Source organism: Streptomyces sp. NPDC002144, assembly GCF_053593695.1.
On record NZ_JBSFDB010000014.1, the window covers coordinates 1 to 226,176 of the forward strand.

The following is a 226,176-nucleotide window of genomic DNA, read 5'->3' on the forward strand; positions in this document are numbered from 1 at the left end:
GGCGGATCTTCCGCAAAGCCCGGTGCAGCCCGAACCGACTGTCGTCAATCGCAGCCGCCATCCTCACCCTGGAGAGGCACCGCTGAAAAGGCTCAATGTCTCGTTTCCCGAGCTGCTGGAGGACTACCTCGCCTCGGCGAGTCCCGATCTGGTCCGGCAGATGCTCGCGCCGTCCGTCTCTCGAGCGCCTGCTCTCACTGACGAGCCATGAAAGGGCGTCACGCTTCGTCGCGATGCGTGACGCTCCCGTCGACGAACATCCAGTAACGACTGTGGTTACTCGAACGCCAGGTTTCACTGGCCAGGAGAGCGCGATCCATCCACTCGCCGAGTTGAGGCAGCGCATGCGTCCGCAAAGCGGCGCGCGCATCCGCTCTATCACCCTTCGCTATCGGTATGACATCAATGCGGAATCCGGCCGCATCAGGGTGGGTTCCACGCCCGTAATTGAAAGGCTGGACAGCAACCCATTCGACGCCGATAACATCACCAGTATCGCTCATTTCTGAGAGAAATCTGAGATCGCTGACGTGCGACATTCTACTTCCGAGCGCCTCGCTGATATCTGTGGCAGTAAGCGGCCAGGAGCGATCACGAGGGAGCCGGCTTTTTCGTGAAGTCATAGATGAAGTATGCCATGCTGGAATGCTATGCGGACACCGGATTTGAGGCTGCGCCCGCCGCGAGGAGCCGGTAGGCGGCCGGAACGTACCGGCCGCCTACCCAAAACCTGCTACTTTCGTGTCAGATGCTTCTTGATCTTCTTCCATTCGTGCCCGCTCCGACGCTCCTGCTGCGTCGGGTTGCGGCCATAATGTTCACGGAATATTCGGTCGACTGCCTCATCGATGCTTTCACCAGCCTTCCTTCCCTTCCCCCTGGCCCAGGAGGGAATATCGCTCGCGGTTTCCTTTCCGGACTTCTTGCTGGCCTTGGCCCAAAGAACTCGGACCTTGTGGATCGCCCAGCTCTTTCCGTACCACCAGATCAGGGCGATGATCGCCACGACGGCGGCGACGCCGATGATCGTGAGTACCGTGCTGGCGCTCACTCCGCCCACCGCGAGACCGACGAGGGCGATCGCGGCCATTCGTCCGTCGAGGTCGACCATGTTGACCGGGTCGCCGCAGACGTAGTCGTAGCTGTTGCAACTGCCGCCGGCGACCGGGTCGACCTGGAGGAACCGGCCGGTGCTCGGGTCGTACAGGCGGATGCCCATCAGCGTGAGACCGGTGACGGTCTCGGACGAACGCTGCTTGCTGCCCAGCCAGTCGTAGCGGGTCGCCTCCTGGCCCGCCCGCGGATTGCCGTACTCGTCGGCGTCGAGGACGGTCGGCGCCACAGTGGTGTCGACCGGCAGCGCGAGGGTGACGTCGCTGTGCAGGTCCGACAGCAGCAGGACCGTGTCGCCCGTCTTGCTGGTGGTGGCTGCGAGATCGCCGTCGGGTCCGTCGACGTTGCGACTGAGGGCCCCGCCGGCGGTGTCCTCCACGATCCAGCGCGGGTCGTCCCCGTCGGAGTCGTAGTGGTTGAGCTTGGATCCGGTCCGGGTCCAGGTGCCGGAGGCGTTGGACTCGGTGGTCCAGGAACGGAACCGCAGGCCGGAGTCCAGGGTCCAGGTCTGACGCTGAGTGCCGGCGGTCTGCTGCTGGACGAGGTCGTTGGCGAAGTAGGCCAGCGTGCTGCCCGGCAGTGCGGTGGTGCGGCCGAAGGCGTCGTAGGTGTAGCCGGTGTTCACCAGCCGGTTGGCGCTGTCGTAGGTGTAGGAGGTGTTCGTACCGCCGGTCGTGGTGCAGTCGGTGCCCGGGGTCGCGACGGCGGTCGCGAGCGTTTTGCGGTTGCTGTTCTTGTCGAAGGTGTAGGAGCGGGTGGCGCAGATCGCGTCGGCGCCCGTGTCCTGCACCTGGGTGAGGCGGCCGGCCTTGTCGTAGGCGTAGGCCTGGGAGGCCGTCACGCCGGGCGTGCCGGTGTGGGTGGCCACTTGGCCCTGCACCGTAGCGGTGACGCTGTCGGACACCAGCACGGTGCCGTCGCTGTCGCGGGTGTAGGTGCGTGCGACAGGACGTCCGGCCGGGTCCAGGTCCTGCTGCATGGTGTAGCCACCGGGCAGGCCCTGGCTCGCCACGGTGCCGTCGGCGTCGTAGCGGGCGGAGAAGGTGCCGGCCACGGAGTCGGTCACCGAAGTGGCCAGCCCCCGCGGGTCGATGGCGGTGTCGTAAGTGTAGGTGGTGGTCGACGGCACGGTGTCGGTGACGGCGGTGGGCCTGTCGAGCGCGTCGTACCGGGTACTGGTGGTGCCGCCGTCGGCGTCCGTGTAGGACATCTGACGGCCGAGCTGGTCGAACGTCTTGGTGATGGTGCCGCCGGCCGTGGAGGTCTGCTTGATCTCATCGCCGGTGGCGGGGTCGTACGACGTGGTCGTGGCCGGGACGGGTGCCCCAACCCCGCCGGAGACGGTGACCGTGGTGGGCCGGCCGGCAGGGTCGTAATCGTTCGTGGTGGTGCGGGTGACGCTGTTGGCGGTTTCGGTGATCTTGGTGGTCTGCCCGAACGTGCCGTATTCAAGGGTCTTGACGGAAAGCTGCGTCGGGTTGGAGCCGCCGCCGGTGATCGCCGCGGCGGGGCCGGTCTGGCACACCGCGCCGGCCCATTCGGGCCTGGCGCCGCAGGTGCCGGTGCCGTCGCCGGTGTAGTAGCTGGTCAGCGTGGTTCCGGCGTCGGTGCCGGTGGAGGCGGGCAGCTGGGTCTTGGTGACGCGACCCTGGCTGTCGTACGCGGTGGTCGTGGTCAGCGCCAACCCGTCCGGGTCGGCGGTGGTGCTGGTGGCCACACCCTTGGCCCAGTCGTAGCCGATGGCCGTGACCTTGGGGTCGGCGGTCAGCGTGGGCCATGCCCTCAGCTGGGCGCCCACGGTCTGCTTGGTGACCTGGTCCTGCACTGCTGCGGTGCCGTCGGTGGGCCGGCCGCTGTCGTACTCCTTCAGGGTCTGGGCACGGGCGATGACCGTGCTGCCGGCCTGTGCGACCGCGGTTGTGCCGTTCATCAGCTTGGAGGCGAGGACGATCTGGTGCAGCGGCCCGTCTGCTTCGACTTCTCGGGTGCCGGTGCCGTTGTAGAGGGTGCTGGTCGACAGGAGCTGGGCGCGTTCGGCGGAGGACAGGTTGACGATGCCGAGCGCGGTCAGCCGGGTCCGCTGGTCGGCGGTGGTGCCCAGGGCCAGTTCGCGGTTGCTCGCGCTCAGGCTGCGGACTGTGTTGCCGAACTGGTCGTACTCGGTGGCGGTGATGTGGTGGCCCGGGGTGACCTTGTCGACCTCACGGCCGGAGGAGTCCAGGTAGTGGATGTCCGCCCGGGTGTAGCCGGCCGCGGTCAGGGTGCTGCCGTCGTTGCCCGCGGGCACCTGGTCGGCGGGGAACACCGCGGTGGCGTCGCTGGGCTTGTCGGTCTGACCCCATGAGTCCGTCGCGGAGGAGCCGAGATCCTCAGGGGCGGTCGCGCCGCTCAGCGGGACGCCGTAGACGACGCTGGTGGTGGCGGTGCCGTTGGTCTGGCTCGCGCTGCCCGGCGTGAGCGTGGGGCGCGAGGCCTTCAGCAGCATGCCGTCACCGGCCGCCGGGTTGGATCCGGCCTGCCCGTAGGTGAACGTCCACGGCAGTTGTCCCGGCGGGGTCAGCGTGCTGACGCGGCCGGAGCCGTCGTAGGTGTAGGCGGTCTTCAGCGCGGGGCTGATCCTCGGGTCCCACTGCTCGCGCAGCCGTCCGTTGCTGTCGTACGCGTACTGCGCGACGGTCTGCGAGGTGCCGGCCGAAGCGCCCGGCGCGGTCGACCACAACCTGATCGACGAGACCTGGTCCTTCACGTCGCCCAGCGCCGACGAGGTCGCGGTGGTGGTCGTCGCGTAGACGAACTCCAGTACGCGACACCCCTTGGTGGACGGCGTCGTCACACAGGTGGACGCGGAGACCGCCGACGTCGGCGCGATGATCATCTTGGGGCGCGAGGTCTTGTACGCGCCCAGCGTCACCGGCTCAGTCACCGTGGTCGTGGTGGTGTTGGACAGGCCGTCCAGGTAGGAGGAGGCGGCGCTGTAGAGCGTCGAGCTGCCGCTGACGGGGGTGAAGGTGGTGGCCTCGCCGGCTGAGGTCTTCAGCGTGAAGGTCCCGCCGAAGCTGCCGGTGAGGTCGTAGTCCTCGGAGCCCACCTCGGGGATCCAACCGGTCTTCGCGGCGTTCTGGGTGAAGGCCAGGTGGCTGTCGTCACCGGCCGCGAACACGCTCACCGACGTCGGCGAGGTCTTCGACATGCCCGACCACGGCGTGGAGGTCTGCTCGCTGGAGGCGCCGTAGAGCCATTCCTTGCCGAAGATCGGCGCCTGCTGCCCGTCACCGCCGCCCGCCTGCGGGGAGCGCGACGACGCGGTGCGGTCGACCGAGAGGCCGAAGAACGAGGCGTCGTTGTCGGAGAGTGTGTAGTCGCCGTTCAGCAGGTTCAGCGAACCCGGACCCACCTCTTCGGTGGCGGCGCCGTCCGCGGTGCGGTCCACGACCGCGTCGACCGGGTCGGAGGACGCGGTCGCGCTGTTCGGGCCGGTGAAGTCGGCGCGGATCTGCACGGCGCCGTCGGGGGTGACGGTGCTGGTGGCGTTCCAGGTGATCTTGGGACTCTTGCCCGAGGTCAGCGCGACGGGCCAGGCCGTCAGCGGCTGGCCGCCCACCGTCACGTCGCCGGCCGGGACGCTCGTCCAGGTGTCCGCGTCACCGCGGCGCCAGGAGAACGTCACGTGGTCGTACTTGGCGCCGTCGGCCTCCGCGGTGAGCGGGAGACGGGCGGCGGTGCGAGTGCCCTCGTCAGGGCTGGTGACGCCGCCGGGGCCGACGTGGAAGGTGTAGGACACCGACTCGGACTTGTTGTCCGCGCGGTCCGTCGTCCGGACCTGGAGGGTATTGGTGCCCGCCTTGGCCGGCTTGACGGTGATGTTGACCGGGGTCGTTCCGCTGGTGGCGACCTTGGTCCAGGTGGTGCCGTCCAGGGACCACTCGACGCCGTTCTGATCACCGGAGGGCGGCGTCACCTTGAACACGCCCGCCTGGCCGACGCCCTTGACCCACGAGTCCGAGGGGTAGTCCGTGGAGGTCACCGCCGTGGGCGCGGAGGGCGCCGAGGTGTCCACGGTGAACGTGGCCCAGGCCGACCAGCCCAGGTTGTAGTGGGTGCCGTCGTAGGAGTTGGTGCGGAACTTGTACGTCTTACCGTTGGTGAGCAGCCCGGAGGGGACCTTCACGGACGCCGGCTGACCGCTGGGCACGTACGGAGAGACCAGGTAGTTGCCGACCTGCGTGCCGGTCGTGGCGTCGTCGATCTCGAAGGTGCCGTCGACCTTGTCGTTGTTCATGTCCACGAACGTGTCGCTCAGTGTCGGTGTGGTCGTGTTCACGAACCACGTCCCCGACCCGTCCTGGAAGAACGGCGGACCGGCCTGCTGGTCGGTACCCGTCTTGGGCCGGTAGTTGTAGGTCACGGTCAGCTTCGGCACGTTGGACGACGCGTTGGCCGAGTTGAACCGCTTCCACTGCATGACCGACGACGCCGACGTCTCGTCCGGGGCGCGAAGCCCCATCCCGGACGTGGTGTTCTTCGCGGAGGCCCAGGCCTGGACGAGGTCGGTGACATCCGCGTTCACCCAGCCGTCCGGTGCCGAGGTGCAGCCGGGGTTGCCCTTGGTCTCCGTGGACGTGGCCATCTTCTGGTTCCACGCGGGCTGCGAACTCCACCGCGAAGCGGTTGACGCCTTGCCGGCGTCCCACACGTCCCAGGGATAGGCCTTGCAGTCCGTGTTGCCGGAATGGAAGTTCCACAGCGACAGCTTGGCGCTCGAAACCAGCGAGTCGCTGATGGGCGCGGTGTTCCAGGTGATGAACGACCGCGCGATCCGTGCGGTGCCGTCGGCGTTCTTCGTCCCCGGGTTGCCGGCGTCCAACTCCACGTCGCTGGACCAGTCGACGGTCTCACCCTGTTGGACGTAGGTGTCGAAGACGTTCGACAGCGCGGACGTCGACGGATCCACGGTCACCGGGAACTTGGTCGCCGGGTCCGCCAGGAACTTCGCGTCCGGCGTGAAGACCAGGCTGATCGTGCCCTTGGACTGCCGCACGGTGAGCTTCACCGGCGCCCGGTGAGTGTGCTCGCCCGAAACCGGGTCGACGCGGGCGTCCCACATCACCGGCGCGGGCATGACCGCCTGCTTCTTGCCCTTCTTGTCCGTGAAGAGCAGGCTGCCGTCCTTCTGCTGGACGACCTTGAGGCCCTTCGCCCTCAACGGCAGCGTGTACGAGTAACCACCGTCCTGCGGACGGGCATTGATGTTCACGAACTGCTCGAACCCGGTACGCGTCGCCTCCACGACCACGTCGCCACCAGGCACCGCACCACGGTAGGTGGCCCGGTTGCCCTTCAGTTGCGGCCTGGGCAGATCACCCCTCCACTGCAGACCGATCTGCCGGTCAGCCTCACCCAGGGTGACGAGATCCGTCGACGGGCCCGAACGCCCGCTGTCCGCAGACGCCTTGAACCCGGACCGGCCACCGGCCAGCCGCAGCCCCCGCGGATGCGCCTTCGGTGCCACGGAGCCATCACTCGCCTGCAGATCCAGGTCGACGGCACGCCAGTCGTTCCCGTCGCGGAATCGCACCGGGCCCGCCGAAAGCTCCGTGGTCAGCGAACCGTTCGGATTCACCCACGTCGTCGACGTCTCCGTGCGCTCCCCGAGCGCCTCGACGCGCTTGCCCGACAACCGTGCCAGTACCCGCGCCGACGCCAGGTCCGCGGCCGACGACGGATAGTGCTTACCGCGCTGCGACGAATCCGACTCGGCCTTGTGCCCGGCTGAACCGGTGGCGAACGCCGGTGCCGTGTCCGCGAACGCCGTCACGGCCAGAGCCAGAGCGAGCGAGCCGGCTATGCCCCGGCTCCACCCTCGCCCTGACTTCAGCAGGTCGGTTCTACGCCCGACCCACACTCTCTTCCCCACTCAAGCTCCTCATTCACAAAAGCCCCACAGATCGCAGGGCGCAGCGAAACATATCCGAACTCGAAGGGAAACAAATAAGATCAAATCACCCGGCCACATAGATAAACTCGTAAATCATTGGCAAAGAAAAAACCCAAAACAGCGAAAAGCGCACCACCTGGCAAACCTCCATGCAGCGGAATCCGTGCTCGGGCAGCCTGATCACCTCGGCTTACATGAAACAAGACATGGAGAACATGGCCGAAAATGAACTTTTCTAGTTCCCTGGTAGCCAAGTAAGTCGTCGACTCCGTGGCGTGCGAGGTCGGCCCAGGCTCGCCGAGAATTCATCTTCGCCTCGCGAATCGGCAACGACGCACAAAAGGGAATAGATTGACCGGTCAGCGAGGCCGAGGGCTACCGGGCCGACAAACACCATCTTTTGGGTGGACCGTGCCGATGGGCCACTCCCGGCGGCTGCAAGGCCTCGATCTTCCAGTGGCCGCGGGCGAGTTTCGGTGAGTTGGGCCTCGGTGGCTTCAGTTGCTCTCCAGAGGCAAGATCGTGTACGCCTGCCGGTCGAGGGCCGGATGCCCCCGCGCACCTCGCCATCGGCCCCGACACCTTATTGCGCCTGTTCGCCCCGCACGACCAGGACGGCTGCGAAGACGCCCAGCCGGACCTGATGCCCCAGCACCTCCGCCACCTCCCAGCCCATCTGCTCCGCCACGCCCGACGCCGCTTTCGGGGCAACGTGGGGACGGGAGGGTGCCCGCAAGGGGCCGGGGGGACCAGGAGCCGGCGTCACGCCCGCAGATAGGCGAGGACTGCCAGCACTCTGCGATGCGTTTCGTCCGCGGGTGGCAGGTCCAGCTTGGTGAGGATGCTGCCGATGTGCTTGCCGACGGCCGCTTCGGACACGACCAGTTCGCGGGCGATCGCGCCGTTGGACTTGCCTTCTGCGATCAAGGCCAGGACCTCCCGCTCGCGCGGTGTGAGCCGCTCCAGCGGGTCGCGGCGGCGGCGCAGCAGTTGGCGTACGACTTCGGAGTCGACGACCGTGCCTCCGTCGGCGACTTCGCCCAAGGCATCGATGAACTCCTCGACCTGGCCGACCCGGTCCTTCAGCAGGTAGCCGACGCCGGTTCCGTCGCCGGAATCCAGCAGGTCGGCAGCGTACGTCCGCTGCACGTACTGGCTGAGAACCAGGACGGGCAGTCTTGGCTGCTTCTCGCGCAGTTGCACTGCCGCATGCAGCCCCTCGTCCTGGAAAGCCGGGGGCATGCGGACGTCGGTCACGACGATGTCGGGGGCGTGTTCCTCGACGGCGGCGACCAGTGCCACGGCGTCGCCGACCGCCGCGACCACCTCGTGACCGCAGCGGGTGAGCAGACCGATGAGCCCTTCCCGCAGCAGCACGCTGTCCTCGGCCAGAACTACGCGGAGCGGTCGGTCGGTTCGCAAGGAAACTCCACACACAGCAGGGTCGGTCCGCCCGGTGGACTGGACAGGGAAAGTCTGCCATCCAGCACCGACACCCGGTCCGCGAGTCCGGTCAGTCCACTGCCGGTACCCGCGACCGCGCCACCCCGGCCATCGTCGGACACCCGCATGAAGAGGCGTCCGTCGCGGTGCTCCCCGGTCACCTTCGCGCGGTTCGCCCCGCTGTGCTTGGCGATGTTGGCGAGGGCCTCGCAGACGACGAAGTACGCGGCGGCCTCGACCGCCTGGGGCAGCCGCGCGAACAGCTCCAGCTCGACGTCCACGGGAACCGCGGAGCGGTCCGCCGCGTCGGCCACGGCGGCCTGGAGGCCGTAGTCCGCAAGGACCTTGGGGTGGATTCCGTGGATGAGTTCCCGGAGTTCCGCGAGCGCCCTGCCCGCCTCGTCGTGAGCCTTGGCGAGCTGGTCGGCCAGCGGGCCCGGCGGGGCGTCCAGACGGGCCAGCCCGAGCGTCATCGTCAGCGACACCAGCCGTTGCTGCGCCCCGTCGTGCAGATCGCGCTCAATGCGGCGCCTCTCCGCCTCGAAGGCATCGACCAGCCGGAAACGCGAGCGCGTCAGTTCCACGACCTTCGCCCCCAGGTCGCTCTCCCGCGGCGCGATCAGCAGACGCGTCAGTTCTGCCCTGGCACCAGCCGCGGCCCCGAGGGCATAGCCGCCCAGGGCGAGGAGGACGAGCCCCAGGACGGCGATCCCGAAGGCCGCCGGCCAGGTGGTGACCGTCCAGACCTTGAGCACCTTGGTCTCCTGGCCGTCACCAACCGTCGCCATCACCAGCGGGGACGCGATCATCGCCAGCGGGAAGAGCAGACCGATCATGATGGCGAAGGCGTCGACAGGCCACAACAGCCCGGCGAAAAGCAGCGCGTATCCCAGTTCCCGCCAAGTCGCCTGTTCCCGCAGTCGCGTGGTCAGCCACGTCCACAATCCCTTGGCAGCCGGCACCTGGTGCTGGTCGGCGATCGGGTCACGGTCGATCAGGCGCAGCCGGCGCCGCTCCACCCACGCCACCGGGATTCCGGCGAGGGCCAGGAGGACGAGCAGGGGCAACCCTACGAGTACTACGACGAGGACGCCGCCGACCACCGCCGTGCTCGCGATCCCCACAAGGACGACAGCGCCGGTCAGCGTACCGGTGAGCAGGTAGGTGATCGACCGCCATGGCCAGACCGAGAGCAGGAAGCCCGGCCTGGTCATGGCCTGCCACACGTTCCGAGGCTGCATGCCGTCACCGTAGAAGGTGCGGCCGGGCCGGTGCCATCGGTCCAGGGGGCGGTCCGGGGGTAGGGCCAGCCTTACCCCCGGTGGTATGGCAGCAGTTCATGACCTGTCCCGTGCAGGGTTCTGCCACGGCAACTTGCCGCCGCGCCGAAGGCACGATTCCGCGAGCTCTCGGCGTGACCATTGGCCGAAGGGTGCCTCGCCGACTCCCGGCTGACCAGGGCGAGCTGACCGGAGTGGCGTGGGTAGGCCTGGCCCTACCCCAAGTCTCGCTTCTGCCGCACTGCGCCGCGATGCCCCCACGCGGTTTCGTGGAGGCACCGAGCGGACGAGGGAGGCGGCCCCCTGATGATGGGATGGCTCGCGGAGCACATGGGGGCGTACGGGAGTTCCGGCGTCCTCGGCGCGGTGCTGCTGCTGCCGGCGCTGGAAGCGGCGCTGCCGGTGGTGGGTGTGCTCCTGCCGGGGCAGACGGCCGTGGTCCTGGGCGGTGCGCTCGCCTGGAGCGGCGTCGTCACCGTCGAGGCCGCGCTGGTCGCCGCGGTCGTCGGTGCGGTCGTCGGCAATGTCGTCGGGTACGCGGTCGGGCACCGCTGGCGGGCACGGGTCCTGGCTCCCCTGTGGAGCCCGGCAGGCCGGCGCGGACACGCCGAGCGGGCGCTCGGCCTGATCGAACGGCGCGGCGGTTGCGCGGTGTTCGTCGGACGCTTCACCGCCGTCCTGCGCACGCTCGTGCCCACCCTGTGCGGGGCGACCGGCATGCCGCTGCGGCGTTACCTCCTGTGGTCCGTGGTCAGCAGCGCCGTATGGGCACCGGCCTTCGTCCTGATCGGGTACGTCATGGGGCCCGCGGGGCCTGGCTGACAGTCCTCGGCGACCCACCGAGATTTCGAACCGCCCCTCGAGGCAAGCAGGTTGCTGCCGATGCAGTCACCTGCCACACACCTGCGCCAGCACCGCGTCCCGCCGGAGGCGCGGCGGACCCGGCACCGAACCGACAGACCGAACAGACAGTGGGGACAGGAGACAGATGAACAAGGACGCCATCCAGTTGCGCTCCGTCAGCAGGCGGTACGGGTCGGATGACAACGCGGTGACGGCACTCGACCAGGTCTCGCTCTCCTTCCCGGAGGGCACGTTCACGGCCGTCATGGGCCCCTCCGGGTCAGGCAAGTCGACCCTGCTGCAGTGCGCCGCCGGGCTGGACCGCCCCACATCGGGATCGGTCGTCGTGGGCGGGACGGACCTGACGAAACTGAACGAGACCAAGCTGACCCTGCTGCGGCGCGAACACATCGGGTTCGTCTTCCAGTCGTTCAACCTGCTGCCGTCCCTGACCGCCGCGCAGAACGTGGCGCTGCCCCTGCGGCTCGCCGGCCGCCGCCCGGCCAGGGCCAGGGTGCGCGAAGTGCTGGAGCAGGTCGGCCTCGGTGACCGGGCACGGCATCGCCCGACAGAGATGTCCGGCGGCCAGCAGCAGCGCGTGGCCCTCGCCCGCGCCCTGATCACCAGCCCCCAGGTGCTCTTCGGCGACGAGCCGACCGGCGCCCTCGACTCGCAGACCGGCCGTGAGGTGCTGAAGCTGCTGCGAGGCATGGTCGACGCGGAGGGCCAGACGGTCGTCATGGTCACCCACGACCCGGTCGCCGCCTCGTACGCCGACCGCATCGTCTTCCTCGTCGACGGGCGGGTCAACGGCGAGATGGTCGGGGCGAGCGCCGACGACATCGCCACCCGCATGACGAAACTGGAGGCCGCGCCGTGCTGAGTGTCGCCCTGCGCACCCTGCGCAGCCGCTGGATCACATTCGTCGGCAGCTTCGTCGCGCTCTCGCTCGGTGTCGCGCTGATCGCCGTCATGGGTCTGGCCCTCGCCTCGTCGGTGCATGCGCCCGACCGAAAGCCGGAACGGTTCGCCGCTGCGCCGGTCGTGGTGAAGGGGGCGGACACCCTGCGCGTGTCCACCTCGATCGGGGACCGGGTGCAGAAGCTCGCCCAGCCGCGCGCCGTGCCCGCCGCCGTCGTCGCGAATCTGCGGAAGCTCGGCACCGTCGTCGAGGACCGGTCGTTCGCTATACGGGCCCAGGGCGGGCCCGGGGATCTGATGGGCCACCCCTGGTCCACGGCCGCCTTCGCCCCGTACCGGCTCGACGCCGGACGCGCGCCCCGCGCCGCCGAAGAGGTCGTCGTCAGCGGCAGCTGGGCGAAGCCGGGCGAGCGCGTATGGACCGATCGAGGAACCGTGCGCGTGGTCGGAAACGTCACCGGGCACGGCTTCGAGAACGCCGTGTTCTACACCGACGCACGCGCGGCCCAACTCTGGCCGACCAGCACCCAGTTGGCCGTGAACGCGGAGGCGTCGGCCGTGCGCACGGCGGTGGGCGGCAGCGCTGGTGTCCAGGTCCTCACCGGTGACGCGCGCCGCCAAGCCGACGCCGATCCCGACCGGGACAGAGAGGCCCTGACCGCGATGAACGCCATATTCGGCACCGCGGGCGGCGTCACCACCTTCGTGTCGGTGTTCGTGGTGGCGTCCACTTTCGCCTTCTCCGTCGCCCAGCGGCGCCGCGAGTTCGGACTGCTGCGCACGGCCGGGGCGACTCCGGGGCAGATCCGCCGGATGGTCTTCGTCGAGGCTCTCTCGGTCGGCGTGCTCGCCTCCGCCGCCGGTTGCGTACTCGGTGCCTGGGGCGCAGCCCGGCTCGCCGCCTGGGTCGTCGACGGCGGACTCGCCCCCGGCTGGTTCACCATCGGGGCCGCCACCTGGCCGTACTGCATGGCCTTCGGGATCGGCCTGCTCGTCGCGCTGTGCGGTGTGGTGGCCGCGTCCTGGCGGGCGGGCCGCACCGGCCCCACCCAGGCGCTGCGCGAGGCGTCCGTGGACACCAGGACGATGACCTGGGGCCGCTGGCTGTTCGGCGCCGGGCTGCTGCTGACGGCGGCCGTGACCTTGGGGATGGCTCTGCTCAGCGACCCGGGTGACCTGTTGCACCGCAAGACCTATGTGAGCCGTCCGATGCTGCTGATCACCGCGGTGGCCCTGCTCGCGCCCGTCGTGGTGCGCCCGCTGACCCGGCTGATCGCCTGGCTTCCGGCTCAACTGCCGGGCGCCGGCGGCATGCTGGTGCGGGAGAACGCGGCTGCCGGTGTCCGCCGTACCGCCGCGATCGCCGCGCCCGTCCTGGTCACGGTCGCCCTCGCGGGCTCGCTGCTCGGGGCCACGGCCACGCTGAACGAGGCGAAGGCCACGGAGACCCGCGAGCAGACGGCCGCCGCCTACGTCATCACTCCGGCGAGCGGCGCCGGCTTCGACGCGGCGACGCTGCGGAAGGTGCGCGCGGTGCCCGGCGCCGAGGTGTCCGCGACCTCGTCGAGCGCCGTCTACGTCCTGGAGGACGGCGTGGCGCTCAGCAAGGACGAGGCCCGCGCCGCCGATCCCGGCCCGCTGGCCGCCACCAGGCACCTGCCGGTCGTGGCCGGGAAGGTGAGCGCCCTCGACGACGACTCGATCATCGTCAACGAGGAGTGGCAGCAGCACACCGTGGGGCAGCACGTGCGGGTGTGGCTCGGCGACGGCACGCGGAAGACACTGCGGATCGCCGCGGTGATGACCGCCGGCACCGGCAACAACGGCGTCTACGTCACCCCGCGCAACACCCCGGGTGCGAGCGTCGACCGGATCGACGTCGCCCTCGCGGACGGCGCCGACGCGAACGCCCTGGCCGCCGGGCTGCGCAGCGCGGTACGCGCCTCGGGCGGGCAGGTGTTCACCAAGTCCCAGTGGGTTCAGGCGAGTTACCCCGCGACAAACCGGACGACCCGGATGGGCTTCCTGCTGGTCCTCGGCATCGCCCTCCTCTACACGGGCATCTCCCTGGCCAACACCATGGTCATGGCGACCTCCGACCGGGTCCGCGACCTGGCCGTACTCCGCCTGGCCGGAGCCACCCGCCGGCAGGTGCTGCGGCTCGTGGGCGCCGAGGCGCTGATGGTCGTAGCCGTCGGCGGAGTGCTGGGGCTCCTGGTCGCGGCGCTCAATCTGGCGGGCATGTGGAGCGCCCTGGGCCTGCTGTCGGTGTGGACCACGATCCAGCTTCCCTGGACGGCCATCGGTACGGCCGTGGGTGCCTGCGCGGTGCTCGCCGTGATCTCGTCCGTCGCCCCCGCCTCGATCGCCCTGCGCCGCCGGGCGGTGGAACTGGCGGGCATGCGGGAGTGACCGTCTCGAAAAGGGCTTCCGGCCATAGGCCAGAGGCCCTTTCTCAGGCAAAGCCGCAGGTGGCGGCAGACGAGTCGGGCTGTACGCCGGGTTCTGTTCCCCGGTCCCTCGCGGGAGTCGGGGTGACGGCCATCCATCTAGGGCCGGTGTTGCCACCGGCCTCGTGCGGTCTACCCGGGGACTTGGGCGGGCAGCCCTCGAACGTCCCCGCAGAGCGCTTTTCACGGCGCTCCTTTTGACCTTGCTCCGGGTGGGGTTTACCTAGCTGCCCAGGTCACCCTGGGCACTGGTGGTCTCTTACACCGCCGTTTCACCCTTACCCGGCACCGAAGTGCCGGGCGGTTTGTTTTCTGTGGCACTGTCCCGTGGGTCGCCCCAGGTGGCCGTTAGCCACCACCCTGCCCTGTGGAGCCCGGACGTTCCTCGGGGAGCCCCTCAAGGGGATTCCACGCGGCCGTCCGCCCGGCTCGTCTGCCGTGATGACCATGCTACCCGGCGTGTGCGGGTGCCCGCGGACGGACCGGATGGACCGGACGGACCGGCGGGGTCGTGGGGAACAGCGGCCACAGGGCCCGCCGTCGTCGCCAGGACCGAACCCGCCAGGATCAGCGTGAACGCCGCTCCGATGCCCCACGTCAGGTCCTCGCCCAGGAAGAGGGCTCCGGCCGCCACCGCGACCGCCGGGTTGACGTACGTGAAGACCGTCGCCCTGGTCGGGCCGACCTCTCTGATCAATTCGAGGAACGCGACGAAGGCCAGGGCCGTGCAGATCACGCCCAGGCCCAGCAGGGCCGACAGGACCGAGGCGGAGGGGAGGGAGGAGGGCCAGGAGAGGGCCGCCGAGGGGGCGTAGACCAGGGCCGCCAGGGCAAGGCACGGGGCTGTGAGCTGCAGGGTGGGGACGTCCTTCAGCCAGCGGGACGCGATCAGGGGTGCCGTCGCATAGCCGAGGACCGTGAGGAGTACTTCGACCAGGGAGCGGGCATCTCCGCCGGTCAGGTGGGGGATGGTCAGGACGGCCACTCCGGCGAGGCCCAGGCCCAGGCCCACCATCCGACGTACGCCCAGCCGCTCCGCGTTGCCGAAGAAGCGGGCCAGCACGACCCCGACTATCGGTACGCCCGCGATCAGCAGGCCCGCCGTCGAGCTGGACAGGTGGCGCTCGGCGTCGGTGAGGGTGAACCACGGGCCGATGATCTCTATGCACGCGAAGGCCAGCATCGGCAGCCAGTGGGAGCGGAGGACGCGGAGCAGACCGCCGCCTCGGACCGCGAACGGCAGCAACAGCAGCGCGCCCAGGGCGCAGCGCGTGAAGACCACCATCGAGGGGGACAGGGGGGCGTCCACCGCTACCTTGATCATCAGGTACGGGATACCCCAGACCACTCCCATCAGGGAGAACAGGAACCAGCCGCGTGCAGTCATGCGGACAGGATCCGCCGAGCCGCTACCTGCCGTCTTGAACGCTGTTGCGGTACGCCGCCGGCGTCACCCCCAGCACCCTCCGGAACCAGCGCGTCAGGTGGGCCTGGTCCGCGAAGCCGACCAGGGGCGCGACCTCCGCAGGGCGCAGGCCCGCGTCCAGGAGGCGGCGGGCCCGGCTCACGCGGTGCTGGGCCAGCCAGGCGTACGGCGGTATCCCCATCGTCGTACGGAAGGCGCGGAGGAGTTGGTAGCGAGACAGGTTCAGCTCGGTGGCCAGGGATGCGAGGGAGGGGGGCTCGAGGAGTTCGTCCGCCAGGCGGTCTCGGACGAGCAGGGCTATGCGCTCTGCTCCCGGGACCTCGTCGGTCGTGGGGCGGGCCGTCGAGTGGCGGCGGGCCAGGGCCGTCAGGAGCCAGGGCAGGCGGGACTCCGTCTCCAGGGGGTCGGGGCAGGCGCTCAGTTCGGTGTGGGTGGAGAGGATGGCTGCGGCCAGTTCCGGGTCGTCTATCAGAGGGTCGCGGAAGTGGGGGAGGCCGCCGAGGGTGCCGTCGGTGAGGAGGGTGGTGTCGGCGTAGAGGGCGCGGTAGGCGTAGCCGTCGGTTGCGTTTCCCGGGCCGCCGGTGTGGACCTCGTCGGGGGCCAGGACGACGATCGAGCCCGGACCCGTGCGGATGTGGCCGCCTCGGTAGTCGATGACCTCGGAGCCGCCGACGCAGACCCCGACCGTGAACTCGTCGTGGGCGTGCGGCGAGTAGACGTGTTTGTCGAAGCGGGCGGTCAGGAGGTCGAGGGAGGGACCGCAGCGGCCCAGCCGCGTCCTCGTCCACAGCGCCTCTTCCATGCGTCGCCCCCATTCGCGTCGTGCCTAGGGTGCAACGCCGGGAGGGTCAGAGAAAGTCCGCTGTCTCCAGGTCGAAGGCGAACGGTTCGGGGAGGGTAAGGGGCTTGCCGAGGGGGCGCGTGCAGTGCTCTCGGTAGTCGTCGTCCTCGGGGTCGCTGAACAGCGTGACGGATGAGGCCTCGCGGTCGATGAGCAGGTAGAGCGGGATGGCGCCGCGGGCGTAGCAACGGCGCTTGGCCTCCCGGTCGGCCCTGGGCTTGGTGGAAGTCACCTCCAGCACCATGGCGACCCCCTCGCAGGGCATCCAGGAGTCGGCACCGCGATAGAGCCGCAGCTCCCTGGGAGCGAAAGTGCCGTCCGGGATCACGTGGTCCCTGGGGCAACCGCCGCCGCTTCGCAGCTTCAGCCCCTTGTTACCGGAGAACTGCATGTCGGTCCGGGACCGCCGATACACCTGATTGACGATGAGCTCGATGTAGTCCTCGTGGTCCCCGTCCGGCAGCGGTGTCACGACGATTTCCCCCTCAATCAGCTCGGCCCGGAACCCCTCCGGGGTGTCGAGGGACAGGAAAATGTCCAGAAGCCCCTCGGCCAGCGTGGTGGGCTCGTGCGCCACAGCGGTCATGTCACGCCCCTCCTTCGGTTGTTCGCCAGACTGGGACATCGGAAGATCACCTGTCCATGAGATCGGGACCCGTTCCCTCGATCGTGGCACACGATCATCAACGCCGTCAGGCAGCGGAGCCGCTCCCTTGACCCTGCCGCGACGTCAAGCTCTCTACTGGTGCCGTGCGGATCGGAGAACTCGCCGCCACCGTCGGTGTCACCGCGCGGGCTGTGCGGCACTACCACCATCAGGGGCTGCTGCCGGAGCCCGAGCGGCTGACCAACGGGTATCGGGACTACACGCTTCGGCACGCGGTCGTGCTGGCGCGTATTCGGCGGCTGACCGAGCTGGGGCTCGGGTTGGCGGAAGTACGGGACGTGCTCGCCGACGACGCCGGCAAGGACCTTGCCGAAGTGCTCGCCAAGCTGGACGAGGATCTGGCACGGCAGGAGGCGGCGATCCGGGAGCGGAGGGTACGGCTGCGGGCGCTGCTGGACGCCGAGGACGGGCTACCCGCCGAGGGGCCCGTCTCGCCACCGCTTGCGTCGCTGTTCAAGGACCTGGGGCCGGTCGCCGCCCACTCCCCCCCATGGCCGCCGCCAAGGACCGCGAGATGCTCGCGCTGATCGACACCATGGCGTCCCTGGAGGACCGGGAGCGGCTGATGGGCCTGCTGCGCGAGGCCCTCACCTCGCCCGGGGCGATGGCACGGGCGGTCACGGCGTACGGCCTGCTCGACGCGCTCGCCGACGCCGACCCGGACGAGGAGGCCGCCCACGCCCTCGCAGAGTGCATCCCCCGCGAACTGCTCCCACCCTCCGACCCGACCAGCAGCGACGACAGTCATGCGTGCCTTCTACGCCGACTTCGCCCCGGCTCAGGCGGAGGCCATCCGCCGTACCCTCCGCATCCTGGGTGAGGAGGGGGAAGGGCCGTGAGGACCGTGTATGTCCTTGTCCGGCATGAGGTGCGGATGCTTGTTGGCATCGTCCTGTGGGTCGCCCGGCGGACGGACGGGACAGTCGGCGGGACCGGCTTCGGGTACGCGCGGGGGCAGGGCGGCGTGATGTTCGAGTTCGCGTCAGTGTGCGTGGTCGAGACGCTGACCATGTCCGTGCTGCTGCGCGACCATCCCCTCGCGCATCGCATCGTGCTCGTACTCGACCTCTACACCGTCCTCTTCGTCGTCGGGCTGCACGCCGCGTCCGTCGTACGGCCCCACGTCCTCGGGCCGGACTCCCTGCGCATCCGGCACGGCGGACACGTCGACCTGCTCGTGCCGCTGGAGCGGATCGCCGGCGTCCGGCGGGAGTTGCGCACCACCCATCAGCCGACGGAGGGCGAACTCGACGTACCCGTAAGCTCGCAGACCACCCTCACCCTCGAACTCGCCGAGCCCGTCCCCCACTTCACCTTCCTCGGCCGTCGACGGGACGTTCACCTCGTCCGCTTCCACGCCGACGACGCCGAGGCCCTCGTACACCGGATCAGGCAGGTGCGAAACGTACCTTCGCCGTTCCCGGGCCGGCCTGGGTGAGGCGGACTCGGAGGCGTTCGCCGAGAGGGAGGTGGTCACCGTCGATGCGGCCTATGACCGCCGGGGACGTCAACTGCACCACTCCTACGGTCGGTTGACGTTCCTCGATCTCCACCACACAGCCGTCGAACTCCTCCCCCACCCGGTCCTTCAGCAGCGCGGCCTCCACGATGTCCACGCACTCCCGCTCGACGGCGCCCGCGCGCCGGTTGCCGTCGGCCATCTCGTGCGGCAGCACGTCGAGGGCCGCGAGGACCCAGTCCGGCGCGGGAACGCCTGCCGCCGCGGCCAGGCAGATCTCCGACGTGTAGCGGTCGGCCAGGCGTCTGAGGGGGGCCGTGCAATGGGCGTAGGGGGCGGCCACTGCGGCGTGGGTGGTGATGGCGGGGAGGTGGCCGTCGCGGAAAACGGTGTAGCCGGCTCCGCGGAGGAGGGTCGTGCACTCCTGGAGGAAGGCCGCGTGGTGGGAGTTGTGGGGGTCCAGGGAGCGGATCAGGTGGGCGTAGGAGACGTGGTGCGGCCAGTCGATGTGCAGGGCGCGTGCGGTACGGCGGAGGCGGCCGACGGCGCCGTCCGGGGCGGCCGGGAGGGTGCGCAGGATGCCCGTGCCGTGCGCCAGCATCAGGTCGGCGGCCGCCATTCCGGTCAGCAGGGAGATCTGCGCGTTCCAGCCGTCGGCCGGGAGCGGGGCGCGGTACGTCAGCTCGTACGCGCCGTCCCGCTCCACGATCTCCTGCTCGGGCACGTTCAGGGAGATGCCGCCTCGCTCCACCTCCAGGCGCTCCCGCAGCTCGCCGATCACTTTCAGGAGGGCCAGTGGTTCCTCGGCCGTCCCCTCGTCGATCTGGCGCTGCACGCCCTCGTAGTCGAGTTTGGCGCGGCTGCGGACCATGGCACGGCGGACGTCGGCGGCTACGGTACGGCCCTCCGCGTCGAGGTCGATCGTCCAGAGGGCGGCGGGGCGGTCCTGGCCGGGGAGGAGGCTCGCGGCGCCCTCGCTGAGGACGGGCGGGTGCAGCGGGACCTTCTCATCGGGGAAGTAGAGGGTCGTCACGCGGCGGTGAGTCTCCGCGTCCAGTGCTCCACCGGGGAGAACAAAGGCGGCGACGTCTGCTATGGCGTACCGGACGCGGTAGCCGCCGGTGTTCCGGCGGGACAGGTGCATGGCCTGGTCGAGGTCGGTAGAGGTGGGTGGGTCGATCGTGAAGAGGGGGATGTCCGTGGCGTCGTACGGCGGGAGGGGCGGGGCCTTCGCGGCCTGCTCGGCCTCGGCCAGGGCCTCGGGTGGGTAGCCGTCGGCTACGCCCAGTTCGGTGCGCAGGACGGTGAGGGCGGCCCGGAGGGGGGCTTCGGGGGCGCCGGTCACGCGGATGTGGCGGCGGGGCATACAGCGAGGGTATGCAGATCGGGGGTCGTACGCTGTGCGGAGCTCAAGAGAAGGAGATCGTCCGTGCTCGTCCTGCTGCCCCCGTCCGAAGGCAAGGCCGCCTCGTCCGGCCGTGGTGCCCCGCTGAAGCTGGAGTCGCTGTCGCTGCCGGGGCTGACCGCCGCCCGTGAGGCCGTACTCGGTGAACTGGTGGAGCTGTGTGCCGGGGACGAGGACAAGGCGTCTGAGGTGCTCGGGCTGAGTGAGGGGCTGCGGGGCGAGGTCGCCAAGAATGCCGGGCTCATGACGGCCGGGGCGCGGCCCGCCGGGGAGATCTACACCGGGGTGTTGTACGACGCCCTGGATCTGGGCTCGTTGGACGCGGGTGCGAAGAGGCGGGCGGGGCGGTCGCTGCTCGTCTTCTCGGGGCTGTGGGGTGCGGTGCGGGTCAACGACCGTATTCCTTCCTACCGTTGCTCGATGGGCGTCAAGCTGCCCGGGCTCGGGGCGCTGGGGGCGCACTGGCGGGCGCCCATGGCGGACGTGCTGCCCGAGGTCGCGGGGGGTGGGCTCGTGCTTGATCTGCGGTCCTCCGCTTATGCGGCTGCCTGGAAGCCCAAGGGGGAGGTGGCTGGGAGGACGGCCAGCGTGCGGGTGCTGCACGCGCCCACGCGGAAGGTGGTCAGTCACTTCAACAAGGCGACCAAGGGGCGGATCGTACGGAGTCTGCTGGCGTCCGGGGTCGCGCCGAAGGGGCCGGCGGAGCTGGTGGAGGTGCTGCGGGACCTGGGGTACGTGGTGGAGGTTGAGGTGCCGAAGGGGGCTGGGCGGGCATGGACGCTGGATGTGCTGGTGGACGAGGTGCACTGAGCGAGCGATCCGAGGTGTTGCAGCATGCGCAATGAGCTTTGCGCATGCTGCGTTACGGCGGCACGATGACGTCATGACCTCGCCGCTGTCCTCCCCGCTGCCCGGCTCCGTGCTGGACCTCGCCCCCGTCGTCCCGGTCGTCGTCATCGAGGACGCCGCCGACGCCGTACCGCTCGCCCGGGCCCTGGTCGCCGGGGGGCTGCCGGCGATCGAGGTGACTCTGCGGACGCCGGTCGCACTGGATGCAATTCGGGCCATTGCCGCCGATGTGCCGGAGGCGGTCGTCGGGGCCGGGACCGTGATCACGCCGGAGCAGGTGAAGGAGGCGGTGAGCGCCGGGGCTCGTTTCCTGGTCAGCCCGGGGTGGACGGACGTGCTGTTGGAGGCGATGCGGGGGTCGGGGGTGCCGTTCCTGCCGGGGGTGTCCACGGCTTCGGAGGTGGTGGGGCTGCTGGAGCGGGGGGTGCGGGAGATGAAGTTCTTCCCGGCCGAGGCGGCGGGGGGTACGGCGTATCTGAAGTCCCTTGCCGGGCCGTTGCCGCAGGCGCGGTTCTGTCCGACGGGTGGGATCGGGGCCGGGAATGCGTCTGACTACCTGGCGTTGCCCAACGTCGGTTGTGTGGGCGGTACTTGGATGCTTCCCGCGGACGCGGTGGCCGCCCGGGACTGGGGGCGGGTCGAGGCCCTTGCCCGGGAGGCGGCCGGCCTCCGTCAGCGCAGGTGAGACGTGTCGTTGAAGAGCCGTACGCTCGCGTTGCCGTCGGCGTAGTACGCCACCGCGGACAGTGAGGCGGCCGAGAGTTCCATGCGGAACAGGGCCTCCGGCGGGGCGCCCAGGGCGAGTTGGACGAAGGTCTTGATCGGCGTGACGTGGGAGACGAGCAGGACCGTGCGGCCCGCGTAGGCCGCGACGAGTTTGTCCCTCGCCGCCGCGATACGGGTCGCCGTCGCCGCGAAGCTCTCGCCGCCGCCGGGGGGTTCTACCGTGGGGTCGGACAGCCAGCGGGTCAGGTCGTCGGGGTAGCGTTCGCGGACCTCGGCGAAGGTCAGGCCCTCCCAGGCGCCGAAGTCCGTCTCCCTGATCTCGTCCTCGACGCTCACCTCCAGGCCGAGGTGGCGGGCGACGATACCGGCGGTCTCGCGGGTGCGGGCGAGGGGGGACGCGACGATCGCTTGGATGGTCCCGCGCCGGGCCAGCGAGGCACCCGCCCGCTCGGCCTGCTCCCGGCCGACGTCGGAGAGGGAGGGGTTGGTGCCGCCGGAACCCGAGAACCGCTTCTGCGGGGTTAGGGGCGTCTCCCCGTGGCGCAGGAGTACGAAGGTCGCGGGCGCCCCCATGTCGGCGGGGGCCCAGCCGGGGCTGGCGACGACAGAGGCCGCCCGGACATCTGCGTCCGCCTTCGCGGCTCCGCCGCCCAGGGGCTCCGCGCCACCTGAAGCCGCCGCAGCCGACCGGGACGCCGCACTGTCCAGTTCCGCCGTCGACGTCGCCGCCGACCACTGCTCCCCCCGCCTCCCCGCATCCATCGCCTCGTTCGCCAAGCGGTCCGCGTGTTTGTTCTGCTCGCGGGGGATCCACTCGTACGTCACCTGGTGCGGCGGGAAGATGCGGGACGCCTCGGCGGCCAGGGGCTTCATGTCGGGGTGTTTGATCTTCCAGCGGCCCGACATCTGCTCGATGACCAGCTTGGAGTCCATGCGGACGTGGACCGTGGCAGCCGGATCGAGTTCGTACGCCGCCCGCAGGCCCGCCAGCAGCCCCCGGTACTCGGCGACATTGTTCGTGGCGATGCCGATGTACTCGGCCGCCTCGACCAGGGGCTCCCCCGTCGTCGCGTCGAGGACGACGGAACCGTAGCCCGCGGGCCCGGGGTTGCCCCTCGACCCGCCGTCGGCCTCGACGATGAACTCCCGCACCACACCCGCCCCTTACAGACCGGACTCGGCCGTGCGCACCAGGATGCGGCGGCAGTTCTCGCAGCGCACCACCGTGTCGGGGGCGGCCGCGCGGATCTCGTTGATGTCGGTGATGGCCAGCTCCTGGCGGCAGCCCTGGCAGGTGCGCTGGTAGAGCTTGGCCGCTCCGATGCCGCCCTGCTGCTCGCGCAGCTTGTCGTAGAGCTTGAGCAGGTCGGCGGGGATGGTCGCGGCGATGACCTCGCGCTCCTTGGTCACCGTGGCCACCTCGCCGTCGATCTCCTCGAAGGCCGCGTCCCGGCGGGCCGTCGCGTCGTCGATCTTCGACTGGACGGAGGAGACCCGCTCGGTCAGCTCGCGCACCCGCTCCTGCACGGACTCGATGCGCTCCATGACCTCCAGGACGATGTCCTCGAGGTCGCCCTGCCGCTTGGCGAGGGAGGCGATCTCGCGCTGGAGGTTCTCGAGGTCCTTGGGTGAGGTCACCGCGCCGGAGTCCAGGCGCTGCTGGTCGCGGGCGGCGCGCTGGCGCACCTGGTCCACGTCCTGCTCGGCCTTGGTCTGCTCGCGGGCGGTGTCGCTCTCCTCGGTCTGCGCGGCCACGAGCAGGTCGCGCAGCTGGGTGAGGTCCTTGGTCAGCGACTCGATCTCGGCGTGCTCGGGCAGGGACCTGCGCCGGTGCGCGAGCTGCTGCAGGCGGACGTCGAGTGTCTGGACGTCGAGGAGTCGGATCTGGTCGGCGGGCGCGGCGTTCAGTTGGGGGCTCCAGGTGAAGGGGAGTGGCTGGTCCAGGGGTCGGTGACCGTCTTGGAGACGTGGACGCGCAGGTCCCAGCCGTGGCGGTCGGAGATCTCGTCGAGCTGGGCTGCGGCCAGCTCGCACCAGGGCCACTCGGTGGCCCAGTGCGCCGCGTCGAGCAGCGCGAGGGGGCTGTGGAGGACGGCCTCGGAGGCCGGGTGGTGGCGCAGGTCGGAGGTGAGGAAGGCGTCGACGCCGGCCGCGCGGACCTGGTCGAAGAGGCTGTCGCCGGAGCCGCCGCTGACGACGACCGTGCGGATGGTCGCCTGGCTGTCGCCGGCGACGCGGATGCCCTGCGCGGTGGCGGGCAGGCGTTCGGCGGCCCGTGCGGCGAAGTCGGCGAGGGTGAGGGGGTGGTCCAGTTCGCAGATTCGGCCCAGGCCGCGGCGGCCCTCGGGGTCGGTGGGGTCCGGGACGAGGGGGCGTACGACCCGGAGGTCCAGTGCGCCGGCGAGGGCGTCCGAGACACCCGGGTCGGCCGTGTCCGCGTTGGTGTGGGCCACGTGCAGCGCGATGTCGTTCTTGATGAGGGTGTGCACGACCCGGCCCTTGAAGTGTGTGGCCGCCACCGTGGTCGTACCGCGTAGGTAGAGCGGGTGGTGGGTGACCAGCAGGTCGGCGTCGAGCTTCACCGCCTCGTCGACGATCTCCTGGACGGGGTCCACGGCGAACAGGACCCGCGTGACCTCCTGGTCGGGGTCGCCGACGACCGTGCCGACCGCGTCCCAGGACTCGGCCCGCTCGGCGGGCCACAGGTTGTCCAGCGCGGCGATGACTTCAGACAGACGGGGCACGGACAAAAGGCTACCTGCCTGATCTGTGCCGCTGAACCGAAGCCCGTGGTCGGGAACACGGTCCCGGTGCCCCCGGCGTCCACCGCGGCCCCCTTCAGCACAAACACCCCCCGCTCCTCACGCGAATCGTTCCGCTACCACCCTTACGCGTGAAGCGTGAGCCTGGTGGTTCCGGTCCGTGCATGCGAAAACTAGCTTCGTAACTGGAGGTGACCAGACGATGACGGCCTGTGCGATCGAGCCCGAGGCCGCCCCCGGGGACGACGCTCGCCGGGCGGCATGCATCATCACCGCGGACGGCGCCTACGCCGCACGCCTCGCGCTGGACGGCGACTGCTGGTTCCCGGAGCGCTGGACGCTGGACGGCCCGGAGCCGTACGCCGTGGGGCTGCCCGGCAACCAGCCCGAGGAGCCCGGCACCGAGGTACAGCCGATGGGCGACGGGCGGGTGCTCATCCGGCGGGTGACGGAGGGGCGGCACGTCTTCTCGCTGCTGTATCCGACCGGCCCCGGCACCGGCGAGGTGCTGATCGGTGCGGTCGAGTGCCCGGACGAGGACACCCGGCTGGGGCTGCTGCCGCCGGTACCGGGGGGTGCGAAGGCGTACGCCCTCGCGGTGGGCCGGCGGTCCAGCACGCTGTGGCTGGTGGCGGGCGGCCCCTTCGGTCCCGAGCGGGTGACGGAGGTCCCGGGGCGCTGCTCGGGCGGGGCGTGGCTGGACCACGCGGGGCGGATGCTGGCCCTGGACCGGGAGGTCGGGGGGCGGACCAAGACGATCGTGGTGGATCTGGAGCGGGGCGGCGAGGTGTCGCCGTTCCTGCAGATCGCCGACGGCAGCGACGACCGGCTGCTGCTGGCCGACCCGGACAGCGGGCTGCTGCTGATCCGCTCGGACGCCCCGTCGCCGGGCGAGGACCGGCTGGGGTGGGGGGTGTTGGGCAGCACGCTGCCGGTGCGGTTCCCGGAGTGTCTGCGGGTGCCGAACTGCGCGGTGACGCCGTTCGCGATCCAGCCGGGGCGGGTGCTGGTCCCGGAGAGCTGTGCGGTGGCGCTCCGGGTCGACGGGCCGATGGGCAGCTGGGTGGCGCTGTGGCGGCCGGACCGGCGGCAGGTGCACCATCTCCCGGCGCCCGAGGGGTGGTTGACGGGGACGGGGCTGTGGACGCCGGACGGGGTGCTTCAACTGCCGTACGCCACGGCCGAGGTGCCGTGCGGGGTGGCCGGGGTGACCGTGCCCTCGGAGAATCCGGTGCTGCCGATCGGGCCGTCGGAGAATCCGGTGCCGCCGATCGGGCCGTCGGAGGATCCGGTGTCGAGTACGTCGGCGTCGCCGGGTGCGGTCGGCAAGAGCCTGGACGCCCCAACGGAGGACGGAAGTTCCGTCGCGGCGGAGGACGGGAGTTTCGTCGCGGCGGCGGACGGGCAGCCGGTGGAAGCGGCGCCTCCGGAGCCGGTCGTGGCGCGTCCGGTGCCCTTGCAGGAGGCTCCGCTGGGACGTCTTGTAACGAAGTAGTGCCGATGGGCCGTGGCGCCTGGATTCGGCCCGAGGTGTGCTGGTTACACTCGCCGGGCTGTTAGAAAGATCATGTTGTTACGGGGTGAAACCTTCCGATGAGCGACACCAGCACGATGCAGCCGCGGTCCGCCGAGGCCCAGGAGGACGCCGGTCACGGTCGTCACCGGGGTCCGGTCTCGGTCCAGGACGGTGACACGGCCCCTCAGGGCCGTCACCGCAAGCAGTCCGAGGACACGGGGACGGCTCGCTGAGAGCAGAGAGCAGACGGAGAGGGCCCGCACATCAGTGCCGATGTGCGGGCCCTCTCCCCTTGCCCCTCCAGTTACGTGCGCTTCAGCCCCAGCACCTCCACCGCCCCGAACGTCTCCCCCTCCGGGCGTTCGGCGTAGTGCGGGGTGAGGACGGCCTCCAGCTCGTCGTACGTGAACGTGTCCTGCTTGCTGTCGAACTTGGCCCGCACCCGCGGCCGGTCGACGATCGCCACCATGCCGCCGTGCACCACGAGGAGCTGTCCGTTGACGCGGGACGCGGCGGGCGAGGCCAAGTAGCCGACGAGCGGGGCGACATGCTCGGGCGAGAGCGGGTCGATGCCGTCGTCGGGCTCCTGGAAGCCGGCGAAGACGTCCTCCGTCATCCGGGTACGGGCGCGGGGGCAGATGGCGTTGGCGGTGACCCCGTACTTGGCGAGCGCGAGGGCCGTCGAGGTGGTCAGGCCGACGATTCCGCCCTTGGCCGCAGCGTAGTTGGGCTGGCCCGCGGAGCCCGCGAGGAAGGCTTCCGAGGACGTGTTGACGATACGGCCGTAGACCGGGGCGCCCGTCGCCTTGGAGCGTTCGCGCCAGTGGGCGGCGGCGAAGTGGGTCGTGTTGAAGTGGCCCTTGAGGTGGACCCGGATCACCGAGTCCCACTCCCCCTCGGTCATGGAGAACACCATCCGGTCGCGCAGGATGCCCGCGTTGTTGACCAGGACGTCCAGCTTCCCGAACTCCGCGACCGCCAACTCGACCAGTTCCCGCGCCTGTTGGAAGTCGGCCACGTCGCCGGTGTGCGCCACGGCACGCCCGCCCGTCGCGCGGATCTCGGTGGCGACCTCCTCGGCTGGGGCCGCGGAGGCCTCCCCCGTGCCGTCCCGGCCCGGCTGTCCGAAGTCGTTGACGACGACGGCCGCTCCGAGCCGGGCGAGCTCCAGCGCCTCGGCCCGGCCCAGACCGCGCCCGGCGCCGGTGACGACGGCGGCCAGTCCCTCAAGTGGCAGTGACATGAGCACCCTTCACGTAGGCGTCTTCACACAGGCGTCTTCACGTAGGCGTCAGATCTCGATGCACGTACGCAGCGCGGTCCCCGAACGCATCTGGTCCAGCGCCTCGTTGATCTCGCTCAGCGGCACCCGGTGGGTGATCAGGCCCTCCAGGTCGACGCGGCCGGCCCGCCACAGGGCGATGGTGCGTTCGTAGGAGCGCAGGACGTCGCCGCCGCCGTACATGGACGGCAGGATGCGCTTCTCGTCGAAGAACAGCTCGAACATGTTGAGCTGCAGGAAGTCGTCCATGGCGCCCGCCCCGACGACGACGAGGGTGCCGCCGCGCCGGGTGTTCTCGTAGGCGGTGCGGGCGGTGGCCGACTTGCCGACGACCTCGAAGACGTAGTCGAAGCCCTCGCCGCCGGTGACCTCCTGCTTGGCGGTGGGCAGTTCGTCGGGTGAGACGGCCTTGGTGGCGCCGAACTTGAGCGCCGACTCGCGGCGCGCGGCGACCGGGTCGACGGCGACGATCTCGGCGGCGCCCTTCAGCCGCGCCCCCTGGATCGCGGAGATGCCGACGCCTCCGCAGCCGATGACGGCGACCGATGAACCGGCCTCCACGTCGGCGGTGTTGAGGGCCGCCCCGAGGCCCGTGGTGACCCCGCAGCCGATCAGCGCGGCGATGTCGAAGGGCACGTCGTCGGGGATCGGCACCGCGCAGCCGGCGTCGACCACGACCTCCTCGGCAAAGGTGCCGGTGCCCGCGAAGCCGAAGACGTCGCCGCCGGGGCGCTTGAAGTTGGGGGTGCCGGCGTTCATGAATCCGGCCAGGCACAGTTCGGTCTGGCCGCGTTTGCAGGCCGGACAGGCGCCACAGGCAGGCAGCCAGCAGACGACGACCCGGTCGCCGGGCTTGACGCGGGTGACGCCCTCCCCCACCTCCAGGACCTCGCCCGCGCCCTCGTGCCCGGGCACGAACGGCGCCGGCTGCGGCAGCACCCCGTTCATCGCGGACAGGTCCGAGTGGCACAGGCCCGTGGCGCGTATCCGGATCCGCACCCTGCCGGGCCCGAAGCCCGTCGGCTCGACGTCCTCGATGACCTCCAGCTTGTCCTGGCCGATCTCGTTCAGTACGGCTGCTCGCATGGTGCGGCTCCCCTCACGTCAGCTGGGATTCAGGAGTGTTCGACGACGGTGTCGGCGAGGACGGGCGCGTCGCCCCGCTCGACGGCGCTGACGGCGACCCTGGTGGACTCCGCCGTGTGCCACATGCGGACGCGCAGGGTCTCGCCGGGGTAGACCACGCCGGCGAACCGGGTCGTGTACGAGCGCACCCGGCCGACGTCCCCGCCCAGCAGCGTGTCGACGACCGCCTTCAGCGTCATGCCGTAGGTGCACAGCCCGTGCAGGATGGGCTTCTCGAACCCGGCGAGCTTGGCGAACTCGGGGTCGGCGTGCAGCGGGTTCCAGTCGCCGGACAGGCGGTAGAGCAGGGCCTGGTCCTCGCGGATCGGGCGTTCGACGATTCGGTCGGGTTCGCCGGTGGGTTCGTCGGTGGGGGTCCCCCCGCTCGAGCGAAGTCGAGAGTGGGGGAGGGTGGAGGGGCCGCGGTCGCCGCCCCAGCCGCCCTCGCCCCGTACGAAGATCTGGGCGTCGTTGGTCCACAACGGGCCGTCGGTGTCGGCGACTTCGGTGCGCATGACCAGGACGGCCGCCTTGCCCTTGTCGTACACGGCGGCGATACGGCCCGTGGCGGTGGCGGTGCCCTGGGCCGGGATGGGGCGGTGCAGGGTGAGCGACTGGCCGCCGTGCAGGACTTTGGCGAGGTCGACGTCGATGCCCGGCATCGACAGTCCGCTGATCACGCCCGGTGAGCCGGAGCCGGCGACGGTGGCGAAACTGGGCAGCACGTGCAGCCGGGACTCCAGGGTGTAGCGCAGCTCGTCGGGGTCGGTGGCGGGGATGCCGGCGCCGATGCCGAGGTGGTAGAGCTGGACGTCCTTGGTGGTCCAGGTCAGCTCGCCGGTCCGGGGTTCGGCGGCGAGGGCCTTGGCCGCGTCGATGGGCATGGGGCTCCTGAAGGTGGCGACTGAAGACCCCGGTGCAGCCGTCCGCACCGTCGGCCGCACCGAGGTCGCTGCGGGTGCCGATCTAGAACGCGTTCCAGTCCGGCGCCCCTTGTATAGCCCAGCCCACCGCCATTGTGAAGTCTCCTGACGCTGTGTCAGGTGACGGGGTTCGGGACATTTGTACTGCCCGGGTCCGTACAAGCGCATCTGCCGGGCGGGCGCCGGGGTTCGTAGCGTCGTAGGCATGACAGTCGTAGGGACGACATCGGACAAAGGGATGACATCGGACGCCGAAGCGGCCGTGTCCTTCACGGGGGCGGTCAAGAACTACGGCACGGTACGGGCCGTCGACGGCCTCGACCTCGCCGTCGCGCCCGGTGAGACGGTCGCGCTGCTCGGGCGCAACGGGGCCGGGAAGTCGACGGCAATCTCGCTGCTGCTCGGGCTGATCGAGCCGGACGAGGGGACCGTACGGCTGTTCGGCGCGCACCCGGAGCGGGCGGTGCGGGACGGGCGGGTGGGCGCGATGCTGCAGGAGGCGCGGGCGGTGCCCCGGGTCACCGTGCGGGAACTGGTCACCTTCGTCGCCGGGCGCTACCCGGCGCCGATGCCGGTCGCACGGGCGCTCGAGCTGGCCGGGATCGCCGAACTGGCGGGGCGCCGGGTGGACCGGCTCTCCGGCGGGCAGGTCCAGCGGGTGCGGTTCGCGCTCGCCCTCGCCGGGAGCCCGGCGCTGCTCGTGCTGGACGAACCGACGTCCGCGCTGGACGTCGAGGCGCGGCAGGCGTTCTGGACGTCGATGCGCGGCTATGCGCGCCGCGGCCACACCGTCCTGTTCTCCACGCACCACCTCCAGGAGGCCGACGCCTACGCGGACCGCATCCTCGTCATCGACCGCGGGCGGATCATCGCCGACGGCACCGGCGAGCAGCTCAAGCGCTCGGTCGGCGGCGGCCTGGTCGCCTTCGACCTGGCCGGCCACCCCTCGGACGGCCTGGAGCGGCTGCCGGGCGTGCGGTCCCTGGAGATCCGCGGCGACCGGGCCCGGCTGCGCACCGACGACCCGGACGCGACGGTCGTCGCCCTCGCGGCGATGGGCGCGATACGCGGCCTGGAGGTCGCCCCGGCGTCCCTGGACGAGGCCTTTCTGGCCCTCACCTCATCGGTCACGGAATCGGTCACGGAGGCGGCGTGATGTTCGACTACCTCAAGCTCGAAGTGCGCCGCACCCTGCGGGACGTCGGTTTCGTCATCGGCGGGATCGCGATGCCGGTACTGATGTACCTGCTGTTCACCAACCTCGGGGCGGCCGACGGCACCTGGAAGACCGGGGCGATGGTCGGGATGGCCGGGTACGGGGCCGTCGGCTGCGCGCTCAACACCGGCGGCGGGGTCGCCGAGGACCGGGCGATCGGATGGCTGCGCCAGCTCAGGGTGACGCCGATGACTCCGCGCCAGGTCGTCGTCGGCAGGACCCTGACCGGCTCGGTGACCGTCGTACCGGCGATCGTGGCGGTGCTCGCGGCGGGCGGGCTGCTCAACGGCGTACGGCTGGCCGTGTGGCAGTGGGCCGCGATCGCGGTGCTGCTGTGGCTGGGCTCGGTGCCCTTCACCCTGCTGGGCCTGGGCAACGGCTACCGGCTCACCGGCCAGACCACCGGCGTCACCAACATGGCCTGCAACCTGGGCCTCGCCGTCCTCGGCGGACTGTGGTTCCCGGTCGCCCTGTTCCCGGACTGGCTGCGCACCGTGTCCGCCTACACCCCCACCTACCGCTTCGCCGAACTCGGCACCTCCGTCGCGTCCGGCCACGCCCCGGCGCTCGGCGCGGTCGCGGTGCTGTCCGCCTGGTTGCTGGCGTTCGGTTCATACGCTGTGCTGTCGTACCGGCGGTCCGGTCGGACCGTCTGAATGGGGGAGCGACAGATGTACTGGACGCGAGGGGCCGCCTGCCGGCTTCGCGAGTGGCAGGCCGCGCGAGCGCGGTGGCGGGCGGACATGCAGGCCTTCAAGGCCGCGGCGAAGGAGGCCCGCCGCACCGGCGCCGAGGTGCCCGAGAACCCGGGCCCGCCGCCGACCGCCTTCTCCCTGCTCCCCTGGCTGCTGATGGGGCTGGGCGCGTTCTCCAACCTCTTCCAGGGCAAGACCCCCAACCCGTGGATCGGCGGCCTGGGACTGCTCGCCTTCAACTCCCTCTACATCTACGTCGCCGCCCGCTCCTTCGTGAAGGAGAAGCGTCAGGCGGCCTCCACCCGGGTGGCGCTGGTCCTGATGGCCGCGATCACCTGCGGCCTCGCCGGCGGCTACGCCGGCAACTGGCTGCTGTTCTTCCCCTTGCTGGGCCTGGCGACGGGCGCCGCGCTGCGGGGCGAACACCTGCGCTGGGCCGGCACGGCCGTCGCCGTGCTCGCCGGTGTGGTCTCCGCCCTCCGCGGCGGCTGGTCCGGCCTCACCATCGCGTACGCCACCTGGATCTCGACCATGGTGACGGCCGCGATCCTCTCCCTCTCCGAAGCGGTGCGCGAACTGCGCGCCGCCCGCGAGGAGTTGGCCCACCAGGCCGTCGAGAAGGAACGCCTGCGGTTCTCCCGGGACCTGCACGACCTGCTCGGCCACACCATGTCCGTGATCGTGGTGAAGTCGGAGGCCGCCCGCCGGCTGGCCCCGCGCGACCTGGACGCGGCGCTCGGGCAGATCACCGACATCGAGTCCGTGGGCCGGCAGGCGCTCACCGAGATCCGCGAGGCCGTGACCGGCTACCGCGAGGGCAGTCTCGGCACCGAACTGGACCGGGCCCGCTCGGTGCTGACCGCGGCCGGCGTCGAACCGGTGGTCACCCGCTCCGGCGCTCCCCTGGCCCCGCAGTGCGAGGCGCTGCTGGGCTGGGTGGTGCGCGAGGCGGTCACCAATGTCGTACGGCACTCCGGTGCGACGCGCTGCGAGATCGGCGTGGTCGCCTCGGCCGAGCACGTCCGGCTCACCGTCTCCGACAACGGCGATGGGCACGGGAAGGGCGACGGGGACGGGGACGGGGACGGCGAGCCGGACGTGCCGCCCGCCGCCGGCGTTGGCGTTGGCGTCGGCGGCACCGGTCTGAAGGGGCTTACCGAACGCCTCGCGGCGGCCGGCGGTTCGCTGACCGCCGGTCCCGCGCCGCGCGGCGGCTTCACGGTCACGGCCGAACTCCCCGTGGAGACCGGCGGTTTGCTGGACCTCGAGCCAGCCACGGCGCCCAGGGCGCGCTGACCACCCGGCTCACGTCGTCGTCCGCCCCGGCTTGTCCCATCGGTGTGCGGCAGTCGATTCGACCCACGGTCTCAGTCCCTGTTGCGCCACCCGGAGAACCTCACTCGGGGGCAGTTCGTCGGCTCGTTCGATCACCACGAGCCCCCAGTGGTTCCGGCGAACGGCGTCAAGCGTCACTGCGCGCTCACGCCGCAGGTACGTCACCGCCGAGGCGAGGTCTGCCACCGGTGGGCTGACCTCGTAGCGGGCGAGTTTCTTGACGTACCGGTCCAGCCAATGCGGGCCTTCCCTCGTCGCGGCCCGGGACAACGCGGACTCGGCGTTCCCGTCGAGGAAGACCATGACCGGCCCGACCGGTGCCAGGATCTTCGTGAGGGCCGTCATGAAGTCGGCGATCGTCTCTTCGCCGTGCCCCATGGCCAGCAGCGTCGGCACGAACGGCATCAGCGCGTCCGCGATCACCACGTCATCGCCACTCGCCATGACCGCATCGACGAACTTCGCCGTCGCCGCGATCAGCGTCCCCGGTTGGACCGTGTCGTTCGGCCTGAACTCATCGGCCACCGCCACGAACTGCGGCCGGGTCAAGATCTCCTCCTCGCGGAAGTGGTCCACCCGCAGTCCCGTACCGGCCAGCCATGGGGCCAGCCAGGCACACAGCGTCGACTTGCCCACTCCGGGAGACGCTCCCCACACGGTGATCAGAAGGGTCATGGCTCCCGAGCCTAGGACCGGCGCCTGCGGCAGGGGACGACTCGTCGCGAGCTGCTGCCGTGCATCTGCTCATCCGTCGCTGGCAGCGGTGACGGGGTACAGCGTGCGCAGACCCTCGTTCAGTGTGTACGACAACGCCGAGCCGTGGGTCTGTCTGGGGTACAGGCGGGAGGTGACCTCCAGCGACGGGTAGTCCCGTAGGCGCAGCAGCTGTGCCATGCGGGTCATCGAGCCGAGGATGTCGGCGGCGGCCACGAAGGGATCGGTGAGCTCCGCCTCGCCCGCGCCGAGGAACACCTTCGCCGCCAGGTCGTCGTGGGTCCTGGCGTACTCGGTCTCCAGTGTGAACAGCAGGTCCTCACACCCACTGAGGGCTGGGCTGGCGGCCAGATAGCGACCGAAGGCCGTCGGCCGGGAGAGGAGGGCGTAGCCGACGAAGTGTCCGCCACCGGAGAACCCCACGAGGCCGTGATCGTCGTCGCACCGGAAATCGGTCGCCAACCGCGGGCGCAACTCGTCGACCAGGAACGACAGCATCGCGTCGGCGCCGCCGCCACGCGTCGGCGTGTCGCCGGCCAGTGCTTCCATGCGCGCGCCGCCGAGCCCGGCGTTGACCCATCTCGGCCTGGCGTAGAAGTCGTGAGTCCGGCGCGCGCCGAACTCCGCCGGATCGCTCTCGTCGGGAGCCCCGACGCCGATCACGATGAGCTCGGCGACCTCCCCCACGGTGTGGAGCCAGTTGAGCAGGCCGACGACGAGCGGGAAGGTGAGGGACGCGTCCGTCACCCAGAGGACGGGGTAGGCGCGGTCGCCGTGCTCGTACGACGGAGGAAGCGCGATGTGCACGTCGTGCGGCCAGGGCACATCGGTCCCCTGCGTCCTTCTGGTGGGAAGAACCTGATAGGTGTGCCGGGACTGGGACACGGCCACCTCCTTGCTGAAAACGGGATCGTCCGGACATTCCATCTAGGGTTCTTCCAAGGGTTCTTCACGTTCACGCTTCACACGGAACCTATTCCGACCCGCCCCCGGCCCGCCCGCGCCCTACCCTTGCCCCGTGGACGAGATGCCCCGGGACCGTCGCCCGGCGAAGAACGTGCGGGTCCTGCTCGCCGAGGATCAGGGGATGATGCGGGGCGCGCTCGCCTTACTGCTCGGCATGGAGCCGGACATGACCGTCGTCGCCCAGGTGGCCTCCGGCGAGGCGATCGTGGACGCGGCCCTGACCCACCGTCCGGACGTGGCCCTGCTGGACATCGAACTGCCCGTCCGCAGCGGCCTGGACGCGGCGGCCGACCTGCGCGAGCAGGTACCGGACTGCCGGGTGCTGATACTCACCACCTTCGGACGCCCCGGCTATCTGCGCCGCGCCATGGAGGCCGGAGCCGCCGGATTCCTCGTCAAGGACGGTCCCGTCGAGGAGTTGGCGGCCGCGATCCGCCGGGTGCTGACCGGCGAGACCGTGATCGACCCCGCGCTCGCCGCGGCCGCGCTCAGCGCCGGGCCGAATCCGCTGACCGCCCGCGAGTGCGACGTCCTGAAGGCGTCCGTGGACGGCGCGACGGTCGCCGACATCGCCGCCAAGCTGCATCTGTCCGAGTCCACGGTCCGCAACTACCTGTCCTCGGCCATCGGCAAGACGGGCACCCGCAACCGGATGGAAGCGATGCGGGAGGCCCGTCAGCAGGGCTGGCTGTGAGCCGTCACCGCGCCGGTGCCGTGGGCCTCACTGCTCCACCCCCGTCACCCGCGCGTCTTCGTAGGCCGTGCCTTTCGGCGCCAGGCACACGAACCAGCGGTCCTTGGAACCCTCGACCGTGCGCAGGCCCTGCTGGAACTCGCCGGTGTCGGTGGGTCCCGAGACCCGGTGCAGGAGCGTGCTCGTCCCGTCCTTCCAGGCGCAGGTGACCTCCTCGGTCGACTTGCCGGCCTGGCCGACCACCAGACGCAGGGGCTTGGCGGAAGGCGTCAGCCCCATCGCTGTGAGGCCGACCCGGGAGCTCACCGTGACGGACCGCTCGGGCACCGAATCCTCGACCACCACCGAGTCGTCGCCCTGGTTGTCGCGATGCACGAAGTAGGTGGTCCTGCCCACCAGGTCGGCGGCCCTCCGCACCGACGCAGGCCACTCGCCCTTGTACTCGCTCATCGCCGCCAACTGGATCTCCGCGTCCGCCTTGTTGTGCGGCGCGTCCCACACGTCGATGAAGACCGCCCAGTCCTTGCCGTCCTCGACCCCGTTCGCCAGGTCCGTACGGTGCGGCTCGACGAGGGATGCCTTGTGCGACGGCCGGGTGACCGACGGCACTACCCGTCCCCCGTCCCCGCCCGGCAGCCCCGTCAGTGCCACCGCGCCCGTCGTCCCGGCGAGCGCCAGCGCCGCACCTGCGGCCACCGCCCAGCGCCGGGCGCGGCGCCGTCGGCCACCGCGGATCACCGCCTGCGTGGGGGCTATACCGATCTCGACCCCGTCCGCCGCGTCGGCCAGCAGGAGGGCGATGTCCGTGCCCGTCATGTCGTGGCTCGCTTCCCGCTCCGCGCCCATCAGTTCCGCCCCCCGCTCGGGTCAGTCAAAAGAGGCCGCTGCTCATGGCCGGGCCTGGCCTCCATGGGGCCGGGCGGGGCCTCCACCGGGCCGAGCCGGGGCCCCACCGGGCCGGGCCTGGTCACCATGTCGGCCAGTCCCGGTATGGCACGGAGTTTCGCGAGCCCCTTGGCCGCGTTGCTCTTGACCGTGCCCACCGAGCAGCCCATCGCCTCGGCCGCCTGGGTCTCCGTCAGGTCCTCCCAGTACCGCAGGACCACCGCCTCGCGCTGCCGGGCCGGCAACTCGGCCAGAGCCGTCAGCAGAACACCCCGGTCGTCGGCCTGCGCCATGCGGTCACCGGTGTCGGCGACCTCGCGCACCAGCCCCGAGTCGTCCTTCGGCGCGAGGAACTCCCTCAGCCTTCTGCGGTGTTTGCGGTTGTGCGCGTTGATCATCACGCGCCGTACGTACGCCTCCGGATCGTCCGCCGAACCGACCTTGCGCCAGGCCACGTAGACCTGCTCGAACGTCGACTGGACCAGGTCCTCGGCGGCGTGTTGCTCCCCCGTGAGGAGAAATGCCGTCCGCATCAGCCGCGGCCAGCGGCCGATGAAAAAGCTCTGGAACTCCATGTCCCGAGCTTCCTTGCGATCCCCCATGGGCACCTCCTAGACATACAAAGGAGTCCATGCGCGGCCCGAACCGTTGCCTCACCCCGCCGAACTCTTCGAACCCGCCCCCGTTCCCGCCGTTCGCGCCGTTGCCGCCTTTCCTGCCGCCGTCCTCCGCGGCAGCCACACCAGCATCAGCGCCGCCCCGGCGAGCAGCACCCCCGCCCCCGTACGGAACACCAGTGCGTAGCCGTCCGTCAGCGCCCCCGCTGTCCCGCTGTCGCCGGTGCGCGCGGCCGCGATCGTCGACATCACCGCGAGCCCCAGTGAACCGCCCATCGTGCGGGAGGTGTTGATCAGCCCGGAGACCAGCCCGGCCTCCCCCGGCGCCGCTCCCGAGGTGGCGAGCGCGGCGAGCGGGGTCGCGGTCAGTCCGGCGCCCAGCATCATCAGGATCCCGGGGAACATGATCTCGGTCAGGTACGCGCCCCTCGGCGTCATCGCCGACTGCCAGGCGAAGCCCGCCACCGCGATCAGCGTCCCCAGCGCGGCCAGGTTCCGCGCGCCCAGCGCCGGCATGAACCGCGGCGCGAGCTTCGAGCCGAGCACGATCGCAAGGGAGCTCGGCACCAGCGCGAGACCCGCCTCCAGCGGGGAGTAGCCGAGCACGTTCTGCGCGTACAGCGTCATGAAGTACCACATGCAGAACATCGCGAAGCCGGTCAGGAACATCGACGCGTTCGCCGACGACACGGCCCGCACCCGGAACAGCCCGAGCGGCATCAGCGGGGCCGTCGTACGCGCCTCGACGAGCAGGAACACCGCGATCAGGGTCAGTCCTGCGGCCAGCGGCAGCAGGGTCGCGGCAGCCGTCCAGCCCTTGGCCTCGGTCTGCGAGATGCCGTACGCGAGGGTCGCGAGCCCGGCCGTGACCAGGACCGCGCCCGGCAGGTCCACCCTGCGCCCGTCCCCATTGCGGCTCTCCGTGAGCCATCGCAGGGAACCGGCCAGCACCACGGCCCCGACCGGCACGTTGATCAGCAGTACCCACCGCCACGACAGCCCGTCCACCAGGGCACCGCCGACCAGCCCGCCCGCGGCGCCGCCGCCCGCGCCGACCGCGCTCCAGGTCGCGATCGCCCGCATCCGCGCCGCCCCCTCCGGCACGGCGGAGGTGAGGATCGTCAGCGTCGAGGGTGCGAGCACCGCGGCCCCCAGCCCCTGCACGGCCCGTGCGATCAGCAGCTCGCCGCCCTGCTGAGCGAGCCCGCCGCCGAGCGAGGCCAGCGTGAACAAGCCGAGCCCGACCAGGAACATCCGCTTGCGCCCGTACAGGTCCCCCGCGCGCCCGCCGAGCAGCATGAACCCGGCGAAGGCGATCGCGTACGCGTTGACCACCCACTGCAGACCCTGCGCGCTCAGCCCCAGGTCGGCGCGCATGGACGGCAGCGCCACATTGACGACCGACACGTCCAGCACGACCAGGAACTGCCCGGCGCAGGCGAGCGCCACCACCAGCCAGGTGGGGGAGACGGTACGGGGCGGGGTCCGGGTGACGTCAGCGGCTTCCAGCATGCCTGTCATGTTCCCAACCCGGTTGCACCCCTAGCATCAGGATTTCGCCCCACCCGCTCCTCGTCCGCCAGACCTAGGCCCCCTGCCTCACCCGGCGCCGTCCCGGCCTTTGCCACGTATCGCGTCGACCGTCTGCCAGGCCATGAGGAGACAGGCGATGAGGGCGAGGGGCCAGATCCACAGGGGAGCGTCGGCGATGTAGAAGGGCGTGAGAGCCGACAGGGTCGACAGGGCACTCCAGAAGGTGAGTCGGGCGACGAGGAGTGCCCAGGGGTTGGTGGGACGGGCGAGGACGATGTACCCGCGCACCGAGTCCGGAGGGATGGCCATGTGTGTCTCCGCCTGTGTCCTGCCCGGGGAGCGTGCCCCGCTGCCGCATGGGTTGCCGCCGGGCACCCGCCTGCGCCCGCAGGATCAGATGTAGCGGTTGCGACAGCAGCGCCGACAGCCGGGGGCCGGTTGGCGCCGCGTGACGGCCAACGTAACGAACCGCGTGACGGTCAACGTGAGGGACCACATGACGGACTACGTGACGGCGTACTCGTTCAGGCCCCCGCCGCAGCCTCGGTCGTGCGCAGCAGTGTCACCACCGCCGCCCCGCCCAGGCCGATGTTGTGCGCGAGCCCCACCCTCGCGCCCGGGACCTGCCGCTCCCCCGCCTCGCCCCTCACCTGCCAGACCAGTTCCGCCACTTGGGCGATGCCGGTCGCGCCCAGGGGGTGTCCCTTGGAGATCAGGCCGCCGGACGGGTTCACCACCCAGCGGCCGCCGTACGTGGTCGCCCCGGACTCGACGAGCTTGCCGGACTCCCCCTCCCCGCACATCCCGAGCGCCTCGTACGTCAGCAGCTCGTTGACGGAGAAGCAGTCGTGCAGCTCGACGACGTCCACGTCCTCGATGCCGAGCCCGGACCGCTCGTACACCTGCCGGGCCGCCTCCCGGGACATGGGCTGTCCGACGACGTCGACGCAGGAGCCGGAGGCGAAGGACTCCCCGGTGTCGGTGGTCATGGCCTGCGCGACGATCTCGACGAGACCGGTGAGCCCCCGCCTGTCCGCGAACCGCTCCGACACCACCACGGCCGCGGCGGCCCCGTCGGACGTCGGCGAACACTGCAGCTTGGTGAGCGGACGGTGCACGGTACGGGCGGCGAGGATGTCGGCCACCTCGTACACATCCCGGAACTGCGCGTTCGGGTTGTGCGCCGAGTGCCGGTGGTTCTTGGCGGCCACGGCGGCGAGCTGCGCCTCCGTCGTGCCGTACTTCTCCATGTGCTCGCGGGCCGCGTCGCCGAAGATCTGGGCGGTGGGCGGGGTCATCTCGAAGCCGTGCCGGGCCGCCATGATCCCGTAGTGCCGGGCGACGGGGGAGGTCGAGAAGTCTCCGCCGTCGGCTCCCCCGCCCAGCGCTCCCCTCTTCATCTTCTCGAAGCCCAGCGCCAGTACGCAGTCCGCCGATCCGCCCTCGACCAGCTGCCGGGCGAGCATCAGGGCCGTGGAGCCGGTCGCGCAGTTGTTGTTGACGTTGTAGACCGGGACGCCCGTGAGACCCAGCTCATACGCGGCCCGCTGGCCGGCGGTAGAGGGCTGGAAGCAGTAGCCGATGGGAACCTGTTCCACCTCGTCGTACGCGATCCCCGCGTCCACGAGCGCGGCCCCGCCCGCTTCCCGCACCATGTCCCAGTACTGCCAGTCACGGGTCTCGGGCTTCTCGAACTTGGTCATCCCGACCCCGGCCACATATGCCCTCATGGCGCGCGAGACTAGAACACGTTCCACCGCATGGCCATAGTTGACGGCTGATCAGATTCCCATGACCGGGTCAAGAATTGCTTAGAGGCTCGAAGCAACGGAATAGTTGCCCGTGCATACGAGGTTTACCCAGCACTTATCTCACTGGAGGCCTCACCCCATGACCCACACGACGAACGACCAGCCCGCCCGGAGAGCGAGCGGGGCCGTGGTCCCCGTACTCGCCTTCGCGGGGATCGTTGTCGCGGTGATGCAGACCCTGCTCGTCCCGGTGATCAAGGACCTGCCGCAGCTGCTGGACACCGCGCCGAGCAACGCCACCTGGGTCCTGACCTCGACGCTGCTCTCCGGCGCCGTGGCCACCCCGATCATGGGCCGCCTCGGCGACCTGTACGGCAAGCGGCGCATGCTGATCCTCAGCATCGCCCTGATGGTGGTCGGCGCGCTGGTCAGCGCCTTCACCAGCACCCTGCTCCCGATGATCGTCGGCCGTACGCTCCAGGGCTTCGCGATGGGCGCCATCCCGCTCGGCATCGGCCTGATGCGCGACATGCTGCCCCGCGAGAAGCTCGGCTCCGCGATGGCGCTGATGAGCTCCTCGATCGGCGTCGGCGGCGGACTCGCCCTGCCGCTCGCCGCCCTGGTCGCCCAGCACGCCGACTGGCACGCCCTCTTCTACGGCGCCGCCGGCCTCGGCGTCCTCTCGATCGTCCTCACCCTCCTCGTCGTGCCGGAGTCCCCGATGCGCGCCGAGGGCACCTTCGACGTCCTGGGCGCGATCGGCCTCTCGGCCGGCCTGGTCCTCTTCCTCCTGCCGATCACCAAGGGCAGCGACTGGGGCTGGACCTCCGGCACCACGCTCGGCATGTTCGCCGCGTCCGCGGTCGTCCTCGTCCTGTGGGGCCTGTTCGAGCTGCGTTCCGCCGCACCCCTCGTCGACCTGCGCACCACCGCCCGCCCGGCGGTCCTCTTCACCAACCTGGCCTCGATCATGGTCGGTGTCTCCTTCTACGTCGTCTCGCTCGTCCTTCCCCAGCTGCTCCAGCTCCCGAAGGCGACGGGCTACGGCCTCGGCCAGTCGATGGTCGTCGCGGGGCTGCTGGTCGCCCCGCTGGGCCTGACGATGATGTTCACGGCGCCGGTGTACGCCCGCCTCTCCGCCAAGTACGGCCCCAAGGTCACCCTGATCCTCGGCATGCTGATCATCGCCATCGGCTACGGCGCGGGGCTCGGCCTGATGAGCGCGGCCTGGCAGAGCCTGGTCATCGCGGTCGTCCTCGGCGCGGGCATCGGCCTCGCGTACTCCTCGCTCCCCGCGCTGATCGTGGGTGCGGTCCCGGCCTCCGAGACCGGGGCGGCGAACGGCCTCAACACCCTGATGCGGTCCATCGGTACGTCCGTGTCGAGCGCCGTCATCGGGATGGTGCTGGCCAACACCGCGAAGAACGTCGGCGGGGTCGAGATACCGACCATGCACGGCTTCCGGGTGTCCTTCCTGATCGCGACGGGTGCGGTGGCGATCGGCCTGCTGATGGCCCTGTTCCTGCCGAAGCCGAACCGGGCGCCGCAGTTGCGGGCCAGCAGCGAGGAGGACGCTGCGCTGGAGCGGGCCGAGGAGGCGCTGCGAGGGTTCCGCGGACGCGTCCTGGACGCCGAGGGTGCACCGGTGGCTCGGGCCAAGGTGACGCTGATCGACAGGCGGGGGCGTCAGGCCGGGGCCGCGGTCTCCGACGAGGACGGGAGCTATGAGCTCGCGGTTCCGGCGGAGGGTACGTATGTGCTGGCCGCGCGGGCGTTCGGGCATGGGCCGCTTGCGTCTGCCGCGTCGCATTCCGGGGAGGAGCGGGCGGTGGATCTGGATCTTTCGCTGCCTGGGGAGAGTGTCAGCGCGTAGCGCTCCGCGGGGGTGCCGGGTAGGGCTGGATGGCGGCTGACGCGCCGTCGTGGCTGGTCGCGCCCACGCGGCGGAGCCGCATATCGATACAGCCCCGCGCCCCTTGAAGCATTGCCGGCACCCCCTGTCGAATTGTCGGCCGGGGGTGCGGCAGCATGGGGCCCCTGATGCTCGCCCAGTACGACCGGAAGGACCCCCATGACCGCGGCACCCAAGCCCGAGATCCTGGCCGCGTTCGAGGCGGCCAAGGGGTTCATGCCCGTGGGTGAGGGGCTGGCGTTGTACGCGGCGGCCGTCGAGGCGGGCTCCCTCGGGCTTCCGCTGCTGGAAGTGGGCACGTACTGCGGCCGGTCCACCGTTCTCCTCGCCGACGCGGCCCGGCAGGCCGGGGTGACGGCCCTGACCGTGGACCATCACCGCGGCAGCGAGGAGCAGCAGCCCGGGTGGGAGTACCACGACCCGGAGACCGTCGACCCGGAGATCGGGCTGATGGACACGCTGCCGACGTTCCGGCGGACGTTGTACCGGGCCGGGCTGGAGGAGCACGTCGTGGCGCTGGTGGGGCGGTCGCCGCAGATCGCGCAGTTCTGGGGCACTCCCCTGGGGCTCGTCTTCATCGACGGGGGTCACACCGACGAGCACGCCACCGCCGACTACGAGGGCTGGGCCCCGCATGTCGCCGAGGGCGGCCTGCTGCTCATCCACGACGTCTTCCCGGACCCCGAGGACGAGTTCACCGGGCAGGCGCCCTACCGCGTCTATCTCCGGGCCCTGGAGTCCGGCGCCTTCACGGAGATCTCGGCGACGGACTCGTTGCGTGTGCTGCGGCGGACGGGGGCGGGGATCTGAGCGCGGTTCAGGACGGACTCAGAACAGGCGGTCCACAGCCGCCCGGTACGCCGCGGCCCGGGCCGGTGGCACGTAGCGGGAGACCCGGACGAGGACGCGGCCGTGCACGTAGTCGTACTCGGCGAGGGCCGGCGTCGACCGTGTGACCCCCTGGATGTGGTCCGCCCGCGCCTTGGCGGCCGCCGGATCGGTGAACACCTCGACGGCCCCGCCTCGTTCGACGTCGCCGGGAGCGGCTCCGGTGACGGCGTTCGCAGGGACGAAGCTGTCGGAGAAGGTGACCTTGGACGTGTACTCGTCGGGGCGGCCGAGAAGCTGGTTCGGGTCGTTCGCGGCGGTGACGGTGCCGGTCATGTTCGCCGTCCGTACCACGCGGGATATCTGCTCGAACGCCGCGCGCGCCGTCAGGGACGCCGACGTCCCGGCGGGGTGACGGGCGTCGGGCGTGGTGGTGTGCGTGGCCTGGCTTCCGCAGGCGGTCAGTGTGACGGCCGCGAGGAGTCCGGCGGTGGTGGTACGGGTTCTGTGCATGCGCCGATGCTGGCTCCTGTCGGCCCGCGGTAGGTCCGTGTAGCGGAGCTGTGACGCTGTGTTCCCTTTCCCCCGCGGTCGTTCGGACGCGACGCACCCTGTGGACGCCCTGGCCGCCCGCTAGGGTGGCAGGCGTGTCGTACGTAGGACCGGACTTCGATCCACCCCAGCCCCGCCGTCCCCGCCGCGGCCCCCTCACCGTCGCGCTCGCCGCGCTCGTGCCGGGCGCGTTGCTCGGATGGCTCGTGTACGAGGCCGTGGGCGGGTCGGGCGACGACGGCAAGGGCTCGGACCAGGCGACGGTACGGTCGTCCACGGCGAGTACGTCCCCCAGTGCCGCCGCTTCCTCACCCAGCGACGACGCCAAGCAGCCGGACAGCCCCAAGCCGACCCTGGTCTCCCCCACTTCCTCCGCGCCCACCTCTTCCGCTCCCGCCGCCTCCGGTTCCCTCAGGGGCAAGGTCATCGTGATCGACCCGGGCCACAACCCCGGCAACTTCCAGCACACGGCCGAGATCAACCGCAAGGTGAACATCGGGACGAACTTCAAGGAGTGCGACACCACGGGCACCTCCACCAACGCGGGCTACACGGAGGCCCAGTTCACGCTGGACGTCTCGCACCGGCTGAAGGCGCTGCTGGAGAAGCAGGGCGCGACCGTGAAGCTGACCCACGACAACGGCTCACCGTCCTGGGGCCCTTGCGTCGACCAGCGCGCCCGCATCGGCAACGAGGCCCGCGCCGACGCGGCGATCTCCATCCACGCGGACGGCGCGGCGGCCGGTGACCGCGGTTTCCACGTCATCCTGCCGGGCATCGTGCACGCGGGCGCCGCCGACACCCGCGCCATCGCCGCCCCCTCCGCCGACCTCGGCGAGCGCGTCGCGGGCAACTTCGTACGCGTCACGGGCGAACCGCCGTCCAACTACATCGGCGACGGCACCGGTCTCGTCACGCGAAAGGACCTAGGCGGTCTCAATCTGTCAACGGTTCCCAAGGTGTTCATCGAGTGCGGCAACATGCGCGATAGCAAGGACGCGGCACTCCTCACCAGCCCAGCCTGGCGTCAGAAGGCCGCACAGGGGATCTCTGAGGGAATCGTGAGTTTCCTGCGCGGTTAGCGGCGGGCGGGCTGGTCCCGGCAGACACCCTGGTCGGGGGAACGATAGTGTCTACCGACGACGAGACGACTGATCCGAAGGACCTGAAGTGAATATCCGCTCCCTCACTCGAGGCGACGGCGTGGTGATCGGGGCAGCGGTGTTGCTGTTCATCGCGTCGTTCCTCAAGTTCTACTCCGTCGACGGCATCGCCAGCTATGACGCGAACGCGTGGGACGACCTCGGTACCGGCCTCGGCCTCTACATGGGCGGCGTGATCGGTGCCGCCCTGATCGTCGTCAACCGCGCACTGCCGCAGCCGCGCAAGGTCGTCGGTCTGGACCTGGGCACGGTGGGTACGGCGTTCACGGTCCTCGTCGCCTGGGCCCTGTTCTGGACGCTGGTGGACATCCCCACCGGGGGCAGCGCCGCTGCCGGCCTCATCCTCGGCTTCATCGCCGCCCTCGTCCTCGCCGGCGCCGCCATCGCCACCCCCCTCGTCCCGGCCCTGCAGGCCGCTCTCGTCCCGGCGCCCAAGCTGCAGGTGACGCAGCAGCCCTACGGGGCTCAGCCGCCCGGGGGTTACGGATACCCGGGGGGCCAGCAGGCGCAGTACGGCGGGCAGCCGCAGGGGGGGCAGCCCTATGGGGCCGCCGCCCAGCCGCAGCCGGCGCAGGCGCAGCCGCCGGCCGGGGAGTTCTCGCCGTTCTGGTTCGCCGTTCCGGTGCCGCGGCCGCTGTTCGCGGAGGACGGTTCGCCCACGCCGATCGCCGAACTCGCCCCGGGTACCTGGTACCTGGCCGTCGAGCAGCGCGGTCCGGCTCTGGTCGCGCAGACGCAGGACGGGCGGCGGGGCGTGCTGCAGGACACCTCCGGGATTCAGCGCGGCTGAGCCGCCTCGACGTCGTTCACGGCCTCTCGCCCTTCCGGGCGGGGGGCCGTTGTCGTACAGTCGCAGCCGCCGGTCCGGAAGCTGACGGACCGTCAGACAGGAGGCGTCATGCGACTCGGGCTCGCTCTCGGTTACTGGGGCCGTGGTCCCTCCGCCGATCATGTGCCGCTGGCCCAGGAGGCCGAGCGGCTCGGGTACGACTCGGTGTGGACCGCCGAGTCGTGGGGGTCGGACGTCTTCACGCCGCTGACCTGGATCGCCTCGCAGACGTCAAGGATCCGGCTGGGGACGGCCGTTGCGCAGATGGCGGCCCGCTCGCCGACCACCACCGCGATGCACGCCCTCACCCTCGACCATCTCTCCGGCGGCCGGGTCATGCTGGGGCTCGGGCTGTCGGGGCCGCAGGTGGTGGAGGGGTGGTACGGGCGGCCGTTCCCGAAGTCGCCGCTGACCGCGACGCGGGAGTACGTGGACGTCGTACGGCAGGTGTTGCGGCGGGAGGGGCCGGTGGCGCTGGACGGGCGGTTCCACTCGCATCCCTATCGGGGGGAGGACGGGACCGGGCTGGGCAAGGCGCTGAAGCCGATCACGCATCCGCTGCGGGCCGATCTGCCGATTCTGCTCGGGGCGGAGGGGCCGAAGAACGTCGCGCAGACGACGCGGATCGCCGACGGGTGGCTGCCGCTGTACTGGTCGCCGGCCCGCCCCGAGGTGTACGAGGCCTCGCTCGCCGGCGCTCCGGAGGGGTTCCTCATCGCCCCGATGGCCCAGGTCCGCGTCTGTGACGACGTGCGCGAAGGGCTGCTGCCGGTCAAGACCATGCTCGGCTTCTACATCGGCGGGATGGGGCACGCGGCCCGGAACTTCCATGCGGATCTGATGGCGCGGATGGGGTACGAGGAGGAGGCGCGCCGGATTCAGGAGTTGTTCCTGACCGGGCGGCGCGAGGAGGCCGTGCTCGCCGTGCCGGACGCCTTCGCCGACGAGATCTCGCTGGTCGGCCCTCGGGAACGGATCGCCGAGCGGCTGGAGTTGTGGCGCAAGGGCCCGGTGACGGACCTGTTGGCCCTGGCTCCGGACCCGCATACGCTGCGGGTACTGGCGGAGCTGAACTCCTAGGCCGCCGCGCACGGAATCAGCCGGGTTTCAATCAAAAACCGGCGGCAATCCGCAAGGTATGTCTCGATACAGCAGCGGCAATCGAGCCGGGGCGGTCATAGCGATCGTCGCCGACATCATGGCCCTCATCCTGGGCCTGTGGATTCTGATGTACCTCCTGGACGCCAACCGCGCCAACGACCTGGTGCAGTTCGTCCACAACGCGGCCAACTGGCTGGCCGGCTGGTCCCGCGACCTCTTCACCTTCGACAAGGCCTGGGCCCGCGTCATCGCAGGCTACGGCCTCGCAGCAGTCGTCTACCTCTTCGTCGGCCACGCCATCGCAGGCCGCATGCAGCGCCACTGACGGCTCGACGGAGGGCAGCGCCGCTGACGGATCGACGGATGCAGCGGCGCTGAGGACCCCCGTCACGCCCTCAGTCGCAGCAGTCCGTTATTTCCAACCCCCTCGGCAAGTGGTCGCCGCCGAAGACCGCGCACGTGGCCTCGTGGCCGCCCAGGGCTGCGACGGCCAGGAGGAGGGAGCCGGCCGTCCAGGTGGTCAGTTCCTGGGGCCAGACGGCCTTGTCCTCGAAGACGTAGCCGGTCCAGTACAGGCCGCTCTTCGCGTCCCGCAGGTGCTGGATGGACTGGAGCACGTCCAGCGCCCGGTCGGACTCGCCCATCGCCCACAGGGTGAGGGCGAGTTCGGCCGACTCGCCGCCCGTGACCCACGGGTTGGGGACGACGCAGCGCACCCCGAGCCCGGGCACGACGAAGCGCTCCCAGCCTTCCTCGATACGGGACTTGGCCTCGCTGCCGGTCAACGCGCCGCCCAGCACGGGGTAGTACCAGTCCATCGAGTAGCGGTCCTTGTCGAGGAACCGCTCCGGATGCCGGCGTATCGCGTGCCGCAGTGCACCCACCGCCAACTCCCAGTCGGGCTGCGGCTCTTCACGCTGCTCGGCGATGGCGAGCGCGCAGCGCAGGGCGTGGTGGACGGAGGAGGAGCCGGTGAGCAGGGCGTCCGTGGTGGACGTGCCGTCGTCCTCGCCCTTCCAGCCGATCTGTCCGCCGGGCTGCTGGAGCCGGAGGACGTACTCGATCGCGGCGTAGACGGCCGGCCACATGCGGTCGAGGAAGGTGTCGTCGCCGGTGGAGAGGTAGTGGTGCCAGACACCGACGGCGATGTAGGCGACGAAGTTGGTCTCGCGGCCGCGGTCGGTGACGTCGGTGAAGTCGCCGTCGGCGTAGGCCGCGTACCAGGAGCCGTCCTCGTTCTGGTGCCGGGCGAGCCACTCGTAGGCCCGCTCGGCGGCCTCGTGCTCACCGGCGGCGTCCAGGGCCATCGCGGCCTCGGTGTGGTCCCAGGGGTCCAGGTGGTGGCCCCGGAACCAGGGGATCGCGCCGTCCTCCCGCTGCTGGGCGAGGATGCCGGCGACGGTCGCGGCGGCCTGCCCGGCGGTGAGGACCCCGGGCAGGACGAGGTGTTCTGTCCGGGGGGTGGTCACTTGGCGTCCACCGCCGGAAGGTGCGGCTTGGTCGCGTAGGCCACGAAGCTCTTGCCGATGAGCGGGTTCAGCGCCTGCTCGGCGACCCGGGTGGCCAGGGGTTTCTTCATGATGTCCCAGACCAGCAGCTTGTGGTACGCCTGCACCGGCAGCGCCTTGTCGTTGTCGACGCCGAACGCGCACTTGAGCCACCAGTAGGGGCTGTGCAGGGCGTGCGCGTGGTGGGTGCCGTACGGCTCGAGCCCCGCTTCCCGGATCTTCGCGAGCAGTTCGTCCGCCTTGTAGATGCGGATGTGGCCGCCCTCGACCTCGTGGTAGGCGTCGGACAGGGCCCAGCAGACCTTCTCGGGACCGTAGCGCGGGACGGTGATCGCGATGCGCCCGCCCGGCTTCAACACCCGTACCATCTCGGCGAGTACGCCCTTGTCGTCCGGGATGTGCTCCATGACCTCGGAGATGATCACAACGTCGAAGGACTCGTCGGGGAAGGGCAGGGCGAGGGCGTCGCCCTCCATGGCGGTGGCGGTGGCTCCGGCGGGGGCCTCTCCGGCCTCCTTCATCGCCGCGAACCACTTGGCGACCTCGCGGATCTCCTCACCGTTCTGGTCGAGGGCCACGACCTGGGCGCCGCGCCGGTAGCACTCGAAGGCGTGCCGGCCGGCCCCGCAGCCGAGGTCCAGGACGCGGTCGCCCGGGGCGAGCGGGAACCGGGAGAAGTCGACGGTCAGCACGTGGCCCTGCTTTCGGAGTCTGCGTGGGGTTCGAGGGTGGGGGTCGTCTCCGTCGCGGCCGCCGGTTGCGCCGCGACTGGTGGTACGGACGCGGCCGTGCCGGCCGGGGGTCGAGCGGCGGACCTCGCCCCGGCCTTCGTGCCGCGCGCCCCGGCGATGGCCGCGCGGTAGTGGGCCACGGTGCCCTCGGCGGCCTTGGCCCAGGTGAACCGCGCCAGCACCCGCTCGCGTCCGGCCCGGCCCAGCCGTACGCGCAGCTCGGCGTCGCCCAGCAGCCGGCCCAGCGCGGCCGCGAGCGCCCCCGGGTCCCCGGGCGGCACCGCGAGGCAGGTCTCGCCGTCGCGGCCGGCGACCTCGGGGATGGCGCCGCCGGTCGTGGCGACGAGCGGCGTGCCGGTCGCCATGGCTTCGGCGGCGGGCAGCGAGAAGCCCTCGTAGAGCGAGGGCACGCAGGCGACCTGGGCCGAGCGGACGAGGTCGACCAGTGCGGCGTCGGAGATGCCCTTGACGAACTCGACGGCGCCCTCGAGGCCGTAGCGCTCCATCGCCTGCGCGACGGGGCCTTCGGCGGGCCGTGTGCCGACGACGACGAGGTGGGCCTCGGGGTGCTCGGTGCGCACCTTGGCGAGCGCCTCGACGAGGAAGACGAGCCCCTTGAGCGGCACGTCCGCGCTGGACGTCGTCACGATCCGCCCCGGGACGACAGGGACCGACGCGTCGGGCGAGAAGAGGTCGGTGTCGGCGCCGATGTGGACGACGTGCATGCGGTCGTCCCGTACGCCGAGATGGTCGACGATCTCCTGGCGGGAGGTGCCGGAGACGGTGAGCACGGAGGGCAGCCGGCGGGCGACGCGCCTCTGCATGCGGGTGAAGGCGTACCAGCGCCGCTTGGACAGACGCTGCTGCCAGGTCTCGGCGGCGTCGAGCTCCAACTGCCGGTCGACGGTGATGGGGTGGTGGATGGTGGTGACGAGCGGCGCGCCGACGTCCCCCAACAGGCCGTAGCCGAGGGTCTGGTTGTCGTGCACGACGTCGAACTCGCCGCGCCGGGCGCGCAGATGGCGGCGGGCGCGCAGGGAGAACGTCAGCGGCTCGGGGAAGCCGCCGGTCCACATGGTGGCGACCTCCAGCGCGTCGATCCAGTCGCGGTACTCGTCGCGCTTCGGGGTGCGGAAGGGGTCGGGCGAGCGGTAGAGGTCCAGGCTCGGCAGCTCGGTCAGGGACAGGCCGTCGTAGCCCTCGTCGAGGACGGGGTAGGGCTGGGAACCGATGACCTCGACGCGGTGGCCGAGGCGGGCCAGTTCGCGCGAGAGATGGCGGACGTAGACGCCCTGGCCGCCGCAGAACGGGTTCCCTTTATACGTGAGGAGCGCGATGTGGAGCGGTCGCTCGCCGTCGGCGGCGGGATCCTCCTGGCGGCCCGCCTGACTGGCCTCAGCGGTCACTCTGGGCCCCCTTCTGCATGCATTGTCCCGCGAGATTACGCCGGGACGCTAATCTAGAACAAGTTTCAGACTTGATCGTCCAGGAGGCTCTGAATCTACCGGGCGGTAGGGGCAGTGTGAGCAGTGGATCAGGTGATTCGCGCCACGACGCACACCCTGCCATGCTCGGTGCGATCACCAGCCCTCACCGAGTGTCACGGAACGGGATCCATGCCTGTGGAAGCCAAGCTCGAAGCCACCGGGCGCCCAGCCTCCCCGCCCCTCACGGAGCGGCAGGAGGCACGCCGTCGCCGCATCCTGCACGCGAGCGCGCAGTTGGCCAGCCGGGGCGGTTTCGACGCGGTGCAGATGCGGGAGGTCGCCGAGTCCTCGCAGGTGGCGCTGGGCACGCTGTACCGCTACTTCCCGTCCAAGGTGCATCTGCTGGTGGCCACGATGCAGGACCAGTTGGAGCACATGCACGGCACGCTCCGCAAGAAGCCGCCGCAGGGCGAGACGGCGGCGGAGCGGGTCGCGGAGACCCTGATGCGGGCCTTCCGCGCCCTGCAGCGGGAGCCGCACCTGGCCGACGCGATGGTCCGCGCCCTGACCTTCGCCGATCGCAGTGTCAGCCCGGAGGTCGACCAGGTGTCCCGTCAGACCACGGTGATCATCCTGGACGCGATGGGCCAGGAGAACCCGACCCCCGAGCAGCTCTCCGCGGTCCGCGTCATCGAACACACCTGGCACTCGGCCCTGATCACCTGGCTGTCGGGCCGCGCCTCCATCGCCCAGGTGAAGATCGACATCGAAACGGTGTGCCGCCTGATCGACCTGACGGCTCCCCAGCACAAGCCCTGACCCTCCATCCGCCCGTTCCTCGGCCGACTACATGGTCCCGGGCGCCTGGGCGGCGGCCAGTCGCAGCGCCTCGGCCGTCGCCGGGTCGGCCGGCAGGAACGCCTCCAGCTTCAGCTCGGAGAGGGTGACGTCGACGGCGGTGGCGAAGGTCGTGACGGTCGTCATCAGGTGCAGTTCGCCGTACGAGGAGGACAGACGCAGCGGTACCGCGAACCCGAGCTGCCTGGCCGAGTCCTCCAACTCAGGTACGTACACGGCGAGTTCGGCACGCAGCTCCGGCAGATGGTCCAGGCGCACCAGGATGTGCCGGGCCCACTCGGCGAGGTTGCGGATGCGCGGTGCCATTCCGTCGGGGTGCAGTGCGAGACGGTAGGCGTTGGCGCCCGGGCCCAGCAGCTCGGGGGCCGCGCCTTCCGTGATCACACCGAAGGCACGGTTGGCGGCGATCAGGTCACCCCGCCCGTCCACCACCAGCGCCGGATACGGCTCGTGCGCGCGCAGGATGTGCTCGATCGCGGTGCGCGCGGGCGCCAGCACGGGGTCGTCCAGCGAGCTCTCGGGATACGCGGGTGCGTAACCGGCGGCCAGCAACAGCTCGTTGCGCTCCCGCAGCGGCAGCTCCAGCGACTCGGCCAGCCGCACGACCATGTTCCGCCCCGGCACCGATCTGCCGGACTCGATGAAGCTGAGGTGCCGCTGGGTGGTTCCCGCCCGCAGCGCCAGGTCGAGCTGGCTGACACGACGGCGGGTACGGCGTTCGCGCAGGGCGCTGGGGAAGTCCACGGCCCCGTTCTACCTGCGGCGCAGGGCGCCGGACCATTCCCCGCAGGGAATTGTCGCCGTGTCCACCGGTCGCGAGCATCGACGGCATGGACATCGGCGTACTGCTACCGACCGGGACCGCGCAGTGGGGCCCGGCCGACGACCCGCGCGAGCTGATCGCCTTCGGCCGCACGGCCGAGGCCGCGGGATTCTCCTCGCTCTTCGTCAACGACTCCCTGGTCAGCCCGCGCGTCGAGGCCCTGGCGATGCTGGCCGCGCTCGCCCCGGTGACCGGGACGGTGAGCCTGGGCACGGCCGCCCTGCTGCCGTTCCTGCGCCGCCCGGTGCAGACGGCCCAGTCCCTGGCCTCGGTCGACCTGCTGTCCGGCGGCCGGCTCGTGGTGACCGTCGGCGCGGGCTTCCCCGGCCGCTTCGGACGCCCCCTCTACGCCCTGTCCGAGGTGCCGTGGCCGCGCCGGTTCACCCGCCTCGACGAGACCGTCGCCCTGTGGCGGGCCGTGTGGGACGGCGCGGGCTCCTTCCACGGCGATCTGCTCGACTTCCCCGACCTCCCGCCCGCGACCAGACCGTCACGGCCCGGCGGCCCGCCCATCTGGCTCGGCGGCGCGACGCCCGCCGCCCTCGCCCGCACGGGCCGCATGTACGACGGCTGGCTGCCCTACCCACCCGACCCCGCCGACTACGCCTCCGGTCTCCGGTCGGTCCGCGACGCGGCGGCCGACGCGGGTCGCGCGGCCCAGGCCATCACCCCCGCCCTCTTCATCACGGTCCGCGTCGACGACGACGCCCCGGCCGGACACCGCGCCCTGGACGCCTACGCCCGGACCGTGTACGGCATGCCGCTCGAGGAACTCCGCAAGATCCAGGCCCTCGTCACGGGCCCCGCGGACCACGTCCTCCAGCACCTGGCGCGGTACGTCGCCGCCGGCGCCCGGCACCTCGTCGTCCGCCTCGCCGCACTGGACCTGCGCTCCCAGCACGAGCAACTGGAACGGCTCGCGGCCCTCCTCCCCGCCGTACAGGCGGCGGCAGCGACCACGACACCGACGTGAGGCCCACCTGCAAGCGGCCCGAGGCCGCCCTAGTCGTCCTCCGGTGGGAACACCGCCTCCCCGCTGCCCAGCAGCGTGATCACGATCGCCTCCACGGGGCAGTTCTCGGCGGCGTCCAGGATGCGTTCGTTGGCGTCGGTCTCCGGGTCGACCGGGTGGGACTGCATGGCGGAGTCGAGGCGGAACGCGCCCGTCGCGCGGTGGACGCACTGGGCCGAGCCGATGCAGACGGAGCGGTCGACCTCGACGTGCCAGCGGTCGCCCATGGCGGCTCAGCCCTCCCAGCCGGCCGGGAGATGGATCATCTTGTGTTCGAGGTACTCGCCGTAGCCCTCGGGCCCGAACTCCCGCCCCAGACCGGAGTTCTTGTAGCCGCCGAAGGGGCCGAGCATGTCCAGGCTGAAGGTGTTCACGGAGTACGTGCCCGTACGGACCTGCTTCGCGACCTCGATCCCGTGCGCCACGTCCGCCGTCCACACGCTGCCGCTGAGCCCGTAGTCGGAGTCGTTGGCGATCTTCAGGGCCTCGGACTCGTCGCCGTAGGGCAGCAGGCAGATCACCGGGCCGAAGATCTCCTCCCGGGCGATCCGCATGGAGTTGTCGACGTCGCCGAACAACGTGGGCTCGACGTACCAGCCCTTGTCGAGCCCCGGCGGACGGCCCCCGCCGGTGAGGATCTTCGCGCCCTCTTCCTGCCCGATGCGGATGTAGTCGAGGTTGCGCTGCTGCTGGCGCCGGGCCACCAGGGGGCCGACCTGGGTCGCCGGGTCCAGCGGGTCGCCGACCACCAGCGCGCTCGCCGCCGCCGAGAAGGCCTCGGCGAACTCGTCGTAGCGGGAGCGCGGCAACAGGATGCGGGTCTGGGCCACACAGGCCTGGCCGTTGTTCATCCAGGCCGCCGGGACGACGCCGGCGACGGTGGTCGCCACGTCCGCGTCCGGCAGGACGACGGCGGCCGACTTGCCGCCCAACTCCAGTGTCACGCGGGTGAGATGGCGGGAGGCGACCTCCATCACGCGCTTGCCCGCGGCCACCGAGCCGGTGAAGGCGACCTTGTCGATGTCCGGGTGCCCGACGAGGTACTCGCTGACCTCGCGGTCGGCGGGCAGGATGGACAGGACGCCCTCCGGCAGCCCGGCCTCGCGGGTGATGTCGGCCAGGATGTACGCGTCCAGCGGCGACTCCGGCGAGGGCTTCAGAATCACCGTGCAGCCGGTCAGCAGCGCGGGCGCGAGTTTGGCGGCGGCGACGAACTGCGGGACGTTCCAGGGGACGACGGCGGCGACGACCCCGACCGGCTCCCGCCGCACGAGGATCTTCCCGAGGACACCGTCCCGCCTCTCCTCGTGCGTGAAGTTCCGGGCGACCGTGATCGCCGCGTCCCAGACCATCATCGCGCCGAGCGCCTGGGCGAGGACGCTCCAGGAGTACGGCGACCCGTTCTCGGAGGAGATGACCCGGGCGAGTTCCTCGTGGCGGACGGCGATCGCGTCCTTGATCCGGGTGACGACCTCGATCCGCTCGTCCAACGACATGCGTGGCCAGGGCCCCTCGTCGAAGGCCCGCCGCGCCACGGCGACGGCCCGGTCGACGTCCTCCCGGGAGGCGTGCGGCACCCGCCCGATGACCTCCTCGGTATGCGGCGAGATCACCTCGATGACGTCCCCGCCCAGGGGATCGGTCAGTTCGCCGCCGATGAACAGCTGTCCGTGTTCCACGAGCTCGGCCATCGCCACTGCCCTCGTTTCTGACGGTGTTTCAGAAACTGATACCAGTTCCCCTTCAACTAGGCCAGACCTCCTTCGCCGCGTCATGGGCGTTGCCGCGCTTCGGGTCATTGTGAAACGAGTTCTAGTTATAGTGGGCGGTGGCCGTGGAGCGGAGGGTGGATGGTGGAGACGTTCGATCATGGTGGGGGTGTGCGGTCCGTTCGGGTGCCCATCCCGGACAATCCCCTCGGCCACACGCTGGTCTATGTCGTCGACACCGACCGGGGACCGGTGCTGGTCGACACCGGCTGGGACGATCCCGCGTCCTGGGACACGCTTGTCGAGGGGCTCGTCGGCTGCGGGACGGCGGTCGAGGACATCCACGGAGTCGTGATCACCCATCACCACCCCGATCACCACGGACTGTCGGGCAAGGTGCGGGAAGCCTCCGGCGCGTGGGTCGCGATGCACGCGGCGGACACCGCGATCGTGCGGCGCACCCGGGAGACCCAACCCGGGCGGTGGTTCTCGTACATGTCCACCAAGTTGACGGCGGCCGGGGCGCCGGAGGAACACGTGGCGCCGCTGCGCACGCCCCGCCCGCGCACCACCCTGCCCGGCTTCTCACCCGCCCTGCCCGACCGGGAGATCGTCCCCGGCGAACTGCTCGACCTGCCCGGCCGGCGCCTGCGCGCGATCTGGACGCCCGGCCACACACCGGGGCATGTGTGCCTGCATCTGGAGGAGGAGCACCCGGCCCAACTCCCCGGTTCGGGACGGCTGTTCTCCGGCGACCACCTTCTCCCGGAGATCACCCCGCACATCGGCCTGTACGAGGACCCCGACGACGCCACGGTCACCGACCCGCTCGGCGACTACCTCGACTCCCTGGAGCGGGTCGGCCGGCTCGCCCCCGCCGAGGTGCTCCCCGCCCACCAGTACGCGTTCACCGACGCTGCAGCCCGCGTACGGCAGTTGCTCGACCACCACGAGGAACGGCTCACCGACCTGCGCTCCCTCCTCGTCGAACCCCTCACGCCCTGGCAGCTGGCCGAGCGGATGGAGTGGAACCGCCCCTGGGACCAAATCCCCTACGGATCACGGAACATCGCGGTCTCGGAGGCCGAGGCACACCTGCGGCGACTGGTGAAGCTGGGGCGGGCCGAGGCGGTGACGGGGAGCGATCCGGTGACGTACGTCGCCGTCTGAGGCCGCTTCCTGTGCTACCACGTCCGTATGGATCATCTTCTCGCCGAACGCGCCTGTGAACGTCTGATCCTCGACTTCGTCCACCGACTCGACCTCGGTGAACCCGCCTCCGTGGCCGAGTTGTTCACCGAGGACGGGGTGTGGGAGTGGCCCCCGCCCGGGGACGGACGCCGGGCGGAGGGGCGGGAGGCGCTGAGGGCGTACTTCGGCGCGCGTCCCTCGGACAAGCTCTCGCGGCGGATCATGTCCAACATCCGCGTCACGGTGACGTCCGAGGACACGGCCGAGGCGACCTCGTACTTCACCACATACCGGATCGAGGGCTGGGACGGCGGCATGGTGCCGGCCGGCGCACCCGTGCAGGTCGGTCACTACGAGGACACCTTCCGGCGCGTCGACGGGCAGTGGCTGCTCGCCTCCCGGACGTTGCGGCTGCCGTTCGGCGGCCCCACGCCTCGGCAGGGGCGGGGCGCTCTCGAAGCGGTCCGTACTGAACGGGCGCCATTCGTGCGGTTCGCGGACGGCAGCGAACCACCGTTGTCACAGGGGGTGCGTGTCGGACCGTTCCTCTTCACCTCCGGACAGGGGCCGTTGGACCCGGTGACCGGGGAGATGCCGACGGACTTCGACGCGCAGGTGCGGCAGGTGCTCGCCAACGTCGAGGCCGTCGTCGCGGCGGCGGGCGGCGACCGTACGTCGATCACCCGCTGCACCTGCTATCTCGCCGACCCCTCCCACTTCTCCCGGTTCAACACCGTCTACCGGGAGTTCTTCGCCGACTGCACCCCACTTCCGGCCCGTACGACGGTGGTGGCGCGGCCGGTGAGGGAGGGGGTACTGGTGGAGGTGGACGCGGTGGCGGCACTCGGGTGAGCGAGCGATGAGCCGGCGACGAGCCGCTGGGCGAACCCGGGGCCGACGGCCAGGAGCCGTGCTCGCGCACATGCTCCATCACGGCCCCTTCGGCGAGGGCGTCCCCCCATCCCTCCCGGTTGCGCCGCAGCACCCACCCGGCGTCGAGCTCGTAGACGTCGGAGGTCCGCCCGGACCCGAGCAGCCTGCCGCCGCCATCGCCACCGCCGCTGCCGTCCCTCCCCGTGATCCCCATGGCCCGGAACGTACCCCGCCCCACAGCCGCCGCTCAGGCGATTCCTACGGGCCGGTAGAGTGGCCGGGTCGTCATCACACCCGTACGGGGGGAAGCCGGTGCAATTCCGGCGCTGACCCGCAACCGTGAACCGGCCGGACCAGGCCGGTGAGCCGGACTGCCCCGTACGGACTCGTGACCGGCTCACGTGCGTCGGCAGTCCGCCGGCACACGGCACCGTCGAGGAATACGGGGCCGAGCCGCCGGGGTGTCCCGTGCTGCCCGGCTCCCCGCAGGGAGAGGCATCCGCCGATCATGAACGTCGTCAGCCGCTGCGCCGCGGCCCTGGCCGCCACCGTGGTGATCGGCACCGCGACCCCAGCGGTCGCCGCACCGCCGTCTCCCTCGCCGAAGGTGGCGATACCCGACGGGATGTACGGCACGGCGGATCCCACGTACGACGGGGTGTGGCGGCAGTCGCTGGCGTTGCTGGCGCAGAACGAGGTGGGCGTCGACCCCGCCGACAAGGCCGTTGCCTGGCTGGCCGGCCAGCAGTGCGCGAACGGCGCCTTCCCCGCCTTCCGCGCGGACACCGGCAAGCCCTGCGCGACCAAGCTCGCGGTGGACACCAACAGCACGGCGGCCGCGGTGCAGGCGCTCTCCACCCTCACCACCACGTACGACTCCCAGGTGGACAAGGCGGTCGCCTGGCTCAAGTCGGTGCAGAACAAGGACGGCGGCTGGGGCTACTCCCCCGGCGGAGCCAGCGACGCGAACTCGACCTCCCTCGTGATCGGCGCGCTCACACAGGCCGGTGTGACGGTGCCGAACCTCCGCAAGGACGGCAAGTCCCCGGTCGACGCCCTGGCGAAACTGGCGCTGCCCTGCGGTGGCAAGGACGGTGGCGCATTCGCCTACCAGCCGGACAAGAAGGGCGTGTTGACGGCCAACGCGGACGCCACCGCCGCGGCCGTGCTCGGGGCGTACGCCGACACGCTCGCGGGAAGTCCCCAGGACGACGCGGACGCGCCCAGGAGCTGTGTGAAGGCCACGGACGACAGCCTGGAGACCCAGGTGGGTGACAACGGCGCCGTCTGGCTCGCCAGGACGCTGGCGAAGGACGGGTACCTCAAGTCCGTGCTGCCCGGGGCCAAGGACCAGCCCGACTACGGCAACACGGCCGACGCGGTCGTCGCCCTCGCCTCCGTGGGCCGCAACGACCAGGCCGCCGCGTCCCTCCACTGGCTGGAGGGTCACGCCGGCAAGTGGGCGGAGCAGGGCGGCCCGGCCGCGTACGCCCAGCTCATCCTCGCGGCGAGCGTCGTCCAGGGCGGGGACGCCCATCACTTCGGTGGCATGGACCTGGTCACTCTGCTCAACGCGACGGGCCCCGCCCCCAAGGCGATCAACAAGCTGCCTGCCAAGGCCGCCCCTTCGCACAGCCCCAAGGCGTCCGACGACAACGACGGCTCCCTGCCCGTCGCCTGGACCGTGGGCGGCGGTCTGGCGCTGGGCGCGCTCATCGGCTTCGCGCTGATGCTCCGCGGCAGGAAGCGACAGTCATGACACGCCGGTACGCGGCCCTGCTCCCCGCCCTGCTGCTCCTCCTGCTCCTCACCCCCGCCCAGCAGGCCCAGGCCACCGGCTACCGCTACTGGTCCTTCTGGACCCGCACCGCCACGCACTGGACCTACGCCACCCAGGGTCCCTCCACCGACCGTCCCTCCGACGGTGACGTCCAGGGGTTCCGTTTCTCCGTGAGCGAGGACTCCAGCGACGCGGCGACGCCTCGGGGGACCGCCGACTTCGCGACGATCTGCGCGAAGACACCGGCTCGGGACGGCAGCAAGCGGGTGGCCCTGCTCATCGACTTCGGCACGCGCGCGGACGCGCCGTCCGGCGAGACCCCGCCCCCCACCCGCACGGCCTGCGCCGAGGTGTCGCCCGACGCGACCACGGCGGAGGCCCTGGCCACGGTGGCGAAACCCCTCCGCTACGACACCAACGCCCTGCTCTGCGCGATCGCCGGCTACCCGGAGAAGGGCTGCGGGGAGCAAGTGGCGACCGGGAAGAAGTCGCAGACTGCCACGAAGGAGAAGGAGGGGGAGAAGAAGGGGAGCGGCGGTCCCTCGGTGGGGCTGTGGACGGGCGCGGCGGTCGTGGCCGTGCTGGGCGCGGCAGCGGTCTGGCAGGCGAGGCGGCACAGGCATGTCCGGTAGCGAGGCACAGCCGGAGGCGAGTCACACCACCGAGGCGGCGCCCCGGCCGAGGAGGGACACCGCCCCGCGGACTCCCTCGCCGAGGAGGGACACCGCCCCGCGCCCCGCGCACCTCGCGCACTCCGCGCCCCCCACCCCCCTGCACCCCGGCGCCTGGTGGCTCTGGGCCATCGGGCTCGGTACCGCCGCCACCCGCACGACCAACCCCCTCCTCCTCGCCCTGCTCATCGCCACGTCCGCCTACGTCGTGGCGACGTGCCGCCCCGCCTCCCCCGCCGCCCGCTCCTACTCCGCCTTCCTCAAGCTCGCCCTCGCCGTCCTCCTCATCCGCCTCACCTTCGCGACGGTCCTCGGCTCCCCGATCCCCGGCACCCACACCCTCGTCACCCTCCCCGAACTCCCCCTCCCCCACTGGGCCCAGGGCATCCGCATAGGCGGCGAGGTCACCGCCGAGTCCGTCCTCTTCGCCCTCTACGACGCCCTGAGACTCGCCGCCCTCCTCATCTGCGTCGGCGCCGCGAACGCCCTCGCCAACCCCGCCCGCCTCCTCAAGTCCCTCCCCGGCGCCCTGTACGAGGCCGGCGTGGCCGTCGTCGTCGCCCTCACCTTCGCCCCCAACCTCATCGCCGACGTCCACCGCCTGCGCGCCGCCCGTCGTCTGCGCGGCCGCCCCGACAAGGGCATCCGAGGCCTCCTGCACGTCGGACTCCCGGTCCTGGAGGGCGCGTTGGAACGCTCAGTCGCCCTCGCCGCCGCCATGGACGCCCGCGGCTACGGCCGTACCGCCGCCGTTCCCGCCCCCGTACGCCGTACGACCACCGCCCTCGCCCTCGGTGGCCTGCTCGGCGTCTGCGCCGGAACGTACGGTCTCCTCACCGCCGAAGCCGGCACCTACGGCCTCCCCCTCCTCCTCGCCGGCCTCACCGCGGCCCTGGCCGGTCTGCGCCTCGGCGGCCGCCGCAGCCCCCGTACGCGTTACCGGCCCGCCCGTTGGGACCTTCGCGCCGGGCTGGTCGCCTGCTCCGGTGCCGCGGTGGCCGCCCTGCTCACCCTCGCCTCCTCCACCGACCCCGCCGCGCTCCACCCCGGCGTCGTTCCGCTGACCGCTCCCACGCTCCCCCTCTGGCCCGCCGCGGCCGTCCTCCTGGGCCTCCTCCCCTCCGTCCTCGCTCCCAAGGAACCGTCATGATCCGCTTCGAGAACGTCTCCGTGACGTACGACGGCGCGACCGAACCGACCGTCCAGGGCGTGGACTTCGAGGTCCCGGAAGGTGAACTCGTCCTCCTGGTCGGCCCGTCCGGCACCGGCAAATCGACCATCCTCAACGCGGTCAGCGGCCTGGTCCCGCACTTCACGGGCGGCACCCTGCGCGGCCGGGTCACCGTGGCGGGCCGCGACACGCGCACGCACAAGCCGCGCGAACTGGCGGACGTGGTCGGCACGGTGGGACAGGACCCGCTGTCCCACTTCGTGACGGACACGGTCGAGGACGAACTCGCTTACGGTATGGAGTCGTTGGGCCTCCCGGCCGAGGTGATGCGCCGCCGCGTCGAGGAAACCCTCGACCTCCTGGGGCTCGCCGACCTCCGTGCCCGCCCCATCTCCACGCTCTCCGGCGGCCAACAGCAACGCGTGGCCATCGGTTCGGTCCTCACCCCGCACCCCAAGGCGCTGGTCCTCGACGAACCGACCTCGGCGCTGGACCCGGCGGCGGCGGAGGAGGTCCTGGCGGTCCTCCAACGCCTGGTCCACGACCTCGGCACCACGGTCCTCCTGGCCGAACACCGCCTGGAACGGGTCATCCAGTACGCCGACCAGGTGGTGGTCCTCCCGGCCCTGGGCTCCCCACCCCACCTGGGCACCCCGGCCGAGATGATGGCGACCTCCCCGGTCTATCCACCGGTGGTGGAACTGGGCCGCCTGGCAGGCTGGACCCCCCTGCCCCTGACGGTGAGAGACGCCCGCCGCCGAGCAACCGACCTACGCGACCGCCTGGCAAGACTTACGGCTATCCCCACCGCAGCCGGACCGGCATCGCCTTCGCCGGCGCGGGCAAGCGAAACGCCTCCGACCCCAGCCCCCACCCACCGCCGCCTGCCCTTCCTCCGCAACCGCAACCGCACAGCCCCCACCACCCCCACCACTCCCCCACCCCCCGCCCACCTCCAAGCCGTAACAGTCACCCGCTCCCACACCCGAGCCCTCCACCAGGCCGGCCTCACCATCGCCCCCGGCGAAACCATCGCCGTGATGGGCCGCAACGGTGCGGGAAAGTCCACCCTCCTCAACACCCTCGTCGGCCTGCTCGAACCCTCCTCCGGTACGGTCCGCGTCTCCGGCCTCACCCCCCACCGCACCGCACCCCCTACCCTCATCCACCACGTGGGCCTGGTCCCCCAGGACCCCCGCGACCTCCTCTACACCGACACCGTCGCCGCGGAGTGCGCGGCCGCCGACCAGGACGCCCAAGCAGCCCCCGGCACCTGCCGGGCCCTCCTCTCCGACCTGCTCCCGGGCATCCCGGACGCCACCCACCCCCGCGACCTCTCCGAGGGCCAGCGCCTCACCCTCGCGCTCGCCGTCGTCCTCACCGCCCGGCCACCCCTGCTCCTCCTCGACGAACCGACCCGCGGTCTGGACTACGCGGCGAAGATCCGTCTCGTCAGCCACCTCCGCGCCCTCGCCGGCGAGGGCCACGCGATCGTCCTGGCCACCCATGACGTCGAACTGGCCGCCGAACTCGCACACCGGGTGATCCTGCTCGCGGACGGCGAGGTCATCGCCGACGGCCCGACCGAGGACATCGTCGTGTCCTCCCCCTCCTTCGCCCCGCAGGTGACCAAGATCCTCGCCCCGCAGAAATGGCTCACGGTCACCCAGGTGAGAAACGCCCTGTCAGACGCCGAAGCGAGAGACGCCCTGTCGTGACCAACGCCATCCGTCTCGGTCCCCGCTCCCTCACCGCCCTCGCCCTCACCTCCACCGTCGGCGTCGTCGCCTTCGGCTGGCCCTTCCTCGCGCCGCCGGACTCCACGCTCGCCGCCCACGCCCAGGACGCCCCCTGGCTCTTCGCCGGTCTGCTCATCCTGCTCGTCGCCGTCGTGGCCGCGACCATCGCCGAGTCCGGCCTCGGTCCGAAGGCCGTCGCCATGCTCGGCGTCCTCGCCGCGACCGGCGCCGCCCTGCGCCCCCTCGGCGCCGGAACCGCCGGTATCGAGCCGATGTTCTTCCTGCTGCTGCTCAGCGGCCGCGTCCTGGGCCCCGGCTTCGGCTTCACCCTCGGCTCGCTGACGATGTTCGCGTCGGCCCTGCTGACCGGTGGTGTCGGCCCCTGGCTGCCGTTCCAGATGCTGGCGATGGGCTGGTTCACGATGGGCCCGGGGCTGCTGCCGGGCCCGGACCGCCTCCGGGGCCGTACCGAACTCGCCCTGCTCTCGGCGTACGGCTTCCTCGCCGCCCTCGCCTACGGCACCGTCATGAACCTCGCCGGCTGGCCCTTCATGGGCGCCCTGGCCTCGGGCATCGCCTTCGACCCGCACGCGGCCGTGCCCGCCAACCTGGCCCGCTTCGTCGCGTACTGTCTGGCCACCTCCCTCGGCTGGGACCTGGGCCGCGCGCTCGTCACCGTCGTCCTCACGCTCGCCCTCGGTCCGGCCGTGCTCAAGGCGCTACGCAGAGCCACCCGCCGGGCCGCCTTCGAGACCGCCGTCACATTCAAGAGCGGTTGAGCGGTGAACCGAACCACATGACCCAGATCACTCACTACCCTACCTAGTAGGGCATATCGGACGCCATGGTCATGCCATAACCGCCTCCGACCTGCACATCGAGATCCAGGTCACAGGGGTCACGCACTCCCCACATGCGGCCACAACTAGTAAAAGCGGTCATTGCAGACACCTTCCGAGCCTGTTTCTCTGGACCCCGTCGCACGGCGCCGACAAGCCCCCGGGCCTCGGCGCCGACGCATGACCACGACTTCCTGTCCCCGAAGAAAAGGTTCCTCGTGTTCGTCTCCCGCCTCGCCCGCCGCATCTCGCCGAAGAAGGCCCTCGCCTCCGCCGCCGTGGCCGCCGCCACCACCGGCATGGTGCTGACCGCGGCGCCCGCCCACGCCGCGACCGCCGACTCCGTGAACCAGGCCAAGGCGATCGCGCACAGGATGATCCCGAACGCCGCGCAGTACAACGCCTTCAACAACATCGTGGCCCACGAGAGCGGCTGGAACGTCACCGCGACCAACTCCTCCTCCGGCGCCTACGGCCTGGTCCAGGCCCTGCCGGGCTCGAAGATGGCCACGGCCGGCTCGGACTGGAAGACCAGCGCCAAGACCCAGATCGAGTGGGGTCTGCAGTACATGAACTCCCGCTACGGCAGCCCCGCCGGCGCCTGGGCCTTCTGGCAGGCCAACGGCTGGTACTAAACCCGTACGCCGCCGAAGAACCGCACCACCTGGGGCGCCGACACCGCGAACGACCCGAAGTGGTCCACGGCCCCCTGATCGACGACCCGCACCCTCGCTCCCTGACCTGCGAGGGTGCGGGCGCATGTGCGGGCGTTGCCGATGGGCACGTCGGTGTCCTTGTCACCGGCGTACAGCCGCACCGGGACCGCCGGTCTCCACGCGCACGTGTGGTCGGCCGCGCGCATCGCGGTGAGGAGGGCGCCGGTGGGGTGCTGGAGGCGCTGGTAGGCGGCGGGCGTGAGCAGCTGCCTCACCGTCGGTGCCAGCTGCCCGATCACGTCGTCCTCCTCGTGGTCGCCGTCATAGAGGGACTCGACGCGGTCGGCGTAGGGCTCGCGGAAGACCTCGCCGGGGGTGTCGTAGAGGTGGTGCAGACGGTTCTGGGCCACCAGCCAGTACGAGATGTAGAGGACACCGCTGGTGTCGTTGACCCGGCCGTCGAACAGGGCCGGCATCTCGGTGCCCTCCAGGTCGTACGGGCCGCTGATCGGGGCGAGCGCCTTCAGACGGAAGTGCTGGTCGGCGCCCTGCGACAGCGCCTTCCCCAGAGCCATCGCCACCTGGCCGCCCTGCGAGAAACCGGTCGCGTAGAGGTTCCCGTCGAGCGGACGGCCGAGCCCCGCCGCGGCCGTCCGGGCCGCGCGCAGCATGTCCAGGGCGGCGGTGACGGAGGACCCCGTGTCCATGTACGGGTGCAGGCCCGGCCCCTCGCCGAGGCCCAGATAGTCGGGCGCGGCGACCGCGCGCCCGGCGCTCGCGTTCAGATACGACGGCACCCGGTTGAGGTCCTCGCTCGCGGAGGGCGCGTCGGTGCGCTTGACCATGGTGCCGTGGGTGTCGGACACGACGTCGAGGCGGTGCGCCCCACCCGTGGGGAGGGTGAGCAGGCCGGTCGCGGTGGTCGGTTTCCCGTACGGGTCCACCGTGCGGTACGTCAGCCGGTACGCCCGTACGCCGTACCGCACCGAGTCCGCGACGATGTCCCGCTCCTTCATGTACCGCCGCACCTGCCCGGCGTCATACCGGGCGAGCGGCGTGACGGCGACCAGTTCACCCCGCCGCACATGCTGCTGCTCACCGGCGACCGCGGCCGGGGCGACCACGAGCCCCGCGAGCAGCAGGGCCGCCACTCCGGCGAGCCCCCGCCGGGTACGCCAACTGGTCGGATTTTCCTGTGATTTGCGCGTCTCATCACTCATGCCACCGACGCTACGGACGTACCCTTCGCGTCGACATCCGAGAGTCCCCCGCGCCCATGGTGGACTTGGGTGCACCCCGCCCGTCCGGCCGACCGGAGCCTCCATGAGCGAGCAGAGCACGCAGCCACAGAAACCGACGGACGAGCGCGAGGCGCGCGGACTGCGGCTCGTGGTCGTCCTGTTGGGGCTGACCGTGGCCAGCGGGCTGATCGACGCGGTGAGTTATCTGGGGCTCGGGCATGTCTTCACCGCCAACATGACCGGGAACGTGGTCGTCCTCGGGTTCGCGGCGGCCGGGGCGCCCGGCTTCTCCGTGCCGCACACCGCCACCTCGCTGCTGTGCTTCCTGCTCGGCGCGGTGGCCGGCGGCCGGGTCGCGCGGTGGCGGGGCGCGGGCTCGCGCCGTACCTGGGCGCGGCTCACCCTCGCCGCCGAGGCGGTCCTGGTCGGCGCCTCCGCCACCGTCGCGTTCGCCGCGCCGCACGCCACCGCCACCGTCTACGCCGTGATCGCCCTGACGGCCTTCGCGATGGGCCTGCGCAACGCTACCGTCCGCAAGCTCGGCATCGCCGACCTGACGACGACCGTCCTGACCATGACCCTCACCGGTCTCGCCTCCGACTCCCGCGCGGGCGGCGGCTCGGGCGGGCGCTCACCGCGCCGCAGCGCCTCGGTGGTCGCGATGGCGGCGGGCGCCTGTCTGGGCGCGTGGCTGGTCCTCCACCACGGCCTGGGCATCCCGCTCCTGATCGCGGCGCTGACGGCGGGGGTGCTGGCGGTGGTCGCGTCGGGGCGGGAGTAGCCGGTCAGCCGAGGTCCACCGGGATCCGGTGGTCCGGCCGGCCGTCCTTCGCCAGGATCCAGTGGTCGTCGGCGACGGCACGGTACAGCCGCATTCCGGAGTCGCCCCGTACGTCGTCCAGCACCCAGGCCCGCCCTCCGTGCCCCAGTGAGCGGCGGGAGAAGACCTCCATCGCGCGCCCGGCCGCATCCGCGTCGACCACCTCCTCCGCGACGGCCGACATGTACACCCCCTGCCCGCTCCCGATGGCCGCCGACGAGTCGAACACCGAGATCCCCACCTCCGGCCGTCCCGCGATGTTGTGGGAGTCCCGGCCTCCGGCGAGGAGATCCAGAAGAAGGTACGGCAGTCGTCGTGCGCGAAGTAGACCGGCGAGCTCCAGGGGCGCCCGTCCGCGTCGGCGGTGGCGAGCACCAGGTACAGGGCGCCGTCGACTATCTCGCGTACGGTCCCGACCCCGCTCATCGGCCCCTCCGGCGGTAGGTGAGGCCGAAGTCCCGCTCCCACTCGCCCGAACCGTCCACCGGTCCCCTCTCCCAGGCGCCCGAGATGGTGTCGCCGTCCTCGCCGAGCCGCCCGACATACCGCTGCCGGAAGGCAAGCGGTGAGAAGTCCGGCTTCTCGCGCAGCAGCTGCCACACCCCGTCCGCGAAGGTCATGGCGTACACGCGTACGACGCCCCGGGAGTCGTAGTAGTGCTGGGTGTAACCGCCCGTGTCCGGGTCCACGGCGATCACCGACAGGCTGGCCGGCGCGGGGCTCGGCGCCTCGGTGCGCTGGACGAGGAAGCGCCCGTCCAGCGTCCACTCGAAGACGCAGCGCCCGGGAGGCGCCTCCAGCCCCGGGAAATCGGCCTCCAGCACCCACTCACCTACCAGGACGTCCAGCCGCCGTTCCAGGGCTTCCCGCTCTGCCGTCGCGACCACCGCGACCACCTCCTCAACCAAGAGGAAGACACCGCCGGCCGACGAAACTCATCGGTCGGCGAGCGTGAGCCGGGCCGTGTGCAGACCGGTCTCCGCCGGATACCGGGTGCGGTTGCCGATCGTGTCGCCCGTCATCGCACGCGGTACGCCGACCTCGAACCCCAGACCGCGCAGGAACCCCAGCCCCGGCTCCCATCCCGACGGGCAGGTGGCCGTCACGGTCCGCATCCCCCGCCCGGCCGCCTCCTCGATCAGCCGCCGCGCGACACCCGTACCGACCCCCGCGCGCCGTACGTCCGGGGCGACGAGGAACAGCCCGACGGAACAGCTCGCCGCGTCCGGATGCCGGTCCACCAGATCGACGAGACCGACGATCTCCTCACTCCGGCACAGCACCAGCAGCCGCTTCTGGTCGACGTCGGCGCCCTCGGGCAGCGCGTAGTACAGGCTCTGTACGTCCGCCGCGAGCGCCGGCGCCCCGGTCGCCGCGACGAAGTAGTCCTCGCACGCCGCGAACAGCCGGGCCACGCCCGCCTCGTCCTCCGGCGCCAGCTCCCTGACTTCGATCTCGTCCATGCCTCACGAGTATCCCGAGATCTCGAACCACACCGTCTTCCCGCCCCCGGGCGCAGGCGCCACACCCCACTTGTCGACCACGGCCCCCAGAAGCAGCAGCCCCCGTCCGCTCTCCGCGTGCTCCCCCAATTCGCCACGTGGACACGGAGGTTGCCGGCTCCCGTCGGACACCTCCACCCGGATACCCGCCGTCTGCCGCAGCACCAGCAGCACACAGCGGCGGTCCGGCACATGCCGTACGACATTGGCGACCAGCTCGGTCACGGCCAGCTCGACGGAGTCGGTCAGCTCCGGCATGCCCCACTCCGCCAGCAACGAGCGGACGATACGGCGGATGTGACGGGCCGAGTGCTCGCTCGCGGTGAGGCAGAGCCGGTAGGTGGGGGGAATGTAGATGTTCACAGGACGAGGGTGATCCCCGGTGACTACGCTTAGCTATGGGGCGAATACAACAAGTCCCGAAGTACGACGAGTTGGCTGCACAGAGGGGACCGTGCGTGACCCACATCAACGCCCTCGACCCGGGCGCCTCACCGCTCGACTACTACGGCTACGAGTTGCGCCGGCTGCGCGAGGCCGCGGCACTCACGCAACGCCAGCTCGGTGACATCCTCAACTACACCGGCTCCCTGGTCGGCCAGATCGAAACGGCCCGCAAGGTCCCGACGGTGGAGTTCAGCGAGCGGGCGGACGCGGCGCTGGGTTCGGACGGGTTGCTGTCCCGGCTGGTGGAGCTGGTACTGCGGAGCCAACTTCCCGCTTGGTTCAGGCAGGTTGCGGAGCTGGAGGCTCGGGCCGTTGAGATCTGCGCCTTCCAGATGGGCATGATCCACGGCCTCCTCCAGACCAACGCGTACGCGCGAGCCACCCTCGGCGCACTCGATCGCACCAACCTCGACGACCGCACCGCCGTGCGACTGGCTCGACAGCGCATCTTCGAGAAGGAGGAGCCCCCGGTCTTCTGGGCCGTCCTCAGCGAAGCTGCCCTCTACCAGGAGATCGGCGGCCGAGAAACCATGCGGGGCCAACTGGCTCACTTGTTGTCCTTCGAGGACAATCCCCGGATCAACATCCAGGCGCTGCCATTCTCGGCGGGAGCACACGCCGGACTGACAGGCTCGTTCAACGTCTACCGCTTCGCGAGTGACCCAACCATCGTCTACACCGAGGGGTATGGCAGCGGGCACCCGACGGCCAATCCGGACACGGTCAAGAACTGCTCGCTCCGTTACGATCATCTGCAGGCCGCCGCTCTGTCCCTCAAGGACTCGGCGGCATTGATCCGGCGCGTGATGGAGGACCGCTATGGAGAGCAACTGGCGTAGGTCCAGCTACAGCAGCGACCAGGGCGGCGACTGTGTCGAGTGCGCGCCGTTCGGCCCACTTGCGTGGCGCAAGGCGTCGTACAGCGGCGATCAAGGCGGCGAGTGCCTCGAGGTCGCCGAACTGCCCGGCGCCACCGTAGCCGTACGCGACTCCAAGAACCCCGTCGGGCCGGTGCTTGCCTTCCGGCCCGACGCGTTTCGTCAGTTCGTTTCCTGGGCCGGTGCCACCACACCCGCCTGACGGCGGGATCTCCACTCTCTTCGGGCGAAGAAGAAGCGCAGGACGCCGACGGCCAGGAACATCAGGCCTATTCCGCCCCGGGCCAGGCCTCCGTCCGTGAAGAACCAGTAGAAGGCCAGGCCGGCGAAGAACGCGCAGATGGCGATGACGAGCGGCTCGCGGATGTAGAAGGGCAGGACGCGGAGGATCAGGTTGATCAGCATCGGGCAAGTCGACCAGCCCAATCCCCCGCCTGTCTACAGCCTTTGAAGGATCGTGCCGGTGGCGAGTCCGCCGCCCGCGCACATGGTGATGAGCGCGAACTCCTTGTCGGTGCGCTCCAGTTCGTGGAGGGCCGTCGTGATGAGGCGGGCCCCGGTGGCGCCCACCGGGTGCCCGAGGGCGATCGCTCCGCCGTTGACGTTGACCTTCTCCAGGTCCTGTTCGAAGACCTGCGCCCAGCTCAACACCACCGACGCGAACGCCTCGTTGATCTCGACGATGTCGATGTCCTTCAGCGTCATGCCGGCCTTGCCCAGTACCGCGCGGGTCGCGTCGATGGGGCCGTCGAGGTGGAAGTGCGGGTCGGCGCCGACCAGTGCCTGCGCCACGATCCTGGCCCGGGGCCGCAGTTTCAGGGCTCGCGCCATGCGCTTGGAGGCCCACATGATGGCCGCCGCGCCGTCGCTGATCTGCGAGGAGTTGCCCGCGGTGTGGATGGCGGTGGGCATGACCGGTTTCAGGCCGGCCAGGGCCTCCATCGACGTGTCGCGCAGACCCTCGTCGCGGTCGACGAGCCGCCACATGCCCTGTCCGGCGCGCTGCTCGTCCTCGGTGGTGGGCACCTGGACGGCGAAGGTCTCCTTCTTGAAGCGTTCCTCGGCCCAGGCGATGGCCGCCCGCTCCTGCGAGATGAGGCCGAGGGAGTCGACGTTCTCCCGGGTCAGACCGCGGTGCCGGGCGATGCGTTCCGCCGCCTCGAACTGGTTGGGGAGGTCGACGTTCCACTCGTCGGGGAACGGCTTTCCGGGGCCGTGCTTGGACCCCGACCCGAGCGGGACCCGTGACATCGCCTCGACGCCGCAGCTGATGCCGACGTCGATGACGCCGGCCGCGACCATGTTGGCCACCATGTGCGAGGCCTGCTGCGAGGAGCCGCACTGGCAGTCGACGGTGGTCGCGGCGGTCTCGTACGGCAGGCCCACGGTCAGCCAGGCCGTGCGCGCGGGGTTCATGGACTGCTCGCCGGCGTGGGTCACCGTGCCGCCGACGATCTGCTCGACCGCGTCGGCGGGGATGCCGGTGCGGCCCAGGAGTTCACGGTAGGTCTCGCCCAGGAGATAGGCGGGGTGCAGGTTGGCGAGTGCTCCGCCGCGCCTGCCGATCGGGGTGCGTACGGCTTCGACGATCACGGGTTCCGCGGCCATGGGGGATCCTCTCCTCCGGTACCCGCGCGGCGCGGGGGCGTCCCGGCCGGCCCCGCCACGCTGAACTAGTACGTGTTCTAGTTCTGAGTGCAGTCTGCTGACAGGGCGTCCCCAACCGCAAGGGGCGTGCACACAATTCGGGGTGCCGTACCCCTTGCCTCTTGTAGAACCCGTTACTACCTTCACGGCAAACCTGATGGTCCGTCAGAACACCGGCTGGAGTGAGTCCCCATGCCCTGTCCAGCTCTTCCCGACGGGTTCGACTTCACCGACCCCGATCTGCTGCACGCCCGTGTGCCCCTGCCGGAGTTCGCCGAGCTGCGCCGGGCCGAACCGGTCCGCTGGATCCACCAGCCGGGCAACGTCGCCGGTTTCCAGGACGAGGGGTACTGGGCCGTCACCCGGCACGCGGACGTCAAGTACGTCTCCACGCACCCCGAGTTGTTCTCCTCGTACCTCAACACGGCGATCATCCGCTTCCACGAGAACATGCAGCGCGAGGCGATCGACGCCCAGCGGCTGATCCTGCTCAACATGGACCCGCCGGAGCACACCCGCGTGCGCCAGATCGTGCAGCGCATCTTCACTCCCCGGGCCATCCGGGCACTGGAGGAACGGCTGCGCGAGCGCGCGCGGACCATCGCCGCGCAGGCCCGCGAGCGCTCCGGCCCCTTCGACTTCGTCACCGACGTCGCCTGCGAACTGCCCCTGCAGGCCATCGCCGAGCTCATCGGCATCCCGCAGGACGACCGGGCGAAGATCTTCGACTGGTCCAACAAGATGATCTCGTACGACGACCCGGAGTACGCGATCACCGAGGAGATCGGCGCACAGTCGGCCGGCGAGCTGATCGCGTACGCGATGAACATGGCGGCGGAGCGCAAACAGTGCCCGGCGAAGGACATCGTGACCACGCTGGTGGCGGCGGAGGACGAGGGAAACCTGAACTCCGACGAGTTCGGCTTCTTCGTGCTGATGCTGTCCGTCGCGGGCAACGAGACGACCCGCAACGCCATCACCCACGGCATGCACGCGTTCCTCACCCACCCCGAGGCGTGGGAGCTGTACAAGAGGGAGCGGCCGGAGACGGCGGCCGAGGAGATCGTGCGGTGGGCGACCCCGGTCAACGCCTTCCAGCGCACCGCGACCCAGGACGTGGAGCTGGGCGGCAAGCAGATCAGGAAGGGCGACCGGGTCGGCATCTTCTACGCGGCCGCCAACCACGACCCCGAGGTCTTCACCGACCCCGACACCTTCGACATCCTGCGCGACCCCAACCCCCACCTCGGCTTCGGCGGCGGAGGCCCGCACTACTGCCTCGGCAAGTCCCTGGCGGTCCTGGAGATCGACCTGATCTTCAACGCCATCGCCGACGCCCTGCCGGACCTGACCCTGGTCGAGGACCCGGACCGGCTGCGTTCCTCGTGGATCAACGGCGTCAAGCACCTTCAGGTGCGGGCGGGTTGACGATCTCGGGCCGGCGGCATCCCGGAGCCGCCGACCCGTCCCGCGGATCTCGAGGGAGGCAGGAACATCCCCCCTACGCCCCGTTCCTGCCTCCCCCGAGGGCCGCGGCGCCCCCGTAGGGACCGCGCGTCCCAGCCCAGGCGCCTCCGTCAGCTCGGTGCCGGCTCCTTCGCCTCCCGGGGCTTCTCGCTGACCGCCGCCGCCGTGGCGAACCGCGCCCGCGGCCCCTGCAGCAGATACGTCAGCCCGAAACCGGCGCCGACGACGGCCGCGCCGCCCGCCGCGTCCAGCACCCAGTGGTTGCCGGTCGCGACGATCGCGGAGACCGTGAAGAACGGGTGCAGCAGGCCGAGCGCCTTCATCCACCACTTCGGCGCCATGACCGCGATCACCACTCCGCACCACAGCGACCACCCGAAGTGCAGCGAGGGCATCGCCGCGTACTGGTTGGTGAGGGCGGTCAGGGTGCCGTAGTCCGGCTTGGAGAAGTCCTGGACGCCGTGGACGGTGTCGATGATGCCGAGGCCGGGCAGGAGGCGCGGCGGGGCGAGGGGGTAGAGCCAGAAGCCGACCAGGGCGAGGAGGGTGGCGAAGCCGAGGGCCGAGCGGGCCCAGCGGTAGTCCACCGGACGGCGCCAGTACAGGACGGCGAGGACGGTCAGCGGCACCACGAAGTGGAACGACTCGTAGTAGAAGCCGAAGAAGCCGCGCAGCCAGTCGATCTTGGCGACCGCGTGGTTGACGGTGTACTCGACGTCGATGTGCAGGAACCGCTCGATGTCGAGGATCTGGTGTCCGTGCGCCTCGGCCCGCGACCGCCCGCCCGCGTTGGTGCCGCCGGTCGCCGCGAGCCTGACCTTCTGGTAGGCGGCGTAGGTGACGCGGATCAGGAGCAGTTCGAGCAGGAGGTTCGGGCGGGAGAGCACCCGGCGCAGCTGGGGCACCAGCGGCACGTGCTTCAGCCGCGCCGGGACCGGCTCCGCGTACTTCGTGGGGACCGGCGCCTGGTAGTACGGCGAGGTGCGCGACAGGAACGGCACCACGGTCGCCGCGGCGAGGGCCGCGAGCAGGACGACGTTGTCGCGCAGGGGGTCCATCGCCGACATGTTCGGCAGCATCATCTTCGCGGGCAGCGTCATCACCAGGACGACGGCGACCGGCCAGACGTACCGGTCCGAGGCCCGCTTGCCGACCCGGCCGACGACCGCGAGCAGCACCCACAGCAGCTGGTGCTGCCAGGTGGTCGGGGACACGGCGATCGCCGCGCAGCCGGTGACGGCCACGGCGAGCAGCAGCTGGCCGTCGCGGGCGTAGCGGACGGCCCGGCGGACGCCGAGGACGGCGACGGCGGTGCCGAGCGCGAAGAAGAGGGCGATCTCCAGGGGGCCGTTGAGGCCGAGGCGGAGCAGGGCGCCGTGCAGGGACTGGTTGGCGAGGTCGTCGGCCTTGCCGCCCAGGCCGGTGCCGGCCATGTGGTGCACCCAGTAGGTGTACGAGTCGTGCGGCAGCGCCGCCCAGGCCAGTGCGGTCGCCGCGGCGAAGGTGAGCCCGGTGGAGACGGCGGCCCGGCGGCGGCCGGTGAACCACAGCAGCGGGGCGAAGAGCAGCACGGTCGGCTGGAGGGCGGCGGCGAGGCCGATCAGCAGGCCGCTGGCGCGCTCACCCCGGACGACGAAGCAGCCGACCAGCACGAGCAGCACCGGCAGGATGCTGATCTGCCCGAGCCAGAGGGCGTTGCGCACCGGCAGGGAGAGCATCAGCAGGCTGATCGCGACCGGCGCGGCGAGCTGGGAGGTGCGGCGGCTGACGGGCTGGGGCAGGGCGCGGGCGGCGACCAGGCCGAGGGCGACCACCAGCAGCAGCGTGCCGAAGGTCCAGCCCCAGCCGAGGGCCTGCTCGGCCGCACGGGTGAGCGGCTTGAGGACGAGACCGCCGAAGGGGGTGCCGGTGAACTGCGTGGAGTCGTACAGCGACCCCTTGACGTGCAGGACGCCGTTCGGGCCGACCCAGGTCTCCAGATCCGTCAGCCGCTCGCCCCTGGGCGTGCTGAGGACGACGGCCATCTGCCGGACGGCGAGGACCGCCGCGACCAGCCACAGGCCCAGGCGGGCCGCGCGCAGGCGTCCCCTGACCGCCTCGGCAGCCGTCGCCTTGAAGGCTTCCGCCGGTCGCCCGCCATGCTCCACGTTCGCCACGCCCCGTCGGCCTCCCGCCCCATTGTTTCTTTCAACCCCCGGAAGAAGACGCAGGCTACCCCGGCTTCACCTGTCGTCCGGCCTCCTTTTGTCTGGATGACGATAGTCCGCAGGGGGTGGGGTTGCCTCCGGGGGTAGCGAGATGGATCACAGGTAAAGCCCGCGGAAAGCTCTCGGCACCGGACAGACACACCTGCGTAGGCGGCATTTAGGTGCACTGTGCAACGACTTGCGTACAACCCGTGAGGGCGACAAGTGCGCCTATGGTCGCTTTTCGGCCTGCCGCCAACGCTGCCGCGTGGGCCCTGCCTCTGTCCCCGATGAAAGGCAGGCGAGCGAAGTCTTGGCCACCGCCACAGCCGCCGTCCCGTCCGTACGCACCCGATCCCGTGAGGTCACCGCCACCGAGCCCGCCCTGGTCCGCCGTGCCGTGAAGGCCGCCGCGCTGGGCAACGCGATGGAGTGGTTCGACTTCGGCGTCTACAGCTACATCGCGGTGACGCTGGGCAAGGTGTTCTTCCCGTCCGGCAACCCGACCGCCCAGCTGCTGTCGACCTTCGGCGCCTTCGCCGCGGCCTTCCTGGTACGGCCGCTGGGCGGCATGGTCTTCGGGCCGCTCGGCGACCGGATCGGACGGCAGAAGGTCCTCGCCGTGACGATGATCATGATGGCGGCGGGCACGTTCGCGATCGGCCTGATCCCGTCGTACGCGACGATCGGCGTGGGGGCGCCGCTGCTGCTTCTGCTGGCCCGGCTGGTGCAGGGCTTCTCGACCGGCGGTGAGTACGCGGGCGCGTCGACCTTCATCGCCGAGTACGCGCCGGACAAGCGGCGTGGGTTCCTGGGCAGCTGGCTGGAGTTCGGCACGCTGGCCGGCTACATCGGCGGCGCGGGCCTGGTCACCCTGATGACGGCCCTTCTCTCCCCGCACGACCTGGTGACCTGGGGCTGGCGCGTCCCGTTCCTGATCGCCGGCCCGATGGGCGTCATCGGCCTCTACCTGCGTATGCGCCTGGAGGAGACCCCGGCCTTCGCGGCGGAGGTCGAGAAGGCCGAGTCCCACCGCCCGAAGGTCCCCCTGCGCGAAATGATCACGACCCAGTGGAAGGCGCTTCTCCTCTGCGTCGGCCTGGTGCTGGTCTTCAACGTCACCGACTACATGCTGCTGTCGTACATGCCGAGCTACCTCACCAGTGAGCTCCACTACGACGAGACGCACGGTCTGCTGGTCGTGCTCGCGGTGATGGTCCTGATGATGATCGTGCAGCCCTTCGCGGGCGCCCTCACGGACCGCGTGGGCCGCCGCCCGGTCATCGCGGCCGGTTGCGCGGGCTTCCTCGCCCTCTCCGTCCCGGCCCTGCTGCTGATCCGCCAGGGCAGCCTCGCCGCGGTGGGCCTCGGCATGGGCGCGCTCGGCCTCCTCCTGGTCTGCTTCACCGCCGCGATGCCGTCCGCCCTGCCGGCCCTGTTCCCGACCCGCGTCCGCTACGGCTCCCTCTCCATCGGCTTCAACATCTCGGTCTCCCTCTTCGGCGGCACGACCCCCCTGGTGGTCACGGCCCTGATCAGCACGACGGGCAACATGATGATGCCGGCGTACTACATGATGGCCGCGGCGGTGATCGGCGGAATCGCGGTCTGGTTCATGCAGGAATCAGCAGGCCACCCCCTCCCGGGCTCGGCCCCATCGGTGGAACGCTGAGCGCCGACGCAACACCGTCAGCGGGGCCCTGCTCCCCTGCTGATCGTTGCCGCCCTGGCCGAAGCGGCCGCGGGCCGGAGCACCGCACCGTGCTTCGGGTGCGGAACCCGTGATCCGTGTGCTCGTTAGGGTGCCTAGTTAGAATTCTTAACCGACCGCAGGACCAGGCCATCGAAAGGCACAGGGGAATGAGCGAGTCGCAGCTCTGGGACGCCGTTGACGACTATTTCACCGCCCGGCTCTCGCCCGATGACGAGGCGCTGGAGGCGGCCCTGCGCGACAGCGAGGCGGCCGGGCTCCCGTCGATCGCCGTCACCGCGCCCCAGGGCAAGCTGCTGCAGCTCCTCGCCCAGATCCAGGGCGCCCGCACCATCCTGGAGATCGGCACCCTCGGCGGCTACAGCACCATCTGGCTGGCCCGCGCCCTGCCCGAGGACGGCCGGCTGATCTCCCTGGAGTACAGCGCCAAGCACGCCGAGGTCGCCGTCCGCAACATCGCGCGCGCCGGCCTCGACCGGCTCGTCGACGTACGCGTCGGCCCCGCCCTGGAGTCGCTGCCCAAGCTCGCCGACGAGAACCCGGCCCCCTTCGACCTCGTCTTCATCGACGCGGACAAGGTCAACAACCCGCACTACGTGGAGTGGGCGCTGAAGCTCACCCGCGCCGGCAGCCTGATCGTCCTGGACAACGTCGTACGGCAGGGCCGGGTCGCCGACGCGGACAGCACCTCCCCGGACGTCGTGGGCACCCGCGCCGCCATCGACCTCATCGGCGAACACCCCAGGTTGACCGGTACGGCCGTCCAGACGGTCGGCGGCAAGGGGTACGACGGGTTCGCGCTGGCGCGGGTGCTGTAGGCGGCGCGGCCGCCCCACGGGCCTCGGCTAGAACTCGTGGAAGAACCCCACGTTGACGCTGCGCGGGGCGGTGCGGTCGCGGATGACGATCTCGCCGTTGCCGCCCCGGGGCAACGCCACCGTCCCGCCGTAGGCGAGCGGCTGCGCGTACTCCCCGACGACCAGCCGGACCTCCGACGACGGGTCGGGCTGCGAACCGCGCAGCCAGGTCACCTGCCAGGTGCCCTCCGGGCCGCACAGGAACTCCAGATGGACCCGGGAGACGAACAGCCAGTCGTCCGGCGTCACCAGTCGGCACGCGGACTTGTCCCGGCCCACCCGCAGCACGGCACCGGGCTCGCTCGGCGCGTCGGCCATCAGCATGCCCGCCGTGGCCCCCTCTTCCCCGGAGACGGTGGCCATGGTCAGTTCGAGCACGTGCGCTCCTCGTGAAGTGTCCCTACACAGCGGGCGCATGATAAATCGCCCGGCCAGGTCGCGTCCGGCACAATGGAGTCATGACCGAGCGAAAGCCACCGGGCGTCCCGTTCGAGTCCTGGGTCGACAAGCAGATCCGCGACGCGGAGAGACGCGGAGAGTTCGCCCAACTGGCCGGAGCGGGCAAGCCGTTGCCCGCCGGAACCGACACCACGTACGACGAACTGTGGTGGATCAAGCAGAAGATGGCCCGTGAGGGCCTCTCGGTCCTGCCACCGACCCTCGCCCTGCGCAAGGAGGCCGAGGACGCCCTCGCCGCGGCGTACGCGGCACCCTCGGAACGCATCGCCCGCAAGATCGTCACGGACGTCAACGTCAAGATCCGGGACATGATGTTCAAGCCGCCGCCCGGGCCTCCACTCGGGATGAAGCCGTACGACGTCGAAGAGGTCGTACGCGAGTGGCACAGGCGCCGGACGGCGGCGGAGGAGTCGGCGGGAGAGTCAGCCGTGTAGCAGGCGCTCGGCGAGCTCGCGGTAGTCGCGCAGGGCGAGCCGGAGCTGCTCGGTGTCGGGGTGCGTGCCCTTGCTCCTGGCCTCGTCACCGTCCTGCCAGGACGACCGCAGGGTGCGCCGCCGCCGGGTCACGGCCTCCGCGAACCGGCCGGCGATCTCCTCGACCACCTGGTCGGCCTCCCGCACGGCGTTCCGCGGCTCGTCGACGAACCCGGAGACCGCCTGCCGCAGCCGCAGCTCCAGCTTGTCGCACTCCTCGTGGGGGAGCAGACGGGTCGTGGAGCCGGTGGCGGAGGTGCCGGCACCCGTGCCGGAGGTGCTGGAGCCCGTGGCGGAAGTGCCGGAGGTCGCGGTGCCGGGTTCGGTGAGGTCCGTGGTGTCCGTGACACCCGTCGTGCCGGAGGTACCGGAAGCACCGGTGTCCTCGGCGCGAGCCTCGTCCGGGGTCGGGAACGGAGGGACCGTCCGGCCGTGGCCGCTGTCACCGCCCGCCACCTTCTCCGGGTTCCGTTCGATGGTCTCGCGCTCGGTCTCGTTCGGTGTCGGTGCCGCCGTCCGCCGCGTGGTCCCGTCGGCGTCGGCACTCTTCCTCGCGCCCGTACCCGGGCCGGTCGTTGCGTCGGTCATGTCGCTCAACTGCCCTTCACGTGACGTCGGTTGAGGGCGAACGGGAGGTGGCCGTTCGATCGGGCGGCCGCCGGGGCCGTGGTCTTCTCGTCGGCGTGGTGGATCGGCGAGGTCAGGTCCTCGAAGAGCGCACGGGCCTCGACCATGGCCTCCCGCAGCTCCTCCGTGTCCGCCCGCTCGCCGTCCCGGCCGCCCGCGCCGCCGCTGACGACGCTGTGGACGCGCCGGTAGCCGTGGACATGGTGACCGTGGTGGACGGAGATCGCCTCGAGCTGCTCCTCGTACTTGCCGTCCGGGAAGCCGCGCACGGCGGCCAGCTCCGACAGCAGCCGGTCGGCCTCGGCCACCGCCTCCCGCGGCGAGTCGACGAACCGCTCCTGCGCGGCCGCCCAGCGAGCCTCGAACTGCTCGCGCTGAGCCGGCTCCAGCGCCCGCTCGCGCAGCGAACCGTGCCGCTCCACGCGCTCGGTGAGCTCGCGCTCGGCGGCCTGGGTGTCCCCGCCGTGCCGGGCCAGCGTCCGGTCGTACTCGGGCCCGAAGCGCCGCTTCAGGTTCCGGCCGCCGTGCGGGCCGCGGGCGCGCGAGGTCAGGACGGCCGCGACAACGACCACGGCCGCCACGATCACAATCAGAGCAATGATCAAGCCTGTGGACATGGGTGCCTTCCAGTGTGTCGGCCCCTCGGGCCGGTTCTTTGACCGGGTTGCCCGCAAACCCCCGCTCAAACTGCGCCCGACATCCACGGGACCGGCGTGTCGAATGAGCCGCGGCCCGATCGACGGCAGGGTGAGGGCGCCACCAGGGCGCCGGATTCCGAGGAGGTCATGATCATGGGTGAGGTCATCGCGCGGCTGGCCATGTCGCTGGACGGGTACATCGCGGGCCCCGAGTCGGGGCGGGAGCACCCTTTGGGGATCGGCGGGGAGCGGATGCACTCGTGGGTGTTCGGGCTGCGCAGCTTCCGCAGGATGCAGGGTGTGGAGGGCGGGGCGACGGGCCCGGACGACGACCTGATCGCCGAGCATGTCCAACGGCCCGGCGCGGTCGTGATGGGTCACGGCATGTTCATCACGGGCGAGATCCCGTGGGGCGAGGAACCGCCCTTCCACGCGCCGGTGTACGTCGTCACCCACCACCCCCGCGAGCCCCTCGTCCGCAAGGGCACGACCTTCCACTTCGTCACCGAGGGGCCCGGGCGCGCGCTGGAGCTGGCCCGCGCGGCGGCCGGCGACAAGGACGTCTCCCTGGCGGGCGGCGCCGACCTGGTCCAGCAGTTCATCCGCGCGGGGTGGCTGGACGAGCTGCTGCTGCACGTCGTGCCGGTGCTCGCCTGTGGCGGCCGCCGGCTGTTCGACAACCTCGGCGACCAGCACATCGAGTGGCACAAGACCCAGGTCCTCGACTCCCCCGAGGTCACGCATATCCGGTTGCGCAAGGTGGCCGAGTCCGGCTGAGAATGCCGTCCATGACCTGGACCGTAGCCCCGGAGCCCGTCGACTCGGCCGTGGCCGCCGCCCTGTGGCGGGCGTACTACACGGAGGTCAGCGACCGCTGGTACCTCCTGCACGAAGGCCACCGGACGGACCCCGCCGAACTGGAGCGGGAGATCGCCGCCAACCCCGGCTCCGAACTCGCCCCGCCCACCGGCCGGTTGCTCGTCGCCCGGTACGACGGCGTTCCGGCCGGCTCGGCGGGCGTACGCCTGCTGGACACGACGACCGCCGAGCTGACCCGGGTGTTCGTGGCCGAGGAGCTGCGCGGCAAGGGCGGCGCCCCGCTCCTCGTCGGCGCCGCCGAGGAGGCCGCCCGCTCCCTCGGCGCCCGGCGGCTGGTCCTCGACACCCGCGGCGACCTCGTCGAGGCCCGTGCGCTGTACGCGCGGCTCGGGTACCTCGAGACCGAGGCGCACAACGACGACCCGTACGCCGAGCACTGGTTCCGCAAGGAGCTGGTCAACTGAGCTCTGTCGTCCGGCCCTTCTGGGGCTGTTCGCGTTCCGAGCCGCACAGCTCGTCGTTCAACTCCTTCACCAGTTGGACGAGGTCGGTCGGGCGGTCCGGGCCCCACCAGTCGCCCAGGAGTTCGGCGAGGGAGTCCTCGCGGGCCCGGGAGAGCCGCTCGGCGACCTCGCGGCCGGTGTCGGTGAGGACGAGGTCGAGGCCCTCCCGGACGGCCAGGCGCCGCTCCTCGACCTGCCGGGAGGCGTCGAGGATGACCTCCAGCGGCACGGGACCGCGCTCGGCGAGGACGCCCGGCTCGACCCAGCCGTAGCGCTTGATCCGCAGCAGCAGCCAGCTCGCGCCCGGCAGCAGGTCGTAGCCCGCCCGCTCGGTGATGGTGCGGTAGATCTCGCGTCGGCCCTCCCGGGTGCCGAGCACGGACAGCGCGCGGCACACCTCGTCGTACGAGGAGCGTTCGACCGGGTTGCTGGCCAGGGTCTCCGTGACGTCGGGCGCGGTGACCGAGCCGCGCAGCTTGTCCTCCTTGAGGAACCAGGCGAGCACGAAGCCGAGCAGCGCGACGGGGGCCGCGTACAGGAAGACGTCGGTGATGGAGGAGGCGTACGCGTGCACGGCGGGGGCGCGCAGGGCGGGCGGGAGCGAACCGATGCCGCGCGGGTCGGACTTGAGCGCGTCCGCCGAGACCCCGCCGGGCAGCCGGACGCCCCGGAAGGCGTCCGTGAGCTTGTCGGAGAGACGGCCGGCGAAGACCGTACCGAAGATCGCCACGCCGAAGGACGCGCCGATCGAGCGGAAGAAGGTCGCGCCGGAGGTGGCGACGCCGAGGTCCTCGTAGGAGACCGCGTTCTGCACGATGAGCACCAGCACCTGCATGACCAGGCCGAGTCCGAGGCCGAAGACGAAGAAGTACGTGCTCATCACGGCGGTGGAGCTGTTCTCGTCGAGCCGGTGGAGCAGGAGCAGGCCGATCGTGGTGACGGCCGTACCGGCGATCGGGAAGACCTTCCAGCGGCCCGTACGACTGACGATCTGTCCGGACACCGTGGACGACAGCAGCAGGCCGAACACCATCGGCAGCATGTGCACCCCGGACAGGGTGGGGGTGACGCCCTGCACGACCTGCAGGAAGGTCGGCAGATAGGTCATCGCGCCGAACATGGCGAAGCCGACGATGAAGCTGATGACGGCGGAGAGCGTGAAGGTGCGGACACGGAACAGCTTCAGCGGCAGGACGGGTTCGGCGGCGGCCCGCTCCACCTGCACGAACACGACGGCGAGGAGGACGCCCAGCACGGCGAGCCCGACGATCTGCGGTGAGCCCCAGTCCCAGGTGGTGCCGCCGAGCGAGGCCACCAGCACCAGACAGGTGGCGACGGAGGCGATGAGGAAGGTGCCGAGGTAGTCGATGACGTGCCGGGTGTCCTTGCGCGGGATGCGCAGCACGGCCGCGATCACGGTGAGCGCGACGACGCCGACGGGGAGGTTGACGTAGAACACCCAGCGCCAGCTCAGATGCTCGGTGAACAGTCCTCCCAGCAGCGGCCCGAGCACGCTGGTCGCCCCGAACACGGCCCCGAACAGCCCCTGGTAGCGTCCGCGTTCCCGCGGCGGTACGACGTCCCCGACGATCGCCATCGACAGCACCATCAACCCGCCGCCGCCGAGCCCCTGGACGGCCCGGAAGGCGATCAACTGGGGCATGTTCTGCGCCATGCCGCACAGCGCGGAGCCCACCAGGAAGATCACGATCGCGGTCTGGAACAGCCGTTTGCGCCCGTACTGGTCGCCGAGCTTGCCCCACAGCGGGGTCGCGGCGGTGGAGGCCAGCAGGTACGCGGTGACGACCCAGGACAGGTGCTCGAGCCCGCCGAGATCGCTGACGATCGTCGGCAGGGCGGTCGACACGATGGTCTGGTCGAGCGCGGCGAGCAGCATGCCGAGCAGTAGTGCGCCGATCGAGACGAGGACATTCCCGGGCACGTGCGGGTCCCGTGCCTGCCCTACGTGCCCGGCCACGGCGGGCGCATCCCCTGCCATGAAGGCCTCCCTGGATTCAAGTCGTTCCGCGGCGTGTTCCGCCGTGATTTCCCATCGTGGTGGGAGTGACCGGATATGGCCTGTCGAGTCCTGCGGAAGGAGGGATTCCGGGGGCTTGTGGGAGATGGGATGGAGAAGATCTGCATAATCCTTGGAGCTCGCGAGGCGAGCGTGTGTCCGAGTGGAGGGAGGGACGAACGCGTGACAGACCCGGAGGGTCGGCGGTGCCCGGAGTGCGGAGCACCGAGAGACGCCGACAACACGCCGTCCTGCGCCTGCACCCGGCGCGCGTCCGAGGCCCTGCTCGAGACCCGCACGGCGGAGGCGGCCGCGGCGGAGGACTTCGACCCGCTGCGCATACGGCCGTACGTGGAGCTGGAGGGCGCCGACGCGGGCACGACGATGCCGTTACGGACGCTCCGCCCCGAGGGACCGGGCCTGGCCGCGACACCGGCTCCCTCGGAGAGCGGGCCCAGCACCCAGGATGTGCGGCTGTTCGAGGCGGGGCAGACGGAACACGAACCGGGGGATGACACCGGACGGCCGCGCGGGCGTCGCCGTACCGTGCTGCTGGGCGCTGCCGGGGCGGTCGTCGCCGTGATGGCCGCGGCGGGGCTGGCGAGCGGGCTGTTCTCCTACGAGCCGCCCTCCCGGGACGACGCACTGCCGCACGACGTCCGCGCGAGCGTGCCGGACACGTCGCCGAGCACGGCGTCGGTGACGCCGTCGGGCCGTGCGGCCCCGGCGCGGCCGTCCGTCGCGGCGACCCCGTCCGTCAACTCCTCGGCGTCCGCCTCACCGACCCCGTCCACCACACCGAGCTCCTCGCCGACGCCGTCCCGCTCGCCGAAGCCGGCGACGACTCCGCCCACGGTCACGGCCACCGGCACCGTCGGCGCGCCGAACGCCCAGCCCAACACCCAGCCCCCGGTCCTCCGCCGCGGCTCCGAGGGCCCCGAGGTCACCGAACTAGAATTGCGCCTCACCCAACTCGGCCTCTACACCCGCACACCCACGGGCCACTACAACGAGGCCGTGGAGGACACGGTGAGGCGCTACCAACAGGCCCGCGGCCTCAAGGTCCCGGAGTACGGCGTCTACGACCTGGTGACCCGGTCGCACCTGGAGTCGGAGACGACGGAGCCGTGACGACCCCGGTACCGGCCAACTGGCCGCCCACCCCGATCAGGACGGCCCGCCTCGTGCTCCGCGCGTCCGAACCTAGGGACCGCGCGGCCTTCGTGGACCTGTTCTCGTCACCGGAGGTGGGCACCTATGTCGGCGGCCCCCGACCGCGCGCCGAGCTCGAACAGGAGACGCCGGAGGTGCCCGGACGACGGCCCGGTCTGTTCGTGGTCGAACTCGCCGCAGCGATGATCGGCATGATCACACTGGACCGCCGCGACAAGGAACGTCCGGGTCACGTCCGCCCGGAAGCGGGCGAGACGGAGCTCGGCTACATGTTCCTGCCGCACGCCTGGGGCCACGGTTACGCCGCCGAGGCCTGTGCGGCGGCGCTCGGCTGGTTCAGTGACGTGGCTCCCCGTGAGCCGGTGGTGCTGTGCGCCCAGACCGCCAACGTCCGCTCGACGCGCCTGGCCATGCGACTGGGGTTCGCCGAGGTGGAGCGGTTCGAGGAGTACGGCGCCGAGCAGTGGTTCGGCGTGTGGCGCGGGAAGCCGCTCCGGCAGCCGTCGCCGGACTAGCCGACGTACAGGCGGATTCCTCCGTCGGTGGTTGGCTCTGCCCGTACCTGGGTGAGGTCACGCACCACGACGTCCGGGTCGTGGAAGTCGGCGCGGGCTCCGACGCCCACCACGCGCATGCCGGCGGAACGGCCGGCCGCGATGCCCGCGGCGGAGTCCTCGAACACCACGCACTGCGCGGGGTCCACTCCCAGTTCGGCGGCGCCCTTCAGGAAGCCCTCGGGGTCCGGCTTGCTGGCGCCCACGCACTCCGCCGTGATGCGGATCTCGGGCAGCTCCAGGCCCGCCGCGGCCATCCGGGCCGTGGACAGGGCCACGTCCGCCGACGTCACCAGCGCGTGCGGCAGGCCCCGCAGCGACTCCAGGAACCGGCCCGCTCCGGCGATCGGCACGACCCCGTCGACGTCCGCGGTCTCCTCCGCGAGCATGCGGGCGTTGTCCGCGTGGTTCTGCTCCATCGGGCGGTCGGGGAGCAGCAGCGCCATGGTCGCGTGTCCCTGACGTCCGTGGGCCACCTTCATCACCTCGTCGCCGTCCAGCCCGTGCCGCTCGGCCCAGCGCCGCCAGATGCGCTCGACGACGGCGTCGGAGTTCACGAGGGTGCCGTCCATGTCCAGCAGGAGGGCGCGGGCGGTGAGGACGGTGGGCACGGTGGTGACCGTCATCGGCAGCTCCAAGGCGTGGCGGAAGGGCGCGTCGAGCAGACCCCGGAAGGGACAAAGCGCCCCGCCCGCCGGTCAGGGAAAACGGGCGGGGACCACTTTGTTTCTCCACGGTACAAAATCGGGACGGCATCCGCCACCACCGGGCGGAGAGTTCACCGGCCGTTCAGCTCGGGCCACGACCGCCGCGCGCCGCTCAGCCCGCGACCGCCTCCCACAGCCCCCACACCCCGAGCCCCAGCATCAGCAGCGCCGCGATCTTGGTGATGAGCGCCAGCGGCACCCGCTTCATCAGCGCCTTTCCGCCGACGATGCCCAGCCCGGCCACCGCCCACAGCGCCAGTACCGCGCCCAGGCCGACCGACAGCGGGTCGTCGTACCGGGCCGCGAGGTTCGCCGTCATGATCTGCGTCAGATCACCGAACTCGGCGACGAGGATGAGCATGAAGCCGGCGCCGGCGACCTTCCAGAAGGACTGGTCCTCGGGCCGGCGGATCTCCTCCCCGTCCTCGCCCTTCTGCAACAGCAGCATCGCGGCGCCGGCCAGGAACAGCACGCCCGTCAGCGCGTGCACCAGCCGTTGCGGCAGCAGGGTCAGGACACTGCCGGCGGCCACGGCGAGCACGACATGCAGCGCGAAGGCGGCGGCGACGCCCGCGAAGACGTACGAGGCGCGGTAGCGCGTGCCGAGCACGAGCCCGGCCAGCGCGGTCTTGTCCGGCAGCTCGGCGAGGAAGACGACGCCGAAGACGAGCGCCGTGACGGTGATGCTGATCAAGAGGTCCTCAATCGGTCGGGCCGCCCCACCGAGAGTGATCACGTCTTCGGGAAGACACCTCGGCAGGGCAGCGCACTGGTCACCCGCGCCATGGGCACGGACATGCACTGCTTGCCGAAGGTCTCGCTGGCGAGGTCCCTGGGACCCGCCTCCGGGCGCCGGCTCAGACGAGCTGAGCAGTATGTCGACGGTCCGGCGAAGAGCTACTCCCCTTCTGCGCCGTCCATGGTACGCGACGCCCGGGCGGGAGAAAGTTCGACCGTGAACCTTGTCGTGTCATGTACGCGTCACTAACTTCTTACCGAACGCTCACCCGTCCGCAACACGGCGCGACGAGCATTCCCCCGCTCGCCCTTCAACGCCCCCGCCCGACAAGGGAGTTCGCATGCCGAAGTTCTACGCGCGTCGACGGCTCAGCATACTCGCGGCTCTTACCGGTCTCATAGCCTCCGCGGCCCTCTTCAACGGCCCGGCCGCCTCCGCCGCCCTGCCCACCCCGGTCAGCGCCGCCACCGCCCGCAGCTACCTCGCCTCGCTCACCGTGGCCACCGAGAACCGCACCGGCTACAGCCGCGACCTGTTCCCGACCTGGATCACCATCTCCGGCACGTGCAACACCCGCGAGTACGTCATCAAGCGGGACGGCAGCAACGTCGTCACCAACTCCGCCTGCACCGCCACCAGCGGCTCCTGGTACTCCCAGTACGACGGGGTCACCACCACCGACCCCAGCACCTTCGACATCGACCACGTCGTGCCGCTCGCCGAGGCCTGGGACTCCGGCGCCTCGGAGTGGACCACCGCCCAGCGCCAGTCCTTCGCCAACGACGTCACCCGCCCGCAGCTCATCGCGGTCTCCGCCAGCTCCAACCGCTCCAAGGGCGACGACGACCCGGCCGAGTGGGTGCCCACCCGTTCCGCGTACGTCTGCACCTACGTCCGCGCCTGGGTCCAGGTGAAGTACTACTACGACCTCTCCGTCGACTCGACCGAGAAGTCCGCCCTGCAGAGCTACCTCGCCGGTTGCTGATCGTTACGCACGGAGCCTCGCCTGCCCCCTCCGTCGTTCCGTACCGTACGGGACGACGGAGGAGCGTGATCTCGTGGCTGAGCTGCGTCTGGGGCCGTTGCTGAGGTACATCGGCGGCTCGAGTGCGACCGTGTGGGTCGAGGCCGGCCGGCCCGGCACCGCCGAGGTGCGGTGTGCCGACGGCGCCTCCGGTACCGCCCGCACCTTCCAGATCTGCGGACACCACTACGCCCTCGTCCCCGTCACCGGACTCACCCCGGGGACCGCGACCGCGTACGAGGTCTTCCTGGACGGCACGCGCGTGTGGCCGGCGCCCGACTCCCGTTTCCCGCCCTCCGTCATCCGCGTCCCCGCCGACGACGAGGGCGTCCGCGTCTCCTTCGGCTCCTGCCGCTGGGCCGCCCCGGCCGCCGACGGCGACGACCCCGTCGGCCCGGACGCCCTCGACGCGCTCGCCCAGCGCATCGCGGCCGACCCGGACGGCGAACGCCCGGACGTGCTGCTGCTGTTGGGCGACCAGGTGTACGCCGACGAGGTCTCCGACGCCACCCGCCGCTGGCTCGCCGCCCGCCGCGACCTGAGGGAGCCGCCGGGCAGCCAGGTCGCGGACTACGAGGAGTACACCCGCCTCTACTACGAGTCCTGGCTCGACCCCGAGGTGCGCTGGCTGCTGTCCACCGTGCCGACCTGCATGATCTTCGACGACCACGACGTCATCGACGACTGGAACACCTCCGCCGCCTGGCTCGACGACATGCGCGCGACCCCGTGGTGGCAGGAGCGGCTGCTGAGCGGGCTGATGTCGTACTGGGTGCACCAGCACCTGGGCAATGTGTCCCCGGACGAGCTGGCGGCCGACCCGGTGTACGCGGCCGTACGCCAACTGCCCGACGGCACCGACGAGTTGCGCGCCCACGCCTGCCGGGCCGACGCCGACGCGGCCGCGGTGCGCTGGAGTTACCGGCGTGACTTCGGCCGGGTGCGGCTGCTGATGGTCGACTCGCGGGCGGCCCGCGTCCTGGAGGAGGAGAAGCGGGCCATGCTCGACCCGGGCGAGGCCGAGTGGCTGCGCGAGCAGGTGCTGGACGCGCGGGAGGCGTACGACCACCTCCTCATCGGCACCTCGCTGCCCTGGCTGCTGCCGCACCTGGTGCACGACGCCGAGGCCTGGAACGCGGCCCTGTGCCGGGGCGACCGCGGGGCGCGCTGGGCGCGGTTCGGGGAGGATCTGCGGCGGAAGGCGGATCTGGAGCACTGGGCCGCCTTCCCGGCCTCGTTCGCCGCGCTGGCGGAGCTGATCGCCGAGGTCGGCTCGGGGGCGCAGGCACCGGCGACGGTGCTGGTGCTGTCCGGCGACGTCCATCACGCGTACGTGGCCGAGCCGACGTGGGTCAACGGCGCCGGGCCGGACGCGCGGGTGCTGCAGCTGACCTGCTCGCCGGTGCACAACGCCATTCCGCGGGCGATGCGGTTCGGCTTCCGCTTCGGGTGGAGCGCGGTGGCCCGCGCACTGGGACGGCGGTTCGCCCGGCACGGCAGGTGCGCGCCGACGCCGGTCAAGTGGCGCAAGAAGGGCGGGCCCTGGTTCGGCAACCAGCTCATGTCCCTCGCGCTGCACGGTCGTTCGGCCCGGCTGCGGCTGGAGCAGGCACGGGCGGACGGCGAGCTCACGCTGGTGGAGGATTCCGTCCTCAGCGAGTGACCGGCCCCCGCCCGATCCGGCGGGACCGCAGGTGAACGTCCTGTGCCGATCGCACGTGCCCCCCGTGGAACTCCTGTCACAGCACGGGCGTACGCTGTATGGCTATTGATGGCCGCCCCTGCCGCTCCCCCGCGACGCTGCGGCTCGGTACGGGCCACCGGGGGAGTTCACGGGGAGTCGTGGTGCTGGAGAGTCTGGGGTCGCTGACCGGCAGCCCTTGGATCTACGTCATGGTGGCGCTGTCGGTGCTGCTCGACGTGTTCCTGCCCGTCCTGCCCAGCGGTGTGCTGGTGATCACGGCCGCGACGGCGGCGGCCGCGGGTTCGGCGACCGGCACGGTGCCGCACCGGGTCCCGGACATCATCGCCCTCACCGTGTGCGCGGCCTGCGCCTCCGTCCTCGGCGACCTGGTCGCCTACCGCCTGGCCTGGCGCGGCGGCGAACGCCTCGACCGCGCCATCGCCCGCTCCCGCCGGCTCTCCGGCGCGCAGGAACGTCTCGGCGCGGCCCTGGCCCGGGGCGGCGGCGCCCTGGTCATCCTCGCCCGCTTCGCCCCGGCCGGCCGCTCGGTCGTCTCACTCGGCGCCGGCGCCGCCCACCGCCGGGCCCGCGACTTCCTGCCCTGGTCGGCGCTGGCGGGCCTGGCCTGGGCGGTCTACAGCGTGGCGCTGGGGTACTACGGCGGCCAGTGGCTGGGTACGACATGGCTGGCGACCGGGGTGTCGGTACTGGCGCTGTTCGGGGCAGGTGCCGGGGCGGCGTACGTGGTACGCCGCCCGGCGAAGGCGTCGTAGCGAGCGCGGGCCGCCGGCCTCTCGCCTTCTCGGCCGCTCGCCTTCTCGGCCGCTCAGCCTCTCGGGCTCTCGGCCGCTCAGCCACTCGACCTCTCGGCCGCTCACTGCACTCGGTGGCCTACGTCGCCTTCCAGGAGCTCGCGACCCGCATCTCGCACCGCAACACCGGCCACCAGTCCGGCGACCCGGTCTGCGACCGCATGCTGGCCCGTATCGCGACCGACGAGAACCTGCACATGGTCTTCTACCGCAACCTCCTCAAGGCCGCGTTCGAGCTCGCGCCCGACCTGACCATGCAGGCGGTCCGGGACGTCGTCGTCAACTTCCGCATGCCCGGCCACGGCATCCCCCGCTTCGAGCGGGCGGCGGCGCAGATGGCGATCGGCGAGGTCTACAACCTGCGCATCCACCACGACGACGCCCTGCAGCCGGTGCTTCCTCGCCACCTCTCCGGCCTCTCGACCGCCCCAGCCTTCGATCGCTCAGCCGGTCAGGCCGACGCTTTCTGTCCCCGCACCTCGAGGCCGTCCAGCAGGTCCGCCGTGGCCTGTGCGATCACCTCGACGGCGTGGTCGAACACCTCCCTGTTGTGCGCGGCGGGCGCCCGGAACCCGGACACCTTCCGCACGAACTGCAGGGCCGCGGCCCTGATCTCCTCCTCGGTCGCCTCCTCGGGCAACACGGGCGGACGAAGTGTCTTGATGCTCCGGCACATGCGACCAGTCTCACGCACGGGGCACGGCCCTGCCAGGCTCTTCGGCGAGACCGGCTGCCGCCGTGAAGGGTGCTGTACGTGCGGGGCGGCCGACGGCGAGGCGTCGGCCGAGAGGGAGTTCCTGGCGCCGCTCGCCCTGCTCACCACGCGGGACGGCCTCCCGCCGGGCGAGGTCCGCACCCTGAACTGCGATGAACCGGCCCGGTCAATGAGACTCGTGCAGGTCCGCCCGCCAGTCGTTGGACTTGATCGGGTGGCCCTTCGGGTACTCCAGGTCGACCGGACCAAGGAGGGTGAACCCGGCTCGCCTGCACACGGAGTTCGACGGGACGTTGTCCACCTTCGGGAAGGCGTGCAGATAGCGGTGCTCACCGGCCTCCCGGGCGGCGGCGATGACGGCCCGGGCCGCTGCGACGGCCAGCCCGCGTCCCTGGAACTCGGGCAGCACCCCCCATCCCGTCTCCCACACCACGCCTTCCCGCCACTCCCGCTCCCAGAACCCGACGGACCCGATCGTCTCCCCGCCCTCCGTCGACACGACCCGGTACATCTGCCCCGCCTCCACCGCGAGGTAGCGGCGGTGGCGCGCGGCGACCTTCTCCTCGCTCTCCGGCCCGCCCAAGTGCTCGGTCATCTCAGGGCTGTTGAGCCTGCGCAGCAACCACAGGTCCCCCTCCCCCCAAGGCTCGAGCCGCACCTGCTGCTCCGCACCCGTGATCTCCATGCCGCCACCATAGGACCCGGGTCTGACAGTCCCCCCGGTCTGGCCGGTCTAGGCACGCTGCCGGTCCGGTTCGGTGCCGGTGAGGTCGCGGCCGGCGTCCCACAGACGGGCCGCGACCGTCGTGTCGGTGAGCTGGGTCCAGAGCGGTTCCTCGCGGGGCGTGCCGCGCAGGCGGAAGTGGCGGGGGCCCCACAGCTGTCCTCCGCGCACGGTGGGGTCGAGGACCGCCCGGACGGCCGGCCAGGCCCCGGCGTCCTTGCCCTGGACGAGGAGGGCGGCGGGGGCCGCGCGCAGACGGGCGGCGGCGGTCACCGCGGGCAGCGGCGGACGGGCCGGGGTGAGGGCGTTCAGAGCACCGCCGGGGTGGACCACCACGCTGGTCACCGTGCTGCCGTGGGCGCGCAGGCGGCGGTCGAGTTCCAGGCCGAAGTACATCTGCGCCAGTTTGGAGCGTCCGTAGGTGCGCTTGGGCCGATAGTCACGGCGGGACTGCAGGTCGGCGAGGTCCAGCCGTTCCGACTTCGCGGCGAAGCTGCCCACGGTGACGACACGGGCCGCCGGCGCGGCCGCCAGCAGCGGCATCAGGTGGGCGGTGAGCGCGAAGTGGCCGAGGTGGTTGGTGCCGAACATCAGCTCATGGCCGTCCCCCGTCTCACGGCGCGGGGGGTCGTCGAGCGCGACCCCGGCGTTGAGGACGACCGCGTCGAGCCGTTCCGCCTCCAGCGCCCCCGCCGCCGTACGCAGCGACGCCTGGTCGGCGAGGTCCAGCCGCAGGGCACGCACCCGCGCGCCGGGCACCCGGGACCTGATCGACTCCAGGGCGGCCTCGGCCTTCGCCGGGTCCCTGCTGCCCAGTACGACGGTGGCCCCGCCGGCGGACAGCTGCTCGGCGGTGAAGTAACCGATCCCCGCGTTGCCGCCGGTGACCAGGAACACCCTGCCCTCGGCACGCGGTGGCCGGTGGACATCCCAGGCGGACGGACTGGAGGACGTGAACGACATGAGACGGGCTCCCTTGCCACGGATGCTACGAACGTGCGCCACCCACCCTTCCGGCCCCCGCCGACACATCACCCACCGATCGCCGACAGCCGCACCCCACGACCGACATCCCCCCGACAAACCACTCAGCCGTGCCACCCGGCGCGACGGAGGACGTCGAGAACGGCTCACCGTCTCCGTCCCGGAGTCGGACGGACCACCCAGGCCGCCCGCCACACCGCACCCCGAAGCCCGCATTCGAAGCCCGCATTCAAGGAGCCCAGCATGACGATCCAGCGGATGGACAACGTCCTCATCGTGGTCGACGACCTCGACGCCGCCATCGCCTTCTTCGTCGAACTCGGCATGGAACTGGAGGGCCAGGGGCCCGTCGAGGGGCGATGGGTCGAACAGGTCATCGCCCTGGACGGCGTCCGGCAGGACGTCGCCATGCTGCGCGTCCCGGGCGGACACGGCCGCATCGAGCTGGCGAGGTTCCACACGCCGAAGGCGATCACCGCCGAGCCGAAGGACGCGCCGGCGAACACGCTGGGCATCCGTCGCGTCATGTTCGCCGTCGACGACCTCGACGACACACTCACCCGCCTGCGCGCCCACGGCGGCGAACTCGTCGGTGACGTGGTCCGGTACGAGGACGTCTACCGCCTCTGCTACGTCCGCGGCCCCGAGGGCATCGTCGTCGGACTCGCCGAGGAAATCGGCTGAGGGGCGGGGCGATGAGTTCGGGGACCCGGAACGGTCTACAGGTCGTGGGCGGGGCAGGAGGGTCGTCGTGAGCGCGGCGGCAGGTCGTCCCCGAGGAGGAGGGCAGCGTGATGAACGGACGTAGGGGCAGGGTGACCTGCGATCTCTCGATCTCGGTCGACGGGTATGCGGCCGGGCTCAACCAGAGCGAGGAGCGGCCGTTCGGGGACGACGGCGGTGACGGGTGGGGCGGCAGGCTGCACGCCTGGATGTTCGAAACCCCCGAGGAGAACCGGACCGAGTTGGAGCGGATGACGGCCGCCAAGGCGTTCGTGATGGGCCGCAACATGTTCGGCCCGGTGCGGGGCGAGTGGGACCGGGAGTGGAACGGCTGGTGGGGCGAGGATCCGCCGTTCCACGCCCCGGTCTTCGTGCTCACCCACCACCCGCGCGACCCGCAGCAGATGAAGGGCGGCACCACGTTCCACTTCGTCACCGACGGAATCGAATCCGCGCTGGCACGCGCGCGTGAGGCGGCCGAGGGCGGTGACGTGTCCGTCCAGGGCGGCGCGACCACCGTCAACCAGTACCTCGCCGCGGGCCTGATCGACGAGCTGCGGCTGCACGTCGTGCCGTTCACGCTCGGCGCAGGGACGCGGTTGTTCGACGGCGTCCCCGCCCTGCGTCTCGAGCAGGTGGAGTCCCGGGCGGCGAGTGGGGTGACCCACGTGACCTATCGCGTGCCGTCCTGAGCGGAGGGCGGCGGAGGGCGGCACTGAACCGCACTGAAACGCCACTGCCGAACTCCTCTCACCCTCGTTCGTGTGAACCCCTTGAAGGAACTCGCATCCCAAATTCGAACAGGCGTAGCATTGCGGCGTGGCAACGACCTATGACTTCCCCAGTGACCTCCTCGCCGGTCAGGAGGAGCTGCATCAGGTCCGGGCCGAGCTGTCGGCCCTGCTCAAGCGTCTCCCCTGGTCGGTCGAGCCCCTGGACGGTTTCAGTGACACCGGCGGCTGGCGCAAGGTGGAGCGGCCCGCCTCCCCGGGGTGGACGCCCGACGAACAGGCCGAGGTCGAGAAGCTGCGCCGCCGTGAGCACGAACTGGCGGTGTTCGTCACCACGCACCGCTTCTGGACCGAGGTCACGACCGACGACCGGGTGGACGCCCGCACGAGGCTGAAGCACGCGCACGAGGAGAGGGAGACGGCGCGGGAGTGAACGCGGAAGACCCCGGCCGGGACGGCCGGGGTCTTCTCGTCGGTGGGCGCGGACGGTTTCGAACCGCCGACATCCTGCTTGTAAGGCAGGCGCTCTACCCCTGAGCTACGCACCCGAGACGAGTCGACAGCCTACCTTGCCCGAGGCAGTGCCCCGCAAACCCGTTTCGAACATCCCGCCCGGTACATCCTGCCCGGTCGGGGGGATAACCCCACCCCGTATCCGGGAGCGTCCCGGATCCCCCTCCCGCTGCCCGCTCCGTACGGTCGTAGAGCCTCAAGAGTCCGTTTGGGGAAGCAGTCCGTCTCGGCAAGCAGTCCGTCGTGGGAAGTCCGTCTCAGGGGGAGATCGTCATGGCCAGTCGCAGCACCGTCGCCCGGGTGGCGCTGGGTGTCGTCGCCGTCGCGTTGATCGGGGGGACCACCGCGTGCGGAGCCTCCGCCGGGGACGACAAGACGCCGGACCACCGGACGTTCGCGCTGGCGGGGAAGACGCTCACCGTCGACTCCGACGACTCGGCGCTGGAGATCGTCGCCGCGGACGGCAACAAGGCGGGGCAGGTCGAGGTGACACGGTGGTTCCAGGGATCCGTGGCGATCGGCAAGGGGCCCAAGGTGACCTGGTCGATGAAGGACGACCGGCTGACGCTGCGGATGAAGTGCTCCGGGGTCGTCGCCGACTGCTCGGCCAAGCACCGGATCGAGGTCCCGCGCGGTATCACCGTGAAGGTCGAGGACGGCGACGGGAGCGTGCGGGCCCGCGGCTTCGAGGACGCCCTGAGCATTCGTACCAGCGATGGATCCGTGCACGTCAGCGACTCCACCGGACCCCTGACGCTGCGCACCGCCGACGGATCCGTGCACGCCGACGTCTCCTCCCGGCAGGTCCGGGCCGCGAGCGGCGACGGCTCGGTGCACCTCACCCTGGGCGCCGTACCGGACCTCGTCGACGCCGGCAGTCACGACGGTTCCGTCACCGTCGCGCTGCCCCGGGCCACGTACCGGGTGACGACGAAGACCGGTGACGGTTCGGTGGACGTGTCGGTGCCCCGGGACGACTCCAGCTCGCACGTCGTCTCCGCGCGCACCTCCGACGGCAAGGTCACGGTGAAGACGGCGAACTGACCGGCCCGTGTGTTCGTCCTTCACGGGTGGGAGAATGAAACCCGCTACCCGCCAGGACGGATGACAGCACGGGAGAGGGATGTGACGGCGACACCTTCCGAGCCGTACTCGCCGTCGGTGCCACGGGCACACCGCAAGGCGCTCACGGACACCCTCACCCTCCTCGCCCTCCCCCTCGTCGCCGCGCCCGTGCTGCTCGCCGCGTTCGCCGGCGGCGGGACCCGGCGCTGGTTCGGCGGGCGGGCGGAGAGCCAGCGGGCGGAGGCGCAGGCGGCGAAGGACGCGGCGGCGGCCGCGTTCTACGAGCTGGACACCGCCCAGCGGGACCTGCGGATCTCGATCGAGACGATCACGGCCGTGGACGACTCCCCCGCCGCCCGCCGGGTCGTCTCCGACTTCGAGGCGCTGGGACGGCGCATCGACGAGGTCAGCCACCGTTACATCGACGCCGTCGACGCCCACGACCTCGACCGCGACGATCTGGAGGCCTCGGCCGCCGCGCACGCGCGCACCGAGCTGACCCGGGCCAAGGACGAGCTGCTGAACGTCAAGCGGGAGCTGGACCGTTTCGGCGACAGCCTCGGCCCGCTCCTCGGCAAGGCGGAGACCCAACTGGCCCGGCTGGCACCGGCGGTGGAGCGGGCCCGGCAGGGGCTGCTGGCCGCCTCGAACGCCCTGGACGCCGTACGGGGATCGGGTCTGAGGGCGGACGATCTCGCCGCCCGGCTCGCCGCGCTCGGCCCCGAGCTGACCAAGCTCAACCAGGGCGCCGGACAGCACGGCGTCCCCCAGACGCTGGAGCGGGCCGAGCGGGTGGCCCGGGAGGCCGGGGCGGTACGGGCGGAGGCCGAACGCCTGCCCGAGAAGGCGGCCGAGATCGACCACCGTCTGGTCTCCCTGCGCACCCGCGCCCAGGCGCTCACCACGCGTGCCGGCCAGGTGGAGCCGGTCCTCAGCGAGCTGCGGCGGCGCTTCTCGGCGGCGTGCTGGCAGGACCTGCAGCACGTACCGGAGCAGGCCGCGGAGAACGTCCGGCAGGCCGAGCTGAAGCTGAAGGAGGCCCAGGCGGCCCGCGACGCCCAGCGCTGGCCGGACGCCACGGCCCTGCTGTCGACGGTACGGGCCCTGCTGAACACCACCGACGAGTCCGTCTCGGCGGCCCGGGACCGCCTCCAGCGGCTGAACGCCGTGCAGAAGGACCCCCAGCAGGAGATCGACAGAACCCGCTTCGCGATCCGGGACGCCCAACGCCTCGCGATGACGGGCCGGTCGACCCCCGATCCGCGCCACGCGCGCCCGCTGGACGACTCCGTGGCCCGCCTGGACCGGGCGGTCACCGCCCTGGAGGGCCGCCACCCCGACTACTGGCACTTCCTCACCGAGACGGAGGCGGTCCGCCGGACGGTCGCGGACGTGGTCGCGCGGATCCGGGAGGAGCGCGGGGGCAGCCACTGAGCGACCGCCCCCGGGGGCAGCCGGACTAGCTGCGGTAGGCGTAGTACGCCGAGTTCGGGTACGAGGCGATCAGGCTCGACAGCGACCGCCGGTAGGTGTCCGTGTCGTGGTACGTCAGATACGGCACGCCACTGGAGCTGCGGTACGTCGTCATCATGGTGTGGTCCTTCGACCCGTCCTTGTCGAAATCCATCTGCAGCACGTCGCCGAGGTCCATCTGGTACGCGTTGGCCAGCGCGGTCGTCCGCTTGGCGGTCTGCGTGAACCACGACCACTCGTTGACGCCGATCCAGGTGTCGGTGTCACTCGACGTCCCGGAGTTCCAGGTGCCGTAGTCCTCGGTGGAGCCGGTGACCTTCTTCCAGCCGCCCGCGAACAGCGCCTGGCTGATGAAGTTGGTGCAGTCACCGCCCATGCCGTTGTACTTGCGGTACGCGGTGTTGTAGTTCTTCCAGTACTTCTCCGCGTAGGTCACCATCGCCGAGTAGTCGTACGGCGTCGACGTGCCGAGGTTCTTCGGGGCCGCCGGTGCCGGGTAGGTGATCGCGGCCCGGGGCGCGTCGATGACGGCGCTCGGGCGGACCTTGGTCACGGGAGCCGCCGGGGCGGGCTCGTTGACGGGGCGGGGGCCCGTGTCGGTGAGGCGCTCACCGGTGAGCTGCCAGCCGCCGTCCGCCCCGCCGGTGAAGGTGAGTTCGTGGTGCGCGGTGAAGCCGGTGGTCGGCGGCTCGTCGCCGCGTATCTTCGCGTACGTCAGCGTGGTGGTCTCGGTGACCTGGACGGTGGCCGTACGACCGCGCAGCCGGGCGCTGTTGACGGTGACCTTGGTGTCGGCGGCGGTGTAGGCCTCGCCGAGGGCGGCGAGCCGCGAGCGGGTGCCGCGCAGCGACGTCACCGCGCCGGACTCGGACTTGGCCAGCGTGGACGCCAACTCCACGCCTCCGGTGGCCTTCAGGGAGGCTCGGGCGGCCGGCTGCGGGGTGTCGAGGAGCGCGGCCGTGCGGTCGGTGAGGACGGCGTCCGCGATGCGGCCGAAGGCGCTCGTGGTGGCCGCGTCGAGGGCGGGCGCCGAGGCGTCGGCCGCGTGGCCGGCGGTCACGGGGAGCAGGGCGGTGGACAGGGCCACGGCGGCGACGGCGACGGAACGGCCCCTGGCGGCACGGGTGTTGCTGGGTCTCACGGGTGTTTCTCCTGGGAGTGGGGGGTGCTTCATCTCACGACCGTCGACCAGTCGGGCTGCTGCGCGGGGTCCAGAGCGCGCAGCTGGGCGAGGGTCTCCGGCTTCTGCACGTCCAGCCAGTCGGCCAGTTCCTTGAAGGACACGCACTTGACGTCCTTCTTCGTGCAGACGTTCTCGACGACCTGGTCGACGGCCTTCATGTAGATGCCGCCGTTCCAGTCCTCGAAGTGGTTGCCGATGAACAGCGGGGCGCGGCTTCCGTAGTACACGCGGTTGAAGCCGGCCATGTAGGAGTCGACGGTCTGCCGCTCCCACTGCGCGTAGTCGGCGCTGTTGCCGTCGGTCTCGCCCTGGGACTGGTTGGCGAGGAAGTTGAAGTCCATCGACAGGCCCTGGTACTTGCCGCCCTCGTACGGCAGCAGTTGCAGCGGGAAGTCCCAGATGCCGTCGTTCTTCTCGGGCCAGATCTGGAAGCCGCCGGGCGAGGAGGCGTCGTAGCGCCAGCCGTAGCTCTTGATGGCCTTCAGCAGGTTCTTCTGGCCCTCCAGGCAGGGGGCGCGGCCGCCGGTGACCTCCTTGGTGAACTCGAAGGGGAGGGCGGCGACGTCCTTGAAGCCGGTGTTGGTCTTCCAGTGCTCGACGAACGTGTAGAACTGGTCGATCTCGCTCTTCCACTCGGCGACGCTCCAGTCGCCGCCGCCCTTCTTGCCGCAGAAGTGGCCGTTGAAGTGGGTGCCGATCTCGTTGCCCTGCAGGTAGGCCAGCCGCAGTTGGTCGAGGGTGGTGCGGATGTGGTCGTCGGTGGCGTAGTCGATGGCGGCGGAGCCGACCGGGTGCTGGGGCGGGTGGTAGAGCCTGGCCTTGCTCTTGGGCAGGAGGTAGATGCCGGTGAGGAAGAACGTCATGTGGGCGTCGTACTTCTTCGCCAACTCGCGGTAGTGGGAGAAGAGATGGTCGCTGCCCTCCAGCGCGCCGTCCCAGGAGAAGACGACGAACTGGGGCGGTTTCTCACCGGGTTTGAGCGGTACTGGCTTCAACTGGCCCGGCTGCGGGCCGGTGTAGGCGGTGGAACCGTCGCCGAGGCTGTCGGTCTGTCCGTCCCAGGTCGTCGAGGGGGTGGGGCTGGGGGCGACGTTGTCGGGCCGGTCGGTGGCGGCGGTGGGCTCGGTGTGGTCCTGGCGGGTCAGGATGAGGGAGGTGGCGACCAGGCAGGCCACGACCAGGAAGGGGGCCAGGGTCATGAACCCCAGGCGGGTGGTGCGGCTCTCGGTCGCTCCGCCGCGCCGGCCGGCGGACGGTTTCCTGCCGGGCATGCGGTCTTCACGGGGCATGCGGTGCTCAATCTGCGAGGGGGGTGGGGGGTGTGGTGCGCGGGCCCGGGGTCAGCCGAGTCCCATCGCGCGCGACCAGACGGCGTACGGGACGCTGTCGGCCGGTGTGCCGCCGAGGCCCTTGAGCGGTAGTGGCTCCAGGGACTCGGTGAGGTCCATGCGGTAGACGACGACCGCGGTCGAGACGGAGCCGGCGCTGCCGGCGTACCAGGCGGCGGTGTCGTCCGCGGTGGTGCCGGGCTTCCCTGCGGCCGTCGGGGTGGCGACGGTGGGGTGGTCGCTGTTCAGGGCGTCCGTGAGCGCCTGGGTGACCTGTTGGGCCACCCGGGCGCCCATCGCCCGGCGGGCTGTGGGGGTTCGCAGCGGGACCGGCGCGCCGTTGCGGGTGATGCGGCGTACCGAGTACGGCTCGGTGTGCGTGCCCTCGGCGGCGAAGGTGGCGTATCCACTGGCCATCCGGATGGCGCTCGGCGTGGAGTTGCCCAGGGAGAGCGCGGGCACGTGGGGTCCGATGCTGGAGGGGAGCAGTCCGGCGGCCTGGGCGGTCTCGCGCACCGTGTCCAGGCCGGTGTCCATGCCGAGCTGCATGAACGGCGTGTTCACGGACCGGGCGAGCGCTCTGCCGAGGGAGATGGGCCCGTAGGACCGGTTGCCGTCGTTGTGGGCGGTGACCACCTTGCCGCTGCGGTCCCAGTACGGTCCCTCGGGTGTGGTGACGGGCACGTCGTCGTCGCCGTCGTACACGGTCTGCGGGGTGACGGGGGTCGCCGGGCCGGTGCGGGTCTTGCGCACGCCGTGTTCGAGACCGGCCGCGTAGACGAACGGCAGGAACGCCGAACCGGCCTGCACGGTAGTGGCGTTGGACTCGTTGAAGCCCTGCGTACGGTGGTCGGGGCCGCCGTGGACGGCGAGGATCCGGCCGTCGGTGGCCACGGAGGCGGCGCCGTAGTGCACGGTCCTCGCCGCCTCGGGGTCGGTCTTCAGCGCCTTCTTGCGGGCCGCCGCGACGGCGTCGGTGAGCGCGCTCTCCCGTTTGCGGTCGAAGGTCGTGTAGATCTGGTAGCCGCCGAGGTCGAACTGCTTGTCCGAGATGTGCCCGGCCTTCTTGGCGTACTGCTGCGCCAGTTCGACCAGGTAGTCGCTCTGCTTTCCGGTGTCGTACACGCGGGCCGACTTCAGCGGCTCGGGGAACGTCCGGTACGTGGCCCGCTCCTGCGGGGACAGCTTGCCGATCTCGACCATACGGTCGAGGATCCAGGACCAACGCTCCACGGCCCGCTGGTGGTTGGCCGCGGAGAGGGTGGGGTCGTAGAGTCCCGCGCCCTTCAACAGGGAGGCGAGGAAAGCGGCCTGACTGACGTTCAGGTGTGTGACGTCCTTGCCGTAGTAGGCCTGGGAGGCGCGCTGGATGCCGTAGGTGCCGCGGCCGAACCAACTGGTGTTGAGGTAGCCCTGGAGAATGTCGTCCTTGCTCATGCGGTTGTCGAGCTTGAGCGAGATCACCGCCTCGGTGAACTTGCGGCTGACGGTCCGGTTCTGCGTCAGGTACACGTTCTTGACGTACTGCTGGGTGATCGTCGAGCCGCCCTCGGTGACCCCGTGGCCCACCGTGCTCCACAGGGCACGGGTCAGGCCCTTGAGGGAGATGCCGGGATCGGAGTAGAAGCTCTCGTTCTCCGCGGCGAGCACGGCCCGGCGGACGTCCTCGGGGATGTCCTTCAGCGGCATGTCCTGCCGCCGTACCCAGCCGGTACGGGCCATGGGGGTGCCGTCGGACCAGAAGTAGACGTTGTCCTGCTGGGTGGCGTAGCTGTTGAGGTCGCGCGGTATGTCGGTCGCTGCGTAGGCGACGGCCAGGAACATGCCCGTCAGCCCCACGGCCCCCAGGAAGCCGCCGAGCCACTGCCGCCAGGAGGGCAGCCAGCGGCGCCAGCCGCGGCGGCTCGGGTGGGGGTAGGCGGGGCGTAAGCGGCGTAACGCCGTCCAGGGGAACCGTTTGGGTGCCGCCCGGCGGCGGCGCGGGCGGCGGTGGTCAGCCGGCCTGCCCGAGCGTTGTGCTGTCCGGGTCACGCCCGGAAAATATCAACGATCTTCGCAGCTTCTCCACATGCGAATCCGACAGGAACGATCACATACCGAACAGGAGGGAACATGGCAACCTTGTGACTTGAGTCACGGGTTCCGCCTTTATCCCCCCGCTAACCTGGGCACATGCCTCGATACGAATACCGCTGCCGGACCTGCGGCGACACCTTTGAAGTCAGCCGGCCGATGGCCCGGTCCTCCGACCCCGCCTCCTGCCCCGCCGGACATGAGGACACGGTGAAGCTTCTGTCGACGGTGGCCGTCGGGGGCACGGCGTCCACCCCCGCGGCGGCACCGAGGGCCGGCGGCGGGGGCGGAGGCGGGTGCTGCGGTGGAGGGTGCTGCGGCTAACCGGCGGTCGTCCGGCTCGCCCTGAGGAACTCCCGCAGGATGCGCTCCCCCGCCAGGACGCCCCGCTCCGGCAGTGCCGTGATGGCGGGGGCCGTCCACTCGGCCTCCGCCAACTCGCCGTGGCCCGGGCGCCAGCCCCGGTCCGCGGCGAGGAGGAGGTCCGCGTCCAGCAGCGAGTCGCCCGCCGCCAGGGTCAGCTCCGCGCCCGTCCTGCGGGCGACCTCCCTCATCGCCGCGCTCTTCGTCAGGGGCTTCGGCACGGCGTAGATCTTGCGGCCCTGGAGGGAGACCGTCCAGCCGCGGTTCTCCGCCCAGACCGCGAGCTCCTTCACCCACTCCTCCGGCAGCAGCTCCCGCTCGACGACCAGATAGGCGAACAGGTCCTCGGCGACCCGGTGTTTGCGCACCCAGAGCGGGTCGGCCGTGGCCAGCAGATGCTCGCGGACCTCGTCCAGCGGGGCGCACTCGTCCGCCAGCCGGGCCGTGACCCGCGCGTGCCAGTCCAGGTCGGAGACGCCGTCCACCATCAGGTGGCCGCCGTTCGCGCAGATCGCGTACGTCGGGGCCGGGCCCGGCAGGTTGATGCGCAGGTACTGCTTGCGGGTACGGGTCGTCGTCGGTACGAACACGGCCGCGTCCCCCAGCTCGGTCAGCAGCGCGGCCGCCGTCTCCGTCATGAACGACAGCGGCCTGCTCTCGTGCACCTCGACACAGAGCAGCCGCGGCGCCCGCGCGTCCGGCATGGTCAGCGCGAGGGCCGCCGGGGAGTAGATCAGCGTCCGGTCGAGGTCGCTCGCCACCAGCACCGGCATCAGACGTTCACCGCCCGGCCGTCGGCACCGGTCGCACCGCGCGTGTACTTCGGGTGGATCAACCCCACGCAGGTGTACGGCAGTTCGTCGACCTCCTCGACGGGCACCCCCCGCTGCCCGGCGAGCAGCCGCACGTGGTCCAGGTCGGCGCCCGCCCCGGCCCGCGCCAGGATCTTCCACGGCACCCGGCGCAGCAGCACACGCGTGGTCTCGCCGACGCCCGGCTTGACGAGGTTGACGTCGTGGATGCCGTACTCCTCGCTGATCCGCTCGACGGCCGCCCAACCCTCCCAGGTGGGCTCGCGGTCACCGGACAGCAGCTCCTTCGCCTGCGCGTCCACCGCGTCGACGACCTCCGGGAAATGGGCGGCCACGGCGTCGATGAACTCCAAGGAGACATCCGCGCCCGCCAGTTCGCGGTAGAACTTGGCGCCGTGGAAGTCGTACGGGCCCACCAGGTCCGCGCGCAGGACCGTGCGGGAGATCAGGCCGGAGACGGTCGAGTTGAGGCAGGCCGAGGGGATCAGGAAGTCCTCCCGGGTGCCGTACGTCCGTACGCAGGAACCCGGGTCGGCCAGGACCGCGATCTCCGGGTCGAAGCCGGTGATCCCGTCGGAGGCCTCGAACTCCTTGACGGCGTCGGCGAGTTCGCGGGTGATCGCACCCTTGCCGGTCCAGCCGTCGACGAACACCACGTCCCGCGGGTCGTGCCGGTCGGCGAGCCAGCGCAGGGCGTTGGCGTCGATGCCGCGTCCGCGCACGATGGAGACGGCGTAGTGCGGCAGGTCCAGTCCGTGCCGGAACCGGGCCCAGCGGCGCATCAGCACGCCCACGGGGGTGCCGGCGCGGGCCAGCGAGACGAGGACTGGCCGGGGCGAGCGCTCGGCCAGCACGAGCTCGGTGACGGCGCCCACCGCCTGCGCGAGACGGGACGCGGTCGACTCCAGGGCCGCGTGGAAGAGTTCCTGGTACTGCTCGCTCGGCTGGTATTCCACCGGCAGCGACTCCGCGTAGTGCGCGCCGCCGCTCTGGATGGCCTCCTCGCGCTCCTCGGTCGGCGCCTCCAGCGTCACGTCCGAGAGGTCCTGGAGCAGCCAGCCGACCTCGTCGGGCGGGTACGAGGAGAAGGCGGGGCCGCGGAGGGGCTCGGGCAGCATGGCGTGCCTTTCGGGGACGTCGGGGACGTACGAGGGCACGACCACGAGCAGGACGTGCGGGGTGTGGGCGGCGAGCTGGGCCAGGAGGCCGTTCTCGGCGTGCAGGTGCGGGGTGTCCGCGACGGAGTCGACGACCGCGACGACGGCGTCGAAGCCTGCGACGTTGTAGGCGTAGCGGTCACCGGGACCGTCGGCCGGGTCGTCATGGGCGGGGAAGACCAGGCGGCTGCGTATCGCGTAGCCCGGGTCGTCGACGGCCAGGACCGGTGAGCGGGTGGTGGTGGAGTAGGTGACCTCGGCGTCGGTTATCTGTTCCAGTTCGCGGGCGAGGCGGAGGGGGGCGTACATCAGCTCCTCGAAGCCGAGGATGTGTACGCGGCGGGCGTCCGGCGGCAGTGCCTCCGCGAGGCGGGCGGCCATGGCGGGGAGGGCGTGGTCGAGGCGGGTGCGGTTGGCCGGGGTGAAGCCATGACGGCCGCCGTCGGGGAGGTTGCGGGGCCACAGGAGGTCTACTCGCTTGGCTGCCGGGTGCGGGTTTGTGGGGGCTGGTCGCGCCCACGCGGCGGTAGCCGCAGATTCAGCACAGCCCCGCGCCCCTGTCGGGGCGCTTACCTCGAACCGAGCTACAAGGTCCTGTCCCTTGTCCAGCACGTCCTCCGGCAGCTTCACGGTGCCCGAAGCCGACGTCACCAGGTCCACCCTCGCGCCTATCTCCCTCGCGAAGTCCTCCAGGCGGTCCGCGTCCGCGGGTGAGCGCATGTCGACCAGGGCCACCACCACGTACCGCCCGCGCGGATACCGCTCGTGAAGGGCGCGCACGGTGTTGAGGACCGTGTTGCCCGTCGAGAACTCGTCGTCGACCAGGACCAGGGGGCCGTCACCGGCCAGCAGGCCGGGGTTCTCCGGCAGCAGGAGGTGGGAGGTGGCGTGGGAGTGGGACTCCTCGAAGCCGCCCGCGGGGGCCACGCCCGGTACCGGACGGCGGGTGGAGTGGAGGTAGGGGGCGGAGCCGATGCCGTCCGCGACGGAGTGGCCGAGGCCCGTCGCCGTTTCCGCGTAGCCGAGGACGACCGCCTCGGCCGCCTCCTCGGCGCCCAGGAGGGCGCGTACCCGGCGGCCCAGGGCGAACCCGTGGCCGTAGACGACCGACGGCGACTGCGGGACGTGTTTGCCCAGGACGTTGGAGACGAGGAGGTGCGCCCGCTTGGGGTTGCGGCGCAGGGCCAGGCCCAGGAGGTCTTTGAGCTCGTCGTCGCCCACGAGTTCGAGCCCGAGTCGCTCGGCGACCCAGGTCCCGGACCAGACCCCGTCGTTCACTGCGTTGATCATGATTCCCTGATTGGTGAGATTCAGCCGGGTATGCCGGCGGCGAGCAGGTCCACGAAGCTGACGTCCTCGCGCGCGACGCCGAAGACCTCGGCCCGGAGCATGGTCCGCTCGGCCCAGGCGCGGTGCGGCTTCACCTCGTTCATCTTGTTCGTGTACGCCGATCTGAGCACGCCCCCGCCGCCCCGCTCGGGCCGCAGGATGTCCACGGCGTCGCTGAACTCCTCGTGGCTGACCACGGACAGCGCGTGCACGGGCAGGACGTGGGTGGGGTGGATGCAGGTCTTGCCCAGCAGGCCGTTGGCCTGGTCCAGGGAGATCTCCCGCAGCAGCCCGTCCATGGCGTGCTCGATCAGTTTCTCGCGCAGTTCGACGGCCTGCCCCTCGAGGAAGGGGCTGGTGCGCAGCAGCGGCTTGAACATGCGCTCCGGTACACGGAAGTACTCCCAGACCGGCCCGGTCACCGTGAAGCCGGTGCCGTCGGCCCGGCCCAGCATGTTCACCACGTCGGCGATCACGGAGGCGACGATCTGGACGTCGTAGGCGGTCATGTCGGGGGCCCGGCGCAGACCGTAGGAGGCGCAGAAGTCGGTGACGCCGAGGCGCAGCGCGAGCACGCGGTCGCGGTACTTGTCGACGGTGCGGGCGATGCCCTCGAGGGCGGCCACCCGCGACTCCCGGTACATCAGCTCGGGGGTCTCCAGCACGGGCATCCCGAACAGCCGGTGGCCGCTCGCGCTCTCGGCGTGGGCCAGTGCCTCCAGGAAGGGGATGCCGCGCTCCTCGGTGAACTTCGGGAACACGAATCCGGACAGCAACCGCGCGTTCGCGCCCAGTCGCGACACGAGGTCGGGGATCTGCTCGGCCGTGCGGACCCGGATGAACAGCAGCGGGAGGCAGCCGGAGTCCCTGGTGGCCAGGTCGGCGAACTGGCGGACCAGGTTCTCCTCCCCCGCCAGCACGTCCGCGTCGTCGATCGAGTCCTCCAGGCACAGCACCATCGAGACGACGCCGTGCCCGGCCTGTTTGACGATGTCGTCGGCCAGCCGGGGCCGGGTCGCCGGGCTGTAGAGCGTGGCGCCCAGGGCCGCGGAGAGCAGCCGGGCCGGGGAGTCCGTGCCGAACTCGCACGGCTCCTGATGAAAGAGACGCCGCCGCACCTCCGGGGCGATGTGCCCGAAATGACGCATAAAACTCCCCCGTGGCACAAGGTAAGCCTGTGGATTCTGAGAACAGGTGGCCGGTAATAGTACGTACCGGCCCATGTCAGGGGTTCCCGTCGGGCATGAATTTCCGGTAACGCCCGCGGACACACCCGTAGTGCGGTGCCGCCCCCGCGTTGTCGTGACCAGGACCGAGAAGGCAGGATGACCGCTATGACGCACGCGATGCTGAAAGGGTCGAACGTCCCGCTCGAGGCCACGGCGGTGCGCGCCGTGCTGCGCTGGACGCCCGGGCAGGGGGTCCCGGAGGTCGACGCCTCCGCGCTGCTCCTCAACCCCGACGGCCGTGTGCGCTCCGACGAGGACTTCGTCTTCTACAACCAGCCCCGGCACCCCTCCGGGAAGGTCAGGCTCCTCGGCAAGAAACGCACCGCCGAGGGTCCCACCGATACGATCCAGACGGATCTGGCCGGTGTCGAGCCCGACGTCAGCCAGATTCTTCTGGTCGCTTCGGCGGACGACGTCACCTTCGACCGCGTACAGGGCCTGCGCATCCTGCTGTACGACGCCTCGGTCGCCGACGGTGAGCCGCTGGCCTACTTCGACATCACGCCCCAGACCGGCAAGGAGACGGCGCTGATCTGCGGCGAGCTCTACCGCCGCGACAAGCGCTGGAAGTTCCGGGCGCTGGGCGAGGGCTACTCCAACGGTCTCAAGGGCTTGGCGACGGACTTCGGCATCTCCGTCGACGAGTCCGACCCGGAGCCGTCGGCCGCGCAGCCCCAGCCGCTGCCGCCGGAACAGCCCGCCGGGGTACCGGCCCAGCCGGCCTACGGCTTCCCCCCGCAGCCCGCCACGACCCAGCCCGCCTACGGCTACCCCCAGCCCGCCCCCGCGACGACGGCGGCGGGCGCGGCGGGCGGCCAGTCCGGCTACGGCTATCCGCCGCCGGTGGCGACGCTCCCGAACCCGGACTTCCGGCTGCCCCCGCAGGGGCCGCAGTTCATCCGGCCCTGACGGGTGCGGGGCACTAGACCTTGGTCTTGTAGCCCCGGCCCCACTGCAGCCCCCAGCCGTACAACCGGTCCAGCTCCGCCTGGAAGCCGTAGACGAACTTGACCTCCCGCCGCACGACCAGCTCCTTCTTCACGTTCTCGATCATGACGACCGCGCAGGACCGGGCCTGGGGGTGCCGTTCGTCGAGGTGGATCTCGATGCGCGGCCCGTTGCTCGGGTACAGCGTCACGATGGCGTGCGTGCGGTCGAACGCCGGGGTCTGGTCGTAGATGTACACGAACACCAGCAGGCGCTTGATCTGCTCCCGGTGGTCGAGGTTGATGTACATGTCCTCGCCGGAGCCCGACCCGAACCGGTCGTCGCCGCTGAGCTTGACGTACGGCGGCGCGTTGACGTCCCCGAAGTAGCTCCCGAGGGGCTGTACGACGCCCTTGGAGCCGTCGGTCAGCTCGTACAGGCATCCCAGGTCGAGGTCGACGTTGACCATGCTCTGGCTGTGCCCCATGACCTCCGGCGGGCGCAGCGCCTTCAACGGGTGCCGCAGCAACGACTCGCGCTGCGAGCCGCCTATGTCGGACGTCCGCATGCGCCAGCTCAGGTTGACCCGCAGATGCCCGCTCGCCGCCTGCTGCTTGGTCAGGGACACGTAGTGGTGCCGTTTGGTCAGCTCGATCGCGTTCGTCGCCGCGCTGCCCGAGTCGAAGTCGACCTCACGGCCGCGCCACAGTCCGTCCAGAAAGCCCATTCCCGCCCCCACTAGTGCCCCGCACGTCACCCGAACGACCGGCGGGGCGGCCGGAGGCCCGGCCGCCCCGCTCAGAGCGTTCCCTCACCCGCATGTGTGTCACACCCCGGCGAGCGAGCCCGGGGTGAACCGAGCCCTAGATGGGGGCCGAGACCTCAGCCTTCTCGTCCGAGCCCGTCCCTTTTCCCTCGGCCTCCGCCAGTTTCTGGTTGCGGCGCACGGAGGACCAGAAGGACAAGCCGATCAGGACGACGCCGACGAGGCCGGTGATGACCTCGTTGATCTGGTACTGGATGGTGACCATGAGGATCACGGCCAGCGCGCCGATCGCGTAGTGCGCGCCGTGCTCCAGGTAGACGTAGTCGTCGAGGGTGCCCTGGCGGACCAGGTAGACGGTGAGCGAGCGGACGTACATCGCGCCGATGCCGAGGCCCAGGGCCATCAGGACGATGTCGTTGGTGATGGCGAAGGCGCCGATGACGCCGTCGAAGGAGAAGGACGCGTCCAGCACTTCCAGGTACAGGAACATGAAGAACGCGGCCTGGCCGGCCAGGACGATGGCCGGTTTCTTCCTGCCGGTGCGCTCGGCCTCTTCCTCCTCCTCGTGCTCGCGTTCCTCCTCGGCCTCCAGGCGGTCCTCGAAGAAGCCGGAGAGGCCGCCGACGATCATGTACGTGATCAGACCGGCGATGCCGGCGATCAGCACCGTCTGCGCCTTGTCGACGTGTCCGCCGCCGTGCTGGTGGGCGTGCGTGGCGAAGGTGAAGGAGGTGATCAGCAGGACGATCAGGGCGATGCAGACCGACAGCATGTCGACCTTGCCGAGCTTGGCCAGCGGGCGCTCGATCCAGCGCAGCCACTGGATGTCCCGGTCCTCGAAGATGAAGTCCAGGAAGATCATGAGCAGGAACATGCCACCGAACGCGGCGATCGCCGGGTGGGCGTCGGTGACCAGCTGCTGGTACCGGTCCTTGTTGTTGAGGGCGAGGTCGACGGCCTCGATGGGGCCCATCTTGGCGGTGACCGCGACGATGACGACGGGGAAGACCAGTCGCATGCCGAACACGGCGATGAGAACGCCGACCGTGAGGAAGATCTTCTGCCAGAAGGCGCTCATCTTCTTCAGGATCCCGGCGTTGACCACAGCGTTGTCGAACGACAGGGAGATCTCGAGGACGGCGAGGATCGCCACGATGCCGAATGCCTCCCACCCCCCGTAGAAGACCGCGGCGACCAGGCCGAGCGCGGTAATCGCGAACGACCAGCCGAAGGTTTTCAGAAGCACTGGCTACCCAATCGTGTGTGGTACGGGTCTCGCCGCGCCGTACCCGGCTTTACGAAACATTGACTCCGAAGTCTAGAGCGATGCCCCGGAGCCCCGACGCGTACCCCTGACCGACCGCACGGAACTTCCACTCGCCCTGGTAGCGGTAGACCTCGCCGAAGATCATGGCCGTTTCCGTACTGGCGTCCTCGCTGAGGTCGTAGCGGGCGAGTTCCTGCCCGTCGGCCTGGTTGACGACCCGGATGAAGGCGTTGGAGACCTGGCCGAAGGTCTGGCCGCGCTCGTCCGCCATGTGGATCGAGACCGGGAAGACGATCTTGTCGCACTGGGGCGGCACCTTGGCGAGGTCGACCAGGATCGACTCGTCGTCGCCCTCGCCCTCACCGGTGAGGTTGTCGCCGGTGTGCTCCACCGAGCCGTCCGGGCTCTTGAGCTGGTTGTAGAACACGAACCACTCGTCGCCCAGCACCCGTCCCCCGCTGCACAGCAGCGCGCTGGCGTCCAGGTCGAAGTCGGCGCCGGTGGTGGAGCGCGCGTCCCAGCCCAGCCCGATCATCACCTGGGTGAGGTTCGGCGCGGCCTTGGACAGGGAGACGTTGCCCCCCTTGGCGAGCGTGACGCCCATGATGCTGGTCCCTCCCCGAGTCGGTGCTTCTCTGCTGCTTGTCCTGCGCGTCCGGCGCCGCGCGTAAACGGCGCGGCGCCGGACGGGCGAGGCGCGTCTCAGACGTTGACGCCGAAGTCCTGGGCGATGCCGCGCAGGCCGGAGGCGTAGCCCTGGCCGATGGCGCGGAACTTCCACTCCGCGCCGTTGCGGTACAGCTCGCCGAAGACCATGGCCGTCTCGGTGGAGGCGTCCTCACTCAGGTCGTACCGGGCGATCTCCTGTCCGCCGGCCTGGTTGACGACGCGGATGAACGCGTTGCGGACCTGGCCGAAGGACTGCTGGCGGTTCTCGGCGTCGTAGATCGACACCGGGAACACGATCTTGTCGACGTCGGCCGGGACGCCCGCGAGGTTGACCTTGATCACCTCGTCGTCGCCCTCACCCTCACCGGTGAGGTTGTCGCCGGTGTGCTCGACCGAGCCGTCGGGGCTCTTGAGGTTGTTGAAGAAGACGAAGTTCTGGTCGTTGGCGACCTTGCCGGCATTGTTCAGCAGCAGCGCGCTGGCATCGAGGTCGAAGTCGGTGCCGGTCGTCGTCCGGACGTCCCAGCCCAGACCGACGAGCACCGCGGTCAGGCCCGGGGCCTCCTTGGTCAGCGATACGTTGCCGCCCTTGCTGAGGCTGACTCCCACGAGTCCTCCATTGGTTTCCAGGGCGGGGAGCCCCGCCGTGCGTTTGACATCGGATCAACGAATCGATCCTAGTGACGGGTTCCCGTCGTACGCATGGCTTGCCACCGAAGAATCACAGGGTGTCGAGGGCCTTGACGTACTCGTTCAGGTCACGGGCGTCGGGGAGGGCGTTGACGACGGTCCAGCGCACCACGCCGTCCTTGTCGATGACGAAGGTGCCGCGCACGGCGCAGCCCTTGTCCTCGGCGAAGACGCCGTACGCGCGGCTGACCTCGCCGTGCGGCCAGAAGTCGCTGAGCAGCGGGTACTCCAGGCCCTCCTGCTCGGCGAAGACGCGCAGGGTGTGGATGGAGTCGTTGGAGACGGCGAGCACCTGGGTGCCGCGGTCCTCGAACTGCGGCAGGTTGTCGCGCACCTCGCACAGCTCACCGGTGCACACACCGGTGAAGGCGAAGGGGTAGAAGAGAAGGACCACGTTCTTCTCGCCACGGAAGTCGGAGAGCTTCACCGTGGCGCCGTGGTTGTCCTTGAGCTCGAAGTCGGGGGCTTTGTCGCCGACCTGGATCGCCATCGAGGTTCCGTCCCTTTCGGTGGGCTGTTCGGGTGGCGTCAACCCTACGCAGCGATCACCGGGGGCCGGCGGACGGGCCGAGTACGACGCCCGGCCCGTCCGTGGGTGGCTATTTCTTGGACTTGGCCGCCTTCGGCGTCACCAGCCGGCTGCCGCTCCAGTCCTTGCCCACGCTGACGCTCTTGGAGGCGGACAGCCCCGCCGTCGTCGCGGCTTCGGAGATGTCGCTCGGCTCGACGTATCCGTCCCGGCCGGTCTTCGGCGTCAGGAGCAGGATCGACCCGCCTTCTTCGATGTACGTGGTGGCGTCCACCAGCGCATCGGTCAGGTCGCCGTCGTCGTCGCGGAACCAGAGCACCACGGCATCGGCGACGTCGTCGTAGTCCTCGTCCACCAGGTCACTGCCGATGACTTCCTCAATGGCCTCGCGGAGTTCCTGGTCTACGTCGTCGTCGTAGCCGATCTCCTGGACCACCTGCTCGGGCTGGAACCCCAGCCTCACGGCAGGGCTCGTCTCCGCGTGGTCCGCGGTCGCGCTCACGGGTTGCCTCCTGATCTTGTCTTTGGGTATGTCTCAGCCACGCGCGTGCGCGAAGCATTGGCCGTAGTCCACACGGGCGGGGCGGATCGCGCAAGTACCCGGCCGTTCAGACCGCCGAAACGGTGACGTTCCTGGCCGTGTCACCGCAACTCCAGCCACGACGCCCAGGCGGTCAGTGACCTGCACCACACCGTTGTGCCCGCTTTGCGGCATTGGGAACCCGGGACTCCCGAGATGGATCTCGGTTACCTCTCAGTAGAGATGACGTTTGCTTTCCCGAGGTACACGATGGGGAACGGTGCAGGCACACCGAAAAGCAGCTCAAAAGCAGCCCTCAGCAGCCCACAGCAGCCCTCTGACAGGTAAGGAACAGCGTGGCTTCCGGATCCGATCGCAACCCGATCATCATTGGCGGCCTTCCGAGTCAGGTTCCTGACTTCGACCCCGAGGAGACCCAGGAGTGGCTCGACTCCCTCGACGCCGCCGTCGACGAGCGCGGCCGTGAGCGGGCCCGCTATCTGATGCTGCGGCTGATCGAGCGGGCCCGCGAGAAGCGCGTGGCCGTGCCCGAGATGCGCAGCACGGACTATGTGAACACGATCCCGACCAAGGCCGAGCCGTTCTTCCCGGGCAACGAGGAGATCGAGCGGAAGGTCCTGAACGCGACCCGCTGGAACGCCGCGGTGATGGTCTCCCGCGCCCAGCGTCCCGGCATCGGGGTCGGCGGCCACATCGCCACGTTCGCCTCCTCCGCGTCCCTCTACGACGTCGGCTTCAACCACTTCTTCCGGGGCAAGGACGACGGCCTCGGCGGCGACCAGGTCTTCTTCCAGGGCCACGCCTCCCCCGGCATCTACGCGCGCGCGTACCTGCTCGACCGGCTCAGCGAGGAGCAGCTGGACGGCTTCCGCCAGGAGAAGTCGAAGGCCCCCAACGGCCTGTCCTCCTACCCGCACCCGCGCTCGATGCCGGACTTCTGGGAGTTCCCGACGGTGTCGATGGGCCTCGGCCCGATCGGCGCGATCTACCAGGCGCGGATGAACCGCTACATGCACGCGCGCGGGATCGCCGACACGTCGAAGTCGCAGGTGTGGGCGTTCCTCGGCGACGGCGAGATGGACGAGCCCGAGTCGCTCGGCCAGCTGTCCATCGCCGCCCGCGAGGGCCTGGACAACCTGACCTTCGTCGTCAACTGCAACCTGCAGCGCCTCGACGGCCCGGTGCGCGGCAACGGCAAGATCATCCAGGAGCTGGAGTCGGTCTTCCGGGGCGCCGGCTGGAACGTCATCAAGCTGATCTGGGACCGCTCCTGGGACCCGCTGCTGGCCCAGGACCGCGACGGCATCCTCGTCAACAAGATGAACACCACGCCGGACGGCCAGTTCCAGACGTACGCCACCGAGTCAGGCGCGTACATCCGCGAGCACTTCTTCGGCGACGACCAGCGGCTGCGCGCGATGGTCGAGAACATGACCGACGACCAGATCCTGCACCTGGGGCGCGGCGGTCACGACCACCGTAAGATCTACGCGGCGTTCAAGGCGGCCACCGAGCACAAGGGCCAGCCCACGGTCATCCTCGCCAAGACCATCAAGGGCTGGACGCTGGGCCCCAACTTCGAGGGCCGCAACGCCACGCACCAGATGAAGAAGCTGACGGTCGACGACCTCAAGCGCTTCCGCGACCGGCTGCACCTGCCGATCTCCGACAAGGAGCTGGAGTCCGGCGCGCCGCCGTACTACCACCCGGGCCGGAACTCGGAAGAGATCCAGTACATGCACGACCAGCGCAAGCAGTGCGGCGGGTACGTCCCGACGCGCGTCGTGCGCTCCAAGCCGCTCGCGCTGCCGGACGACAAGACGTACGCGACGGTGAAGAAGGGCTCGGGCCAGCAGTCGATCGCGACGACCATGGCCTTCGTCCGTCTCCTCAAGGACCTCATGCGGGACAAGGAGCTCGGGCGTCGCTTCGTGCTGATCGCGCCGGACGAGTACCGCACGTTCGGCATGGACTCCTTCTTCCCGAGCGCGAAGATCTACAACCCGCTCGGCCAGCAGTACGAGGCGGTGGACCGCGATCTGCTGCTCGCGTACAAGGAGTCGCCGACGGGCCAGATGCTGCACGACGGCATCTCCGAGGCCGGCTGCACCGCCTCCCTCATCGCGGCGGGCTCGGCCTACGCGACGCACGGCGAGCCGCTGATCCCGGTCTACGTCTTCTACTCGATGTTCGGTTTCCAGCGCACCGGTGACCAGTTCTGGCAGATGGCCGACCAGTTGGCGCGTGGATTCGTCCTCGGCGCGACCGCGGGGCGTACGACCCTGACCGGTGAGGGTCTGCAGCACGCGGACGGCCACTCCCAGCTGCTCGCCTCGACGAACCCCGCCTGCGTCGCCTACGACCCGGCGTACTCGTACGAGATCGCGCACATCGTGCAGGACGGTCTGCGGCGGATGTACGGCGGGTCCGAGGAGCATCCGCACGGCGAGGACGTCTTCTACTACCTCACCGTCTACAACGAGCCCATCCAGCACCCGGCCGAGCCGGCGGACGTGGACGTCGAGGGCATCCTCAAGGGCATCCACCGGCTCTCCGAGGGCACCTCCGGGTCGATCCCGGCGCAGGTCATCGCGTCCGGTGTGGCCGTCCCGTGGGCGGTGGAGGCGCAGCGGATCCTCGCCGAGGAGTGGAACGTCAAGGCGGACGTCTGGTCGGCCACCTCCTGGAACGAGCTGCGGCGCGAGGCCGTGGCGGTGGAGGAGCACAACCTGCTGCACCCCGAGGAGGAGCAGCGGACGCCGTACGTCACGCAGAAGCTGTCGGGGGCGCAGGGGCCGTTCGTGGCGGTGTCGGACTGGATGCGGTCGGTGCCGGACCAGATCGCACGGTGGGTGCCGGGGACGTACCAGTCGCTGGGGGCCGACGGGTTCGGCTTCGCGGACACGCGGGGTGCGGCGCGCCGGTTCTTCCACATCGACGCGCAGTCGATCGTGGTGGCGGTGCTGACGGAGCTGGCGCGGGAGGGGAAGGTGGACCGGTCGGTGCTGAAGCAGGCGATCGACCGGTATCAGCTGCTGGACGCGTCGGCCGCGGATCCGGGGGCGGCGGGCGGCGACGCGTAGCCGTGGCCGCGGGCCGATGAGCCGAAGGGCGGCGGGACTGTGGTCCCGCCGCCCTTCACTGTTTCCTTACGATGCGGGCATGGAGCAAGAAACGGCGCAGGCGCGCTGGGAGCACCTCACCCAACGGCCGCTGCTGGGGCTGGCCGTGGTGTTCGCCGTCGCGTATGCCGTGCCGATCGTGGACCACTCGGCGGGGCATGCGCTGACGGAGTTGTGCACGCTGGTCGAGTGGGTGGTGTGGGGGGCCTTCGCCGCGGACTATGTGACGCGGCTGGCTCTCGCCCGGCGCCGCAAGGAGTTCGTGCGCCGGCACTGGATAGATCTGTGCGCGGTCGTGCTGCCGATCCTCCAGCCGCTGCGGCTGCTGCGGATGGTCGCGACGCTGATGCTGGTGGGGCGGCGGGCGCGGATGGCCAACCAGATCAGGCTGACGACGTACGTCGGCGGGGCGGTCGTGGGGCTGCTGATGTTCGGCTCGCTGGCCGTGCTGTCGGTCGAGCGGGACTCACCGGACGGGAACATCCGGACGCTGGGTGACGCGCTGTGGTGGTCGTTCACGACGATGACGACCGTGGGGTACGGCGACCACGCCCCGACCACCGGCCTGGGCCGCATGATCGCCGTCGGTCTGATGCTGTCCGGCATCGCGCTGCTGGGTGTGGTGACCGCGAACATCGCCGCCTGGTTCCTGGCCCGCTTCGAGAAGGACGACGCGGAAGAACAACGCCAGACCCAGGCCATCGAGTCCCTCACAGAAGAAGTCCGAGCCCTCAGAGCCGAGGTCGCAGCCCTCCGCGAACTCTCGGGCAGACCGTGACAGGAGCGTCCCCGCGGCTTGAGGACCCCAGCCCGACCCGGCGCTTGGGGACAGACCCCCGTCCTCGCAGGGCTGCGACGGCGCGACCGCCCACCCGGGCCACGGAGTTGAGCCCGATCCCCGGCACAAAGAAGCCGACGACCGCGCAGACGCCGATCTTTCGGGCCCCGGCGACGAGTTCGTGACCACCCCCGGCGGCCTCACGCCCGCGCATGAGGCGGGCCCCCGGTCCATCCACCGGGGGCCCTTCCCTCACCTTGCCCCGGGTCAGAACAAGCCGTTGCCCGGGGTGGCCGCCCCTGCCAACCACACGATGGCCAGGAGCGTGTCAATGGCGCCCAGTACGAAGGCGACCAGGGCCGGAAGCGAGCGACTGCCCGCCCAACTGCGGCCCATGGCGAGCCAACCACAGACGATCGCCACGGGGCCGAGGATGATCCCCAGCACGAAGAACCCTGCGACCGCGCAGATACTGACCTCTCTGGGGACACCCCCAGACCCCCGGCGATGATTCCGAGCGTCGCGCGATCCGGCCCGGTCCGTGACCACCTCCGGCCGCCTCCCCCGCCCATGAGGCGGGCCCCCGGTCCATCCACCGGGGGCCCTTCCCTCACCTTGCCCCGGGTCAGAACAAGCCGTTGCCCGGGGTGGCCGCCCCTGCCAACCACACGATGGCCAGGAGCGTGTCAATGGCGCCCAGTACGAAGGCGACCAGGGCCGGAAGCGAGCGACTGCCCGCCCAACTGCGGCCCATGGCGAGCCAACCACAGACGATCGCCACGGGGCCGAGGATGATCCCCAGCACGAAGAACCCTGCGACCGCGCAGATGACTCCGATGATTCCGAGCGTCGCGCGATCCGGCCCGGTCCGTGACCACGTCCGGCTACGTGACCGGGGGTACCTGCGCGTTCCGTGTCCGAAGCCCGCCATCATCAACTCCCTGAACCCCGGGGTCTGTTCGGGGTTCAAACATGCGGGTACCCCCGGATCGGCGATTAATCATCGGACTGCCGGCGCGCTGTCCCCCTCCGGCAGCGCGCCGCAGCACCGGTCCGCCCTCTCCGGAGGGCATGACCCACTGTGACCTGCGGCGCACACCGGAAGCGAGGGATCTTTAGCCGCTTCACCCTGATAGGGGAAGTTCCTCGAAGTCCCGTCAGATGTGGCCCACTCCGGCGCCCGCGTCCGCGTTGGCGCCCCGCTTGGTGAGCAGGGCGACGAAGACCGCGACCACCGCGACACCGCAGGCCACGAGGGACGCCAGGCTCATCCCGGAGATGAAGGTGTCGTGCGCGACGTCCGTGATCTTCGCGACGATCGCCTCCGGCGTGCCCTTGGCCACCGGCGCCACACCGACCTGGACCGCCTCGGAGGCCTGGTCCAGCTGGGCCGGGGTGAGCGGGGGGAGACCGGCGTCCTTCCAGTTGCCCGCGAGGTCGCCGTCGACCTTGGAGGCCATGACGGCACCCAGCACCGCCGTCCCGAGGCTGCCGCCGATCTGCATCGCGGCCTGCTGCAGACCACCGGCGACACCCGACAGCTCCATGGGCGCGTTGCCGACGATGACCTCCGTCGCGCCGACCATGACCGGCGCGAGACCGAGGCCGAGCAGGGCGAACCAGAGGGACATCACGGCGCTGCCGGTGTCGGTCTGCAGCGTCGACATGCCGTACATGGCGATCGCGGTGGCCGCCATACCGCCGGCCAGCGGGATCCGCGGGCCCAGCTTGGTGATCAGCGCGCCCGCCAGCGGCGAGCCGACGATCATCATCCCGGTGAGCGGGAGCAGATGGAGACCGGCGTCGATCGGCTTCATGCCGTGCACGTTCTGCAGGTAGAACGTCACGAAGAACAGCCCGCCCATGAACGCGATGGCCATCAGGACCATCAGGACGACGCCCGCGGAGAGCGGGACCGAGCGGAACAGGCCGAGCGGGATCAGCGGCTCCTTGACCTTCGTCTCCCAGAACGAGAAGAGAGCGAAGCCGAGGAGGGAGGCGGCTATGAACGTCCAGGTCTTGCCGTCGCCCCAGCCCCAGGTCGGCGCCTTGATCAGGGCCCAGACCAGGCAGAACATGGCGCCGGAGAGCAGCGCGATGCCGAGGATGTCGAAGGAGCGCGGCGCGTTCTCCGCGCGGTGGTCGAGCAGGATCAGCAGGCCAAGCACCAGTGCGACGGCACCGACCGGCACGTTGATGAAGAACACCGACTGCCAGTTGACGTGCTCGACGAGCACTCCGCCGAGGATCGGACCGCCGGCGGTGGAGGCGCCGATGACCATGCCCCAGATGCCGATGGCCATGTTGAGCTTCTCGGCCGGGAAGGTGGCCCGCAGCAGGCCGAGCGCGGCCGGCATCAGCAGCGCGCCGAACAGGCCCTGCAGCACACGGAAGCTGACGACCGCGGCGATGCTGTTCGACAGGCCGATGGCGCCCGAGGCGGCGGCGAAGCCGGTCACGCCGATCAGGAAGGTCTGGCGGTGCCCGAAGCGGTCACCGAGCTTGCCCGCGGTGATCAGGGAGACCGCGAGGGCGAGGAAGTAGCCGTTGGTGATCCACTGGACGTCGGCGAAGCTCGCGCCGAGGTCCTTCTGGATGGCGGGGTTGGCGATGGCCACGATGGTGCCGTCCAGGGCCACCATCATGACGCCGACCGCGACCGTGATGAGAGTGAACCAGGGATGGCCGCGGAGTCCGGACGAGGACGGCGACCCGTCCGACGGGACCTCCGGCGCGTCGCCCCCCGACCCCGTCGTGTCGATGGTCTGACTAGTCATGCGTTCGAGGCTAATGGCAGCCACTGACAGTTGACGAATCAAATCAGAAGTCGGTAACTGACACTCATGGAAACACTGCGCGAACGCAAGAAGCAGCGCACTCGGGACGCCCTGCTGCGGGCCGCCGTCGAACTGTTCACGACCCGCGGCTACGAGGGCACCACCGTCGACGACATCGCCGAGGCGGTCGACGTGTCGCAGCGCACCTTCTTCCGGTACTTCGCCGGCAAGGAGGAGGCCGCGCTCGCCCTCCAGGAACTGGTGGTGACGCGGTTCGTCGAGGCGGTCCGCGAGCGGCCGGCCGGCGAGGCGCCGATGGAGGCGCTGCGGCGGTCGGTGCTGGAGGGCTGGGGGACCCTGCACGAGGTGATCGAGGCCGTCGTACCGGTGGAGCTGTACCTGCGTCTGTACCGGGTCGTCGAGTCGACGCCGGTGCTGCTGGCCGCGCATCTGCGCCGCAACGAGGAGATCGAGGAGACTCTCGCGCGGGTGCTCGCCGAGCGGGAGGGCGTGGACGTGGACACCGATCCGCGGCCGCGGCTGGCGGTGGCGGTGTTCGGCGGAGTGATGCGGGTGACGGAGCGGCAGTGGGTGGCCCGCGGGGACTTCGGCCTGGAGGAGATGCGCGCGTTGACGGTGTCCTACCTCGAACAGGTGGGCGAGGCACTCACCGCGAACTGGCGGGCACACTGAGACACGATCAGGTGGTCGTGCGTTTATCGAAACGTGATACCTGTCACTCGGCTCACGCGAGACCCTCTCGTTCTCCTAGTGTGTCCTCCCAGTGACTTCCTTCGACACCTCCCCGCAACTGAACGTCTGGCGCGCACTGCTGGCCCTGTCCGTGGTCTTCGTGATGCTGGCGACCACCGGCTGGACCGCTCTGCGCAGCCACGGCGTGACGACCCCCCTGCAGGCCTCGCTCTCCTCGTGGGAACACGGACGCCTGCACGGCCACCGGCTGCCGGACCCCGGCGCGACCCCCGCGCGGCTGTCCCGGTTCTTCGCCGCGCTCACCGCCCAGGAGCGCACCGTCCTCGCCCGCCGCTATCCGCTCGCGGTCGGCAACATGAACGGCGCGCCCGTCGCCCTGCGCTACGAGGCCAACCACCTCGCGCTCGGCCGGCAGCGCAAGGTGGAGCTGAAGCGCATGCACGACCCGCGCCTGACGCCCGCCGGGCAGCAGGAGGCGGGCCGCCGTATGCACCGCTACGAGCAGCTGATGAGCCGCGGCCGGCAGATCCTCGCCTTCGATCCGGAGGCCTCCGGACGCGTCGCCGAGGTGATGGGCGACCTGCAGCGCGCCCAGCGCGTGTCGGTCGTCGTCCCCGGCGTCGACACCGACCTGCTCACCTTCCAGAAGACCTACCGCCCGTACTCGGCGCCGGTCGGCATGGCCAAGTCGCTGTACGCGGCTGAGCAGGCGGCGAGCCCCGGCACGCGTACGGCCGTGATCGCCTGGGCCGACTACACGGCGCCCGCCGGACTCGGCATCGAGTCGGCGACGGGCGTGCGCGCGGCACAGGGCGCGCTTCGGCTGAACGCCCTGCTGCGGGCCCTGCCCGGCCGCGCGCCGGTGTCGCTGTTCTGCCACAGCTACGGCTCGGTGGTGTGCGGGGTCGCCGCGCACTTGCTGCCGCGTCGGGTGGCCGACATAGCGGTGGCCGGAAGCCCCGGGATGCGGGTGGAGAAGGCCGCGCACCTGCACACCTCCGCCCGGGTGTGGGCGATGCGGGACGCCTCGGACTGGATCCAGGACGTGCCGTACCTGGAGCTCGGCGGCCTGGGGCACGGGGCGGACCCGGTGTCGTCCTCGTTCGGGTCGCGGGTGCTGTCGGCGCAGCGCGCCAAGGGGCACGCGGGCTATTTCGAGCCCGGCACGGACAGCCTGCTGAACTTCGCGGAGATCGGCGTTGGCGCGTACCGCTCGGTGCGGTGTGCGCACGATGACGGGGCGTGCCGCGCGGGTTTGTCCGGCGCGGCGGCGGCCCAACGCGCGTAGCACCGCAGAAACTGCGGTCTGCGCGGGGTGGCGACGAAGGAACGGTTCGTGCATACGATGAGCCGCATGGGTGACGTACTGGCCGGATTTCATGCCGCCTGGGAGTTCGAGTCCGACTCCGTGCTCATCCGTTACGAGCGGGGCCTGCGAACACCGAAGCTCTTCCAGGCGCTGGGGGAACGGCGGATCCCGCTGGAGGCGGTGTCGGGTGTGACGCTGGCCCCGGGCAGACGGGGCACGGTGGTGCTGCGGGCCGAGCTGCGAGCCGGCGCCGACCCGCTGCTGGAGGCGGCGGCCGGGCAGCTGAAGGAAGGGTGCGACCCGTACCGGCTGGTGCTGCCCAGCGAGCGCGAGACCCTCGCCGAGTACTACGCCGACGAGCTGAAATCCGCGCTGGGCGGCGGTGACGAGCCCGCCGACCGTTTCCTGGTGGCCGCTCCCGAGGCGCCGCGGCAGTTCAAGGCGTACGACGCGAAGGCGTCCTTCGACGGCAAGACCGTGAACTTCCGGTGGTTCTGGACGGGCGCGTCGTCGGCGAAGTGGAAGGCGGGCGACCAGAGCTTTCCGGTCACCGCGCTGGGCGGGGTCGAGTGGCGCTCCCCCGAGGTCTTCGAAGGTCATCTGCGGCTGCTGCGGCGGGACGGGGCCGAGGCGCCCGCGCAGCCCGACCAGGATCCGGCGGCCGTGGTGTTCGGTCTGGGATACGGGCCGGTGCACGAGTCGCTGCCGTTCGCGGCGGCCGTCCTGGCGGCGATCCGCAGCTGCGGGCCGCCGCCGTCGGTGCCGGCCCGCCGGGACCCCGCCGACATCGCGGAGCGCATCCGTCACCTGGGCGAGCTGCATCAGGCGGGCCTGGTGACGGACGCGGAGTTCTCCACGAAGAAGGCCGAACTGCTGGCGGAGCTCTGAGCTACTCCCGGCCGGCGGAGGTGAACGTCATGTCCGCGTACCGGTCGCCCGCCACCTTCGCCGCTATCGGCTCCAGCAGGGACAGCTCGTCCTCGGTCAGCGCGATGGTCGCCGCTCGCGCGTTCTCCTCCACGCGGCCCGGCTTGCGGGTGCCCGGGATGGGGATCACGGGCAGGCCGTGCACCGCCGCCTGCTGCTGGACCCAGGCGAGCGCCACCTGCCCGAGCGACACGCCGTGGGCCTCGGCCACCGTGCGGATCGGCTCCAGCAGAGCGGCGTTGGCGGCCGCGTTCTCACCGGTGAAGCGGGGCTGCTGACGACGGAAGTCGTCGGCGGTCAACTGCGTGTCGGGGTTGGTGAACGCCCCGGTGAGGAAGCCGCGGCCGAGCGGGGAGTACGGCACCAGGGCCACGCCCAGTTCGCGGGCGGCGGGCACCACCTGGGCCTCGATGTCCCGGCTGAACAGGGACCACTCCGACTGCACGGCCGCGATCGGGTGCACGGCGTGGGCGGTGCGCAGTTCCTGAGCGGTGACCTCGCTGAGCCCGAGGTGCTTCACCTTGCCCTCGCGCACCAGCTCCGCCATGGTGCCGACGCTCTCCTCGATCGGCACGTTCACATCGCGCCGGTGCATGTAGTAGAGGTCGATGACGTCGACGTCCAGACGCTTCAGGCTCGCCTCGACGGCCTGGCGGATGTACGGCGGGTCGTTGCGGATGATCCGCCGGGTGGGGTCGTCCGGCGGGATCGACAGGGCGAACTTGGTCGCGATGACGACCTGGTCGCGGTTGGCCTGGAAGAACGGCGAGAGGAACCTCTCGTTCTCGCCCTGGCCGTAGGCGTCCGCCGTGTCGTACAGCGTGACGCCCAGCTCCAGGGCCCGCTCCAGGGTGGCGCGCGACTCCTTCGCGTCGGAGGGGCCGTAGGCGAAGCTCATGCCCATGCAGCCGAGGCCCTGGACACCGACCTCGATGCCGCTTCCGCCCAGAGGTGCGGTCGGGATCCTGCCGTCGGTCATCGAACCTTCTCCCCCTCGTAGGCACGGGCGCGCTCCGCGTCCGCATAGAAGCTGATCTTCCGGTCCAGCACCGCGAGCGTGTCCTGCAGCTCCGCGATCCGGGCCAGTACGTCGCGCCGGGTCGCCTCCAGCAGCTCGAACCGCTCGCCGTAGGTGTGGTCGCCCTCGCGCACCAGCTCGGCGTAGCGGACCATGTCGGCGACCGGCATTCCGGTCAGCCGGAGCTTGCCCACGAGGTCGAGCCAGTCGAGGTCGCGGTTGCTGTACCGGCGCTGGCCGGTGTGGGAACGGTCGACGTGCGGCATCAGGCCGATGCGCTCGTACCAGCGCAGGGTGTGCGCGGTCAGCCCGGTGAAGGCGACGACCTCGCTGATGGTGTAGCTGTCCTGGCCTTGCGGGCGCCGGTGCGGATGGGGCGGCGCGGCGCAACTGTCGGTCCTGGTAGGGGTGGTCTCCATCACCGTCATGGCCTCAACGCTATGGCCTTGGAGTGCACTCCAAGCAAGCGGAATCGGTAAGAAACAGGCCCTCAGCCTGACCCCACGAGAAGTAGGAAGGGGAAGCGGCTTAGGCTCGTCGGCATGTCCTTGCAGAGCCTCGCGCTGATCGAAAACTGGCCGGTTCCCGTCGCCGCGGCGGGTGTGGTGCGGGCCGACGGGACGGTGCTGGGCACCCACGGCCCCGTCGACCGGCGTTTCCCGCTGGCCTCGGTGACCAAGCCGCTCACGGCGTACGCCGCGCTCGTCGCGTACGAGGAGGGCGCGATCGAGTTCGACGAGCCGGCCGGGCCGACCGGCTCGACCGTGCGTCATCTGCTCGCGCACACCTCGGGCCTCGCCTTCGACGAGCACCGGGTGACGGCCCCGCCCGGCGAGCGGCGGCTGTACTCCAACGCCGGTTTCGAGCAGCTGGGCGATCACATCGCCAAGGCCACGGACATCCCGTTCGCCGAGTACCTGCGACAGGCGGTGCTGGAGCCGCTGGGCATGACGTCCACCTCGCTGGAGGGCTCCCCGGCGAAGGACGGCGTCTCGACGGTGGCCGACCTCCTGCGCTTCGCCGCCGAGATCCAGGCCCCGCGCCTCCTCGACCCCCGCACGGTCGTGGAGGCGATGACCGTCCAGTACCCGGGCACCAAGGGCGTCCTGCCGGGCTACGGCCACCAGAACCCCAACGACTGGGGCCTCGGCTTCGAGATCCGCGACTCCAAGTCCCCCCACTGGACGGGCTCCTCGTCCTCCCCGCGCACCTTCGGCCACTTCGGCCAGTCCGGCACGTTCCTGTGGATCGACCCGGACGCGTCCGTGGCCTGCGCCGCCCTGACCGACCGCGCCTTCGGCCCGTGGGCGATCGAGGTGTGGCCGCCCTTCACGGATGCGGTGCTCGCGGAGGTGTGACGCCGGTCCCGGCAGTCCTCCGGGCGAGCACCTCCGAAGTGAGCCGCTCGATCGCGGGGCGCAGTGGGCGGGGCTCGCCGAGCGGACGCCAGTCCTCGACGGAGACGGGCACGCCCAGCGAGCGGATCCGGTCCGCGAGCGACCCGAAGGCCCCGTTGTCGCGCACGGCCGTGACGAAGACGACGGCGTCGCAGCCGGTCGCGGTGAGCCGTTCCAGGAACTCGGTCACGAACGCGGCCGGGTACTGCCTGGGGCAGGTGCGCGCGTACATCGAGAAGACGCCGATGCGCACGTCCCGGTCCGCCGAGACATGGACGACCAGTGGTTCGCCGATCCCCGCCTCGGGACGCGGTTCGACCAGCTCGCCCGGTTCCAGGTCGCCGGCCAGCCCGTCCCTGACGCGCGTTTCGAGCAGCAGCATCTCGATCAGTTCCAGCAAGGGCTCGTCCGAGTCGCCGTAGGCCGACTCGATGATCTCCCGCAGCCGCTGGGCCTCCCCCTCGGGCAGCCGTGCCGCCGTCCGGTTGACCGCCTCGTTGCGGCGCACCGCCAGGTGGAGTTCGAAGTCCCGCAGTTTCGCCCCGACGATCGGCATCCCGCTGACCGCGACCAGCAGGAACAGCGCGCCGGCGGCCAGCATGGCCACGCTCCCGGCCTGGTTGCCGCCCGTGAACACCGCGGCGACCCCGGCGGCGGCCAGCGCTCCGCCCACACCTCCCGCCGCCTGTCGCTGTCCTCTGGTCAGCGGGACCGGCTCGGAGTGGCGGCTCGCGTCGGCCTCGACCTGCGGTGCATCCCCCTCGGACATGGCGCCGATGATAGGTCAGACGACTTGCGGCGCAGGGGAGTTGGCAGGGATCAGCCGTTCATCTCCCACATCAGCAGCTCCGCCTCCGTCAGCCCGACCGCCTCCAGGTCCTTGGCGTCCGTCAGGCGGGCCGCGTCTCCCGCCGCCAGATCGTCCCCGCCGAGCCGTACGTCGCCGCGCACCACATGGACGTACACGAACGCGCCGTCCGGTACCGCCGTCCGCTCCCCCGGGACCAGGCGCCGTACGTGGAGCATCGCGCCCGCCTCCGGGACCGCGTACGGGGTGGAGTCGGCGATGCCGTGGACGATCTCGTACGACGGGTCGCCGCCGGGGTTCAGGGGGGCCAGCCACATCTGGACGAAGGTCAGGGGGGTGGGGCCGTCGTTGCGCTCCACGTGCCGTACCCCCGCCGCCGCGCTCAGCCGCTGCACGTCCCCGGGGCGGACGGTCGTCTCGTGGCCCTGGGAGTCGCGGTGGGTCAGCTCGCCCTCGACGACCCACGTGACGATCTCCGTGTGGCTGTGCGGGTGTTCGTCGAACCCGGCGCCGGGGGCCAGCCGCTCCTCGTTGCAGGCGATGACCGCGCCGAAGCGGAGGTTGTCGGGGTCGTAGTGCGGGCCGAAGGAGAAGGCGTGCCAGGACTCGATACCGGCCGCCGCGTCGCCCCCGGGATAGCGCTCCGCAGCGCGCCGTACGTCCATCACGTACCCCAAGGTAGCGGCGCGACGGGAGCCGTGCGGGACTCACCCGCAACCCTGCTCGGCACACTCCCGTCCGGATAAGGCAGTCTTGTCCCGTGCCCGAACCCGAAGCCAGCAAGCCCGAAGCCACCCGGTCCGACGTCCATCCGCACGCGGCGACCCTGAAGCGGCTGGAGAAGTCCTCCGGGAGCCTCGCCGCGCAGGCCATCGCGCGGATGGACGAGACGCTGCCGTGGTACCGGGCGATGCCCCCGGAGAACCGTTCCTGGATCGGGCTGGTCGCCCAGGCCGGTATCGCCGCCTTCACCGAGTGGTTCCGGTACCCCGACGCCCCGCAGGCCATCTCCACCGACGTGTTCGGGACGGCGCCGCGCGAGCTGACCCGGGCCATCACGCTGCGGCAGACCGTGGAGATGGTGCGCACGACCATCGAGGTCATGGAGTCCGCCATCGACGAGGTGGCGGCGCCCGGCGACGAGAGCGTGCTGCGCGAGGCCCTGCTCGTCTACGCCCGTGAGATCGCCTTCGCCACCGCCCAGGTCTACGCCCAGGCCGCCGAGGCACGCGGTGCCTGGGACGCCCGGCTGGAGTCGCTCGTCGTCAACGCGGTGCTCAGCGGGGAGGCCGACGAGGGGGCCGTGAGCAGGGCCGCCGCCCTCGGGTGGAACGCGCCCGAACATGTCTGCGTCGTGCTGGGGACCGCCCCCGACGGGGACTCCGAGCTGACCGTGGAGGCCATACGGCGCGCCGCCCGGCACGCCAAGCTCCAGGTGCTCACCGGGGTGCTCGGCGACCGGCTCGTCGTCATCGCCGGCGGCAGCGACAACCCGCTCGGCGTCGCCAAGTCGCTGATCGGCCCTTATGCGGCCGGACCCGTGGTCGCCGGACCCGTCGTACCGGACCTGCTGGCCGCCACCCGGTCCGCGCAGGCCGCCGCCGCCGGGCTCAAGGCGTGTTCCGCCTGGCAGGACGCGCCGCGCCCGGTACTGGCGGACGATCTGCTTCCGGAGCGCGCGATCGCCGGTGACCCGAGCGCCCGCGAGCAGTTGGTGGAGGAGATCTACAGACCGCTGGAGGAGGCCGGCTCGGCACTTCTGGAGACGCTCTCCGTCTACCTCGAACAGGCGTCCAGTCTCGAGGGCGCGGCCCGGATGCTCTTCGTTCACCCGAACACCGTGCGCTACCGGCTTCGACGTGTGACTGACGTCACCGGCTGGTCACCCTCTGATGTACGCTCCGCTTTCACCCTGCGCATCGCGCTGATCCTGGGGCGTCTGGCCGATGGGGATCTCCCCGCCTAGTCTTTTGTCGGGGCTCCACAAAACCCCTTCGTGTTCTTCGTCCTTGTCCCCACGGGCGGCCCGGGCCGCCCTCAAGAGAGAGTGTGAGAGTGCTCGTACTCGTCGCTCCCGGCCAGGGCGCCCAGACGCCCGGCTTCCTGACTCCCTGGCTCGAACTCCCCGGTGCCGCCGACCGTGTCGCCGCCTGGTCGAACGCCATCGGACTGGACCTCGCCCACTACGGCACACAGGCCGACGCGGACGCGATCCGGGACACGGCCGTGGCCCAGCCGCTCCTCGTCGCCGCCGGAATCCTCTCCGCCGCGGCACTCGGTGACATTCTTCCGAACGCCGTCGCCGGTCACTCCGTCGGTGAGATCACCGCCGCCTCCTTCGCCGGCGTCCTCGACGACACCGCCGCGCTCACCCTCGTCCGCAAGCGGGGTCTGGCCATGGCCGACGCCGCCGCGATCACCCAGACCGGGATGTCGGCACTGCTCGGCGGCGACCCCGAGGTGACCGTCCCGCACCTGGAGAAGCTGGGCCTGACCCCGGCGAACGTCAACGGCGCCGGCCAGATCGTCGCCGCGGGCACGCTGGAGCAGCTCGCCGCGCTGAACGAGGACAAGCCCGAGGGCGTCCGCAAGGTCGTCCCGCTGAAGGTCGCCGGCGCGTTCCACACGCACCACATGGCCCCGGCGGTCGACGCGCTGGCGAAGGCCGCCGCCGACCTCACCCCGGCCGACCCGAAGGTCACCTACGTCTCCAACAAGGACGGCCGGACCGTCGCCACCGGCGCCGAGGTGCTCGAGCGGCTGGTCGGCCAGGTCGCCAACCCGGTCCGCTGGGACCTGTGCATGGAGACCTTCCAGGAGCTCGGCGCCACCGCCCTGATCGAGGTCTCCCCGGGCGGCACGCTGGTCGGCCTCGCCAAGCGCGCGCTGCCGGGCGTGAAGACCCTCGCGCTCAAGACCCCCGACGACCTCGACGCGGCCCGCGCGCTCATCGCCGAGCACGCTTCAGCCTGACGCCCTAAGGAGCCGTACGAACATGTCGAAGATCAAGCCCAGCAAGGGCGCCCCGTACGCGCGCATCCTCGGCGTGGGCGGCTACCGTCCCACCCGTGTGGTGCCGAACGAGGTGATCCTCGAGACGATCGACTCCTCCGACGAGTGGATCCGTTCGCGCTCCGGCATCCAGACCCGGCACTGGGCGAACGACGAGGAGACCGTCGCCGCCATGTCGATCGAGGCGTCGGGGAAGGCGATCGCCGACGCCGGCATCTCCGCCGAGCAGATCGGCGGCGTGATCGTGTCGACGGTCTCGCACTTCAAGCAGACCCCGGCCGTGGCGACCGAGATCGCCGACAAGCTCGGCACCGACAAGGCCGCCGCCTTCGACATCTCGGCGGGCTGCGCGGGCTTCGGTTACGGCCTGACCCTCGCCAAGGGCATGATCGTCGAGGGCAGCGCGGAGTACGTCCTCGTCATCGGCGTGGAGCGGCTGTCCGACCTCACCGACCTGGAGGACCGGGCCACGGCCTTCCTGTTCGGCGACGGCGCGGGCGCGGTCGTGGTGGGCCCGGCCACCGAGCCCGGGATCGGCCCGACCGTCTGGGGCTCCGAGGGCGACAAGTCGGAGACCATCAAGCAGACCGTGCCGTGGACCGAGTACGACAGCACGGGCAAGTTCCCTGCGATCACGCAGGAGGGCCAGGCGGTGTTCCGCTGGGCCGTGTTCGAGATGGCGAAGGTCGCCCAGCAGGCGCTGGACGCGGCCGGAATCACCGCGAACGACCTGGACGTCTTCATTCCCCACCAGGCCAACGAGCGGATCATCGACTCGATGGTGAAGACGCTGAAACTGCCGGAGCACGTCACGGTCGCGCGTGACGTACGCACCACCGGCAACACCTCGGCCGCCTCGATTCCGCTCGCGATGGAGCGGCTTCTGGCGACCGGTGAGGCGAAGAGCGGCGACACCGCGCTCGTCATCGGCTTCGGGGCGGGTCTCGTCTACGCCGCGACTGTCGTTACCCTCCCCTAGGCACTGCGTGCCGGATCACGAACGGTCCGGGCACGCAGAGCACTGCCAAACCCTCTGGATCACATAGAAGGAGCGCCTGACATGGCCGCCACTCAGGAAGAGATCGTCGCCGGTCTCGCCGACATCGTGAACGAGATCGCCGGCATCCCGGTTGAGGACGTCCAGCTGGACAAGTCCTTCACCGACGACCTGGACGTCGACTCGCTGTCCATGGTCGAGGTCGTCGTCGCCGCCGAAGAGCGCTTCGACGTCAAGATCCCGGACGAGGACGTCAAGAACCTCAAGACCGTCGGCGACGCGACCGACTACATCCTCAAGCACCAGGCCTGAGCCCTGCTCGGGCCGGGCGCTGACCGGCCCCGCCACCCGGCGGTGGCGCCGCTTAATCCTCGTAATTGGAGAAAGAATTCCCGTGAGCTCGACCAATCGCACCGTGGTCGTCACCGGTATCGGCGCAACCACACCGCTGGGTGGCGACGCAGCCTCTACCTGGGAGGGCCTGATCGCCGGCAAGTCCGGTGTGAAGCCCCTGGAGCAGGAGTGGGCCGCCGACCAGGCGGTCCGCATCGCCGCGCCCGTCGCGGTGGAACCGACCGAGGTCATCCCGCGCCCGCAGGCCCGCCGCCTGGACCGCTCCGCGCAGTTCGCGCTGGTCGCGGCCAAGGAGGCCTGGGCTGACGCCGGTTTCGAGGGCAAGGCCGGTGAGGACCCGAAGGTCGATCCGGACCGCCTCGGCGCCGTCATCGCCTCCGGCATCGGCGGGGTGACGACCCTCCTCGACCAGTACGACGTGCTGAAGGAGAAGGGCGTCCGCCGTGTCTCCCCGCACACCGTGCCCATGCTGATGCCCAACGGCCCCTCGGCCAACGTGGGTCTGCTGGTGGGCGCCCGGGCGGGCGTGCACACGCCGGTCTCCGCGTGCGCCTCCGGTGCCGAGGCCATCGGCTACGCCATCGAGATGATCCGCACGGGCCGCGCCGACGTCGTCGTCGCCGGTGGCACCGAGGCGGCCATCCACCCGCTGCCCATCGCCGCGTTCGGCAACATGATGGCGATGTCCAAGAACAACGAGAACCCCGAGGGCGCCTCGCGTCCCTACGACGTCGCGCGGGACGGTTTCGTCCTCGGCGAGGGCGCCGGTGTGATCGTCCTGGAGTCCGCCGAGCACGCCGCCGCGCGCGGTGCCCGGGTGTACGCCGAGGCGGTCGGACAGGGCATCTCCGCCGACAGCCACGACATCGTGCAGCCCGAGCCGGAGGGGCGGGGCATCTCGCACGCCCTGCAGAACCTGCTGGAGCGCACCGACCTGGACCCGGCGGAGATCGTGCACGTCAACGCGCACGCCACCTCGACGCCCGCCGGTGACATCGCCGAGCTCAAGGCCCTGCGCAAGGTGTTCGGCGACGACGCGGACCACATGGCGGTCTCCGCGACCAAGTCGATGACCGGTCACCTGCTGGGCGGCGCCGGCGGTGTGGAGACGGTCGCCACCGTCCTCGCGCTGTACCACCGGGTCGCCCCGCCGACCATCAACGTCGAGAACCTCGACCCGGAGGCGGAGGCCAACGCCGACGTCGTCCGCGGCGAGGCCCGCAAACTGCCCGTGGAGGGCCGTGTCGCCGCGCTGAACGACTCGTTCGGCTTCGGCGGGCACAACGTGGTCCTGGCGTTCCGGACGGTCTGAGAACCGCCCGTACGCCGGCCCCCGCACAACCGAAGGGCCCTCACCGTCTGGTGAGGGCCCTTCGGCTTCGGTACGGGGGCTCAGACCACCTGGTGGAGCCACCGCACGGGCGCGCCCTCGCCCGCGTACCGGAACGGCTCCAGCTCGTCGTCCCACGGCTTGCCCAGCAGCTTGGCGATCTCGGCCTCCAGGTCGGTCTCGTCGCGCTGGGACCGGGTCAGGGCGGCGCGCAGCCGGTCCTCCGGGATCAGGATGTCGCCGTGGATGCCGGTGACGGCGTGGAAGATGCCCAGCTCCGGGGTGCAGCTGTAGCGCTCGCCCTCGGCGGTGGGGCAGGGCTCGGCCGTGACCTCGAAGCGCAGCAGGTGCCAGCCGCGCAGCGCCGACGCCAGCTTGGAGGCGGTGCCGGCCTCGCCCTTCCAGGAGAACTCCGAGCGCCAGGTGCCCGGCGCGGCCGGCTGCCGGATCCAGTCGAGGTTGACGCGTGCGCCGAGCACCCCGGCCACGGCCCACTCGACGTGCGGGCACAGCGCGCGCGGCGCGGAGTGCACGTACAGAACTCCACGTGTCGTCACCGGGACCTCCGGGCAGAGCGGGACATCTTGCGAACTGGCGGACGGTTGTGGCCGGGGCCACGTTTGATGGCGAGGCTACCGTGCGGCGGCGCAAGGAGTGTGACGTACCGTCGGTCCCGATGCGCCGAAACGCCCGCCATTCACCCGGCAGGACGCTTGTACGGGTGCGATCCGTTGCAGGCCGCGGGGTTCGGGAACTCCCGCGCGTTGTCATGAGGGGGAGCTCCCTGTACGTCGACCGAGGGGAACAGCAGCGGATGCGGAAGCCGAGCCACCGTTCACGGGCCGCGCTCGCCGTCACGGCGGCGGCCGTTCTGGGCGTCGCCGGCTGCGACGCCGTCGGTGGCGACACGACCGCACCCACGCACCGTCCGAGTCCGACGCCGTCCTGGGACGTCAGCCCCAGCTCCATCGCGGCCGTCGGCGACTCCATCACCCGTGGTTTCGACGCGTGCACGGTGCTGTCGGACTGCCCCGAGGTGTCCTGGGCGACCGGCACGGACACCAAGGTCGACAGTCTCGCCGTCCGGCTGCTGGGCAGGGCGCAGGCGGCCGAGCGGAGCTGGAACTACGCGGTGACCGGGGCCCGGATGGCGGACCTGCCCGGGCAGATCGCGCAGGCGGTGGTGAAGCGGCCGCAGTTGGTGACGGTGATGGTGGGCGCCAACGACGCCTGCCGCGGCTCGACGTCGTCGATGACCCCGGTGGCCGACTTCCGGGCCGGCTTCCAGGACGCGCTGACCTCGCTGCGCAGGCAACTGCCGAGGGCCCAGGTGTACGTGGCGAGCGTGCCGAACCTGAAGCGGCTGTGGTCCGAGGGCCGCACCAACGCGCTGGGCAAGCAGATCTGGAAGCTCGGCATCTGCCCCTCGATGCTGGGTGACGCGGACGCGCTGGACTCGGCCGCGACCCTGCGCCGGGACACCGTGCAAAAGCGCGTGGAGGACTACAACAAGGTGCTGAAGGAGGTGTGCGCCAAGGACCGCCGCTGCCGCTTCGACCAGAACGCGGTGTACGACTACCGGTTCGGCACCGACCAGCTGAGCCACTGGGACTGGTTCCACCCCAGTGTGAACGGACAGGCCCGACTGGCGGAGATCGCCTACCGCACGGTCACCGCGAAAGGACGCCTGGCAGGCACGTGACTTAGGGTTTTGCTCATGAGCGATCACTTCGGCACACTTCCCGACGGCACCCCGGTCCACCGCTGGACCCTGGAGCGGGCCGGAGTGCGGGTGCGGATCCTGTCGTACGGCGGGATCGTGCAGTCGGTGGAGATCCCGGACCGCACCGGCCACCGGGCGAACGTGGTGCTGGGGTTCGCCGACCTGGACGGCTATCTCGGCTGCCCCGGCCCGTACTTCGGCGCCCTGATCGGCCGGTACGCCAACCGGATCGCGGGCGCCCGCTTCCCGCTGGACGGGGTGACCTACGCCCTGGAGCCCAACAACGCGCCCAACTCCCTGCACGGCGGCGAGCACGGCTTCGACAAACGCGTGTGGGACGCCCTGCCGGTGGAGCACGGGGTGCGGCTCACCCGGGTCAGCCCGCACGGCGAGGAGGGCTTCCCGGGCCGGCTGGAGGTCTCGGCGACGTACACGCTGGAAGCGGACGGCTCGCTGCGGATCGGGTACGAGGCGGTGACGGACGCACCGACCATCGTGAACCTGACGAACCACTCGTACTGGAACCTGGCCGGCTCCGGCAGCGCGTCCGGCCACGAACTGCGCATCGACGCCTCCCGCTACACCCCGGTCGACGCCGATCTGATCCCGACCGGTGAGCTCGCGGACGTGACCGGCACACGGTTCGACTTCCGGCAGGCTCGGAAGGTCGGCCCCGGCTACGACCACAACTTCGTGCTCGTCGGCGGAGTGACGCAGACCCCGCGCGAGGTCGCCGAGCTGCACGACCCGGCGTCCGGCCGCGTCCTGACCGTGAGGACGACCGAACCGGGCCTCCAGCTCTACACCGCCGACCATCTGCCCGAGCCCTTCACCCCGGGTGACGGCGTCGCCCTGGAGACCCAGCACTTCCCCGACTCGCCGAACCGCCCGGACTTCCCGAGCACGGTGCTGCGCCCGGGCGGGGTGTTCCGCTCGGAGACGGCGTACGGCTTCGGGGTGCGCTGACCGCACGGGTGAGCCCCGGCCCAGGTGTCAGGTCCCGGGCCGGGGCTGTCCGTGGGGAGACTTGTCCCGGCTCAGACGTTAATCGTCGCGGTGAGGCGGCGGTCCGTGATCGAGCGGCTGACCTGGATCTCGTACGAACCCTTCACAAAGGACCACGAGCCGCTCGCCTCGTCCCACACCTCGAAGGCGCGGCGGGGCAGCGTGACGACCGCCTCGGCGCTCTCGCCGGGTCCGGCCTCGACGCCCGCGAAGCCGGCCAGACACCGGGCCGGGCGCTCGGGGCCGGGTTCGGCCGGGGCCAGGTAGACCTGTACGACCTCCCGTCCCGCGCGCCCGCCGGTGTTCCTGACCCGGACCCGCACCGCGCTGTCGCCCTCGACCTGCACCGACTCATAGCTCCACTCGGTGTAGCCGAGACCGTGGCCGAAGGGGTACGAGGGGGTGCGGCCCTCCTTCTCCCAGGCGCGGTAGCCGATGAACACGTCCTCGGTGTACGGCAGTTCGCCGTTCTCGGGGACCACCTGGGTGACCGGGGCGTCGGCCAGGGAGCCCCAGGTGGTGGGCAGCCGGCCGCCGGGCTCGTGGGCGCCGGTGAGGACGTCCGCGAGGGCCGCGCCGCCCTCCTGGCCCGGGAACCAGCTCAGCAGTACGGCGGCGGCCTCCTCGCGCCAGGGCAGTTCGACCGGGGAGCCGGAGTTGACGACGACGACGGTGTTGGGGTTGGCGGCGGCGACGGCGCGGACCAGGTCGTCCTGGCGGCCGGGCAGCGCGAGGTCCTTGCGGTCGAAGCCCTCCGACTCCACACGGTCGGTGGTGGCGACCACCACCACGGCCGTGTCGGCGGCGCGCGCGGCCTCGACGGCCTCGGCGATCAGCTCGTCCGGGTCGCGCCGCGGCTCCTGGTGGGCGAGCGCGAAGGCGACGACCTTGAAGGGGGTCCCCTCGGGGAGCGCGATCACGTGGTGGAGGGAGACCTCGACCGGTTCGCCCGCGGTCAGTTCGACCTCGGCGCGGGGCACGGGCGCGCCGAAGAACGCCTCGAAGGGGTCGCTGTCGTCGGCGGGGCGCTGGACGTCGTCGTAGTACGTGGTGCCGGCGACGGTGAGGGTGAAGGGGCCGGTGCCCTTGATCCCGAAGGTGTGCGTCCCCGAGTCGCGGGGGGTGAAGGTGCCGGTCAGCTCCACGGTGTGGAGGTTGTCGTGGGTGACGCCCTCGGGGAGGTCGGTGCCCATCCACTGGATCTGGCCGCTGGGGGTGCCGCGGGTGCCGATGACCTCGCCGGCCGCGTCCCGGCACACCGCACGCAGCTCGAAGCCCCGGTCGGCGACGGCCAGTTCGGTGTTCGGGTCGGCGCCGACGGCGTAGCTGAGGCTGCCCTCGGGGAGGGCGGCGGTGAGGCCGTCGAGCGGGGAGACGATCCGGTCCGGGAAGACGGTGGCCGAACCGCCGCCCAGGACACGGGCGTCGCGGGCGGCGGCGCCGATGAGGGCGACGGTGCCGGGCCGGAGCGGGAGGGCGTCGTTCTCGTTGCGGACCAGGACGAAGGAGCGGCGGGCGATCTCGCGGGCCAGCGCCTCGCCGTCCACGGTCGCGGGCGGTTCGGTCACGGCGGGCTCGGCGGACTCCAGGGCGCCGACGCGTGCGGCGAGCCGCAGGACGTTGCGGACGGCCGCGTCGACCGTGGCCTCCTCGACCTCGCCGTCCCGCACGGCCTGGGCGAGCGCGGGGCCGTAGACGGTCTGCGGGCCGGGCATGGCCACGTCCAGACCGCCCTTGATGGCGGCGGCCGTCGAGCGGGCGGCCATCCAGTCGGAGACGTTGTAGCCGTCGAAGCCCCACTCGCCGCGCAGCACGCCGTTCACCAGACGGGCGTGCTCGGTCATCGTCGTGCCGTTGACCGTGTTGTAGGCGGTCATGACGCCCCAGGGGCGGGCCTCGGCGACGATGATCTCGAAGGGCGCCAGGTACAGCTCACGCAGCGCCCGCTCGCTCACCAGGTTGTTGACGGTGAAGCGGTCGGTCTCGGCGTCGTTGGCGACGAAGTGCTTGACGGTGGTGCCCACGCCGCCGGACTGGACGCCGCTGACATAGCCGGCGCCGATGCGTCCGGTCAGGTACGGGTCCTCGCTGTAGGCCTCGAAGTGCCGTCCGCCGAGCGGGGACCGGTGGAGGTTGACGGTCGGCGCGAGCAGCACGTGCACGCCCTTGCGCCGGGCCTCCTGGGCGAGCAGCGTGCCGGCGCGGCGCGCGAGAGCCGGGTCCCAGGTGGCGGCGAGGGCGGTCGGGGAGGGCAGGGCGATGGAGGGGTCGTCGGCACTCCAGCGCACGCCTCGCACGCCGATCGGGCCGTCGGACATGACGAGAGACTTCAGCCCGATCTCCGGCAGCGCAGGCAGCGACCACACGTCCTGCCCGGACAGCAGGCGGGCCTTCGCGTCCAGGTCCAGCTTGCCCAGCGCCGCCTCGACGGCGGCCTCGCGCGCCCGGTCGGCCGGAGAGGTGTCTGCGGTTCCCGCCATCGGGGTCTCCTCATCGGGTCAGGTCGTCGTCCTGTGGGCCATCGTGCACCCGTTACCTGTAACGCGGTAGGTTTCGTTATGGTGCCGTAATATGAACCCCACGGCAATGCCGTACGGTGACGCCATGAACGCCAGGGTCAGGAGCGAGGAACGGCGCGCGGAGATCGTGCGGGCGGCGCTGGAGGTGATCGCCGAGCGCGGGTACCGGGGCGCGAGCCTGGCCGCGGTGGCCGAGCGGGTGGGGCTCACCCAGCAGGGGCTGCTGCACTACTTCCCGACGAAGGAGGCGCTGCTGGTCGCCGTGCTGAAGGAGCGCGACCAGTGGGACGCCGTACCGGCGACGCAGTGGCGGGTGGACCTGCTGGCCTCGCTGGTCGAGTACAACGCGATGCGGCCCGGCATCATCCAGACCTTCTCGGCGCTGCTGGGCGAGAGCGTGACGGAGGGGCATCCGGCGCGGGCGTACTTCACCGAGCGCTACCGGCAGGTGCGCGAGAGCATGGCGGCGGTCCTGCGCACCGCGTACGGCGACCGCCTCCCGAACGGCCTGACGCCGGAGCGCACGGCCCCGCTCCTGGTCGCGGTGATGGACGGCCTCCAGTACCAGTGGCTCCTGGACCCGGACTCGGTGGACATGCCGGCCGCGTTCCGCGACTTCCTGGCGCTGCTCGGCGAGGAGGTGTCAACGACCCGGGACTAATGTCCCGGGTTTGCACAACGGGCGCCACTGGCTGTGGCGCTGCGTTTGCGTCCTGTCCCACGCCTCGGTTTCGGGGGTGGGCCTGGGGCGGTTGACTGCGCCCCGCGTCGCCACAACTCCCACGCTCTGGCGCGGATGTTGCGGGAGCTGTTCCGGTCCGCGTGATCAACGAATCCGCAGGACCGGCACGCGAACCAGGCCTGGGATACCCGGTTCGCCTTGTCCACGTGCCCGCACTCGGCGCAGGTGCGCGAGGTGTACGCCGGGTCGACGTGCACCACCGGCACCCCCGCTTTGCGGGCCTTGTACGCGATGAAGCTGCCCAGCTGGGCGAAGGCCCAGCTGGCGTGTGTGGCCCGTTGGGGCTTGCGAAGCCGTACCCGTTCACGGATGCCTGTCAGGTTCTCCAGGGCGATCCCGCGACCGGTGCGTTCTGCCTCGGCCACCACATGTTTCGCGATTTTGTGGTTGATGTCCTTGGCCCACCGTGCCTCCTTGCGCCGCCGTTTCTTCAGGCGGCGCTTGGCGGACGGGGTGTGCTTCTTCTGCAGCTTGCCACGCAGCGTCCGTTCCCGGGCGCGGATGCGGTTGAGCTCGCGTCCGGCCATGATCTCGCCGTCGGAAGTGGTGGCGATGTTGACGATGCCCAGGTCGATGCCGAGGAAGTCCTGCGGTTCGGTGTTCGGCGGGGCTTCGGGCACCTCGCAGGTGGCGTTCAGAAACCACCTGCCGTCCCGGTACAGCAGGTCCGATTCGCCCTTGCGGTACAGGGCCACGGTGGCCAGCTGCTGCGGTGAAGCGGTGAACGCGACGTCCTTGAGGCGCCCGGCAGTCGTCCAGATCGAGATCCGCCGCTCGGGAACCTGCCAGGACAGCATCCGGTCGTCGTACGGCTGCGCCCCGTGCGGACGAAAGGCGATCGGCTTCCCGGTGGCCCGGCGGTAGCGCTTCGAGCCGCGCGTGCCGAGGTTCCCGGCCTTGAGGTTGGCCTTGAGCGTGGCGTACGCATCGCACGTCTTTTTCACCACGTGCTGGGCGGCCTGCGCGCCCAGTCCCCAGCGGGCCTTGATCTCGCCGTAGGTGTGCTCACGCAGCGCGAAGTTCCGCTTCACATCCTTCTCGAACGCGATTGTGCTGGCCCAGCCGGCCGCCTCGTTGCAGGCGCGCAGGGTCGCCTCAAGTGCCGCCGCCTGCTCCGGCGTCGGCAACAGCCTGACCTGCACCACCAGCTTCACGATCACGAAAACTACCTGTGTGCGCGGTCGCCCACCGTGCGTTCACCATGCATCACCCGAGCGAGTGAACCCACCACCACAGGGACACAACACCGGCTCCGCCGGACACGACACCCGACCGCTTCGCGGCCCGGCATGCACCGGCGATACCGCGGCACTCCGCGCCGCGACCACAAGGATGCGATCCCTCCCAGGGCTGAAGCCCGGGAGTTCCTCGCAAGAACAGGCTGAACTCCGGCACTACTGCCGCCAGATGACGGCGAGCGCCTTGCTCACCGCGACGACCGCGGCGAAGGCGACCGCCCAGGCCGCCGCCCCGGCGGCGAACAGCGCGGCCACACCCGCCCCGAACCAGACCGCCTCGAAGCCGACACGGACCGCGCCGCGCGTCTTGTACGACGCCTTCTGCGAGCCGAACAGAGCCCACAGGACGACGAGCACGGCCGGGCCGCCGAGACCCAGCGCCCAGGTGAGCGGGGCCGCCACGTCACGGGTGAAGCCCCAGTACCCGACGGCCGCGAGGGCACCGAGCTCGATCAGGAACAGCACACCCAGATTCACGGCCTTCACGGTCCTCATGCGCGGCAGTATCACCTGCCGGCGCGCACGGCCGCCACGATTTCGATCTCCGCGGCGACCTGGACGGACGAGCCGCACCAGCCGCCCCTGGCGCAACTGGCTTTTATCTAGGGTCTGTTGGCGCTGTCGCTGTCGTCCTCCTGAGCCCCACCCCATGGCGTAGACCACTTCCGTCACGGGATACTGCGAGCGTCCGCACCACGCTCCCCCACGACGGCGACGGAAGGACTGAACTCCCTTGGGTTCCCTACGCGTTCGGATAGGCATTCTCGGACTGGCCATGATGGCCTCGGTGGCCTCCCCGGTGACGGCGAGTGCCGCCGCGACCGCTCCCTCCCCCACCGTCGAGGAACAGCGCCTCGACAAGGCGGTGCCGCAGGAGATACTCCGGCGGTCCGGGTTCGACGACGTGGCACCGGAGTTGGCCCGCGAACTGGGCTCGGCGCACTCCTACGCCCAGGCGCGGCGGATCGTCGTACGCGAGGGATCGGCGCTGTGGCGGCGGGCCGTGGACCGGGTGCAGGGGCGCGGGCCGGCCGGCGGGGACCTGAGCCGGGACGACGACCGGCCGCTGTACTGGGCCAGGCTGGGGCTGAGCCGGGAACTGCGGACCTGGGAGCCGGGGTTCGCGCTGAGCGACGCGCAACGGAACGCGCTGATCGAGCAGGTGGAGCGGACCTCTCGCGGACAGACCGACGTGCGCTATCCGCACGGCAAGGGGCTCAGGCGGATCCTCGTCACCGGCTTCGACCCGTTCACCCTCGACCGGGACATCCGGATCTCCAATCCCTCCGGCGCCACCGCGCTCGCCCTCGACGGCACGGTGATCCGGACCGCGAAGGGTCCGGCGCGTATCGAGACGGTCGTCTTCCCGGTGCGCTGGCAGGACTTCGCGCAGGGGACGGTGGAGCGGACGCTGCGGCGGTATCTGCCGAAGGTCGACCTGTTCACCACGGTGAGCCAGGGGCGGGTCGGGCGGTTCGACGTGGAGCGGACCAACGGGGCCTGGCGGGGCGGCTTCCCGGACAACGACAACGTCTCGCGCACCGAGACCGTCCCGGTGACCGACCCCGCCTCGCAGCCGCAGTGGACGACGACCACGCTGCCGTACCGGGAGATCGTGGCGGCGGACACCGGACGGTTCCCGGTGTACGACCACACCGAGGTGACCGAGATCCCGGCCGGGGGGACGACGGCGGTCGTCCGGCCGGACGGGCCCACCCCGGGATCGACGGCGCGAGCCGGTGGCGGCGGGAACTACCTCTCCAACGAGATCGCCTACCGGGCCACCCTGCTGCGGGACCGGCTGGGGCTGCACGACACCCTGCCGGGCGGGCATGTGCACACGCCGGTGCTGCAGTTCGGGGCGGGCAACACGGATCCGGCGACCGGGACGGTGACCGATCCGGAGTTCGTGCGCAACCGGCTGGACATCGTGGCGCAGGTGCGGGCGATCCTCACCGTGGCGGCCGACGCGGCCTTCAGGAAGTGAGCGGCTTCAGAGGGTGACCGGCTTCAGGAAATAGCCGGCTCGTCCTCGGAGTCGCCCTCCCCCGGCTCGCCCTCCCCGCTCTCCTCGCCCAGCAGTTCCCGCGCCATCAGGGTCGCGCCCGCGACCGCGCCCGGCATCAGGAACACCGCCACGAACGGCACCACGAAGGCGACGGCCAGCGGGGTGCCGAAGCCCCAGACGAGGGTTCTGCGGGAGCGCAGGAGGGCGAGGCGGGCGCGGAGTTCGACGCCGCGGCGCTGGAGGGCGACGGCGGTGAGCTCCTCGGTGAGGAAGAAACCGGTGACGAAGAAGCCGATCACCGGGACGACCGTCTGTCCGACGAAGGGGATGAAACCGAGGGCGAACAGCAGGACGCCCCACAGCACGGCACGGACGACGATCCGCAGACTGTCCCGGGCCGAGATCCACAGCTCGCGCCAGAGCGGCAGACCGGACTCCGGGGCCGTGCCGTCGGGGGACACGTCCCGGTCGACCTTCTCGGAGAGGTTCTCGTAGAAGGGCTGGCCGATCAGCAGGGTGACGGCGGTGAAGGTGACGACGGCCAGCAGCAGGCCGAGGGCGAACAGCACGGCGGTGAGCAGGCCGCGGAAGGCGCCCCGCCAGGGGCTGGACCAGTGGTCCGCGAAGGGCGTCGACCAGCCGACGAAGTCCTGGCCCCACAGGGCGAGGGAGATGAGGGCGGCCACGTACAGGACGAGGGTTATCAGACCCGGGAGCAGGCCGAAGCCGTACTGTCTCCCGTGCCCGGCCACCCAGCGTTGTCCCTTCAGGAGATAGGTGAAGCCCGCCCCAAGATCGCGCATGGGGAAGACTTTACGTTGTCGGCACCGCCACGACGATCCCCCTCTCGGCCGCGGGCGACACGGCCGCCGACACCCGTGTCGCCACCGCCCGTGCCAGCCGCCCCGCCCGGGTGGCCGCCGCGAGGAGCAGGGGCTGGACCTGTTCCAGGGCCGAGACGAACAGTTCCTCGCCGGTGACCAGGACCGGCCCGGCGGCCTTCGTCGTCGCCGCGGCCGCCTCCGTGAGATCGGCCAGCGGCGGAAGGGTGGCGCGGACGACGCCCGCTCCGGTGGCCGCCGCGCGTTCGGCGAGGGCGACCTGGAGGGGCATCAGGGGGGCCAGGGCGGCGGTCAGGGCGTCGGCGATGCGGCGCAGTTCCGGGGAGGAGTCGCGCAGGACGTCGGCGGCGGCACGCAGGATCGGCGTGACGGCGAGCAGGGCGCCCGCGGCCACGCCGGCCGTCGCGGGGATCAGGGGTGACGTAGCCTCGAGAAGGTCACCGAGGGCGTTCGCGAACTCCTCGACGGCCGGCTCCAGCGCGTCCAGCACGGGCAGCAGGCTGTCGCCGAGGGCGGTCAGCAGGGCCTGCGCCGGTTCGCTGACCGGGTGGACGGCGAGCGGTGCCCCGCTGGTGCCGAGGCGGGTGAGGGTGTCGACGATGCGGTAGAAGGCCTCCTGGGCCTGCGGCGAGGCGCTGGCCTCCGCCAGCTCCGCGGTGGTCTCGCGCAGCACCCGCAGCGCTTCGGCGCCCGAGCCGTCGCGCGGGTCGAAGGTGTTGAGGGCGATCCTGGTGATGTTCCCGGCCGTCTCCAGGAGTTGGCCGGTGACGTCGGTGGTGCTGCGTGCCATGCGCAGCACGTCCTGCCTGCTGGGGAGCGGAGGGATCGTTGCCATGGGCTCTCCTCGCCTCACGGACGTCACCGGTCGGTCGCCCCCTCAGCATGCCCCCTTCGCGTGCCGCGTGCTGGGCCATCCGGGGCATCGGTGACGCGAACTCTCGCCGCGTGCGGTTGAGTCGTACAGGTACATCGCGCCGTATCGATCTCGGGGAGCTCCCACAGAGGCGTGCAGCGGTTCAGGTGAGGAGAGCGGATGACGAAGGAGATCCACGGCACCGTCGCCGATGGCTTCGAGGCGGTGCGTGAGGAGTTCGCCGCGTTCGTCGCGGGGGAACGGGACGACTACGAGGGGCAGTTGTGCGCCTATGTGCACGGCCGCAGGGTGGTCGACCTGTGGGCGGGGGACGGTGTCGAGGCCGACTCCCTCTACGCCGTGTACTCGTCGACCAAGGGAGCCGCGCATCTCGTGGTGGCCCTGCTGGTGCAGGACGGCACGCTGGAACTGGACCGCAAAGTGACCTACTACTGGCCGGAGTTCGCGGCGGAGGGCAAGGGGGCGCTGACCCTGCGCGAGCTGATCTCGCACCGGGCGGGCGTGGTCGGCACGGACACCGGCTTCACGGCCGAGGAGATGGCCGACGACCGGGCGATCGCAGAGCGGCTCGCCGACCAGAAGCCGTTCTGGCGTCCGGGTTCGGCGTTCGGCTACCACGCGCTGGTGATCGGCGCGCTGACCGGTGAGGTGGTGCGGCGGGCCACCGGCCACACGCTCCAGCAGGTGTACGAGGAGCGGGTCCGGGCGCCGTACGGCCTCGACTTCCATCTGGGGCTGCCGGCCGCGCTGGACTCGCGATACCGGCCCGTGCAGCCGATGATGCCGACTCCGCAGCAGCAGGCGGCGCTGGACGCGGCCCAGACCGGCCCGCACACGCTGGCCTCGATCGCCTTCAACACGCATGTGCCGAACCCGGGGACGCTGGTGGACTACGCCAACTCCCGTACCGTGCGCGCCAAAGGTCCGGCGTCGGCGGGCGGAGTGGCCGCCGCGCGGGGGCTGGCCGGGATGTACGCGGCGACGATCAGCGAACTCGCCGACCGTCCGCCGCTGCTGAAGCCGGACACGATCGCCGAGGTGGGCCAGATCCACTCCATCGGCTACGACCTGGTGGCCCGCACCCACAAGTCGTACGGCCTCGGCTTCCAGGCCACCGCCGACACCTGGCACCCCTTCCTGGGCGCGGGCTCCTTCGGCCACAGCGGCGCCGGCGGCTCCCAGGCCTTCGCCGACCCCCGCACGGGCCTGTCCTACGGCTACACCCGCCGCCGCCTCGCCTTCCCCGGCGGAGCGGCCCCGGAAAACCAACGCCTGGTCAGAGCCGTACACACGGCGGCACTGGCGGCCTGACGGCAAAGCCGCCCCAAACCCCGTCCACAGTCCCGCCCCCGACCCCTCACAACCAAGGGCACGTGCCCACCAACCCCACTGTCCCCACGCCACCGGCCGCGGAGAGAGCCGTAGGGGGCGCGCGCAGCCAAAAGAGAGGCCGCACCCCACGTCCAAGGGTGCGGCCTTCGTTCAAGGCAACGAGTCGAGGCAGGGCGGCGTCACGGTGTCGGCACCCTCGGCCTGCTCAGAGCTTGACGATCATCTTGCCCGTGTTGTCGCCGCGCAGGACGCCGAGGAACGCCTCCAGGTTGTTCTCGATGCCCTCGACCACGGTCTCCCGGTACTTCAGCTCGCCCGAGGCGACCCACGGGGCCACCTCCGACACGAACTGCGGCTGCAGGTCGTAGTGGTCGCCGACCAGGAAGCCCTCGATGCGGCCGCGGGTCTGGATCAGCCGGGCGAGGTTGCGCGGGCCCGGCGCGGGCTCGGTGTTGTTGTAGACGGAGATCATCCCGCACACGGCGATCCGGCCGCCCTGGTTGAGCTGCCCGATCGCGGCCTCCAGGTGGTCGCCGCCGACGTTGTCGAAGTAGACGTCGATCCCGTCGGGCGCGGCCTCGCGCAGCTGCTCGCTCACCGGGCCGTTCTTGTAGTTGAACGCGGCGTCGAAGCCGTACTCCTCCACGAGCAGCTTGACCTTCTCGTCGGAGCCGGCCGAGCCGATGACCCGCGAGGCGCCCTTCAGCTTGGCGATCTGCCCCACCTGGCTGCCGACCGCGCCGGCCGCGCCGGAGACGAAGACGGAGTCGCCCTCCTTGAAGGACGCGGTGCGCAGCAGACCGGCGTAGGCGGTGAGGCCGGTCATGCCGAGGACGCCGAGGTACGTCGACAGGGGCGCGGCGTCCGCGTCGACCTTGACGGCGTTCTTCGCGTCCACCACCGCGTACTCGCGCCAGCCGAAGAAGTGCAGCACGTGGTCGCCGACGGCGATGCCCTCGGCGTTGGAGGCGACGACCTCGCCCACCGCGCCGCCCTGCATGACCTTGCCCAGCTCGAAGGGGGCGACGTAGGACTTCGCGGCGCTCATCCGGCCACGCATGTACGGGTCGACGGAGAGGTACTCGTTGCGGACGAGGACCTGGCCCTCGCCCGGCGTCGGGGCCTCCGTCTCGACCAGGGCGAAGTCCTCGGGCTTCGGCCAGCCGACGGGACGGCTGAGCAGGTGCCATTCGCGGTTGATCATGACAGGGCCTTTCCTTGCGTTCGTGTTGCTACAGAGGCAAATACTTCAGTACCTGAAACAACCATGCCGCTGAATATTTCAGGTTGTCAAGTAACGGGGTACCCTGGAGCCATGTCCACCACACCGAAGACCCGTCGGCCCGACGCGCTGACCCTGGAGGTCGTCGAGCTCATCGGCGACGTCGTGGCCCGTTTCTACGCGGACTACGAGGACGCGGCGGGCGAGCACGCGCTCACCGGCGCCCAGGCGCGGCTGCTGAGCCTGCTGTCGCTGGAGCCGCTGCCGATGCGGAAGCTGGCGCAGAAGCTGAAGTGCGAGCCGTCCAACGTCACCGGGATCGTGGACCGGCTGGAGTCGCGGGGGCTGGTGGAACGCCGCCCGGACCCGGCGGACCGCCGGGTGAAGCTGGCGGCGGCGACGGACGAGGGGCGCCGGGTCGCCCGGGAGCTGCGCGAGGGACTGCGCTTCGCGCGCGAGCCGCTCGCGGGCCTCTCCGACGAGGAGCGGCTGTCTTTGCGGGATTTGCTACAGCGGATGCTGGCGGCCTGAGCCGAGGGCAGACCCGGACCGGGGGCGCGCTACGGGCCGAGGGCGGGCCCGAGCCTCAGCTGCACCACCACAGGAACCGTGTGCAGGTCTGCGACGGGGACGGGTCCGGACTGGGGGCCGAGGTCGTCGGGGCCGGGGCGGTGGGGGTCGCGGCCGGACCGGTCGAGGCGGGGGTGCTCGGACGGGTGGTGACCGTCGCTGACTGGGCGCCCTGGGAGGGCTTGTCGTCCTTGGGCTTGTCCTTGAGGGACTTCGAGGCCGACGGGGAGGCGGAGGGGTCGGCCGTGGATGGAGCGCCCGTGCCCGTCTTGTCGGCCGCCGGCTTCGCGGTGGCGCCCGCCTCCTTCGAGGCGCCGCCGTCCGCCGAGTCACCCCCGGCCGCGGCCGGCTTCGGGGTGGAGAAGGGCGCGTCCATGCCCAGCTCCGCGAGGCTGAGCCCGCCGGCCGCCAGCACGACCGCCGTGACGATCAGCAGCGTCCGCCGGCGTCGGCGCCGATGCGCCGCGGCCTTGCGGTCACGCCGGCTCGCGGCACCCCCGGGACCCGTGGAACCGGAGGCCGCGTCGGCCTCCTCCGCGTCCCCGCCACGGCCCGCCCGGCCGCGTCCACGACCCCGGCTCTGCGTACGCCGCGCCGCGCGGCCCCCGGTCGGGGCGGCCGCCTCCCGGTGGTCGTCCTCGGTGCCGCCTTCCTCCGCGCCGCCACCGTCGGTGCCGTCGTCCTCGTCGCCGTACGGGCCCTCGTCGCCGTAGCCGTCGTACGCGGGCACGCGCGCGTGTTCCGTCTGCGCGCGGAGCTCTTCGAGGGACGCGCCGCAGCCCGGGCAGGCGAGGGCGCCGTTGAGGTGCCGTCGGCACGGGTGGCAGTAGTCCATGACGCGGGAAGACTAAGTTCCTGACCGGTCACGTTCATAGGCACGCCTGTGAAGGTTGTGTGGTGAACGACCCGTTGCGGCGCGGCGAGTTGAGGCATCCTTCCCGATCGCCCCGAAACCGCCGTCGAAAGCCGCACCGAAAGCGGTGTCGAAACTGTTATGCGTTCGACCCATTGACACTCCCCATACCCCGTCCTTACTGTCACGCCAGCATTTCGAACGTGTGACGAAATATCGAACAGCTGAGGGGCAATCTCCGTGCGCATCACCGGAATCAGCACACACGTGGTCGGGACGCCCTGGCGCAACCTGACCTACGTCCAGGTGCACACCGACGAAGGGATCACGGGAGTCGGCGAGACCCGGATGCTCGGTCACACCGACGCGCTGATCGGCTATCTGCATGAGGCCGAGGCCAACCACATTCTGGGCTCCGACCCGTTCGCGGTGGAAGACCTCGTGCGCCGGATGAAGTACGGCGACTACGGCCGCGCGGGTGAGATCGTGATGTCCGGCATCGCGGTGATCGAGATGGCCTGCTGGGACATCAAGGGCAAGGCCCTGGGCGTGCCCGTCTGGCAGCTGCTGGGCGGCAAGGTCACCGACAAGGTCAAGGCGTACGCCAACGGCTGGTACACCACGGAGCGGACGCCGGAGGCCTACCACAAGGCCGCCCAGGGCGTCATGGAGCGCGGCTACAAGGCGCTGAAGATCGACCCCTTCGGCACCGGCCACTTCGAGCTCGACCACGAGCAGACCCTGTACGCGGTCTCCCTGATCGAGGCCGTGCGCGATGCGATCGGCCCCGACGCCGAGCTGATGCTGGAGATGCACGGCCGCTTCTCACCCGCCACCGCCGTCCGGCTGGCGAACGAGCTGGCGCCCTTCAAGCCCGCGTGGCTGGAGGAGCCCTGCCCGCCGGAGAACCTGAAGGCGCTGGAGAAGGTCGCCGCCAAGGTGGACATCCCGGTCGCCACCGGTGAGCGCATCCACGACCGGATCGAGTTCCGCGAGCTCTTCGAGAGCCAGGCGGTCGACATCATCCAGCCGGACGTCGGCCACATCGGCGGCATCTGGGAGACGCGCAAGCTCGCCGCCACCGCCGAGACCCACTACGTGCTCGTCGCTCCGCACAACGTGGGCGGCTCGGTGCTCACCGCCGCCTCCCTCCAGGTCGGTTTCACCTCCCCCAACTTCAAGATCCTGGAGCACTTCAACGACTTCGCCGACGCGGAGATCAAGAAGGTGATCAAGGGGGCGCCGGAGGTCGTGGACGGCTACTTCCACCTCTCCGACGCGCCGGGCCTCGGGGTCGAGCTGGACGTGGACGCCGCCGCCGAGTTCCCGCAGCAGCAGGCGCGCTTCGACCTGTGGGCCGAGGGCTGGGAGCAGCGCAAGCCCAAGGGCACCAAGTGAGCAGCGCCGTCGTCATCGAGGCGCCCGGCGAGCACCGGCTCACCGAGCACACGCCTCGGCCGCCGGAGGCCGGCGAGGCCCTGGTCCGCGTCCACGCGGTCGGCATCTGCGGCAGCGACCGCGAGGTGTACCAGGGCAACCGGCCCGAGGGGTACGTCCGCTACCCGGTCACCCCGGGCCACGAGTGGTCCGGGACGGTCGAGGCGGTCGGGGCCGGGGTGCCTTCGAGTCTTGTCGGCCGCAAGGTCGTCGGCGAGGGCTTCCGCAACTGCCAGGTCTGCGATCGTTGTCATGCGGGCGAGACCACGCTGTGCACGGCCGGCTACGAGGAGACCGGGTTCACCGAGCCAGGCGCCATGGCCACCACGCTCACCCTGCCGGCCCGGTTGCTGCACGTCCTGCCCGACGACGCCGATCTGACGGCCGCCGCGCTCCTGGAGCCGGCCGCCTGTATCGCGGCCGCCGCGCTCAAGGCGAACGCGCTGCCGGGTGAGCGGGTCGCGGTCGTGGGCACGGGCACCCTCGGGATGTTCGCCGTTCAGTTCCTGAAGGCGGGCTCCCCGGCGGAGCTGCTGGTGGTGGGGACGCGCCCCGACCGGGCGGCGCTTTCGAAAGCTTTCGGTGCCACGGACTTCCGTACGAAGGACCAAGAGCTCCCCGACGACTTCGACGTGGTGATCGAGACCGCCGGGTCCGCGTCCGCCGCGCGCACCGCCGCCTCCCTGCTCAGGCGCGGCGGACGCCTGGTCCTGACGGGCATCCCGGCGCCGGGCGCCGAGGGTCTCGACCCGACCGATCTCGTCGTACGGCAGCTGGAGGTGCACACCGTCTTCGGTGCGCCGCCGGACGCCTGGGCGCACACGGTGCGGGTGTTCGGTGCCGGGCTGCTCGATCCCCTGCCCCTGGTCACGCACGAGCTGCCGCTGGAGGAGTTCCCGCAGGCCATCGAGCTGGTCGGGTCCGGCGATCCGAAGGTGGGCAAGGTGCTGCTCCGCCCCTAGACGTACGCCGGTACGGGGGCGACCTGACGGCCCCCGTACCGGCGTACACCAGCCCCCCATGACCTGAGCCGCGAACCTCGTCCGAAATATCGAACACGAAGGACAGCTTGTGACGACCGACGCTTCCGCCTCGGCGGCCCGCCGACCCGGTGAGCAGGTGCTCACCACCCTCGGTCTGGGCGCCCCCGCCCTCGACCCCGCCGACGCCTCTCCGCACACCTTCCCCGGCGGCGGCAGGTGGCGCACCGAGATCCCCTCGTGCGAGGGACCCGAAGCGCTGGCCGTCGTGCTCAAGGAGTCCTCGCTCCTGGACGTGCCGATCCACCGGATCAGCCAGGGCAGCGGGGTGTGGATGCTGACCGACGCCGAGATCACCGAGATGGTCGGGGCGACGGCCGAACGCGACATCGAGCTCTGCCTGTTCACCGGTCCGCGCGGAACGTGGGACATCGGCGGCTCGGTACGGTCCGACTCGCGGGGGGCCGGACTGCGCGCCCGGGGCCACGACGCCGTCGCCGGATGCGTCGAAGACGCCGTGCGGGCAACGGAGTTGGGCGTCAAATGTCTGCTGGTCGCCGACGAGGGCGTGCTGTGGACACTGCACCGGGCGCGCGAGGCGGGGATCATCCCGGCGGACACGACGCTGAAGGTCTCGGCACTGATCGGCCCGGTCAACCCCGCCTCGTACGCGGTGTACGAGCGGCTCGGCGCCGACTCCCTCAACGTGCCCAGCGACCTGACGCTGGATCACCTCACCGAGATCCGGCGGGTGTCGGCCGCCCCCATGGACATGTACATCGAGGCCCCCGACGACCTCGGCGGCTACATCCGGATGTACGAGGTCGCCGAGCTGATCCGCCGCGGCGCACCGCTGTACCTGAAGTTCGGTCTGTCCAAGAGCCCCGGCATCTACCCGTACGGGCACCACCTGCGGGACCTGACGCTGGCCACCGCGCGGGAGCGCGTGCGACGGGGGCGGCTCGCCCTGGATCTGCTCGCCCGGCACGGAGCCGAGGGCGACATGGCGCCCCTCGGCTCCCGGCTGCCCGGAACGCTCAACCGGTTCGAAACCACCGCATAACGTTCCGGAAACTCCTCTTCACAAAACAAGACGAAGCCCAACAGAATCCCACAGACTCTCGGTCTCCCGCACCGCCTCGGAGCGTCTACGCATCGCCAGGCCGAGTCCCGTCCCCACCCACACATCAAGGATGATGATCATGCGTACTCGCAGAGCCGCATTCGCCGCCATAGCCGGCGCCGCCTCGCTCGCCCTCACGCTGTCCGCCTGCGGGCAGAGCAGCTCGGGCGGCAGCAAGGAGCAGGCCGGCGACACCAAGGGCGGGACCATCGGCATCGCGATGCCGACCAAGTCCTCCGAGCGCTGGATCGCCGACGGCAACAACGTCGTCAAGGACCTGAAGGCCAAGGGCTACAAGACCAAGCTGGTCTACGGCGAGGACGACCCCGACACCCAGGTCTCGCAGATCGAGAACCTGATCACGCAGGGCGTCAAGGGCCTGATCATCGCGGCCATCGACAACAAGTCCCTGAACAACGTGCTTCAGGAGGCCGCGTCGGCCAACATCCCGGTCATCGCCTACGACCGCCTCATCCTCGGCACCAAGAACGTCGACTACTACGCCTCGTTCGACAACGAGAAGGTCGGCGTGCTGCAGGGCACGTACATCATTCAGAAGCTCGGGCTGGACAAGGGCAAGAAGGGCCCGTTCAACATCGAGCTGTTCGCGGGCTCCAACGACGACAACAACACCAAGTACTTCTTCAACGGCGCGATGAGCGTGCTGCAGCCGTACATCGACAAGAAGCAGCTGGTGGTCAAGTCCAAGCAGACCGCCCTCAACCAGGTCACCACCCTGCGCTGGGACGGCGCCACCGCCCAGAAGCGCATGGAGGACATCCTGACCTCCACGTACTCCAGCGCCAAGGTCGACGCGGTCCTCTCGCCGTACGACGGCATCTCCATCGGCATCCTCGCCGCCCTGAAGTCGGACGGCTACGGCTCCGCCAGCAAGCCGCTTCCGGTCATCACCGGCCAGGACGCCGAGCTCGCCTCGGTGAAGTCGATCATCGCGGGCCAGCAGACGCAGACCGTCTACAAGGACACCCGCAAGCTCGCCGACGTGGCCGCGGCCATGGTGGACGACGTCCTCAACAAGAAGACGCCCCAGACCAACGACACCAAGACCTACGACAACGGCACCAAGGTCGTCCCCGCCATGCTGCTGCAGCCGGTGAGCGTGGACAAGACCAACTACGAGGACGTCCTCGTCAAGGGCGGCTACTACACCGACGCCGAACTCAAGTAACCCCGCCCACCTACTGATTGGAAGGCACGACCATGGCGGGACCCGTCCTGGAAATGCGCTCTATCGTCAAGACCTTTCCCGGCGTCAAGGCGCTGTCGGACGTCACGCTGACCGTCCGTCAGGGCGAGGTCCACGCCATCTGCGGGGAGAACGGCGCCGGCAAGTCCACCCTGATGAAGGTGCTCTCCGGCGTCCATCCGCACGGCTCCTACGAGGGCGAGATCCTCTTCGAGGGGGAGGTCTGCGAGTTCAGGGACATCCGGGCCAGTGAGCACCGGGGCATCGTGATCATCCACCAGGAGCTGGCGCTGTCGCCGTACCTCTCCCTGGCGGAGAACATCTTCCTCGGCAACGAGCACGCCAAGGGCGGGTTCATCGACTGGCGGGAGACCCTGCGGCACGCCACCGAACTGCTGCGCCGGGTCGGTCTTGAGGACCACCCGGAGACCCGCGTCGCCGACATCGGCGTGGGCAAGCAGCAGCTGGTGGAGATCGCGAAGGCGCTGTCGAAGAAGGTCAAGCTGCTCATCCTGGATGAGCCGACCGCGGCCCTGAACGACGAGGACAGCGACAAACTCCTCAATCTCATCCTGGAGTTGAAGAACCAGGGCATCACCTCGATCATCATCTCCCACAAGCTCAACGAGATCCGCAAGGTGGCCGACTCGGTGACCATCCTGCGCGACGGGCGGTCCATCGAGACGCTCGACGTGAAGGCGGCGGAGACCACCGAGGACCGGATCATCTCCGGCATGGTCGGCCGCGACCTCGACCACCGCTTCCCCGAGCGCACCCCGCACGAGGCGGCGGACCCGAAGGCGGCGCCCGCGCTGGAGATCCGCAACTGGACCGTGCACCACCCCATCGACCAGCAGCGCAAGGTGGTCGACGACGTCTCGATCAACGTGCGCCGCGGGGAGATCGTGGGCATCGCGGGCCTGATGGGCGCAGGGCGCACCGAACTGGCGATGAGCGTGTTCGGGCGCACCTACGGCCGGTACGCGGGCGGCACGGTCCTCAAGGACGGCACGGAGATCCGTACCAAGACCGTCTCGGAGGCGGTCGACAACGGCATCGCGTACGTCACCGAGGACCGCAAGCACTACGGCCTCAACCTCATCGACACCATCAACCGCAACATCTCGCTGACCGCGCTCACCAAGGTCGCCAAGCGGGGCGTGGTCGACGAGCACGAGGAGCGGCAGGTCGCCGAGGGCTTCCGCAAGTCCATGAACATCAAGGCGCCGACCGTCTTCGAGCCGGTGGGCAAGCTGTCCGGCGGCAACCAGCAGAAGGTCGTCCTCAGCAAGTGGATCTTCGCGGGTCCGGACGTGCTGATCCTGGACGAGCCCACGCGCGGTATCGACGTGGGCGCCAAGTACGAGATCTACACGGTCATCGACCAGCTGGCCGCCCAGGGCAAGGCGGTCGTCTTCATCTCCTCCGAACTGCCCGAGCTGCTCGGCATGTGCGACCGCATCTACACGATGGCCGCCGGGCGGCTGACGGGTGAGGTTCCGCGGGCCGAGGCCACGCAGGAAGTGCTGATGCGCCACATGACAAAGGACAAAGAGGTATCGCGATGAGCACGGACGTCACCGACAAGGTCTCGGCGGCCCCGCCGCCGGGCAAGGGCGGCTCGGGCGACGGCACGGGCCTGGTGCAGCTGGTGCTGGGCGGGCTGCGCCGCAACATGCGCCAGTACGGCATGCTGATCGCGCTGGGCCTGATCGTCGTCCTCTTCCAGGTCTGGACCGGCGGCGACCTGCTGCTGCCGCGCAACGTCTCCAACCTGGTGCTGCAGAACAGCTACATCCTGATCCTGGCGATCGGCATGATGCTGGTCATCATCGCCGGGCACATCGACCTCTCGGTCGGCTCACTGACCGCGTTCGTGGGCGCGTTCGCCGCCGTGCTGACGGTCAGTCACGGGGTGGCGTGGCCGGTCGCGTTGGTGCTGTGCCTGCTGATGGGCGCGGTGGCCGGTGCCGTACAGGGCGTGCTGATCGCCTACTTCGGCATACCGTCCTTCATCGTCACACTCGCCGGCATGCTGCTCTTCCGCGGTCTGACGGAGATCCTGCTCAAGGGCCAGACCCTCGGCCCGTTCCCGAACGGTCTGCAGAAGCTCGGCAACGGCTTCCTGCCGGCGGTCGGCCCGAACACCAACTACCACAACATCACGCTGCTGCTCGGCCTGGTGCTGATCGTGGCCGTGGTGTGGCAGGAGGTCCGTGACCGGCGCCGGCAGGCGGAGTTCTCCCTCGAGGTGGTGCCCAGGAACCTCTTCCTGCTCAAGCTGGTCGCCATCGTCGCCGCGATCCTCGCCCTGACCATGCTGCTCGCCAGCTACAACGGCGCCCCGATCATCCTGATCGTGCTCGGTGTGCTGGTGGTCGGCTACGGCTACGTCATGCGCAACGCGGTCTTCGGCCGGCACATCTACGCGATCGGCGGCAACCTGCCGGCCGCGAAGCTGTCCGGCGTCAAGGACAAGAAGGTCACCTTCTACGTCTTCCTGAACATGGGCGTGCTCGCGGCCCTGGCGGGTCTGGTGGTCGCCTCCCGTCTGAACGCGGCCTCGCCGAAGGCGGGCCTGAACTTCGAACTCGAGGCGATCGCCTCGTCGTTCATCGGTGGCGCCTCCATGAGCGGCGGTGTGGGAACCGTCCTCGGTGCGATCATCGGTGGTCTCGTCCTCGGTGTGCTGAACAACGGCATGAACCTCCTCGGCGTCGGCACCGACTGGCAACAGGTCATCAAGGGCCTCGCCCTGCTGGCCGCGGTCGGCTTCGACGTCTGGAACAAGCGCAAGTCCGGTTCGTAAGTCAGTTCGGGCCCCGCCCGAAGCGGCGGGGCTCCACCCTTTCAAGGGAGCCGCACATGGAACTGAACAGACGCACGGTCATCGCAGGAGCCGCGGCGGCGGGCCTCGCCGCCACCACCCTCGGAGCGGGTACGGCCGAGGCAGCCCCGGGAGGCAGGAAGAAGCCGGTGAAGGAGCTCTTCGGCAAGCTCGCCGACGGCACGAAGGTCTACCTCTGGTCGCTGGAGAACGGCGGGACGCGGCTGCGGGTCCTCAACTGGGGCGGTGTGGTCCAGGGGCTGGAGATCCCGGACCGGCACGGTCACCACGCCAACGTCTCCCTCGGCTTCGACAACATCGAGGACTACGTCGCGAAGACGCCGTACTTCGGTGCCCTGATCGGCCGGTACGGCAACCGCATCGACAAGGGCAAGTTCACCCTGGACGGCAAGAGCTACCAGCTGTCCGTGAACGACGGCGTCAACCACCTGCACGGCGGCACCCAGGGCTTCGACAAGCACATCTGGGACGTCGAGCCGTTCACCAAGGGCTCCGACGTCGGCCTCCACCTGCACTACACCAGCATCGACGGCGAGATGGGCTACCCGGGCACGCTCCGGGCGAAGGTGACGTACACCCTCACCCGGCACGGCGACTGGCGCATCGACTACGAGGCCACCACCGACAAGGCCACCGTCGTCAACCTGACCAGCCACGTCTACTGGAACCTGGCCGGCGAGGGCAGCGGCACGATCGAGAACCACGAGCTCACGATCGCGGCCTCCCGCTACACGCCCACCGACTCCGGCCTGATCCCGACCGGCGAGCTGGCGAAGGTCGCCGGCACCCCGTTCGACTTCCGCAAGACCAAGACGATCGGCCGCGACATCCGCGCCGGCCACGTCCAGCAGGTGCAGGCCAAGGGCTTCGACCACAACTGGGTCCTGGACAAGGGGATCACGTCCAGGCCCGAGCACGTGGCGACGCTGCGCGACCCGCGCTCCGGCCGCACCCTGAGGATCGCCACCGACCAGCCGGGCCTGCAGTTCTACTCCGGCAACTTCCTCGACGGCACCCTCACCGGCACCGGCGGCCACACCTACCGCCAGGGCGATGCCCTGTGCCTGGAGACGCAGCACTTCCCGGACTCGCCGAACCACCCGAACTTCCCGTCGACGGTGCTGCGCCCGGGGCAGACATACCGGACGTCGACGGTCCACTCGTTCGGCGTGTGACGGAGGGCACCGGGCCGGGGACGCAGAACAGGAAGGTCCGGTTCCCGAAGTCACACTAGTTTCACATCCGTTGAACGGCGCCTCTGGCGACTCCGTATCCATGGGTGGCCCGCGCTCCCCCGCGCGGGCCACCTGACACGACGGGCCCGGTCGTCCCCACCGGGCCCGCCCCATACGGAGGTTCCATGGCCGACAACGTCACCTCGCTGTTCCGCAGCAACGCGGCACACAGCCCGTCGATGGCGGCGCTGACGCGTGAGGGCGGCGACGGGACCGGCCCGGTGGACTTCTGCATTCCCTGCAATCCGTACTTCCCCACCCCGGCGATGTTCGAGGAGATGGCGGCGCGGCTGCGCGAGATCGTCACCTACTACCCGAGCAGCGCCGACACCATCACGTCCGAACTGTGCGAGCTGCTGCAACTTCCGCCGCAGTGCGTGGCCATGGGCAACGGCTCGACCGAGCTGATCACCTGGATCGACCACCTGCTGGTCCGTGAGTCCCTCGCCATCCCCGTCCCCACCTTCGGCCGCTGGACCGACCAGCCCATGGAGACCGGCAAGCGGGTCGACATGTTCCCGCTGCAGGAATCCAACGGCTTCGCCCTGGACCTCGCCCAGTACGCCGAGTTCATCCGCAAGCGCGGCACCCGGGTCGCGGTGATCTGCAACCCGAACAACCCCGACGGCGGCTTTCTGCAGAAGCAGCGGCTGGTGCAGTTCATGGACGCAATGGCCGACCTCGACCTGATCGTCGTCGACGAGTCGTTCCTGGAGTTCGCGGACGCGGAGACCGAGCCGTCGGTCGTCCAGGAGGCCATGCTCAGGCCCAATGTGATCGTCCTGCGCAGCCTCGGCAAGAACTTCGGTCTGCACGGCATACGCTTCGGCTACCTCGTCGCCAACCCGGCGCTGGCCGGGCGGGTCCGCTCCATGCTGCCGAAGTGGAACCTCAACGCCTTCGCCGAGCACGTGGTGTTCATGCTCAAGGAGCACGGCGCGGAGTACGCGCAGAGCCTCCAGCAGATCCGCCGGGACCGTCTGGACATGGCCGGCCAGCTGTCCTCGCTCCCCGGCCTGACCGTCTACCCCTCCCAGGGCAACTTCCTCTTCGTGCGCCTGCCCGTCGGCGCCGAGGGGACCGTGGTCCGGGACCGGATGCTCACCGAGCACCGGATCCTGGTCCGTGAATGCGGCAACAAGATCGGTTCGTCCAGCCGCTTCCTGAGACTCGTGGTGCGCCCCCAGGTGGACGTGCGTCGCCTGGTGTCCGGCCTGGAACAGGTGCTCTACGGGACCAGGAGGGGAGCTGCCGTACCCGAGCTGAGCGCAGGGACCAGCTACAGCTCGGGTACGGCGGCCGTGGACCGCCTCGTCAGCGCGACCAACGGGGCGGGCATGCAGGGACTCGCGGCGATGGCCGCCGGCGGTTCGGGGGGTGGGGGTTCGCTCGGCGGGGGTTCGGTCGGCGGGGCCGGGATGCCGATGCCGGCGGTCGCGGCGGCGGCGCCCGTGCAGGGCGGGAGTGTCGGGGGCGGAATGCCCATGCCGGCGGCGGCGCAGATGCCTGCCGCCACTCAGACGCCCGCCGCTCAGATGCCGTCGGTCGCCCAGATGCCGTCGGTCGCCCAGATGCCGGTTCCGCAGCCCGCTCCGGTGCCGGCGCCGATGCCCATGCAGGCTCCGGCACCCATGCCCGCCCCGGCGCCCATACCGGCCCCTGCACCCCTGCCGACCCCGGTACCGGCGCCCGCGCCGATGGCTCCCGCCGCCGCGATGCCCTCCGGGCTGACGCCGCCGGGCGTTCCGGCGCGTGGCGGACTCACGGCGGCCCAGGTTCGCGGGATGACCGCGCCGGGCCTCGCGCCGGCACCGGCCACCGGGTGGCCGAACGCGCAGAGCTGGCCCAACGCGGCGGGGGCCTAGGCGCGCACGGGCGGCCGCGGGTTCGTTGGGGCTTGTCGCGCAGTTCCCCGCGCCCCTTGTGGGGCGCCCGAGCGCACGGCGTTCAGCAGCGAGGCCCCCAGTGGCAGCTCATGGCGTGCCGTGAGGTCGAAGCCCGTCTCCTCCAGCAACCGGCGGTAGTGGGACTCGGTGCGCTCTCTGCCGCCCACGTTGCACAGCATGTGGACGTCCCAGGCCACCGCCGGTGAAGGGATGCCGGGACGCATCGCCTCCGCGCACCGCCGCAGGATCGTGGCGCACCGCTCGTCGTCCCAGTCGTGCAGGACCCGGGACAGGAGGTAGACGTCGCCGCCGTCCGGGACGGCCTCGGTGAAGTCCCCTGCGACGAAGGCGCACCGGCCGTCCAGGCCCGCCCCCAACTGCTCCAGCCGGGCCGCCTCCAGGGCCTCCGGCCGTTCCAGAAGGACGCCCTCCAGGTGGTCGTGGGCCCGCAGCACCCGGGCGAGCAGCGCGCCGTTGCCGCCGCCGACGTCGACCACACGCCGCACCCCGGAGAAGTCCACGAGCGAGGGCACCGGCGTGAACATCTCGGCACTCGCGGCCATCGCCCGGTGGAAGAGCACGCTCAGGTGCCCGGAACGCATAGGCTCCGCGCCATGACCGAATCCCACAGACCCGTTGGCCCCGTTGCTCTCAAAGCGCCCCGCGTACTTGCCCGTTCGACGCAGGGAGCGATAGTCGCGGCGGCCGCCGTCGAGGTGCTGCGGGCCCTGACACTCAGAGCGCACCGCCTGCATCCCGCCGACACCACGTCGGGCAGGGCGGCCCTCGTCTCGATGGTGTCCGCCTACGCCATGACGGTGGCCGCGGCCCTGTTCCTGGTGTGGTTCCACCGGTGCCGCCGGAACGCCCGGGTCATCACCCCCGGCGCGGATCTCGGATCCGATGTGTGGGCCGTGGTCGCGTGGCTCATCCCCCTGGTCAACGCCTGGTTCCCGCGCGGACTGCTTCTCTCGGCACGGCGAGCGAGCAGTGCGGACCCCGCGTCGGCGGGCCGTGACGACGCGCTGGTGAACGCCTGGTGGGTGGCGTGGGCGGGGCATCTCGTGATCGCCGCGATCGGGCTCTCCGGAACCTCACTTGCCGTCCTCGTGATCTCGCAGGCGCTCAACCTCACCGCCGCGGCACTGGTCATCGTCGTCATCCATCGCGTCACGGCCACGCAGACCCACTCGCTCGCCACCCCGCGCATCGACGTCATGCCTGCGGTCTGATCCGCCCCGAGGGCAGGTCGACCTCGACCCGCACGGTCTTCCCCATCGGCTCGCGATCCACCACCTCCCAGCGGTCGGCGAGCGCGTCGACGAGGACGAGGCCGCGGCCGTGGTCGTCGAGGGGGTCGGGCGGCCGTACATCACCGGGCTTCGGGGGCCGGGGCTCGGTGCGGGTGTCGGTGACCTCGATACGGACGCTGCCCGTCGGGAGGGACAGCCGCAGCTCGAAGTCCCGCCCGGGGACGCGGCCGTGGGTCACCGCGTTGGCGGCCAGCTCGGCCACGATCACCGCGACGGCCTCGGAGACGTCACTGCCGTGCGGGACGCCCCAGGCGTGCAGCTGATTCAGGGCGAGGTGCCGGGCGAGTCGGGCGCCGCGCGGGGTGGAGCTGAGGCGCTGCGTGAACACACGTACGGTAATCGGCGGTTGGGGAGTGATCGGTGCGGTCATGGGCCCAATCTGGCGTCCCCACAAGGCCCTTCACCAGGGCATGCGCGCGTACGCTGCCGCAGCGTACGCGGCTACGGACTGGACAGTACATGTGACGGGCCGTGACCATGGGCGCGGGAGGTGACCGGCCGTGGTCGATGGTGGCGGTGAGCCGGAGTCGTCGGACAGCATGCGGACCTTCGGGGCCGTGCATCAGGCGTTGCGGGAACACGCGGGGATCAGCAGGGAGGAGTACGCCGACCTGGTCCGCTTCTCCAAGCACACGGTGGCGTCGGTGGAGTTGGGCCGCCGCATGCCGGACACGGCGTTCGTGGAACGGGCGGAGGAACTGCTGGGCAACACGGGCGCGCTGCGAAAGGCGCTGCCGACGCTGGCCCGGCAGCCGGGGTTGGCGGCTTGGTTTCGGCGGTGGGCGCGGCTGGAGGCGACCGCGATCACCCTCTACACCTACGAATGCCGGTTGATCCCAGGGCTGTTGCAGACCGAGGCGTACGCGCGAACGCTGTTCACCAACCAGCTTCCACCGCTGGACGACGAGCAGATCGAGGCCCAGTGGATCGCACGGGCCGAGCGTCAACGCCTGCTTCAGGAGCGGCCGAACACGGCGTTCGGCTTCATCCTGGAGGAGCACCTGTTCCAGCGGCGGACCGGCGGTACAGAGGTCACGCGTGAACTCATCGACCACGTGCTGGAGATCGCGGATCTGCGGAACGTGGAGATCCAGATCATGCCGACGCTGCAGGAGACACACGCCGGGCTGGACGGTCCGGTGCAGTTGCTGGAGACGCCGGAGAACCAGTGGTTCGCCTACTGCGAGGGCCAGCGAGGCGGCCTGCTCATCTCCGAGCCGAAAGAGATCAGCGTCCTCCAACGGCGGTATGCCAGGATGCGGTCACAGGCTCTCACTCTCACGGACTCGGTGAGCCTGTTGCAGCGGATGCGAGGGGACCTATGACCACCGGCGAACTCTCCTGGTTCAAGTCGAGCTACAGCAGCGGCGGGGACGGCGACTGCGTCGAGGTCGCCATAACCCCCGCCACCATCCACGTCCGGGACTCGAAGAACCGCCGGGGCCCACACCTCGCCCTGTCGCGGGAGGTGTGGGCCGGTTTCGCGGCGTACGTCAGGACGTCGGGCACGTCTTCCACGCCATGTGGTAGATCGTGCTGATGTCCCCGTCGGTCGAGTCCATCGTCATGAAGCTGACCTTGCCCGGGTTCGCCGTCCCAGCGTTCACTCTCAGCTCGGTGTTGATGTTGAAGTTGCGCTGAACTCCGCAGGGTGCCCAGACCAGTTGGGCCCAGTCGGTGGAGTCGGTGGCCTGCCAGTCGTCGTTGTACGAGCCGCTGAAGGGATGGGTCTTGGGCACCGTGTTCGAGGAGCCCTGGAAGTAGTACGAGGCCTTCTGCGTCGCGGACGCGCCCGGCTGGAGCGAGAGGAAGCCCCGGTAGTCGGCGCTGGCGATCGCGTAGGTGAAGCCCTGCGGGACGTGGACGATCAGGTTGAGCTGGCAGTTCTTGCGGAAGGCCGTGGGGTCTGAGTTGCCGCCGGCCTGGGCGAGGTACTGGCTGTAGGTGACCGTGAAGGCCGTGTTGTCCGGGGAGACGGCGACGGCGGCCGTGCCCTGGGGGCAGCCGGAGCCGTTCACCGTCGCCACGTCGATGACGATCTTGTCCGGGGGCGGGTTGTCGAACACGGGGGACGAGTTGTGCGTGGGCAGTGCGGTGGTGAGGAGAGCGGCTACGGCGCCGCTCAGCAGGAGTCCACCAGGCATGGTCTCTCCGGTTCTGTGAGTGGGGGGTGGCACGCCCCCGCACCTTTGAAGAAACCGTGAGCTTTCTGTGAAGGCCGGAGGCGATCCGCATCGTAGGGACGCGAACATGACATGGACAGGACGAACTCCGGCCATTCACAGAAGGGAATTTCACACAGCCGAGGCCCTACGGGTTCTCCCAGGCCGCCGGCTCCGCCGCCAGCGCGCGCACCGGTTCCGGCAGGGCGTCCGCCGCGATGTCGGCGATGGTGACGCCCTCCAGGATGCGGCGGACATTGGCGCGCAGGGCGATCCACAGGGGGAGCAGGGGCTGGGCCGAACCGGTGTACTCCAGGCCCGTGGGCCGCTCCCCGCGCACGGAGACGATCGGCCCGTCCACCGCCCGGATGACGTCCGCGACCGTGATCTTCCCGGCCTCCCGCGCCAGCCGGTAACCGCCGCCGCCCCCGCGCCGGCTGTCGACGATGCCGGCGCGCCGCAGATCGCCGAGGATCCCCTCCAGGAACTTGTGCGGGATCTCCTGCGTGGCGGCGATGGCCTCCGCCTTCACCGAACCGCCGTCCTGCCGCACGGCCAGTTCAAGAACCGCCCGTACCGCGTAATCCGCCCGCGCCGAGATCCTCATACGACCATTCTGCCGGTCCGGCCGTACACAATGATCCCGCACGCGCCCGCCGACGTACCGGCACGACGGGAGGCTCCGATGGGGCTCAGCAGACGTACCTTCACCGCGCTCGCCGGCACCACGGCGCTCGGCCTGACCCTCGGCGGCAGCGCCGCCGCGACCTGCGCCTACGCCGCACCCACTACGCCCACGGGGCCCGCGCCCGCGCCGCCCGCGCCGGACGGCGAGGAGCACACGGTCGGCTTCGACCGCTACTCCCTGATCGTCGACGGCCGCCGCCTGGTCGTCTGGTCCGGCGAGATGCACCCCTTCCGGCTGCCGAGCCCCTCCCTGTGGCGGGACGTCCTGCAGAAGATGCGCGCCCACGGCTACAACGCGGTCAGCGTCTACGTGTCCTGGAACTACCACTCCCCCGCCCCGGGCCGGTACGACTTCACCGGCGTCCGCGACCTCGACCTGTTCCTGCGCACGGCCGCCGAGACCGGCCTGTACGTCATCCTCCGCCCCGGCCCCTACATCAACGCCGAGATCGACGCCGGCGGCTTCCCCGGCTGGCTGACCGCCACCAAGGGCACGGCACGCACCGCCGACCCCACCTATCTCTCCCACGTCGACGAATGGCTGACGCACGTCGACGCCATCGCCGCCCGGCACCTCTACACCGACGGCGGCGGCACGATCCTGCTCTACCAGATCGAGAACGAGTACGACGCCCACCCGCAGGACGCGACGGGCCGTGCCTACATGGCCCACCTCTACGAGAAGGTGCGCTCGGACGGCATCGACGTCCCCCTCTTCCACAACGACAAGGGCCGCAACGGATATTGGATCCCCGGCTCCTTCGACACCGGCGGCGAGCAGGGGCGTTGGCTGTACGGCTTCGACGGGTACCCGTCTCCCACCCAAGTGCCGCCGGACTGGGGGCACTTCGGGGTCGGCGGGGTGAAGGGCGGGGCGACGGCGAGTCCGAGGACCCCCGGTTTCATGCCCGAGTTCGGCGGCGGCTGGTTCGACCCGTGGGGCGGGGTCTGGTTCGACCGGAAGGGGTACGCGGAGTCGCGGCGGCAGCGGGACGCGGCGTACGAGCGGCGCTTCTACCTCACCAACCTCGCCAACGGCATCACCCTGCACAACGTCTACATGACCTTCGGCGGCACCTCCTGGGGCTGGCTGCCCGCGCCGGTCGTCTACACCTCGTACGACTACGGGGCCGCCTTCGACGAGGGCCGGCAGCCCACCGCCAAGCTCGTCCCCATGCACCAGCTCGGCCATCTGCTGCACCACGTCCCCGACTTCGCCAAACTGGACCGCGCGGCGGACGTCACGGCGGCCGGGCTGAAGGCGTACCACCTGGCCAACCAGGACACCGGCGCCGACGTGTACGTCCTGCGCAACGACGGTACGGAGCCGGTCACCTCGACCGTCCCCGGCACGGACGTCCCCGTCACCGTCCCGGCGCAGGACGCGCGGCTGCTCGCCGCCGGGATCGAGCTCGGGCAGCGGAAGATGCGGTACTCCAACGCCCAGCCCATGCTCACCCTCAGCGCCGGCCGCCAGGAGATCGCCGTGCTCACCGGGCGGCCGGGCGAGATGACGGTGACCGCGCTGGAGTGCCCGCTGCGGCCCACGGTGCGGGTGCTGGCCGGCGGCGCGACCCACACGTACGCCGACGGTCTGCTGCGGATCGAGGCCCGACTCGACGGGCTGACCCGCGTGTCGGTCTCCGGCGGCGGCACCTCCACCCCGCTCCTGCTGCTCCTCGCCGACGACGACACCTCGCTGCGCCTGTTCCCGTACGACACCCCGTCCGGCCCGGTGCTGGTGTACGGTCCCGCGCTGCTGCGGACGGCGCAGGTGAGCGGGAAGGCGGTACGGCTGACCGGGGACACCGTCCGAGCGGCCGAGCTGGAGGTGTGGGGGCCGCGCGGGATCGGTGAAGTGAGCTGGAACCGGGCGAAGTTGGCGGTGCGGTCGACGTCCTCCGGCAGCCTCCGGGCAACGCGGTCGCTGCCCGGTGCGGGGACCGTGGCCCTGCCCGCGCTGAGCGGATGGCGGCGCAGGACGGAGAACCCCGAGTCCGCCGCCGGCTTCGACGACTCCGCCTGGCAGGTCGCCCGGAAGACGTCCTCGTACAGCACGACACCCGTCCCGGAGGGACAGCCCGTCCTCTTCGCCGACGACTACGGCTTCCACTACGGCGACGTCTGGTACCGCGGGCACTTCACGGGCGCTCTGGGCGCGCGGTCCGTGTCGCTCGCCTACGGCGCCGGCACCCAGGGGCTGCTGATGGCCTGGCTGGACGGGCGGGCGCTGGGCACGCACCGGATGCCGGTGCCGGACAACGCCAGTGTCCGACAAGGGAGTTGGACGGCCACGGCGGAGTTCGCCGTACCGGAGGGGCTGCGTACGGGCGGCTCGCATGTGCTGTCCGTCCTCGTCCGGCGGATGCAGCACGACCAGGACGGCAAGGCAAAAGACACGCACAAGGCGGCCCGCGGACTGATCTCGGTGACCTTCGACGGGGCCGCCCCCGAGGTGAGGTGGCGGCTGCAGGGTGAGAGGCCGGTCGATCCGGTGCGCGGGCCGCAGAACAGCGGTGGGCTGCACGGGGAGCGGCACGGGTGGCATCTGCCGGGGTTCGGCGACGGCGGCTGGGAGCCGGTGACCTTGCCGCGGGCCGATCGCCGACAGGGGGTGACCTGGTACCGGACGGGTTTCAAGCTCGCGGTCACCCCCGGGACGGACGCCTCGATCGGGCTGGTCCTGGACGACGACCCGGCCCGCGCCTACCGCGTCCAGATCTTCCTCAACGGCTGGAACATGGGCCAGTACATCAACGACGTGGGTCCGCAGCACACCTTCGTCCTGCCGAACGGGATTCTGCGCACACGTGGTTCCAACACCATCGCACTCGCCGTACTGTCCGACGGGACCACGCTGTCCGGCCCGTCCGAGGTACGGCTGACGCTGCTGGGAGCGGCGGCGGGCGGGGTACCGGTGGCGCCGGTGTGACAGGAATGCCCGCCAGGGCATGACCCGAGAAGGGGGAACATCGTGCGAAGACGGCGTTTCATCAGCGGATTAGTGGGAGCCGGGGCCGGACTGGGGCTGGCCCCGGCGAGTGCGCACGCGGCCACCCAGGACAGCGGGGACTCGACCGGCGCGGGCATGACCGGCGGTACGCGTTCGGCGACCGCCGGGGCGCCCCATGACTGGCAGGCCGTGCCGGCCCCCGACTGCACGCCCGCCGCCCAGCTCCTCGGCGTCGCGGCCGCGGGCCCCGACCTCGCCTGGGCGGTCGGCGAGGAGGGCCGCAACGGCAGCACCCTGGGCAGGCCCCTCTCCCTCGTCTGGGACGGCACGAGCTGGACCAGGCTCGACCTCGCCCACCTGGGCTTCGGCGGCGCGCTGCGCTCCGTGGCCGGCACGGCGTGCCAGGCCTGGGCCGTGGGCTCCGGCGCGCACCTCCTGCGCTGGGACGGCAGCACCTGGCGGGAGGCCGACTTCCCGGGCCGCTCGGCCTCCGGCACCACGCTCACCGGCGTCGCGGTCGACGCCGACGACGGCGTGTGGGTCTGCGGCCGCGGCAGCGGCGGCTCGGTACTGCTGCACGGCGTCGACGGCACCTGGTCCTGGATCGCGCCCCCGCCGAGCGCGACCACCGCCACCCCGTCCGGTGTCCGCGTCACCGCCTCCGGCGAGGTCTGGGTCTACGACAGCGCCCTGGTCGCCCGCTGGGACGGGACGGCCTGGACCGAGCTGACCGCGCCCGGCGGCCTGCGCCCCGCCGTCACCGGCCTGCTCCCGGTCGCCGCCGACGACATCTGGCTGACCGGCTTCGACTACGGGGTCGGCGGCCCGCCCGGCAAGCCCCCGGGCGTCACCCTCAAGCACTGGGACGGCACCGCGTGGACGGCCGTCACCGCCCCGTTCACCGTCGGCATGCTCACCGGGATCGTCGACGACGGACAGGGCGGTCCGGACCGTATCGCCGGCTGGGACTTCTGGGACCAGACCAGGGCGCACTACCTGCGCTGGGACGGCGGGAGCTGGGTGAGCGAGCGCGGCCCGACCGCCACGACACCCGTACTGACCGAGGCCCTCGCGTCCGTGCCGGGCACGGGCGGCTACTGGTCGGTCGGGACGACGTCCTCGTCCCCGTACCCGCCCGCGCAGGCGCACATCGAGCGGTAGGGCGTCTCAGGCCAGCCGGATCACGTTCCACGACAGCGGTTCCAGTACGGCGTCGAGGGTGCCGCCCTGAAGCCTGGTGCCCTCGACGCCGTGCGGGAGGACCCGCTCGGGCTCGGCGAGCGTGTTGCGGGCGTCCGGGTCGGCGTCGGACAGGACGCTGTGCTCGACCACGGACGTCAGGTCCAGGCCGTTGAGGGCGACTTCGAGCGGCAGCGCCTCGGTCCGGCTGCGGTTGACGGCGAAGACGGTGACGGTGCCGTCCTCGGCGCGCACGGCGGTGGCGTGCAGCAGGTCGGCCTCGCCGTACTTCTTCGTCTCGTACGTCGGTGAGTCCACCCGCACGTCGAGGACCTGGCCGCGGCCGTACCGGGAGGCCTGGGCGAAGGGGAAGAAGGTCGTCTGCCGCCAGGCGGGGCCGCCGGGCTCGGTCATGATCGGGGCGATGACGTTGACGAGCTGGGCGAGGCAGGCGACGGTGACGCGGTCCGCGTGCCGCAGCAGCGCGATGAGGAGCGAGCCGAAGACGACGGCGTCCAGGACGCTGTAGTTGTCCTCCAGCAGACGGGGGGCCTCGGGCCAGTCGTGCTGCTCGAAGGTCTTGGCGTGCTCCTCCCACTCGGGCAGGTACCAGACGTTCCACTCGTCGAAGGAGAGGTTGATCTTCTTCTTCGACTTCAGCCGGGCGCCCACGTGGTCGGCGGTGGCGACCACGTTGTCGATGAAGGACTCCATGTCCACGGCGGAGGCGAGGAAGGAGTCGACGTCCCCGTCCTCGGGCCAGTAGTAGGCGTGCAGGGAGACATAGTCGACGAGGTCGTACGTCTCCTTCAGGACCGTCGCCTCCCACTCGGCGAAGGTCGGCATGGACTGGCTGGAGGAGCCGCAGGCGACGAGTTCGACCTTCGGGTCGATCTGGCGCATCGCGCGGGCCGTCTCGGCGGCGATCCGGCCGTACTCCTCGGCGGTCTTGTGGCCGGTCTGCCAGGGGCCGTCCATCTCGTTGCCCAGGCACCACAGCCGGATGCCGAAGGGGTCCTTGTCGCCGTGGGAGACACGAAGGTCGGACAGGGCCGTGCCCTCGGGGTGGTTGGCGTACTCCTGGAGTTCGAGCGCCTCGGCGACTCCCCGCGTGCCGAGGTTGATCGCCATCATGGGTTCGGCCTGGGGGCCGACCTTGCGCAGGAAGTCGATGTACTCGGAGAGGCCGAAACGGTTGGTCTCGGTGGAGTGCCAGGCGAGGTCGAGGCGGCGGGGGCGGTCCGCCGCGGGGCCGACGGAGTCCTCCCACTTGTAGCCCGAGACGAAGTTGCCGCCGGGATAGCGGATGGCGGTGACCCCGAGCTCACGGACCAGCGCGAGGACGTCCTGGCGCAGCCCCTTGTCGTCGGCGGTGGGGTGGTCCGGTTCGAAGACGCCGGTGTAGACACAGCGGCCGAGGTGTTCGACGAACGAGCCGAAGAGTCGGGGATCGACCTCGCCGACGGTGAAGGCCGGGTCGAGGGTGAAGCGGGCGGTGCTCTTGCTCATGGGAGCCTTTCCAACGGGGGCTGGTGCGTTCGACATTCCGGCTTCCGGTCGTAACTTCGAACGTGACGGTAGATAGGAAGCGCTTCCTGGTCAATGCCTTGCACGGGACTTTCCGGCCACGGGAGTCGTTCCGGGTTGAACGACGGCGTGGTGTCGGGCAGCCTGCTGTGCGGCGGCGAGAGGGGGGAGCCATGGACATCGCGGGCGCGCGGAGGAAGGCGGCCCGGCTCGCCGCCGGGCTGCGACGCTCGCGGCGGGTCTCCGGGATGCGGGAGTTGACCGCGGAGCTCTGTGCGGCGGTACGGGCCCGGCCGTGTCCACCGGCCGACGCGGCGGAGCTGTGCCGGGCGCTGTGCGAGGCGATGAGCCTGCGACGCGGAGGGCGGCCGCTGGAGCTGCGCTTCGAGCGCTTCCCCGACGAGCTCGAAGTCACCGGACTGTGGGTGGAGTTCCAGGACTTCGACCTGGTGATCGTCGAGGAGCGGGCCGAGGCGGTGCAGCGACTGGTCGTGCTGGGCCACGAGTTCTGGCATCTGCACGCCGGGCACAGCCATCACCATGTCGCCGGGACGGCCCTGGCGGGGCGGCGCGACTGGTCCGACACGGCGCTGTCGGTGGCGGCGCGCGACGGCTCCCGGGCGGCCGACGAGGCGGAGGCCGACGACTTCGGGCACCGGCTCGCGGCGGCGTTCCGGCCCTTCCTGTCCGGGCCGGTGGCCGACGCCCCGCTGGACCCCGTGCACCGGTCGCTGGGCTACCGGGGGCGCGGGGGGACGACGCGGTGAGCGCCGCCCTCCTCCAACTGGCCTTCTCCCCGGCGGCTTTCGTCAACGAGTTCTATCCGTCCTTCTGGTGGATCCCGGCAGGTGTCCTGACGGCCGCGCTGGCGATCAAGCTGCCGACGATCGTCCGGCTGTGGGGCGACCCGCTGCTCCGCGCGGTCGGCGGTGTACTGCTGCTGGCCTGCGCGGTGTTCGTGTTCGTGGCCCCGTCGACGATCGCCCGGGTCAACCGGGTCACGGGCGTGCCGAACATCTCGGCGCCGTGGGTGTACTCGCTGCTGACCGCCTTCTGCGGTTCCTGCCTGCTGCTGATCATCGCCTGGCGCAACGGGCTGGCGGACCGCTCCGCGGCGACGGTACGGGCGGTGCGGTGGGTGATCGCGGGCACGTTCACGGTGATCGCCGCGCTGTGGGTGCTGTTCGCGCTCGCGGACGCGCCGGTGGAGAGGCTGCGGGACCTCGACACGTACTACGCCAACACGCCGTACATGCGCGAGATGATCCTGCTGTACCTCTCCGCGCAGGCGCTGGCCACCGTGATCACCTCGGCACTGATCTGGAACTGGGTGCGCACGGACGGGCTGGACGCGTGGCTGCGCTGGGGGCTGCAGTTCCTCGGCGCCGGGTACGCGACCCAACTCTCCTTCTACGCGGTCAAGTTGCCCGCGGTGATCGCCCGCCTCAGCGGACATCGCCTGGACTGGCTGAGTACGGCCGTGGCACCGCCGCTCGCCTGTCTGTCCGCGATCCTCATAGCGGTCGGCTTCATCCTTCCGCACGCGGGCCAGTACCTGCACGACCGCTGGCGCGTCCGCCTCGCCCACCACCGGCTGCGCCCGCTGTACCTGCTGATGCGCACGGTCAACGGCACCGGAGTCACCTTCCTCCTCCGCGCGACACCGGAGCTGCGGCTCATCCGCCGCGAGACGTTCATCCGCGACGTCCTGCTCCCGCTCGCCCGTCACATCGACGAGGACCGCCGGCAACGGATGTACGAGGCGGCGCTCGCCCTGGGCCACGATCCGGACCGGGCGAGGGCGCTCGCCGCCGCCCTGGCCATCCAGGACGCGATCGCCGGGCGCCACCGGCCGCCCCACCCCACCGCCCGGTCCGCCACGCCGGACACGACGGACCTCCTGCGCGAGATCGGCCCCATCTCCCACGCCCTCCGGCACCCGGAGGCACTGCTGGCGGTACGGGCGGGGGTGGGGGAGCGGGAGAAGGCGCGGAGGTGATTCGCTGTCGGTGCTGTCGGTGCTGTCGGTGCTGTCGGTGCTGTCGGTCAGCCGGCGAAGGCCGGTTGAGGGAGGCCCTTGCCTGCGCCCGGTACCACCAGCAGGGAGCCGGAGAGCGGGAGCGGGGCCCTCAGGCCGGTGCGGGCCGTGGTGATGTAGAGGTCGGTCAGGTCGGGGCCGCCGAAGGCGCAGGCCGTGGGGCGTGGGGCCGGCAGCTCGAGGACGCGGTCCAGATCACCTGCGGGCGTGTAGCGCCGTACCGCTCCTCCGTCCCACAGCGCGACCCACACGCAGCCGTCCGCGTCCACCGTCAGCCCGTCCGGGAAGCCGGCGCCGTCCTCGACCTCGGCGAGCGGGCGCCGGTTGCCGACCCGTCCCTCGCCGTCGTACTCGAAGACGTCGATACGACGGGTCGGCGAGTCGATGTAGTACATGAGCCGCCCGTCGGGGCTCCACCCGGTGCCGTTGCTGACGGCGACGTCGTCGAGGACGGTCCCCGCGGTCCCCTCGCCGGTGAAACGGGCCAGCGTGCCGCCCCCCGGCGCCTCGTCGTAGCGCATGGTGCCGGCCCACAGCGAGCCGTCGGGCGCGACGGCGGCGTCGTTGCCGCGGCGGCCCGGGACGGGTTCGTGGTGCAGCCAGCGGAAGGCGCCGTCCGGGTCGACCAGCCCCACCCCGTCCCGGAGGTTCAGCACGAGCCCGCCGCCGGCGCGCGGCTTGGCGGCGCCGACGTGCTGCTCGGTGACACGGACCGTGCGCCGCCCGGACCCGGGTTCATAGGTGTGCACGCGACTGCCGAGAATGTCGACCCAGATCAGCCGTCCGCCCTGGGTGTCCCAGGTGGGCCCCTCTCCCAGCTCGGCCTCGGCCCGGACGGCGACCTCGTACCCGTACCTCATACGACACTCCGGTGTCCGAGCCGCTCCGACAGTTCGGCGGCACCCTTGGCGGCCAGCTGCTCCAGCTCGGCGCGGCGCTCGTCGCTCCAGCGGATCATGGGGACGGAGATGGACAGCGCGGCGACGACCTGCCCCGCACGGTCCTTCACGGGCGCCGCCACGCAGCTGACGTCCGGGTTGGACTCCCGGTTCTCCACCGCGAGGCCACGCTGCCGGATCTGGGCGAGGGTCTCGCGCAGGGCGCCCGGGTCGGTGATGCTGTTGGGAGTCATCGCGACAAGCCTGGCGTCGTCCGGGATGCGCGCGGAGAGTTCCTGCTCCGGAAGGGAGGCCAGCAGCATCTTCCCGACGGACGTGCAGTGGGCGGGCAGCCGGCGGCCGGCGGCGGACACCATGCGCACCGCGTGCGTGGAGTCCACCTTGGCGATGTAGATGACGTCGGTGCCCTCGAGGATCGCCACGTGCACGGTCTCGTCGCAGGTCTCGGCTACGGACCGGGCGACCTGCTGCCCCTCGGCGGCCAGGTCCAGCTGCTCGGCGTAACGGCTGCCGAGCTGGTACGGCCGTACGCCGAGCCGGTAGCGTCCGGGCTGACCCGGGACCTGGACGATGTACGACCGGGCGGCGAGCGTGGTGACCAGCTCGTGCACGGTGGTGCGCGGCAGCTGCAGCTTGCGCACGATGTCGGGGGCGGAGAGCGTCCCGTCCCCGTCGAGGAAGAGCTCGAGAATGTCGAGAGCTCGGGTCACGGCAGGTACCAGGCGTCCCACAACCGGCCCCCTCCCTTGATTATCTGGGCGTCTGCGTTCGAAATTTCAACAGACGATCGGCATGACGAACACAGGCTAACGATGCGCGTTTGCCCGGGCAATGGTTCTGCGCTTCCGTTTGGCCGGTCCATGCCCGAACCTGTACCGGTGAGCGAGCTGAGTGAGGGGTCGGGGGACGGGCCCGTGCTGGTGACCGGTGGCAGTGGGTTCGTCGGGAGTCATCTGGTGCGGCGGCTGCTGGAGCGTGGGTATCGCGTTCGGGCCACCGTTCGCAGCGTCGGCAACGGGGCCAAGGTTGCGCCGTTGCGGGCCATGCAGGACGTTCATCCCGGGCGGCTCGAGCTGTTCGAGGCCGATCTGCTGGTCGAGGGGGACTTCGACGAGGCCATGAAGGGGTGCGAGGTCGTGTTCCATGTGGCCTCGCCCTTCTTCATGCCGGAGAAGATCAAGGACGGGCAGCGGGACATGGTCGAGCCCGCGCTGAGCGGCACGCGGAACGTCGTCGGGAGTGTGGAGCGGACGCCGAGTGTGCGGCGGCTGGTGTTCACCTCCACCGTCGGTGCGATCTTCGGGGACTACGCGGACGTGCTGGAGATGGAGGGGCGGGTGTTGAGGGAAAGCTGCTTCAACACCACCAGCACCGTGGAGAACAACCCGTACCACTACGCCAAGACCGTCGCGGAGCAGGCCGCCTGGGAGGCCGAGAAGCGGCAGGACCGGTGGCGCATGGTCGCCGTCAACCCGGGACTGGTGCTCGGGCCCTCGCTCACCCCCGCCTCCGAGTCCGGCAGCCTCTTCCTCCTGGAGGAGCTGTTCAAGGGGTACTTCTTCTACGGCGCCCCCGACTTCAGCTTCACCACGGCCGACGTACGGGACGTGGCGGACGCGCACATCGCCGCGGCCGAGGTGGCCGAGGCGCACGGCCGGTACATCGTCGCCGCCGAGGAGATGACCTCCTTCCACGACATGGCCCGGATCATCCGGGGGCGGTATCCGAAGGACCTGCGGCTGCCCCGAACCCGCCTCCCGCACTGGCCCGTTCGCGTGCTCGGTCCCGCCTTCGGGCTGACCCAGGACTACATCCGCAAGCACCTCGGGATCAGGTTCCGGGTCGACAACAGCCGCAGTGTCCGGGAGTTGGGGATCAGCTACCGGCCGATCGAGGAGACCGTGCTGGACCACTACGAGGCGTGGCGCGGGCAGCGGTAGGGGGCGGCGGCTACCGCCGTCCCGTCTCCCCCAGCACCCCCCTCAACCTCTGCGCCCTCAGCACCAGTTCCAGCTCGAAGCGGCGGTCCGGGTCGTCGATCTCGTCGCCCCACAACTCGCGGATCTGCCGCAGGCGATAGCGCACCGTCTGCGGATGGACGCCGAGGCGGGCCGCCACCTCCGGCGCCCCGCCCCGCGTCTCCAGCCACGCCAGTAACGTCTCCGCCAGCCGGCGGCCGTGCGTGGGACCGCAGTGGGCCAGGGGGGCCAGGCAGCGAAGGGCCAGGTCGTCGATCAGTTCCTCGGGCTGCAGGAGCACCAGCGCCTCGGTGTGTTCCGTGCAGTACAGGACGTCCCCGGCCGGCAGCAGCCGCCGTTCCATCAGCCGTACGGCCGCCTCGGCCCACCGCAGTGACTTCGCCGCGTCGGCCAGGGGGACGGGCGGGCCGATCGCCCCGGACCAGCCGGTCAGCGCGCGGTGCAGAAGCTCGGAGCGGCCGGCCGCGTCCGGTTCGGGCACGACCATACGGGGCTGCTCGTACTCCATGTCGAGCAGCACCCCCTGCCCGACGGCGGGCGCGACCGCCTCCCGGGCCGGGCGGAGCAGGACGCCCACGGCGACCTTGCGGGGCAGGGGCCAGCCGACCCGAGCGGCACGCTCGGTCAGCGCGTCGGCCGTGTCGCCCCGGTGGTGCTCGGCCAACAGCAGTTCCATCAGGCGGCGTTGGAGACGCAGCCGTTCCCCGGCCTGTCTGGCCGCCGCTTCCGCGTAGCCCCGTACCGACTGGTCGACCAGGCCGTCGAGGTACTCGTAGCCCGCGTCGACCAGTTCGTACATCGCGGGCGGCGGGATCTCGACGCGCTGGCCGATCTCGGCGAAACGGCGCCAGGCGAGGCGTACGCCCATGCGGTAGATCGCCTGCAGCGAGTCGAGGCTGCGCCCGTGCAGGCCCTCGCCCCTGCCGAACTCCTGGAAGACGCCCGGCGGGACGGTCGGGCGGCCCTCCGAGGTCTCCAGGTGCTGGACGAAGACCTCGATGGCGCGGCGGATGCCGACCAGGGCCATCGGTTCGCCCGACTCGTCCAGGACGACGGGCAGATGCGGGTACTCGCGGCGGATCTCGCGCAGGATCTCCTCGGCGAGTGCGGGTGCCTCCGCCATGGCGATGGCGGCGAACCGGCGGACCTGGAGGCGGGGGACGTCGTGCCAGGCCGAGCGGGTGGTGGTGGCGGGTGAGCGGGCCGGCCCCACCGGTCAACTCCCTTGCCCGGCTTGCTCGTAGGTGATCAAGGGAGTGTTGGGCTGGTCGGGCGTGGCGTCGAGCAGGGCGACGATGCCGAGGGCGGCGCCCACGGCGAGGGCCGCGGCGGCCACGAGGGTCAGCGCGACGGCGAGCAGTCTGGACATCGCAGGGTCAGCCTCTCTGTCCGAAAGGTCGTCCCCACCCGGTGGTCCCACCCCTGCCTGTCGGCCCAGTCTCGACAAGCATTGACACCCCGTCAAGAGGCGCCTACGGTCTGCGGCCCATAGAGCGGCCCGAACTCCGTCAACCTTTCGCCCCTGGAGTATCCGGATGCGCCGTACAGCCTCACCCCTCTCTCTGATTCTGCTGGGAATCGGCACGTTTCTGCTGGTCCTGGCTCCGATGCTGGTCTGGTACGTCGAGCCGCGGGCCGCCGTGAACCCGATCGACATCGACACGACCGCCGTGTACCGCGGCACCGGCAGCTACTTCGACACGGACGAGATCAAGACCGTGCACGACCAGCGGATCACCGTCACCCAGCAGGTGCGCGGCAACGTCGCGGACAGCGAGAAGAGCGGCGACGCGGTGTGGGACGTGACGACGACCGTCGACACCGACAAGTCGCTGCCGGCCGCCGATCCGCACGACGCGCTGGAGTTCTTCCTCAACCGGTGGGTGACCGACCGGCGGACGAACCAGCCCGTGCACTGCTGCAAGGAGAATCCCTACTTCGAGGGCGACGCCTATCTCAAGTTCCCCTTCGACGTGCACAAACGGTCCTACACCTGGTGGGACAACTCGCTCGGCGACACCGTGGTGCTGCACTACCGGGGTACGAAGAAGGTCCAGGGGTACACGGGTTACCGGTTCACCGGGACCGTCGTGCCCACGAAGATCGGGACGCGGCTGGTGCCGGGCACGATCGTCGGCCAGAAGAACAAACCGCAGGTCCTGGCCGAGGAGTGGTACGCCAACCACGGCATCGAGCTGGTCGTCGACCAGCGCACCGGCCGGGTGCTGTACGCCCAGGTCGGCCCGCGCCGGACCCTGCGCGCGCCCGGCTCGAAGAAGGACGCCGTCGTCCTGCTCGACAGCCGGAAACTGGGGTTCACCACGCAGACGCAGAAGTCCCAGGTGAAACTCGCGAAGAAGGAGAGCGGTCAACTGCGCATGGTGGGTGAGACGTTGCCGATCGGTGCGGCTGTGGCCGGATTCGTACTGGCGGCGATTGGTGGTGCTCTGGTGGTACGAGGACGCAAGCGCCCCGAGTCGCCCGATTCATCCGCACCTCAGCTCACGATGTGACATGACGTCAGTTCTAATAAAGCCGGAAATTGTCACGTCGGTGAGTAGCCCTGGCGAACGGCACGGCGAAAACTGTCCAACCCCACCCGAGCACAACCCGCCCACATCCCCCACCCAGGAAGAGCTCAGTCCCCCCACAGCGAGTCCGGAAAGCCACCACTGAGTTCCGCACCCAGAGACGAGTTGGAGCACCCATGCCCCAGCACGTGCCCTCCCCTCCCCCACCCTCGAACGCACTCGGGCGGGGGGACCCCCACCGCGCCGCACATCCCTGGGCGCCGCAGCACCTCTCGGCGCTCCCCCCACAACCGCGCCGAATCGTTTTCCTCGCCCACCGGGACCTGGACAACCCGGCGGCCGGCGGCTCCGAGCTGCTGGTCGACCGGCTCGCCGAGGGGCTCACCGCCCTCGGCCACCAGGTGACCCTCATCTGCGGCGGCCCGGCCGCCTACCGCGACTACCGGGTCGTCTCCGCCGGCGGCGAGTTCGCCCACTATCTGCGCGCCCGCGGCGCCTTCGCCCGGCAGGTCGGGGAGACCGATCTGCTGGTCGAGGTCTGCAACGGCATGCCCTACCTGGCGCCCTACTGGCACCACGGGCCCACGGTGTGCCTGGTCAACCATGTGCACACCGACCTGTGGAAGATGCGGTTCGGCGGGCCCCTCACGCCGGCCGCCCGGCTCGGCCGAAGACTTGAGCAGTGGGCGCTGACCGGTGCCCAGCACCGGAGTCTCATGGTCGCGGTCTCTCCGTCCACCGCGCACGCGCTGCGGGCGATCGGCGTCGAACGGGACCGCATCCGTGTCGTCCACAACGGCGTGGAGGAGCCCGGCCCCCGCGCCGACCGTTCGCCGGAGCCGCTGTTCGTGGCGGTGGGGCGGCTGGTCGAGTACAAGCGGATCGATCTGCTGCTCAGACTCTGGGAGCGGGTGCGGCCGGTCACCGGCGGCCGGCTGGTCATCGTCGGCGACGGACCCGAACGGGAGCGGCTTCAGCAACTCGCCGGTCCTGGCGTGGAGTTCGCCGGCCATGTCTCCGATGCCGAGAAGCACCGGCTGCTGTGCGCCGCCTGGCTGCTGCTGCATCCATCGGCCGTGGAGGGCTGGGGGCTGGTCGTGACGGAGGCGGCGGCGCGGGAGACGCCGACGGTCGCCTTCGACGTGCCGGGGCTGCGGGACTCCGTCGTGGACGGGGAGACCGGTGTCCTCGCGCAGGGCGAGTCCTCGTTCGCCGCGGCCTGGTGCACGCTCGCCCTGTCGGGCCGCCGCCGCGAGGCGATGGGCAAGGCGGCCCGTGACCGCGCGGCGCGTTTCCGCTGGCACCGCACCGTCAGACAGTTCCGCGCGGTGGCGGCAGAGGCGGTGAGGAGCTGGTCCCCGTGACCGGCCTCAAGGATCCCTCGATACGCCGCTCGGTCGCTCTCTTCCGTGCCTTCCGCCACGAACAGGACGACCCCGAGGGCTGTTACGGCCTGCTCGCCCGGGACGCCGCCGACCAGGTCGAGGCCTACGACGGGCCCGTCGCCGGGCGTACGGTCGTGGACGTCGGCGGCGGTGGCGGTTGGTTCACCGAGGAGTTCCGGCGGCGGGGCGCGCACGCGTACCTCTTCGAACCGGATCTACGGGAGCTCGGTGAGAAGCCCCCCGAGGGCGCCGTGATCGCGGACGGTTATCTGCTGCCGCTGGCCGACGGCGTCGCGGACGTCACCTTCTCCTCGAACGTGCTGGAACATGTCGCCGACCCGCAGACCTTCCTCAGCGAACTCGCGCGCGTGACCCGGCCCGGCGGCCTGATCTACGTGTCGTTCACCAACTGGCTGTCGCCCTGGGGCGGTCACGAGTGGGCGCCCTGGCACTACTTCGGCGCCGAGCGGGCCCGCGCCCGCTACTGGCGCCGTACCGGCAAGCCCGCCAAGCACACCCTCGGCGAGAACCTGTTCGCCGTCCACATCGGCACCACCCTGCGGCAGGTGCGCGCCCGCGACGACGTCACGGTCGTCTCGGCGCGCTCCCGCTACTGGCCGTTCCTCGCCGAGACCGTCGTGAAGGCGCCCGGCATCAGGGAGCTGGCCACCTGGAACCTCCTTCTCATCCTCCGGCGGTGTCCACCATGACGACGACCACGGTCCAGGCTCCCCCTCCGGCAGCCGTCCCCACCACCGCGGCCACCGCGGGTCCGCCCGAGGGACCGCGGTCGCGGCGCTGGCTGGCGGGGTTCTGGGCCGTGGTGTTCGTGCTGTTCCTGGTGGTGCACCCGGGGCGGCAGACCTTCGACACCAAGCTGGGTGTGACCGTCGACCCGGGAGCGTTCTTCTCCGACCTGGGGCAGTTGTGGCACGACCAGGGGTCCTTCGGCGGGATCCAGGACCAGTACGCCGGCTATCTGTGGCCGATGCTGCCGTTCTACTGGCTGGCGCACGTCCTGCATCTGCCGGTGTGGCTGGCCGAGCGGCTGTGGCTGTCGCTGATCGTGTCGGTGGCCTTCTGGGGCGCCCTGCGGCTGGCCGAGCGGCTGCGGGTCGGCAGCGGGGGATCACGGCTGCTCGCGGGCGTCGCGTACGCGCTGTGGCCGATGTTCACGATCGTCGTCGGCTCCACGTCGGCCGCCGCGCTGCCCGGTGCCTTTCTGCCGTGGGTGCTGCTGCCGCTGACCGACGAGCGCTACAGCGCGCGGATCGCCGCCCTGCGCTCGGCGCTCGTCGTGCCGTTCATGGGCGGCGTCAACGGCGCCTCCACGCTGGCCTCGCTGTTGCCGGTGGGGCTCTATCTGCTCTCCCGGCCGCCCGGTCCACGCCAGCGGAAGCTGATCGCGTGGTGGGCGCCGGGTGTGGTCGTGGCGACGGCGTGGTGGTGGATCCCGCTGCTGATGCTCGGCGTCTACGGCGAGAACTTCCTTCCCTATGTGGAGACTTCGCAGACGACGACGGCCACCATGTCGGCGACGGAGGCACTGCGCGGGGCCGGCAACTGGGTCGCGTATCTGCACTTCGGGCAGGCGTGGCTGCCGGCCGGCTGGACCGTCGCCGCGTCCGTGGTCGTCATCGTCTGCTCGGCGCTGGCGGCCGGACTCGGCCTCGCGGGGCTGGCCCGACGGGACATGCCGGAGCGGCGCTGGCTGGTGCTGACCGTGGTGTCGACCGTGCTGGTGCTGCTCGCCGGGTACGGCGGCGCGTTCGGCGCGCCCTTCCACGGGGTCGTGCAGGACTGGCTGAACGGCTGGCTGGTCCCCTTCCGCAACATCTACAAGTTCCAGACGGGCCTCGCCCTGGCGCTGGTGCTGGGCCTCGCCCATCTGGTGGGCGTGGCCGCCGAGCCGCGCGGTGCCCGGCCCGTGCGGGGCCGCGGGTTCGCGCCCCTGATCGCGGCGGTGCTGATCCTCCCGGGTCTGCTGTGGCCCTATCTGAACGGGTCGATCCTCAACCCCGGCTCCTTCCAGGAGTTGCCCAAGTACTGGAAGACCACGGCGAGTTGGCTGGAGAAGTACTCCCCCGACTCGCGTGCCCTGGTGGTCCCGGCCACCGCGCACGGCATCTACAGCTGGGGCTCCCCCATCGACCAGCCCCTTGACGTCCTCGCCAAGTCCCGCTGGGCACAACGGGATTACGTCCCCTTCGGCACCCCCGGCAACCGCCGCGCGATGGACGCGGTCGAGGACGCGCTGGCCTCCGGAAGCGATGTCCCGGGGCTGGCCGACTACCTGAGCCGGGCCGGTGTCTACTACGTCGTCGTCCGCAACGACCTCGACCCGAACCAGATCGGTGCGGTGCCGACCACGACCGTGAAGCGGACGCTGGAGCAGTCCGGGTATGTCCGGGTGACGGGCTTCGGGCCGGTGATGACGGGCGGGGTGATCGCCCATGACGCCCCGATCCAGGTGGAGGGGCTGTACCCGCGTCAGCGCGCGGTGGAGATCTACGAACCCGACAACAAGAACGTCCCGCGCCCCGGCCAGGCACATCTGCTGTCCGTGGCCGACACGGCCGTCGTCTCCGGCGGCCCCGAGGCGCTGCTGCCGCTCGCCTCCCAGCTGCGCGACCGGGCGACCGTACTGACCGGCGACAACACGCCCGGGCTCGGCACCCCGTCCCTGCAGATCGTCGGCGACGGACTGCGGCGCCAGGACACCCGGTTCGGGCTCGTCAGCGCCAACACGTCGTACACGTACACGAGTTCGGAGCGGAACTCGCCGGACGCCACTCAGGACGCCGGCAAGAAGCCGCACCAGATCCTCCCCACCAAGGGCCTCGACCACCAGACGGTGGCCCGGCTGCGCGGCGCCCGCACGGTGACCGCCTCCTCCAGCGGCAACTGGCTGTTCCACCTGCCCCAGTACGACCCCGTGAACGCCTTCGACGGCAACCCGGACACCGCGTGGACGGAGGGCGCGCCGGACACGGCGGACGGGCAGTGGCTGCGGATCGGCTTCAGCGGGACGTACGACATGCCGTCCTCGTTCAAGGTCACTCCGCTGCCGCAGGAGAGCGTGCGGTCGGCGGCGACGAAGGTGAAGGTGGAGACGGAGAAGGGGTCGAGGACCAGCTTCCTGCAGCCGAACGGCCAGACGCAGAGCGTCAAGGCGCCTGCGGGGGCCACCAGTTGGATGAAGCTCACGATCGTCGACTCGGTGGCGCGCCACACCGGTCTCACCGGGGCCGGCTTCTCCGAGATCGCCCTGCCGCACGTCCAGGTGACGCGAGTGCTGCGGCTGCCGACGGACGCCGACGGCGCCGACGCCTCGGCCACGGAGATCTCCCTGCACCGCACCCCCGACCCCACCGGCCTCTCCGCGACCGGCACGGAGAACGGGCTGCACCGCTCCTTCACCACGCCCACGGCGGGAACGTACACGATGAAGGCCGACGCGGTGCCGGTGACCGGTGAGGAGCTGGACACGCTGCTCTACCGGGTCGCCCCCGACCAGCAGAACCGCATCGTGGCGACCGCCGACTCCACGGCGGCCCTCGGCGCGGGTCTGACCGCGCGCAACCTCACCGACGGCGACCTGACCACCGCCTGGATCGCGGGCGACCGGCCCACCATCCACCTCGGCTGGAGCGGCAAACAGCCCATCGGGGAGGTCGTGCTGGCACCCGCCGGCGGGCTGTCGACCCGGGCCACACAGGTCGACATCAGCTCCCCGGACGGCGCGACGATCGCCGGCGTCGACGAGAACGGCGTGGTCCGCTTCGACCCGATCACCACCGACCGGCTGGACATCACGGTCACCAAGACGGCGCCGCTGACCCTGCACAACCCGGTCGCCGACGAGAACCTGCAACTCCCCGTCGGCTTCTCCGAGGCGTACGTCCCGGCGCTGGACCAGTACCGCACCCCGCAGCCGAGCGCGAGCCGTACCTTCTCCCTGCCGTGCGGACAGGGGCCGGACGTGGCGGTGGACGGGAAGCTGTACCAGACGGCCGTGAAGGGGACCGTACGGGACCTGACGCAGCGCCGACAGGTCGACGTGACGCTCTGCCAGCAAGGCCGCGAGGACGCCGAGTTGGAGCTGACGTCCGGCACCCACCGGCTGGAGGCGGGGGACGCGGGGCCGCTCGCGCTCACGGACGTCACACTGACCCGGGGCACGGTCGCGGCGCAGACCACGGCCGCGTCCCGTCAACTGACCGTACGGGACTGGCTGGGCGACCGCCGCGAGGTGACCGTCGGCTCGGGCGCGGCGACGTACCTGACGACGTACGAGAACTACAACGACGGCTGGAAGGCCACGCTGAACGGCAAGGAGCTCACCCCGGTCCGCCTCGACGGCTGGCAGCAGGGCTGGCGGGTCCCGGCCGGGTCGGGCGGCACGGTCAAGCTGTCGTACGAGCCCGCGACGACGTACAAGGCCGGGCTGATCGGCGGTGCGGTGGGACTGGCGGTGCTGATCGGCCTGGTCGTCTGGCGCCGCCGCGAACCCAACCCCGACCAGCCGCAGCAGGTCGCCCCGTTGCCGGGTTTGTGGCTCGGCACGGTGGCCCTGACGGTGGTGGCCGTGCTGATCGCCGGTTGGTTCGCCCTGCTCGTCCCGGCCCTGGCGCTGCTCGCGTACCGCCGGCACACCCTGCTCGTCCCGATCGCCTTCGTCGCCCTCGCCGGCGCCGGAATCGCGGCGGCGACGGGCGCCGGCGAGCCCCCGGGCGCGGGCCATGGCGCGTTCGGCCACCCGGCCCAACTCCTGGCCCTGATAGGCCTGTTCGCCGGCGTGGTCGCCGTACGCGAGCCGGACGAGGGCCCGGGCTCCACAGCGATCCTGCCCCCGGCGACAGCGGGCAGCGCGGCCGGCCTCACCACCGGAACGACACCGGGCTCAGAGGCACCGACCCAGACTCTCCCGAGGAGACAGCACCGAGAACTCGGAGAACGCGCCTCGGACGCGGAGCCACAACGGGAGAACGAGCTACGGGCTCCGGCCGAGCGGATACCGAAGTCCGGGCTGGGTGCCGAACCGTGGGCCGGAGGCGGCGGTGGGCATCGGGTCATGGAGGAGGGCGGTGCACGAGCGGAAGCCGGAGTAAGTGGCCAGCCGTGGGCCCAAAGCGGCGGTGCGCATCCGGCCGGCGACGAGGGCGCGGCACCTGTCAGCAAGCCGTCGGCCGAACCCGAACGCGGCGCGGAGCACCAGGGCGGACGGGAGAGCGCCGGTGAGCCGGGGCCGGTTGGGGCGGACGAGGCCGATTCCTCCAGTGCCGCCCCGCGTCCCGGCCCCGAACTGCCCCCGCCGCCCGCCTCCGGCCCCACCGTCTCCGCGCGCGGTCCCGGAGTCGTCGAGCCTGATCCGCCGACCACGCGGTTTCCGCCGCGTAAGCCGGGGGCGCCCACGGAGAAACAGGAGCCGGAGTCATGACCGCACTGGAGCATCCCGCACGCGCCGGCGGACCGGTGTGGCCGCCGGTCCGCATACCGTTCCCGGTCGTGGACGAGGTCGCCCGGCACTGCCTCCAGGAGGAGGAACCGGAGACGGTCCACATCGAGGTCCATCTCCCGGGCCGGCTCGACCGCGACCGGCTGCGGGCGTCCTTCGCCGAGGCCCTGCGCCGCCATCCGCGCATCCTGATGCGCGAGGCGCCGGGTCACTGGTACCGGCGCCGCTACGAGTGGGAGCTGACGCCGGAACCGGACGTGGAGGTGGTCACCTTCCCGCCGGGCGGACGCGGCGCGCTCCGGGACGCCCGCACCCGCGCGCTGACGACGGCCCCGCCCCTGACCCTGTCCCCACCGATCCGCCTGGAGGTGGTGGAGGGCCCGGGACCGGTGGAGGGCAGCGAGGCCACGGACGCGGTCGGCGAACCCCCCGCGACCACGCCCCGTCGGCCCGAAGCGGCCGCAGGCAAGGGCACCGTCCTCTTCCTCACCATCAACCACACCGCCCTGGACGGCCCCGCCTGCCTCCGCGTCCTCGCCACCGCCGCCGAGCTCTACGGCGGCCAGGACAACTCCCCCGCCGCACCCCCCGTCCGCGCCCCCGAATCCCCGCCGCCCACCGCCGAAACGCCCTCCAACTGGTCCCCGCCCGCCCGCGTGGCCCCCGGCACCCCCGAGCCGTCCCCCGGCAACGGCATGCTCGTCACCGACCTCCCCCTCCCCCACCGCCCCAAGGGCTCCCCCTACACGGTGAACGACCAGCTGATGGTCACCACCGCCCTCACCATCGCCCACTGGAACAGGGAACACGGCGCGGAGCCCCGCCCCCTCCGCATCACCATGCCCGTGGACGACCGCCCCAGGGACGCCACCATGCCCATCGGCAACGGCACCCGGCTGGTCGAAGTCCCCTTCACGCAAGAGGAGTTGGACGCCCACGGCGCCGCCGACATGCCGGGCCTGCTGAAGCGAACCGCGACCCGCACCCGCGCCCTCAAGTCCCTCCCCCGCCCCCAACTCGGCCACGGGGCAGCCCTGCTGACCGCCCCGGTCACCCCGGTGGCCTGGCGCGCGGCCCTCACCCGCGGGCTGCGCCGGGCCGCCGCCCCCTGGACCTCGACCACCCTGCTCAGCAACATCGGCCGCATCCCCTACCCCCTGGACTTCGGCGAGGAGGCCGGCCGCGCGCACGCCGTCTGGTTCTCGGCCCCCGCCCGCATGCCCCGGGGCCTCACCGTCACCACCGCCTCCACCGCGGGCCGCCTGCACCTGGCCCTGCGCTGGTCGCGCGCCCTGCTCAGCCACGGCGACGGCGCCCACCTCAGGGACCTGTTCGAGCACTACCTGCACTCGACGGAGGTCACCCCATGACGACCACCGCCCCCCGCCCCAAGGACCTCCGTGACTTCTACGAGGATCCGTCCGTCCCCGTCGCCTCCGGCACCCCCCGCAGCCTCCGCCAGGCCCGCATGCTCGCCGGCGCCCTCGGCCCGGCGACGGGCGGGGGCACCCCGCGCACCGTCCTCGACATCGGCTGCGGCGACGGCACGGCGGCCGCCACCGCGGCCCCCCTGCTCCCCGGCCACCGCATCATCGGCGTCGACTGGTCCCAGGACGCCCTCCGACGGGCCCGCGCCCACCTGTCGTACACCATCCGCGGCGAACTCACCGGCGGCGGACTGCCGTTCAGGACCGGCTCCGCGGACGCCGTGCTGTTCAGCGAGGTGATCGAGCACCTCGTCGACCCCGACGCGGCCCTCGACGAGATCCGCCGCGTCCTGCGCCCCGGGGGCCATCTCATGCTCTCCACACCCAACTTGGCGGCCTGGTACAACCGCGCCCTGCTGGCGGCGGGCGTGCAGCCGGTGTTCTCCGAGGTGAGCCTGCGAGGGATCCACGGGCGGCCCGGGACGGAGGTCGTGGGACATCTGCGGCTCTACACCGCCCGCGCACTGCTGGAGTTCGTCACCGCGTCCGGCTTCGAGGTCGTACGACTTGAAGGGGCCCCCTTCCACGGCGTACCGCGTCCCCTGCGCGCCCTCGACCGGCTGGCCTGCTCGAGACCGTCGCTGGCCTCGATCCTTCTGCTGCACGCGCGGAAGACCTAGGGGGCGCGCCATGTGGTGGGGAGTGATCGCGGCCCTGATGGCGAACACCCTGTACAGCCTCGGTTTCGTCCTGGAGAAGCGGGCCCTGACCTCGCTGCCCGAGGTGTCGATCCGACAGCCCGCCCGGCTGCTGCGGCTGGTGCTGGGCAGTCCGCTGTGGATCGGCGGTTCCCTGGCCCTCGCCTCCGGCTTCGGCGCACAGCTCGTCGTCTACCGGACGCTCCCGATCGCCGCCGCCCAGGGCATCTTCGTCTCCGGCCTGGTGCTCCTGGTGCTGCTCTCCGCCCGGCTGCTGGGCGAGGAGACCACGGGCCGGGAGCGGTACGCCCTCGGCGCGATCCTCGCGGCCCTGCTGATGGTCGTGCTCTCGCTCAAGGAGGGCTCGGACACGGTCAGCCGCAGCGCCCCGTACCAGCTGATCCTGTTGGTGTGCGTGCCGTCGCTGGCGGGTGGCGTGTGGCTGTACGGCGCCGCCGAGCGCCGTTCCCGGCACCGGCACCGCGCGCCGACGACCGGCGTGGAGTACGGCGTGGCGGTGGGTCTGCTGTACGGCGTCAGCTCACTCGCGATCAAGGGCGTGTCGAGCTACCTGACCACAAGTGGGCTGGGGGTCGCGGTCGTTGACGTACTGCGCTCTCCGTATCCGTACATCCTCATGTTCACCGGCGCGTTCGGCCTCGTCATGTCGCAGGCCGCGCTGCAGCGGTGCCGGGCCTCGCTGATCGTGCCGGTGTGCACGACGGTGACCTGTCTCTACACCGCCGTGATCGGCACGTTGTCGTTCGGCGAGGCGCTCCCCCACGACCCGCTGCGCCTCGCCCTGCGCCTCGCGGGTACCGCGCTCGCCGTCTCCGTCCTGCTGGCCATGCCCAAGCACGACACCGCACCACAACAACCCCCCATCGGTGCCAAGGAGTTGACACCATGAACCCCGACGACCCGCTGCTGCGGATCCTGGCCTGCCCGCTGGACAAGGGCCCGCTGCACCTGCTCGTACCGGACGGGCCGGCGGCCGAGGAAGCCCTCTACAACCCGCGCCTGCACCGCCGTTACCCCGTCGTCGACGGCATCCCGCAGCTGCTGCCCTCCTCCGGTGAGCAGGTGTCGGACGACGAGCACGAGGCTTTGCTGAAACGGATGGCCCAGTGACCGATTCCCGCACGGTGGCCGCCCGGCTGGCCCCCCTCCTTCCCGTCCGCCTGGTCGCCGCCACCGCCCGGGCCGTCTACCCGCGCTTCGAGCCCGAGCTGGCCCGTCTCGGTGAACTGTGTCCGGCCGACTGCCGGACGGCCGTGGACGTCGGCGGCTGGTACGGCCCCTGGACCCGCCGTCTGGCGAGACGGGCCCACCGGGTGGTGACCGTCGAGCCGGTCCCGCACCTGGCCCGGCTGCTGACCTCCGCCGCCCCGCCGAACGTCCGGGTCGTCCAGGCCGCCGCCTCCGACCGCCCCGGCATCGCCCGGCTGTGGCTGCCCCCGGACGACGCGGGCGACCGGGGTGTGTCCTCCCTGGTCCGCCGGGACATCCACGCCCGCGCCCTGGACGTCCCGTGCGTCACCCTCGACGAACTCGGCCTGCGGGAGGTCGGTTTCATCAAGATCGACGTGGACGGCAACGAACTGGCCGTCCTGCGCGGCGCTACCGGTGTGCTGTCCCGCGACCGCCCGGCGCTGTTCGTGGAGTTGGAGTCCCGCATCCAGCCGATCGCCCCGGTGGTGACGTACCTGTCGCTGCTCGGCTACGACGGCTGGGTGCTGCCCGGCACCAGCTGGGTCCCCCTGGCCCGCTTCCCCCTGGAGGCCCACCAGGCGTCCGTCCAGCACGTCGTCGCCCAGGGCCTGCTGGGCCGCGTCCTGCCCTTCCGCAGCCACCCCCGCTACGTCAACTCGGTCCTGTTCCTCCCGGACGGCCGCCGCCCCGGTGTCAGTGGCCTGGGCGACCATGGAGGACATGCCGTCCGCGAAGCGCCCCGCTAGTCCCTTCACACCCCTCGACTTCCAGCTGGTCCTGCTGCGCCGCATGGCCGACCACAACCCGGACCTGGTGGAGGACGCCCGGCACACGCTGGGCGTCTCCATCGCGGACATGCGGGAGGCCAACAAGCGCTGGCAGGCGATGCTGCGCTCCCCCCGATCCCGTGCGGCCGCCTCCCGCTACCGCTCCGTCCTGGGCGCACCCGAGTCGGTGGTGCAGCGCCGGATCGGCGACCTGGACTGCGAGGCCCTGCTGTGGCCGGTGCCCCTCTGGCCCGACCTGCGTTTCGAGGTCCTGCTCGCCCCCAACGGCGCGGTCTGGAACGAGTGGCTGGTCCGCGCGCCGCACGCCCAAGGACCGCTGCTCAGGACCATCGCCGACCTGACCCCCTGGTCCTGCACGGTCGACGAGACCGCCCGCGCCTTCGCCCCCGCCCGCCCCCTGGAGGGCACGGCCCCCACCCGCTGGGGCCTGGCGTTCACGGCCCCGGACGAGGAGGGGACACGGCGGGAGGTGGTCGCGGAGTTCACCTGGGGCCTGCTGCAGCGGGTGACCGTCAACGGCTGAGCCGCCGGCTCACCCGCCGGCCGCCTCCAGCACCGCCGCCACGACCTTCTCCACCGACCCCGGATGCAGGAACAGGAACAGGTTCGGCTCCACCAGCTCCAGTTCCATCACCCGCGGCTGCCCGTCGTCCCCGTCCACGAGGTCCACGCGCGCGTACAGCAGCTCCGGCGCGTCCGGTACGGCGGCCAGGGCGCGTTCGGCGACGGCGAGTTCGGCCGGGGTCGGCGTCCAGGGCTCCAGGTCGGGGTGGGGCACCTTGTCGGCGTCGTAGGCGGCACCGGGTTCGAGGACGGCCCGCTTGCGGCTGGCGTGCAGCAGACGGCCGCCGAAGAACTGCAGCGCGCGCTCACCTCCGGTGTCGATGGCCCGCATGTACGGCTGCACCATCGCCGTGAACCCCTCCTCGTGCATGCGCGCGAGATGCCGTACGGCCTCCTCGTGCTGCCCGGGCGTGTAGCGCGCGGCATACCGGGCGCCCGCGCCGGAGGTGGGCTTGACGACGTACTCGTGGTCCTCGGGGAGGTCCGGGGCGTCGCCGGGGGCGAGGTAGCGGGTGGGGACGACGGGCACGCCGGCCGCGGCGAGGTCGCCGACGTACCGCTTGTCGGTGTTCCAGCGCACCACCTCGGCCGGGTTGGCGAGCCGGGTGGCCGTGCCGCACTTGTGCGCCCAGGCCACGAACTCGTCCGCGCGCCAGCTGTAGTCCCAGGTCGAGCGGATGACGACCAGGTCGTACGCGGCCCAGTCGGCCTCGGAGTCGTCCCAGCACACGGCGTCCGCCTCGGCCCCCGCCTCGCGCAGCGCGGCCAGCAGCACGGGCAGGTCGCGGTCGCGATTGGGCTGGGGCCGGGAATCGTAGGTGGCGAGGGCGATGCGGGGCACAGGGGACTCCGTTCGGGTGCGGGACGGACCATCGCAGGCTAACCAGGACGGCCACGACCACGGCAACCGGTTTGACCTTCCCCCTCGGGGAAGCCCCAGCATCGGGGCGGGGAGCGAAAGGGGCGGGGATGGAAATGACATGGGATTGCTGACGATCGGTGCCTTCGCCAGGGCCTCCCGGCTGTCCCCGAAGGCGCTGCGCCTGTACGACGAGCTGGACCTGCTGCGTCCGGCCCGCGTCGACCCGGACACCGGCTACCGCTACTACGCGCCCGACCAGCTGGAACAGGCCCGGCTGGTGGCCTGGCTGCGACGGCTGGGGATGCCGCTGGCCCGTATCCGCGAGGTGTGCGCGCTACGGCCGGCGGAGGCGGCCCGGGAGATCCGCGCGTACTGGTCGCGGGTGGAGGCGGAGACGGCGGTACGGCGGGACCTCGCCGCGTTCCTCGTCGAGGAGCTCCTGCGGGAGCCGGGGAAGGACACCGACATGCTGGAACTGCGCTACTCCGCCCACTCCCACCCCGGCCGGGTGCGCCCCGCCAACCAGGACACGGCGTACGCGGGGGCGCGGCTGCTCGCGGTGGCCGACGGTTACGGGCCGGCCGGGGCACCCGCGAGCAGCGCGGCTGTGGCGGCCCTGCGCTTCCTGGACACGGACGAGCTGCCGGCGGGGGACGTCCTGAACGTGCTGGAGGAGGCGGTGCGGGCCGCGACCGAGGCGGTCCGTGACGTGTCCGACGGCGCCGACGAGAACGGCACCACCCTGACCGCCCTTCTCTGGACGGGATCCCGGCTCGCCCTGGTCCACATCGGCGACTGCCGCGCCTACCTGCTCCGCGACGGCGGGCTGTTCCGGATCACGCACGACCACACGATGGTCCAGTCGCTGATCGACGAGGGCCGTCTCACCCCGGAGGAGGCGACGGCCCATCCGCAGCGCGCCCTGCTCCTCAAGGCCCTCACCACCGGCACCCCGGACCTGGGGCTGCACGAGGCGAGGCCCGGCGACCGCTACCTGCTGTGCTCCGACGGCCTCCCCACGGTCGTCCCCGACGCCCGCGTACGTACCCTCCTGGCCGGCGCGCGGACGCCCGCCGAGGCGGCCCACGGCCTGGTCACGGAGGCCAACGCGGCGGGCGGCCCGGACAACGTCAGCTGTGTGGTGGCGGACGTGGTGACGGTGTAGGCGCCCGCACCCGGTCCGTCACTCGTGGGTAGGGTCCAGTTCTGACCGGACTCAACGCTCGCGTGCACACGGACAGGAGATCGCGTGTCCTCTCTCTTCCCGGCCCTGGAGAGCCCGGACGGGCAGGTCGCCCTGCGGTTCGGCGACCGGTCGATGACGTATGCGGAGCTGGCGGGCGCGACCGGTGCCCTGGCGGCGCGGCTGCCCGCCGGCAGCCGGGTCGCGGTGTGGGCCACGCCCGCGCTGGAGACCGCCGTCGCGGTGGTCGCCGCGCTGCGCGCCGGGGTGGCCGCGGTGCCGCTCAACCCGAAGTCGGGCGAGAAGGAGCTCGGGCACATCCTGTCCGACAGCGCACCGGTCCTGGTCCTGGCCGCGCCCGGCGACGAACTCCCCTCGCCGGTACGGGACCTGCCGCGCCTGGATGTCGAGGTCACCGGCGCCGGCAGCACGCTCCCCTCCCCCGCCGTCGCCGACGAGGACCCCGCCCTCGTCGTCTACACCTCCGGCACCACCGGCCCACCCAAGGGCGCCGTCATCCCCCGCCGGGCGATCGCGCACACCCTGGACGCGCTCGCCGACGCCTGGCAGTGGACCGGCGACGACGTCCTCGTGCACGGGCTGCCGCTGTTCCATGTGCACGGCCTGGTGCTGGGCATCCTCGGCCCGCTCCGGCGCGGCGGCTCGGTCCGGCACCTGGGCCGCTTCACCACCGAGGGCGTGGCGCACGAGCTCGACAACGGCGCCACCATGCTGTTCGGCGTACCGACGATGTACCACCGCATCGCCCAGGCCCTGCCGGAGCAACCGGAGCTGGCCCGGGCGCTGGGCCGGGCCCGGCTGCTCGTCTCCGGTTCCGCGGCCCTCCCCGTGCACGACCACGAGCGCATCACGGCGGCGACCGGACAGCGGGTCGTTGAGCGCTACGGCATGACGGAGACGCTGATGAACACCAGCGTCCGGGCGGACGGCGAGCCGCGCCCCGGCACCGTCGGCCTGCCGCTGCCGGGCGTGGACCTGCGCCTCGTGGAGGAGGACGGGACGCCGATCACGGCGTACGACGGCGAGACCGTGGGCGAGATCCAGGTGCGCGGCCCGAACCTCTTCACCGGCTACCTCAACCGGCCCGACGCCACCGCCGGGGCCTTCACCGCCGACGGCTGGTTCCGCACCGGCGACATGGCGGTGCGCGACCCCGACGGCTACGTCCGGATCGTCGGCCGCAAGGCCACCGACCTGATCAAGAGCGGGGGTTACAAGATCGGCGCCGGGGAGATCGAGAACGCGCTGCTGGAGCACCCGGGGGTCCGGGAGGCGGCGGTGACCGGGGAGCCGGACGCGGACCTGGGCGAGCGGATCGTGGCCTGGGTGGTACCGGCGGATCCCCAGTCACCCCCGCCCGACAGCGAGTTGGCGGATCATGTCGCCCGCCGCCTCGCCCCCCACAAGCGCCCCCGAGTCGTGCACTTCCTCTCCTCGCTCCCCCGCAACGACATGGGCAAGATCATGAAGCGGGCCCTGACCCGTGACTGACACCGAACGCCTCTCGGCCCGAGAGTTCCTCGCACTGCTCACGGACCCCGCCACCTTCACCGAACTCCCTTCCCCCACCCGGGAGTCCGCCCCCGACGGCCCCCTCGCCTGGCAGGGTTACGACGCCTCACGCGCCCGCGCCGCCGAGCGCACCGGCGAGTCGGAGTCCGTGGTCTGCGGCACCGCGAGCGTCCTGGGCACCCGGGCGGTGCTGATCGCCTTCGAGTTCGGCTTCCTCGGCGGCTCGCTCGGCGAACGCACCGGCGACCGGCTGGAGGCGGCGTACGGCCACGCCCGCGAACAGGGTCTGCCGGTCGTCCCCCTGGTCGCCACCGGCGGCAGCCGCATGCAGGAGGGCATGCTCGCCCTGACCCAACTCCAGCGCGTGGCCCGTCAGTCGGCGCTCACGCGAGAGGCCGGACTGCCCCAGATCGCCGTTCTGCGCGACCCGACGACGGGCGGCGGCTGGGCCACCCTGGGTGCCGGTGCGGACATCGTCCTCGCGCTCCCCGATGCCCAGGTCGGCTTCGCCGGCTCCCGGGTGCGTCCACCCGATGCGGACCCGTCGGCGTACACGGCGGAGGCCCAGGTGGCGAACGGCGCGGCGGACGTGGTCGTACCGGCGACGGAACTGCGCGAAATACTGGGCCTGTGGCTGCGGTTGCTGACGGACGGGGGGAAGCGGCGGGGGACGGGCGGGCGTGCCTTCGGCGGGGTGGGTGACACACCAGTACCCCGGTCCGGCACCGAGCCCGCCCCCGTGCCCCACGCCCTGGGTGCCGGCGACCTCCCACGCACCGGCTGGGAGGCCGTACAACGGGCTCGTTCGCCTCAACGCCCGCGCGCCGAAGCGTACTTGGACGCATACTTCACCCGTCGCCTCGCTCTCAGCGGTGACCGGTGCGGTGGCACCGATCCCGGGATGCTCTGCGGGTTCGGCGAACGGGACGGTCGTACCGTCGCCTTCGCCGCGCAGGCCGGCACCGCGACCCGGCCCGCCGGCTACCGCACCGCCGCCCGGCTGATCCGTCTCGCGGACCGGCTCGGGATCCCCGTCCTGACCCTGGTGGACACCCCTGGCGCCGCGAATGACGCGGAGGCCGAGCGACAGGGCGCCGGGGCGGCGATCGCGGAAGTGTTCGGCGCGGTGGCCGCCGCCCGCACCCCGATCACGACCCTGGTCATCGGCGAGGGCGGCTCCGGCGGCGCGCTGGCCTTGGCGGCCCCCGGCAACACCTACGCCACCCCGGACGGCTACTTCTCCGTCATCGCACCGGAACTCGCGGCCGCGATCCTGAAACGCCCACCGCAACAGGCCGAACCGACCGCCGACCAACTCCGCATCCGCCCCCAGGACTTGGTGGACCTGGGCGTCATCCGCGGCATCTCGGGGCCGCCACCGCGCGGCCATGGGATGTGAAAGGCGTAAAGGAAACCGTCATTGTCGGTCCCTCGGCGCGGACCGGAACCAGCGGCCTTTATTTCTTCTTTACATGTTTCTATATACCGCAAAACCCCCATTCAGCCGCACCCCACCCGGCCCCCTCCAAGCGGCGCCGCCACTCCCGCCCCCGCACGATTCCAGTGAGGCCCGCCGCTCGGCGGGCCGAGGAACGAGGTCCGCCCACCCGGCGGTCCCCACGGTCTGTGCTCTCGGGAGGACCCGCCATGACCGCCAGTCTGGAGCAGCTGCGCCGCTGCCATTTCGCCGTAGACCTGGGGGCGGCCCGGACCCGCGTCTACGTGAAGGGCACCGGACTTGTCGTCGACCAGTCCTCCGCAGCCGCCGTGAACACCAGGACCGGCGCCCTGATCGCCGTCGGGGATTACGCGGAGAAGATGACGGGCCGCACCCCGCACTACATCCGCGTCGTCCGCCCCGTCTCCGGCGGCACCGTCGTCGACATCGAGATGGCGCAGCGCATGCTCCGGCACCTGCTCGGCGACAAGGTCCGCCGCACCCTGCGCCGCAAGCCCTTCCTGCGCGCGGCGGCGTGCACCCCGCACGACGCCGATCCGCTCGCCCAGCGGGCCGCCATCGAGACGCTCGTCGGGCTCGGCGCCCGGCGCGTGGAGCTGGTGGACACCCTCATCGCCGCCGCCGTGGGGTGCGGGCTGCCCGTGGAGCGCCCGGAAGCCACCATGATCATGGTGTGCGGGGCCGCGGCCACCCAGGTGGCCGTGCTGTCACTGGGCTCCATCGTGACCGCCGAGCGCATCCCCGTGGGCGGTGAGGCCGTGGACCACGCCATCGTCCAACATCTGCGCCACGAGCACGAGTTGATGCTGCCCAGCCAGTCCGTACGGCCCCTGCAGCTCGCCCTCTCCGGCAACGGCCTCACCCTCCAGGGGCCCGCCTCCACCGAGATCCACGGACGGGACGTCGCCACCGGCCTCGCCCGTTCCGTGCGGGTCGACACCGCCGCCGTACGGGACGCCATCGAGACACCCCTGACCGCCGTGCTCGACGGCATCGGACGCGTCCTGCGCGACTGCCCGCCCGACCTGGTCGCCGACCTCGCCGACCGCGGAATCATGATGGTCGGCGGCTCCGCCCTCCTCCCCGGCCTCGACCAGATGCTCCGCGCAGCCACCGGCATGCCGGTGCACATCGCCGAACGGCCGGACGTGTGCGCCGTACAGGGCCTGGGGTACATGCTGGAGGGCAAGATCGAGCCGCTGGTCCTCGACCCGCTGGCCGCCTGAGCCTCGAGGACCCGGGTCCACCATGGGCCACCCGGCCCCGGCGGTGACCGGATGTGAGCCGGTGCGCCCCGTGCGCGCCATGTCGCCCTGGGCTAGGGTGTATTCACCGATGGTGACGGGAGGGGACGCTCCGTGACAATCCATACCACCCAGTTCCTCGACGCGGCGGCCGCGGCCCCCCGCCTCAGCGTCACCCGCATCGGCGTGACCGGACACCGCTCGATCCCGCCGTCCGTCCTGCCCTACGTCCGGTCCGCCCTGCGGCGCGAATTCAGTGCCGGGGGCGTCGAGTTGGAGGCCATCAGCAGTCTCGCGGCCGGCGCCGACCAGCTGTTCGCGGACATCGCACTGGCCCACGGCGTCCCGGTGACGGCGGTGATTCCGGGCATGGACTACGAGGCCCATCTGGGCGACGCCGAGACCCGCAACACGTACCGCAGGCTCCTGGGCTCCTGCGCGACCCGCGTCGACCTGCCCCTCCAACCGACGCACGAGGAGGCGTACTTCGCGGCGGGCCGCTGGATCGTGGACCACTCCGACCGCCTGATCGCCGTCTGGGACGGCCGCCCGGCCCGCGGCCCGGGCGGCACGGGCGACATCGTGGCGTACGCGCGGCGCACGGGGGTGCCGGTGACGGTGCTGTGGCGGGACGGCGTGCACCGGGACTGACGTGCACCCGCTGTCCCCTGCCACCGACTGCCGTCGATTGCCCTCAACTTCCGAACCGCACCAGCCACTCCGTGTGCGCCGGTGACATCAGACGCTCCGCCTCCCCCACCGCGTCGGCCCACCCCGCCTCCGTCACCGTGGTGGACATCGCGATCCGGGCCGTCTCCAGGTCCTGTTCGATGAGGGAGTGGGCGTGGGTCAGCGGTCCGTGCCGCCGTACCTCCTGCCAGGCGACGCCCGCTGCCGCGGCCGCGCTCAGCAGTCCCGCGAGGTCCGCGCCCCCGATCAGTCCGAAGGCACGCAGCATGGCCGTCGTCAGCGCCAGCAGGGTCAGGACCGCGGTGACGGCCGACCAGCGGGCGGCGGCGCGATGCGCCCGCGAGGCCCGGTTCTTGTACCAGACGGTCTGCTCCAGGAGCCGGTCGCGCAGATAGATGTCCCGGCGCGCGGCGAACGACTTGGCCCGTACGGCCCGCATCTGCGGAGTGATCTGCCCCTCGCCCCGCTCCCACGGCCCGCCCCGGGAGTCCTCCCAGCCGCAGCTGCGCAGCTCCCGCAGCCGCTCCTCCAGCCGCGCCGCGAACACGGCGTCCGGGTCGGCGACCCGGGAGTGGAAGGGGCCGCCGTGCACCATGTACTGCCAGGCCAGCGACTTCAGCACTTCCGCCGCCGCCCGGTGCGCCTGCCAGTGGGCCCGGGAGCGGCGGCGCGAGGTGCGCAGCCCGAGGGCGATCGTCGCCGCGTACAGCGCGGCGGCGCACACCGTCCACACATGCCCGGAGGCACGCTCGGTCAGCGCGGCGGCCGTGGTGGCCAGGAGAAGCACGATGAGGTGAGTGCGGACGGCCCGGAACGATTCATTCTGATGACGAAGCGCCCACTGGTCACTCACCCGGAACAGCGGTGGCAGATCCTGAGCGCTCAGTGTCGTGCTCGGTACGGGAGATGTCGCAGCTCCCATGAAGCCCCCTGAGTCCACTGCGCGCCCCCGAGTCTCCGCGCGCCCCCGGCTTCCAGCGTAAAAAGTGAATGCGTACGGAAGCCAGTCCCGCGCGGCGGAGGTTCGCGACAGCCGTCAGCGCCCGAACCAGCAGCGCACCGTCGTCCCCTCGTCGTCGCTGTGCAGGCGGACCAGGTCGGCGACCAGGTTGACCAACAGCAGGCCGCGGCCGCCGCGTTGGTCGCGGGAGGCGGGGCGGCGGCCGGCCAGGGGGTCGGTGAGGCGGCCGGCGTCCCGCACCTCGCACAGCACCGAGTCGCCCTCCGCCCACACCCGCAGCGAGCCCGAACCGCCGCCGTGCACCACGCTGTTGGTGGCCAGTTCGGCGGCGACCAGGGCCAGGTCCTCGAGCCGCGCGGACGGGAGGCCCAGCCGGGCGGCCTCGGCCACGGCCAGGTGGCGCACCTCGCTCAGGGAGGCGGCCCGGACGGCGAACACCGGGGCGTCCGGGACCGGCGGCAGGGGTTCGTTGTAGCGGGCGACGATCTCGCCGGGAGCGTACGCGCTGCTGTTCTCCGCCGCGCCGGAGCCGCCGCGCACGAGGGTGGGGTGTGGCGTAGGCGTCGGCGATGACCTCGGGGGCCAGCCGCCGGGTGTCGTACGGGCACAGGATGGTCGCCGTGCGACCCTGGAAGGCGGCGTTGATCAGCGCCTCGTGCTGGACGCAGGCGGGGTACTCGGTGGCGCTGCGGCCGGCCCAGATCGGCTCGCCGATGATGTGGGCGCGGGTGCCGGAGGGCTGGGCGTCGGTGAAGGCCCGCAGCACGCCGGGGATGATCCGGCCGGGGTTGCGGCCGGCCTCCCGCATGTCCAGGAGCCGCACGCCGTCGGCGTCGGCCCCCAGGCCGTCGCGGATCAGCCGGAGGTTCTCCGTCGGCACGGCGACGGCGACCGGTTCACCGGCCTCGAGGGCCGCCCGCACGAAGGGGACGGTGCCCTCCAGGTACTCCCGCTCGTCGGCGTAGAAGAGCGCGGGGTGGACGAAGGGGGCGTGGGGCTCGGTCGTGACGGTCATGGCGTGTGCACCTCGATCGCCGGCAGCCCGGGCCAGAACATGTCCAGCAGGCGGCGCAGGGTCGGTGGCGGTTGCTGCAGCACGATCCTCCTGCCCTCCTCGAGGTTCTCCGCGGCGGACGCCAGCGCGCCCGCTCCAGCCACGTCGACGAAGGTCACGGCCGACAGCTCCAGCCGGTACACCCGCCCGCCCTCGCGCACGGCCCGCTCCAGGGCCCGCTCCCAGTCGACGCGCGTCACCAGGCCCACTTCGCCCGCCACGCGCAGCCCATCACACCCCGGCAGCGAGGACACCGTCAGCCGCGGCGGTGAGCCCTCGGCCGGGCGGGGAGCCCGGTTCCGGACACCCACGCGGTCTCCTCTCCCACCACGGGCTTCCGTACCCTACCTTCCGTCTTCTGGACGATTGGGGGGTACCCGCGACACGCGCCGGTCATTCCCCGCCCACTCCCCCGCTCGTACCCCGTCGCGGGGTATACACCGGCACGCTTCGGGCAGGCGTCTGTCAGCACCGCCGGGTCCCCGCGGAGTTCCGGTACAACCTCGCGGCCACACCCGGTGGCGATCGGTGACTCAACGTCGAGACGACTGTCGGGAGCGGCGAGGCGGACATGACCTCTGCGGCACACACACCTCTCGGAGGGCGGTTGAACACCCTGGTCATCGACGGCCGTGTGGTGGAGGGGCACGCCGTGCTCACTCCGCACGGCGAGCTCGTCAGGGGCTGTGCGGACACCCTGGCCAGGAAACTGGAGGAACTCCCGGACCGGGTCAGCGGGGTCGATCTGGACATGACGGACGTCGTCTTCATGGACACGGCAGGGCTGCAGTTCCTCGACCTGCTCGACGCCTACGGCCGGCGGCACCGCGTCCCGGTGCGGGCCACGCGCTGGAACGGGCAGCCGCGCCGGATCCTGGAGCTGGTCGGGCTGGACACCGAGGACCCGCTGCGGCACGCGTCCGAACCGACGGCGGAGCCGCGCACCACCTCCGCGGTCGCCTTGGAGCGCGCGGAGCAGCTGGACGAACTACGGGTGGAGATCGAGCAGTTGCGGCAGGCGATCGTCTCCCGCCCGGTCATCGACCAGGCGCGCGGCGTGCTGATGGCCACGCACGGCTGCACCTCGGAACAGGCCTGGGACATCCTGCGGGAGGCCTCCCAGCACTCCAACACCAAGCTGCGCGCGGTCGCCGCCGCGGTCGTGGCCGTGGCGGAGTCCAAGGGCCCGCCTCCCCCGGAGGACGTGCGCCGAGCCCTTCGTACGGCGATCTCGCGCCGTCTGCACGGCAGTTCATGACGGCCGTCAGTACGGCAGGATCCGGCCCGAGGGTGTCCTGCGGTCGATGGTGGTGTCGCGGGGCGTGCTGGGGCGGCGGTTGACGCGGACGCGGATCTGGCGGTTCATGACGCCTCCTCGGGCCTGGGAAGTCCCTCCGGCTGACGTGAACCAGCCTGGTCCCCGCGCCTTCCCGGCACATCGTGCCCACGAAGTCACCTGTCCTAACTCCCCGGCAGGAGACGGTGCATGACCCGCTACTCCCCGGGGAGGAGGGCGACCCCGAGACAGCCCGGCCCTCACCGGCCCTCACCGTCACCGCGCGGTCCGCCCTGGCCCTGCGAAACCCCACCCCTCACGGCAACGAAACGGAATGGAGCGGGCGAGCTCGAACAGCCCAAACGAAACCGAACGAAATAGAGCAGAAACAGAACAGAAACAGAACGGGATGCAGGACGATCATTCCCACACGATCTCCGCGAAACGGCCACCCCGAAAGGCCCCCACCGCATCTTCCCCCACCCCGCCCCCGAAGGCGCACACTGGAGGCCCGCCCGGAGGGCGCCATGTGCACACCCCGTCTGTCCCTACGGCTCCCGCGCCTCCTGCAGCTCCCCCGCCGTCCCACCCCATCCCGGCCGCCCCGCCCGGCCCAGCTACGGGCCCTGGTCGCCGTCCTGGACGAGGCGGTGGCCGCGCAGTCGCCGGCCGACGCGGCGGTGGCCGCCTGCGGCGAACCGGGTCCCGTCTCCTGCCTCACGGCCCGTGCCTGCGGCCGCCAGAGCATCGCCCTGCACCGTCTGCGCACCCGCCTGCAGGATCTCCATCTGACCGACCCGGACCTCGCCCTGGCCCAGGACCGGGCCGCACGTCTGCTGGCCTACGACCTGTGGATGCTGCGCGAGTCCCTGAACCTGGCCTTCACGGTGCACCCCGACCCCCGTACCGAGGCCGCGCGGCTGCGCCTGAACGGCCTCGGCCGTCACGCCGACGACCTGCGTCGCCTGCGTGACGGCCTGCGCGACGGTCTGCGCGCCGAGGTCAGCTGAGGCCGAGCGAGGACAACGCGGTGGTCCAGTCGCTCGCGATGGCCGCCCGCGCGTCGTCGAGATCCACCGTGCCGTTGCACACGGCCTTCTTCAGCTTGTTCTCCACGGAGTCCTTGCTCGCGGCGGTCCCGTCGCCGTAACGGGGCTCGGGCCAGAGGTTCTGCTCGCTCTTGGGCGCGCCGCCGAGTTCGAGCGGCACGAGGTGGTCCTCCTCGTAGTCGGACGTACTGGTGTCGTCGTAGCCGTACTCGGCTATCTGCTTGACCTTGAGCGCGTTGGTGTACGAGGTCGACGGCCGTACGGTGGCGGTCCAGCCGGACACGCAGATCGTGGAGTCGATGGTGGCCTGAGTGACGTCGGGGTTGTAGGCGCCGGGCTGGCAGGTCGGGTCCGGCAGCGGCAGATAGTCCTGCGAGCAGCCGGCGGCGTGGGCGGCGGAGCCGGCGCTGAGGATCAGTCCGGCGACGCCGAGGCTGAGGGACGTGGTCGTGGCGGTGAGGCGGCGCGTGGCACGCATGGGGGTCTCCCACGATCGGCCCGGGTTGTCCGGGCAGTCGTGGGCATGACAGCACTCTTACGGTCTATGCGGGTAGAACCGTTGGCCAAAGAATCAACTACCTCGCCCAAGCCTTACCGCGCCATGGCCCTCGATTGCCCAATGCCTGGGAACTCCTTGGGCGTTGGGCAACCCACTGGCAACCAGTCCGCCAGGAGCTCGCACGGCCGGCCCGGCGGGACCGACGGGCCTACGGAGAGGTGTTCAGCGTGCTCGGCCCGCCCGCGGACGGCGTGCTGGACGTCGACGTGGCCGGCGCCGGCGGCGAGGCCTCACCGGAGTCGGCCTGGGCGACGACGACTCCGATCACCGCCGCGGTCACGGCCGTCAGCGTGATCAACCACCACATCCCGATCGGTTTCGCGTGAGCGGCCATGGCACCCTCCTTCGACGCGAGCGTAGGCGTGTCGGCGAGCTCTGGCCCGCCTTTTCCCAACACTCGACAACCGCACCACCCCACCGCCGCCCCGGCCCCGCCCCCGCCCGGGCCGGATACGCCGTTGATCGACATGTCATCAGCGCCTAGGTTCCAACGTCATGACGAACGTACGCATCGGCGTGATGTACGACCGCGACTGGGCCCCGGAGGACCTGCCCGGCTTCGCCCGGCGGGCCGAGGAACTCGGCGTGGACGACCTGTGGGTGGTGGAGGACCTCGGCTGGAACGGCGGGGTGTCGGCGGCGGCCGTGGCGCTGGCGGCGACGGAACGCGTCCGGGTGGGCATCGGCATCACTCCCGCGCCCCTGCGCAGCCCGGCGCTGCTGGCCATGGAACTGGCCACCCTGGCCCGGGTGTTCCCCGGCCGGCTGGTCGCCGGGATCGGTCACGGCGTCCCGGAGTGGATGGCCCAGGCGGGCGTCGCCCCTCGCTCCCCGCTGGCCCTGCTGGAGGAGACGATCACGTCGGTACGGACCCTGCTGCGAGGCGAGCGCCTGGATCTGGCGGGCCGGGAGGTCCACCTGAACGAGATCCAACTCGTCCATCCGCCGGCCGAGGTCCCGCCGGTCGTCGCCGGCGTCGTACGCCCCCGCTCCCTCGAACTCTCCGGCCGGGTCGCGGACGGCACGGTGATCACCGAGGGCCACGGCCCCGCCGACCTGACGAACGCCCGCGCGCTCGTCTCGAAGGGCGGCGCGCCGTCCGACCACACCCTCACGGTCCTCGCCTTCGCGGCCGTCGGTGACGACCCCGACGAGGTGGCCCGCGCCCTGCGTCCCCACGTCGAGGGCCACGCCGCCTGGCTCGGCCGCCCGCAGGAGGAGGTCTTCACGGTCTCGGGCCCGGCTCCCCAGGCCGCGTCCCGCATCCACGACCTGGCGACGGCCGGCGCGAACACGGTCGTCCTGCGCATCGCGGGCGCGGAGCCCCTACGGCAGCTGGAAGCCGTACTGGCCCACCGCTGACCGGACCCACCCCGGTCGGTTCACCCCTGCGCCAGGACGGCGACCCCACCGGCCACCAGAAACAGCCCACCCGCGATCGCGATCCCGGCGACCACGGCGAGAAAGGCGGGCCGAAGCACAAACGCGGACGCCGGCGCGTCGGCGGCCCCCAACTGCCGCCGCCGCAGCCCAAGCGCCCGAAACCCGGCGAGCACACCGATGAGCCCTGTGATCAGGTACGACATTCGTCAGCCCTCCAGGCTGTCGGTGGGAAGACCGGGATGTCGGCGACTGGATTCACGGTCACGGCCTCGGTCACGAGTGGCGGAGCAAGGACTCCGCCTCGGATTCACGGCCGGACAGCCGCCCGGCCTCCCGGATCTGATCGGCTGTCATGGACGGCGCCATCCTGATCGCCTCATGGATTCCATCGCCGTTGCCCCGGTCGAGCATGGCGAGAAACCAGCGCACCGCCTGTACCGGATCCGCTTCGCAGCCGATGCCGTCACGGTAGCGGCGGGCTGCTGCGAACATCGCGGGAGCATGTCCCGATTCCGCGGCCTTGACATACTGCACGAGGGCTTCGCCGTCTTCGCCCTTCTTGGCCAACTGGTCACCCAGCACGGCGCATGCCTCGGGTATCCCGAGTTCGGCAGCGGCTTGCAACCGGCGCCAGAACTCTCGGAAATTCCGCGGCCCACCGACACCCTGAAAGTGATTGACCGCCAGATTGAAGGCGGCGTACCCGTCGCCGGCGTCGGCCGCTGCCCGGAAAAGGGCATTGGCCCGCGCGGGATCGCGGGCCACACCTACGCCGTTGGTCAGCATGAATCCCAGCTCACGCATTCCCTCGACGACGCCCGCGTCGGCGGCCTCGCCGAACAGGCGGGCAGCACGGGGCAGATCATCCCGACGATCCAGCAGAATCGCGGCAAGCAGTGCCTTCGCATCCGCGTTTCCCTGGGCCACCGCGGACTCCAACCCGGGAACGAGCGCCGAGATGCCCTCCCCGACACCCACCGCTCCACGGCGTTTGGCGTGGAAGTACCAGTTCCCGGCACTGACCAGGTCGCCCTGCGACCGCGCGGCCTCCGCACGCCTGATCAGTTCGACCACGGAGACACCGGCCGGAAACAGCCGCCAGTCCAAAACGCCCTCACTCACCCGTGCCTCCGAAGTCAAGAGATTCGCGCGCGATTCTACCGCACCGCCCACCACCGCCTATTTCACCAGGATGGATAGTCGAAGGAATGCCATTCACCATTCGGCGTGAATACGTGGATCGCCGTCGGGTCGGAAACGAGAATGGGTACTCCGAGTTGGCGGGCTCGACTCTGGAACCAGGATATGCAGTCGTCACACATGTCCCGACTGACCGATATCGCATAGCCCGGGTTCAGGACCGAAGCCTGCTTCTCCGCATGGGACAGGTAATAGGCACCGGCTCCACCGGAATTATCCATGAACGGATGAGGTGTGCGTGCGATGGGCAGAGCGTCGTACACCTGGTCGGGCATGGCCCGCTGGTATCCGTCGGGAACATCCGTGGCGTATCCGCTGGCGGTTTGGATGCTGCCCGCCTCGCTGGCTGTCTTCGAGGACAGGTCCACCGAAGGATGGAAGGTGATACTCGACGGATGCGGAGCAGCGCTGAGGGCGGCCGCCGTCGGACAGATGTTGTGCACCAGAACCGGCGTGGTTCCAGCCAGCACATAGTAGGTGTGGAGCTGCAGAACCGTCAGGTTGTAGCGCTCGGCCGCACCCGGTGTGCCCCGCACCTCCGCCACCCGTACCCGGTGGCCGTCCTCCGTGCTGAGCGCATGGCCCGCCGTGAGCTTCCCCGCCGGCACCCAGGTGTGGAGCGTCGCGTCCCAGAAGGGGTGCTTGGACGTCGTGTGCAGGGTCGCGGTGTGACCGTGGCCCAGGTCGACGGAGACGTCGATCAGGTCCTCGTCATGGTTGACCAGTGTTGCGACGACCTCACGGGCACCGGCGTGCTTGCCGTTGTGGGCGTCCGCGGACTCGACCTTGTCACCGGTCTTGATCTTTCCGATGGCCTTGGTCTTCCCGCCGGCCATGAGGACTCGGGTGTCCGGCGAGAAGCTGCACTGACTGCCTTCCTGGCCGGTCGACCTGCCACCGGCCGGTTCCTGAGTGCCCGAATTCCCTGTGCTTGGATCATCCGAGGCGGCCGCTGCCTTCCGTGACGCCGCCGCTTCGTGCTGGGCGTCGGACTTCTTCGGTTCGGCCGCGTTGGCGCCCGCCGAGTCGCTCGCCGACTCCCTGCCCGCGCCGGAGGCCGCGGCCGCGTCGCCGGAGCCGCCGGAACTGCCGGTGCCGTCGTGCGGGGCCGGTTCCGCCGCCGCCTTGGGGGCCGCGTCGCCGCCGCCTCCCGCCGGGGGCGACTCTCCTTCCTCCGCCGCGAATCCGCCGCCCGCGCAGCCCATCGCCGCACAGTCCGCACCGGCCATGCCGGCCACCATTCCGGCGCCCTCGGCCGCGCCCAGCACACAGGCGGGTGCCGCGATCACGGTTCCGGCGCAGGCGGAGACGACCACCGCGACGGCGACCACGACGACCGTCACCGTGACGACGGTCTCGACGACGGGCAGCGCCTTCTTGAAGTAGTGCCCGGCGCAACCCCAGAAGCCGTGGCAGCCGCCGCTGTGGTGCTTGTGCTGCCCGCTGGAGGTGCTGGTGTCGGCGTAGGCCTTGTCGTTGGCGGCCGCGCACTTGGCGTCGCAGCCTCCCCCGCCGCCGTCCATCATCATCAGCATCAGGCCGCTCGCGTCCGACCCGCTCGCCGGGTTGTCGCCGGCGTAGGTGTAGCCGCCCATCTGGTTGGGGTCGCCGGTCTCGAAGACCGGGTCGGGGGTGAGGAAGCGGCCGAGGACGGGGTCGTAGTCGCGTGCGCCGAGCAGGTTGAGGCCCGTCGTCGCATCGACCGGCTGTCCCAGGAAGCCGTGGTTCTCGTCCGGTGCGACCCATGAACTGGGCTTGGTGCCGCGGAGGTTGCCCCAGGGGTCGTAGGAGCGGCGGGTGACGCTCAGCGAGGAGGCGTCGACCGCCGTGACCGCGGTGCCCTGGCCGTTGGCGATCTGGTAGCTGACCGTGCCGCTGCTGGAGCGGGTCACGGTCGTGCCGTCGGGGCCGGTGATGTTGCGCAGCCCGGTCCAGGTCTTGGCGGAGACGTTGAGCGTGATCTGCTCGGCGCCGCCGAAGAGGTAGAGGATCCGGGTCTTGTCGGTGCCGTCGACCGCGGCGGTCTGCTCGAGCAGGTCGCCCTGGGCGTCGTACAGGTACTTGCTGGTGTTGGTGTGGGTACCGGAGGTCGTGGCCACGGTGGCGGTACGGCCCTCGGCGTCATAGGTGAAGGTCTGGCTCTGCCCGGCCGCCACCGCGCCGGTGGCGGCGTTCGTCCAGGTCTGGCCGCTGCCGCCGCAGGTGGCGACGGTGAGCTGGGTGGCGTTGGTGGCGGAGGCGCCCGGATCGGTGAGGCAGACGGCGCTGTTGGCGCCCGAGACCAGGGTGCCGGTGGTGGTGACCTTCCACTTCTGGGTGGCGTCGGTCTTGCACGTGTCGATCACCACGAGGGTGCCGGAGGAGGTCGCGTTGCCGGAGGTGTCCAGGCACATGCCGAGCACCCGCACCGTGCCGTCGGTGCCGATCGTCCACTTCTGGCCGGTGGCCGAGCCGCACGCGTTGATCTGCACCTTGGCGCCGGCGGTCGTGGAGTTGCCCGCGTCCTCGACGCACTTCTTGCCGCCGCCGGAGATCGTGAACGCGGTGGTCAGCGGGCCGACACTGGTCACCTTCCGGCTGATGGTGTCGCCCGCGTTCACGTTGTTGTAGGACGGGTCGGTGTACGTGGAGGTGATGGTCGCGGTGCCGGTGGCGGGGTCGGTCGTGGTGGCCGTGCCCGCCTGGTCCGGCAGGGTCGCGGTCGTGGTGCCGTCGGTGCCGGCGTAACCGACGCTCTGCGTCGAGTCGTTGAGCGCGTTGCCGGTGGTGTCGTGGTTCACCAGGCCGGTGCGGTCGCCGAGCTGGTCGTAGGTGTAGGTCTGCCAGTACGGGGCCGGTCCGCCGACGGTCGTCGTCCTGACCGGCGAGGTGGTACCCGTCTGCACCCTGGCGGTGTTGCAGCCGCCGACCGCGCCGACCGCCGAGTCGGTGATGCCGGCGGTGTCCGTCCAGGCGGCGGTCAGCCGCTGGAAGGAGTCGTAGGTGAAGCACTGGGTGTCGTGCGTGGTGTTGTTCTGCAGGTCGTCGATCGCGGTGAGTTCGCCGGCCTGGTTGTAGCGGAGGTTGACGACGTCCAGAGCCGTGGTCGAGGTCTGCAGCATGCTGCTGGCCTGGGTGACCCGGCCGGTGGTGGCGTCGTACTGCGCGAAGGTCGCGAGTTCCTTGCCGCTCGGCCCGTAGTTGGCCTGCAGCACCCGCCCGAACGCGTCGTGCACGGCCGTGTCCAGGTAGGCGGGCGTGTTGGCGGAGTTGATGAAGCCGCCGATGCCGTCGAGGTTGCCCTGCTGGGTGTAGCCGTAGTCGATGTCCTCGGCCGGGAGGTTGCCGTCCGCCTGGTAGTGCGTGGTGGACAGCAGTCCGACGTTCGGGGTGTATCGGGCGGTGGAGGTGTAGGTGACGGTGCCGGACGTCGGCGCGCTGGACTGCCCCGCCGCGGCGAAGCCGTCGGTGGCCGGGACCGTGAGCGTGGTCCCCAGCGGCTGGTACGCCGTGTTGTAGCCGGTCACGGCCTGTGTGTACGCCTTGCCGGACGCGCCGCCGACATAGCGGGTGGCGGACGTCTCGTAACCCTTCTCCAGGGTGTCGTACACGCGGGAGGCAAGCAGTTTGGACTGGTCCGGGGTGGCCGACCAGGCGCCGGAGTACTCCGCGGTGGGGCGGTTGTCCCAGTCGTAGGTGAAGGACAGCACCTGGCCGCGCGGGTCGGTGGTCTGCAGCAGGTTGCCCGCGACGTCGTACTTGTCGTACGTCGTCCTGCCGGCGTTCGGGTCGGTCTGGGACGTCTTCTGGCCGAGCAGGTTGTAGCTGTAGGACCAGGAGTTGCCCGCGTTGTCCTTGATCGAGTCGATCTGGCCGGCCGGGGTGTACGTGTAGTGCGTGGTGGCGTCGGCGGCGGGGACTGCGCCCGCCGTGCCCTGCTTCCACAGCACCGAACCGCCGGAGGAGACCACGGCCGCGGTGGAGTCGTTGCGGACCTGGAAGGTGGCACCGGTGGTGGCCGTCAGGCCGGTCGTCCACAGCTGGGCGACCGCCGTGCTGTACACGACGAGGTTGCCGTCGGTGCCGAACTTCGCCCAGGCTCCCGGGTTTCCACCGGTGCCGGAGGACCAGACGGTCTTCCCGGTCGCCAGCGCGGACAGCACCAGATTGCCGTCGGCCTGCATCGTCAGGCGCACGCTGTCCGAGGTCAGCGAGGTGCCCGAGGGGATGACCGAGCCGCCGGTGAGGGTGACCGTGGAACCGGTGTTGCGCACCACGGTGCTGGTGGTCTGGCCCACGGCGTTGGTGAAGGTGGCGGTGGAACGGCCGCCCGCCGGTGCCGTGGTGTCGACCTCGTCGGCGCCCGGGTAACTGCTGGAGGTGTGCCACTGCTCGACGGCCTGGTGCCACAGGGTCTGCCGCAGCGGACGCCCTTCACCGTCGTAGGTGGTCGTGGTCTCGGAGGGGATCTGGTTCTCGTTGGCCGCGTACAGCGTGGTCGACGGCAGGTTGTTCGGCTCGGAGTAGGCGGCGTACGACGAGGTCAGCCAGCCGTGCGAGTCGTAGAAGGTGTCCGTGACGATCCGGCCGGAGGCGGAGTCGCCCATCGCGGTCGACTGGGTCTGCCTCGGCTGGAGCATGCCGTCGTAGATGGTGATCGAGGTGGCGTACGTGCCGTCCTCGCGCAGTGTCTTGGTGGTGACCGAGGAGGGGGCGCCCGGCTGGGTGACGGTGTCGCCGGGGGCGGGGACAGCGCCGGGGTCGATGGAGTAGGTGAAGGTCTCGTCCGCGCTCTGCCCGGCCGACTTGTCCCGGCCGGGCAGCCACACCGCGGTGCGCCGGCCGAGGGCGTCGTAGGTCATGTCGGTCTTGCGGCCGTTGGCGTCGACGCTCTCCAGGGGCAGCCCGCGCAGGGCGTCGAGGGTGGACTTGACCTGCCAGTTCTGGCTGTTGGTCGAGGTCTTGGCGGTGGCGTTGGTGTTGCCGCCTGAGCTGCTCCAGTCCGGGTCGAAGTCGGTGTGGGTCTTCTGCCCGGTGGCGTCGTAGGCGTCGGTGATCCGGCCACCGCCGTCGTACTTCATCGCCGAGGTGGTCTGCCAGTTCTCGGTGGTGCCGGTGAAGCCGGTGGCGGTCTGGGTGCCGGTGACCTGGCCCGTGGCGGTGACCTGGCCGAAGGTGCCGAGGCCGGACGGGGTGCCGTCGCCCGCGTAGTAGATCTTCTTGTCCGTCAGCAGGCTGTCCGCCCCGACGGCGGTGGAGCAGCCACCGATGACCGAGGTGACGCGGTCCGCGTAGGACAGCATCATCGTGTTCGACGCCGGCGGGTCCGCGTACGTCGTGGTCGCGCACTTCTCCTGCTTGGGATCGGTGCCGTCGCCGTGCCCGTTGACGGTGGAGACGCGTCCCTGGCTGTCGTAGGAGGTGTCGGTGCTCGTGTGCCGCCAGCTGCCGTCGGCCAGCAGCTGGTACTCGCGGGAGCTGCTCGCCTTGATCCGGCGGGCGGTGAGGTCCGGGAGGGTGGACAGGTCCGGCTTGGTGCCGCCGGGGTTGTCCTCCTGGGTCCAGTCGGTCCAGGGCGACTGGTTCGCGGAGGCCGTGGTGGTGAAGGTGAAGGGGCCGTTGACGCTGGCCGCGTCGACGGTGCCACCGGCCTTGGTGTAGGTCTCGTCCTCCAGCGTGGTGCCCGCGAGCTGGTCGGCGTCGGTGACGCTCAGCACCGTGGTGCCGCCGACCTTGGCGTCGACGCTGACGGAGCGGCGGGTGCCGTCGGCCTTGTAGTCGCCGTCCATGCCCTGCAGATAGGTGGTGGTCTGCTGGGTCACCGGTTCGGGAGCCTGGCCGGTCTGCACGGTGACCGTGCGGAAGCCGCGGAACTGGTCCCAGGTGCGGTACTGGTCGTCGGTCTGCGCCGAGTCGTCCCGGTGCCAGGCCGGACCGGAGTAGCTGTAGCGGGAGATCTGGGTCTCCGAGCCGGCCGGGTTGTTCTGGGCGTCCGGCTTGTACTGGCCGGCGATGGTCAGGTCGGACACCGCCACGGTGTTCACCGTGACCTTGTTGAACCAGTCGGCGATCGGCTTGGAGGCGCCGGGGACCGTCCAGTACACGGGGTAGCAGGAGTTGGTGTTGGCGTCGGCCTGCTTGATGTCGAGCGACTTGCCCTGACAGGGCTGCGCGTTGTACTCGACGGCGATCGACTCACCGGTCTCCGTCTGGATGCTGGAGACGCGCGGACGGTACAGCGGCGGGGCGGACGGCGAGTCGTCGTTGACCCGGTTGTCGATCTCGGTGCCGGTGAACGACACCTGGTTCAGTTTGATGTCGTTGTTGCCGTTGTCGTAGGTGTCCTTGCCGGTGTGCTGGACGGACTGCAGCCACATCACGGCCTGCAGCATCCCGGCGTCCTTGGGGTCGACCGTGGTGCCGGTGACCGGGTCGACGGTGCCGCCCGCGTCCGAGTAGACCTGGCCCAGCTTGTAGGAGTCGACCGCGGTGAGCTGGTCGGTCGCCTTCACATGGACCTTGGTGGTGATGGAGTCCAGCCGGGTGGTGGTCCAGAAGCTGGGGCCGGAGGTGACGCACACGTCGTCGGGAACCTTCGTGGCTCCGTCGGGCAGCTTGGTCTTGTCCGTGGAGTCGCAGTGCAGGTCCCAGGGCACGTCCGGCCAGTGCGTGGCGGTCGAGTCCTTGAGGTTGCCGGCCGAGCAGTCGGTGAAGGTGTCGGTGGTCTGGCAGCGCTGGGCCAGCCCGAAGTCCACCTCGGCCGCCGGCGTGCGGCCCGCCTGCTCGTCGGCCAGCTTGTAGCCGTACGAGATCAGGGTGAGGGCACCGCCGCGGGTGTACGAGGTGAGCGTGCCGGTGTCGTCGGGGTCGTCGGTCTCGGCCGCCTGGCCGCCGCCGAGGTCGTAGTAGTTGGACTCGGTGGTGTAGTCGTAGCGCTGCACGAACCCGGTCGGCGAGACGACGAAGTCGAGGTTCCAGCGCCAGCCCTCCGGCTTGTCGCACTGGGACTTCTTGCCGTCCGTGTCGCTGTGGCACGGGTCGGAGGAGCGCGGGTGCAGCACCGGCACGCCCCAGGCTGAGTGCGTGGACGGGTCGGCGGGAGTGGAGTCCATGGTGGCGCCGGTGCCGGGACCGCTCGGCGCGTGGTCGGCGCCGAAGTAGGCGGCGGTGCCGTCGGTGGTCAGCACCCGGTAGTACACGCCGTCGTGCAGGCCGTTGGCGGCGCCCGACAGTTCCTGTACGAGGGTGCCGTCGTCGCCCTGCAGACGCCACTGCCTGATCTCGCCGGGCACGTTCGCGTCGGTGCCGTCGGACACCAGCACACCGGAGTGGGAGCCGAAGGACAGGGTGGCGTTGTCGCCGCCCCAGCACTCGTCGCCGGAGCCCTTGACGATCTTCTTGCCGTCGGAGTCGAGCAGCGAACCGCAGCTGCGGTAACCGCGCTCCACATAGCCGACCTGGTAGCTCCAGCCGTCGCCGACCCAGGAGGCCTGCGCGTTGCGGGCAGTGGTCTCGCCGTCCACGGACTGGGAGTCGTAACTCAGGCCCACGGAGGGGGCGTTGCCGCCGATCGAGGCCGGTACGGAGATCGGGTAGGCGTAGGTGAAGGAGCCGGTCGCCGAGGCCTGCCAGGTGCCGGCGGCGGACAGGGTGGTGGCGCCGTAGTCGCCCTGGGAGCCGGAGGCGCCGGAGGTGACCGCCAGGGCGGTGGTGCCGGCCGCGGTGCTCGCCGTCAGGGGGGCGGTGCGCACGGACATCGTGCCCGGGCCGGCGTCCGCGGACCCCGTGGGCTCGGGACTGCCCGCGCTGTGGGTCGGGGTCGGCCGCGGTGAGGCGGTGCCTTCGGCGGGGCCGGCCGGCTTCGGACTGCCGGTGGGGGCCGGCGACTTCGGGGCGTCCGCCTGGTTCTGCTCGTCGGAGGCCGGGCCCAGGGTGACGGTCGCCGTCAGCTGTGCGGCGCCGGCCCGGTTGGTGAACTTCAGCGGGGTGCCCTTCTGGCACTCCGCCCGCTCGGGTGTCGTCAGCGCACAACCGGGCAACTGCACCAGCCGCAGCCGGGAGCCGTAACCGCCGCCGTACGCCCGGGCGATGGCGGAGTAGTCGACGACCACCTTCACCCGGCCGCCCGCGGAGACCGGCCCGGACGGGGTGATGCCCAGGAGCATGCCGTTGGCGCCGGTGCGAAGGGTCTGGGTGTGGGACGCGCTCTGCACGCGGACCGTGTCGACGCCGCCCTTGCTGTCGGCGGGTGCCACCCAGACCGGCAGCGCGCCCGCCTTGACCGGCTTCGCGCCGCCGTGGGCTCCCAGGTCGACGGTGGCCGTGCCCGCCTTGGGCCACTCGGGCGTCCGGGCCCGGTAAGTGTCCAGCGCCTTGTAGCCCTTGGGGTGGTTCTGCGTCTTGGGCTGCAGGAGGTGCGATCCCACGGCCGGGATCGCGGGCAGCCGCTTCGGATGCCACACCGCGCCGTCGAACGTGAAGCCGCCGTGGTGGCCGAAGCCGTCGTCGTCCGAGTGGCCGGGCAGGAAGCCGGGGGTGCCGAGGCCCGTGGCGACGGCCACCGGCAGCAGGAGCGCGAGCAGAGCGACCGGAATCGTCCACAGCCCCAGTCCGCCGAGAAATCTCCGGTGCCAAGAGCCCGCGAACCAGCGCCGTCTGCCACTCACGTGAAATCCCCCCACACGGCCCGGGAGAGGGCCGTCCACACGGCCTCAACTGAGCCGTCATTCAGTCAGATCACACGAGCGAGTGATCGACGGGAGGCTAGGTAGCGCCTTGATCAAGACTCAAGACTCTTTGCCGTTTCCATGGGAAGACCGTGCCTGCACTTGGCAGTTCATGTGTAGTTTCTGTGCCGAAATTGATCACTTCTCTGTGGCAATCGGGCTTCCCCTCACCCGCTGCCCGCGACCCGAAGGAAGCCCGCCAGGTGTTGAGACCACCGATACGCGCCGACCGCAGACGCGCCGCGCCGACGCGCAGACTGGCCCTGTTCACCGCCGCCCTCGGCCTGTTGACCGTCCTCCCGGCCCTGCCCGCCCTCGCCGAGGACGGTTCGCCCACCCCGGCCGACCCGCTGCTGGCGGCCCGCGCCGAGGCGCAGTCCACGGGCAGAACCGTCCCCGTGGATGCGCTGACCACGGAGGTCTCCACCACCGAGGCACTGCCGGACGGCACCTTCACCAACACCACCAGCGCACTGCCGACCCGCGTGCTCAAGGACGGCGACTGGACCCCGGTCGACGCGACCCTGACCGCCGACGGAAACGGCGGCTACACGCCCAGGGCCACACCGAACGGCGTGACCCTCTCCGGCGGCGGCGACGGCCCGCTGGTCACCCTCACCCACGCCGACGGGCCCAGCATGGCCCTGACCCTGCCGTTCACGCTGCCGAAGCCGGACGTCAGCGGCGACACCGCGCTCTACCCGTCGGTGCTGCCCGGCGTCGACCTGTCGGTGTCCGTCACCGACCAGGGCGGTTTCAGCGACGTCCTGGTCGTCCACGACGCGGACGCCGCGAAGAACCCCGAGCTGAAGAAGCTCACTCTGGCGGCCGACACGCACGGTCTCACCCTGGCCACCGCCGACGGCGACAGCATGACCGCCACCGCCTCGGACGGTGATCCGGCCTACACCAGCCCCCAGCCGCTGATGTGGGACTCCGGCACCGAGGCGACCCATGTCCAGGCACCGGGCGGCGAGCAGACCTCGTCCGTGGCCGGCCCCGGGCCCGGCGCCGACACCGAGCCGGTCGCCATGACCGCCACCGACAAGGCGGTGACGCTGACCCCGGACACCGGCATGCTCAGCGACCCGGGCACCAAGTACCCGGTCTACATCGACCCGTACACCAACCCGGTCTCCTCCACCGCCGGCCACTACACCGAGGTCTACTCCAGCTCGACCTGCGACAACTCACCGCAGTACGACAAGGCGCAGACCAACGGCCAGGGCGTGGGCTACCAGCGGTGGGGCGGCCCGTGCGGGGTCGGCCTGGAGCGCTCGTACTGGTCGATCAACACCAGCGGCCTGCACTCCTCGTTCGTCGTCTACGACGCCTACGTCAAGATCTCCACGACGTACGCCGCCAGCTACGACTGCAGCCGGGACCAGCCGATCACGCTGCACACCACGAACGCGATCAGCTCCAGCACCGACTGGCTGTCCCGGCCCGGCGTGCACGACACCGCCTTCCCACCGGTGACCGACACGGTGCCCAGCGGCGCCAACTCCGGCAGCTCCTGCAGCAACAGCACCGCCACCTTCCACGTCAAGGACCAGGCCCAGAAGATCGCCGACCAGGACGGCAACGGCTATGACGCGGACGGCACGTTCGGGGACGGCACCAACGCCTGGACCATCGGCCTGTACGGCAACGAGTCGGAGACGTCGGGCAACGACGACTACCTGCGCATGTCGACCACGCTGACGCTGACCACGAAGTTCGACATCCCGCCGGGCGTACCGACCAACCTGCACACCAGCCCGGCCGCCGCGGGGGCGGCCGACGCCTGCACCACCAGCGGCGTGGGCTGGATCGGCGCCACCACCTACTCGGACGCCGGCAGCGACATCACCCTGCACTCCACGGTCACTTCGCAGATCTCCGGCGAGAAGGTCCGGGCGCACTACTTCGTCTGGGACCGGTCGGTCGATCCCGACGGCGACGGAAACGGCACCGCCCTCTCGACCCCGGACAGCGCGTACCTGGCCTCCGGCAGCGACGCCCCGATGAAGATCGGCGCCACGCTCAAGGACGGCCACCAGTACGGCTGGGACGTGTACGCCGAGGACGACTCACCCGACCAGAACCTGACCTCCGGCAAGTCCGAGCACTGCTGGTTCACCACCGACTTCACGGCGCCCCCGACCCCGGAGGTGACCGGCAACTCCTCCTTCCCGTCGGTGGGTTCGGGCGCCGCGAACCCGGTGGTCTACGCGGGGCCGGGCAAGACCACCAACTTCACCGTGGCGGCCGTCGACTCCCCGTCCTCGGACGACAGCTGCACGCCCTCCGCCTGCAGGTCCAGCGGCATGGCGTCGTTCCTGTGGCAGCTCGACTCGCCGCCCACCGCGGCCGACGGCCAGAGCGCCGCGGTCAGCGGCACCGACAGCCAGGGCCGCTCCACCGCGACGATTCCCGTCCCGATCCGCGACTGGGGTGTGCACACCCTGTACGTGGCGGGCGTCGACAAGGCCGGCAACATCTCCACCAGCCCCGCCGGTTACACCTTCACCGTGCCGTGGAACCCGGCCACCACCGTCAAGCCCGGTGACATCTCCGGCGACGGTGTGCCCGATCTGCTCGCCACCACGAAGACCGGCGACCTCGACCTGATCCCCGGCGACCACGACCCTGCGCAGGAACCCGACCCGGTGCAGAGCGGCCCGGTCAGCGGCACCCCGCCCACGGTCAACGGCCCGGTGACGGTGTCCACGGCCGCCGGCTCGCCCGACGGCACCGGCTGGAACAACTACCTGATCGCCCACCGCGGCAACCTGCACGGCGCGAACGGCGACGACCTGTTCGCGTACAACAAGAGCACCCAGCAGTTCTACGTCGTCAAGAACGACCTGGACCCGGTCGACGACGCGTCCTTCCCGAGGACGTCGTGGTCCACGTTCGGCGGCTTCATCGGCAAGCGGTTCGACCTGATCACCAAGGACGCCTGCGCGCCCGCGGACGTGGTCGCCGACGACTCCCGCTGCCGGACCACCGACTACAACAGCAGGACCTGGAGCGTCAGCCAGCTCATCACGCCGGGCAACGTCTTCGGCAACACCAACGACTACCCCGCCGTCATCACCGTCGAGAACAAGGAGCTGTGGATCTACCAGTCCGACGGCGGCTACCACCTGAAGAACCCGATCCTGCTCGGCGACGGCGACTGGACCGGCCAGACCCTGATCGCCGCGGGAACCTTCAAGGGCAAGCCGGTGCTGTGGTCCCGTGACAACGCGACCGGCGACCTGTACAGCTACCCGATCACCGTGGACGCCACCACCCTGGTGCCGGCCCTGCTGCACCCGGGCACCCACAGCAGCCTCGGGCTGACCCTGCCGCGGACGCTCTACCCCGTCGTCGCCTCGCCCGGCGACGTCAACAGCCCGGTCCAGCCGGGCGACACCAACCCGGGCGCCCCCGACGGGATCCCGGACCTGTACACCGTGGACGCCTTCGGCCAGCTCGTGGAGTACAACTACCGGCAGAGCCTCGTCCTGACCTCCCCGCCGACCTACGGCTTCGCGGCCCCGGTCTCGCTGGGCTCGGTCACCGACACCGCCACCCACTGGTGGAAGCTCGCCGAGGGCACCGGCACCACCACCGCCGACAGCACCGGCACGCTGAACGCGAACCTGTCCGGCGCCTACGCCTGGACCACCGACAGCACCCGGGGCGCGTCACTCAACCTCACCGGCACGACCGGTTACGGCGCCACGACGGGCCCGGCGGTGGACACCTCCAAGAGCTTCACCGTCTCCGCCTGGGTCAAGCTCAACTCCCTGACGGAGAACGGCACGTTCCTGTCCCAGAACGGCACCACCAACAACGGCTTCCAGCTGTACTACTCCTCCGGCTCCCAGGTCTGGGCCTTCGGCCGGCACAGTACGGACGCCACGGGTGCCGTGTGGCGGGCCGCCTACGGCAGCAAGGCCACCACCGGCCGGTGGACTCATCTCGTCGGGGTCTACGACGCCACCGCGAAGGAACTCCGTCTGTATGTGAACGGCAAGCTCACGGCGACCAGGGACTGGACCTACACCCCCTGGAACGCCACCGGCCCCGTCCAGATCGGCCGCAAGCTCTCCTCCGGCGCCTACGGCGAGTACGCCGACGCGGCCGTCAGCAATGTCCGTCTCTACCCGACGGCCCTGCCTCCGGCCGACGCCGCGGCCCAGGGCGACAACCCGAAGGTGGCCCAGCTGGACTGACCAGCCGGTGCGCACGGGGAAGGGGCCGGAGCTCTCGCTCCGGCCCCTTTGCCGTCGTATCGCTACTTGCGCGTCGCCGCCGTGGGCCTGGGCTCTGTGCCCTCCGCGCGGAGCGGGCTGCGGTCCGGGCGGGGCTTGGGGGTGCCGCCCTGGGCCGTGGTCGTCTTCTTCTTGGGCTGGGGGGTGACGTCCTGCGGGAAGGTCAGCTGGTCGTTCATCCAGGTCAGGGTGGCGGGCATCTCCCGTACCCAGGTGGGGAAGTTGTGGCTGCCGTTGTCCGGGAGGATCGATGCCACCCGCATGGGCGCCTTGACGGCCTTGATGAAGGCCTGGGTCTGCGAGTAGCCCTTCTCACCGTGCTTGCTGGTGGCGACCAGGACCGAGACCTGGGGCGCCGGCAGGTGCTTCAGCCGCCACATCAGGTCGTGGCCGTCGACCCGGGCCTGGCGGCCGGGACCGCTGCCGAAGAGGTTGCCGGTGGTGGGGTCGTCCTTGACGCGGTAGTCGGGCGACAGGGCCGCGGCCGTGGTGTAGACGTGCGGATCGCGCATCGCGAGCTGGAGGGCGCAGCTGGCACCCGAGGAGTAGCCCATGACGCCCCAGGCGCTGGCGTAGTGACCGGCGCGGTAGACGGACTTGATCGCCTCGGGGAGGTCCTTGGCCAGGAACGTCTCGGTCTGCGGTCCGCCGGGGACGTTCACGCACTCGGTGTCGCGGGGCGGAGCGATGGTGGGCCGGATCATCACCACTATCGTCGGCTGCATCTGGCCCTTGCTCTGCAGGTCCGCGGCGGTCTGCGGGACCCGCAGGTGCTGCGCGAGGTTGAAGATGGACCCCGGGTAGCCGCTGAGCGCGACGATCACCGGGAAGCGCTGACGGTGGTACGCCTTCTGGAAGTACTGCGGCGGCAGATAGACGAAGGCCGGGTCGACCACGCCGGTGCGCTTGCCGATGATCTTGACCGACTCCACCCGCCCGACGGACGCGGCCGGGCCGCTCGGCAGTCCGCTGACCCGGCTGAGCTGATCGTTCCCGGCGGGCTGCACGAGCGAGCCGTGGACACTGCTTATGCCGTTGACCGCACCGTCACCGTTCTGGTCGGCCGCCTGCGTCACACCGACGGGAGCGGTGTCGACATGGCCGAACAGCTCGCCCCAGGAGCCGAAGAACTGGTACGACGAGTTCACCGCGCACGCGAACGCCGCGACGATGGTCACCTGCGTCACCCCGATGGCGCCCAGCCGGCCCAGCACATGCCACAGTCCCGGCTTCGCGAACCGTGGCCACAGCCAGACCAGCAGCGCCACACAGAGGGCGGCCAGCGCCACCATCGCGTATACGGTCGTTTGACTGGTCAAACCCATGTCACTCAGTCCCTGACTTCCTGCCCGTGCACAGTTCCTACGCACAGAAGGAGGGCAGAAGAGCCTTCCGCGTTCCGTAACGAGAGTTTTAGGCGTAAGACATGGCCTGTTCCGCTATGTCATACAGGGAATCCCGCCCCCACGAGTGACGAAGATCATGGGCGGCCGGTTCCGTCTCACCCGACTGGCCGGTGCGGGGCGGAGGCGGGACACTGGTGAGGGAGTTCACTCCCGAGCCGACTGAGGCAGCCATGAATCAGTCACCTGGGGACGAGAGCCGCGCGCGGCTGCTGGCCGGGCGCTACCGACTGGTCGAGCAGCTCGGCCACGGGGGCATGGGGACGGTCTGGCGGGCTCACGACGAGTTGCTCGACCGTGAAGTCGCGGTGAAAGAGGTACGGGTCGGCAGTCTGTCCCCGGAGGAACGGTCGGTCCTGCGCGCACGGTTGCAGCAGGAGGCGCGCGCGGCGGCCCGGATCAGGCATCCGAACGTGGTGACCGTCTTCGACGTGCTGCAGGAGGACGACGGGCCGTGGATCGTCATGGAGTGGATCGACGGTCGATCCCTCGAGGACATCCTCGTCGGCGAGGGCACCCTGCTGCCCCGGGAGGCCGCCCGTTTCGGGGCAGCCGTCCTGGCGGCCCTGGACAGCGCGCATCAGCTCGGGATCCTGCATCGTGACGTCAAACCGGCGAACGTACTGCTGGAGCGCAGCGGCAGAATCGTCCTCACCGACTTCGGCATCGCGCTGCTCGACGGTTCCCCGGGGCTGACCCGCACCGGCGACATCGTCGGCTCGCCCGACTACCTGGCCCCGGAGCGTGCCACCGGTCACCGGCCGGGGCCGCCCTCGGATTTGTGGTCCCTGGGCGCGACTCTGTACGCCGCCGTCGAGGGCCAGTCGCCGTTCCGGCGCAGTACGACGCTGAGCACCCTGCAGGCCGTGATCGCCGACCCCCTGCCCGAACCGCACCACGCCGGCCCCCTCGCCCCCGTGATCGAGGCACTGCTCCGCAAGGACCCGGAGGAACGGCCCACGGCGAGCGAGGCACGGCGCATGCTCGAGGAGGTGGCGGCCGGAGGTACGGCCCCCTCGGCTGCGCATCCGCCCACCGAGGTGGTGCCTTCCGAGGGGATGCCTCCCGAGGGGATGCGGTCGCCGGGCGAAGCCGTCCCCGACCGGTCCGCGACGCCGACGGCACCTCTCGTCACGGACGTGCCCGCGGAACACCGCCGCATCGGCACCGGGCGCCGTACGCGGCTGATGCTCGTCATCGCCGCCGCGCTGGCCATGGCCCTCGTCGGCGGTCTGGTGTGGGCACTCACCGCCAAGCCGGGAGCGACGCCGACGGCTCACCCCACGGCCTCGACCGTCACCGCGACATCCTCACCGCGGACCGTCACCACGCAGCCCGCGACACATGCGCAGCCCACGGCACAGTCTCCGACTGCCCCGTCAACGCCCACGTCCACGTCCACGTCCGAGAGTTCCTCGCCGACACCGGTGACTTCCACGGCGCCGCCACCGGCGGCAAGCGGACCGGAGACGACCGTGACGGCGTACTTCGACGCCATCAACGCCGGTGACTTCCAACGCGCTTGGGAACTGGGCGGCCGCAACCTCCAGCAGGGGTCGTACGAGTCGTTCAGGAACTCCTTCGCCGGCACCGCCGACGAGTCGGTCACCGTCACCTCCGTGGACGGCGACTCCGTGGGCGTCGAACTCGACGCGACCCAGACGGACGGGACCCACCGGTACTTCTCCGGCACGTACACCGTGCGCGACGGCGCCATCGTCGCCGCGGACATCCACGCGGAGGACTGACGGCCAGGGCGACGAGCACGTGGTCGCTCACCCTCTCAGTGCCACGCCTCCGACAGGCGTACGAAGGTGTGGCCCGAGGCCAGCAGGCGGGGGACGGCGGATGCGATGCCGTGGGCCGTGCCGCCCTCGGGGTGGTTCATGTGGCAGATGACGACGGAGCCGGCCGGGGCCGAGCCGACGGTCGTGCTGACCTGTTCGGGGCTGAAGGTGGCGCCCGCGTCGCCGTTGACGGAGAAGCCGGCGAACCGTTCGCCCAGCGCGGTGACGATGCCGGCCGCCACGTCGTCGCAGTACGCGGTGCCGGAGCGGAAGAAACGCGGTGGGCTGCCCAGCAGCCGGGTCAGCTTCGCACGGTTGCCGGCGACCTCGTCGTAGACCTCGGCGGCGCTGCGGGTGCCGGGGATGCCGTAGGCGGAGCGGCCGGTCACGGAGAGGGGGAGGTGGCGGGTGCCGTGGTTGGCGATCTCGAAGAGCGGTTCGGCGGCGAGGCGGCGGAAGACGGCCGGGTTGGCGTCTATCCAGCGGGAGTTGAGGAAGAGCGTCGCCGGTATCTCGCGCCTGCGCAGGAAGTCGATCAGGGCACGGTCGTAGCCGCTGCCGCCCCGGCCGCCGCAGGCGTCGAAGGTCAGCGCGATGGCCTTCTGGCCGGCGGGGAGCCGATGCAGTACGCCCGGTGCGTCGAAGCCCCAGGTGCGGGGCACGGCGTGACCGTACCGCGCGACGATCTCGGCCCGGGTGACGGCGGGAAGGCGAGCCGGTCTGACCGTCACCGTGGGCGAGGGGGCGGCGGCGGAGGGAGTGGGGGAAGGAGAGAAGCGGGAGGAGGGGGAGGGGGTGGTCGGCGGTGGTGGGCCGGTGGGCTTCTGCGGCGCCCCGCAGGCGGTCAACGCTCCCCCGGCCAAGGCCGCCAGCACCAGCCGCCGAGTCGTACTCATCCACTCCCCCACCTGCCGAAACGTCCGTCGGCCATGCTAAACAGCGCGCTCCCCGCCCCCGCCCGCGCACCGGACAAGGCTTCCCCAACAATCCTTTGTTGATCATTTGCCCCACCCGACCGAACCATCCCGGGCGTGCTGGAACGTCCATGGCGGTGCACCTCTCCGCTGAGAGAGCCGAACACAAACGAACAGCACCCTGGAGCGGGAGGTCAACAGTTCCGCACGGGAAAAGCGCCAATACGGCATACCCGCCCGCCCATTCCTTCATGAACAAACAAAGTCGATCGCACGCTTCTTGACGTCCCGGCAGACAGGCGGCTCTCATGGCCCACTGAACACCGACGGCGTGACGTCGGGACCTCGAAGGAGAGGCGGGACCATGCCCGATCGAACACCCCATCACGGATCCCGGCGCGAACGGTGGCGGACGGTCTGCGCCGCGTTCCTCGCCCTGCTCGCGGGCCTCGCGGCCCTGCTGCTGCCCGCCACGTCCGCCAGTGCCGCCACCGTCTCCTTCACCCTGGGCGCCACCCGGACCGACCAGAACGGCAACACCCTCCAGCTGCACGGGCTGGGCATCGTCAAGGTCGGTGGCACCTGGTACGGCTTCGGCGAGGACAAGACCGGCGAGACCTCGTCGGACACGTCCTTCCAGGACATCCCCTGCTACACCTCCACCGACCTGGCCACCTGGACGTACCAGGGGGTGGCCCTGGCCAAGCAGGCGAGCGGCGACCTGGGCCCGGGCCGGATCGTGGAGCGGCCGAAGGTCATCCACAACGCCTCGACCGGCACGTACGTGATGTACATGCACATCGACAGCACCAACTACGGCGACGCGCGGGTCGGTGTGGCCACCAGCAGCACCCCCTGCGGGCCCTACAGCTACCGCGGCAGCTTCCGCCCGATGGGCAACCTCAGCCGGGACATGAACCTCTTCCAGGACAGCGACGGCACCGCCTATCTGCTGAGCGAGGACCGCAACAACGGCCTGCACATCTACCGGCTCTCCGCCGACTACCTCTCCGTCGACAGCGCGGTGGCCCTGCTGGGCGGCAGCGGCTCGGCCAGCTACGAGGCGCCCGCGATGGTGAAGAGCAACGGCGTCTATTACCTGCTCGCCTCCCACCTGACCGGCTGGAGCGCCAACGACAACGTCTACACCACCGCCACCTCGCTGAGCGGACCATGGGCGCCGATGCGCGACTTCGCGGCGCCCGGCACCCACACCTACAACAGCCAGACGGCCAACATCATCACCGTGCAGGGGAGTTCCGGCACCATCTACCTCTACGCCGGTGACCGGTGGACCACCGGTGATCTCGGCAACTCCCCGCTGATCTGGCTGCCGTTGACCATCCGGGGCACCGTGGTCAACCTCGGCCAATACCCGAACTGGTCCCTCGACACCGCCGCCGGCACCTGGACGCCCGACTCCGGTGTGCCCACCAACGCGGTGCACACGCTCAGCAACACCGGCAGCTCGATGCTGATGGACGTCTCGGGCGGGTCGACGGTGAACGGTGCCAAGGTCATCCAGTGGCAGTCCAACGGCGGCGACAACCAGAAGTGGACGCTGAACCGGGTGGCGGACAACGTCTACACGCTGGTCAGCGTCAAGAGCGGCCTGTGTCTGGACGTACCGGACAAGTCCACCGCGGAGAACGTCCAGTTGCAGCAGTGGACCTGTAACGGCGGCGCCAACCAGCAGTTCGCCGCCGATCTGGTCGGCAGCCTCACCGGCACCAGGTTCATGCTGGTCAACGTGGGCAGCGGGCTGAACATCGGGGTGGACTCCTCCTCCACCACCGCGGGCGCCGGCGTCGTCCAGCTCACCGGCACCGGTGCCACCGGTCAGCAGTGGACGCTGTGACCGGCCGTCGGTACGTCACCTGACGTCGACGAAGTCCCCCGCCGTCTTCGCCGGTCCGGTCGTGGCCGTGCCGGCGAAGACGAAGCGGAAGTAGCCGTCCCCCGTGGCCCTCGTGGTGGTTTTCAGCGAGCCGCCGCTGCCGCTGGTGACGGTCTTGAGGGTGGTGTAGGTGCTGCTGCCCTTCTTGCGGAACTGCAGTTGCACCGGCCGCCCCTGGTAGCCGGTGTACTTCCCGCTCCCCCAGTCGGCGCGGGTCAGCCTGCCGCTGACGGTGATGGTTCTGCCCTTCTTGACCGGTTCGGGCGAGGCGTTGACCGTCAGCGTGGCGTACCGCTTGAACTGCGCCGTGCCGGCGACGTCGGCGTCCGTCCAGTCGTCGGTGGTGTCCTGTGCCTCGGCGAGCACCTTCCAGGTGCCGGCGAGGCCGTTGTGGTGGAAGTCCCGCGCGGCGTCCACCCCGAAGCTCACCGTGCAGGTGGAGGTGGTGGGGTCGGCGGCCGAGACCGTGCAGGTGCCCGGCGGCGGATACAGGGGCAGGTGGCCGTCGGCGTCGTCGGTGTTGGGACCGTGCCACAGGTAGGCCCAGGTCTTCGCGACGCCGTCCGGGTCCGTGGCTCTCCAGGTGATGGTGACGGTCCTCTTGGTGGTCAGGCCGAGCACGATGTCCTTGCCGCCGTTGACGACGACGTCCGAGAACGTGGTGTCACTGGGGGCGCCCCGGTCCGCCGCGTGGGCGGCTGCGGGAACCACCGACGCGGACAGGGCGGTGGCGAGGGACACGGCGGCGAGGGCCGGGCGAATGCGCATGGCTTTCCCCTTCGGGATCGGAGGGCTCGCCCGTCTCCCCTGGCGAGACCTGATGATGCGTCACGCGTGTTGGACACTCGGGGGCCGGTGGTGGTTGTCCCGTCGTTGCCGCCAGTTCATCGGGAGGAAAGACGGTGTCCGCGTCCGCCGGGCCAGGGTCGGCAGGTCGGTGGACGCGGACACCGCCGCGGACGGGCCGGTCAGAAGGCCGCCAGCCCGTTCGGGGTTCCGTTGCCGGTGGGGGCGTCGTAGCCCGGTACCGCCGTGCAGAGGTAGTCGCCCTCGCAGTTGCCGTTCGAGCCGTCGGTGACGTCGTTGAGGCTCGCCGCCGGGGCCGCGTAGAGGCGGGAGGCGTCCGCGTAGGCGCCGGGGTGGCCCGCGAGCGCGATCACGCCGGCCACGTACGGTGCGGAGGCGCTGGTGCCGCCGACGACCGTCCAGCCGCCGCTGCCGCGCCGCACGGAGGTGACGTAGACCGCGAGCCCGGTGTCTGGGTCGGCGACGGCGGAGACGTCCGCGATCGTGCGGCCGGGGCAGTCGGTGTCCTGCTGCCAGGCCGGTTTGTCCACCCAGGCCGAGCAGCCGCTGCCCGACCCGGACCAGGCCGTCTCCTGCCAACCCCGGTCGTTGTCGGCGCGGTTGAGCGAGGTGCCGCCCACCGCGACCACGCCGGAGTACGCCGCCGGGAAGCTCGGGACGGTGTAGCCGGAATCGCCGGAGGAGGCGACCACCGCCACGCCCGGGTGGCTGTAGTCCTTCGCGAAGGCGGTCGTTCCGTGGTTCTCGGTGCCGCCGTAGCTGTTGGACACCTCGGTGGCGCCCAGGGCGACGGAGGTGTCCACTGCTGCGGCCAGGTCCCCGATGGTGGGTTGGTCGGCCTCGACCAGCAGGATGCGGCACCGGGGGCAGGCGGCGGAGGCCATCTCCAGGTCGAGCGCCGTCTCGGTGGCCCAGCCGCTGACCGCGCCGGACGCCGGCAGGGGCCCGGTGTCACCGCGCTGATTGACCTTGCGGAAGCAGCCGTTGTCGGTCGTGCACGGGGGCAGTCCGTAGGTCGCGCGGTAGACGGCGAGGTCGGCCTCCGCGGTCGGGTCGTCGTAGGCGTCGACCAGGGCGATGGTCTGGTCCTCGCCGCCGGTCGCGGGCAGCCGGTAGGCGGCGCGCAGGTCGGCCGGGCCGTAACCGTCGGGGAGTTCGGTGTTCGCGGTGGTCGCGCCGGCGCGGAGCCTGGCGGCCGCGGCCGGTCCGCGTACGCCCAGGCCGCCGTGGACGTCGGTGCGGACCAGGGCGAGGCACCGGGCCTGTCCGGCGGGGGCGGTGGCGCAGGCGTGCTCGACGGTCGGCCGCGCGGTCGCGGTGCCGGCCGCGTGGGCGGTGCCGGCGGCGGGGAGCGCGAGGGCGACGAGCAGGGCGGTCACGGCGGGGCGGGCGGCCCGTATCAGGCGGGTGACGCGTCTGGGGTGGGCTGTCATCCGGGGCTCGTTCTCCTGGTTCTCCCGGTCGGGGGCGGTGGTCGTCATGAGGTGGTGGCCGCGACGGAGTAGGCGTGCGTGATGGTCTCGGTGAGTCCGTTGCCGTCGGCGTCGGCGGCGGTGACGCGGAGCGCCGGGCTGGTGCCGCGCGCGGAGGCCGGGTTGGTCCAGCGGGCCCGGTAGTGGCCCTTCGACCCGTGCAGGGCGGTCTTCTGCCAGGTCGTGCCGCCGTCGAAGGAGACCTCGACGGCGGCGGAGGTGATCGCCGCCCGCGAACCGGCCCCGCCGAAGGTCACATGGGAGATGTCCAGAGCCATGCTCTGCGTGGTGCGGTGACTGGTGTTCAGGTCGTCCGCGGCCAGGTCGAAGCGCGCGGTGAGCAGCGGCAGGACCCGGCAGGGCGTGGACGCCGACTGCCCCTCGCAGGTGAACCGGTCCGGCAGCAGGGAGTCGGGGTCGCCCGCCGAGGGCAGCCCGAAGGTCAGCTCGGTGCGGGCGGTGGTGGACTGGCTCAGGGTGCTGTCACCGCTGAAGTCCTGGTCGGCCACCAGGCGGTAGCGGGCGTCGGGCGCGGTCTGGCCGTCGACGTAGACCGCCGTGTTGCCGGGCCTGTCGTCCAGCAGGGTGCCGTCCCGGTAGAGCTGGGCCCGGAAGGCGGCCGGCTGCTCGTCGTAGACGCTGGGGCCGCCGTCGTGGTCGGCCTCGCCGTCGGTCGTGGAGAGGTAGGCCAGCAGGTCACCGTCCGCGAGGCAGGCGGAGCACTCCGAGCCGCCGAACGGGCCGTTCGTGTACTGGCCCAGTCCCAGGCCGATCGGCCCGCGGGCCCAGTCCTGGTGGTAGGTACGGCCGGCGGTGAAGGGACGGTCGCCGGAGGTGAAGGCGAGGCTCGTGCCGGGGAAGGACTGCTGCACCCAGACACCGCCGTTGTTGCCGCTCAGGTAGTCGGTCACCCGGGCCGGCATGGTCTGCGGCACGGCCGCCGAGAAGGCGGCCGGAAGTCCGGGGCCGAGTTCGCCGCTGGTGATGATGCCGTCCGGGGAGGCCGCGGGGTCGCGGACGTAGCGTTGCCGTACGGCGGCGAGCTGCTTGCCGGTGACCGTGATCCGCTGGTCGGCCGCCACCGCGTCGGAGAGCCGCCCGGCGAGGTCGTAGCGGTAGGGGCCGCCGACGGCGGGGCCGTGGCCGGACCACTGGGTGAAGTAGGCGACCTTGCCGGTCGTGGCGGCCGGCTGGGGATTGACGTAGACGGGGGTGGTGTCGGTGGAGACCGCCGAGGCGGTCGGAGCCCAGTCGATCGAGCCGTTCGCGACGTCGGTACGACCCCAGGTGGCGGCGGCGTAGTCGGCCGTGGCCGGGCGCGGTGTGGCGGCGGTGACCTGTGCCGTGGCCGTACGGGCGTCCAGGTCGGTGCTGGTCGCGCCGGTCACGTCGAGGTCGGTCAGCGTGACCAGGGACTGCGCGGTGACGTTGCCGGAGGCGTCGAAGTCCACCACCGGCGCGGCCAGGCTGTAGTGACCGGAGAGCACGGCGACCTTCTCGATGCCGTCGTCCACCGGGACGACCACGCTCATCCTGGTGGCGTCGTCGGTGTTGGTCACCAGGACCTGCCCGTTGAACCCGGCGCCGGACCGGTCCTCCGCGGTGATCCGGAGGATGTTCAGCTTGTACTTGGCCGAGGCGCCGCCGCCGGCCGCCGCGTTGTCGGTGCTCGCGCCGGTGCGGCCCAGGGAGGTGACTCCCGTGAACAGCGGGGTACTGCCCGGCTGGTGACCGGCCTTCACGTCGGCGGCGATCCGCTGCTTCAGCAGCCGCGCCAGCTTCCTGCCGGAGGCGGCCGTGGTGTACCCGCGGGCCGCTGTGCCACTCGTGGACGTCAGCGTCAGCCCGGTGGGGGTGCTCGGCTTCGCGCCCCGGGCGTAGGACACGGTCACCGGGACGCGGCCGGCCGCCGTCGTCCCCTTGGCCAGCGCGGTCACGTCGAACAGCGAGAGGTCCAACTGCCTGCCGACGTACGGCTGGGCGACGGCGGGGATCACATAGCGGTCTCCGGAACCGTCCTGGAAGGAGAGGAACGAACCATTGCCGGCGGTGTGCGAGGCCGGGCGCACGGCGAGGACGCTCGGCTGCCCGGATCTCGTGGTGACCGTGACCCGGTCGCCCGTCACCAGGGTGACGGTACGGGTGTCGGAAACCTCCAGGACCGCCTTGCCCGGCGGGGCTTCCTGGGCGGCGAGGGCCGGGGTACCGAGGGTGGCCGTGGCGGTCACCAGGACGCCCAGGGCCAGGGCTCTGGGCGCGGAGAGGCCGCTGGAGGACAGGGTTGATCGGGGGCGGGGCCCCGTCGGTGTGGTCATGGACGCCCAGGCTGGACCAGCCATGTGATCGTGACCGGTTGGGAATATGACCGGACCGCAACAGCCCCGACTGTGTGATCATCGTGCAACAGCGCCGCGATCGGTCGACGGGCGCCGCCGATACTGATCGCATGCCTCGTGTGCTCCTCGTCGAAGACGATCCCGGTGTCCGCGAAGGGGCCCGGCTGGCCCTGCGCCGCCAGGGGCACGACGTCGCCGCGGCCGCCACCGGGGAGGAGGGGCTGGACCGCCTCCGGGCGTTCCGGCCGGACGTCGTGGTGCTCGATCTGATGCTGCCGGGGATCACCGGGCTGGAGGTGTGCCGACGGATCCGCGCCGACAGCCAGGTACCGATCATCATGGTGACGGCGATGGGCGACGACGTGGACATCGTGGTCGGACTCGAGACCGGGGCGGACGACTACGTCGTCAAACCCGTCCAGGCCCGGGTGCTCGAGGCCAGGATCCGCGCCGTACTGCGCCGCATCGACACGGGGCCGTCCCCGGACGGTGGCGGCCCGAGGACCGAGACGTACGGCGAGCTCCGCATCGACCGGGCCGGGCTCAGCGTCACCTGCGCGGGCGCCGAAGTCCCGCTGGCACCCTCCGAGTTACGGCTGCTGCTGTCCCTGTCCGCCTCCCCCGGCCGCGTGTTCAGCCGCCAGCAGCTCCTGGAAGCCGTCTGGGAACACGGTTACCACGGTGACGTCCGGCTGGTGGACGCCTGCGTCAAACGCCTGCGGACCAAGCTGGGCGAACCCCCGCGGCAACCGCGTTACGTCCAGACCGTCCGGGGTTTCGGCTACCGGTTCAACAGCCCCCGGTGACACCGCCGTTGCCTCCGTGTACGTCCCTTCGGCGCCGGTGGCCGCGCAGGGTCCCCCTGCCGCGTGGCCTGCGCCTCCGTCTCGTCGTGGCCTTCGGGCTGGTGGCCGCCGTCTCCACCCTGTCCACCGGGGCCCTGACGTTCCGGGAGGCGCGCACCGGCATCCTCCAGCAGAGCCGGAGCGAACAGGAGGACCGGTCATGAAGTGGGGCGTGCTGCTCGCCACGGCTCTGCTGCTCTCGGGGTGCGGCATCTCCTCGACCGGCGTGGTCCAGTCCGGAGACCCCGCCTCCGGCGTCCCGCCGTTCGTGCTGCTCTACTTCGTCCGCGAGGACCGCCTGGTCCCGGTCATCCACCGGATCGGCGACCCGGTCGACGTGTCCACGGCCCTGGAACTGCTGTTGAGCGGTCCGGACGCGTCGGACCGGCGGCACGGTCTGACGACCGCCCTCACCCGTGTCCCCACCCCGTGGACGAGCACGGACGGCGCCGAGGTGTCGCTGCGGCTGCCTCCCGGCACCGGGCCGCTGCCGCCGATCGCCGCCCGGCAACTGATCTGCACGGCCGCCGAGGCCCGCCTGGTCGACGACCCGGAGGCCGTGGCCACCGGGGTGACACTGATCCTCACCGGATCCGACGGGCGGGCGGTGCGCGGGAGCAGCGGCGGCTGCTCCCGCTGAGGCCTCAGGAGGCGATGGTCGTCGCCTGGCCGGTGCCGCTGTTCTGCAGCCACTGCGACCAGGACAGGTTGAAGTCCGCGTAACCGTTGTCGCCGGCGGCCTTGCCGCGGGGAGAGCCGGTGATGGTGATCGGGTCGCCCTGCTTGACGAAGTCGTAGAACCACTTGGCGTCCGACAGCGACAGGTGCACGCAGCCGTGCGAGCCCTCACCGTGGCCCGGATACGGGTCACCGGTGGAGTAGTGGACGTAGGTGCCGGAGCTGGTGAGGTGAACGTCCCACGGGAGGGTCAGGTCGTAGTAGTTCGGGTCGCCCTTGGTGCAGCTGATGCCGACGCTGCACGAGGTCATGTGGACCTCGGCCTCCTTGTCGATGACCGCCATGGTGCCGTCCCACGAGGGGAACGCCGCGCTGCCCGCGTCGATGGGCAGGGTCTTCACGAGCGTGCCGTCGTGCGTGACCCGCATGGTGTGGCCGGTCACCGACACGGTGGCCTCGTTGTCGTCGCCGATGGTGAAGGCGTGGTGGTAACCGTGCGTGCCGTAGCGGCCGTTGCCGTCGGTGACGCCGGTCAGCTCGGCGTCGACGCTGACCGAGGTGCCCGGCTTCCAGTAGGTCTTCGGCCGGAAGTCGACCCGCGTGTCGCTGAACCAGTGCCATGCGCCGATCGTCGGCACCGAGGTGGTGATCTTGAGGGCCTTCTCGATCCCGGCCCGTGCGGAGACGGCGACCGGCTTGCTGAAGACCACGGACACCGGCATCGCCACACCGACGGTGGTGCCGGTGCGCGGGGTGATGGACTCCAGGAGCATCGGCGGCCCGGCCGGCGTGCTCGGCTTGGCGTGGGCACCGGACTTGCCCGTGGCCGCGGCCGCGTTCGCCGAGGCCGCCTTGCCGTTGGACGTGGTCGCCGGGTGGCTTCCGGTACCGCACGCGCTCGTCCCCACGAGCACCACGCCGGTCAGCAGCGCGATCGAGACGGCCGTCCTGCGCCGGCCCGCGGTCACGCGCTTGTTCCCCCACAGCTGTGCATGCCTGCGCAATTCATCGCTCCTTGGATCGTCCCCCATGTCGAACATCTCATCGCACGCGTTCGGCCGATCCATGACCGATTCGTCTTGACCGTGTAACCGTCGTCCCGTGGGCCACCGGAGCGGAGTGTGCCACCCCTTGCTCGCCGGGTCAGTGGTGGGGTGAGCGCATCACCCGCTGGATCCGGTCCTCGCGGATATGCGCCCGCGGCCGGCGGCCGGCTGCCCGTACCACGGCCACGGTGGCCGCCGTGGCGACCAGGACGACCATGGCGACCACGGCGACCATGGCAACCACGGCGAGCATCAGCGGTCGGCTCGCTGCGGTTCGGCCGCGGCCAGCGCCCGGAACGCCGCCCACCGCACGCGGGGGCGTGGCAGGCCACGGCGTTCCAGATAGCGTGCGGTGGCCCGATGCGTCCGGCGCAGCACCCGCAGCGCGTCACTGGGGCGCCCGGAGCCCATCGGCTCCACCACGGTGCCGGGCACCAGCAGCCAGCCACCGTCGGTCTGCCGCAGCTCTCCACGAACGAGGGTGTTCCGCATGTTGTTCAGCCGCTCGTCGTGCCGGTGCACCAACAGGGAGGCGGGTCCGGCCGTCACGGCGACGTCGGCGGGCACCGTCACCGCGAAACCCGCGTCCGTCGCCACGGGCCGGGTCCGGGCGAGTACGGGTGCGCCCGTCCCGTCGCACGCCGCGAGCACCGCGTCGGGGTAGCGGGCGAGTTGCGCGGCCCCGAGCAGGGAGGACGCGGGGGAACCGGTGACCGGCCCGGTCGCGGGCAAGGAGGCCGACGGAGGGCGTACGACGGCCTGTTCCGGGGTGACCGTGATGAGCAGGCGCAGGTAGTACCACTCCATCAGCCGCCGGACGCCGGGGGCGAGGTAGGACCGGCTGTGCGGCTGCCGCTCGAAGAGCATCCGCCAGTAGTCCTCGGCGCCTTCCGGCCCCGTCATGATCTCGTCCGGGCACACGGCCCGGCCGCGGACGAGGATCTGCGGTGCGTGGTCGAGGCCGCTGCCGGTGGGGTCGGACCAGAGCAGGGCCACCCGCCCGTCCCGGCGTACGTTCAGCGCCTTCTGCGCGAAGGCCAGGGACGTGGTCAGCAGCAGCGTGCCGTCGGGCCGGCGTCCGACCGCGGCGGGCCAGGCCACCGGCGCCCCGTCCCGGCCGAGCGTGACGAACTCGCAGGTCCGGTAGGCGTCCAGGACGTCGAGGGGGACGGAGTCGAGGACGGTCACCGGCCCGTCCCCTCGGGCAGCGCGCCGCGCAGGGCACGGCAGGACGCGGCGTACTGCCGCCGGCCGACGGTCTTCCAGAGCAGACGGCCGAGGAAGGGGGCCTTGCCGAGGAAGTAGGCGCGCTCCTCGGGCGTCGCGTCCTCGAGGATCGCGCCGACGGCCGTCATCACCTTGTTCCTGGGCAGCTCCTCCAGCCCCCGCCGGCCCACCATGTCCCACTCGGCGACGGTCAGGTGGGCGGCGACCAGCGGCAGCACCAACCGCTCCTCGTCGTCGAGGTGTTCGAGCAGCGCGGCGCGATGCTCGGTCAGCGCCAGGGCCAGTTCCTCCCGGGCCACGGGGTCGGCATCCCGCCGCCACACGGGCAGCCACTCGGCCACGACCGTGAGGCTCCGGTCGATGCGCTGGTGCTGTTGCTCCATCCGGTCGACCAAGTCACCGTCCGCGCCCCGGGCGTGCAGCAGCGGCCACACCAACTCGTCCTCCAGGGAGTGGTGATGGTGCAGCCCCATGACGTAGTCGTCCAGGTGGGCCGCGATCCGTGCCGCGCGGGTGGTGTCGCCGTCCGGCACCGCCCGTACCAGTCGGGGCGCGAGCGCCGACTCTCGCCGGAAGACGCGGTGGACGACCACCATCTCGTGGGTGTAGGGCCGTTGGCCGGAAGGGGAGGGAAATGCCGTACTGCGGGACACGCCTGCTTGCTCCAACATCGAGGGCCGTCAGATGGCGCCCACGGTCGCCCGACCGTCTTGGCATCTGCTTGGGACCACCCTTGGCACCACCCGTGGGACACCGCTGAGCAGCGCGTTTAGCGCCTGTTGAACGGCCTGTCCGCGCCGCTCGGGTAGATTCGCGCGGCGTGCTGCGTATTCGAGTCCTCGGCCCCCTGGGCGCCGAGCTCCGGGGGACGTCCGTCGCCCTGGGAGCTCCCCGGCAGCGCGCCGTTCTCGCGATGCTGGTCGCGGCCCGCCAGGAGGTGGTGCCCGTCGACCGCATGGTCGACGAGCTGTGGCGCGGGGCGCCCCCGGCCAAGGCCACCGTCTCCCTGCACGCCTATGTGTCGAACCTGCGCCGCCTGCTGGAACCGGAGCGGCGCCCGCGCACCCGCCCGGCCGTCCTGGTCACCTCCCCGCCGGGTTACGCGCTGCGGCTGCCCGCCGAGGCGGTGGACGCCTGGCGGTTCGAGGCGCTGGTCTCCCGGGCCCGGAGCGCCCCGCCCGACCGGGCGCGCGAGGTGCTGGCCGAGGCACTGGGGTGGTGGCGGGGTCCGGCGTTCCTGGGGCACCAGGACGAGCCGTGGGCCGTGTCCGAGGTGGCCCGGCTGACCGAACTGCACTCTCAAGCACGCGAGTTGGCCGTCGCGGCCGACCTGCGCACCGGACACGCGTCCGAAGCGGTGCTGGCGGCCGAAGTCCTGGTGCGGGACAGCCCGTTGCGGGAGGAGGGCTGGCGGCTGCTCGCCCTCGCCCACTGGGCCTGCGGCCGTCAGGGCGACGCCCTGTCCTGTCTGCGCCGCGCCACCGCCGTACTGCGCGCGGAGCTCGGCTGCGACCCCGGACCGGCCCTGGCCGAGCTGGAACACGCCGTCCTCGCCCGGCGGTTGGACGTACTGCGCGCCGCCGTACCGATGGATGCGCCGGGGACGGCCGCCGGTGTTCCCGACGAGGAGGAGGGCCTCTTCGTCGGCCGGGAGGCCGAACTGAGCGCCCTGGACGCGGCCGCGCGGGCGGCACGGCGCGCGGGCGGTGTGGTCCTGGTGACCGGCGAGGCCGGAGCGGGGAAGTCGGCACTGCTCGAACGGCTCGCCGGGCGGCTGAGGCCGGCGGGGTGGACGGTGGTCTTCGGGCGCTGCCCCGAGTACGAGGGGGCGCCACCCGCGTGGGCCTGGGT

General features: G+C 71.1%; 203 protein-coding genes, 1 tRNA gene, 1 other RNA gene and 7 pseudogenes (1 of these 212 only partly in view). 111 read left to right on the forward strand and 101 right to left on the reverse strand.

Annotation, left to right across the window (positions count from 1 at the left end; all coding sequences use genetic code 11):
* On the forward strand, positions 1-211 hold a 211-nt coding region (locus tag ACWCQ1_RS21780; protein WP_451027146.1), incomplete at its 5' end, for a hypothetical protein.
* Between the two features lie 7 nt (positions 212-218).
* Here the strand turns inward: ACWCQ1_RS21780 and ACWCQ1_RS21785 are convergent.
* The 4 genes from ACWCQ1_RS21785 to ACWCQ1_RS21800 all read right to left on the reverse strand — a co-directional run bounded on the left by ACWCQ1_RS21785 (position 219) and on the right by ACWCQ1_RS21800 (position 9,705).
* Positions 219-539 (reverse strand): hypothetical protein, encoded by a 321-nt coding sequence (locus tag ACWCQ1_RS21785; protein WP_451027147.1) that lies wholly within the window; start codon positions 537-539, stop codon positions 219-221.
* Between the two features lie 194 nt (positions 540-733).
* Positions 734-6,934 (reverse strand): DNRLRE domain-containing protein, encoded by a 6,201-nt coding sequence (locus tag ACWCQ1_RS21790; RefSeq protein WP_451027230.1) that lies wholly within the window; start codon positions 6,932-6,934, stop codon positions 734-736.
* Positions 6,935-7,810: 876 nt separating this feature from the next.
* The gene (locus ACWCQ1_RS21795; RefSeq protein ID WP_451027148.1) at positions 7,811-8,470 is read right to left on the reverse strand and encodes a response regulator; all 660 of its coding nucleotides are present in this window, start codon (positions 8,468-8,470) and stop codon (positions 7,811-7,813) included.
* Positions 8,443-9,705 (reverse strand): sensor domain-containing protein, encoded by a 1,263-nt coding sequence (locus tag ACWCQ1_RS21800; protein WP_451027231.1) that lies wholly within the window; start codon positions 9,703-9,705, stop codon positions 8,443-8,445. The genes ACWCQ1_RS21795 and ACWCQ1_RS21800 overlap by 28 nt, the downstream gene beginning before the upstream one ends.
* Before the next feature lie 372 nt (positions 9,706-10,077).
* On the opposite strand from ACWCQ1_RS21800, the gene ACWCQ1_RS21805 reads away from it, so the two are divergent.
* The 3 genes from ACWCQ1_RS21805 to ACWCQ1_RS21815 all read left to right on the forward strand — a co-directional run bounded on the left by ACWCQ1_RS21805 (position 10,078) and on the right by ACWCQ1_RS21815 (position 13,947).
* Positions 10,078-10,593 carry a DedA family protein gene (locus ACWCQ1_RS21805; RefSeq protein ID WP_451027149.1) on the forward strand — a complete coding sequence of 172 codons (516 nt, stop codon included), beginning with the start codon at positions 10,078-10,080 and terminating at the stop codon, positions 10,591-10,593.
* A gap of 166 nt (positions 10,594-10,759) precedes the next feature.
* The gene (locus tag ACWCQ1_RS21810) at positions 10,760-11,497 is read left to right on the forward strand and encodes an ABC transporter ATP-binding protein (RefSeq protein ID WP_358593608.1); all 738 of its coding nucleotides are present in this window, start codon (positions 10,760-10,762) and stop codon (positions 11,495-11,497) included.
* On the forward strand, positions 11,491-13,947 hold the full coding sequence (locus tag ACWCQ1_RS21815) for an FtsX-like permease family protein (protein WP_451027150.1): 2,457 nt from the start codon (positions 11,491-11,493) through the stop codon (positions 13,945-13,947). The genes ACWCQ1_RS21810 and ACWCQ1_RS21815 overlap by 7 nt, the downstream gene beginning before the upstream one ends.
* Before the next feature lie 66 nt (positions 13,948-14,013).
* Here ACWCQ1_RS21815 and rnpB read toward each other — a convergent pair.
* From rnpB to ACWCQ1_RS21835, 4 genes and pseudogenes are all read right to left on the reverse strand, one after another.
* Positions 14,014-14,417, reverse strand: an RNA gene (rnpB, locus tag ACWCQ1_RS21820) — RNase P RNA component class A.
* Positions 14,418-14,586: 169 nt separating this feature from the next.
* Positions 14,587-15,372 (reverse strand): annotated as a pseudogene (locus ACWCQ1_RS21825) (DMT family transporter); the annotation flags it as partial.
* 22 nt (positions 15,373-15,394) lie between these two features.
* Entirely contained in the window at positions 15,395-16,213 is an 819-nt protein-coding gene (locus ACWCQ1_RS21830) for a helix-turn-helix domain-containing protein (protein ID WP_451027151.1), read from the reverse strand.
* Positions 16,214-16,259: 46 nt separating this feature from the next.
* On the reverse strand, positions 16,260-16,838 hold the full coding sequence (locus tag ACWCQ1_RS21835) for a Uma2 family endonuclease (protein WP_451027152.1): 579 nt from the start codon (positions 16,836-16,838) through the stop codon (positions 16,260-16,262).
* 164 nt (positions 16,839-17,002) lie between these two features.
* On the opposite strand from ACWCQ1_RS21835, the pseudogene ACWCQ1_RS21840 reads away from it, so the two are divergent.
* A pseudogene (locus ACWCQ1_RS21840) lies at positions 17,003-17,758 on the forward strand (MerR family transcriptional regulator).
* Positions 17,759-17,793: 35 nt separating this feature from the next.
* Entirely contained in the window at positions 17,794-18,357 is a 564-nt protein-coding gene (locus ACWCQ1_RS21845; RefSeq protein ID WP_451027153.1) for a hypothetical protein, read from the forward strand.
* Here ACWCQ1_RS21845 and ACWCQ1_RS21850 read toward each other — a convergent pair.
* Entirely contained in the window at positions 18,308-19,744 is a 1,437-nt protein-coding gene (locus tag ACWCQ1_RS21850) for an RNB domain-containing ribonuclease (protein ID WP_451027154.1), read from the reverse strand. The two genes, ACWCQ1_RS21845 and ACWCQ1_RS21850, sit on opposite strands and share 50 nt — an antisense overlap.
* Before the next feature lie 63 nt (positions 19,745-19,807).
* On the opposite strand from ACWCQ1_RS21850, the gene yaaA reads away from it, so the two are divergent.
* On the forward strand, positions 19,808-20,593 hold the full coding sequence (yaaA, locus tag ACWCQ1_RS21855) for a peroxide stress protein YaaA (RefSeq protein ID WP_358593603.1): 786 nt from the start codon (positions 19,808-19,810) through the stop codon (positions 20,591-20,593).
* A gap of 73 nt (positions 20,594-20,666) precedes the next feature.
* Complete coding sequence (locus ACWCQ1_RS21860) at positions 20,667-21,317, forward strand: bifunctional 4-hydroxy-2-oxoglutarate aldolase/2-dehydro-3-deoxy-phosphogluconate aldolase (RefSeq protein ID WP_451027155.1); 651 nt, start codon at positions 20,667-20,669, stop codon at positions 21,315-21,317.
* Here the strand turns inward: ACWCQ1_RS21860 and ACWCQ1_RS21865 are convergent.
* Genes ACWCQ1_RS21865 through ACWCQ1_RS21875 form a run of 3 tightly spaced genes read right to left on the reverse strand, consistent with a single transcriptional unit; the run spans position 21,305 to position 24,102 of the window.
* Positions 21,305-22,510 carry a bifunctional RNase H/acid phosphatase gene (locus tag ACWCQ1_RS21865; RefSeq protein ID WP_358593690.1) on the reverse strand — a complete coding sequence of 402 codons (1,206 nt, stop codon included), beginning with the start codon at positions 22,508-22,510 and terminating at the stop codon, positions 21,305-21,307. The genes ACWCQ1_RS21860 and ACWCQ1_RS21865 overlap by 13 nt on opposite strands.
* A 12-nt stretch (positions 22,511-22,522) precedes the next feature.
* Entirely contained in the window at positions 22,523-23,266 is a 744-nt protein-coding gene (locus tag ACWCQ1_RS21870) for a zinc ribbon domain-containing protein (protein ID WP_451027232.1), read from the reverse strand.
* Entirely contained in the window at positions 23,263-24,102 is an 840-nt protein-coding gene (locus ACWCQ1_RS21875) for a Nif3-like dinuclear metal center hexameric protein (RefSeq protein ID WP_451027156.1), read from the reverse strand. Before ACWCQ1_RS21875 ends, ACWCQ1_RS21870 begins: the two co-directional genes overlap by 4 nt.
* A gap of 220 nt (positions 24,103-24,322) precedes the next feature.
* On the opposite strand from ACWCQ1_RS21875, the gene ACWCQ1_RS21880 reads away from it, so the two are divergent.
* Positions 24,323-25,615 (forward strand): hypothetical protein, encoded by a 1,293-nt coding sequence (locus ACWCQ1_RS21880; RefSeq protein ID WP_451027157.1) that lies wholly within the window; start codon positions 24,323-24,325, stop codon positions 25,613-25,615.
* A 98-nt stretch (positions 25,616-25,713) separates the two neighbouring features.
* Positions 25,714-25,869, forward strand: coding sequence for a hypothetical protein (locus ACWCQ1_RS21885; RefSeq protein WP_165954722.1), 156 nt, complete (start codon positions 25,714-25,716; stop codon positions 25,867-25,869).
* A gap of 71 nt (positions 25,870-25,940) precedes the next feature.
* Here ACWCQ1_RS21885 and ACWCQ1_RS21890 read toward each other — a convergent pair whose 3' ends face one another.
* Genes ACWCQ1_RS21890 through ACWCQ1_RS21900 form a run of 3 tightly spaced genes read right to left on the reverse strand, consistent with a single transcriptional unit; the run spans position 25,941 to position 28,927 of the window.
* Positions 25,941-26,879 (reverse strand): 3-oxoacyl-ACP reductase, encoded by a 939-nt coding sequence (locus tag ACWCQ1_RS21890; protein ID WP_133041331.1) that lies wholly within the window; start codon positions 26,877-26,879, stop codon positions 25,941-25,943.
* Positions 26,880-26,927: 48 nt separating this feature from the next.
* Complete coding sequence (locus ACWCQ1_RS21895) at positions 26,928-28,004, reverse strand: Zn-dependent alcohol dehydrogenase (RefSeq protein ID WP_133041330.1); 1,077 nt, start codon at positions 28,002-28,004, stop codon at positions 26,928-26,930.
* A 29-nt stretch (positions 28,005-28,033) separates the two neighbouring features.
* Positions 28,034-28,927, reverse strand: coding sequence for a MaoC/PaaZ C-terminal domain-containing protein (locus tag ACWCQ1_RS21900; RefSeq protein ID WP_451027158.1), 894 nt, complete (start codon positions 28,925-28,927; stop codon positions 28,034-28,036).
* 277 nt (positions 28,928-29,204) lie between these two features.
* On the opposite strand from ACWCQ1_RS21900, the gene ACWCQ1_RS21905 reads away from it, so the two are divergent.
* Genes ACWCQ1_RS21905 through ACWCQ1_RS21915 form a run of 3 tightly spaced genes read left to right on the forward strand, consistent with a single transcriptional unit; the run spans position 29,205 to position 32,173 of the window.
* Positions 29,205-30,122: an ABC transporter ATP-binding protein gene (locus tag ACWCQ1_RS21905; RefSeq protein ID WP_451027159.1), complete on the forward strand. Its 918-nt coding sequence runs from the start codon at positions 29,205-29,207 to the stop codon at positions 30,120-30,122.
* Positions 30,122-30,838, forward strand: a complete 717-nt coding sequence (locus ACWCQ1_RS21910) for an ABC transporter permease (protein WP_133041520.1) — start codon at positions 30,122-30,124, stop codon at positions 30,836-30,838. Before ACWCQ1_RS21905 ends, ACWCQ1_RS21910 begins: the two co-directional genes overlap by 1 nt.
* 15 nt (positions 30,839-30,853) lie before the next feature.
* Positions 30,854-32,173, forward strand: coding sequence for a sensor histidine kinase (locus ACWCQ1_RS21915; RefSeq protein WP_451027160.1), 1,320 nt, complete (start codon positions 30,854-30,856; stop codon positions 32,171-32,173).
* Between the two features lie 9 nt (positions 32,174-32,182).
* Here ACWCQ1_RS21915 and ACWCQ1_RS21920 read toward each other — a convergent pair whose 3' ends face one another.
* A complete protein-coding gene (locus ACWCQ1_RS21920) occupies positions 32,183-32,887 on the reverse strand; it encodes a hypothetical protein (RefSeq protein ID WP_451027161.1) in 705 nt (234 codons plus the stop codon).
* A 69-nt stretch (positions 32,888-32,956) separates the two neighbouring features.
* Positions 32,957-33,811: an alpha/beta hydrolase gene (locus ACWCQ1_RS21925; RefSeq protein ID WP_451027162.1), complete on the reverse strand. Its 855-nt coding sequence runs from the start codon at positions 33,809-33,811 to the stop codon at positions 32,957-32,959.
* A gap of 142 nt (positions 33,812-33,953) precedes the next feature.
* On the opposite strand from ACWCQ1_RS21925, the gene ACWCQ1_RS21930 reads away from it, so the two are divergent.
* On the forward strand, positions 33,954-34,586 hold the full coding sequence (locus ACWCQ1_RS21930; protein ID WP_358593689.1) for a response regulator transcription factor: 633 nt from the start codon (positions 33,954-33,956) through the stop codon (positions 34,584-34,586).
* Between the two features lie 27 nt (positions 34,587-34,613).
* Here ACWCQ1_RS21930 and ACWCQ1_RS21935 read toward each other — a convergent pair whose 3' ends face one another.
* From ACWCQ1_RS21935 to ACWCQ1_RS21955, 5 genes and pseudogenes are all read right to left on the reverse strand, one after another.
* A complete protein-coding gene (locus tag ACWCQ1_RS21935) occupies positions 34,614-35,402 on the reverse strand; it encodes a hypothetical protein (protein WP_451027163.1) in 789 nt (262 codons plus the stop codon).
* Between the two features lie 140 nt (positions 35,403-35,542).
* A pseudogene (locus tag ACWCQ1_RS21940) lies at positions 35,543-36,073 on the reverse strand (SigE family RNA polymerase sigma factor); the annotation flags it as partial.
* 51 nt (positions 36,074-36,124) lie between these two features.
* Complete coding sequence (locus ACWCQ1_RS21945) at positions 36,125-37,609, reverse strand: DHA2 family efflux MFS transporter permease subunit (RefSeq protein ID WP_451027164.1); 1,485 nt, start codon at positions 37,607-37,609, stop codon at positions 36,125-36,127.
* Positions 37,610-37,687: 78 nt separating this feature from the next.
* Complete coding sequence (locus tag ACWCQ1_RS21950) at positions 37,688-37,930, reverse strand: hypothetical protein (RefSeq protein WP_451027165.1); 243 nt, start codon at positions 37,928-37,930, stop codon at positions 37,688-37,690.
* Between the two features lie 215 nt (positions 37,931-38,145).
* The gene (locus tag ACWCQ1_RS21955; protein ID WP_451027166.1) at positions 38,146-39,351 is read right to left on the reverse strand and encodes a lipid-transfer protein; all 1,206 of its coding nucleotides are present in this window, start codon (positions 39,349-39,351) and stop codon (positions 38,146-38,148) included.
* Between the two features lie 160 nt (positions 39,352-39,511).
* Between ACWCQ1_RS21955 and ACWCQ1_RS21960 the strand changes: the two genes are divergently transcribed.
* Positions 39,512-41,245 carry an MFS transporter gene (locus ACWCQ1_RS21960; RefSeq protein ID WP_133041320.1) on the forward strand — a complete coding sequence of 578 codons (1,734 nt, stop codon included), beginning with the start codon at positions 39,512-39,514 and terminating at the stop codon, positions 41,243-41,245.
* Positions 41,246-41,443: 198 nt separating this feature from the next.
* The gene (locus tag ACWCQ1_RS21965; RefSeq protein ID WP_133041319.1) at positions 41,444-42,094 is read left to right on the forward strand and encodes a class I SAM-dependent methyltransferase; all 651 of its coding nucleotides are present in this window, start codon (positions 41,444-41,446) and stop codon (positions 42,092-42,094) included.
* Between the two features lie 18 nt (positions 42,095-42,112).
* Here ACWCQ1_RS21965 and ACWCQ1_RS21970 read toward each other — a convergent pair whose 3' ends face one another.
* A complete protein-coding gene (locus ACWCQ1_RS21970) occupies positions 42,113-42,625 on the reverse strand; it encodes a hypothetical protein (RefSeq protein ID WP_133041318.1) in 513 nt (170 codons plus the stop codon).
* Positions 42,626-42,759: 134 nt separating this feature from the next.
* Between ACWCQ1_RS21970 and ACWCQ1_RS21975 the strand changes: the two genes are divergently transcribed.
* From ACWCQ1_RS21975 to ACWCQ1_RS21990, 4 genes are all read left to right on the forward strand, one after another.
* Positions 42,760-43,746, forward strand: a complete 987-nt coding sequence (locus tag ACWCQ1_RS21975; RefSeq protein WP_451027167.1) for an N-acetylmuramoyl-L-alanine amidase — start codon at positions 42,760-42,762, stop codon at positions 43,744-43,746.
* 88 nt (positions 43,747-43,834) lie between these two features.
* Positions 43,835-44,617 (forward strand): hypothetical protein, encoded by a 783-nt coding sequence (locus tag ACWCQ1_RS21980; RefSeq protein ID WP_451027168.1) that lies wholly within the window; start codon positions 43,835-43,837, stop codon positions 44,615-44,617.
* A gap of 108 nt (positions 44,618-44,725) precedes the next feature.
* Positions 44,726-45,736: an LLM class F420-dependent oxidoreductase gene (locus ACWCQ1_RS21985; RefSeq protein ID WP_451027169.1), complete on the forward strand. Its 1,011-nt coding sequence runs from the start codon at positions 44,726-44,728 to the stop codon at positions 45,734-45,736.
* Between the two features lie 58 nt (positions 45,737-45,794).
* Complete coding sequence (locus ACWCQ1_RS21990; RefSeq protein WP_133041315.1) at positions 45,795-46,082, forward strand: hypothetical protein; 288 nt, start codon at positions 45,795-45,797, stop codon at positions 46,080-46,082.
* Between the two features lie 70 nt (positions 46,083-46,152).
* On the opposite strand, the gene ACWCQ1_RS21995 is transcribed toward ACWCQ1_RS21990, so the two are convergent.
* Genes ACWCQ1_RS21995 through ACWCQ1_RS22005 form a run of 3 tightly spaced genes read right to left on the reverse strand, consistent with a single transcriptional unit; the run spans position 46,153 to position 49,402 of the window.
* The gene (locus ACWCQ1_RS21995) at positions 46,153-47,226 is read right to left on the reverse strand and encodes a prenyltransferase/squalene oxidase repeat-containing protein (RefSeq protein ID WP_358593589.1); all 1,074 of its coding nucleotides are present in this window, start codon (positions 47,224-47,226) and stop codon (positions 46,153-46,155) included.
* A complete protein-coding gene (locus tag ACWCQ1_RS22000; protein WP_133041313.1) occupies positions 47,223-47,957 on the reverse strand; it encodes a class I SAM-dependent methyltransferase in 735 nt (244 codons plus the stop codon). The genes ACWCQ1_RS21995 and ACWCQ1_RS22000 overlap by 4 nt, the downstream gene beginning before the upstream one ends.
* Positions 47,951-49,402, reverse strand: coding sequence for a glycosyltransferase family 4 protein (locus ACWCQ1_RS22005; RefSeq protein ID WP_451027170.1), 1,452 nt, complete (start codon positions 49,400-49,402; stop codon positions 47,951-47,953). The genes ACWCQ1_RS22000 and ACWCQ1_RS22005 overlap by 7 nt, the downstream gene beginning before the upstream one ends.
* Positions 49,403-49,612: 210 nt before the next feature.
* On the opposite strand from ACWCQ1_RS22005, the gene ACWCQ1_RS22010 reads away from it, so the two are divergent.
* On the forward strand, positions 49,613-50,242 hold the full coding sequence (locus tag ACWCQ1_RS22010) for a TetR family transcriptional regulator (RefSeq protein ID WP_133041312.1): 630 nt from the start codon (positions 49,613-49,615) through the stop codon (positions 50,240-50,242).
* A gap of 27 nt (positions 50,243-50,269) precedes the next feature.
* Here the strand turns inward: ACWCQ1_RS22010 and ACWCQ1_RS22015 are convergent, their stop codons facing one another.
* A complete protein-coding gene (locus ACWCQ1_RS22015) occupies positions 50,270-51,025 on the reverse strand; it encodes a helix-turn-helix domain-containing protein (protein WP_358593586.1) in 756 nt (251 codons plus the stop codon).
* An 86-nt stretch (positions 51,026-51,111) separates the two neighbouring features.
* On the opposite strand from ACWCQ1_RS22015, the gene ACWCQ1_RS22020 reads away from it, so the two are divergent.
* Positions 51,112-52,077 (forward strand): LLM class flavin-dependent oxidoreductase, encoded by a 966-nt coding sequence (locus ACWCQ1_RS22020; RefSeq protein ID WP_358593585.1) that lies wholly within the window; start codon positions 51,112-51,114, stop codon positions 52,075-52,077.
* A gap of 29 nt (positions 52,078-52,106) precedes the next feature.
* On the opposite strand, the gene ACWCQ1_RS22025 is transcribed toward ACWCQ1_RS22020, so the two are convergent.
* Positions 52,107-52,343: a ferredoxin gene (locus tag ACWCQ1_RS22025; protein WP_133041309.1), complete on the reverse strand. Its 237-nt coding sequence runs from the start codon at positions 52,341-52,343 to the stop codon at positions 52,107-52,109.
* A gap of 6 nt (positions 52,344-52,349) precedes the next feature.
* Positions 52,350-53,807 (reverse strand): aldehyde dehydrogenase, encoded by a 1,458-nt coding sequence (locus ACWCQ1_RS22030; protein WP_358593584.1) that lies wholly within the window; start codon positions 53,805-53,807, stop codon positions 52,350-52,352.
* 159 nt (positions 53,808-53,966) lie between these two features.
* On the opposite strand from ACWCQ1_RS22030, the gene ACWCQ1_RS22035 reads away from it, so the two are divergent.
* From ACWCQ1_RS22035 to ACWCQ1_RS22075, 9 genes and pseudogenes are all read left to right on the forward strand, one after another.
* Positions 53,967-54,995, forward strand: coding sequence for an MBL fold metallo-hydrolase (locus ACWCQ1_RS22035; protein WP_133041307.1), 1,029 nt, complete (start codon positions 53,967-53,969; stop codon positions 54,993-54,995).
* 27 nt (positions 54,996-55,022) lie between these two features.
* Positions 55,023-55,454, forward strand: a pseudogene (locus tag ACWCQ1_RS22040) (nuclear transport factor 2 family protein); the annotation flags it as partial.
* Between the two features lie 48 nt (positions 55,455-55,502).
* The gene (locus tag ACWCQ1_RS22045) at positions 55,503-55,868 is read left to right on the forward strand and encodes a RidA family protein (protein ID WP_451027233.1); all 366 of its coding nucleotides are present in this window, start codon (positions 55,503-55,505) and stop codon (positions 55,866-55,868) included.
* Between the two features lie 529 nt (positions 55,869-56,397).
* Positions 56,398-57,648, forward strand: a complete 1,251-nt coding sequence (locus ACWCQ1_RS22050; protein WP_451027171.1) for a prenyltransferase/squalene oxidase repeat-containing protein — start codon at positions 56,398-56,400, stop codon at positions 57,646-57,648.
* The gene (locus tag ACWCQ1_RS22055) at positions 57,645-58,301 is read left to right on the forward strand and encodes an SCO2322 family protein (RefSeq protein ID WP_451027172.1); all 657 of its coding nucleotides are present in this window, start codon (positions 57,645-57,647) and stop codon (positions 58,299-58,301) included. Before ACWCQ1_RS22050 ends, ACWCQ1_RS22055 begins: the two co-directional genes overlap by 4 nt.
* Entirely contained in the window at positions 58,291-59,490 is a 1,200-nt protein-coding gene (locus tag ACWCQ1_RS22060; protein WP_451027173.1) for an energy-coupling factor transporter transmembrane component T, read from the forward strand. Before ACWCQ1_RS22055 ends, ACWCQ1_RS22060 begins: the two co-directional genes overlap by 11 nt.
* Positions 59,487-61,229: an ABC transporter ATP-binding protein gene (locus ACWCQ1_RS22065; RefSeq protein WP_451027174.1), complete on the forward strand. Its 1,743-nt coding sequence runs from the start codon at positions 59,487-59,489 to the stop codon at positions 61,227-61,229. Before ACWCQ1_RS22060 ends, ACWCQ1_RS22065 begins: the two co-directional genes overlap by 4 nt.
* The gene (locus tag ACWCQ1_RS22070) at positions 61,226-62,029 is read left to right on the forward strand and encodes an ECF transporter S component (protein ID WP_451027175.1); all 804 of its coding nucleotides are present in this window, start codon (positions 61,226-61,228) and stop codon (positions 62,027-62,029) included. The genes ACWCQ1_RS22065 and ACWCQ1_RS22070 overlap by 4 nt, the downstream gene beginning before the upstream one ends.
* A 278-nt stretch (positions 62,030-62,307) precedes the next feature.
* Positions 62,308-62,724, forward strand: coding sequence for an aggregation-promoting factor C-terminal-like domain-containing protein (locus ACWCQ1_RS22075; protein ID WP_133041299.1), 417 nt, complete (start codon positions 62,308-62,310; stop codon positions 62,722-62,724).
* On the opposite strand, the gene ACWCQ1_RS22080 is transcribed toward ACWCQ1_RS22075, so the two are convergent.
* On the reverse strand, positions 62,721-63,965 hold the full coding sequence (locus tag ACWCQ1_RS22080; protein ID WP_451027176.1) for an alpha/beta hydrolase family protein: 1,245 nt from the start codon (positions 63,963-63,965) through the stop codon (positions 62,721-62,723). The genes ACWCQ1_RS22075 and ACWCQ1_RS22080 overlap by 4 nt on opposite strands.
* A gap of 103 nt (positions 63,966-64,068) precedes the next feature.
* On the opposite strand from ACWCQ1_RS22080, the gene ACWCQ1_RS22085 reads away from it, so the two are divergent.
* On the forward strand, positions 64,069-64,767 hold the full coding sequence (locus tag ACWCQ1_RS22085) for a YoaK family protein (protein WP_451027177.1): 699 nt from the start codon (positions 64,069-64,071) through the stop codon (positions 64,765-64,767).
* A 4-nt stretch (positions 64,768-64,771) separates the two neighbouring features.
* On the opposite strand, the gene ACWCQ1_RS22090 is transcribed toward ACWCQ1_RS22085, so the two are convergent.
* The 4 genes from ACWCQ1_RS22090 to ACWCQ1_RS22105 form a co-directional block, all read right to left on the reverse strand.
* Positions 64,772-65,035 carry a hypothetical protein gene (locus tag ACWCQ1_RS22090; protein WP_451027178.1) on the reverse strand — a complete coding sequence of 88 codons (264 nt, stop codon included), beginning with the start codon at positions 65,033-65,035 and terminating at the stop codon, positions 64,772-64,774.
* 193 nt (positions 65,036-65,228) lie between these two features.
* Complete coding sequence (locus tag ACWCQ1_RS22095) at positions 65,229-65,693, reverse strand: hypothetical protein (protein WP_451027179.1); 465 nt, start codon at positions 65,691-65,693, stop codon at positions 65,229-65,231.
* 48 nt (positions 65,694-65,741) lie between these two features.
* A complete protein-coding gene (locus ACWCQ1_RS22100; protein ID WP_451027180.1) occupies positions 65,742-66,269 on the reverse strand; it encodes an N-acetyltransferase family protein in 528 nt (175 codons plus the stop codon).
* 3 nt (positions 66,270-66,272) lie between these two features.
* Positions 66,273-66,671, reverse strand: a complete 399-nt coding sequence (locus tag ACWCQ1_RS22105) for an ATP-binding protein (RefSeq protein WP_451027181.1) — start codon at positions 66,669-66,671, stop codon at positions 66,273-66,275.
* Positions 66,672-66,766: 95 nt separating this feature from the next.
* Between ACWCQ1_RS22105 and ACWCQ1_RS22110 the strand changes: the two genes are divergently transcribed.
* Positions 66,767-67,594, forward strand: a complete 828-nt coding sequence (locus tag ACWCQ1_RS22110) for a helix-turn-helix domain-containing protein (RefSeq protein WP_358593570.1) — start codon at positions 66,767-66,769, stop codon at positions 67,592-67,594.
* Positions 67,575-67,835, forward strand: a complete 261-nt coding sequence (locus ACWCQ1_RS22115; protein WP_451027182.1) for a DUF397 domain-containing protein — start codon at positions 67,575-67,577, stop codon at positions 67,833-67,835. The genes ACWCQ1_RS22110 and ACWCQ1_RS22115 overlap by 20 nt, the downstream gene beginning before the upstream one ends.
* Here ACWCQ1_RS22115 and ACWCQ1_RS22120 read toward each other — a convergent pair.
* Together ACWCQ1_RS22120 and ACWCQ1_RS22125 are read right to left on the reverse strand one after the other, a co-directional pair.
* Positions 67,796-68,038 (reverse strand): hypothetical protein, encoded by a 243-nt coding sequence (locus ACWCQ1_RS22120; RefSeq protein WP_133041292.1) that lies wholly within the window; start codon positions 68,036-68,038, stop codon positions 67,796-67,798. The two genes, ACWCQ1_RS22115 and ACWCQ1_RS22120, sit on opposite strands and share 40 nt — an antisense overlap.
* Before the next feature lie 33 nt (positions 68,039-68,071).
* Positions 68,072-69,241, reverse strand: a complete 1,170-nt coding sequence (locus ACWCQ1_RS22125) for a steroid 3-ketoacyl-CoA thiolase (protein ID WP_133041291.1) — start codon at positions 69,239-69,241, stop codon at positions 68,072-68,074.
* A 231-nt stretch (positions 69,242-69,472) separates the two neighbouring features.
* Here ACWCQ1_RS22125 and ACWCQ1_RS22130 point away from each other — a divergent pair, with 231 nt between their 5' ends.
* Positions 69,473-70,708: a cytochrome P450 gene (locus ACWCQ1_RS22130; protein ID WP_133041290.1), complete on the forward strand. Its 1,236-nt coding sequence runs from the start codon at positions 69,473-69,475 to the stop codon at positions 70,706-70,708.
* A 149-nt stretch (positions 70,709-70,857) separates the two neighbouring features.
* Here ACWCQ1_RS22130 and ACWCQ1_RS22135 read toward each other — a convergent pair whose 3' ends face one another.
* Positions 70,858-72,903: a bifunctional glycosyltransferase 87/phosphatase PAP2 family protein gene (locus ACWCQ1_RS22135; protein ID WP_451027183.1), complete on the reverse strand. Its 2,046-nt coding sequence runs from the start codon at positions 72,901-72,903 to the stop codon at positions 70,858-70,860.
* A gap of 343 nt (positions 72,904-73,246) precedes the next feature.
* Here ACWCQ1_RS22135 and proP point away from each other — a divergent pair, with 343 nt between their 5' ends.
* Both proP and ACWCQ1_RS22145 read left to right on the forward strand, forming a co-directional pair.
* A complete protein-coding gene (gene proP, locus ACWCQ1_RS22140; protein WP_451027184.1) occupies positions 73,247-74,605 on the forward strand; it encodes a glycine betaine/L-proline transporter ProP in 1,359 nt (452 codons plus the stop codon).
* Positions 74,606-74,793: 188 nt separating this feature from the next.
* The gene (locus ACWCQ1_RS22145; protein ID WP_133041284.1) at positions 74,794-75,462 is read left to right on the forward strand and encodes an O-methyltransferase; all 669 of its coding nucleotides are present in this window, start codon (positions 74,794-74,796) and stop codon (positions 75,460-75,462) included.
* Between the two features lie 27 nt (positions 75,463-75,489).
* Here ACWCQ1_RS22145 and ACWCQ1_RS22150 read toward each other — a convergent pair whose 3' ends face one another.
* Positions 75,490-75,879 carry an FHA domain-containing protein gene (locus ACWCQ1_RS22150; protein ID WP_133041283.1) on the reverse strand — a complete coding sequence of 130 codons (390 nt, stop codon included), beginning with the start codon at positions 75,877-75,879 and terminating at the stop codon, positions 75,490-75,492.
* An 80-nt stretch (positions 75,880-75,959) separates the two neighbouring features.
* On the opposite strand from ACWCQ1_RS22150, the gene ACWCQ1_RS22155 reads away from it, so the two are divergent.
* Complete coding sequence (locus ACWCQ1_RS22155) at positions 75,960-76,394, forward strand: DnaJ family domain-containing protein (protein WP_133041282.1); 435 nt, start codon at positions 75,960-75,962, stop codon at positions 76,392-76,394.
* On the opposite strand, the gene ACWCQ1_RS22160 is transcribed toward ACWCQ1_RS22155, so the two are convergent.
* Both ACWCQ1_RS22160 and ACWCQ1_RS22165 read right to left on the reverse strand, forming a co-directional pair.
* A complete protein-coding gene (locus tag ACWCQ1_RS22160; RefSeq protein WP_358593565.1) occupies positions 76,383-77,021 on the reverse strand; it encodes a hypothetical protein in 639 nt (212 codons plus the stop codon). The two genes, ACWCQ1_RS22155 and ACWCQ1_RS22160, sit on opposite strands and share 12 nt — an antisense overlap.
* 5 nt (positions 77,022-77,026) lie before the next feature.
* A complete protein-coding gene (locus ACWCQ1_RS22165) occupies positions 77,027-77,677 on the reverse strand; it encodes a hypothetical protein (protein WP_133041281.1) in 651 nt (216 codons plus the stop codon).
* A 174-nt stretch (positions 77,678-77,851) separates the two neighbouring features.
* Here ACWCQ1_RS22165 and ACWCQ1_RS22170 point away from each other — a divergent pair, with 174 nt between their 5' ends.
* Together ACWCQ1_RS22170 and ACWCQ1_RS22175 are read left to right on the forward strand one after the other, a co-directional pair.
* Positions 77,852-78,475: a dihydrofolate reductase family protein gene (locus ACWCQ1_RS22170; RefSeq protein ID WP_133041280.1), complete on the forward strand. Its 624-nt coding sequence runs from the start codon at positions 77,852-77,854 to the stop codon at positions 78,473-78,475.
* 11 nt (positions 78,476-78,486) lie between these two features.
* Entirely contained in the window at positions 78,487-78,981 is a 495-nt protein-coding gene (locus ACWCQ1_RS22175; RefSeq protein WP_358593564.1) for a GNAT family N-acetyltransferase, read from the forward strand.
* Here ACWCQ1_RS22175 and ACWCQ1_RS22180 read toward each other — a convergent pair.
* Positions 78,974-81,019, reverse strand: coding sequence for an MDR family MFS transporter (locus ACWCQ1_RS22180; protein WP_451027185.1), 2,046 nt, complete (start codon positions 81,017-81,019; stop codon positions 78,974-78,976). The genes ACWCQ1_RS22175 and ACWCQ1_RS22180 overlap by 8 nt on opposite strands.
* A 201-nt stretch (positions 81,020-81,220) precedes the next feature.
* On the opposite strand from ACWCQ1_RS22180, the gene ACWCQ1_RS22185 reads away from it, so the two are divergent.
* Together ACWCQ1_RS22185 and ACWCQ1_RS22190 are read left to right on the forward strand one after the other, a co-directional pair.
* Complete coding sequence (locus tag ACWCQ1_RS22185) at positions 81,221-82,168, forward strand: peptidoglycan-binding domain-containing protein (RefSeq protein ID WP_451027186.1); 948 nt, start codon at positions 81,221-81,223, stop codon at positions 82,166-82,168.
* A complete protein-coding gene (locus tag ACWCQ1_RS22190) occupies positions 82,165-82,725 on the forward strand; it encodes a GNAT family N-acetyltransferase (RefSeq protein WP_451027187.1) in 561 nt (186 codons plus the stop codon). Before ACWCQ1_RS22185 ends, ACWCQ1_RS22190 begins: the two co-directional genes overlap by 4 nt.
* On the opposite strand, the gene ACWCQ1_RS22195 is transcribed toward ACWCQ1_RS22190, so the two are convergent.
* Positions 82,722-83,390: an HAD family hydrolase gene (locus tag ACWCQ1_RS22195; protein WP_451027188.1), complete on the reverse strand. Its 669-nt coding sequence runs from the start codon at positions 83,388-83,390 to the stop codon at positions 82,722-82,724. The genes ACWCQ1_RS22190 and ACWCQ1_RS22195 overlap by 4 nt on opposite strands.
* Before the next feature lie 193 nt (positions 83,391-83,583).
* Positions 83,584-84,165 carry a TMEM165/GDT1 family protein gene (locus ACWCQ1_RS22200; protein WP_451027189.1) on the reverse strand — a complete coding sequence of 194 codons (582 nt, stop codon included), beginning with the start codon at positions 84,163-84,165 and terminating at the stop codon, positions 83,584-83,586.
* 385 nt (positions 84,166-84,550) lie between these two features.
* On the opposite strand from ACWCQ1_RS22200, the gene ACWCQ1_RS22205 reads away from it, so the two are divergent.
* The 4 genes and pseudogenes from ACWCQ1_RS22205 to ACWCQ1_RS22220 all read left to right on the forward strand — a co-directional run.
* Entirely contained in the window at positions 84,551-85,195 is a 645-nt protein-coding gene (locus tag ACWCQ1_RS22205) for an HNH endonuclease family protein (RefSeq protein ID WP_358593561.1), read from the forward strand.
* 73 nt (positions 85,196-85,268) lie between these two features.
* A complete protein-coding gene (locus ACWCQ1_RS22210) occupies positions 85,269-86,897 on the forward strand; it encodes an alkaline phosphatase D family protein (protein WP_358593560.1) in 1,629 nt (542 codons plus the stop codon).
* A gap of 182 nt (positions 86,898-87,079) precedes the next feature.
* Positions 87,080-87,691 (forward strand): DedA family protein, encoded by a 612-nt coding sequence (locus tag ACWCQ1_RS22215; protein WP_165954719.1) that lies wholly within the window; start codon positions 87,080-87,082, stop codon positions 87,689-87,691.
* Positions 87,692-87,795: 104 nt separating this feature from the next.
* Positions 87,796-88,128: pseudogene (locus tag ACWCQ1_RS22220) on the forward strand (acyl-ACP desaturase); the annotation flags it as partial.
* A 53-nt stretch (positions 88,129-88,181) separates the two neighbouring features.
* On the opposite strand, the gene ACWCQ1_RS22225 reads toward ACWCQ1_RS22220, so the two are convergent.
* The 3 genes from ACWCQ1_RS22225 to ACWCQ1_RS22235 all read right to left on the reverse strand — a co-directional run bounded on the left by ACWCQ1_RS22225 (position 88,182) and on the right by ACWCQ1_RS22235 (position 90,132).
* Positions 88,182-88,406 (reverse strand): DUF2277 domain-containing protein, encoded by a 225-nt coding sequence (locus ACWCQ1_RS22225; protein ID WP_133041272.1) that lies wholly within the window; start codon positions 88,404-88,406, stop codon positions 88,182-88,184.
* Between the two features lie 205 nt (positions 88,407-88,611).
* Complete coding sequence (locus tag ACWCQ1_RS22230; RefSeq protein WP_358593559.1) at positions 88,612-89,130, reverse strand: GNAT family N-acetyltransferase; 519 nt, start codon at positions 89,128-89,130, stop codon at positions 88,612-88,614.
* 48 nt (positions 89,131-89,178) lie between these two features.
* Complete coding sequence (locus ACWCQ1_RS22235) at positions 89,179-90,132, reverse strand: SDR family NAD(P)-dependent oxidoreductase (protein ID WP_451027190.1); 954 nt, start codon at positions 90,130-90,132, stop codon at positions 89,179-89,181.
* Between the two features lie 264 nt (positions 90,133-90,396).
* Between ACWCQ1_RS22235 and ACWCQ1_RS22240 the strand changes: the two genes are divergently transcribed.
* From ACWCQ1_RS22240 to ACWCQ1_RS22250, 3 genes are all read left to right on the forward strand, one after another.
* Positions 90,397-90,837, forward strand: a complete 441-nt coding sequence (locus tag ACWCQ1_RS22240; protein ID WP_133041269.1) for a VOC family protein — start codon at positions 90,397-90,399, stop codon at positions 90,835-90,837.
* 110 nt (positions 90,838-90,947) lie between these two features.
* The gene (locus ACWCQ1_RS22245; RefSeq protein ID WP_358593557.1) at positions 90,948-91,568 is read left to right on the forward strand and encodes a dihydrofolate reductase family protein; all 621 of its coding nucleotides are present in this window, start codon (positions 90,948-90,950) and stop codon (positions 91,566-91,568) included.
* A 127-nt stretch (positions 91,569-91,695) separates the two neighbouring features.
* On the forward strand, positions 91,696-92,040 hold the full coding sequence (locus ACWCQ1_RS22250) for a hypothetical protein (protein ID WP_133041267.1): 345 nt from the start codon (positions 91,696-91,698) through the stop codon (positions 92,038-92,040).
* Positions 92,041-92,083: 43 nt separating this feature from the next.
* On the opposite strand, the gene ACWCQ1_RS22255 is transcribed toward ACWCQ1_RS22250, so the two are convergent.
* Positions 92,084-92,155: transfer RNA gene (locus ACWCQ1_RS22255), tRNA-Val, on the reverse strand.
* Between the two features lie 238 nt (positions 92,156-92,393).
* Between ACWCQ1_RS22255 and ACWCQ1_RS22260 the strand changes: the two genes are divergently transcribed.
* Both ACWCQ1_RS22260 and ACWCQ1_RS22265 read left to right on the forward strand, forming a co-directional pair.
* Entirely contained in the window at positions 92,394-93,164 is a 771-nt protein-coding gene (locus ACWCQ1_RS22260; RefSeq protein WP_358593556.1) for a DUF4097 family beta strand repeat-containing protein, read from the forward strand.
* A gap of 81 nt (positions 93,165-93,245) precedes the next feature.
* Positions 93,246-94,619, forward strand: a complete 1,374-nt coding sequence (locus tag ACWCQ1_RS22265; protein ID WP_451027191.1) for a hypothetical protein — start codon at positions 93,246-93,248, stop codon at positions 94,617-94,619.
* A gap of 25 nt (positions 94,620-94,644) precedes the next feature.
* On the opposite strand, the gene ACWCQ1_RS22270 is transcribed toward ACWCQ1_RS22265, so the two are convergent.
* The 3 genes from ACWCQ1_RS22270 to ACWCQ1_RS22280 are packed head-to-tail and all read right to left on the reverse strand — an operon-like array spanning position 94,645 to position 99,200.
* On the reverse strand, positions 94,645-95,799 hold the full coding sequence (locus ACWCQ1_RS22270) for an amidase domain-containing protein (RefSeq protein ID WP_451027192.1): 1,155 nt from the start codon (positions 95,797-95,799) through the stop codon (positions 94,645-94,647).
* Positions 95,800-95,828: 29 nt separating this feature from the next.
* Positions 95,829-97,130 (reverse strand): hypothetical protein, encoded by a 1,302-nt coding sequence (locus ACWCQ1_RS22275; protein WP_451027193.1) that lies wholly within the window; start codon positions 97,128-97,130, stop codon positions 95,829-95,831.
* 51 nt (positions 97,131-97,181) lie between these two features.
* Positions 97,182-99,200 (reverse strand): transglycosylase domain-containing protein, encoded by a 2,019-nt coding sequence (locus ACWCQ1_RS22280; RefSeq protein WP_451027194.1) that lies wholly within the window; start codon positions 99,198-99,200, stop codon positions 97,182-97,184.
* A gap of 141 nt (positions 99,201-99,341) precedes the next feature.
* Between ACWCQ1_RS22280 and ACWCQ1_RS22285 the strand changes: the two genes are divergently transcribed.
* Positions 99,342-99,566, forward strand: coding sequence for an FmdB family zinc ribbon protein (locus ACWCQ1_RS22285; RefSeq protein ID WP_133041264.1), 225 nt, complete (start codon positions 99,342-99,344; stop codon positions 99,564-99,566).
* On the opposite strand, the gene ACWCQ1_RS22290 is transcribed toward ACWCQ1_RS22285, so the two are convergent.
* From ACWCQ1_RS22290 to ACWCQ1_RS22300, 3 genes are read right to left on the reverse strand one after another with little or no spacing between them, the layout of a single operon-like run.
* Entirely contained in the window at positions 99,563-100,378 is an 816-nt protein-coding gene (locus ACWCQ1_RS22290) for an HAD family hydrolase (protein ID WP_358593554.1), read from the reverse strand. The genes ACWCQ1_RS22285 and ACWCQ1_RS22290 overlap by 4 nt on opposite strands.
* A complete protein-coding gene (locus ACWCQ1_RS22295; protein ID WP_358593553.1) occupies positions 100,378-102,864 on the reverse strand; it encodes a phosphoribosyltransferase in 2,487 nt (828 codons plus the stop codon). Before ACWCQ1_RS22295 ends, ACWCQ1_RS22290 begins: the two co-directional genes overlap by 1 nt.
* A gap of 20 nt (positions 102,865-102,884) precedes the next feature.
* Entirely contained in the window at positions 102,885-104,051 is a 1,167-nt protein-coding gene (locus tag ACWCQ1_RS22300; protein ID WP_358593552.1) for an HpcH/HpaI aldolase/citrate lyase family protein, read from the reverse strand.
* Between the two features lie 186 nt (positions 104,052-104,237).
* Between ACWCQ1_RS22300 and ACWCQ1_RS22305 the strand changes: the two genes are divergently transcribed.
* The gene (locus ACWCQ1_RS22305; protein ID WP_133041513.1) at positions 104,238-105,041 is read left to right on the forward strand and encodes a TerD family protein; all 804 of its coding nucleotides are present in this window, start codon (positions 104,238-104,240) and stop codon (positions 105,039-105,041) included.
* Positions 105,042-105,054: 13 nt separating this feature from the next.
* On the opposite strand, the gene ACWCQ1_RS22310 is transcribed toward ACWCQ1_RS22305, so the two are convergent.
* From ACWCQ1_RS22310 to ACWCQ1_RS22335, 6 genes are all read right to left on the reverse strand, one after another.
* Positions 105,055-105,786, reverse strand: coding sequence for a TerD family protein (locus tag ACWCQ1_RS22310; RefSeq protein WP_133041260.1), 732 nt, complete (start codon positions 105,784-105,786; stop codon positions 105,055-105,057).
* Positions 105,787-105,922: 136 nt separating this feature from the next.
* Positions 105,923-107,071 carry a DUF475 domain-containing protein gene (locus ACWCQ1_RS22315; protein ID WP_133041259.1) on the reverse strand — a complete coding sequence of 383 codons (1,149 nt, stop codon included), beginning with the start codon at positions 107,069-107,071 and terminating at the stop codon, positions 105,923-105,925.
* Positions 107,072-107,120: 49 nt separating this feature from the next.
* Positions 107,121-107,696, reverse strand: a complete 576-nt coding sequence (locus ACWCQ1_RS22320) for a TerD family protein (protein ID WP_133041258.1) — start codon at positions 107,694-107,696, stop codon at positions 107,121-107,123.
* Between the two features lie 98 nt (positions 107,697-107,794).
* A complete protein-coding gene (locus ACWCQ1_RS22325; protein WP_133041257.1) occupies positions 107,795-108,370 on the reverse strand; it encodes a TerD family protein in 576 nt (191 codons plus the stop codon).
* 112 nt (positions 108,371-108,482) lie between these two features.
* Complete coding sequence (locus ACWCQ1_RS22330; RefSeq protein ID WP_208779636.1) at positions 108,483-108,941, reverse strand: peroxiredoxin; 459 nt, start codon at positions 108,939-108,941, stop codon at positions 108,483-108,485.
* A gap of 109 nt (positions 108,942-109,050) precedes the next feature.
* The gene (locus ACWCQ1_RS22335; RefSeq protein WP_133041255.1) at positions 109,051-109,482 is read right to left on the reverse strand and encodes a DUF3052 domain-containing protein; all 432 of its coding nucleotides are present in this window, start codon (positions 109,480-109,482) and stop codon (positions 109,051-109,053) included.
* A gap of 374 nt (positions 109,483-109,856) precedes the next feature.
* Between ACWCQ1_RS22335 and aceE the strand changes: the two genes are divergently transcribed.
* Both aceE and ACWCQ1_RS22345 read left to right on the forward strand, forming a co-directional pair.
* Positions 109,857-112,604, forward strand: a complete 2,748-nt coding sequence (gene aceE, locus ACWCQ1_RS22340; protein WP_358593551.1) for a pyruvate dehydrogenase (acetyl-transferring), homodimeric type — start codon at positions 109,857-109,859, stop codon at positions 112,602-112,604.
* A 79-nt stretch (positions 112,605-112,683) separates the two neighbouring features.
* Positions 112,684-113,421, forward strand: a complete 738-nt coding sequence (locus ACWCQ1_RS22345; RefSeq protein ID WP_358593550.1) for a potassium channel family protein — start codon at positions 112,684-112,686, stop codon at positions 113,419-113,421.
* Between the two features lie 267 nt (positions 113,422-113,688).
* Here ACWCQ1_RS22345 and ACWCQ1_RS22350 read toward each other — a convergent pair.
* The 3 genes and pseudogenes from ACWCQ1_RS22350 to ACWCQ1_RS22360 all read right to left on the reverse strand — a co-directional run bounded on the left by ACWCQ1_RS22350 (position 113,689) and on the right by ACWCQ1_RS22360 (position 116,198).
* Positions 113,689-113,993, reverse strand: a pseudogene (locus ACWCQ1_RS22350) (small hydrophobic protein).
* A 53-nt stretch (positions 113,994-114,046) separates the two neighbouring features.
* Positions 114,047-114,355: a small hydrophobic protein gene (locus tag ACWCQ1_RS22355; protein WP_133041252.1), complete on the reverse strand. Its 309-nt coding sequence runs from the start codon at positions 114,353-114,355 to the stop codon at positions 114,047-114,049.
* Positions 114,356-114,578: 223 nt separating this feature from the next.
* Positions 114,579-116,198 (reverse strand): MFS transporter, encoded by a 1,620-nt coding sequence (locus ACWCQ1_RS22360; RefSeq protein WP_358593549.1) that lies wholly within the window; start codon positions 116,196-116,198, stop codon positions 114,579-114,581.
* 66 nt (positions 116,199-116,264) lie between these two features.
* On the opposite strand from ACWCQ1_RS22360, the gene ACWCQ1_RS22365 reads away from it, so the two are divergent.
* From ACWCQ1_RS22365 to ACWCQ1_RS22375, 3 genes are all read left to right on the forward strand, one after another.
* Positions 116,265-116,891, forward strand: coding sequence for a TetR/AcrR family transcriptional regulator (locus ACWCQ1_RS22365; protein ID WP_133041250.1), 627 nt, complete (start codon positions 116,265-116,267; stop codon positions 116,889-116,891).
* Positions 116,892-116,982: 91 nt separating this feature from the next.
* Positions 116,983-118,200, forward strand: a complete 1,218-nt coding sequence (locus tag ACWCQ1_RS22370; protein ID WP_358593548.1) for an alpha/beta hydrolase — start codon at positions 116,983-116,985, stop codon at positions 118,198-118,200.
* Positions 118,201-118,257: 57 nt separating this feature from the next.
* Entirely contained in the window at positions 118,258-119,109 is an 852-nt protein-coding gene (locus ACWCQ1_RS22375; protein WP_133041512.1) for a DUF4429 domain-containing protein, read from the forward strand.
* Between the two features lies 1 nt (position 119,110).
* Here ACWCQ1_RS22375 and ACWCQ1_RS22380 read toward each other — a convergent pair whose 3' ends face one another.
* Both ACWCQ1_RS22380 and ACWCQ1_RS22385 read right to left on the reverse strand, forming a co-directional pair.
* A complete protein-coding gene (locus ACWCQ1_RS22380) occupies positions 119,111-120,127 on the reverse strand; it encodes an aldo/keto reductase (RefSeq protein ID WP_358593547.1) in 1,017 nt (338 codons plus the stop codon).
* A complete protein-coding gene (locus ACWCQ1_RS22385; RefSeq protein WP_165954718.1) occupies positions 120,124-120,594 on the reverse strand; it encodes a MerR family transcriptional regulator in 471 nt (156 codons plus the stop codon). Before ACWCQ1_RS22385 ends, ACWCQ1_RS22380 begins: the two co-directional genes overlap by 4 nt.
* Positions 120,595-120,708: 114 nt before the next feature.
* Between ACWCQ1_RS22385 and ACWCQ1_RS22390 the strand changes: the two genes are divergently transcribed.
* Positions 120,709-121,524, forward strand: a complete 816-nt coding sequence (locus ACWCQ1_RS22390) for a serine hydrolase domain-containing protein (protein WP_133041247.1) — start codon at positions 120,709-120,711, stop codon at positions 121,522-121,524.
* Here ACWCQ1_RS22390 and ACWCQ1_RS22395 read toward each other — a convergent pair.
* On the reverse strand, positions 121,496-122,332 hold the full coding sequence (locus ACWCQ1_RS22395) for a hypothetical protein (protein ID WP_451027195.1): 837 nt from the start codon (positions 122,330-122,332) through the stop codon (positions 121,496-121,498). The two genes, ACWCQ1_RS22390 and ACWCQ1_RS22395, sit on opposite strands and share 29 nt — an antisense overlap.
* Before the next feature lie 50 nt (positions 122,333-122,382).
* Entirely contained in the window at positions 122,383-123,036 is a 654-nt protein-coding gene (locus ACWCQ1_RS22400; RefSeq protein WP_451027234.1) for a pirin family protein, read from the reverse strand.
* A 95-nt stretch (positions 123,037-123,131) separates the two neighbouring features.
* Between ACWCQ1_RS22400 and fasR the strand changes: the two genes are divergently transcribed.
* The 5 genes from fasR to fabF all read left to right on the forward strand — a co-directional run bounded on the left by fasR (position 123,132) and on the right by fabF (position 128,046).
* On the forward strand, positions 123,132-124,337 hold the full coding sequence (gene fasR, locus ACWCQ1_RS22405) for a fatty acid biosynthesis transcriptional regulator FasR (protein WP_133041245.1): 1,206 nt from the start codon (positions 123,132-123,134) through the stop codon (positions 124,335-124,337).
* 89 nt (positions 124,338-124,426) lie between these two features.
* The gene (locus ACWCQ1_RS22410) at positions 124,427-125,344 is read left to right on the forward strand and encodes an ACP S-malonyltransferase (RefSeq protein ID WP_451027196.1); all 918 of its coding nucleotides are present in this window, start codon (positions 124,427-124,429) and stop codon (positions 125,342-125,344) included.
* A gap of 22 nt (positions 125,345-125,366) precedes the next feature.
* Complete coding sequence (locus ACWCQ1_RS22415; protein ID WP_133041243.1) at positions 125,367-126,362, forward strand: ketoacyl-ACP synthase III; 996 nt, start codon at positions 125,367-125,369, stop codon at positions 126,360-126,362.
* Positions 126,363-126,443: 81 nt separating this feature from the next.
* On the forward strand, positions 126,444-126,692 hold the full coding sequence (locus ACWCQ1_RS22420) for an acyl carrier protein (RefSeq protein WP_015660680.1): 249 nt from the start codon (positions 126,444-126,446) through the stop codon (positions 126,690-126,692).
* 82 nt (positions 126,693-126,774) lie between these two features.
* The gene (gene fabF, locus ACWCQ1_RS22425) at positions 126,775-128,046 is read left to right on the forward strand and encodes a beta-ketoacyl-ACP synthase II (protein WP_133041242.1); all 1,272 of its coding nucleotides are present in this window, start codon (positions 126,775-126,777) and stop codon (positions 128,044-128,046) included.
* An 80-nt stretch (positions 128,047-128,126) separates the two neighbouring features.
* On the opposite strand, the gene ACWCQ1_RS22430 is transcribed toward fabF, so the two are convergent.
* Positions 128,127-128,621 carry a DUF3145 domain-containing protein gene (locus ACWCQ1_RS22430; protein WP_133041241.1) on the reverse strand — a complete coding sequence of 165 codons (495 nt, stop codon included), beginning with the start codon at positions 128,619-128,621 and terminating at the stop codon, positions 128,127-128,129.
* Positions 128,622-128,878: 257 nt separating this feature from the next.
* On the opposite strand from ACWCQ1_RS22430, the gene ACWCQ1_RS22435 reads away from it, so the two are divergent.
* Together ACWCQ1_RS22435 and ACWCQ1_RS22440 are read left to right on the forward strand one after the other, a co-directional pair.
* Positions 128,879-129,766: an SGNH/GDSL hydrolase family protein gene (locus ACWCQ1_RS22435; protein ID WP_358593687.1), complete on the forward strand. Its 888-nt coding sequence runs from the start codon at positions 128,879-128,881 to the stop codon at positions 129,764-129,766.
* Positions 129,767-129,781: 15 nt separating this feature from the next.
* Positions 129,782-130,753, forward strand: coding sequence for an aldose epimerase family protein (locus tag ACWCQ1_RS22440; protein WP_358593544.1), 972 nt, complete (start codon positions 129,782-129,784; stop codon positions 130,751-130,753).
* Positions 130,754-130,824: 71 nt separating this feature from the next.
* Here ACWCQ1_RS22440 and ACWCQ1_RS22445 read toward each other — a convergent pair whose 3' ends face one another.
* A complete protein-coding gene (locus tag ACWCQ1_RS22445) occupies positions 130,825-133,272 on the reverse strand; it encodes a beta-glucosidase family protein (RefSeq protein WP_358593543.1) in 2,448 nt (815 codons plus the stop codon).
* A 106-nt stretch (positions 133,273-133,378) separates the two neighbouring features.
* Between ACWCQ1_RS22445 and ACWCQ1_RS22450 the strand changes: the two genes are divergently transcribed.
* Positions 133,379-133,972, forward strand: a complete 594-nt coding sequence (locus tag ACWCQ1_RS22450; RefSeq protein ID WP_451027235.1) for a TetR/AcrR family transcriptional regulator — start codon at positions 133,379-133,381, stop codon at positions 133,970-133,972.
* On the opposite strand, the gene ACWCQ1_RS22455 is transcribed toward ACWCQ1_RS22450, so the two are convergent.
* Together ACWCQ1_RS22455 and ACWCQ1_RS22460 are read right to left on the reverse strand one after the other, a co-directional pair.
* Positions 133,969-135,207, reverse strand: a complete 1,239-nt coding sequence (locus tag ACWCQ1_RS22455) for an RNA-guided endonuclease InsQ/TnpB family protein (RefSeq protein WP_451027236.1) — start codon at positions 135,205-135,207, stop codon at positions 133,969-133,971. The genes ACWCQ1_RS22450 and ACWCQ1_RS22455 overlap by 4 nt on opposite strands.
* Before the next feature lie 240 nt (positions 135,208-135,447).
* Positions 135,448-135,786, reverse strand: coding sequence for a YrdB family protein (locus ACWCQ1_RS22460; RefSeq protein ID WP_356763525.1), 339 nt, complete (start codon positions 135,784-135,786; stop codon positions 135,448-135,450).
* 238 nt (positions 135,787-136,024) lie between these two features.
* On the opposite strand from ACWCQ1_RS22460, the gene ACWCQ1_RS22465 reads away from it, so the two are divergent.
* Entirely contained in the window at positions 136,025-137,278 is a 1,254-nt protein-coding gene (locus ACWCQ1_RS22465) for a pyroglutamyl-peptidase I family protein (RefSeq protein WP_451027197.1), read from the forward strand.
* A 23-nt stretch (positions 137,279-137,301) separates the two neighbouring features.
* On the opposite strand, the gene ACWCQ1_RS22470 is transcribed toward ACWCQ1_RS22465, so the two are convergent.
* Positions 137,302-138,102 (reverse strand): EI24 domain-containing protein, encoded by an 801-nt coding sequence (locus ACWCQ1_RS22470; RefSeq protein WP_133041234.1) that lies wholly within the window; start codon positions 138,100-138,102, stop codon positions 137,302-137,304.
* A gap of 10 nt (positions 138,103-138,112) precedes the next feature.
* Entirely contained in the window at positions 138,113-138,976 is an 864-nt protein-coding gene (locus tag ACWCQ1_RS22475; RefSeq protein ID WP_451027198.1) for a hypothetical protein, read from the reverse strand.
* 198 nt (positions 138,977-139,174) lie between these two features.
* On the opposite strand from ACWCQ1_RS22475, the gene ACWCQ1_RS22480 reads away from it, so the two are divergent.
* Positions 139,175-140,326, forward strand: a complete 1,152-nt coding sequence (locus ACWCQ1_RS22480) for a serine hydrolase domain-containing protein (protein ID WP_358593539.1) — start codon at positions 139,175-139,177, stop codon at positions 140,324-140,326.
* A 226-nt stretch (positions 140,327-140,552) separates the two neighbouring features.
* On the opposite strand, the gene ACWCQ1_RS22485 is transcribed toward ACWCQ1_RS22480, so the two are convergent.
* Positions 140,553-141,551: an NADP-dependent oxidoreductase gene (locus ACWCQ1_RS22485; protein WP_358593538.1), complete on the reverse strand. Its 999-nt coding sequence runs from the start codon at positions 141,549-141,551 to the stop codon at positions 140,553-140,555.
* 111 nt (positions 141,552-141,662) lie between these two features.
* Here ACWCQ1_RS22485 and ACWCQ1_RS22490 point away from each other — a divergent pair, with 111 nt between their 5' ends.
* Entirely contained in the window at positions 141,663-142,100 is a 438-nt protein-coding gene (locus ACWCQ1_RS22490) for a MarR family winged helix-turn-helix transcriptional regulator (RefSeq protein WP_133041230.1), read from the forward strand.
* Positions 142,101-142,155: 55 nt separating this feature from the next.
* Here ACWCQ1_RS22490 and ACWCQ1_RS22495 read toward each other — a convergent pair whose 3' ends face one another.
* Positions 142,156-142,974, reverse strand: a complete 819-nt coding sequence (locus tag ACWCQ1_RS22495) for an SCO2400 family protein (RefSeq protein WP_451027199.1) — start codon at positions 142,972-142,974, stop codon at positions 142,156-142,158.
* A 258-nt stretch (positions 142,975-143,232) separates the two neighbouring features.
* On the opposite strand from ACWCQ1_RS22495, the gene ACWCQ1_RS22500 reads away from it, so the two are divergent.
* The 8 genes from ACWCQ1_RS22500 (at position 143,233) to ACWCQ1_RS22535 (ending at position 153,687) form a co-directional block, all read left to right on the forward strand.
* Entirely contained in the window at positions 143,233-144,390 is a 1,158-nt protein-coding gene (locus ACWCQ1_RS22500) for a mandelate racemase/muconate lactonizing enzyme family protein (protein WP_133041228.1), read from the forward strand.
* Entirely contained in the window at positions 144,387-145,391 is a 1,005-nt protein-coding gene (locus tag ACWCQ1_RS22505; protein ID WP_133041227.1) for a zinc-dependent alcohol dehydrogenase, read from the forward strand. Before ACWCQ1_RS22500 ends, ACWCQ1_RS22505 begins: the two co-directional genes overlap by 4 nt.
* Before the next feature lie 109 nt (positions 145,392-145,500).
* Positions 145,501-146,472, forward strand: a complete 972-nt coding sequence (locus ACWCQ1_RS22510; RefSeq protein ID WP_358593536.1) for a hypothetical protein — start codon at positions 145,501-145,503, stop codon at positions 146,470-146,472.
* 139 nt (positions 146,473-146,611) lie between these two features.
* On the forward strand, positions 146,612-147,721 hold the full coding sequence (chvE, locus tag ACWCQ1_RS22515; RefSeq protein ID WP_133041225.1) for a multiple monosaccharide ABC transporter substrate-binding protein: 1,110 nt from the start codon (positions 146,612-146,614) through the stop codon (positions 147,719-147,721).
* A gap of 32 nt (positions 147,722-147,753) precedes the next feature.
* The gene (gene mmsA / locus ACWCQ1_RS22520) at positions 147,754-149,307 is read left to right on the forward strand and encodes a multiple monosaccharide ABC transporter ATP-binding protein (RefSeq protein ID WP_133041224.1); all 1,554 of its coding nucleotides are present in this window, start codon (positions 147,754-147,756) and stop codon (positions 149,305-149,307) included.
* The gene (mmsB, locus tag ACWCQ1_RS22525) at positions 149,304-150,548 is read left to right on the forward strand and encodes a multiple monosaccharide ABC transporter permease (protein WP_133041223.1); all 1,245 of its coding nucleotides are present in this window, start codon (positions 149,304-149,306) and stop codon (positions 150,546-150,548) included. Before mmsA ends, mmsB begins: the two co-directional genes overlap by 4 nt.
* A 56-nt stretch (positions 150,549-150,604) precedes the next feature.
* A complete protein-coding gene (locus ACWCQ1_RS22530) occupies positions 150,605-151,762 on the forward strand; it encodes an aldose epimerase family protein (protein ID WP_358593535.1) in 1,158 nt (385 codons plus the stop codon).
* 185 nt (positions 151,763-151,947) lie between these two features.
* Positions 151,948-153,687 carry a pyridoxal phosphate-dependent aminotransferase gene (locus ACWCQ1_RS22535; protein WP_451027200.1) on the forward strand — a complete coding sequence of 580 codons (1,740 nt, stop codon included), beginning with the start codon at positions 151,948-151,950 and terminating at the stop codon, positions 153,685-153,687.
* On the opposite strand, the gene ACWCQ1_RS22540 is transcribed toward ACWCQ1_RS22535, so the two are convergent.
* The gene (locus tag ACWCQ1_RS22540) at positions 153,684-154,310 is read right to left on the reverse strand and encodes a methyltransferase (protein ID WP_451027201.1); all 627 of its coding nucleotides are present in this window, start codon (positions 154,308-154,310) and stop codon (positions 153,684-153,686) included. The two genes, ACWCQ1_RS22535 and ACWCQ1_RS22540, sit on opposite strands and share 4 nt — an antisense overlap.
* Positions 154,311-154,322: 12 nt before the next feature.
* Between ACWCQ1_RS22540 and ACWCQ1_RS22545 the strand changes: the two genes are divergently transcribed.
* Positions 154,323-154,940: a DUF4328 domain-containing protein gene (locus ACWCQ1_RS22545; RefSeq protein ID WP_451027202.1), complete on the forward strand. Its 618-nt coding sequence runs from the start codon at positions 154,323-154,325 to the stop codon at positions 154,938-154,940.
* On the opposite strand, the gene ACWCQ1_RS22550 is transcribed toward ACWCQ1_RS22545, so the two are convergent.
* The gene (locus tag ACWCQ1_RS22550) at positions 154,924-155,391 is read right to left on the reverse strand and encodes an ATP-binding protein (protein WP_451027203.1); all 468 of its coding nucleotides are present in this window, start codon (positions 155,389-155,391) and stop codon (positions 154,924-154,926) included. The two genes, ACWCQ1_RS22545 and ACWCQ1_RS22550, sit on opposite strands and share 17 nt — an antisense overlap.
* Positions 155,392-155,560: 169 nt before the next feature.
* On the opposite strand from ACWCQ1_RS22550, the gene ACWCQ1_RS22555 reads away from it, so the two are divergent.
* Entirely contained in the window at positions 155,561-156,346 is a 786-nt protein-coding gene (locus ACWCQ1_RS22555; RefSeq protein WP_451027237.1) for a helix-turn-helix domain-containing protein, read from the forward strand.
* Positions 156,343-156,561 carry a DUF397 domain-containing protein gene (locus ACWCQ1_RS22560; RefSeq protein WP_133041217.1) on the forward strand — a complete coding sequence of 73 codons (219 nt, stop codon included), beginning with the start codon at positions 156,343-156,345 and terminating at the stop codon, positions 156,559-156,561. Before ACWCQ1_RS22555 ends, ACWCQ1_RS22560 begins: the two co-directional genes overlap by 4 nt.
* On the opposite strand, the gene ACWCQ1_RS22565 is transcribed toward ACWCQ1_RS22560, so the two are convergent.
* A complete protein-coding gene (locus tag ACWCQ1_RS22565) occupies positions 156,515-157,165 on the reverse strand; it encodes a DUF4360 domain-containing protein (RefSeq protein ID WP_133041216.1) in 651 nt (216 codons plus the stop codon). The genes ACWCQ1_RS22560 and ACWCQ1_RS22565 overlap by 47 nt on opposite strands.
* A gap of 166 nt (positions 157,166-157,331) precedes the next feature.
* Positions 157,332-157,790, reverse strand: a complete 459-nt coding sequence (locus tag ACWCQ1_RS22570) for an RrF2 family transcriptional regulator (protein ID WP_133041215.1) — start codon at positions 157,788-157,790, stop codon at positions 157,332-157,334.
* A gap of 78 nt (positions 157,791-157,868) precedes the next feature.
* Here ACWCQ1_RS22570 and ACWCQ1_RS22575 point away from each other — a divergent pair, with 78 nt between their 5' ends.
* Complete coding sequence (locus ACWCQ1_RS22575) at positions 157,869-160,802, forward strand: beta-galactosidase (RefSeq protein ID WP_451027204.1); 2,934 nt, start codon at positions 157,869-157,871, stop codon at positions 160,800-160,802.
* 42 nt (positions 160,803-160,844) lie between these two features.
* Entirely contained in the window at positions 160,845-161,984 is a 1,140-nt protein-coding gene (locus ACWCQ1_RS22580) for a WD40/YVTN/BNR-like repeat-containing protein (RefSeq protein WP_451027205.1), read from the forward strand.
* A 6-nt stretch (positions 161,985-161,990) separates the two neighbouring features.
* Here the strand turns inward: ACWCQ1_RS22580 and arfA are convergent, their stop codons facing one another.
* The gene (arfA, locus tag ACWCQ1_RS22585; protein WP_133041212.1) at positions 161,991-163,511 is read right to left on the reverse strand and encodes an arabinosylfuranosidase ArfA; all 1,521 of its coding nucleotides are present in this window, start codon (positions 163,509-163,511) and stop codon (positions 161,991-161,993) included.
* Between the two features lie 191 nt (positions 163,512-163,702).
* Here arfA and ACWCQ1_RS22590 point away from each other — a divergent pair, with 191 nt between their 5' ends.
* The gene (locus ACWCQ1_RS22590; protein WP_451027206.1) at positions 163,703-164,296 is read left to right on the forward strand and encodes a toxin-antitoxin system, toxin component family protein; all 594 of its coding nucleotides are present in this window, start codon (positions 163,703-163,705) and stop codon (positions 164,294-164,296) included.
* Complete coding sequence (locus tag ACWCQ1_RS22595; protein WP_451027207.1) at positions 164,293-165,528, forward strand: DUF6545 domain-containing protein; 1,236 nt, start codon at positions 164,293-164,295, stop codon at positions 165,526-165,528. Before ACWCQ1_RS22590 ends, ACWCQ1_RS22595 begins: the two co-directional genes overlap by 4 nt.
* Positions 165,529-165,575: 47 nt before the next feature.
* Here ACWCQ1_RS22595 and ACWCQ1_RS22600 read toward each other — a convergent pair whose 3' ends face one another.
* The gene (locus ACWCQ1_RS22600) at positions 165,576-166,427 is read right to left on the reverse strand and encodes an SMP-30/gluconolactonase/LRE family protein (protein WP_358593525.1); all 852 of its coding nucleotides are present in this window, start codon (positions 166,425-166,427) and stop codon (positions 165,576-165,578) included.
* Positions 166,424-167,197: an IclR family transcriptional regulator gene (locus ACWCQ1_RS22605; protein WP_358593524.1), complete on the reverse strand. Its 774-nt coding sequence runs from the start codon at positions 167,195-167,197 to the stop codon at positions 166,424-166,426. The genes ACWCQ1_RS22600 and ACWCQ1_RS22605 overlap by 4 nt, the downstream gene beginning before the upstream one ends.
* Before the next feature lie 147 nt (positions 167,198-167,344).
* Here ACWCQ1_RS22605 and ACWCQ1_RS22610 point away from each other — a divergent pair, with 147 nt between their 5' ends.
* Entirely contained in the window at positions 167,345-168,406 is a 1,062-nt protein-coding gene (locus tag ACWCQ1_RS22610) for an NAD-dependent epimerase/dehydratase family protein (protein ID WP_358593523.1), read from the forward strand.
* A gap of 10 nt (positions 168,407-168,416) precedes the next feature.
* Here the strand turns inward: ACWCQ1_RS22610 and ACWCQ1_RS22615 are convergent, their stop codons facing one another.
* Both ACWCQ1_RS22615 and ACWCQ1_RS22620 read right to left on the reverse strand, forming a co-directional pair.
* Entirely contained in the window at positions 168,417-169,658 is a 1,242-nt protein-coding gene (locus ACWCQ1_RS22615) for a helix-turn-helix domain-containing protein (protein ID WP_356763587.1), read from the reverse strand.
* Between the two features lie 3 nt (positions 169,659-169,661).
* On the reverse strand, positions 169,662-169,814 hold the full coding sequence (locus ACWCQ1_RS22620; protein WP_165954717.1) for a hypothetical protein: 153 nt from the start codon (positions 169,812-169,814) through the stop codon (positions 169,662-169,664).
* 166 nt (positions 169,815-169,980) lie between these two features.
* On the opposite strand from ACWCQ1_RS22620, the gene ACWCQ1_RS22625 reads away from it, so the two are divergent.
* From ACWCQ1_RS22625 to ACWCQ1_RS22670, 10 genes are all read left to right on the forward strand, one after another.
* Positions 169,981-170,958 carry a DUF3068 domain-containing protein gene (locus ACWCQ1_RS22625; RefSeq protein ID WP_133041205.1) on the forward strand — a complete coding sequence of 326 codons (978 nt, stop codon included), beginning with the start codon at positions 169,981-169,983 and terminating at the stop codon, positions 170,956-170,958.
* 194 nt (positions 170,959-171,152) lie between these two features.
* Complete coding sequence (locus ACWCQ1_RS22630) at positions 171,153-172,340, forward strand: glycosyltransferase family 4 protein (protein WP_133041204.1); 1,188 nt, start codon at positions 171,153-171,155, stop codon at positions 172,338-172,340.
* Positions 172,328-173,071 carry a class I SAM-dependent methyltransferase gene (locus ACWCQ1_RS22635; protein WP_451027238.1) on the forward strand — a complete coding sequence of 248 codons (744 nt, stop codon included), beginning with the start codon at positions 172,328-172,330 and terminating at the stop codon, positions 173,069-173,071. Before ACWCQ1_RS22630 ends, ACWCQ1_RS22635 begins: the two co-directional genes overlap by 13 nt.
* Positions 173,068-177,801, forward strand: coding sequence for an alpha-(1->3)-arabinofuranosyltransferase domain-containing protein (locus ACWCQ1_RS22640; protein ID WP_451027208.1), 4,734 nt, complete (start codon positions 173,068-173,070; stop codon positions 177,799-177,801). The genes ACWCQ1_RS22635 and ACWCQ1_RS22640 overlap by 4 nt, the downstream gene beginning before the upstream one ends.
* Positions 177,798-179,189 carry a condensation protein gene (locus ACWCQ1_RS22645; RefSeq protein WP_451027209.1) on the forward strand — a complete coding sequence of 464 codons (1,392 nt, stop codon included), beginning with the start codon at positions 177,798-177,800 and terminating at the stop codon, positions 179,187-179,189. The genes ACWCQ1_RS22640 and ACWCQ1_RS22645 overlap by 4 nt, the downstream gene beginning before the upstream one ends.
* Entirely contained in the window at positions 179,186-179,926 is a 741-nt protein-coding gene (locus ACWCQ1_RS22650) for a class I SAM-dependent methyltransferase (RefSeq protein ID WP_358593518.1), read from the forward strand. Before ACWCQ1_RS22645 ends, ACWCQ1_RS22650 begins: the two co-directional genes overlap by 4 nt.
* 22 nt (positions 179,927-179,948) lie before the next feature.
* Positions 179,949-180,854 (forward strand): hypothetical protein, encoded by a 906-nt coding sequence (locus ACWCQ1_RS22655; protein ID WP_451027239.1) that lies wholly within the window; start codon positions 179,949-179,951, stop codon positions 180,852-180,854.
* Positions 180,851-181,075, forward strand: a complete 225-nt coding sequence (locus ACWCQ1_RS22660; RefSeq protein ID WP_133041199.1) for a Trm112 family protein — start codon at positions 180,851-180,853, stop codon at positions 181,073-181,075. The genes ACWCQ1_RS22655 and ACWCQ1_RS22660 overlap by 4 nt, the downstream gene beginning before the upstream one ends.
* Positions 181,072-181,902 (forward strand): FkbM family methyltransferase, encoded by an 831-nt coding sequence (locus ACWCQ1_RS22665; protein ID WP_451027210.1) that lies wholly within the window; start codon positions 181,072-181,074, stop codon positions 181,900-181,902. Before ACWCQ1_RS22660 ends, ACWCQ1_RS22665 begins: the two co-directional genes overlap by 4 nt.
* A complete protein-coding gene (locus ACWCQ1_RS22670; RefSeq protein ID WP_358593516.1) occupies positions 181,877-182,467 on the forward strand; it encodes a hypothetical protein in 591 nt (196 codons plus the stop codon). Before ACWCQ1_RS22665 ends, ACWCQ1_RS22670 begins: the two co-directional genes overlap by 26 nt.
* A 9-nt stretch (positions 182,468-182,476) precedes the next feature.
* Here the strand turns inward: ACWCQ1_RS22670 and ACWCQ1_RS22675 are convergent, their stop codons facing one another.
* Positions 182,477-183,349, reverse strand: coding sequence for an ATP-grasp domain-containing protein (locus tag ACWCQ1_RS22675; RefSeq protein WP_358593515.1), 873 nt, complete (start codon positions 183,347-183,349; stop codon positions 182,477-182,479).
* A 139-nt stretch (positions 183,350-183,488) separates the two neighbouring features.
* Between ACWCQ1_RS22675 and ACWCQ1_RS22680 the strand changes: the two genes are divergently transcribed.
* The 5 genes from ACWCQ1_RS22680 to ACWCQ1_RS22700 all read left to right on the forward strand — a co-directional run bounded on the left by ACWCQ1_RS22680 (position 183,489) and on the right by ACWCQ1_RS22700 (position 189,440).
* Positions 183,489-184,535 carry a MerR family transcriptional regulator gene (locus ACWCQ1_RS22680; RefSeq protein ID WP_451027211.1) on the forward strand — a complete coding sequence of 349 codons (1,047 nt, stop codon included), beginning with the start codon at positions 183,489-183,491 and terminating at the stop codon, positions 184,533-184,535.
* Between the two features lie 84 nt (positions 184,536-184,619).
* On the forward strand, positions 184,620-186,065 hold the full coding sequence (locus ACWCQ1_RS22685) for an acyl-CoA synthetase (protein WP_451027212.1): 1,446 nt from the start codon (positions 184,620-184,622) through the stop codon (positions 186,063-186,065).
* A complete protein-coding gene (locus ACWCQ1_RS22690) occupies positions 186,058-187,485 on the forward strand; it encodes a carboxyl transferase domain-containing protein (RefSeq protein ID WP_451027213.1) in 1,428 nt (475 codons plus the stop codon). Before ACWCQ1_RS22685 ends, ACWCQ1_RS22690 begins: the two co-directional genes overlap by 8 nt.
* A gap of 248 nt (positions 187,486-187,733) precedes the next feature.
* Complete coding sequence (locus tag ACWCQ1_RS22695) at positions 187,734-188,771, forward strand: rod shape-determining protein (protein WP_133041193.1); 1,038 nt, start codon at positions 187,734-187,736, stop codon at positions 188,769-188,771.
* Between the two features lie 132 nt (positions 188,772-188,903).
* On the forward strand, positions 188,904-189,440 hold the full coding sequence (locus ACWCQ1_RS22700; protein WP_358593510.1) for a hypothetical protein: 537 nt from the start codon (positions 188,904-188,906) through the stop codon (positions 189,438-189,440).
* 43 nt (positions 189,441-189,483) lie between these two features.
* On the opposite strand, the gene ACWCQ1_RS22705 is transcribed toward ACWCQ1_RS22700, so the two are convergent.
* The 4 genes and pseudogenes from ACWCQ1_RS22705 to ACWCQ1_RS22720 all read right to left on the reverse strand — a co-directional run bounded on the left by ACWCQ1_RS22705 (position 189,484) and on the right by ACWCQ1_RS22720 (position 191,805).
* Entirely contained in the window at positions 189,484-190,401 is a 918-nt protein-coding gene (locus ACWCQ1_RS22705; RefSeq protein ID WP_133041192.1) for a DUF4231 domain-containing protein, read from the reverse strand.
* 114 nt (positions 190,402-190,515) lie between these two features.
* The gene (locus ACWCQ1_RS22710) at positions 190,516-190,980 is read right to left on the reverse strand and encodes an ATP-binding protein (protein WP_451027214.1); all 465 of its coding nucleotides are present in this window, start codon (positions 190,978-190,980) and stop codon (positions 190,516-190,518) included.
* Positions 190,955-191,455: pseudogene (locus ACWCQ1_RS22715) on the reverse strand (anti-sigma factor RsbA family regulatory protein); the annotation flags it as partial. The pseudogene ACWCQ1_RS22715 and the gene ACWCQ1_RS22710, both read right to left, overlap by 26 nt.
* A complete protein-coding gene (locus tag ACWCQ1_RS22720; RefSeq protein WP_451027215.1) occupies positions 191,452-191,805 on the reverse strand; it encodes an STAS domain-containing protein in 354 nt (117 codons plus the stop codon). The pseudogene ACWCQ1_RS22715 and the gene ACWCQ1_RS22720, both read right to left, overlap by 4 nt.
* Before the next feature lie 260 nt (positions 191,806-192,065).
* Between ACWCQ1_RS22720 and ACWCQ1_RS22725 the strand changes: the two genes are divergently transcribed.
* Both ACWCQ1_RS22725 and ACWCQ1_RS22730 read left to right on the forward strand, forming a co-directional pair.
* Positions 192,066-192,752, forward strand: a complete 687-nt coding sequence (locus ACWCQ1_RS22725; RefSeq protein ID WP_133041189.1) for an ANTAR domain-containing protein — start codon at positions 192,066-192,068, stop codon at positions 192,750-192,752.
* Between the two features lie 545 nt (positions 192,753-193,297).
* Entirely contained in the window at positions 193,298-193,780 is a 483-nt protein-coding gene (locus ACWCQ1_RS22730) for a hypothetical protein (RefSeq protein WP_358593507.1), read from the forward strand.
* On the opposite strand, the gene ACWCQ1_RS22735 is transcribed toward ACWCQ1_RS22730, so the two are convergent.
* Positions 193,773-194,297 carry a hypothetical protein gene (locus tag ACWCQ1_RS22735; RefSeq protein WP_133041188.1) on the reverse strand — a complete coding sequence of 175 codons (525 nt, stop codon included), beginning with the start codon at positions 194,295-194,297 and terminating at the stop codon, positions 193,773-193,775. The two genes, ACWCQ1_RS22730 and ACWCQ1_RS22735, sit on opposite strands and share 8 nt — an antisense overlap.
* Positions 194,298-194,545: 248 nt before the next feature.
* Between ACWCQ1_RS22735 and ACWCQ1_RS22740 the strand changes: the two genes are divergently transcribed.
* Positions 194,546-194,704: a hypothetical protein gene (locus tag ACWCQ1_RS22740; protein WP_165954715.1), complete on the forward strand. Its 159-nt coding sequence runs from the start codon at positions 194,546-194,548 to the stop codon at positions 194,702-194,704.
* A 169-nt stretch (positions 194,705-194,873) separates the two neighbouring features.
* Positions 194,874-195,740: an LLM class flavin-dependent oxidoreductase gene (locus ACWCQ1_RS22745; RefSeq protein ID WP_133041187.1), complete on the forward strand. Its 867-nt coding sequence runs from the start codon at positions 194,874-194,876 to the stop codon at positions 195,738-195,740.
* A gap of 20 nt (positions 195,741-195,760) precedes the next feature.
* On the opposite strand, the gene ACWCQ1_RS22750 is transcribed toward ACWCQ1_RS22745, so the two are convergent.
* From ACWCQ1_RS22750 to ACWCQ1_RS22760, 3 genes are all read right to left on the reverse strand, one after another.
* On the reverse strand, positions 195,761-195,964 hold the full coding sequence (locus tag ACWCQ1_RS22750; protein WP_133041186.1) for a hypothetical protein: 204 nt from the start codon (positions 195,962-195,964) through the stop codon (positions 195,761-195,763).
* A gap of 70 nt (positions 195,965-196,034) precedes the next feature.
* Positions 196,035-196,883 carry a tetratricopeptide repeat protein gene (locus ACWCQ1_RS22755; protein WP_358593506.1) on the reverse strand — a complete coding sequence of 283 codons (849 nt, stop codon included), beginning with the start codon at positions 196,881-196,883 and terminating at the stop codon, positions 196,035-196,037.
* Between the two features lie 62 nt (positions 196,884-196,945).
* A complete protein-coding gene (locus ACWCQ1_RS22760; protein ID WP_451027216.1) occupies positions 196,946-205,606 on the reverse strand; it encodes a polymorphic toxin-type HINT domain-containing protein in 8,661 nt (2,886 codons plus the stop codon).
* A 263-nt stretch (positions 205,607-205,869) separates the two neighbouring features.
* Here ACWCQ1_RS22760 and ACWCQ1_RS22765 point away from each other — a divergent pair, with 263 nt between their 5' ends.
* Positions 205,870-209,874 carry a LamG domain-containing protein gene (locus tag ACWCQ1_RS22765; RefSeq protein ID WP_451027217.1) on the forward strand — a complete coding sequence of 1,335 codons (4,005 nt, stop codon included), beginning with the start codon at positions 205,870-205,872 and terminating at the stop codon, positions 209,872-209,874.
* Positions 209,875-209,936: 62 nt separating this feature from the next.
* Here ACWCQ1_RS22765 and ACWCQ1_RS22770 read toward each other — a convergent pair whose 3' ends face one another.
* Entirely contained in the window at positions 209,937-211,238 is a 1,302-nt protein-coding gene (locus ACWCQ1_RS22770; RefSeq protein WP_451027218.1) for an alpha/beta hydrolase, read from the reverse strand.
* Positions 211,239-211,489: 251 nt separating this feature from the next.
* Between ACWCQ1_RS22770 and ACWCQ1_RS22775 the strand changes: the two genes are divergently transcribed.
* Positions 211,490-213,064, forward strand: coding sequence for a protein kinase domain-containing protein (locus tag ACWCQ1_RS22775; protein WP_451027219.1), 1,575 nt, complete (start codon positions 211,490-211,492; stop codon positions 213,062-213,064).
* Positions 213,065-213,099: 35 nt separating this feature from the next.
* Here the strand turns inward: ACWCQ1_RS22775 and ACWCQ1_RS22780 are convergent, their stop codons facing one another.
* Positions 213,100-213,999, reverse strand: coding sequence for a polysaccharide deacetylase family protein (locus ACWCQ1_RS22780; protein ID WP_358593501.1), 900 nt, complete (start codon positions 213,997-213,999; stop codon positions 213,100-213,102).
* A 382-nt stretch (positions 214,000-214,381) separates the two neighbouring features.
* Here ACWCQ1_RS22780 and ACWCQ1_RS22785 point away from each other — a divergent pair, with 382 nt between their 5' ends.
* On the forward strand, positions 214,382-215,875 hold the full coding sequence (locus tag ACWCQ1_RS22785; RefSeq protein WP_451027220.1) for an RICIN domain-containing protein: 1,494 nt from the start codon (positions 214,382-214,384) through the stop codon (positions 215,873-215,875).
* 15 nt (positions 215,876-215,890) lie between these two features.
* Here the strand turns inward: ACWCQ1_RS22785 and ACWCQ1_RS22790 are convergent, their stop codons facing one another.
* From ACWCQ1_RS22790 to ACWCQ1_RS22800, 3 genes are all read right to left on the reverse strand, one after another.
* Positions 215,891-216,682 carry a hypothetical protein gene (locus tag ACWCQ1_RS22790; RefSeq protein WP_133041181.1) on the reverse strand — a complete coding sequence of 264 codons (792 nt, stop codon included), beginning with the start codon at positions 216,680-216,682 and terminating at the stop codon, positions 215,891-215,893.
* Between the two features lie 200 nt (positions 216,683-216,882).
* Positions 216,883-218,202, reverse strand: coding sequence for a S53 family peptidase (locus ACWCQ1_RS22795; RefSeq protein WP_358593499.1), 1,320 nt, complete (start codon positions 218,200-218,202; stop codon positions 216,883-216,885).
* Positions 218,199-220,508: a hypothetical protein gene (locus ACWCQ1_RS22800; RefSeq protein WP_451027221.1), complete on the reverse strand. Its 2,310-nt coding sequence runs from the start codon at positions 220,506-220,508 to the stop codon at positions 218,199-218,201. The genes ACWCQ1_RS22795 and ACWCQ1_RS22800 overlap by 4 nt, the downstream gene beginning before the upstream one ends.
* A 131-nt stretch (positions 220,509-220,639) precedes the next feature.
* On the opposite strand from ACWCQ1_RS22800, the gene ACWCQ1_RS22805 reads away from it, so the two are divergent.
* Together ACWCQ1_RS22805 and ACWCQ1_RS22810 are read left to right on the forward strand one after the other, a co-directional pair.
* Positions 220,640-221,335, forward strand: coding sequence for a response regulator (locus ACWCQ1_RS22805; protein WP_133041179.1), 696 nt, complete (start codon positions 220,640-220,642; stop codon positions 221,333-221,335).
* A 199-nt stretch (positions 221,336-221,534) separates the two neighbouring features.
* Positions 221,535-222,014: a hypothetical protein gene (locus ACWCQ1_RS22810; protein WP_358593497.1), complete on the forward strand. Its 480-nt coding sequence runs from the start codon at positions 221,535-221,537 to the stop codon at positions 222,012-222,014.
* Positions 222,015-222,018: 4 nt separating this feature from the next.
* Here ACWCQ1_RS22810 and ACWCQ1_RS22815 read toward each other — a convergent pair whose 3' ends face one another.
* From ACWCQ1_RS22815 to ACWCQ1_RS22830, 4 genes are all read right to left on the reverse strand, one after another.
* Positions 222,019-223,056 carry a L,D-transpeptidase gene (locus ACWCQ1_RS22815; protein ID WP_451027222.1) on the reverse strand — a complete coding sequence of 346 codons (1,038 nt, stop codon included), beginning with the start codon at positions 223,054-223,056 and terminating at the stop codon, positions 222,019-222,021.
* A 139-nt stretch (positions 223,057-223,195) separates the two neighbouring features.
* A complete protein-coding gene (locus tag ACWCQ1_RS22820; RefSeq protein WP_451027223.1) occupies positions 223,196-223,351 on the reverse strand; it encodes a hypothetical protein in 156 nt (51 codons plus the stop codon).
* Positions 223,351-224,286: a pyridoxamine 5'-phosphate oxidase family protein gene (locus ACWCQ1_RS22825; RefSeq protein ID WP_451027224.1), complete on the reverse strand. Its 936-nt coding sequence runs from the start codon at positions 224,284-224,286 to the stop codon at positions 223,351-223,353. Before ACWCQ1_RS22825 ends, ACWCQ1_RS22820 begins: the two co-directional genes overlap by 1 nt.
* Positions 224,283-224,978 carry a hemerythrin domain-containing protein gene (locus tag ACWCQ1_RS22830; protein WP_451027225.1) on the reverse strand — a complete coding sequence of 232 codons (696 nt, stop codon included), beginning with the start codon at positions 224,976-224,978 and terminating at the stop codon, positions 224,283-224,285. The genes ACWCQ1_RS22825 and ACWCQ1_RS22830 overlap by 4 nt, the downstream gene beginning before the upstream one ends.
* A gap of 167 nt (positions 224,979-225,145) precedes the next feature.
* Between ACWCQ1_RS22830 and ACWCQ1_RS22835 the strand changes: the two genes are divergently transcribed.
* Positions 225,146-226,176 carry the 5' portion of a BTAD domain-containing putative transcriptional regulator gene (locus ACWCQ1_RS22835; protein WP_451027226.1) on the forward strand. It continues 2,305 nt past the right edge of the window, so 1,031 of the gene's 3,336 nt are visible here — the first part of the coding sequence; the start codon lies at positions 225,146-225,148; its stop codon lies off the right edge, out of view.

Bases quoted from the DNA above. Each gene is read 5' to 3' on its own strand.
- ACWCQ1_RS21785 (WP_451027147.1), bottom strand. From the start codon at position 539: ATGTCGCACGTCAGCGATCTCAGATTTCTCTCAGAAATGAGCGATACT.
- ACWCQ1_RS21800 (WP_451027231.1), bottom strand. From the start codon at position 9,705: ATGACCAGGCCGGGCTTCCTGCTCTCGGTCTGGCCATGGCGGTCGATC.
- ACWCQ1_RS21805 (WP_451027149.1), top strand. From the start codon at position 10,078: ATGATGGGATGGCTCGCGGAGCACATGGGGGCGTACGGGAGTTCCGGC.
- ACWCQ1_RS21810 (WP_358593608.1), top strand. From the start codon at position 10,760: ATGAACAAGGACGCCATCCAGTTGCGCTCCGTCAGCAGGCGGTACGGG.
- ACWCQ1_RS21830 (WP_451027151.1), bottom strand. From the start codon at position 16,213: ATGGAAGAGGCGCTGTGGACGAGGACGCGGCTGGGCCGCTGCGGTCCC.
- ACWCQ1_RS21835 (WP_451027152.1), bottom strand. From the start codon at position 16,838: ATGACCGCTGTGGCGCACGAGCCCACCACGCTGGCCGAGGGGCTTCTG.
- ACWCQ1_RS21845 (WP_451027153.1), top strand. From the start codon at position 17,794: ATGCTTGTTGGCATCGTCCTGTGGGTCGCCCGGCGGACGGACGGGACA.
- ACWCQ1_RS21850 (WP_451027154.1), bottom strand. From the start codon at position 19,744: ATGCCCCGCCGCCACATCCGCGTGACCGGCGCCCCCGAAGCCCCCCTC.
- ACWCQ1_RS21860 (WP_451027155.1), top strand. From the start codon at position 20,667: ATGACCTCGCCGCTGTCCTCCCCGCTGCCCGGCTCCGTGCTGGACCTC.
- ACWCQ1_RS21880 (WP_451027157.1), top strand. From the start codon at position 24,323: ATGACGGCCTGTGCGATCGAGCCCGAGGCCGCCCCCGGGGACGACGCT.
- ACWCQ1_RS21885 (WP_165954722.1), top strand. From the start codon at position 25,714: ATGAGCGACACCAGCACGATGCAGCCGCGGTCCGCCGAGGCCCAGGAG.
- ACWCQ1_RS21890 (WP_133041331.1), bottom strand. From the start codon at position 26,879: ATGTCACTGCCACTTGAGGGACTGGCCGCCGTCGTCACCGGCGCCGGG.
- ACWCQ1_RS21895 (WP_133041330.1), bottom strand. From the start codon at position 28,004: ATGCGAGCAGCCGTACTGAACGAGATCGGCCAGGACAAGCTGGAGGTC.
- ACWCQ1_RS21900 (WP_451027158.1), bottom strand. From the start codon at position 28,927: ATGCCCATCGACGCGGCCAAGGCCCTCGCCGCCGAACCCCGGACCGGC.
- ACWCQ1_RS21905 (WP_451027159.1), top strand. From the start codon at position 29,205: ATGACATCGGACGCCGAAGCGGCCGTGTCCTTCACGGGGGCGGTCAAG.
- ACWCQ1_RS21910 (WP_133041520.1), top strand. From the start codon at position 30,122: ATGTTCGACTACCTCAAGCTCGAAGTGCGCCGCACCCTGCGGGACGTC.
- ACWCQ1_RS21915 (WP_451027160.1), top strand. From the start codon at position 30,854: ATGTACTGGACGCGAGGGGCCGCCTGCCGGCTTCGCGAGTGGCAGGCC.
- ACWCQ1_RS21920 (WP_451027161.1), bottom strand. From the start codon at position 32,887: ATGACCCTTCTGATCACCGTGTGGGGAGCGTCTCCCGGAGTGGGCAAG.
- ACWCQ1_RS21930 (WP_358593689.1), top strand. From the start codon at position 33,954: ATGCCCCGGGACCGTCGCCCGGCGAAGAACGTGCGGGTCCTGCTCGCC.
- ACWCQ1_RS21935 (WP_451027163.1), bottom strand. From the start codon at position 35,402: ATGACGGGCACGGACATCGCCCTCCTGCTGGCCGACGCGGCGGACGGG.
- ACWCQ1_RS21945 (WP_451027164.1), bottom strand. From the start codon at position 37,609: ATGACAGGCATGCTGGAAGCCGCTGACGTCACCCGGACCCCGCCCCGT.
- ACWCQ1_RS21950 (WP_451027165.1), bottom strand. From the start codon at position 37,930: ATGGCCATCCCTCCGGACTCGGTGCGCGGGTACATCGTCCTCGCCCGT.
- ACWCQ1_RS21955 (WP_451027166.1), bottom strand. From the start codon at position 39,351: ATGAGGGCATATGTGGCCGGGGTCGGGATGACCAAGTTCGAGAAGCCC.
- ACWCQ1_RS21960 (WP_133041320.1), top strand. From the start codon at position 39,512: ATGACCCACACGACGAACGACCAGCCCGCCCGGAGAGCGAGCGGGGCC.
- ACWCQ1_RS21965 (WP_133041319.1), top strand. From the start codon at position 41,444: ATGACCGCGGCACCCAAGCCCGAGATCCTGGCCGCGTTCGAGGCGGCC.
- ACWCQ1_RS21970 (WP_133041318.1), bottom strand. From the start codon at position 42,625: ATGCACAGAACCCGTACCACCACCGCCGGACTCCTCGCGGCCGTCACA.
- ACWCQ1_RS21985 (WP_451027169.1), top strand. From the start codon at position 44,726: ATGCGACTCGGGCTCGCTCTCGGTTACTGGGGCCGTGGTCCCTCCGCC.
- ACWCQ1_RS21990 (WP_133041315.1), top strand. From the start codon at position 45,795: ATGTCTCGATACAGCAGCGGCAATCGAGCCGGGGCGGTCATAGCGATC.
- ACWCQ1_RS22010 (WP_133041312.1), top strand. From the start codon at position 49,613: ATGCCTGTGGAAGCCAAGCTCGAAGCCACCGGGCGCCCAGCCTCCCCG.
- ACWCQ1_RS22020 (WP_358593585.1), top strand. From the start codon at position 51,112: ATGGACATCGGCGTACTGCTACCGACCGGGACCGCGCAGTGGGGCCCG.
- ACWCQ1_RS22025 (WP_133041309.1), bottom strand. From the start codon at position 52,343: ATGGGCGACCGCTGGCACGTCGAGGTCGACCGCTCCGTCTGCATCGGC.
- ACWCQ1_RS22030 (WP_358593584.1), bottom strand. From the start codon at position 53,807: ATGGCCGAGCTCGTGGAACACGGACAGCTGTTCATCGGCGGCGAACTG.
- ACWCQ1_RS22035 (WP_133041307.1), top strand. From the start codon at position 53,967: ATGGTGGAGACGTTCGATCATGGTGGGGGTGTGCGGTCCGTTCGGGTG.
- ACWCQ1_RS22050 (WP_451027171.1), top strand. From the start codon at position 56,398: ATGAACGTCGTCAGCCGCTGCGCCGCGGCCCTGGCCGCCACCGTGGTG.
- ACWCQ1_RS22055 (WP_451027172.1), top strand. From the start codon at position 57,645: ATGACACGCCGGTACGCGGCCCTGCTCCCCGCCCTGCTGCTCCTCCTG.
- ACWCQ1_RS22060 (WP_451027173.1), top strand. From the start codon at position 58,291: ATGTCCGGTAGCGAGGCACAGCCGGAGGCGAGTCACACCACCGAGGCG.
- ACWCQ1_RS22065 (WP_451027174.1), top strand. From the start codon at position 59,487: ATGATCCGCTTCGAGAACGTCTCCGTGACGTACGACGGCGCGACCGAA.
- ACWCQ1_RS22080 (WP_451027176.1), bottom strand. From the start codon at position 63,965: ATGAGTGATGAGACGCGCAAATCACAGGAAAATCCGACCAGTTGGCGT.
- ACWCQ1_RS22085 (WP_451027177.1), top strand. From the start codon at position 64,069: ATGAGCGAGCAGAGCACGCAGCCACAGAAACCGACGGACGAGCGCGAG.
- ACWCQ1_RS22100 (WP_451027180.1), bottom strand. From the start codon at position 66,269: ATGGACGAGATCGAAGTCAGGGAGCTGGCGCCGGAGGACGAGGCGGGC.
- ACWCQ1_RS22115 (WP_451027182.1), top strand. From the start codon at position 67,575: ATGGAGAGCAACTGGCGTAGGTCCAGCTACAGCAGCGACCAGGGCGGC.
- ACWCQ1_RS22120 (WP_133041292.1), bottom strand. From the start codon at position 68,038: ATGCTGATCAACCTGATCCTCCGCGTCCTGCCCTTCTACATCCGCGAG.
- ACWCQ1_RS22125 (WP_133041291.1), bottom strand. From the start codon at position 69,241: ATGGCCGCGGAACCCGTGATCGTCGAAGCCGTACGCACCCCGATCGGC.
- ACWCQ1_RS22130 (WP_133041290.1), top strand. From the start codon at position 69,473: ATGCCCTGTCCAGCTCTTCCCGACGGGTTCGACTTCACCGACCCCGAT.
- ACWCQ1_RS22145 (WP_133041284.1), top strand. From the start codon at position 74,794: ATGAGCGAGTCGCAGCTCTGGGACGCCGTTGACGACTATTTCACCGCC.
- ACWCQ1_RS22155 (WP_133041282.1), top strand. From the start codon at position 75,960: ATGACCGAGCGAAAGCCACCGGGCGTCCCGTTCGAGTCCTGGGTCGAC.
- ACWCQ1_RS22160 (WP_358593565.1), bottom strand. From the start codon at position 77,021: ATGACCGACGCAACGACCGGCCCGGGTACGGGCGCGAGGAAGAGTGCC.
- ACWCQ1_RS22165 (WP_133041281.1), bottom strand. From the start codon at position 77,677: ATGTCCACAGGCTTGATCATTGCTCTGATTGTGATCGTGGCGGCCGTG.
- ACWCQ1_RS22170 (WP_133041280.1), top strand. From the start codon at position 77,852: ATGGGTGAGGTCATCGCGCGGCTGGCCATGTCGCTGGACGGGTACATC.
- ACWCQ1_RS22175 (WP_358593564.1), top strand. From the start codon at position 78,487: ATGACCTGGACCGTAGCCCCGGAGCCCGTCGACTCGGCCGTGGCCGCC.
- ACWCQ1_RS22180 (WP_451027185.1), bottom strand. From the start codon at position 81,019: ATGGCAGGGGATGCGCCCGCCGTGGCCGGGCACGTAGGGCAGGCACGG.
- ACWCQ1_RS22195 (WP_451027188.1), bottom strand. From the start codon at position 83,390: ATGACGGTCACCACCGTGCCCACCGTCCTCACCGCCCGCGCCCTCCTG.
- ACWCQ1_RS22205 (WP_358593561.1), top strand. From the start codon at position 84,551: ATGCCGAAGTTCTACGCGCGTCGACGGCTCAGCATACTCGCGGCTCTT.
- ACWCQ1_RS22225 (WP_133041272.1), bottom strand. From the start codon at position 88,406: ATGTGCCGGAGCATCAAGACACTTCGTCCGCCCGTGTTGCCCGAGGAG.
- ACWCQ1_RS22230 (WP_358593559.1), bottom strand. From the start codon at position 89,130: ATGGAGATCACGGGTGCGGAGCAGCAGGTGCGGCTCGAGCCTTGGGGG.
- ACWCQ1_RS22235 (WP_451027190.1), bottom strand. From the start codon at position 90,132: ATGTCGTTCACGTCCTCCAGTCCGTCCGCCTGGGATGTCCACCGGCCA.
- ACWCQ1_RS22240 (WP_133041269.1), top strand. From the start codon at position 90,397: ATGACGATCCAGCGGATGGACAACGTCCTCATCGTGGTCGACGACCTC.
- ACWCQ1_RS22245 (WP_358593557.1), top strand. From the start codon at position 90,948: ATGAACGGACGTAGGGGCAGGGTGACCTGCGATCTCTCGATCTCGGTC.
- ACWCQ1_RS22260 (WP_358593556.1), top strand. From the start codon at position 92,394: ATGGCCAGTCGCAGCACCGTCGCCCGGGTGGCGCTGGGTGTCGTCGCC.
- ACWCQ1_RS22275 (WP_451027193.1), bottom strand. From the start codon at position 97,130: ATGCCCCGTGAAGACCGCATGCCCGGCAGGAAACCGTCCGCCGGCCGG.
- ACWCQ1_RS22285 (WP_133041264.1), top strand. From the start codon at position 99,342: ATGCCTCGATACGAATACCGCTGCCGGACCTGCGGCGACACCTTTGAA.
- ACWCQ1_RS22290 (WP_358593554.1), bottom strand. From the start codon at position 100,378: ATGCCGGTGCTGGTGGCGAGCGACCTCGACCGGACGCTGATCTACTCC.
- ACWCQ1_RS22295 (WP_358593553.1), bottom strand. From the start codon at position 102,864: ATGATCAACGCAGTGAACGACGGGGTCTGGTCCGGGACCTGGGTCGCC.
- ACWCQ1_RS22300 (WP_358593552.1), bottom strand. From the start codon at position 104,051: ATGCGTCATTTCGGGCACATCGCCCCGGAGGTGCGGCGGCGTCTCTTT.
- ACWCQ1_RS22305 (WP_133041513.1), top strand. From the start codon at position 104,238: ATGACGCACGCGATGCTGAAAGGGTCGAACGTCCCGCTCGAGGCCACG.
- ACWCQ1_RS22310 (WP_133041260.1), bottom strand. From the start codon at position 105,786: ATGGGCTTTCTGGACGGACTGTGGCGCGGCCGTGAGGTCGACTTCGAC.
- ACWCQ1_RS22320 (WP_133041258.1), bottom strand. From the start codon at position 107,696: ATGGGCGTCACGCTCGCCAAGGGGGGCAACGTCTCCCTGTCCAAGGCC.
- ACWCQ1_RS22330 (WP_208779636.1), bottom strand. From the start codon at position 108,941: ATGGCGATCCAGGTCGGCGACAAAGCCCCCGACTTCGAGCTCAAGGAC.
- ACWCQ1_RS22345 (WP_358593550.1), top strand. From the start codon at position 112,684: ATGGAGCAAGAAACGGCGCAGGCGCGCTGGGAGCACCTCACCCAACGG.
- ACWCQ1_RS22355 (WP_133041252.1), bottom strand. From the start codon at position 114,355: ATGATGGCGGGCTTCGGACACGGAACGCGCAGGTACCCCCGGTCACGT.
- ACWCQ1_RS22360 (WP_358593549.1), bottom strand. From the start codon at position 116,198: ATGACTAGTCAGACCATCGACACGACGGGGTCGGGGGGCGACGCGCCG.
- ACWCQ1_RS22365 (WP_133041250.1), top strand. From the start codon at position 116,265: ATGGAAACACTGCGCGAACGCAAGAAGCAGCGCACTCGGGACGCCCTG.
- ACWCQ1_RS22375 (WP_133041512.1), top strand. From the start codon at position 118,258: ATGAGCCGCATGGGTGACGTACTGGCCGGATTTCATGCCGCCTGGGAG.
- ACWCQ1_RS22380 (WP_358593547.1), bottom strand. From the start codon at position 120,127: ATGACCGACGGCAGGATCCCGACCGCACCTCTGGGCGGAAGCGGCATC.
- ACWCQ1_RS22385 (WP_165954718.1), bottom strand. From the start codon at position 120,594: ATGACGGTGATGGAGACCACCCCTACCAGGACCGACAGTTGCGCCGCG.
- ACWCQ1_RS22390 (WP_133041247.1), top strand. From the start codon at position 120,709: ATGTCCTTGCAGAGCCTCGCGCTGATCGAAAACTGGCCGGTTCCCGTC.
- ACWCQ1_RS22395 (WP_451027195.1), bottom strand. From the start codon at position 122,332: ATGTCCGAGGGGGATGCACCGCAGGTCGAGGCCGACGCGAGCCGCCAC.
- ACWCQ1_RS22400 (WP_451027234.1), bottom strand. From the start codon at position 123,036: ATGGACGTACGGCGCGCTGCGGAGCGCTATCCCGGGGGCGACGCGGCG.
- ACWCQ1_RS22415 (WP_133041243.1), top strand. From the start codon at position 125,367: ATGTCGAAGATCAAGCCCAGCAAGGGCGCCCCGTACGCGCGCATCCTC.
- ACWCQ1_RS22420 (WP_015660680.1), top strand. From the start codon at position 126,444: ATGGCCGCCACTCAGGAAGAGATCGTCGCCGGTCTCGCCGACATCGTG.
- ACWCQ1_RS22435 (WP_358593687.1), top strand. From the start codon at position 128,879: ATGCGGAAGCCGAGCCACCGTTCACGGGCCGCGCTCGCCGTCACGGCG.
- ACWCQ1_RS22440 (WP_358593544.1), top strand. From the start codon at position 129,782: ATGAGCGATCACTTCGGCACACTTCCCGACGGCACCCCGGTCCACCGC.
- ACWCQ1_RS22445 (WP_358593543.1), bottom strand. From the start codon at position 133,272: ATGGCGGGAACCGCAGACACCTCTCCGGCCGACCGGGCGCGCGAGGCC.
- ACWCQ1_RS22450 (WP_451027235.1), top strand. From the start codon at position 133,379: ATGCCGTACGGTGACGCCATGAACGCCAGGGTCAGGAGCGAGGAACGG.
- ACWCQ1_RS22460 (WP_356763525.1), bottom strand. From the start codon at position 135,786: ATGAGGACCGTGAAGGCCGTGAATCTGGGTGTGCTGTTCCTGATCGAG.
- ACWCQ1_RS22470 (WP_133041234.1), bottom strand. From the start codon at position 138,102: ATGCGCGATCTTGGGGCGGGCTTCACCTATCTCCTGAAGGGACAACGC.
- ACWCQ1_RS22475 (WP_451027198.1), bottom strand. From the start codon at position 138,976: ATGGCAACGATCCCTCCGCTCCCCAGCAGGCAGGACGTGCTGCGCATG.
- ACWCQ1_RS22480 (WP_358593539.1), top strand. From the start codon at position 139,175: ATGACGAAGGAGATCCACGGCACCGTCGCCGATGGCTTCGAGGCGGTG.
- ACWCQ1_RS22485 (WP_358593538.1), bottom strand. From the start codon at position 141,551: ATGATCAACCGCGAATGGCACCTGCTCAGCCGTCCCGTCGGCTGGCCG.
- ACWCQ1_RS22490 (WP_133041230.1), top strand. From the start codon at position 141,663: ATGTCCACCACACCGAAGACCCGTCGGCCCGACGCGCTGACCCTGGAG.
- ACWCQ1_RS22495 (WP_451027199.1), bottom strand. From the start codon at position 142,974: ATGGACTACTGCCACCCGTGCCGACGGCACCTCAACGGCGCCCTCGCC.
- chvE (WP_133041225.1), top strand. From the start codon at position 146,612: ATGCGTACTCGCAGAGCCGCATTCGCCGCCATAGCCGGCGCCGCCTCG.
- mmsA (WP_133041224.1), top strand. From the start codon at position 147,754: ATGGCGGGACCCGTCCTGGAAATGCGCTCTATCGTCAAGACCTTTCCC.
- mmsB (WP_133041223.1), top strand. From the start codon at position 149,304: ATGAGCACGGACGTCACCGACAAGGTCTCGGCGGCCCCGCCGCCGGGC.
- ACWCQ1_RS22530 (WP_358593535.1), top strand. From the start codon at position 150,605: ATGGAACTGAACAGACGCACGGTCATCGCAGGAGCCGCGGCGGCGGGC.
- ACWCQ1_RS22535 (WP_451027200.1), top strand. From the start codon at position 151,948: ATGGCCGACAACGTCACCTCGCTGTTCCGCAGCAACGCGGCACACAGC.
- ACWCQ1_RS22540 (WP_451027201.1), bottom strand. From the start codon at position 154,310: ATGCGTTCCGGGCACCTGAGCGTGCTCTTCCACCGGGCGATGGCCGCG.
- ACWCQ1_RS22545 (WP_451027202.1), top strand. From the start codon at position 154,323: ATGACCGAATCCCACAGACCCGTTGGCCCCGTTGCTCTCAAAGCGCCC.
- ACWCQ1_RS22550 (WP_451027203.1), bottom strand. From the start codon at position 155,391: ATGACCGCACCGATCACTCCCCAACCGCCGATTACCGTACGTGTGTTC.
- ACWCQ1_RS22555 (WP_451027237.1), top strand. From the start codon at position 155,561: ATGCGGACCTTCGGGGCCGTGCATCAGGCGTTGCGGGAACACGCGGGG.
- ACWCQ1_RS22560 (WP_133041217.1), top strand. From the start codon at position 156,343: ATGACCACCGGCGAACTCTCCTGGTTCAAGTCGAGCTACAGCAGCGGC.
- ACWCQ1_RS22565 (WP_133041216.1), bottom strand. From the start codon at position 157,165: ATGCCTGGTGGACTCCTGCTGAGCGGCGCCGTAGCCGCTCTCCTCACC.
- ACWCQ1_RS22570 (WP_133041215.1), bottom strand. From the start codon at position 157,790: ATGAGGATCTCGGCGCGGGCGGATTACGCGGTACGGGCGGTTCTTGAA.
- ACWCQ1_RS22575 (WP_451027204.1), top strand. From the start codon at position 157,869: ATGGGGCTCAGCAGACGTACCTTCACCGCGCTCGCCGGCACCACGGCG.
- arfA (WP_133041212.1), bottom strand. From the start codon at position 163,511: ATGAGCAAGAGCACCGCCCGCTTCACCCTCGACCCGGCCTTCACCGTC.
- ACWCQ1_RS22590 (WP_451027206.1), top strand. From the start codon at position 163,703: ATGGACATCGCGGGCGCGCGGAGGAAGGCGGCCCGGCTCGCCGCCGGG.
- ACWCQ1_RS22600 (WP_358593525.1), bottom strand. From the start codon at position 166,427: ATGAGGTACGGGTACGAGGTCGCCGTCCGGGCCGAGGCCGAGCTGGGA.
- ACWCQ1_RS22620 (WP_165954717.1), bottom strand. From the start codon at position 169,814: ATGTCCAGACTGCTCGCCGTCGCGCTGACCCTCGTGGCCGCCGCGGCC.
- ACWCQ1_RS22625 (WP_133041205.1), top strand. From the start codon at position 169,981: ATGCGCCGTACAGCCTCACCCCTCTCTCTGATTCTGCTGGGAATCGGC.
- ACWCQ1_RS22630 (WP_133041204.1), top strand. From the start codon at position 171,153: ATGCCCCAGCACGTGCCCTCCCCTCCCCCACCCTCGAACGCACTCGGG.
- ACWCQ1_RS22640 (WP_451027208.1), top strand. From the start codon at position 173,068: ATGACGACGACCACGGTCCAGGCTCCCCCTCCGGCAGCCGTCCCCACC.
- ACWCQ1_RS22645 (WP_451027209.1), top strand. From the start codon at position 177,798: ATGACCGCACTGGAGCATCCCGCACGCGCCGGCGGACCGGTGTGGCCG.
- ACWCQ1_RS22650 (WP_358593518.1), top strand. From the start codon at position 179,186: ATGACGACCACCGCCCCCCGCCCCAAGGACCTCCGTGACTTCTACGAG.
- ACWCQ1_RS22660 (WP_133041199.1), top strand. From the start codon at position 180,851: ATGAACCCCGACGACCCGCTGCTGCGGATCCTGGCCTGCCCGCTGGAC.
- ACWCQ1_RS22670 (WP_358593516.1), top strand. From the start codon at position 181,877: ATGCCGTCCGCGAAGCGCCCCGCTAGTCCCTTCACACCCCTCGACTTC.
- ACWCQ1_RS22680 (WP_451027211.1), top strand. From the start codon at position 183,489: ATGGGATTGCTGACGATCGGTGCCTTCGCCAGGGCCTCCCGGCTGTCC.
- ACWCQ1_RS22695 (WP_133041193.1), top strand. From the start codon at position 187,734: ATGACCGCCAGTCTGGAGCAGCTGCGCCGCTGCCATTTCGCCGTAGAC.
- ACWCQ1_RS22705 (WP_133041192.1), bottom strand. From the start codon at position 190,401: ATGGGAGCTGCGACATCTCCCGTACCGAGCACGACACTGAGCGCTCAG.
- ACWCQ1_RS22725 (WP_133041189.1), top strand. From the start codon at position 192,066: ATGACCTCTGCGGCACACACACCTCTCGGAGGGCGGTTGAACACCCTG.
- ACWCQ1_RS22730 (WP_358593507.1), top strand. From the start codon at position 193,298: ATGTGCACACCCCGTCTGTCCCTACGGCTCCCGCGCCTCCTGCAGCTC.
- ACWCQ1_RS22735 (WP_133041188.1), bottom strand. From the start codon at position 194,297: ATGCGTGCCACGCGCCGCCTCACCGCCACGACCACGTCCCTCAGCCTC.
- ACWCQ1_RS22745 (WP_133041187.1), top strand. From the start codon at position 194,874: ATGACGAACGTACGCATCGGCGTGATGTACGACCGCGACTGGGCCCCG.
- ACWCQ1_RS22750 (WP_133041186.1), bottom strand. From the start codon at position 195,964: ATGTCGTACCTGATCACAGGGCTCATCGGTGTGCTCGCCGGGTTTCGG.
- ACWCQ1_RS22770 (WP_451027218.1), bottom strand. From the start codon at position 211,238: ATGGGTTTGACCAGTCAAACGACCGTATACGCGATGGTGGCGCTGGCC.
- ACWCQ1_RS22775 (WP_451027219.1), top strand. From the start codon at position 211,490: ATGAATCAGTCACCTGGGGACGAGAGCCGCGCGCGGCTGCTGGCCGGG.
- ACWCQ1_RS22780 (WP_358593501.1), bottom strand. From the start codon at position 213,999: ATGAGTACGACTCGGCGGCTGGTGCTGGCGGCCTTGGCCGGGGGAGCG.
- ACWCQ1_RS22785 (WP_451027220.1), top strand. From the start codon at position 214,382: ATGCCCGATCGAACACCCCATCACGGATCCCGGCGCGAACGGTGGCGG.
- ACWCQ1_RS22790 (WP_133041181.1), bottom strand. From the start codon at position 216,682: ATGCGCATTCGCCCGGCCCTCGCCGCCGTGTCCCTCGCCACCGCCCTG.
- ACWCQ1_RS22795 (WP_358593499.1), bottom strand. From the start codon at position 218,202: ATGACGACCACCGCCCCCGACCGGGAGAACCAGGAGAACGAGCCCCGG.
- ACWCQ1_RS22800 (WP_451027221.1), bottom strand. From the start codon at position 220,508: ATGACCACACCGACGGGGCCCCGCCCCCGATCAACCCTGTCCTCCAGC.
- ACWCQ1_RS22805 (WP_133041179.1), top strand. From the start codon at position 220,640: ATGCCTCGTGTGCTCCTCGTCGAAGACGATCCCGGTGTCCGCGAAGGG.
- ACWCQ1_RS22810 (WP_358593497.1), top strand. From the start codon at position 221,535: ATGAAGTGGGGCGTGCTGCTCGCCACGGCTCTGCTGCTCTCGGGGTGC.
- ACWCQ1_RS22820 (WP_451027223.1), bottom strand. From the start codon at position 223,351: ATGCTCGCCGTGGTTGCCATGGTCGCCGTGGTCGCCATGGTCGTCCTG.